This is a genomic window from Pseudomonas sp. R2-37-08W (assembly GCF_003851705.1).
Classification (GTDB): Bacteria; Pseudomonadota; Gammaproteobacteria; order Pseudomonadales; family Pseudomonadaceae; genus Aquipseudomonas.
The window spans coordinates 3,899,524-4,129,134 of sequence record NZ_CP027728.1; the positions used below are offsets into that span (position 1 = coordinate 3,899,524).

Consider the following 229,611-nt stretch of genomic DNA (forward strand, 5'->3'; position numbering starts at 1 on the left):
GGTGGCGTTCAGCGATGTACTCGCCACCGGCCAACAGCATCTGGTGCGTATCCGGCATAACGAAGTGAAATGTTGGCCGAACCTGGGTCGCGGCCGTTTTGGCCAGGGGTTCGTATTGGCCACGTTGCCGTTGCGTTATCAAACGTTCAACGCGGCGCATGTACTGCTCGTCGACCTCAATGGCGGTGGCGCGGCAGACCTGCTGTATTTGAGCGCCGCTCACCTGAGTATTTTCCTCAATAAAGGCGGCAACGGCTTCGAGACACAAGCGATCAACGTCCCGTGGCCAGAGGGCGTGCAGTATGACGACCACTGCCAGGTCAGCGTTATCGACGTGCTCGGCCTGGGCTGTCCGAGCCTGATCCTGACCGCTGCCCACCAGACCCCCATCCACTGGCGCTATGACTTTTTCAGCCACAAGCCCTGGCTCCTCAGACGCACCGATAACAACATGGGCGCCCAGGCGTTGATCAACTATCGCAGCAGTGCCCAGGAGTGGCTGGACGAAAAACGCGAGCTGCATGCCACGGGTCAGCCTGCGATCAGCCGGTTACCCTTTGCGCTGCTGCTGGTCAGCCAACAAAACCAACGGGACGAGATCACCGGCAACCAACTGACCCAGCGCGCGAGCTATCGTCAGGCGTATTACGACCGCCTGGATCGCGAGTTCCGTGGCTTCGGGCTGGTGCTGCAAACCGACACCGAACGCCGCAAGGACGCACGCAACCCGCCAGGTTCCAGCGCAGCCTTGCGCAGCAAAACCTGGTTTCATACCGGTCGATCCCTTGACATGCCCACCCTCGACCAAAGCCCTCACGACCCGCATGCCATGACCCTCGGGCGCACGCTGGTAAGCCGCTACAGGGCGACGGCCCAGGCAGGGCCGCTGGATCATCACGACGACTTGATCAGCGATCCTGCGCCGGCGCTGGCACGCGAGGCGGCCCGTGCATTGAGTGGCAGTGTGCTGCGGGTCGAGGTGATGGCGGCGGACCCCTCGGACGACGCCGTGCCCGTGCCCTACTCGGTCAAACACCAGCGGTATCTGGTCCGCGAACTGGCGCCGGCCAGTGCCCATACGCCCTACGCCCGGTTGCTGCCATTAGCCCTTGAGTCGATCAGCTATCAATATGAAGGCGTGGCAGACGATCCTCTCTGCCAGCACCAGATCAACCTACGCTGGGACGCCTATGGTTGCCTGGTGCATGGCGTGACCCTGCATTATGCGCGCCGTACCACCGCCAGCGATCCGCCACCCGCCGTGCTGGTGAATGAGCACCAGCAGCGCTGGTGGCGCGATACCCATGACAGCGCGCAACAGTTCTATTACCTGAGCGAAACGCTGGCACAGCCGATTCACCTGGACGGCGCACAGCAGTGGCGCCTGGCCTTGCCCTACCGCCAACGAGACAACGCCCTGGTGCTCGGCAAAGCGCCGGCGCCTGGCGGGCTGGCCCCCGCGCGCATCACCTATGAACGGTTCATCGACACTCGCGACGGGCCATTGGCCGCAGGGGCTTTGCGCACACTGAGCGGCTTGTCGGTGCAGCGCTACCGGCAGGCCGGTGGCTTAGGTAAAACCCTGGACCCCGGCGTCGCCACAACCCAGGCACTGACCGATTACCTGGAAACCGCCGAGCTGGATGACCAGGCCTTGAAGGTTTACAACGACATCCCGGCCATGCCCAACCAACCCACGGTGGACCTGGTGCAAACGCTCACCGAGAGTGGCTATCGCACCATGGCGATGTTTTTTCTGTTCGACGGCGAGGCGCCGCCCGCGCAAAACCGCCTGTGGTCGATTTGCCGCCACTTTCCCCGTTATGACAAGCCCAGCCGGTTTTGTCGGTTGAGGGCGCTGCGGGCCACCAAGGCCCACGGCCAAACGACCCTTCAATACGACGCCTACACGCTGCAAACCCTGCGGGTGAAAGCCCCCGACGATTGCGTGACCGTAGCCGAATACGACTATCGATTGCTGCTGCCGACAAAAATCGTCGACCCAAACGGCACGGTTCAAGAGGCGCTTTATGACGGTTTCGGACAGTTGCTTGCCAGCAGCTTTCACGGCCATGAACAAAGCCTCAGGGTGGGCTTCGCCGCGCTGGACAGCTACCGTCCGCTCAAGCATGTAACGCCTGGGTCTGCCATCGAACAGGCGCAAAGCGTGTTGCAAGACATGGCCAGCGCGCACTGCTACGCCCCGTTCAGTTGGATGGGCAGCATCGACCCGGCCCAGGTCAAGCCCGAGTGGATTACCAAAGGCTACCTGCTCCCCGGCGGGCATATCCGCATGAGCGCGCGATTGCGCCTGAGTGGCGATCGTCAAACGCTCAGCGACAGCGAAGTACAACTCAAGGCGTTGATCGATGCGGCCAGCCGGACGCCGGTACATGGGCTCGTGCTGCAAGCCGACCGCTATCCCGGCGATGCCGAACAACAGGTGCGCATGACCTTGACCTGCTGGGATGGCTTCGGCCGTTCATTGCAGACCAAGCAGAAGACCGAACCAGGCCCGGCCCATGCAGTCGACGAGAAGGGCGACCTGTTGGTCGACAAGCTGGCGGATGCATCCGGCATCTTGAAGCAGCAGCTGCGCCAAGTGCACGCCGACCCCCGCTGGCGCGTCAGCGAGCGTGTCGAATACAACAACAAGGGCTTGGTCATACGCCTCTACCGCGCCTACTTCGCCAACAGCCACGCCTACGTCAATGACCACTCCATGCGCGAGCTGGGCCACAGCGACCGGCAATTGTATGACCCTCTCGGTCGCCCGACACAGACACTCACCGCAGGAGGATTCATGCGGCGTACCACCTATTGGGCCTGGTACACCGTCAATGAGGACGAAAACGACACCTACGACGAGCTGCACCCCGCCCAGGTACTGACTGACAACCCCTAAGGGCTGTCGATAGGTAAACAACTTTTGGTAACACGCAAACATGGGCCGCCGCGACGGCCCATCCTTGTGCTTGTCAGGATCGCCGGGCTGCGCTCCAGTTCGAGGCTAGGCTTGTGTACCCGCGCCTGGCGTACACTACGAAAAAGCCGCGCCATTCGGTCAGTGCTGCAATCAGGCCGCGGGCCACCCTCACTATCGTGCGAGTGCTCCCGCTTTGCGCAGCCTGGGGCAGGCCCGTGAGCGCAACGGCCAACGCCTCAATCCCGGTCGCGGCCCAGTACGTCCACACCTGATTGAACATTCTGCTCAGCCCGCCGTGCATCAGCGCCGCAGGGTCCGGCGCCTGCACGGTCAGGCCATGGGAATCGTGGGCGGCCGTGGGGTGACCGCTACGAATCATCGCGCCCATCGCCCCATCGTAGGCTTCAACTGCGGGGGACACATTGGGTTGCATCAGCGCAGGCAGTTCGCCGCCGTACACCGCGTTGGCGACGGTGGCGACCGCGTACGCTGCCGTCGCGCCGGCGGTGCGGCCGAGCCTGGCCCGCAGGGGCGTGCTGCCCCAGGATGACCCGCTGCCGTGACCACGCATGACCTGCTGCACCAGTTCCCTGGAGAGCGAGCGAACATGCCCGCTCAACCGTTGCACCGCTATGGGGTCCCACTGTTCCTCGGTTTGAACGCTCAGCGTGTCAACCTGGACGGCATAAGCAGCGCCCACAAGGCTTGCCGAAATAGCACCGATCTGTGGCGCCATGCGGGTCCAGTTACCGGCGATACCGGTGCTCATATGGAACGTGGCCAGGGCATCCAGCGCGGCGACGCTATAGCGCAAGGCCTGATTGCGTTCCGGCGTGGGCTGGAGGGTGCCGAATACCGCCAGGTCGACACCCGTCGCGACGGCATTGGCGATATAGGTGGATAAACCATCGCGAATCGCGGCCGACGAGGCCGCTTGTATCCTCGAGCGCATAATCCACCCTATATTCGCCAGCCTGCGGCTGATGGAAAGCCTGCGTATTTGTTTGTCCCGGGGCGCCTCCAAAGCCGGGGTTGCGGCCAGCCCTTGCGCATCGTCCCTGGTGACCGGGTTACCGCCAACCATCGCGTACAGGTTCAAGCCATCGGCATCGCCGGTCGGGTCCGGGCTGATCCAGCGGCATAACCACGGCGCGTAGTACCTGTAGCCGTAGTAAGACAGCCCGCTGGCATCGCGCTCCTTGCCGGAATAACGGATGAACCGGTAACTCGCCTCGCTGGCGTTTTTCGCCGCCCACCACGCGGTCCCACCATAGGGGTAATAACTTTCCTGGCTGAGCAGTTGCGCCTGCTCGCCCAGTTCCAGGCTGCTGCTGCCCAAGTGGTCCGACAAGCCGTAACGGATCTGCGCGTCCTGGCGCCCTCCCGAAGGGTGGCGATCCCAAAGCAGGACACGGACGGTGGTGGTTCCGGCATCGAGGTTGAGGACATTCAGTTGCTCCCCCGTTGCGCTGTCATGGCGAATTTCCAGTCCCGGCAAGTAGCGCACCTCGGCGGTGTGCATCACGCCCCGGGCCTGGGCGACCCGGCGTTTGAGGATGCGCTGGCCGGTGGCATCGTAGGCGTAGCGTTCTTCATCGTCGTTGCCGCCCGCGCGTCGTACCTGCGTGAGGCGCACCAGTTGATTGCGCACATCCCAGCCCATCGGATGGTCGCCTGCCAACGCCTGCAGGTTGCCGTTGCGGTCAAAGCCCTGGCCCAACCCCGGCGCGCTGTTGCCATCGGCCTGGGGCAGAAAATGATTGCTGCCTGCGGCCACGCTCATCTGCCGCGTGAAGCCCGTGCCGCTGCTGGGCACATGTTGCAACGTGAGCACGTTGCCGGCGGCGTCATAGCTGAACCGCTGGGTGTAGCGACGCCATACGCTGTCGTCAGTCGAGCCAAACGCTACCCTGGCCGGTAACGCCGAACCTCCCGGGTTACCGGCGGTTTCGCGGCCGGTGGCCTTGGTCAGTTGCGACAACGTGTCGTACTCATAAACGCTGGCCGAACCGACTTGGGTGTTGCTCGACCATTGCGTCGGCTGGGCAAGGTCGTCGACCCGCACGACGTTGCCAACGCCGTCATAGGCGTAGCGCAGGTCTTGCAGCGCCACACCCGGTTGTGCGGGCTGATGGGCAGTCATTTGCCGCAAGCGACCATCGAACTCACGGTAGTGCATGGCCCGCACGACGCCATTGCCGGCGCGTTCGCCAAGCACTTGGCCGGCGGCGTTGTAGCGGCGCTCGCCCAGCACCTGCGTACGCATGCCGCCTCTGGGCGTCACAGCGATACTCGCCGGTTGGCCGTCAATGCCGTAGGCGTAGTCGAAGCGATTGCCCTTGGCGTCCGTGTGATGCAACCGCTCACCCAGGGCGTTAAACCCAACGGATGTCTGGAACGTCTCGGCCTCCAGGCGCCGCTCGCGTTGTGCAGCGGGCTGCGGCCAATCCAGCGCGGCACCCGCCAGCCGGAAGCGTCGGGTTTGCTGCGCAACCTGCGCGTGCAGCCCATACGCCTCGTGGAACAATGAGCCGCCGCCGTCATCGTGGCGAATCACCCGGCCACAGCGGTTGCGTGCGGCCTCTTCAGCCGAGGATAAAGCATAGGCAAGACGCTCGACGCACCGCGCTTGCTCATCAATGGCCGCCTGCTCGAACACGGCGACCGGACGCAGATACTGATCGTAGCGATGAGCCTGGTGCGCGCCCCGCCCATCCCATTCTTCCAGTAAATGCCCGGCCTCCCCCAGCAGCGTCAGCCGCCAGCCGGCATCCACGCTGTCGGTGCGCAACGCTTGTCCGCCAAGGCTATAGACCGTGCGTTGATTGGGCGCAGTGTCCGGCTGTGCGCGGGCCAACTGCAACAAACGCGGGTCCCATTGTTCAATCATCAAGCCCGTACTGCCAAACACCTGGCGATGAACGCGCACCTGCGCTTCAACCTCTGCACTTGCGCGGTGGTAGTTGATGTTACGAACAATTAACCCACGCGGGTCGACTGCGGCCAGGGACGGCGTGTTTCGATGGATGGAATCAGGCATGACCTCAAGACCTTATTGCTGAATAAGTAGTCCTGAAAGCCTAGGGATGCGGGGGTGGAGCAAGGTGGTGCTGGAGGATGTTTTGTGTATCCGGGTACTGGCATCGCCCCGACCCGCTCGCGCGGGTCGAGGCTGCGCTCAATGCCCGCCGGCGCAGGTCGGCGAAGCCGGCGCTGCGTCGATGTTCGCCCATTCTTCAGGCGTATAGGTATGCAGCGCCAGCGCATGAAACTCGGTCATCAGGTCACCCAGGCTGGCGTAGACCTTCTGGTGGCGCTTGACGCGGTTGAGCCCCTCGAATTGCTGGCTGACCAGCACGGCCTTGAAGTGGGTCTGCAACCCACGGCTGTGCATGTGGCTTTCATCCAGCACGCTCAAGTGTTGCGGGCCCAGGGCGGTGAGTGCCGTTTCGATACGCTGTTGCATGGTCATTCCTGCTTACTTCTTCTTGGCCGGTGCGGCGGCTTTGGGCGTCAGCTCGTTGGTCATGTCTTCCAACAGCTTGTTCACCACCGGCACGGCGCTTTCCAGCTTGGCCTGGGTCATCTGGGCCGACTGCTGGGTCAGTTGCGGCATTTTTTCCAGGACTTTCTTGCCCAGTGGCGACTGGTAGAAGGCAACCAGGTCCTTGAGCTCCGATTCGCTGAAGTTGGTGGTGTAGAGCTTGACCATGTCCGGCTTCAGCTTCGGCCAGCCGATAGCCTGGTCCAGGGCGGCATTGGCCTTGGCCTGGTAGCTGTCGAGGACCGACTGCTTGGCGGCAGGCGCCTTGGTCTGTTCGAAACGCTGGGCGAACATTTGTTGCACTTGCATGTATACCGGGGTACCCAGCTTGTCAGCGTGGGCCAGGGTAAGGAAGGCTTCGGCACTGGCGTTGTGGCTGGCGGTATCGGCAAAAACCTGGCCGCTGGCGCAAACCAGAGCAACCGCGGTACAGATGGCACGAAGACGAGTCATCGAGTTTCCTTTCTAGCAGGCGAGGTAAAACCCCAAGGGCGACCATTCTGCGCCTAAAAAACCTCGCGGCTCAACCCCAGGCCTTGTCGGGCCTGGTTTTGCGGGGGGCAAATCCGATGAAGCGTGTTTTTTGGAACCCCCTGGGCCGATCACAGCCTAAACTGCGCAAACGAACCTGAAGGAGTGTGCCCGATGAGCCGTATCGAAACTGACAGCCTGGGAGACGTCCACGTCCCGGATGACGCTTACTGGGGCGCCCAGACCCAACGTTCGCTGGTGAACTTCGCCATCGGCGAACAGCGCATGCCGCTCGCGGTGCTGCATGCCCTGGCCCTGATCAAGAAGGCGGCTGCACGGGTCAACGACCGTAACGGCGACTTGCCCGCCGACATCGCCCGCCTGATCGAACAGGCCGCCGACGAAGTGCTGGACGGCCAGCACGACGACCAGTTCCCACTGGTGGTGTGGCAGACCGGCAGCGGCACCCAGAGCAACATGAACGCCAACGAAGTGATCGCCGGCCGCGCCAATGAACTGGCCGGCAACAACCGCGGCGGCAAAAGCCCGGTGCACCCCAACGACCATGTGAACCGCTCACAGAGCTCCAATGACTGCTTCCCCACGGCCATGAGCATTGCCACCGTCAAGGCGGTTCACGAGCAGTTGCTGCCGGCCATCACGGTGTTGTCCGGTGGGCTGGCGGAATTGGCGGCGCGGCATATGAAGCTGGTCAAGACCGGCCGCACCCACATGATGGACGCAACGCCGATCACCTTCGGCCAGGAAGTCTCGGCGTTTATCGCGCAGCTGGACTACGCCGAACGCGCCATCCGCAGCGCCCTGCCCGCCGTGTGCGAGCTGGCCCAGGGCGGCACCGCCGTCGGCACTGGGCTCAATTCGCCCCACGGCTTTGGCGAAGCGATTGCCGCCGAGCTGGCGGCGTTGTCGGGCTTGCCATTTGTCACAGCACCGAACAAATTCGCCGCCCTCTCCGGCCATGAGCCGCTGGTGACCTTGCACGGCGCGCTGAAAACCCTCGCCGTGGCGCTGATGAAATTGGCCAACGACCTGCGCCTGCTGGGCTCCGGCCCTCGCGCCGGGCTGGCCGAAGTCAAATTGCCAGCCAACGAACCGGGCAGCTCGATCATGCCCGGCAAGGTCAACCCGACCCAGTGCGAAGCGCTGTCGATGCTGGCCTGCCAAGTGCTGGGCAATGACGTGACCATCGGCATCGCCGCAAGCCAGGGGCACCTGCAGTTGAACGTGTACAAACCGGTGATCATCCACAACCTGCTGGAATCGATCCGCCTGCTGGCCGATGGCTGCAACAACTTCCAGGAACACTGCATCGCCGGCCTCGAACCGGACGCCGAACAGATGGCCGAACACCTGGAACGCGGGCTGATGCTGGTAACCGCGCTGAACCCGCATATCGGCTATGACAAATCCGCGCAGATCGCCAAGAAGGCCTATGCCGAAGGGCTGACACTGCGCGAAGCGGCGCTGGCGCTGGGCTATCTGACCGATGAGCAGTTCGACCAGTGGGTACGCCCGGAGAATATGTTGGAAGCCGGGCACTAAAAGCCCAAGGCAAATGTGGGAAAAGGCTTGCTCCGGTGACGGCTCGGCAGCCGAAGCCTCTCTAACCGACGCCCCGCGCTCCAAATGTGGGAGGGGGCTTGCCCCCGATGGCGGTGGATCAGTTGCCAATGCGCACACTGACCCACCGCTATCGGGGCATAGGTATCTACACAACTTTGTAGCAGCATAGGTAACCACGATGCGAAGCGAGCCGCTCTTGATCTTGCTTTTGATCTAGGCGCCCCGTTAAACCACGCTGGCCGGAATTCGACAGTGATTTGGGGGGTAAACCGGCAGGGATGCCGGTTTAGCCGCCCCGCGCCATGGATGGCGCGTGGCGGCGGCCCCCCAAATCAATGTCGGATTACGGGCACACCGAGCCTAGGCGAGGTGCCGAGTGGTGGGGCAAGAGCGTTTTGCTTACTTTTGCGCTTTTCAAAAGTGAGACGCCGTAAGGGCGGAACCCATAGCAGCCGTTACCGCAGCAACGGATATGTACTCGCTCTGATCCAACATCACGGTCGGCTGTCAGGCCGCCATCGGGGGCAAGCCCCCTCCCACATTTTGGACGCGGGGCATCAGTTAGAGAGGCTTCGGCTTCCGAGCCGTCACTGGTTCAGGGCCATACCAAAATTGTGTAGGTATCCATGGCTATCGGGAGCAAGCCCCCTCCCACATTTGGATCGGCGTACCGCTCAAATACTCATGAAGCCATGCGCAATCGCCGGGCCCTGAGCCCGGCCATCAATGACGGCGCCAATGCCACCATCGCCGAGCCGATCACTACCACCAGCGCGCCAAAATACCCCAAGGCATTGATCGCTTCGGCCTGCACAAACTCCGGCCACAGCCACGCCGCCAACGCCACCGCCACGAAGGTCACCAGCGGCGTCAGCGCCAGGGTTGCACTCACCCGCGAGGCTTCCCAGTGGGCCAGCGCCTCGGCAAACGCGCCGTACGCCACCAGGGTGTTCATGCAGCACGCCAGCAGCAGCCAACCCTGCAGCGGGCTCAGTTGCAGCGCCTCCAGCGGGTGCGCCCAGGGTGTCAGCAACACGGCGCACGACAGGTAGATCACCATCATCACCTGCAGCGAATTCCACACGGTCAACAACTGTTTCTGGCCCAGGGCGTAAAACACCCAGATGCTGGTCGCCAGCAGGACGGTCAGTACCCCGGCGGTGTAGCTGCCCATCGAGGTGAGCAGTTCCAGCAGGCGCTGGTTGAAGAACAGCCCGAAGCCAACGATCAATATCACCAGCCCCGCGCCCTGCCCCAGGCTGAAACGCTCCTTGAACACAAATACACTGGCAACCATCAGAAAAATCGGCCCCATCTGCACCACCAGTTGCGCGGTACCGGGGCTGAGCAATTTCAGGCCGACCAGATACAACACGTAGTTGCCGACCAGCCCACACACCGCCATCGCCACCAGCCAGCCGCCCTTGGGGCCGAGCACCTTGCGACTGGGCAAACGCCTGGTCGCGGCGAGGTAAACAAACAAGCAACTGCCGGCCACTATCAGGCGAAACCAGGTGACGGTGATCGGGTCCATCACCTGCAAGACCTGTTTGAGCTTGATTGGCAGAATGCCCCAGAGCAGCGCGGTCAACAGGGTCAGGAAAAAACCGTAGACCCAGCGGCCGGAAGAAATGTGCATGAGTGCCCCAGATGCCAGAAGAAGTGGAACCGGCATTCTAGGGGCAGGCGGTGCGCTTTGGGTATCACGCTGTGTTTATGGTACGCCCATCACCAGTACCCCGCTGCCGCTGATGGGGCCGGCGGCCGGCAATGAACCCGCTCGACGCACCAGGGAAAACGCCACGTCGTCGGCGCCCGTGCTGTTAGTGATGCGGGTCAGGAACGAACCGTTCACAGCCACCGCTGCGCCGCCGCGAACAAGCGCCGTGCCCACATCCCCATTGGTCATCATCAGCAGGCGTGAATCGAACGAAGAGCGGGTGCCCTTGTAAGTAATGGTGATGGGTGTATTGATCCCGCCATCCGGGCACGAATAGGTCAGCCTGCGGTTGCTGACGATAGTGGATGTCAGCGGGTCGGTGCCGATGGCCCGCTGGTGCACGTTGCCGAAGTTGATCTCGATGGGGTTGTTGTTATTGATCGTGCAGGTAGACGGGGAAACGGTGAAATTGTTGGCCGCGGTATACCTGACGGTGAGTTGCGGTCGAGTGCCGTCGTAGTTGTTCGAACTGGTGAGACGCAACAGACCAAGGTCGTCGCCTATTCGCACATCGAACGGGTTGGAGGGATAGTTACGTAGCAGAATATAGGGGGTGACATTGATCAGATGAACGCTCCCGTTGTTGGGGATGGTGACGATGCCGATACCCGACGGCACCGGCGTGTTGAGGAAAGCGCCATTGATGCGTAACCCGGTTCTTTCGCTTGCGAATTTTGGGCCGGGCGTCCAGGCGGTGCCTACCGAACTCCCAGTTGTCCAATAGTCCGCGTGCCAGGCGGGGCCGCCGCTGTAGGTGAATCGGCATTCCAGCCTGGCGCCTTCCAGCATGATCCTGCTGCGGTCGGCACTCAGAGTGACGGTAACGGGGAGGTTCGGGTTGCCATTTTGCCAGGGGCCGCCATTGACACGACAATCGACAGCATGCGCGGTCGTGGTTACACCCGTCAGAACGAGAAGCACCAAGGCTCCAGATAGTCGTTGCATCTTGAACTCCATCAAACATCTGAAATGAGAGCACGTCCCTGTAAGAGCGGGCTTGCTCGCGAATGCGGTGGGTCAGTCAGGTGGCTATCAACTGACACACCGTATTCGCGAAGAAGCTCGCGCCGGCATGTGGAGCTGCACGCATCAGGGCACGCCCATGACAAATACACCGCTCCCGCTTATGGGCCCTGAGGCCGGTAGCGACCCATTGCGCCGAACCAGAGAAAACGTCACATCGTCCCCGCCTACGCTATTGGTGATCTGGGTCCGGAACGAACCGTTCACAGGCACCGCTGAGCCCGCGCGAATCAGCGCCGTGCCCACGTCTGGATTGGTCATCCGCAGCAGCCGTGGGTCGAACGAAGACGGGCTGCCTTTGTAGGTGATGGTGATGGGTGTATTGATCCCGCCATCGGGGCATGAATAGGTGAGCCTGCGGTTGCTGACGATGGAGGACGTCAGCGGGTCCGTGCCGATGGCCCGCTGATGCACGTTGCCAAAATCGATCTCGATGGGCGCGTTGTTGTTGATCGTGCAGGTTGAGGGGGACACGGAAAAGTTATTCGCCGCAAGGTACGTGAGCGCAAGCACCGTGCTGGTGCCGTTGTAGTTGTTTGTCTGACGCAGGCGCAGCACGCCCAGGTTATCCCCTATCCGCACGTCGACAGGGTTAGTCGGGTTGTTGCGTATCAGGATGTAGGGCGTGACGTCGATGGGGACGCCCACACCGTTGTTGGGCATGACCGCCAACTGGATGTCATACGGCACCGGGGTATTGAGGTAAGCACCGTTGATGCGCAAGCCGGTGCCCAGCTGAGTGAATTTGGCGCCGGGCGTCCACGCAGGCCCGGCCTGTGTGGCGGTCCGCCACAAGTCCACGAACGAGGGAAAAGGCTGGCCCGGGGTGAATCGGCATTCCAACCGGGCTCCTTCGAGGTAGATACGCGAGTTATCCGAACCCGGTTGCACCATGACGGGCACCTGCAAGTTCAGCGTACCGCCTGCACCCACATACACCCACCTGCCACCATTCACACGGCAATCGGCGGCTGTCACAGCGGTACTCACACCGGTCGATACCAGAAGCACGGTGGCGCCAAATAATCGTTTCATCTTGAGCTCTCATTCCTCTGCCCTACCCAGGCCCAGCGCTATGGATAGTCCAACGTGAACGTTGAGGTCACCGTGTATGCACCGTGTCCGATGGTCTGATCCGCGAGGGCTGTCGGCTCGCCCTGCACATAGGCCTTGAGCTCGATGGCATTGCTGCCGTCGCTCAACACCTGCTTATCGCTGACGGCATTCAGGGGCAAGGGTTTATCGCTTAAGGTCTCGATGCCGACGCCAATGCCAGAGGCGCCGCTGCCACCGTCCAGCGCGAGCAGACCGGGAAGTTCTGTGTTTTCCCTACCACCGAAGGTGATGGTCACCGAGTTGCCGATCGTGGTGTCGCAGTCTTCCAGGTGCAGCTTGAAACGCTTACCCACCGAGCGCGTGTTGATATAGAGGTGTTTGCTGGTCAGGTCCCAGAGTTCCAGCGTAATTGCCTCGTCGCCGGGGCGCAGGGTGCACGCCTCTTCGACCAGGTTGCCTTTGAAACGCAGATTGTCCGCTGCGTGCCCCGTGGGTATCAGGCCGCAGATGAGCAGGAGTGCCAGGCCGTGCTTGTGAACCCGTTGATATCGCATCGATTCAGCTCCTACTGGTATTCGGCCAACAACGTGGCCACCGCCGTGAAACTGGCGGGAGGCAGCGTTGCGCCGGGCTGTTGCACCGGCACCACCTCCAATGTCGGCGGTGACGACAGGGTGATATCCAGCGGCGTATTGAGTGAAAATGGCAGGTCATTCTGAAAAACCCGAATGCCCAGCGCAGGCACGCTGGTCTGCACCGCTGCACCATCAAACGCCGTGGGAGTGCCGTTGACGCTCAGTTTCAGCGCCCACGGCAGCGTGTCGGTGCCGCAGTTGATCGCGTAGCCGACGCCCCTGCGATACCTCACGCCGTCGACGCGCTTTACCCCGACATCGCCGAAGTCGACTTCAATGGTGTTGCCCGTATCGATGGTGCAGGGCGGCGGCTCATTCAACGTGCCGCTGAACGTCACGTTGGCCGACGCGCCACTGCACAGGCCGATGGCCCACAGGGCGAGCAACGCTCGCGGCTGCCAAGCTGTCATGGGTCGTTCCTCTTGTTATCCGTAGCGGTTTTATCGGTAGCCATCATTGGTAATCGACCACCAGAGTCGCGGCGGCATCGAAGGCCCCGCCGGTCAGCGTGCTGCCCGCACGCTTGACCGGCACCGCCTGTACCACGGGGAAATTGGGGTAGGTAAAATTCACTGCCGTATTCAGCGGCCAGTCCGCGCCATTCACAAACAGCCTGACCCCAAGATCGGCCTTGCGGGTCGAGAGCACGCGACTGTCAAACGACGCCACCGTGCCCTTGAGTTCCAGGGTCAGCGCATTGCTGAACGGCGAATCACAGGTGACGGTATACGGCACATCGCGACGGTAGTTGACCCCGTCGACCCGTGACGTCTGCAGGTCATTGCCAAACGGCACATCGAGGGTGCTGCCACCGTTGATGACGCACGGCGGAGGCGCAATGATCACCGCGCGAATGGTCAAGCTGGTCTCGGCCTGCACGGCCTGGCAGACCGCCAGCAACACGCCGCCGGCGATCAAACCGATTGATTCAGCCATCGCTGCACCCTTATTCATAATTGAGCCTGACTTCCACGACGGCCCTGAATGCCCCGCTGGTCAACGGCGCAGCGGTGCGCGTGGGCCGTACATTCCAGGTCTGGGTATTGCGGCCCACGGGCAAAAACAGCGGCTGACCGCGTGTGCCCAGTTGCACGTCCCGGCCGAGGGCATCGGTCAACTGCAGGCCCATGCCGGTGACGCCCTGCACTTTGACCAGCCGTGGATCGTCGGCATCGGCCGGCGCCCCGAACAGCACCGACAGCACCGGTTGGTAGGCGCTCCAGGTCAGGTTCCCCGTACGCTCATTGCGTATGCGGCCGGCGGTGCGCAGACAATCGGTGAACCGCAGCTGAAAGGCCTTGGCGGTCGCCTGGTCACCGGGGCGTTGCAACTGGCTGGTCGATACCGCGTCCAGATCGACGGTCTGGTGCAGGGAGCTCATTTCCAGGCTGCAAGGCGACTCATGCATGGAGCCGAGCACATTGAGCATGCCGCTCATGCCTTCGATATCCTCTTCATCCGCCGCCTGTGCCCCCATCGCCATGACCCAGAACAGGCCGCCCAGGACCTTCACTTTTTGCGACTTCATGACGTTCTCCAGCAGCATTACTCGTTCGCCGGCGCGGCCTGGGGGTTCACCTTGCAAGTGTCGCCCGTGCAACTGAAGGCCAGCACCGGGCGCCCGCCATAATCGTTTACATAGGCCAGATAAGGGCTTGCCCCCAGCGCCTTGGCCGTGGCCCCCAGGGTCAGGGCGCCCTTGGGTGGCACCATCAGCGGCGTGAAGCCCGGCACGGTTTTGCCGTCCTTGCTGCTGCGCGCATCGACCAGGGTCACGTAATACGGCGTCGGGTTGTTCACCCGGTATTGATCGCCTTCACGGGTCAGGGTCAGCTTCTCCTGCCAGGGGTTGGACAGGTCCTGCTGGCTCGGCGCAATGGCTTGCGGCCGGTAGAACAACTTGATGCGGGTTTGCAGGGCAATCTGCAGGGTGTTGGACTTATCACTGCGCGGCGGGATCTCCCGCAGGTTGAAGTAGTACACCGTCTCCCGGTCCTGCGGCAGCGCCTTGGCCGCCGGCAACGCCTGGACTTTCACCTGGCTCTGTTTGCCCGGCTCCAAGCGTTGCACCGGTGGCAGCACGATCAACGGCGTGGTGATTTTCTGACCGGCTTCATCCTCGATCCAGCCCTGGGCCAGGTACGGCAGCTGGGTATTGTTGTTGGTGATGTTCACGCTGGTGGCGTCTTTGCCACCGTCGAAAATCACTCGGGTACGGTCCAGGCCCACCGCCGCGTTGGCGCTCTGGCTCAAGCCCAGGGCCAACAGCGCAAAGGCCGGGAATGTGGAACGTGTGGTCGGTCTCATGAGGCTGTGTTCTCCGTATCGGTAGGCTTGCCGGTCAGCCCGGCGGGCTCGGGCAAGGTTGGGTCAGCGGCTACCACCTGGCAGCGCAATTGCAGGGCGTCGGTCAAACCATCGGCGGGCAAGGTGGCGGGCAGCGTGAGCAGGCAGCGCTCGTCGCCGCCCCAACTGACAGACATCTGCTCGCCGGCCTGAATGCCGCTCAGGTAGACGTGGCCGCCGTCATTCACAATGCCGGTGTCTTGTTGCTTGAGGTTCTTCACCGTCGCGCCGAAGGGCGGCGAACTGCCATCCGCCAGGCGCAGCACCGCCATGGCTTTTTCGCCGGCGATCACGTCCAGCGAGCGATAACCGATCGCGCCTTCGGTGAGCGTCAGTTGCGTGACCGACTGAGTGGCTTCGACGTTGCTCGGCAGGCGCTCCAGATCGACACTGGCGGCGGTACGCTGATAACTGCTGATATCCGAGATCACGGCCTTGCCGAAGGCATTGCTGCGCGTCGGCGCGCCATAACCGCGTACGGGCACATCGGGCACTCCGGTGGTGTCGACCATCAGGCGGGTGCCGCCGGTACTGGTGGTGCGATGGAGCGCGGCACCGTAGGCCGTGACCGTGGCACCGCCGCGCGCAGAGACACTGAGGCTGCCGGAACCGCCCTGCTGCCTGCCGGCGCTCACATCGATGTCGGCGTGGTCGCCCATATGGCTCAGGTAACCGCTGGCGGAGGTGTCGCTCACGCTGAGCTGGTAGCTGTTGCGCTCATCGAGGCGGTCGCTGTAGCGCGTGGCAACATTGTTGTTGCCGGCGGCTCGGCTGGCGTCCAGCGAGAGCGTGCCGGTACGCCCCAACGGCAGGCTGACCGTCAGCGCCATGCCGTTATCCTGATAGTTGTATTCCTGGGTGCGGTACATGTTCAGGGACAGGCTCATGTTCTTGACCGTGCCCACATTGAAGTAGCGCGACAGCGACAGGTTCCAGCGTTGCGTGTCCGGCCGGTCCCAGTAGGTTTGCTTGTTGTAACTGGCGTAGACGGTGGCGCCCAGGTCACGAAACTGCTTGTTGACCGTCACCGTATACAGCGCCTTGCTGCCGCCGATCGGCTTCCACCCCTCATCGGCGTCCCGATAATCCCCTCGCCCGCCGAGTTCGCCGTTCAGCCCGTAATACCGGGCGTCCAGGTATTCACTCATGCTCAGGAAGTTCTTCTCGGAAAAGCGGTAGCCGGCGAACGTCACCTGGCTGTCGTACTGTTCGAAATTCTTGGAATATTGAAGGCGGTAGGATTTACCCGAGAGCGTCTCGTTCCACACGCTGGCATGGGACTGCGTGACATCCAGCGAGACGGCGCCGAACGCCAGCAAGTCGCGGCCCGCGCCCACGGATAACGCCCGATAGTTGTTATCGGTGATCCCCCCACCGAACAACGACCAGCCATTGCTCACGCCCCAGGAAAACTCTCCGGTGCCGAAGACGTTGCCATCGGAGCCGTTCTGCAGATTGGACGGTCGCCCGCTCGCCAGCTTGTAACGGACCTGGCCCGGGCGCGTCAGGTAAGGCACACCGGCGGTGTTGAGCTGGAAGGTCTGCACCGAACCGTCCTGTTCTTCCACGCGCACATCCAGCCTGCCGGTCACCGCATCATTGAGGTCCTGAATGCGAAAAGGACCGGCCGCGACCAGCGTCTCGTAGAGCACACGCCCCTGCTGGCTGATGATGACTTTCGCATTGGTCTTGGCCACCCCGACCACTTCCGGCGCGTAACCACGCAAGTTGGGGGGCAGCTGGCTCTGATCCGAGTTGAGCGAAGCGCCGGTGAAGCGGAAGCTGTCGAACAGGTCCGAATACAGGTAGCTCTCACCCACCACCAGGCGCGCCTGCAGCGCAGGAATGGCGCGATACGCGTAGTAGCGGCTCCACTCCAGCTTTTGCGGCCCCGCCGCTTCCTGCCGGCCGCTCTCCACGCGCCCTTGCCAATCGGCCCTGAGGCGCCAGGCGCCGGCATTGGCCCCGACGGTGCCGTTGCCACTGAGGTTTTTGCGCTGGCCGTCATTGCGCTGATAGTTGGACTGCGCCGTCAGGCTGTAGTCCAGCAGCAGCCCCGGCACCCCCTCGTCCCAGCGCGAAGGTGGGTCCCAATTGATGGCGTTGTACTCAAGGTAAGCCTGGGGCAGGTTGATGCTCAGGCTCGAGGTGGCCAGATCGCCACTCACCTCCATGCCCGGCAAGCTGGTGATATCCAGGCACTCGCCGTCCTTCCACCAGGTCAGTTTGTCGGCTTCGGAGGCTTTCAGGCCCAGTTGCTCGACCAGACTGTGCGACAAACAGGCCTGGCTGCCCTTGGGGTCATTATCGGGGGATAGAACGCCACCGATTGTTCAGGAATAGGCTGGGCGTTCAGTTGCACAGCCATTGTGTAAGTGCCTGGCAGAATGAAGCCGCTGCGCGCAAATCGAGACAAGTCGATATTAGTGCGATCACCCAGATCGAGAACGTCGGTATTGAACTCGATATCGCCAGCGCCCATTGCAGTGCCCGCCAGTGACATCAGCCCGCCCAACAGTCCGGGACGGAGCGTATTTTTGATTTTCGACGTATTCAACATGCAAGCCTGTCCATCACTGTTCAAAAGTATTCCAACTTGAACCGCACCGCGGCACTGTGAGCCCCGACTGCCAATGGCAAGCCGTTGCCGACCAGGAAAAACCGGTAGTTGAGTGTCATGTCGCCCTCCGCCAGCGGCACCGGCGCCATGCGTTGCCCCGGAAGGCTTTCCTCGCCGGCAGCGTCCACGATGTGCAGGGCAACCCCCTGCGACTCGCCAAAGACCGCGAAGGAAAGCCCTGCCCTGTCGGTGGGGCCATCGAACGTCACGCGCATGTGCTCCCAGTCCGGCAGGGTTTCACCTGGGCGCAACGGGTCGGGGCGGGTCAACGAGCAATTGACCAGACGCAACTGGAAGGGATGGTCTTCGCCCCGTGTGTTGCGCAGGAGTCGGCCAACCGGTTCGGGCGGCATCTCGATGGTTTGATCGATACTGGCCAATTCCAGCCCGCAGGCGGAATCAACCACTTCCCCTCCCAGCTGCACGACCCCATCGCCTTGCGCAGACGCCTGGGCGACCACGCAAGGGCTGATGAACGTCGTCAGTGAAGAGGCGATAGCCAGACGTAGGAATGTGTTCACCTGGATCTCCCGTCAGCGTTCCCCCGCCACACCGGGTGGCGGGGGCACAACTTACTGATAAGCCAAGGTGAAATTGGTGACCGCGCTGAAGTCGCCGGGCACGATCGGGGCGGTGGCGGCGCCTTGTACATAGGCACCGAATTCCAGGGTGTTATCCCCAGCGGCGATGATTTGCGGGGCGGTAGGTACGCCCAACTCAACCGGCGCGCCGCCGTGAGTCATCATGATGCCCACGCCGCCCGCGCCGCCGACCGTACCGATCGCGCCCGGTACAGCACCGGATGGCGCGCCGGTGAAGGTGGTAGTGACCGTATTGTCGGTGAGGCCCGTCAAGTCGCACCCTTCCAGTTCGATCAGCACGCGCCGGGCCTCCGACTTGCCCCCCTATTGCAACTGATGCTTGGCAATCGCCCCCAGGCGAACAGTTTGATCAACGGAGTCAGGCTTGATAGAGCAAGCGCCCGAATGGACCGACCCCAAAAACGTAACCGTTCCATCTGCCGCGTGCGCCATAGACACCGAACCCGCCAGCAGACCGACAGACAACAGCACAGCTTTCATTTTGGTTTTCATCTACAGATTCCCACTTAACAAGTGTCATTAAGAAGCCCTGTCACCGTTAGGCGCAGGGCTGGTTAAAAAGGCGGTTTCACCCATGCATTGAGGGGGGTGTTCCTGAGCTGCTTTTCCAACTTTTTGTATTGCATTTCAGGACCACACTCAACGCCGGGCAAGTGTCCGCTTCACACTTGAAGAAGTAAGCCAGCTGTTTCTTTTAACGATGTAGCCTTTGATATCAAGGCTTGCAGGAAAATTATGGCACTTTGCCAAAACTTTGAAATTGACTGAAGGAATGGGACTACACGCGAGTTAATGCGAATAATTTAGCGCAGGGCATGTCCGTAAGAATAGGGCTACACGCACTAAACAAACAACAAACTTTATTGGGGATTTGCAACCGAAGAATATAGCTGCGGAGCGGGGGGGTATGTCCGAACGGATAGGTGATGGCAACGGGCTACGAACCGAGAGCCAGCCCCATTCTGCCTATTAAAAATATGAGCAGAATCAAAAAAAACACCCTGATAAACCTGCTGCCATATCTCAGCGCCAGGAAAACCCCGGTCAGGGAACCTGCAATATTACACAGGGCTACCACTCCACCTATTGCCCATAATACGTTGCCGGATGGCACAAAAAATATAAGGGCCGCGCTGAAAGTTCCTAAGTTGACCAGTTTTGCCGAAGCGGAGGCATTTAGAAAATCAAAACCAAAACACTTAACGAATACAAAGAGTAATAGGCTAGAGCATGTATGAGCAGTTTCGGAAAATGGGTGGAATTAGCGGATATGAATTCAGTGAATTACTGCCCATAAAAAACTCGTCTGGAATAAAAACGCCAAGTTTTCATCCTGCAACAAACAAGTTCGCAGTCTTGCTAACGGAACAGTTTAAAAAACTTTGATCTTTTCAATGCAGGATGGCTTGCGTGCAACGCTTGCCCGTTCTTGATCGAACATCATGGTCGGCTGTCAGGCCGCCATCGGGGGCAAGCCCCCTCCCACATTTGGATCCGCGGGGCATCAGTTCAGGCAGTCGTCGGCTGCCGAGCCGTCAGACTCCTGCCTTCAGTGGCCGCGCACTAGCGCACGGCTTCAAACAACCCGGTTGCCCCCATCCCGCCACCTACGCACATGGTGACGATGCCATAGCGCAAATCACGCCGTTGCAGCTCCCGCACCAGGTGCCCCACTTGCCGCGAGCCGGTCATGCCGAAGGGATGGCCGATGGCGATGGAGCCGCCGTTGACGTTGTAGCGCGCATTGTCGATTTCCAGGCGATTACGGGCATACAGGCACTGTGAGGCAAACGCTTCATTGAGTTCCCACAGGTCGATATCCGCCACCTGCAAGCCTTTGGCCTTGAGCAGCTTAGGCACCGAGAACACCGGGCCGATGCCCATTTCGTCCGGCTCGCAACCGGCCACGGTAAACCCGCGAAAGAACGCCTTGGGCTTGAGCCCCAGCGCCAGGGCTTTTTCCAGGCTCATCACCAGGGTCATCGAGGCGCCGTCGGACAGCTGCGACGAGTTACCCGCCGTCACCGAACCGTCTTCGGCAAACACCGGCTTCAGGCCACTGAGGCTGGCCAGTGTGGTGTCGGGGCGATTGCAGTCGTCGCGGTCGACCACGCCATCGAGTACCTGCACCTGGCCGGTGTGCTTGTCTTCGACGCTGTACTTGACCGCCATGGGCACGATTTCATCGTCGAACAGGCCATCAGCCTGGGCCTGGGCCGTGCGCTGCTGGCTTTGCAGGGCATACAGGTCCTGGTCCTCGCGGCTGACCTGGTAGCGCCGCGCGACGATTTCGGCGGTCTGGCCCATGGGCAAGTAGATACCGGGCACCTGCTCTTTGAGCAGCGGGTTGATCAGGTGGTCGGTGTTGACGCTCTTCATGGTCAGGCTGATGGATTCCACGCCGCCGGCGACGATGATGTCGCTGCAACCCGAGGCAATCTGGTTGGCCGCGATCGCAATCGCCTGCAAGCCCGACGAACAGAAACGGTTGAGCGTCATGCCCGCCGTGCCGGTGCCCAGCTGTGACAGCACCGCCACGTTACGCCCGATGTTGTAGCCCTGGGCGCCTTCGTTGGAGCCGGCGCCGACGATGCAGTCCTCCACCGTCGCCGGGTCGATGCCATTGCGGCTCAGCAGCGCGTTGACGCAATGGGCGGCCATGTCATCAGGGCGAGTCTGGTTGAACTTGCCGCGAAAAGACTTGGCCAGGCCGGTTCGCACGCTGTCGACGATCACTACTTCACGCATGGGGCTACCTCGATCTTGTGGTTGTGGATTGAGGATAGAGCCGGGCCCTGGGCAGGCGCGATGATCATTCACTGCATGGATGCAAAAGCATGAGGCCGGGATGCGGTCTACCTGATGTGTGGAGATCAAATGTGGGAGGGGGCTTGCTCCCGATAGCGGTGGGTCAGCTGCAAATTTGCTGACTGATACACCGCTATCGGGAGCAAGCCCCCTCCCACATTATTGAGCTGGGCAGCCCGCTATTTCTTTTTCTTCTTGTCGTGCTTGTCGCTCTTGGCAAACGCGTCTTCCAGCGCGCGGTTGAGGGTGCGCAGCACCTTGATCCGCGCCCAGCGCTTGTCGTTGGCTTCTACCAGGGTCCAGGGCGCGATTTCAGTGCTGGTGCGGTCGACCATGTCGCCCACCGCCGCGCGGTAGTCGTCCCACTTGTCACGGTTGCGCCAGTCATCTTCGGTGATCTTGAAGCGCTTGAAGGGAATCTCTTCGCGGGCCTGGAAACGCTCCAGCTGGGTGTCCTTGTCGATGGCCAGCCAGAACTTGACCACGATCACACCGGCATTGCGCAACTGCTCTTCGAAATCATTGATCTCGCCATAGGCGCGCATCCAATCGGTCGGGGTGCAGAAGCCTTCGATGCGTTCCACCAGCACCCGCCCATACCAGGAGCGGTCGAACACGGTGAACATGCCGCGCGCCGGGATCTTCTGCCAGAACCGCCACAGGTACGGCTGGGCGCGCTCATCTTCACTGGGCGCGGCAATCGGCACGATGTGGTACTGGCGCGGGTCCAGCGCGGCGGCCACGCGGCGGATCGCCCCGCCCTTGCCGGCCGCGTCGTTGCCCTCGAACACGCTCACCAGGGCGTGCTTGCGCATGCGTTTGTCGCGCATCAGGCCGGAGAAGCGTGCCTGTTCAGTAATCAGCTGTTCTTCGTAATCGTCCTTGTCCAGGCGCACGCTCAGGTCGAGGCTGTCGAGCAGGCTCTTCTGGTCCACCGACGCGATCAACGGCGCCGGGTTCATGCCGCTGGCCTTGCCCTTGGGCAATTTCAAGGCATTTTGCAGGCCTTCGAGCAGAATCTTGCCCACGGTGAGCCCACGGTAATTGGGGTCGACCCCTTCGATCACATGCCACGGCGCATAGTCGCGGCTGGTACGGCGCAGCACGCGTTCGCCGAAATGCACGAACTTGTCGTAGGTCTCGGACTGCTGCCAATCCAGCGGGCTGATGCGCCAACTGTGCAGCGGGTCATCGGCCAGCGCCTTGAGCCGCGCCTTCATCTGTTTCTTGGACAGGTGGAACCAGAACTTGAAGATCAGCGCACCTTCATCGCAGAGCATCTTCTCCAGGCGCTCGGCCCCGGCGATGGCCTGGTCGAGACGGGCGTCCTTGATCTGGTCGTGAACGCGGCTTTGCAGCATCTGGCTGTACCAGTTGCCGAAGAAAATCCCCATGCGCCCCTTGGCCGGCAATTGCCGCCAGTAGCGCCAGGCCGGTGGGCGCGCCAGTTCCTCATCGGTCTGCTGGTCGAAGGTGCGCACTTCGATCAGGCGCGGGTCCATCCACTCGTTGAGCAACTTGACCGTCTCGCCCTTGCCCGCGCCCTCGATACCGTTGATCAGGATGATCACCGGGAAGCGCTTCTGCTGTTGCAGCTCGTACTGCACTTCCAGCAGGGCTTCGCGCAGGGCCGGCACTGCGGCCTCAAAGGTGTCTTTGTCGATGGCGTGACCGATTTCGGCGGATTCGAACATGGGCAGCTCCGTTTCAAGATGGCTCAAGATTAGCGGATTGGGCAGCGGCACGCGGCAGGAAATTCCACCGAGGCTTGCCATGGCTCAATTCATGGCGTGTCGATCGGCTAGAATGGCCGCCTGTGTTTGCCCGCCGTCTATTTATGAGCCGCCCATGACCCCCATCGCCCACGCCCAGCTCGACTGGGACGACCACGGCCGCCCGCATTCGCGGATGTTCGACGACGTGTATTTCTCCACCCAGTCAGGCCTTGAAGAAACCCGCTATGTGTTCCTGCAACAGAACCGTCTGCAGGAGCGCTTCGCGGCCTTGCCGGCGGGCGGGCGGCTGGTCATCGGCGAGACCGGCTTCGGCACGGGTTTGAATTTTTTGTGCGCCTGGCAGTTGTTCGACCAACACGCGGTAGCCGGGGCCCGCCTGCATTTTGTCAGCGTGGAGAAATACCCGCTGAGCCATGCCGACCTGCAACGCGCCCTGGGCCTGTGGCCGGAGCTGGCACCTTATGCCGAGCAATTACTGGCGCAGTACATCGCCATCCATCCAGGCTTCCAGCAGTTGGTGCTGGACCACGGCCGCGTGACCCTGACGCTGTTGATCGGCGATGCCCTGGAGCAATTGCCGCAACTGGATGCACAGGTCGATGCCTGGTTTCTCGACGGCTTCGCCCCGGCGAAAAACCCTGACATGTGGACTGCCGAGCTGTTCGCCGAACTGGCGCGCCTGGCGGCACCGGGCTCGACCATCAGCACCTTCACCAGCACCGGTTGGGTACGGCGGCTGATCAACGCCGCCGGGTTCAAGATGAAACGCACGCCGGGCATTGGCCATAAGTGGGAGATTTTGCGCGGGGAGTTTCTCGGTTGGCCCGAACCTACACCGCGTCCCGCCACTGGCGCGCCGTGGTTCGCACGGCCGGCGCCCGCGCCGAGCGAACGCCGGGCCCTGGTGATCGGCGGTGGGCTGGCCGGTTGCTGCACCGCAGCCAGTCTGGCCGCGCGCGGCTGGCAGGTGTGCCTGCTGGAGCGTCGTGCGGCCTTGGCCCAGGAAGCCTCGGGCAATCCGCAGGGCGTGCTGTACCTGAAACTGTCGGCCCACGGCACGGCGCTGTCGCAGTTGATTGTCAGCGGCTTCGGCTACACCCGTCGGCTGCTGGAGCATTTGCAGCGCGGGGTGGACTGGGACGCCTGCGGTGTACTGCAACTGGCGTTCAATCCCAAGGAGGCCGAGCGCCAGGCCCAGCTGGCCGAGGCCTTCGCGCCGGACCTGCTGCACCGCGTGGATGCGGCCCAGGCCCAAGCCCACGCGGGTATACCGCTGGAGATGGGCGGGCTGTTTTTCCCCGAAGGCGGCTGGGTCAATCCGCCCGCCCTGTGCGCGTGGCAGGCGCGGCATCCCGGCGTGGAGGTGCGCTTGCATCAGGAGGCGCTCACGTTGCAGCGCGTCGACGGCCAATGGCAGGCCCGCAACGGTGACACGCTGGTCGCCAGCGCGCCCGTGGTGGTGCTCGCCGGCGCCGCCGAGATCAAGCGCTTTCCCTTCAGCGCCGCGCTGCCGCTCAAGCGGATTCGCGGGCAAATCACGAGCCTTGCGCAAACTGTCGAAAGCCGAGCGTTGAGCACGGTGGTGTGCGGGCAAGGCTATGTCGCGCCGGCACGTTTGGGCGAACACACCCTGGGCGCCAGTTTCGATTTCAAAAGCGAGGACCTCACGCCTACCCTCGCCGAACACGCCGATAACCTGACGCTGCTGCGGGAAATTTCCCCGGCCCTGCTGCAGGCCTTGCACGCCGACACCCAGCCGCTTGAAACCCTGGAGGGCCGAGCGGCCTTCCGCTGCACCAGCCCCGACTATCTACCCATTGTCGGCCCGCTGGCCGATGCAAGCGCGTTTGCCGAGGCGTATGGCGTATTGGCCAAGGACGCCCGCCAGGTACCCGATACGCCGTGCCCGTGGCTGGACGGTGTGTACATCAACAGCGGCCATGGTTCTCGTGGCCTGATCACCGCGCCTTTATCGGCGCAACTGCTGGCGGCGTGGCTGGATAACGAACCGCTGCCGTTGCCCGTCAGCGTTGCCCAGGCCTGCCATCCCAATCGGTTTGCCCTGCGCGAATTGATTCGCGGCAAAGCGCGACCAGCGCCCTGAGCGCGAAACGGCGCAAGCGGCGGTGCCATTAGCCAAAGTCCACTTATAACTTATCGTTCTAAAACTCCCGGGTTGTGCCTGGGGTCAGTTTCTGGGTAAGCGCCCTTTTGGTGCGTATTGAGTATTGACCCCTCCCCAACGGAAAAACCGGTAAGGAACTTATGTGTGGATTAGCTGGCGAGTTACGCTTTGATCATCAACCTGCCGACCTGGCAGCCGTGGAACGCATCACGCATCACCTCGCCCCTCGTGGCCCCGACGCCTGGGGTTTCCATGCCCAAGGGCCGATTGCCCTGGGCCATCGCCGCCTGAAAATCATGGACCTGTCGGACGGCTCCGCGCAACCGATGGTCGACGCCCAACTGGGCCTGTCCCTGGCGTTCAACGGCGCGATTTACAACTTCCCGGAACTGCGCCAAGAGCTGGAAGCCTTGGGCTATGCCTTCTACTCCGGCGGCGACACCGAAGTGCTGCTCAAGGGCTATCACGCCTGGGGCGAAGCGCTGTTGCCCAAGCTCAACGGCATGTTTGCCTTTGCCATCTGGGAGCGCGATGCCCAGCGGCTGTTCATCGCCCGTGATCGCCTCGGCGTAAAGCCCCTGTACCTGTCGCGCACCGGCCAGCGCCTGCGCTTTGCCTCGGCGTTGCCGGCGCTGCTCAAGGGCGGCGATATCAACCCGATCCTCGACCCGATCGCGCTCAACCATTACCTCAATTTTCACGCCGTGGTGCCTGCGCCGCGCACGCTGCTGGCGGGCATTGAAAAGCTGCCGCCAGCGAGCTGGATGCGCATCGATGCAAACGGCAAGACCGAACAGAAAACCTGGTGGACCCTGCCCTATGGTCCCCGTGATGACGAAAAAAACCTGAGCCTGGAAGACTGGACCGACCGCGTGCTCGACAGCACCCGCGAAGCCGTGGCCATCCGTCAACGCGCGGCGGTCGACGTCGGCGTGCTGCTCTCCGGCGGCGTCGACTCGAGCATGCTGGTCGGCCTGCTGCGCGAAGTGGGCGTCGAAGACTTGTCGACCTTCTCCATCGGTTTTGAAGACGCCGGCGGCGAGCGCGGCGACGAGTTCCAGTACTCGGATTTGATCGCCAAGCACTACGGCACCCGCCACCACCAACTGCGCATCGCCGAAAGCGAGATCATCGAGCAGCTGCCAGCGGCCTTTCGCGCCATGAGCGAGCCGATGGTCAGCCACGACTGCATCGCCTTCTACCTGCTCTCGCGGGAAGTGGCCAAGCATTGCAAGGTGGTGCAGAGCGGCCAGGGCGCCGACGAATTGTTCGCCGGTTACCACTGGTACCCGCAGGTGGACGGCGCCAGCGACCCGTATGCGGCGTACCGCGAGGCATTTTTCGACCGCAGCTACGACGACTACGCCGCCACCGTCGCGCCGAAATGGCTGACCGCCAACGACGCCGCCGGGGACTTCGTGCGCGAACATTTTGCGATGCCGGGCGCGGACGCTGCGGTGGACAAGGCCCTGCGCCTGGACAGCACGGTGATGCTGGTGGACGACCCGGTCAAACGCGTCGACAACATGACCATGGCCTGGGGCCTGGAAGCGCGTACGCCGTTTCTCGACTACCGCCTGGTGGAACTCTCGGCCCGCGTGCCGGGCAAGTTCAAGTTGCCCGACGGCGGCAAGCAGGTGCTCAAGGAGGCCGCGCGCCGCGTGATCCCCAGCGAGGTCATCGACCGCAAGAAAGGCTACTTCCCGGTGCCAGGCCTCAAGCATTTACAGGGCGATACCCTCAACTGGGTGCGCGAGCTGTTGCTGGACCCCAGCCAAGACCGTGGCCTGTTCAACCCCGCCATGCTCGACCGCTTGCTGACGGACCCACAGGGCCAATTGACCCCGTTGCGCGGCTCCAAGCTGTGGCAACTGGCGGCGCTGAACCTGTGGCTCAGCGAACAAGGAATCTGATCGATGAAACCTAACGCTGCGGCATATAGCCAACGCTTACTCAAGGGCCAAGCGCCGACCTACGAGCGCCTGCAGGCCCGGCTTGCCGAAGACGGCAGCGCCCAAGGTCCCGAACCGATTGCCGTGCACTGCGGTTGGGGCCGTTTGCTGATCGGGCATACCTTTCCCGACCCCGCCAGCCTCGCCCAGGAGCTGCTCAACGAGCAGCCCGGCGAGCGTGACATTGCGCTGTATGTAGCCGCACCCCAGCAGATCCTGGGGATCGATCCGCAGCAGCTGTTCCTCGACCCTTCCGACACCCTGCGCCTGTGGTTCAGCGATTACCGCCCGGCCACGCGGGTGTTTCGCGGTTTTCGTATCCGTCGGGTACAAAGCGAGGCCGACTGGCAGGCGGTGAACCTGCTGTACCAGGGACGCGGCATGTTGCCCATCGACCCTGAACGCCTGACCCCGCGCCATCAAGGTGGCCCGGTGTACTGGCTGGCAGAAGACGAAGACAGCGGCGCGATCATCGGCAGCGTGATGGGCCTGAACCACCAGAAGGCCTTTCACGACCCGGAAAACGGTTGCAGCCTGTGGTGCCTGGCGGTAGACCCGCAATGCACGCGCCCCGGTGTGGGTGAAGTACTGGTGCGCCACCTGGTGGAACACTTCATGAGCCGTGGCTTGAGCTACCTGGACCTGTCGGTGCTGCACGATAACCGCCAGGCCAAGAGCCTCTATGCCAAGCTCGGTTTCCGCGCACTGACCACCTTTGCGATCAAGCACAAGAATGGCATCAACCAGCCGCTGTTTCTCGGCCCTGGGCCACAGGCAGGGTTCAATCCTTATGCGCGCATCATCGTCGAAGAAGCCCATCGACGCGGTATCGATGTGCACGTGGACGATGCCGATGCCGGTCTGTTCACCCTCAGCCACGGCGGGCGCCGCGTGCGTTGCCGGGAGTCGTTGAGCGACCTGACCAGTGCCATCAGCATGACCTTGTGCCAGGACAAGAGCCTGACCCACAAGGTGCTCAAGGCCGCCGGTTTGCAGCTGCCTTCGCAACAGCTGGCCGGCAGCGCCGATGACAACCTGGAATTTCTCGACGAGCACCAACGCATCGTGGTCAAGCCGCTGGATGGCGAGCAGGGCCAAGGCGTGGCGGTGGACCTGCGGACTATCGAGGAAGTACAAGCGGCGATTGACGCGGCGCGCCAGTTCGACAGCCGGGTGCTGCTCGAAAGCTTCCACGAAGGCCTGGACCTGCGCATCCTGGTGATCGGTTTTGAAGTGGTCGCCGCCGCGATCCGTCGCCCGGCCGAAGTGATCGGCGATGGTCAGCATTCGATCCGTGCCTTGATCGAAGCCCAGAGCCGGCGGCGCCAGGCCGCTACCGATGGCGAAAGCAAGATCCCGCTGGACGCGGAAACCGAGCGCACCCTGAAAGCCGCCGGGTATGACTACCAGAGCATCCTGCTACGCGGCGTGCAATTGGCCGTGCGCCGCACCGCCAACCTGCACACCGGCGGGTGCCTGGAAGACGTCACGGCGATCCTGCACCCGACCCTGGTGGACGCCGCCGTGCGCGCCGCCCGTGCGCTGGATATCCCCATGGTCGGCCTGGACCTGCTGGTGCCCGCCGCCGACCAACCCGAGTACGTGTTCATTGAAGCCAATGAACGGGCCGGATTGGCCAATCATGAACCGCAACCTACCGCTGAGAAGTTTGTGGATTTGTTGTTTCCACATAGTCAGCCGGCCACCTGACCTCTGATCGTTCCCACGCTCCGCGTGGGAATGCCTCAAGGGACGCTCCGCGTCCGTTGTTGTGACGCGCAGCGTCACGGGCTGCATTCCCACGCCGAGCGTGGGAACGATCGCCCTCAACCCATCAGGAGTTTCCATGACCCGAACCATTCCCGAACCGGATCTCGCCTACCTGCAGAAAGTCCTGCTGGAAATGCTCGCCATTCCCAGCCCCACCGGGTTTACCGACACCATCGTGCGCTACGTCGCCGAACGCCTGGAAGAACTCGGCATCCCGTTTGAAATGACCCGACGCGGCACGATTCGCGCCACCCTCAAGGGCCAGAAGAACAGCCCCGACCGCGCCGTCTCCGCGCACCTGGACACCATCGGCGCCGCCGTACGGGCGATCAAGGACAACGGCCGCCTGACGCTGGCGCCGGTCGGCTGCTGGTCGAGCCGTTTTGCCGAAGGCAGCCGCGTCAGCCTGTTCACCGACAACGGGGTGATTCGCGGTAGCGTGTTGCCATTGATGGCTTCCGGGCATGCGTTCAACACCGCCGTGGATGAGATGCCGGTGAGCTGGGACCACGTCGAATTGCGCCTGGACGCCTACTGCGCGACCCGCGCCGACTGCGATTCCCTGGGGATCGGCATCGGTGACTACGTGGCGTTCGACCCACTGCCGGAATTCACTGAAAGCGGTCACATCAGCGCGCGTCACTTGGACGACAAAGCCGGCGTCGCCGCCCTGCTCGCCGCGCTCAAGGCAATCATCGACAGCGGCGAACCCTTGCTCATCGATTGCCACCCGCTGTTCACCATCACCGAGGAAACCGGCAGCGGCGCGGCTGCCGCCCTGCCCTGGGATGTGAGTGAGTTCGTCGGTATCGATATCGCCCCGGTCGCCCCCGGCCAGCACTCCAGCGAACACGCGGTGAGCGTGGCGATGCAGGATTCCGGTGGGCCGTATGACTATCACCTGTCACGGCACTTGCTGCGCCTGGCGGCGGATAACGACCTGCCGGTGCGCCGTGACCTGTTCCGCTATTACTTCAGCGATGCGCATTCGGCAGTGACCGCCGGGCATGACATCCGCACCGCGCTGCTCGCATTCGGTTGCGATGCCACCCACGGTTACGAGCGCACCCATATCGACAGCCTGGCGGCCCTCAGTCGGCTGCTCGGCGCCTACATCCTCAGCCCACCGGTCTTTGCCAGCGATGCGCAACCGGCCCAAGGCTCCCTGGACCGCTTCAGCCATCAGATCGAGCATGAGACGCACATGGAGAGCGATACCCGCGTGCCGTCGGTGGACAGCCTGGTCGGCCAGAAGTCCGACGCCGACAACAGCTGATACTGGCAACCAAGGTCCCGGCACAGTAGCATCGCCGGGACCTGACACCTGAGGCTTGTATGCTGATTCCCTACGACGCGCTTGAAGTCGACACCCTGACCCGCCTCATCGAGGATTTCGTTACCCGCGATGGCACCGACAATGGCGACGACACACCGCTGGAAACCCGCGTATTGCGCGTACGCCAGGCACTGACCAAGGGCCAGGCGTTGATCGTGTTCGATCCGGACAGCGAACAATGCCAGTTGATGCTCAAGCACGACGTGCCCAAGCACCTGTTTGACTGACGGCGAGGCTAAGGGATAGGTACCGGCACCGGATGAGTGGCGCTGGCCTGGCGTTCGAGGATTTTGCGGTAGACCTCAGCGCGATGCACGCTGATCCCTACGGGCGCTTCGATGCCAAATTTCACCTGGCGCCCGTTGATTTCGAGAATGTGCAAGACGATGTCATCGCCGATGGCGATGGTTTCGCCTACAACACGGCTTAAGACCAGCATGGCGGGTGTCCTTTTCGAGTGTCTGGCCCCCGACCTTGCTCGCTTGAAGCGTAACCAGCAATGGCACGCGGCCAAATCAGGCGTCACCTACATGGAGAGGTAATTTACCTGACAGACCGCATCCAGATCAGGCTTTGGTAGCCTGCGCCTTGGCGCGCATTTTATCGGCCATCAGCGTCATCTCGTCATACAGCAACTGCGGGTTTTTCTGCTTGAGCGTCCACGCCATCCGCCCCTGCTCGTGGGGCAGAATCATGAACTCGCCGGCAGCCACGCGTTGATAAATGTAGTCGGCGATCTGCGTCGCCGAGATCGGTGAACTCTCGAGCAACTTGCCCACCTGCGCCTTCATCGCCGGGGTCGGCCCACGGAATGAATCGAGCAGATTGGTCTGGAAAAACGACGGGCATACCACATGCACGCCGATTTCCTGCTGCTTGAGTTCCACCAGCAGACTTTCCGACAGCGCCACCACACCGGCCTTGGCCACGTTGTAGTTGCTCATGGCCGGCCCCTGCATCAGCGCGGCCATCGAGGCGATGTTGATGATGCGCCCCTTGCTCTTTTCAAGCAGCGGCAGGAACGCCTTGCAGCCCTTGACCACGCCCATCAGGTTGATTGCGATCTGCCAGTCCCAGTCTTCAAGAGATAACTCGGCAAAGAACCCACCGGACGCCACGCCGGCGTTATTGACGATGATATCGATGCCGCCAAGCTTCACCTCGCAGGCCTGGGCGAACGCGGTGAGCTGGCTGTAGTCACGCACATCGCAGCGCTGGGTGAAACCATCGCCACCGGCTTCGCGCACCAGCCTGAGGGTTTCCTGCAAGCCAGTTTCGCTGACATCCGACAAGGCCAGCTGCCAACCCTCGCGGGCCCAGCGCAGAGCGATTTCACGACCCAGGCCGGACCCGGCGCCAGTGATCATAATGCGGTTTTGCATAGGAAGTAGCCTTGTGGTTCACCAGAGGAGTGACCGGCAGTGTAGCGAAGGTTTTTGCCGCGCCCACGCACCATCAGAGTGATGAATGCCCCAGGCAAACCGTGGGCTCGGTCGGATGCGCGCGCATAGCCTAAGTTCAATATTTTTCAACTAAGTTGATGTATTTGCGCAGGTGTTAAAAGAAATAAGCGAGCAACCAAATTGCTTTAAAAAAATACGGAATTTTCTGTGAAGTGACAGAGTCGGAGTTGTTAAGCCGTCCATAATCAAGTGGACGAGACTCCCGCTGAATAACCGGTCTTTACGCAAGGCCTATAAGGAATAAAACCATGAGCCTGATCCTGATCATTATCCTGATTCTACTGTTGGTCGGCGGCCTGCCAGTGTTCCCGCACTCGCGTAACTGGGGTTATGGCCCGTCGGGTATCCTGGGCGTAGTGCTGGTCGTTCTGCTGGTGCTGTTGCTGCTCGGCAAGATATAAACGCTGCGTACGCAGATAAAAAAAGAGGCCTCGATTGAGGCCTCTTTTTTTTGCCGATGCGTTAGTCCGGCTTACCGTCTATCACGCCTGCGGTGTTATCCAGCAGGCTCTTGGTGGCGGTTTGCAGGAACGACTCGAGTTTCTGCTTCAGCGCCGCTTCGTCGGGCGATTCGGCGATTACTTTGCCGGTCGGGTTGGCGCCCAGTTCGTATTGCCACAGTTTGGGTGGCATTTCCTTGGGCAAGACCAGCACGCGGTCAGCCGTGAGCAGGGCGACGGTCTGGTCGCTGCCCGACGGTTTGATCACGCCGAAGCCTTTGTCGCCTTCCGGCAGGTTGAGCAGGTCGCGGCCCCAGCACTGGTGCAGGGTGTCACCGCCCAGGCGGCCCATGATGGTCGGGACAATATCGATCTGTGTGCCCACGGTGTGGTCACGCTCGCCGAACTTTTCCTGCATGCCCGGCGCGATCATCAGCATCGGTACATTGAAACGGCCCAGGTCCATCTCGGTGATCTGCTGCTCGTTACCGAAGCCGTGGTCACCCACCACCACGAACAGGGTTTCCTTGAAGTACGGCTCCTTGCGGGCCTTCTCGAAGAACTGGCCCAGCGCCCAATCGGAGTAACGCATGGCGGTCAAATGCTCGTTGAGGCTGCCACGGTCAGTGACTTTCTCGACCGGCAATGGCGTCGGCAAGGCGTACGGGGTGTGGTTGGACAAGGTTTGCAGCAGCGCGTAGAACGGCTTGCCGCCTTCGCGGGCCTTCAGTTCTTCCAGGCCACGGTTGAACATGTCCTGGTCGGACACGCCCCAGGTCGGGTCGGAAAACACCGGGTTGACGAAGTCATTGCGGCCAATGAAGTTGGTCATGCCCTGGTTGCTGAAGAAGCCTGACTGGTTGTCCCAGGCAAAGTCGCCGTTGTAGACATACACATCATTGAAATCACGCGCGCTGAGCAACTGCGGCAGGCCCGACAGCTTGTGGCTGCCTTCGGGGGTCTGCATCAGGTATTCGAAGCCCGGCAGGTTCGGGAAGCAGGCCATGGTGGCGAACATACCCTGGTGGGTGTGGGTACCGTTGGAGAAGAAGCGATCGAACAGCAGGCCTTCCTTGGACAACTTGTCGAAGTACGGCGTGATGTTGCCTGGACGGCCCAGGGCGCCCACCGAGTGACCGGCGAAGCTTTCCATCAGGATCACTACCACGTTCTTGATCGGCAGGGTCTTCTCGGCCGGTGGCGTGAAATCACGGCGCACGGCAGCGGTGTCGGTATCCACCAGTTTTTCGCTCGGCAGCACCAGCATGTCCCGCACGGTCTGGGTGGCCAGCGGTTGCTCCAGGGTGGCCTTCCAGATGTTGGAGCGATCTTCGGAGAAGCGCGACTTGGCCGCAGCGATCAGCGACAGCGTGCCATTGAGGCCAAGCTGGTTGGCGAAGTTCGAATCAGTAGTGTAGACATCCCCCCAACGCAGCGGCGGACCCTGGCGCAGGGTGCCGCGGATGGCGACCACTGCGACCAGCAGGCACACCACGAACACCGCGATGCGGCTGTACCACGGCGCCACCGGGCGCGTGCCGATGCTGCCGCCACTGAACGGGCCACGCGGGCGCGTTGCGCGGTCGGCGCCCTTGAAGGCCATGCTCAGGATCAGCGTGCCCACGGCCCAGGCCAACAGGTAACGCACCACCGGGAACCCGTACCAGAGCATGCTCATCACGGTTTTCGGGTCTTCCTTCACATACTGGAAGACCAGGCCGTTGAGGCGCTGGTGGAACTCACGGTAGAAGTCCATCTCCATCAGGCCCAGGAACAGCGCAATGCTGGACGCGACGGTCAACCACAAGCGGAAGAACCCACGCGCCGCCATCGCCCGTACGCTGAACAACGCCAGCAACAGCGGGATCAGCAGGTACATCACCAGGCGGATATCCAGGCGCAGGCCATTGGCGAACGCTTCCAGGAAGGTCGAGGCCGGTGTGTCGAGGATCATCTCGCGGTTGTAGACCAGCAACGCCAGGCGCAGCAGGGAGAACATCACCATCATGACCAGTGCGCAAAGCAGCGTGTACGCCAGATGGGATTTGACGGTCGGTTGCAGCAGGCGATTTGAAGCGCGCGGCTGATTCAGGGCGTCCGGGTTTGCCATGTCGTTTTAGGACCCATTGGAAGTTGAAGTTGCGAAATAATGCAGTGGCGTCCGTCCCTCGCCCAGGCTGGCCGGGGTGGGCGGTTAACGCGGTGGGGCAAATGGTGCCCGATCAACGGCATCAACGCTATAAATTACTGAACGAGCGCCGTCGGCCTGCCTTTATAGGAACTAGGGGATAGAGCCGTGGCAGCGGAACAAAGCGGGCGAATTGTCTTGGATGGGATGTGAAAATTTCGTGCAGCGAATATTTCGACACACAAATCTATCAAACATACCGGAGGCAAATGTGGGAGGGGGCTTGCCCCCGATGGCGGTGGGTCAGCACTGTATCCGTTGCTGACTCACCGCTATCGGGGGCAAGCCCCCTCCCACATTGGCGGTGCCCACTCCAGAAGGAGCGGGTTGCTTAGATGCGCACGTTACCGCGCGGCCCGGCGATCGCCCAGATGATCAGGCCCAGTACCGGCAGCAGCAGGATCAGCAAAATCCACAGCACCTTGGCGCCCGTGCTCGCGCCGCTTTTGAACACGTTAATGATCGCCCAGATATCCAGCGCGAGGATGATCAGGCCAATCAGGCCGTTGAAAGTGGAACCCATGGTGTCGCTCCTAAGTGAGGGCATGCCCTTGTAGGATAGTCAGCCCTGGCCGGGGTTCCGTTTTATTTCAGACGTGTACGGCAATCTTCAGGGCTTCCAGCGACGGTTCGGCCTGGATGCCGACCTCGGCGCACAGCTCCAGCACGCGCGGCAGGTCATTGCCGAACACCAGCACGGCCTGGATGTCGTCATCGAGCAACTGGCTGAAGTTGAGCAGCACATAGCCGCCGTCTTCCGGGCTCAGGGCGCTCATTTGGATCTGGATGCGGTTGAGGGCCGTCAGGTCTTCGGTCTTCGCCAGTTGCTTGGGCTTGAGGTTGAATGCCACGCCCGGACCAAACGAGGCGACGATCTGGGCAAACAGGTCGGCGTAGCTGTCGGCCTGGAACAGTACGGTGTCCGGCAGGCTGCCGATGACCACCCACTCCCCCAGCGGAATCGGGAAGGTGTCGTCGTAGTTGATATCCGGATTGGCCGCCAGAAAAGCCACAGGGTCCGCGTAGGCCTGAGCCGCTTCGTCGGCGATACGCACCACCTCGTCCTCGGCCATGACGCCGGCGCTGATTTTGCTGATGAGTTCGACGAGAGCGGTTTTCATGGGATGGTCCTGTGACGGGCGGGTTTTCGAGGGCGCGTAGCCTACACCAGTTTTTGCAACAACGCCGCCGTATCCACGGCCCCCATGGTCTGCGCCGCTGCCAGCGCCGTCGCGCCCTGGGCGTCGGTAGCCTTGGGATTGGCCCCTTGGCCGAGCAGGTATTCGAGCATTTCGACGCGGTTGAACATGGCCGCCATCATCAATGCCGTGCGCCCATCCGAAGAAGCCGCTTCAACCGGGGTTCCGCCCTCGATCAGCGCCTTGACCACGGCCAGGTTGCCCTTAAAGGCCGCACCGGCAATCGGCAGTTGATTCTTATCGTTGGCAATCAACGGATCGGCCTTGAACTCCAGCAGCACTTTTACTGCCTCGGCATGGCCGTGGTAGGCCGCGAGCATCAGCAGCGTGTCGCCATTGTGATTCCGAAAGTTGGCCGGCAAGCCTTTGGTCAAGAGCGCTGCGAGCATGGCGGCGTCGCCTTTGCGGGCGACGTCGAAGACTTGCTCGGCGAATTCGGCGGCTTCGTCTTCGGTCATCTGTTTGGGCTGAGTCGACATGTAGGGCTCCTGTGTGATGCTGTATATGGCGCCCAGTGTCGCGATGGAGTTCCCTGCTGTCATGGATTTTTTGTCAAAAATGCCGATAGGCACAATCAATAGCGAACGTGGTGCCAACCCTTCTTTAGCTGTACACGCGGGACTCAAACTGTGCTGTCTCCCGATGAGCGCCTGCGGCCTGAATGGAATTTATCCGCGAAACCCACGGTCATAATCGGTAGGGAAAATGCATTGCGCGTGAAAAGTAACCGGTTGGATAACGCAAAATGCAGGATGCACGATAGCCCTTCATGCAAATTGCACGAAAACGAAAATCCTGAAAAATTATAAATTATTGATTTATAAGGATTTTTCAAGACACTCAATACTGGCACAATCACTGCACCTATCACTCCATGCTTGCCCACTTGAGCCAATGGAGCTGATAGACATGAGCCTGATCCAAGATAAATTCGCTTCGGTATTTTCCAACTACGACGTCACCACCCAGCCACGTCCGGACGGCGGCATCCTGTTGACCCTGCGCAACAGCGAAGGCAAGCAGGTGAAACGCTCGATCTCGTATCAGCAGTTGCACACCGCCGACCAACTCACTTGGGTGATCAGCGCGATCCGCCGCGACCTGGCCGAACAAGCCAGTGAACTGCCGCAAATTTCGATGCTGCAAAGCCAGAACCGCTTTGCCTTGCCGACCTACCACTCGGCATAAGCCTCACCCAGCTACAAAGGGCTGCGACGCCGTTGAGCGTCGCGGCCCTTTTTTATGCCGTCAGCACAGGCCCTGGCGCGCCGCCTCATTCATCGCCTGCACGCGGTTATTCACATCGAGCTTGCCGTAGATATTGCGCAGATGGAATTTGACCGTGGCCTCCGAGGTGCAGCGAATCTTGCTCATCTCCCAAATGGTCTTACCTTCGGAGGCCCACCGCAGGATCTGCAGCTCCGTCTTGGTCAGGGGCTTGCCGAGCAAACTCAAGCGTCTTCTGATAACCGTCGGCAAAACTTCCAACGGCTGAGATAACTCCTCGGGGCGATTCATTACTTTCTCCTTTTTTTATATGCTAATGCGCTGTCACCCTTCGGATTCTTCCTATAGACAGCGACATAAACATTGAACGAGGAGAGAGTTACATAACACGCGAAATGAGAGAGCAAGGCCGAGGATAAACAGCCAAGCCCTACATGTATTTAGGCTTCTTCCCACAGCACATTCCAACTTGCCGGGGTTGAACATTTAAGAGTCTTGTATTAGTCGTCCAGCTTGGCAAAGTCACGGGCGATGTCATTACCGGTCAAGGTCGGCACCGAACCCTCTGCAGTATTGAACATATGCAGCGCGACAAAATGCGGGTTCTCGCCCATGTCGAACCAATGGGGCATGTTGGCGGGCACGATCAGCAGGTCGTTCTTTTCACACCGCACGCCGTAGACATAATCGCCAATGCGCAACGCGAACAATCCCTGGCCCGCGATGAAGCAGTGCGCTTGATCTTCACGGCAGGTGTGCTCGCTCAGGCGCTCGGCCGGCAGCACGTCCTTATGGGGATGATCACCGGTCACGCTGATCACCTTGACGCGGGCGTAGCCAAGCGCCTCGATCTGCAACTGATACGCCGCAATCATCTGCGCCTCGCTGGCGCCCTTTTCCAGCGCGCCGGGCTGCCAGCGCTCAAAGCGCACGCCTTTTTCGGCCAGGGTCGACTGAATGTCGTCGAAGTGGGTCAGTACTTTGTTCGGGGTGTCGGGTGTAGTGAGGGGGTAGACAGCGACGTAGCTCATTGCACGGTTCCTTGGTTCGGCTCTTGCAATCGAAGGCCAATGATAACGGCGGCAGCCAGGGCCGCGATGCTGGCGATACTGAAGGTGAGGGTCGGGCCCAGCAGGTTCCAGCTATAACCGGCATACAGCGCACCCAGCGCACCACCGGTGCCGGCCAGCGCGGCGTAAAGCGCCTGGCCCTGGCCTTGCTGGCGATCGCCGAAACTGCGCTGCACGAAGGCAATGGCCGCCGCGTGGAAACTGCCGAACGTGGCGGCATGCAGCACTTGCGCCAGCAGCAGCACCCAGAAAAATTCGGCAAACGTACCGAGCAGCAACCAGCGCAGCGCCGCCAGCAGGAAACTGGCCAGCAGCACCCGGCGCACGGAAAAGCGCGTCAGGATGCGACTCATGCCCAGGAACATCAACACCTCCGCCACCACCCCGAGAGCCCACAGCAGGCCGATCACGCCACGGCTGTAGCCCAGGTGTTCCAGGTGCAGCGTGAGGAAGGTGTAATACGGGCCATGACTCAGCTGCATCAACGCCACACAGGCATAGAAGGCCAGCACGCCGGGGCTGCGCAATTGGCGGATAAACCCGTCACCGGCCAGGCGCTTGCCGTGGCTGGCGGGCTGCGCGTTCGGCACCCACAGGCTGGCGCCGATGATGCCGGCCATGATCACCACGACCACCACCGGGTAGATATCCACGCTCAGCCAGTCGAACAGGCGGCCCATGATCACGACGGTGAGGATAAAGCCGATGGAGCCCCACAAGCGTATCTGGCTATAGCGCGAGGTTTGCTGTTGCAGGTGAGCCAGGGTGATCACTTCGAACTGCGGCAGTACCGCGTGCCAGAAGAACGCATGCAAGGCCATGACCAGGGCCAGCCAGGCGTAGGTCTTGCTGACGAAAATCAGCGAAAAACTCAACAGCGTGCACACCGCGCCAAAGCGCACGATGGCCAGGCGTCGCCCGGTGTAATCGCCCAGCCAGCCCCAAAGATTGGGCGCCACGCAGCGCATCAGCATGGGAATGGCCACCAGCTCGCCGATACGCGCGCTGGAAAAGCCCAGATGATCGAAGTACAACGCCAGGAATGGCGCCGTCGCCCCGAGCAGGGCGAAGTAGAACAGGTAAAAGCTGGAGAGGCGCCAATAAGGGAGGGCTGTCACCTTCAGCCCTTCACAGCTGGCCCAGTACCGGCGTACTCACCTGCACATCAGCGTTTTGCCCGCGGTTGCGCAGCAGGTGGTCCATCAACACGATGGCCATCATTGCCTCGGCAATCGGCGTGGCGCGGATGCCGACGCACGGGTCGTGGCGGCCTTTGGTGATCACGTCCACCGGGTTGCCATGCACATCGATCGAGCGGCCCGGCGTGGTGATGCTCGACGTGGCCTTGAGCGCCAGGTGCGCCACGATCGGCTGGCCCGAGGAGATACCGCCGAGGATGCCACCGGCGTTGTTGCTGAGGAAACCCTGCGGGGTCATCTCATCGCGATGCTCGGTGCCGCGTTGGGCCACACAGGCGAAACCGGCGCCGATTTCCACACCCTTGACCGCGTTGATACTCATCAGCGCGTGGGCCAGTTCGGCGTCGAGACGGTCGAAGATCGGCTCGCCCAAGCCCGGCTTGACGCCCTCGGCCACCACGGTGATCTTGGCACCGACCGAATCCTGATCGCGGCGCAATTGGTCCATGTAGGCTTCCAGTTCTGGCACCTTGTCCGGGTCGGGGCAGAAGAAGGCGTTGTCTTCGACGCTGTCCCAGGTCTTGAACGGGATTTCAATCGGGCCGAGCTGGCTCATATAGCCACGGATGACGATGCCCTGGGTCGCCAGGTACTTCTTGGCGATGGCACCGGCCGCCACGCGCATCGCGGTTTCGCGGGCCGAGCTGCGACCGCCGCCACGGTAGTCGCGTTCGCCGTATTTGTGATGGTAGGTGTAGTCGGCGTGGGCCGGGCGGAACAGGTCCTTGATCGCCGAGTAGTCCTTGGACTTCTGGTCGGTATTGCGGATCAGCAGGCCGATGGCGCAGCCGGTGGTGCGGCCTTCGAACACACCGGAGAGGATCTCGACTTCATCGGGTTCCTGGCGCTGGGTGGTGTGACGGCTGGTGCCGGGCTTGCGCCGGTCCAGGTCACGTTGCAGGTCTTCCAGCGACAGCTCGAGGCCGGGCGGGCAGCCGTCGACAATGGCGACCAACGCCGGGCCATGGCTTTCGCCCGCGGTGGTGACAGTGAACAGCTTGCCGAAGGTATTGCCGGACATGCAGGGCGCTCCGTGAAGTCAGTTGAAACAAGTCAACCGTAATAACTTAAGGCGGCCAGTATACGCAGGCTAACCCACTAGTTCATCCTCGAAACCTTACCGGTAGACGTTGGTCCAACCGGCACCTCTCCAATGATGGCGCGATGATGCTGCGAGTTTTGCTGTTCACCCTCACCTTGTTTACCGTCGCGGCCCAGGCCGCCTCCCCTGTCGTACTGCAACGGCCGATCAGCCTGGACACCGGCAGCGGTGAGCTGTTTGGCTCGCTGCTACTGCCGCAGTCCGAGCAACCCGTGCCGGTGGTGCTGATCATCGCCGGCTCAGGCCCCACCGACCGCAACGGCAACAGCGCCGATGGCGCGCGCAATGACAGCCTCAAGCGCCTGGCCTGGGTGCTGGCCCGGCACAATATCGCCAGCGTGCGCTATGACAAACGCGGCGTGGCCGCCAGCCTTGCCGCGACCCCTGACGAGCGCAACCTGACCCTCGACGCCTACGTGTCCGACGCCGTGGCCTGGGGCAAGTTGCTCAAGGCCGACAAGCGCATGGGCCCGCTGATCGTGCTGGGCCACAGTGAGGGCGCGCTGGTCGCCGCCCTCGCCGCGCCGCAATTGAGTCCGGCCGGGGTGATTTCCCTGTCCGGCAGCGCCCGCCCGGTCGATCAAGTCATTCGCCAGCAACTGGCCGATCACCTGCCCCCGGCCCTTCTGCTGCGCAGTAACGACATTCTCGACCACCTCAAGGCCGGCCAGGTGGACGCCGATGTGCCGCGCCCGCTGGAAGGTATTTTCCGACCCAGCGTGCAGCCTTATCTGATCAGCCTGTTCCGCGCCGATCCGTCGGCGGCCTTCGCACGGCTGACCATGCCTGCCCTGATCATTCAGGGCACCAACGACATCCAGGTCGGCGTCGGCGATGCCCAGCAGCTGAAAAAGGCCAAGCCGGATGCGCAGTTGACGGTGGTCGAAGGCATGAACCATGTCATGCGCATCGTGCCCAACAACGTCAAGCAGCAACTGGCGTCCTACAACGACCCGAAATTGCCCCTCGCCGCCGAACTGGGCGAGCGGATAGTGCGCTTTATCGACGGACTTACCTCTGGTTAAGCGGCAATTGGCCTCCAGTCCTGAAGAAAGCGGCCGATAAGCCCAGAGTCGACCGTAAAAAGACGGTCGGCTCGCAGGGCTTGGACAGGATCGCGCCGCATGACAACCACTGAAGCAACCCCAGAAACCACCGCCGATACCCCGGCAGAAACCGAGGCCGCCGCAGCAGCGGCGCTGCCCTGGGCGGACGTGCACGCCGAACATTTCAAGATGCTGCGCCTCGCCCCGCTGGCCACCGACCGTGCGACCGGCGCGCGGCCATTGCGCTTTGTGCAGTTCGGTTATGCCGAGCGCCATGACTCGCATCACAGCCTGTTGCGCATGGTCATCCAATTGCCCGGCCAGCGCGTACGCCGCGAGCAGAACCAGCTGGATATCTGGGTAGATCACGATAAACATCGCGTGCACTTCGGCCCGGGTAACAGCCTGGAAATCGAACCGGTCAACCGCGGTCTTGGCCGTTTCCTGGTCGCCCAGGCCGCTGCCTGGGCCAAGAAGAAGTGGTCACACTACCGCGTCGACGGCGTGGACCTGGCCAACAAGGACGCGCTCAACGAAGCCACGCGCCTGCGCCGCGATCACTTCCTGCGCATCCAGGGTTTTGACGTGGCCTACGCCGACGTGCAACACCTCAAGGGTAACGTGCAGCCGGGCAAGGTCAGCGACGTGCTGGACAGTTGGAACACCGAGAAAGTGCAATTCGTCGAAATCCTCGAAGCCGCGCAGATGCTGCAACAGGCCGAGCACAACCTGGCCGAGCACGAAGTGAGACTGCGCAAGGAAGAGGAAAAGGTCACCAAGTTCAAGCGCGAGGACAGCGGGTTGCGCTTTACCATCACCTGCCTGGTGGCGTTTACGGTGTTTCAAGCGGGACTGTTGATCTGGATCGCCACGCACCGCTAGCAGGGTGAAATGCGATCAACCTGTGGGAGGGGGCTTGCTCCCGATAGCGGTGTGTCAGCTAGCAATGCATTTACTGACACTGCCTCATCGGGGCATAGGTATCTACACAATTTTGGCGCGGCCCTGAACCTGCGGCGGCCCAGGAGCTGAAGCCTCTCTAACTGATGCCCCGCGACCAAATGTGGGAGGGGGCTTGCCCCCGATGGCGGCCTGACAGCCGACCAGGATGTTGGATCAAGGCGAGTACATATCCGTTGCTGCGGTAACGGCTGCTATGGGTTCCGCCCTTACGGCGTCTCACTTTTGAAAAGCGCAAAAGTAAGCAAAACGCTCTTGCCCCACCACTCGGCACCTCGCCTAGGCTCGGTGTGCCCGTAATCCGACAGTGATTTGGGGGGCCGCCGCCACGCGCCATCCATGGCGCGGGGCGGCTAAACCGGCATCCCTGCCGGTTTACCCCCCAAATCACTATCGGATTCCGGCCAGCGTGGTTTAACGGGGCGCTTAAGATCAAGAGCAAGATCAAGAGCGGCTCGCTTCGCATCGTGGTTAGCGTAGGCTGCTGCTACACAGTTGTGTAGATACCTATGCTCATCGGGGGCAAGCCCCCTCCCACATTGACCGTGTTCCTTCAGTTAGATCCTATCGGTGAAGATTGCTTGATGCGCCCGGCACTGCTCAGCCGTGAGCATGAACACCCCATGCCCACCGCGCTGGAAGTCCAGCCAGGCAAAGTCCACTTCCGGGTACAGCGCCTCGACGTGTACCTGGCTGTTGCCCACTTCGACAATCAGCAGACCCTTCTCGGTCAGGTGGTCCGCCGCTTCGGCCAGCATCCGCCGTACCAGATTCAAGCCATCATCGCCGCAGGCCAGGCCCAGTTCAGGTTCGTGCTGGTATTCATCCGGCATGTCGGCGAAATCTTCGGCATCCACATAAGGCGGGTTCGACACGATCAAATCGAAGCGCTGCCCCGGCAGGCCCTCGAAGCCGTCGCCCTGCACCGTATACACGCGCTCATCGACGCCATGCCGCTCGATGTTCTGGTTGGCCACCTCCAGGGCTTCGAAGGACAAGTCGCCCAGTACCACCTCGGCGTCCGGGAACTCGTAGGCACAGGCGATGCCGATGCAACCGGAGCCGGTGCACAGGTCCAGAATGCGCGCCGGCGGCTGGGCCAGCCAGGGTTCAAAGCGGTTTTCGATCAGCTCGCCAATCGGCGAGCGCGGAATCAGCACGCGTTCATCGACAATGAACGACATGCCGCAGAACCAGGCTTCTTTCAGCAAGTAGGCGGTGGGAATACGCTCATGGATGCGACGATGCAGTAAACGCTGCACATGGGAGATTTCCTCTTCTTCCAGATTGCAGTCCAAGTAGCTGTCGGCAATTTCCCACGGCAGATGCAGGGCGCCGAGCACCAGTTGCCGGGCTTCGTCCCAGGCATTGTCGGTGCCATGGCCAAAAAACAGGTCTTCCCCATGGAAACGGCTGACAGCCCAACGGATATGGTCGCGCAAAGTGCGCAGGCGGGAAGTGATCACGGGGGCAGACTCCTGGAAAAAACGACTGGCGATTCTAACAGCGTTCACCTGTACCGACGATGTACGAAACGCCTTTGCCATACGTCGGATTTCATCCAAATTGCCACCATTGGCTTAAACAACTCACCCACTTGACAGGGCTGCACGTCAACAACGGCGTACCTTACGATGGTAGCGATTCACAGAACCGCTCAGCCAGTGGACAATGTCACAAAAGCCCCCTGACAGGAGCCCCAGAATGTCCGTTCCAAAGACGATGTTTCAACTCAGCGGTCGTGGTTACGCAGCTGCCAACCTTGCCCATGCGACGCTCGTGATCATCGACGCCCAGAAGGAGTACCTCAGCGGCCCACTCGCCCTCTCGGGCATGGACGCGGCGGTCGGCAACATCAAGCAACTGGTGGCCGCTGCGCGCAACGCCGGGCGGCCGATCGTGCATGTGCGTCACCTGGGTACCGTGGGCGGCCTGTTCGATCCGCAAGGCGAGCGCGGCGAATTCATCCCCGGCCTGGAACCTGAAGGCGACGAAACCATCATCGGCAAGTTGCTGCCCAGCGCCTTCCACGGCACCGGCCTGGAAAAACACCTGCAGGACCTGGGTTCCCTGGACCTGATCGTCTGCGGTTTCATGAGCCACTCCAGCGTCAGCACCACGGTGCGCGCCGCCAAGAACCTCGGCTTTCGCTGCACCCTGGTGGAAGATGCCTGCGCCACCCGCGACTTGCCCTACAAAGGCGGCGTGCTCAGTGCCGAGCATGTGCAGCAAACCGAAATGGCCATCATGGCTGACAACTTCGCCACCCTGGCATTGACCAAAGACCTCATCTGATCGCCCCTGTAATGAGCGGTGCGCCCGGTTGATTGCCCCGCTCATCCGCAAAACGTGTTCATTTCGCGCATTTACCCCGGGCACAGGAACAACCTGTGTATCTTCCGGTCGAAGGGCCGATACCCTGGAGGAAAGGTCGGAATGAAGATATCCGATGGTTTTGATGCTCGTCGCTTGCGCCCCAAGGGCCCGAGCAACTGGCGTCTGCGCCTGGTGGCGGGCATTGCCGCGCTGCTGGCGATTGTAGGTGTGGCGCTGGCGGGCGCGGGTGGCGCCGGCCTGTTTGGGCATTCGCCAGCACTGGGCGAGCTGAATGCCAGCCCTGGCGGCTCGGCGATCCTGCTGGGCATCGGCCTGCTGGTGGTGTGGCTGGGCGTGTGGTTGTGGCGCCGCAGCCGGCGCAGAATGCGCCAGCCGCTGTCGTTGAACATCGCTTCGCACCTGATGAAAAAACACGACTGATGGCGCTTGGATAGCATTTGCTGCGCCCTGTCCGCCGCGATTTAGGTAAACTGCCCGCCCTTCGCGGAGGCTGACATGCAAGACGACGATTTTTCCCTGTTCAAGAACGAGCTGCGCGGCGTCAAGCCGATCAAGCACGACCGCGCCGACACCGGCAAACCCAAGGCTGATCGGGCGCAGATTGCCAAGCTGCGCCAGGCCGCGACCGTGCGCACCGATGCCACCACCGTGGATGGCTTGTCGGACCAGTTCGTGATCGACGTAGGCCCCGAAGATGAGCTGATGTGGGCACGTGACGGGGTACAGGAAAGCCAGATGCGCAAGCTCAAGGCCGGCCAGATCCCGTTCGAAGGCAGCCTCGACCTGCACGGCATGACCGTGGAAAAAGCCCGGGAAACACTGTGGGCTTTTCTTGCCGAAGCCACCAAGTTCGAAATCCGCTGCGTGCGCGTCACCCACGGCAAGGCCGTGCGGCTGGACGGCAAGCGGCCGATGATCAAGAGCCACGTCAACACCTGGCTGCGCCAGCATGCCCAGGTCCTTGGCTTTACCTCGTGCCAGGCCCGCCACGGCGGCGCCGGCGCGGTGTATGTAATGCTCAAGCGCACCATGATGGAAGGCCGCGACGAGTAACAAGTGCCATCGTCAGGCTTGCAGCGATGTGTCCGCCCCCGTAACCTTGCGCTTTGCGAAAATCCCACAGGTAGTTTCATGTCCCTGGAACAGAATTACACAGAGATTCTCGGCCAACTCGGCGAGGACATCTCCCGTGAGGGCCTGCTCGACACGCCAAAGCGTGCCGCCAAGGCGATGCAGTACCTCTGCCGCGGTTACGAACAGACGTTGGAAGAAGTCACCAACGGTGCCTTGTTCAGCTCCGACAACAGCGAAATGGTGCTGGTCAAGGACATCGAGTTGTACTCGCTGTGCGAACACCACCTGCTGCCGTTTATCGGCAAGGCCCATGTTGCCTACATCCCGAGCGGCAAAGTGCTGGGGCTATCGAAGGTCGCGCGGATCGTCGACATGTATGCGCGTCGCCTGCAGATCCAGGAAAACCTCAGCCGCCAGATCGCTGACGCGGTGCTGCAAGTGACCGGCGCCCTGGGCGTGGCGGTGGTGATTGAAGCCAAGCACATGTGCATGATGATGCGCGGTGTGGAAAAACAGAACTCGTCGATGATCACGTCGGTGATGCTCGGTGAGTTCCGCGAGAACGCGGCCACCCGCAGCGAATTTCTCAGCCTGATCAAGTAAGTGGCTGTGTAGGAAAAGCCGGCGTTCATCGCCGGTTTTTTTTCGCCTGCAGAATTCAGGTAAGCTGCGACCCCTTCTTCATGGGCAAGAGGCTTTCAGCCATGTTCGTCAAAGCACTTCGAGTGGGCCTCGGCCAGATCATCATCGCCGGCGACTTCCTGACCCGTCCGCGCAAAAAGCAGCGCCCGGCCGAACAACAGGCCAAGGTCAACGCAGCCGCCAAGGACCTGACCCTGTATCAGTTCCACGCCTGCCCTTTCTGCGTGAAAACCCGTCGCACCCTGCATCGCCTGAATGTGCCGGTAGCACTCAAGGATGCGAAGAACAACGAGCACGACCGCCAGACCTTGCTGGAGCAAGGCGGCAAGATCAAAGTGCCGTGCCTGCGCATCGAGGAAAACGGCCAGACCACCTGGATGTATGACTCCAAGGTCATCATTGACTACCTGGACAAACGCTTCGCCGCGATCTGATTGACCTGTGCGATCCAATGTGGGAGGGGGCTTGCCCCCGATGGCGGTGTGCCAGTCAGCAATTTTTCAACTGACCGACCGCTATCGGGGACAAGCCCCCTCCCACATTGGACCTGCGGCGCTTGGGCTGGATCATCCGGCACCCAGGACCAGAAAAGCCTGTTTCCCGGCATTTCCTGATGAAACCGGCTCAACCTGTGGGAGGGGGCTTGCCCTCGATAGCGGTGTAATAGTCAGCAATTTTTTGACTGACAGACCGCTATCGGGAGCAAGCCCCCTCCCACATTGGACCTGCGGCGCTTGGGCTGGATCATCCGGCACCCAGGACCAGAAAGGCCTGTTTTCCGGCATTTCCTGAAGAAACCGGCTCAACCTGTGGGAGGGGGCTTGCTCCCGATAGCGGTGTGCCAGTCAGCAATGTTTCAACTGACCGACCGCTATCGGGGGCAAGCCCCTCCCACATTTAGTTTGGTGCTGACATATCCAGGTCCAGCAGCGCCGAGCCCAGGCACTTGCCGTGGGCATCCAGTGCCAGTGAACGCGTGACGCCGCCGCGCAAAATGCCCGGCAGCACGAAGTTCAGCGCCTGTACGTTGGGCAATGCATAACGTTGCACCGGCGCCGCGCCAGGCTCCAGCAGGTCTGCGAAAAACGCGGCGACGCGCTCGGCGGTCAGCTGTTCACACAGCAACGGGTAATCCTCGGCGCGATAAGCAATGATCGAGATGTTCGACGTATCGCCCTTATCCCCGGTGCGGGAGTGGGCCAGTGAATGCAACTTCATGCTTCTATCCTCGGTTTGACCCTGTCACGAGGCAGCAGCAACGACGCCACCGCCACCACCTGGCGCACGCTCTTGCTCGCTCCGCCACCGCCAGCGGGGCCGTTGGTGTAGAGGGTTTCCACTTCATTGCCGATGCGCACGGCGTCGCTGCGTTCTTCACACCGGGCGGCGACCCGCAGGCGCACTTCCCAAGGCTCGGCATTGCTGCGCGGGCCATGCAAGGCATCCATGCCGATCAACTCGGCGCGCACTTCCTGCATCTTCACACCGGTCAGCTCCAGACGCTTGAGCACCACCTCGCGCGCCAGTTGCGCCCGTGAGACAGCGCCCGGGCCGCCGTAGGACATCTGCCCCTCACCGATCCAACCATCAAGATAACCGACGCTGACTTTCAATTGTTCGGGCCGCGCCCGCCCTGTGGCGCCGTGGGCACGCACCCGATCAACGCCCTCCTCGACAAACCCCACCTGTGAAAAATCGGCCGTGACGTCCGGGGTCAAATACGCTTGCGGGTCGTGCACTTCGTAGATCAGTTGTTCGCTGCAGGTGGCGCGGCTGACCTGCCCCCCGGAGCCCGCGACCTTGGTGATCAAGGCAGTGCCGTCGGCATCGATCTCGGCCAACGGAAAGCCCAGGCGTGCCAAGTCATCCACATCCTTGAGGCCTGGATCCGCAAAATAACCGCCACTGACCTGCCCGGCACATTCGAGCAAGTGCCCGACCAGGGTGCCCTTGCCCAGGCGCTGCCAATCGTCGGCGGCCCAGCCAAACTCAAACATCTGCGGCGCGAGAAACAATGACGGGTCGGCCACACGCCCGGTAATCACCACATCGGCATCGGCGCGCAGGGCTTCAAGGATACCGTCCACGCCCAGGTAGGCATTCGCCGAAATCAGCCGCTCACCCAGTGCGCCCAGGGTCAGGCCGTTGTCCAGCAACTGCTCGGGACGCAACGCCGCCAGCACGTCATCGCCGACCACGGCCACCACCTTGAGGTTCGCCCCCAGTTCACGGGCGATACGCCGCACTTCGACGGCGGCCGACACCGGGTTGGCCGCGCCCATATTAGTGATCACGCGCAAACGGCGGCGGCCCTCATGTAACCCGACAAAGGGCAGCACCCGGCGCATGCGCTCGCTCAACAAAGGGTCATAGCCGCCTGCCGGATCGCTGATGCGCGCCTGTTGGGCCAGGGCGATGGTGCGTTCGGCCAGGCATTCGAACACCAGGTAATCCAGGTCGCCCTGTTCGGCCAGTTCCACGGCGGGTTCGATACGGTCACCGGAGTAGCCGGCACCGGCGCCGATGCGCAAGGTTTTCATCTCAGATAACTCCCAGGAGCAGCGCGGTCAGGGTCATCAACACCGACGCGGCGAACAGAAAAGGAATGGTGAAGCGCTGGTGATCGGCCAGCTCGATCTTGCACAGGCCCACCAACAGGAAAGTCGCCGGGGTCAACGGGCTGACCGGAAAGCCCGTGGTGTGCACGCCCAGTAACGAGGCCTGGGCCACTTGCAGCGGGTCGACACCCAGCGCCTTGCCAACTTCGGCAATCACCGGCATCACGCCGAAATAGTAGGAATCGGGGTCGAACAGCATGCTCAACGGCATGGAAATGAAGCCCACCACCGCCGGGATCAACTTGCCATGACCCGCAGGAATCTGCGCCACCGCCACTTCGGCAATCGCCTTGAGCATGCCGGTGCCTTGCATGATGCCGGTGAACACGCCGGCGGCAAGCAGGATGCTGGCCATGGTCAGGGCGGTTTTCGCATGGGCGTCGATACGGGCGCGCTGGGCGTCGACGTTGGGGTAGTTGATACACAGCGCCACCACGGTGCCGAGCATGAACATCACCACTGGGTCGACCCAGCCGGCGATCATCACTACCATCACCAGCACGGTGAGGATGAGGTTGACCCAGAACAGCCGTGGCCGACGCAGCTGGATATCGGCGTCACTGAGCACCCGTTGCGGCACCGCGTCCACGCTGGAGCCGGCCCCCAGGCCCAGGCGTTTTTCTTCACGATGGCCCAGCCACCAGGCGCAGGCGAACACAAAGATCAGCCCGACGATCTGCACTGGAATCAACGGTTGGAACAGGTCCGCCACCGGCACATGCAGGGCGGCCGACGAGCGCAGCACCGGGCCGGTCCACGGCAGGAAATTGACCCCGGCCGCCATCGCGCAGACACACGCCAGAATGCGTTTGTCGATGCCCAGCCGCGTATACAGCGGCAGCATTGCCGGCACCGTCACCAGGAAGGTCACCGCGCCGGACCCGTCCAGGTGCACCAGCAGCGCCAGGGTCGCAGTACCGACGACAATTCGTGTAGGACGCGTCCCTACCGTGCGCAGAATCCGCTCGATGATCGGGTCGAGCATGCCGGCATCGGTCATGATCCCGAAAAACAGAATGGCGAACACAAACATGCCCACCACGGGGGCGACGTTCTTGATGCCGGTAATGATGAAGGCGCTGGTTTGCAGACCGAAGCCACCGAGCAACGCAGCAATGATCGGCAGGGCGATCAGCGCCACCAGCGGCGAGAGGCGTTTGCTCATGACGGCAGCAAGCAGACACAGAATGGTAATGACACCCAGGGTAGCGAGCATGGGTTACTCCAGAGCGGCCTTGATGGGCCGGTTATTGTTTTCCCTGGAGTATTGGAATCAGGTTAGGCTTTGTAAATTGGAATATTCAGACACCGGTGTTCGGAAAAACAAAATGAAGCCGCCCGTATGAAAAACAGCATCCAACACATCCAGGCATTCCTCGCCGTTGCTCGCACCGGCAGCTTTACCAAGGCCGCCAGCGAGCTGAACCTGTCCCCCTCGGCGCTGACCGTGCAGGTGCAACAATTGGAAGAGTGGCTGGGCGTCGCCCTGCTCGACCGCAGCCCGCGCCATGTGGCTATCACCGCCGCCGGCCACGACGCGCGTGGCCCCATGGAAAAACTGCTGCTGGACCTGGACAACATCGTCACCGGCTCGCGCGATCTCGCAGCCCTGCGCCGTGGCGTAGTGACCATCGCCGCCCTGCCCTCGGTGTGCGCCGGCAGCCTGCCGCCGGTGTTGCGCCTGTTTCGCGAACGCTTCGCCGGGATTGAAGTGCGCCTGCATGACCTGGTGGCCCACCGCATCCAGGCCCAGGTGCGTTCCGGCGAGGTGGACTTCGGTATCGGCGTGCGCGCGCGCCTGAGCCACGGCCTGGACTTCGTGCCGGTCCTCAATGACCGGCTCTGCGCGTTCGTGCCGCTGGGTCACGCCCTCGCCCACCATCGGCAGCTGACCCTGGAACAACTGGCGGACCAACCGATCATCCTCACCGGCCGCGACAGCAGCGTGCGCGAACAGGTGGATGCGTTGTTCGATGAAACGCGGCTGACGCTGAATGCGGGCATGGAGGCCAACTACATGTCCACGGTGCTGGCGCTGGTGCGCCAGGGATTGGGGATCAGCGTGCTGCCGGAGTCGGCGGCGGATAGCCTGGAGGGGTTGAAGCGGATCAACATCGACCATCCTGGGGTGAACAGAGAGATCGGCTTGATCAGTCGCAGTGGGATGGCATTGAGCCCGGCGGCGCAACGCTGTTTTGAACTGCTCAACGCAGAGTTATCTGACACACCACCGGACTAAATGTGGGAGGGGGGCAAGGCTTTTTGTAGGAGCGAGCTTGCTCGCGAAGAACTCAGGGCCACCGCGTTTATCCAGAATGAACGCGTTGCCCGGGCGTTTTTCGCGAGCAAGCTCGCTCCTACAGTGAGCCCATCCCACCTTCGGATGGTGGCTCAGCCCAGCATCGCCACATGGTTTGGATGACTGGCCACGCGCTGCAACCATGCCTGCACCGCCGGATAAGGCGCCAGGTCAAAGCCCCCTTCATGGGCCACATGGGTGTAGGCATACAACGCGATATCGGCAATCGAATACTGCTCGCCCACCAGGTACGGCGTGGCTTGCAGCTGACGTTCCATGACCTTCAGTGCCTTGTAACCGCCCTTGTGGCTGGTCTTGTATTCTTCAAGACGATCCTGCGGCATGTTCAGGTAAAACTGAATGAACCGCGCCACCGCAATATACGGCTCGTGGCTGTATTGCTCGAAGAACTGCCACTGCAACACCTGGGTGCGCAAGCGCGGCTCACTGGGTAAAAACTCGCTGCCATCGGCGAGGAAGTTGAGGATCGCATTGGACTCCCACAGGCAGGTACCGTCTTCCAGTTCCAGCACCGGGATCTTGCCGTTGGGGTTCTTGGCAAGAAATTCAGGGGTTTGGGTGTCACCCTTGAGAATATCGATATCGATCCATTGGTACGGGATGCCCAACAGGCTGAGCATCAATTTGACCTTGTAGCAATTGCCCGATCTGTAATCGCCATAAACCTTGTACATGGGCTCCCCTTCTGCCGCTTCGCGCGCTCTGAGCGAACGCTTGCGCCATCAAAGTGCGGGTATCGAGGGATTGTTTCAAGGCGTGCGGCAGAATAAATCTGGCCGACTGCGCTGGAAGCAGCCTTTCATCCCTTTCCGCCAAGATAATCGAAAACATTATTTGCTTTATTTGTATACAAAAGCATAATTCGCTTCGTGCGAGTTCCTGACCTAATGGTCAATAAAACCCGCCAATACCTCAAAGCGCTGTTGCCCACTCATGTGACCGGCGCTGGAAATAACAATAAAACGATTGAGGAGTACTCGCTGTGGATAGCCGCAAAACCGAAGCCCCTACGCTGGATCTCGCCGCGCCCCAAGGCGGCTGGCTGGAACGCCTGTTCAAACTGCGTTTGCATGGCACCACAGTGAAGACCGAGTTGATCGCCGGCCTCACGACGTTCATCACCATGGCCTACATCATCTTCGTCAACCCCAACATCATGGCCGACGCCGGCATCGATCACGGCGCGGCCTTCGTCGCCACCTGCATCGCCGCCGCGCTGGGTTGCCTGTTGATGGGCCTGTACGCCAACTGGCCGGTGGGCCTGGCGCCGGGCATGGGCTTGAACGCGTTTTTCACCTACACCGTGGTCGGCACCATGGGCTACCACTGGGAAACCGCGCTGGGTGCAGTGTTTATCTCGGGCGTGCTGTTCATGGGCCTCACCTTGTCCCGCGTGCGCGAATGGCTGCTCAACAGCATTCCGGTGAGCCTGCGACACGCCATGGGCGCGGGTGTCGGCTTGTTTCTCGGGGTGATCGGCCTGAAGACCGCCGGCATCATCGTCGACAGCCCCGCCACGCTGATCAAGCTCGGCTCGCTGCACGAGCCCGCGCCCCTGCTGGCGGCGGTGTGCTTCCTGCTGATTGCGATCCTCAGCTATCACCGCGTGTTCGGCGCGATCCTCATCAGCATCATCGCCGTGACCCTGGCCGGCTGGGGCCTGGGCCTGGTGCACTACAACGGCATTCTCTCCACCCCGCCGAGCCTGGCGCCGACCTGGATGGCCATGGACGTCAAGGGTGTGTTCAATGTCAGCATGATCAGCGTGGTATTTGCCTTTCTTTTTGTACACATGTTTGACACTGCCGGTACACTGATGGGCGTTGCGCAACGTGCCGGGCTGGTCAATGCCGACGGCAAGATCGATAACCTGTCCCGTGCGTTGAAAGCCGACAGCGCCTCCAGCGTGTTCGGGGCCATGGTCGGCGTGCCGCCCGTGACCAGCTACGTGGAAAGCGCCGCCGGGGTGGCTGCCGGCGGGCGCACCGGGCTGACGGCGGTGACGGTGGGTATTTTGTTCGTGGCGGCGATGTTTTTTGCGCCGCTGGCGGGCATGATTCCAGCCTATGCCACGGCGGGCGCGTTGATTTACGTGGCGATGCTGATGATGGCGAGCATGGCGCATATCAATTGGGACGAGGCCACCGACAGCATTCCGGCCATCGTCACGGCGATCATGATGCCGCTGACCTTCTCGGTGGCCGACGGCATCGCGCTGGGCTTTATCACCTATGTCGCGCTGAAGGCCGGCACCGGTAAGCACAAGGAAATTTCCGTCAGCCTGTGGGTGCTGTGCGTGATTTTTATCGCCAAGTTCGCCTTCCTGTAAGGCCCCACGGCTGCACCGCGCCTCACCCCGTCGGGTGGGGCTTTCGTACGATTGGAGGACTGCAATGAACCTGGAAACCTGGCTGCTGTTCAGCGGCGCGGCGCTGGTGGTGATCCTGATCCCTGGCCCTCTTTCCCTGCTGATGATCAGCAACAGCTTGAACTACGGCCTGCGCCGTTCGTACCCGGCGTTCCTGGGCGGGGTATTTGCTTCGATCTGCCTGCTGAGCGCCTCGGCCTTGGGCCTTGGCGCGTTGTTGCTGGCGTCCGAGCAAGTGTTCAGCGCGCTGAAAATCGTCGGCGCGATGTACTTGTTTTACCTGGCTTGGCAGAGCTGGCAGCAATCACGCCGTCCGGCCGAGGGTGCTGATGTGCCACAAGTGGCGTCGACCCCACGTTTTCGCGTGCTGTTCGGTCGCGCCTTTGTGCTGGGGGCCAGCAACCCCAAGGACATCCTGTTCTTTGCCGCCTTCCTGCCGCAATTTCTCAGCGCGGATCAGGCATTCCTGCCGCAGCTGTTGACCATGATCGCCACCTGGACCGTGCTCGACCTGCTGTGCAAGCTTGGTTACGGCCTGGGTGCGCAGAGCGCCGCGCGGTATTTGCGTAGCGGCTCGGGCCAGAGCTGGTTCAACCGCATCAGCGCCGCCTTGTTCGGCTGCGCCGGCGTGGCCTCGCTGATCAAGGCTCGAGCGCCACTGGGTTGAATGCGCAGCCGAAAAAAAGCCCGCAGTGTGGGCGGGCAAAAAACCAACGAAGAGCTTGGGGGTATGAAGCGAGGTGACGCTCAGCTACCGCGATAGGTGGAATAGCTGTAAGGCGAAATCAGTAACGGGACATGGTAGTGATCCTGCTCGGCGCTGATGCCGAACCGCAGCACTACCACATCGAGGAAAGCCGGCTCCGGCAACTGCACGCCACGGGCGCGGTAATAGTCGCCGGCGCTGAACTGCAATTGATAGACACCGCTGCGGTAGTCGTCGCCCTGCAGCAACGGTGCGTCGCAGCGACCGTCGTCGTTGGTCACGGCGGTGGCGACCAGCGTTAGTTGCGCGCCGTCGACGCGGTATAGCTCAACCTTGATTGTGCTGCCGGGGCAGCCGTGCGCGGCATCCAAAACGTGTGTGGTCAAACGTCCCATGGCGTTTATGCGCCTCCCGAAGTCAGTCATAAAGAACCCGCACTCTTTCAGGGCATCGAAAAAGCCGGTGAGAGCTGATTAAGACATTTTTCAAAAAAATTGTACACAATAAATTCAACAGACTCTAAACCTCTGTAGGAGCGAGCTTGCTCGCGAAAAAGCTCAACGCCAACGCGAAGTTCCAGGTAGAAAAGTGGCGCACTCAGGCTTTTCGCGAGCAAGCTCGCTCCTACAGTGAATTTTTTTGTGGTTAGCTGACCGGTTAGGCAAGTTTCTTGCAGCGGCCCTGCAAAGATACCTGCAGAAAAAATGCAGAAATGCAGGCTTACAAAGTGAGCAATAAGTTGTATACAATCACTCATCGCTGTGACGCCACCCAGTCTTTCCGCTGCCCGGCCGCCACACACACTTGCTACCACGAACAAGAAGGAAGACTGCAGTGAGCGCTGACTACCCACGCGACCTGATCGGTTACGGCAGTAACCCTCCTCACCCCCACTGGCCGGGCAATGCACGTATCGCGCTGTCGTTCGTACTCAATTACGAAGAAGGCGGCGAGCGCAATATCCTGCATGGCGATAAAGAGTCCGAAGCCTTCCTCTCGGAAATGGTCTCGGCGCAACCGCTGCAGGGCGCGCGCAACATGAGCATGGAGTCGCTGTACGAATACGGAAGCCGTGCCGGGGTGTGGCGCATCCTCAAGCTGTTCAAGGAATTCGACATCCCGCTGACCATCTTCGCCGTGGCCATGGCCGCCCAGCGCCATCCGGACGTGATCCGCGCCATGGTTGCCGCCGGCCACGAGATCTGCAGCCACGGTTACCGCTGGATCGACTACCAGTACATGGACGAGGCCCAGGAACGCGAGCATATGCTCGAAGCGATCCGCATCCTCACCGAGCTGACCGGTGAACGCCCGCTGGGCTGGTACACCGGCCGCACCGGCCCCAACACGCGGCGCCTGGTGATGGAGGAAGGCGGCTTCCTGTATGACTGCGACACCTACGACGACGACCTGCCCTACTGGGAACCCAACACGCCCACCGGCAAGCCGCATCTGGTCATCCCTTACACCTTGGACACCAACGACATGCGCTTCACCCAGGTGCAGGGTTTCAACAAGGGCGACGACTTTTTCGAATACCTCAAGGACGCCTTCGACGTGCTCTATGCCGAAGGGGCCGAAGCGCCGAAGATGCTGTCCATCGGCCTGCACTGCCGCCTGATCGGGCGCCCGGCGCGCCTGGCTTCGTTGAAGCGCTTTATCGAGTACGCCAAAAGCCATGAACAGGTGTGGTTCACCCGCCGCGTCGACATCGCCCGGCACTGGCAGCACACCCACCCCTGCACGGGAGCGGCGAAATGACTGCATTCCAAACCCTTGAACCGTCGAGCCTGAGCCGCGATGAATTTGTCGCCGCCTTCGCCGATATCTACGAACACTCGCCATGGGTGGCCGAAAAGGCCTTCGACCTGGGCCAGGATGCGTCGATCGACCAGATCGAAACCCTGCACCAGCGCATGAGCGATATCCTGTTGAGCGCCGATCACGCCAGCCAGCTGGCCCTGATCAACGCTCACCCGGACCTGGCCGGCAAAGCCGCCGTCCAGGGCCAGCTTACCGCAGCCAGCACTGGAGAACAGGCTGGCGCCGGTATACACCAATGCACGGCCGAAGAGTTCTCGCGCTTCACCGAGCTGAACGAGGCCTACAAGGCCAAGTTCAAGTTTCCCTTCATCATGGCGGTAAAAGGCAGCAACCGGCACCAGATCCTGGCCGCGTTCGAAACGCGCATTCACAACTCGGTTGAAGCCGAGTTCAACTGCGCGCTGGCCGAGATCAACAAGATCGCGTTGTTCCGATTACTGACCCTCTGAATGACCATCCCCAGCCACTCTATCCAAGGCAGACAAGAAGAATGAAAGCGCAACCCGTACCTTTCGAGAAGTTCGTCAACCTCGCCGACGCCCGCCTGGGCACCAAGATCATCGAAGTCACCGATGACTGGTTCGCCGACGCCAACCGCCTGTTCCAGCCGACCCCGGCCGTGTGGAAGGAGGGCGTTTTCGATGACAACGGCAAGTGGATGGACGGCTGGGAGTCACGCCGCAAGCGCTTCGAAGGCTACGACAGCGCGGTGATCCGCCTGGGCGTGCCGGGCTCGATCAAGGGCGTGGACATCGACACCTCATTCTTCACCGGCAACTACCCGCCGTCGGCCTCCCTGGAAGCCTGCTTCCTCGCCTCGGGTGAGCCGGACGCTAACACCCAGTGGGTGGAAGTGCTGTCGGCGGTCGAGCTGAAAGGCAACAGCCACCATTACCATGAGATCCACAACGCACAGGCGTTCAGCCACCTGCGGTTCAACATCTACCCGGATGGCGGCGTGGCCCGTCTGCGCGTGTACGGTGTGCCGTTCCGCGACTGGTCTGCGGTGGGCGACAACGAACAGGTCGACCTGGCCGCCGCGCTTAATGGCGGGCGTGCCCTGGCCTGCTCCGATGAACACTTCGGGCGCATGAGCAACATCCTCAACCCAGGCCGTGGCATCAACATGGGCGATGGTTGGGAAACCGCACGTCGCCGTACGCCGGGCAATGACTGGGTGATCGTCGCGCTGGGCCACCCTGGCGAAATCGAGAAAATCATCGTCGACACCCTGCACTTCAAGGGCAACTACCCGGACACCTGCTCGATCCAGGGCGCGTTCGTCAAGGGCGGCACCGACAGCCAGATCGAAACCCAATCGCTGTTCTGGCGTGAACTGCTGCCGGCACAGAAACTGGAAATGCACGCCGAACACACCTTCGCCGAGCAGATCAAGGCGCTGGGGCCGATTACCCACATCCGCTTGAATGTGTTCCCGGATGGGGGCGTGAGTCGCCTGCGGGTGTTGGGCAAGGTAGCCAAATAAGCGAACCAAGAGCGGACGCAGAGCGTCCAGGGCAGCGTTCCCACGCAGAGCGTGGGAACGATCCAACTCCAGATTAAGAAGACAGCCATGCGCACACTGACGATCGAACCCCTGACCAAAGAAGCCTTCGCCCCCTTCGGAGACGTTATCGAAACCGATGGCAGCGATCACTTCATGATCAACAACGGGTCGACCATGCGCTTTCACAAACTGGCGACGGTCGAAACAGCACAGCCTGAAGACCACGCCATCATCAGCATCTTCCGCGCCGACGCGCAGGACATGCCGCTGACCGTGTGCATGCTGGAGCGACACCCGCTGGGCAGCCAGGCCTTCATTCCGCTGCTCGGCAACCCCTTTCTGATCGTGGTCGCGCCACTTGGCGATGCACCTGTATCAGGTTTGGTCCGCGCCTTCGTCACCAACGGCAGGCAGGGCATCAATTACCATCGCGGCGTCTGGCACCACCCGGTGCTGACGATCGAAAAGCGGGATGACTTCCTGGTGGTTGATCGCAGTGGCACAGGCAATAACTGCGATGAGCATTTTTTCAAAGAGGATGAGCGGTTGATCCTCGCCCCCCACCAATAAGAGAAGGTCTGATCACCCGACAACAAGGGCGACAGGCGAGAGGTAAAGACTGTGGAAGCACATTTGATGGAATGGCTGAACCTGAGCGTGCGCTGGGTTCACATGATCACCGGCGTCGCCTGGATCGGCGCTTCTTTCTACTTCGTCTGGCTGGAAAACAACCTCAATCGCGTCAACCCCAAGAGCGGCCTGGCCGGTGACTTGTGGGCGATCCACGGTGGCGGCATCTACCACCTGGAAAAATACAAACTGGCCCCGCCGACCATGCCGGACAACCTGCACTGGTTCAAATGGGAAGCCTATTTCACCTGGATGTCGGGCATTGCACTGCTGTGCGTGGTGTTCTACTGGAATCCGACCTTGTACCTGCTCGCCCCCGGCAGCAGCCTGAGCGGCACCGAAGGCGTCTTGCTGGGCATCGGCTCACTGTTCGTCGGCTGGTTCGTCTACTCCTTTCTCTGCGACTCGGCCCTGGGCAAACGCCCTGCCCTGCTCGGCTTGATCCTGTTCGTGCTGTTGATTGCAGCGGCCTACGGCTTCAGCAAGGTGTTCAGCGGCCGTGGCGCCTACCTGCATGTGGGTGCGGTGATCGGCACGATCATGGTCGGCAACGTGTTCCGCATCATCATGCCCGCCCAGCGCGCACTGGTGGCGGCCATCGCCGAGAACCGCACACCCGACCCGGCGCTGCCGGCCAAGGGTTTGCTGCGCTCACGGCACAACAACTACTTCACCTTGCCGGTGCTGTTCATCATGATCAGCAACCACTTCCCGAGCACCTATGGCAGCCACTACAACTGGCTGATCCTGGCCGGGATCGCGGTGGCGGCAGTGTTGGTGCGGCACTACTTCAACACCCGGCATAACAGCCAGAAGTATGCCTGGACCTTGCCGGTGGGTGCGCTGGCGATGATCAGCCTGGCCTACGTGACCGGGCCCACGCCGGCGCCGGAAGTGGCCAAGGCACCGGCGGCGATCGAGTACCAACCGTTGCCGGAAACCGCCCTGGGCGGCGGCGTGAAACCGGCTGCGCCTGCAGCCCCGGCAGCTGAACCGGCACCTGCCCAGGCCAGCACCGACTTTGGCCAGGTGCACCATGTGATCGAGCAGCGTTGCACCGTCTGCCATTCGGCCAAGCCCACCAGCCCGCTGTTCAGCACCGCACCGGCCGGGGTGATGTTCGACACGCCGGCGCAGATCCAGCAACAGGCGGCGCGTATTCAAGCGCAGGCCGTGGCCAGCCAGATCATGCCGCTGGGCAACATCACCCAGATGACCCAGCAGGAGCGGGATTTGATTGGCACCTGGATCAACCAGGGGGCGCGTACCAACTGATTGATTCATGGAGATCCAATGTGGGAGGGGGCTTGCTCCCGATGGCGGTGGCTCAGTCACAGATACTTTGAATGACACACCGCTATCGGGAGCAAGCCCCCTCCCACAGGGGATCGGCAGTGTTTTTAGATCGCGTTCCAAACAACACAAAAATAAAAAAAGATCCGAGGTGTTGCATGACCGAGTTAACCGAACCGCAGATTTGCGCCGCACCCGCCATGGTGCGGCTGCCCCTCTTGCAACTGATTCTGGTAGGCCTGCAACACGTCTTGCTGATGTACGGCGGTGCTGTCGCCGTGCCCCTGATCATTGGCCAGGCCGCCGGGCTGAGCCGTGAAGAAATCGCCTTCCTGATCAACGCCGACCTGTTGGTCGCCGGTATCGCCACGATGGTGCAGTCGTTCGGCATCGGCCCGGTGGGTATTCGCATGCCGGTGATGATGGGCGCCAGTTTCGCCGCCGTCGGCAGCATGGTCGCCATGGCCGGCATGCCCGGTATCGGCTTGCAGGGGATCTTCGGTGCGACCATCGCCGCCGGGTTCTTCGGCATGCTCATCGCGCCGTTCATGTCCAAGGTCGTACGTTTTTTCCCGCCGCTGGTGACCGGTACCGTGATTACCGCCATCGGCCTTTCGCTGTTTCCCGTGGCCGTGAACTGGGCCGGTGGCGGCAGCGCTGCCGCGACGTTCGGCTCGCCGGTGTACCTGGCGGTCGCTGCCCTGGTGCTGGCCACCATTCTGTTGATCAACCGTTTCATGCGCGGTTTCTGGGTGAACATCTCGGTCCTGATCGGCATGGCGCTGGGCTACGCCTTGTGCGGCACGCTCGGCATGGTCGACCTCAGCGGCCTGGCCCAGGCGCCTTGGGTGCAAGTGGTGACGCCGCTGCACTTCGGCATGCCCAGGTTCGAGTTGGCGCCGATCCTGTCGATGTGCCTGGTGGTGGTGATCATCTTTGTCGAATCCACCGGCATGTTCCTCGCCCTGGGCAAGATCACCGGCCAGGACGTCACGCCGAAGATGCTGCGTCGCGGTTTGCTGTGTGATGCCGGCGCGTCATTCTTTGCCGGGTTCTTCAACACCTTCACCCACTCCTCGTTCGCGCAGAATATCGGCCTGGTGCAGATGACCGGCGTGCGTTGCCGCTCGGTCACGATCATGGCCGGGGCGTTTCTGATTGTGCTGAGCCTGTTGCCCAAGGCCGCCTACCTGGTGGCGTCGATTCCACCGGCGGTGCTGGGCGGCGCGGCGATCGCCATGTTCGGCATGGTCGCGGCGACCGGCATCAAGATCCTGCAGGAAGCCGATATCGCCGACCGGCGCAACCAGTTGCTGGTGGCGGTGAGCATCGGCATGGGCTTGATCCCGGTAGTGCGTCCGGAGTTCTTCGCGCAATTGCCAATGTGGATGAGCCCGATAACCCACAGTGGCATCGCCATGGCCACCCTGAGCGCGTTGTCGTTGAACATACTGTTCAACATTCTCGGCGGTGCTGAACGCCCCGCCGTCGAGCACGCCCACCCCTGACGCACGCCCCACCGTCGCCCTGTGTGCGCTGTAACGGCGCACTTGAGCCCGGACCTGGGAGCCAGTATTCTCCGCGCCCGCTTGAATCGACGGTTTTTTCACCGCCTTGGCGCGGCTTTTGCTATAGCCATAAAGTTGACCAATCAGACGAGTTCTTCAGCAGATCCAAAGGCGCCATACCAGAGCGCCAGATTAGAAAAAACATAAAACTTTAACTCGGGAGCACCGAATGAAACCTATGTTCAAAGGCCTGATACTGGCGGGATCCCTGCTGGCCGGTGGCCAAGCCGTGGCCGGTGATTTGCTGCAGTGGCAGAACAACAGCCTGACGTATCTATGGGGCAAAAGCTTTACCGTCAACCCGCAGATCCAGCAAACCGTCACGTTCGAACATGCCGACGCGTGGAAGTACGGCGACAACTTCTTCTTCCTTGACCGCATCTTTTACAACGGCAAGGAAGACGGCAACGTCGGTCCGAATACTTACTACGGCGAGTTCAGCCCACGTTTGTCGTTCGGCAAGATTCTGGATAAGGACCTGTCATTCGGCCCGATCAAAGATGTATTGCTGGCCTTCACTTACGAGTTCGGCGAAGGCGATAACGAGTCGTACCTGCTGGGCCCGGCGATTGACTTTAATATTCCGGGTTTCGACTACTTCCAGTTGAACTTCTACCAGCGCCAGACCGAAGGCAATCGCCCCGGCGACGGCGTGTGGCAGATCACGCCGGTGTGGTCGTACACCCTTCCTGTGGGCAACTCCGATGTGTTGATCGACGGCTTCATGGACTGGGTGGTGGATAACGACAAGAACTCCCGTGGCACCTATCACGCCAACCTGCACTTCAACCCGCAGGTCAAATACGACCTGGGCAAGGCGCTGCATTGGGGCGACAAGCAGTTGTATGTGGGGTTTGAATACGACTACTGGAAAAACAAGTACGGGATCGAAGATTCGGGGGCGTTCAAGACGACTCAGGACACCGCAAGCTTCCTGGTCAAGTATCACTTCTGATTGAACACCGCATAACCAATGTGGGAGGGGGCTTGCTCCCGATAGCAGTGTGTCAGTCAACCTATCAGTGACTGAACCACCGCTATCGGGAGCAAGCCCCCTCCCACATTTAGATAAGTGGCAGGCCTAAGAACCGGGTGATCTCCTCGCGCTTGGCCAACGCATCTTGGCGCCCCAACTCGATCAACTCACTGCAATATCCCGCCTCGAACAGCAAGTAACTCAACACCCCTGCCCCACTGGTCTTGGTCGCCCCTGGCCCGCGCAAAAACAAGCGCAATGCCGCCGGTAATTCCTGCCGATGCCGGGCCGCGATTTCGTCGATCGGCTGGCTGGGCGCAATCACCAGCACCTCCACGGCCGCCACCCCCGGCGAGACATGGCTGAATTGGTTCAAGCGTTCCAGCAATTCGATATCACTTTCCAGGCTGTCAATGAACGTGCTGTTGAGCATGTGCCCGCCGATCTGCGCCAGCGTCGGTTCCTGGCCGGTGTAGGTGCGTTGCATCGAGGGTTCATTGCCGCGCGGGTTACCGCTGACGCCCACCACCAGCACGCGACTCGCGCCCAGGTGCAGGGCCGGGCTGATCGGGGCCGACTGGCGAACGGCGCCATCACCGAAGTATTCCTGGTCGAGCTTCACCGGGGCGAACAGCAAGGGAATCGCCGAACTGGCCAGCAAGTGTTCCACCGTGAGTGGCGTCGGCACACCAATGCGCCGATGGCGCAGCCAGGGTTCGATGGTGCCGCCGCCTTGATAGAAGGTCACCGCCTGCCCGGATTCATAGCCGAACGCGGTGACCGCCACGGCGTGCAGATGCCGGTGCCGGATGGCGTCGTCAATGCCCGCCAGATGCAGTTTGTCCTGCAGCAGATCGCGCAGCGGTGAGCTGTCGAGCAACGCCACCGGGAGCTGCCTGCCCAGGCCCAACAGGCTATGAATCAGGAAGCGACTGGCCTGGCGGACCACGCCCGGCCAGTCGCTGCGCAGCACCAGGTGGCTGCGAAAGCCTTGCCAGAATGCGGTGAGGCGCTGGACAGCGGCGGTGAAGTCCGTCGCGCCACTGGCCAGGGTGACCGCATTGATCGCCCCGGCCGACGTGCCGACGATCACCGGAAACGGGTTCGGCGCCCCCGGCGGCAGCAATTCGGCGATCGCCGCCAACACTCCAACCTGATACGCCGCTCGCGCCCCGCCGCCGGAAAGAATCAAGCCTGTGACCGGTTCAGCTGGGCGCATTGCGTCACTCCATATGGGAAAGGTAAGTCTTACCGGCGGCGTTTTTCGTACAGCTTGGGTTCACCCGGTGGCCGGCTCTTGAAGCGGCGGTGGGTCCACAGGTATTGCTCGGGACAGTCGCGCACCGAGGCCTCGACCCACTGGTTGATGCGCAGGCAGTCGATTTCGTCAGTCTCGCCGGGGAAATCCGTCAAGGGTGCATGAATCACCAGTCGGTAGCCGCTGCCATCGGCCAGGCGTTCCTGGGTGAACGGCACCACCAGGGCTTTGCCCAGGCGCGCGAACTTGCTGGTGGCCGTGACAGTGGCGGCCTGGATGCCGAACAGCGGCACGAAGATACTTTGCTTGGCGCCGTAGTCCTGGTCCGGCGCGTACCAGATCGCCCGGCCGGCGCGCAGCAGCTTGAGCATGCCGCGTACGTCGTCGCGCTCCACCGCCAGGGAATCGAGGTTGTGGCGCTCCCGGCCACGGCGCTGGATAAAGTCGAACAGCGGGTTGCCGTGCTCGCGGTACATGCCGTCGATGGTGTGCTTTTGCCCGAGCAGGGCAGCGCCGATTTCCAGGGTGGTGAAGTGCAAGGCCATCAGGATCACGCCCTTGCCGTCCAATTGCGCCTGCTTGAGATGCTCCAACCCTTGCACATGGGCCAGGCGCGCCAGGCGCGGTTTGGGCCACCACCAACTCATGGCCATCTCGAAGAAGGCGATACCGGTGGAGGCGAAATTTTCCTTGAGCAGGCGTTTGCGCTCCTTGGCGGATTTTTCCGGGAAGCACAACTCCAGGTTGCGCGCGGCGATGCGGCGGCGCTCACCGGCCACGCGGTACATGCCCGCGCCCAGCAGGCGACCAATGGTCAGCAGCGCGCGGTACGGCAGTTGGGTGACCAGCCACAGCAGGCCCAGCCCCAGCCATAATGGCCAAAAACGCGGGTGAAGAAATACAGCTCGAAAACGCGGGCGATCCATTACAGATTCCGGTAAAGACAAGGGCCGCGCATTCTACAACGGTTCGACCCGGCTTGCGGCGGGTGAGTGTTCTCGTTATAAGTCTCGACACTTTTCGTGACAAGCCGCTTTGCCGACCATGAGCCAAACCGAACCGCTAGACCAAGATCCCGTGTTCCAGCTGAAAGGCAGCATGCTCGCCATTACCGTGCTGGAACTGGCCCGCAATGACCTCGACGCCCTGGACCGCCAACTGGCCGCCAAGGTCGCCCTGGCGCCGAATTTCTTCAACAATGCCCCGCTGGTGCTGGCCCTGGACAAGCTGCCGGCCGGCCAGGGCGTCATCGACCTGCCCGGGCTGATGCGCGTGTGCCGCTCCCACGGCCTGCGTACCCTGGCGATTCGCGCCAGCCGTATCGAAGACATTGCCGCGGCCATCGCCATTGAACTGCCAGTACTGCCGCCGTCCGGCGCACGCGAGCGTCCGCTCGAACCATTGGTCGGTGAACAGAAGAAAAAACCGGAAAAACCACCGGAACCCACGATCCGGCCGACCAAGATCATCACCTCGCCCGTGCGCGGCGGGCAGCAGATTTACGCCCAGGGCGGCGACCTGGTGGTGGTGTCCTCGGTCAGCCCGGGCGCGGAACTTCTTGCCGATGGCAATATCCATGTATACGGCCCGATGCGCGGACGTGCCCTGGCCGGCATCAAGGGTGATACCAAGGCGCGTATTTTCTGCCAGCAGTTGACCGCTGAGCTGGTTTCCATCGCGGGTCAGTACAAGGTGTCCGAAGACTTGCGCCGTGATCCGCTGTGGGGGGCTTCGGTACAGGTCAACCTGTCGGGCGATGTGTTGAACATCATCCGTCTTTAACGGATACTGCCGCATTTTCCAAGCATCTCTAGGCTCTGATAGCAAAGCGAAACCGGCAATACTTGCGTAGGACTAGTTGAAGTTGGCGTTTTCCCCGGAAAAACCCTGGCTTCTTCCTACGAAGGCTGTCCGCCTGCAGCGAGTTTCAAGAGATGTTTTTCAGGGACCAAAAGTCCTTTTTCCTTAGGGGTGAAACACCTTGGCCAAGATTCTCGTGGTTACATCCGGCAAGGGTGGTGTGGGTAAGACCACCACCAGCGCCGCTATCGGTACCGGCCTCGCTCTGCGCGGCCACAAGACAGTCATCGTCGACTTCGACGTGGGTTTGCGTAACCTCGACCTGATCATGGGCTGCGAACGCCGCGTGGTATACGACTTCGTCAACGTGGTGAACGGCGAAGCCAACCTGCAACAGGCCCTGATCAAGGACAAGCGCCTTGAGAACCTGTATGTGCTGGCCGCCAGCCAGACCCGTGACAAAGACGCGCTGACCAAGGAAGGCGTAGGCAAAGTCCTCGCCGAACTGAAAGAAACCTTCGAATACGTGGTATGCGATTCCCCGGCCGGCATCGAAACCGGTGCTCACCTGGCGATGTACTTTGCCGATGAAGCCATCGTGGTGACCAACCCGGAAGTGTCCTCGGTACGTGACTCGGACCGTATGCTCGGCCTGCTGGCCAGCAAGTCCCAGCGCGCCGAAAAAGGCGAAGAGCCGATCAAGGAACACCTGCTGCTGACCCGCTACAACCCTGAGCGCGTCAGCAACGGCGAAATGCTCGGCGTTGAAGACGTCAAGGATATCCTCGCGGTGACCCTGCTCGGTGTGATCCCGGAATCCCAGGCCGTGCTGAAAGCGTCCAACCAGGGCGTGCCGGTGATTCTCGACGACCAGAGCGACGCCGGCCAGGCGTACAGCGATGCTGTGGATCGCCTGCTGGGCAAGACCGTGGAACACCGCTTCCTCGATGTCAAGAAGAAGGGATTCTTCGAGCGTATCTTTGGAGGCAATTGAACAATGAAATTTCTCGACTTCTTTCGCGCCAACAAAAAGCCAAGTACCGCGTCGGTCGCGAAAGAGCGTCTACAGATCATCGTGGCGCACGAACGCGGCCAACGCAGCACCCCGGATTACCTGCCAGCCTTGCAGAAGGAACTGGTCGAGGTGATCCGCAAGTACGTCAATATCGGCAACGATGACGTGCATGTCGCCCTGGAAAATGACGGCAGCTGCTCGATTCTGGAACTCAATATCACCCTGCCTGATCGTTGATCGAACAGGCGGCCGCCACGGCGGCTCGATCACCTTGATCCCTTTTCGGGAACCGGGTGGGCGAGCCGCCGTTGGCGTTTGTTACGAGGCTGTTTAATGCCGCTGTCCAACATCCATATCCTGCATCAGGACGAAGCTGTCCTGGTGGTGAACAAGCCGACCCTGCTGCTCTCGGTGCCCGGCCGCGCCGACGACAACAAGGACTGCCTGATCACCCGCCTGCAGGAAAACGGCTACCCCGAAGCCCGCATCGTCCATCGCCTGGACTGGGAAACTTCGGGCATCATCCTGCTGGCGCGGGACGCTGATACCCACCGCGAACTGTCACGCCAGTTTCACGACCGCGAAACAGAAAAGGCCTACACCGCCTTGGCTTGGGGCCAGCCGGAACTGGACAGCGGCAGCATCGACCTGCCCTTGCGCTATGACCCGCCGACCAAGCCGCGCCATGTGGTCGACCATGAGTTCGGCAAGCACGCGCTGACTTTCTGGAAGGTGCTGGAACGTTGCGGCGACTGGTGCCGCGTCGAACTGACACCAATCACCGGGCGCTCGCACCAGTTGCGCGTGCACATGTTGTCCATCGGCCATCCGCTGCTCGGCGATGGCCTGTATGCCCACGAACAGGCCCTCGCCGCCTGGCCGCGCCTGTGCCTGCACGCGAGCATGCTGAGCTTCACTCACCCACAAAGCCACGAGCGCTTGCGCTTCGAGTGCCCCGCCCCGTTCTAAGCTGCAAATACAGTAAATGTGGGAGGGGGCTTGCTCCCGATGGCGGAGTGTCAGTCACTGAATCTGTGACTGACCCACTGCCATCGGGAGCAAGCCCCCTCCCACATTAGTTCTGCATCAGTTCTCGCCACCGAGTCAAACCAATACGGTAAACTCCGCGCATTGCTGTCTGGAGCTATTTATGCGCGAAGCGTTGAATCAAGGCCTGATCGACTTCCTCAAGGCCTCCCCTACTCCTTTTCATGCCACTGCCGCCCTCGCCCAGCGCCTGGAAGCGGCCGGTTACCAGCGTCTCGACGAGCGTGACACCTGGGCCACCGAAGCCAACGGTCGCTATTACGTGACCCGTAACGACTCCTCGATCATCGCGTTCAAACTGGGCCGCCATTCGCCGCTGCAAGACGGCATCCGTATGGTCGGCGCCCACACCGACAGCCCGTGCCTGCGGGTCAAGCCCCAGCCCGAGCTGCAACGCCAGGGTTTCTGGCAATTGGGCGTGGAAGTCTACGGCGGCGCCTTGCTGGCCCCGTGGTTCGACCGCGACTTGTCCCTGGCCGGCCGCGTCACGTTCCGCCGCGACGGCAAGGTCGAAAGCCAGCTGATCGATTTCAAGCTGCCGATCGCCATCATTCCCAACCTGGCCATTCACCTGAACCGTGAAGCCAACCAGGGCTGGGCGATCAATGCCCAGACCGAACTGCCGCCGATCCTCGCGCAGTTTGCCGGTGACGAGCGCGTGGACTTTCGCGCCGTGCTCACCGAACAATTGGCTCGCGAGCATGGGCTGAACGCCGACGTGGTACTCGATTACGAGTTGAGCTTCTACGACACCCAAGGCGCTGCGGTGATCGGCCTCAATGGCGACTTCATTGCCGGTGCGCGCCTGGACAACCTGCTGTCGTGCTACGCCGGGCTGCAAGCCCTGCTCACCAGCGACACCGAGGAAACCTGCGTGCTGGTGTGCAACGACCACGAAGAAGTCGGCTCCTGCTCGGCCTGCGGCGCCGATGGCCCGATGCTCGAACAGACCCTGCGCCGCCTGCTGCCAGAGGGTGAAGAATTCGTACGCACCATTCAGAAATCCCTGTTGGTGTCTGCGGACAACGCCCATGGCGTGCACCCGAACTACGCTGAAAAACACGACGCCAACCACGGGCCCAAGCTCAACGCCGGTCCGGTGATCAAGGTCAACAGCAACCAGCGCTACGCGACCAACAGCGAAACCGCCGGGTTCTTCCGCCACCTGTGCATGGCCCAGGAAGTGCCGGTGCAGAGCTTTGTGGTGCGCAGCGATATGGGCTGCGGTTCGACGATCGGGCCGATCACCGCCAGCCACCTGGGTGTGCGCACCGTGGACATCGGCCTGCCGACGTTTGCCATGCATTCCATCCGCGAGCTGTGTGGTAGCCATGACCTGGCGCATCTGGTGAAGGTATTGGGCGCGTTCTACGCCAGCCGCGACCTGCCCTGATTCAAAAGTTGGAATGCGATCAAAAATGTGGGAGGGGGCTTGCCCCCGATTGCGGTGCTTCAGACAAAGATACATTGACTGACACTCTGCTATCGGGGGCAAGCCCCCTCCCACATTGGTTATGTATTCACCTGATCCATATCACCTGCATTTCCCATAATCCGACCTAGACTTGTCAGAACTCCCACTCCGACAAGGCCGTCGCCTGATGATCTCCATGTCCTCTTTCCACGCCATGCTTATCCCGATCATGATTGGCATGCTCCTGCTCGCCGTCGGCTTCAACTTTCGCGACAAACCCCTTGGCGTGTTCGGCATGTGGGTCGGCATGCTGCTGATCCTGGGCACCGTGGTGTACAAGATCCTCGCCAAACTGGCGGAATAACAAATGCGCTCGCATCTGGCATAGCGGCCTCGTACACTCGGCCAATTCGTCGTTTTCAAGGTTGACTGCCTCGTGCTTTCCCGTCTGTTTGCCCTGCCCTGCTACCTGCTCATCGCCCTGCTCACGCTGCTGCCTATCACCTGCGCCCAAGCCGTGGGTCTGCCCGGAATGCTGGGCAGTTCCAACAAAGCCCAACCCCAGGCCGAGGTGCCTTTGGGGCAGTCGCTGGACGAGGTGATCAAGACCCTGGAGAACGATCAGCAGCGCACCCAGTTGCTGAGCGACTTGAAGAAACTGCGCGCCGCCACGCAAAAAGCCCAGCCGGCGGCCGAACTCGGTGTGCTCGGCCTGATCGGCAGCACGCTGTCGGGCTTTGAACAGCAGTTTTCCGGCGCCGACAGCCCGCTGGGCCGCTGGTCCAATGAAGTCGACCTGGCCAGGGACGAACTCAGCGCACTGATGCTGCCGGCCACTGAATGGCTGCCGATCATCTTTGGTTTTGCGGTGATCCTGGCGGTATGGAGCCTGCTGGCCGCCGCGCTGATCTGGCTCAGTCACCGCGTGCGCGAACGCTTCGGCCTGCCTGAAGAGCTTCCGCAACACCCACGCACCTGGGACATGCTGCGCTTCGCCCTGCGCAAACTCGGCCCGTGGTTGATCGCCCTGGTGATCACGGTTTACCTGAGCTACGCCCTGCCCTCGTCCCTGGGCAAATCCCTGGCGATGGTGCTGGCTTACGCCCTGGTCGTCGGCACCTGTTTCTCGGCGATCTGCGTGATTGCGTTTTCCCTGCTGGACGGCCCGCACCGCCATCGCGCCCTGTATATCCTGCGCCATCAGGCCTTTCGCCCGCTGTGGTGGATCGGCAGTTTCGCCGCCTTTGGCGAAGCCTTGAGCGACCCGCGGCTGGTCACGGCGCTCGGCCAACACCTGGCTCATACGGCTGCAACCGTGGCCAATGTGATGGCGGCGCTGTCCACTGGCGTGTTTATCCTGCGCTTCCGTCGGCCGATCGCCCACCTGATCCGTAACCAGCCGCTGTCGCGCCGCCTGACCCGTCGCGCCCTCACCGATACCCTGTCGATCATCGGCACCTTCTGGTACTTGCCGGCGCTGTTGCTGGTGGGCATTTCGCTGTTCGCCACCTTCCTATCCGCCGGCGACACCAGCACCGCCCTGCGCCAGTCGCTGCTGTGCACCGTGTTGCTGGTGTTGTGCATGGTGATCAACGGGCTGGTGCGGCGCCACGCCCTCAAGCCGCAACGCGGGCACAAGCGCCATGCGCTGTACTCCGACCGCCTGAAAAGCTTCGTCTACACCCTGGCGCACCTGGCGGTGTGGCTGGTGTTTATCGAACTGGGCCTGCGGGTGTGGGGCCTGTCGCTGATTCGCTTTACCGAAGGCGACGGCCATGAAATCAGCGTCAAGCTGTTCAGCCTCGGCGGGACTTTACTGTTTGCCTGGCTGATCTGGATTCTCAGCGACACCGCGATCCATCACGCCCTGACACGCTCGCGCAAAGGCCTGGCCAACGCGCGTGCGCAAACCATGATGCCGTTGATCCGCAACGTGCTGTTCGTGACTATTTTTATCATCGCCGCCATCGTCGCCCTGGCGAACATGGGCATGAACGTCACGCCACTGCTGGCCGGTGCCGGTGTGATCGGCCTGGCGATCGGTTTCGGTGCGCAGTCGCTGGTGGCCGACCTGATCACCGGCCTGTTCATCATTATCGAAGACTCCCTGGCCATCGATGACTACGTGGACGTCGGCGGTCACCTCGGCACCGTCGAAGGGCTGACCATTCGCACCGTGCGCCTGCGCGATATCGACGGCATCGTGCACACCATTCCCTTCAGCGAGATCAAGAGCATCAAGAACTACTCGCGGGAATTCGGCTACGCGATCTTCCGTGTGGCGATCCCCTACAACATGGAGATCGACGACGCGATCAAGCTGATGCGCGATGTCGGCCACGCCATGCGCAATGACCCACTGCAACGCCGCAATATCTGGTCGCCGCTGGAGATCCAGGGCGTGGAGAGTTTTGAATCGGGCAGCGCGATCCTGCGCGCACGGTTCAAGACGGCGCCGATCAAGCAGTGGGAAGTGTCGCGGGCGTTCAACCTGTCACTCAAGCGGCATCTGGATGAAGCCGGGCTTGACCTGGCGACACCGCGCTTGAGTGTGCAGGTGGTGACGGGAGCATCAGGCGCATTGGAGAAAGAGAAGAGCCTCTAGAAGGCGACACTGTCTAAATGTGGGAGGGGGCTTGCCCCCGATGGCAGTGGGTCAGCTGAAAAATAAGCTGACTGACAGACCGCTATCGGGAGCAAGCCCCCTCCCACATTTTTGATCAGTGGTGCTCAGGCGAGTGCAGCGCCATCCATCTTCTGGCGCAAGCTCAGCGGACGCATATCCGTCCAGTTCTCTTCGATATAGGCCAGGCACTCTTTCTTCATGCCGCTCTTGCCCACGGTTCGCCAGCCTTCCGGCACGGCCTTGTAGTCGGGCCAGATCGAATACTGTTCTTCGTGGTTGACCACTACCTGAAACAGGATGTCGTCGCGGTCAAATACTGAGGTCATTGCGGTTCTCCGTCGCTCAAAGGCTGGCCGCGCACCATGCGCAGCGCTGATATCTCTAGAAACGTTTCAGGGGCCGGGAAAATTAGAGGCTGGCGAGCGCCGCTGCCACGGCGCGCCCGAAGATCTCGGCGACCCGGTCGATCTCGGCGGCAGTGATCACCAGCGGCGGCAGGAAACGCACCACGCCGCCATGCCGCCCGCCCAGCTCCAGGATCAGGCCGCGCTTGAGGCATTCACGTTGTACCAACGGCGCGAGCTGACGATGCACCGGCGGGTGGCCCTGGATATCACGCTTGCCATCCGGGTCCACCAGTTCCACGCCGAGCATCAGCCCACGTCCGCGAATATCTCCCAGGTGCGGGAAGTCGCGCTGCAGCAGGCGCAGATGTTCACCCAGGCGCTCGCCCATCGCCGCCGCATGCGCGGCCAGGTCGTGCTCCTTGAGGTAGCGCATCACTGCCGAACCCGCCGCCATTGCCATCTGATTGCCACGGAAGGTCCCGGCATGGGCGCCCGGCAACCAGGTGTCGAGCCAGTCGCGGTACACCACCACCGCCAGCGGCAGGCTGCCACCAATGGCTTTGGACATCACCACGACGTCGGGAATGATGCCCGCGTGTTCGAAGGCAAACATTTTGCCGGTGCGGCCAAAGCCACTCTGGATCTCATCGACGATCAGCGCGACGCCCGCCTGTTCGGTGATACGCCGCAGGCCGCGCAGCCAGTCGAGATCGGCCGGGACCACGCCGCCCTCACCCTGCACCACTTCGACAATCACCGCTGCCGGCGGCAACACGCCGGCTTCGGGATCGTTGAGCAGGTTTTCCAGGTAATGCAGGTTGACCCGCACGCCCTGCGCGCCACCCAGGCCGAACGGGCAGCGGTAGTCGTAGGGGAATGGCAGAAATTGCACGCCGTTGCCAAGCAATGCGCCCAGCGGCTTCTTCGGCCCGAGGCTGCCCATCAGGCTCAACGCGCCCTGGCTCATGCCGTGATAACCGCCCTGGAACGACAACACCGTACTGCGCCCGGTGGCAGTGCGTACCAGCTTCAAGGCCGCTTCCACCGCATCGGTGCCGGTGGGGCCGCAGAACTGGATTTTCGCCTCGCGCGCCAGTTCCGGCGGCAGCAGGCCGAACAAATCCTGCACGAACTGATCCTTGACCGGCGTGGTCAGGTCCAGGGTGTGCAACGGCAACTCATCGCTCAACACTTGTTGAATGGCCTGGATCACCACCGGGTGGTTATGGCCGAGCGCCAGGGTGCCCGCGCCGGCCAGGCAGTCAATGAAACTGCGGCCTTCCACATCTTCGACATAGATACCCTTGGCCCGCTTGAGCGCCAGGGGAATGCGCCGCGGGTAGCTGCGGGCATTGGATTCCTGCTGGCGCTGCCGGGCCAGCAACGGGCTGTCGTCGAACTGGTAGAGCGTTTCGCTGACGTGCACAGGCGCGGCTTCGATGGGGCTGGTGGCGACTGACATCTCTCGATCCCTCAATACGCGGGTGATGGTGGTCATCCGTGGGGGGCGGGGAATGCGCACGGACTTCATGTTCTGAAGACGCATCAGGTGCGGGGGGATTTAGGGACCTGGTCAGATTTACAGACGTGTGCAAATCAAATGTGGGAGAGGCCTTGCTCCCGATGGCGGTGTATCAGGCAGCCAATGGTTAGCTGACACTCCGCTATCGGGAGCAAGCCCCCTCCCACATTTGAATGGCGTTTGGTTTCAAAGCCCGCGGTATTTGTCGTTGAGCGCATACAGGATCGCGCAGGTCTCGGCATCCAGAAGCCCACCGTAATCCCGCGCCCGAAAGTGCATTTGAAACGCCCGTGTCCGCTGTTCAAAGGCTTGGCGGTTCCACGCCGGTTTGTAGCCATACCGCTGAAAGGCCCGTTCTACCTCCACCTCCGGCGGTAACCCCAGGCTAAACCGGCGTTGGTACATCGCTCGGGTTGCCTCGTCAAACCAGGCGCCTACTCCGGCCTCATACAGGCAGCGCCAAGGCAGCTCGGGCCCCGGGTCGCTTTTGCGCCAGTACGCCACATCCGAATGCCCGAGAATATCCACCGGTCCGATCCGCGGATAACGCTCCAGAATATCGCGCACCAGCGTAATCAAAACCTCCACCTGTTGCTCGTGATACGCCGGGAAGATGAACACGCCTTTGTCATCGCGCGCCAGGTTGACGATTTCAATGCCAATCGCGCGACTGTTGAGGTTATCCCGCCCATCCCAATGGCTCGCCCCGGCATGCCAGGCGCGCTTGTCCTCGGGCACCAGGCGAAACACGCGCAGTTCTTCATAACCGGCGGCGCGGTAGGCCGGTTCGTCAGGATCGGGCAGCAGATAGTGAGCGCTGACCCCGTTCTGGGTCAGGGTGCGCAAGGACGAGACAAAGGGCGCCGCGGTGTAATGCGGGAGTATTTGCCCCACCGGCTCGCCGTTACGTTCGTTGAAGTCCCTGGCAGGGAAACTGGTATCGATGACCAACATAAGATCCGTCCTTTTCAGTACGGGCCGAATCATTCGGCCCTTTCAAGCGCAAAAAAATTACCGCCATCCTGAAGGCGTGAGCTTCAAGCGGGCGGTAATTATTTGGCACTTGCAGAAAAGTCAGCGTCGCAGCGGCATGCCCAATTCAACCCGCAGGCCATCCGCCTGGCTGTCGAACGTCAACGAGCAAGCGCAGCGCTGGACGATCGCTTGAACGATCGCCAAGCCCAGGCCACAGCCTTCGCTGCTGCCGTTGCGCCAGAAGCGCTGGGTGAGGTATTGCAGGTCTTCGCTGGATATCTGCGGGCCATGGTCACGCACGCGGAATATCACCTTGTCAGCGCTGGACGACACCTTCAGCTCCACCCGGGTATCGGCCGGAGTATGGCGCAGAGCGTTGTCCAGCAAGTTGCGCAAGGCCGCGACGGCCAGGCCAACGGGCATGTCCACCGGGGTGGCGGCAAGGCTGTCCGCCAGGACCAGGTCGATGCGCGAATTGTCCCCGGCGTTGGCGTCCTGGATCGCCAGCCTGGCAACGTCCTCGGCGCTGGACTGCAAGCCATCGTCAAACGACAAGCTGCCCTCCACCCGCGCCAGCAGCAACAGTTGCTCCAGAGTGCGATGCAAGCGGTCGGCGCCTTCCTCGGCGTGGGCCAGGGACTGGTCACGGGCCGCGCCTTCGGTCATGCGGGCCACTTGCAGGTGGGTCTTGATCGCGGTCAACGGGCTGCGCAGTTCATGGGCGGCGTCGCCGGTAAGGCGGCGTTCGCGCTCGATGGTCTTGGCGATGCGTTGCAACAGTTGGTTCTGGGTGTCGAGCAACGGCTTGAGTTCACTGGGCAGCGGGTGGATCTGCAGCGGTTCGAGCGAGTCGGCGCTGCGGCGCATCAAGGCGTCCCGCATGCGATTGAGCGGCACCAGACTCTGGCCGATACCCAGCCACAGCAAGCACAGGCACCCCAACAAGGCCACGCCGACCGGCACCGAGGCCGCCAGCAGGATCGACAGGTTCAGCGCCTCACGCTCCACCTGACGGTCGGCCGTGGTGATCAGCAGGTCGCCACGGGACAGGGTGAAACTGCGCCAGCCCACGCCATCGATCATCTGGTCGCGAAAACCGCTCTTGCGCGACTCCAACCCCTCATCCGGCGTGGTATGGCTGCGCGCCAGGATTTCGCCATGCAGGGAACTGACCTGGCAGGCCATGCCCCCCGGTACATTGAGTTGCTCGGTGCGCAAATGGGTGCCGGCACCGACGCTGGCCAGGCCCGGCATCTGTTCGGTCAGCCCGGCCACCATACGTGCCGAGGCGACCAGGCGCTGGTCGAGGGAAAACATCATCTGGTTGCGCAGGTCGTTGAGCATCCAGGCCGCCGCCAGGGCCCAGATCAACACAAACGCGGCGCCGAGCTTGAACGTCAGGCGCAGACGCAGGCTCATCACGAAGCATCCTCTCCCGTATCGGCCGGGCCCAGGCGATAGCCGAGGCCGCGCACGGTCTCGACGATGCCATTGCCCAATTTGCGCCGCAGGTGGTGGATATGCACATTGAGCGCGTTGCTTTCCAGTTCGTCGTTGAACCCGTAGACGCTGTCCTTGAGCTGCTCGCTGGAGAGCACACGGCCCTTGTTGTGCAGCAGGGCCTGCAACAGCGCTTGTTCACGGCGCGACAGGTCCACTGGCTGGCCGCCCAGGAAAGTCTCGCGACTGCTGGGGTCATAGGCCAGGCGGCCATGTTCGATCAGGTTGACACTGCGCCCCGCCACGCGGCGCAGCAGGGTTTGCAGGCGGGCGGCGAGCTCGCGCAGGTCGAAGGGCTTGAGCAGGTAGTCATCGGCACCCGCCTGCAGGCCGTCGACACGGTTGGTCACCGAGTCACGCGCGGTGAGGATCAGCACCGGAATTTCCAGGCCCTGGCTGCGCTGTTGTTGCAGCAGTTTCAGGCCGTCTTCGTCGGGCAGGCCAAGGTCGAGCACCATGATGTCGAAGGTCGCCGCCCTGAGCATCGCCCTGGCCGCCGCCGCTGTGCCCACGCGTTCGACCGTGAAACCCTGGGCGGTGAGGCCGGCCACGATGCCGCTGGCGATCAGTTCGTCGTCTTCACAGACCAGTACGTGCATGCTGAACCCTTCATGAAAGATGCGGGTGATTAGAAAAGGCACGGATTAAGCGCGCATTATGCCGCGAACTTCGCAACACCATGGAATCTCTACACTCTAGAATAGCGCCCGGTTAATCATCGGTTAATCAACGCCACACATTGTGTGTCTCACTTGTATCGAATTAAGGCTGGACCATGCGGCATCTATTGACCTTTCTGCTGGTGTTGTTCGCGGGGCTGGCCCAGGCCGCGCCGGGCAACCCTTTCGAGACCAAACCTGATTTCCTGCCGGTGGGCAAAGCGTTCACCTTTACCTCCGAACGTCTTGAAAGCGGCGAGACCCAGCTGTACTGGCAAATTGCCGACGGCTACTACCTGTACCAGCAGCGCATGAAATTCGACGGCCTGGCCGACAAGCCTGTGTTGCCCCAGGGCGAAGCCCATAGCGACGAGTTCTTCGGCGAACAGCAAGTGTATCGCCAGGGCCTGGAAGTGAAGATCCCGGCCGGCGCCACCGGTCAGGTCAAACTGGGCTGGCAGGGCTGCGCCGATGCCGGCCTGTGCTATCCGCCGCAATCGATCACCGTGGATCTGGGCGGCAACCCGGCAGTCGCCGCCACCGCCGAGGCCCAGGACCAGAGCCTGGCCAGCGGCCTGCAACAGCGCAGCCTGGGCTGGAGCCTGTTGATCTTTTTCGGCCTGGGCCTGTTGTTGGCGTTTGCGCCCTGCTCGCTGCCGATGCTGCCGATCCTCGCCGGGCTGGTGGTGGGCAGCGGTGCCAGCCCGCGTCGCGGCTTTGCCTTGGCCAGCAGCTACGTGGTGTGCATGGCCCTGGTGTATGCCGCGCTGGGCGTGATGGCCGCGTTGCTCGGCGGCAACCTTGCCGCACTGCTGCAAACCCCGTGGATCCTCGGCAGTTTCGCCGCGTTGTTCGTGCTCCTTGCCCTGCCGATGTTCGGCTTCTTTGAACTGCAACTGCCGGCCTTCCTGCGCGATCGCCTGGACCATGTCAGCCGCAAGCAAAGCGGTGGCAGCCTGGTCGGTGCCGGCATTCTCGGCGCGTTGTCCGGCCTGCTGGTGGGCCCGTGCATGACCGCGCCCCTGGCCGGCGCCTTGCTGTATATCGCCCAGAGCGGCAATGCGCTGCACGGTGGCCTGATCCTGTTTGCCATGGGTATCGGCATCGGCATTCCGCTGTTGCTGCTGGTCACCGTGGGCAACCGGTTCCTGCCCAAGCCGGGCACCTGGATGAACGTGCTCAAGGGCATCTTCGGCTTCCTGTTTCTCGGCACCGCCGTACTGATGATCCGCCCGGTGGTCGACGCAAGCCTGTGGATCGGCTTGTGGGGCGCGCTGGCGCTGGTCATGGCCTATTGTGGCTGGGCCCTGGCCCGTGAATACGGCCTGGCCGCCAAGGTGTGTGGCGCCGGTTCCCTGCTGCTGGGACTGTGGGGCGCGATATTGGTAGTGGGCGCGGCGGGTGGCAGCGATGAGCTGTGGCAACCGCTGAAGGTCTACAGCGGCGCGCAGGTCGCGGCCACCGCCAGCGCGCACGATGCGTTCGTGACCATCAACGACCCGGCCGCCCTGCAAAGCCAGCTCGACAGCGCCAAGGCCCAGGGACAATGGGTGCTGGTGGATTACTACGCCGACTGGTGCGTGTCGTGCAAGATCATGGAAAAACAGGTGTTCGGTAGACCTGAAGTGATGGATGCCTTGAAAGACGTGCGCCTGCTGCGCCTGGACGTTACCGCCGACAACGCCGCCAGCCGCGAACTGCTTGGCCGTTACAAAGTCCCTGGGCCACCGAGCTTCGTGTGGATCGGCCCGGACGGTGAAGAACGTCGTGCCCAGCGCATCACCGGCGAAGTGGATGCCGCCGCCTTCCTGCAACGCTGGACGCAAACCCGAGACGCGCGCTGATGCTGACCCTCACCATCGGCACCTTCGCCATCGCCCTGAATCATATCCTGCTGATCAGCGCGCTGATTCTTGCCACCCTGGTGGGCTGGCGCGTGGCCAAACGTGGCGGTGAAAACCCCGAATCGGTGCTGTTCAGCCTGTTCCTGCTCGGCATGCTGACCGCGCGCGTCAGCTTTGTACTGATGTACTGGAGCGATTACCGCAACGACTGGCTGCAGATGGTCGACCTGCGCGACGGCGGCTTTCTCGCCTGGCCCGGCGTTATCGCCTTGGTGCTGGGAGCGCTGGCCTACGGCTGGCGGCGCCCGGCCCTGCGCAAACCACTGAGTGCCGGGGTAATCAGCGGCCTGGTGTTCTGGGGCATGGCCAGCCTGTCCCTGCACCTTTACGACAAGGGCTCGCAACTGCCGGACATCACCTTGCGCGATGCCAATGGCAATGTAGTACAACTGGCCGATTACAAAGGCGGCCCGCTGGTGATCAACCTCTGGGCCACCTGGTGCCCGCCGTGCCGTCGGGAAATGCCGGTGCTGGAACGCGCGCAGCACCAACGCCCGGACGTCACCTTCCTGTTCGTCAACCAGGCCGAGAGCATGCAAAGCGTCAGCACGTACCTGGCCACTCAGGGCCTGAACCTGGATAACGTGCTGTTCGACGCCAGCGGTCGCCTCGGCCAGGCCGTGGGTTCCATGGCCCTGCCCACCACCCTGTTCTACACAGCCGACGGGCGCCTGATCAACAGCCACCTGGGTGAGCTGTCCCAAGCCAGCCTGGCCCGTGCCATGGAACCCTTCGACACCGCCCCACAAAGGAAACCCACATGCCTCGCCTCCGCCACCTGCTGACCCTGCTGCCTTTGACGCTCGCCGCCACCCTGGCCCAGGCCGAAGACTGGCCGGCCCCGATCAAACAGATCGAAGCCAAGGGCGCTAAAATCCTCGGCAAATTCGACGCCCCCAGCGGCCTCACCGGCTACGCCGCGCAGTACCAGAACCGCGGCATGGCGCTGTACCTGACCGCCGACGGCAAAAGCGTGATCGCCGGCAACCTGTACGACGCCCAGGGCAACGACCTGAGCAGCGCGCCCCTGGAAAAACTGGTGTACGCACCGATGTCCAAGGAAGTCTGGGCCAAGATGGAAAAGAGCAGCTGGATCCAGGACGGCGACGTCAATGCACCGCGCACCGTCTACCTGTTCAGCGATCCCAACTGCCCGTACTGCAACATGTTCTGGGAACAAGCCCGCCCTTGGGTAAAAGCCGGCAAGGTGCAGTTGCGCCACATCATGGTCGGCATCATCCGCGAAGACAGCCCAGGCAAATCCGCAGCGCTGTTAGCCGCCAAAGACCCGCAAAAAGCCCTGGAAGAACACGAAGGCGCCGGCAAGGGCAGCAAGTTGCAGGCACTGGCCAAAATCCCGGCGGATATCGAGGCCAAGCTCGATGCCAATATGAAGTTGATGGAGGAACTGGAGTTGTCGGCGACGCCGGCGATTTTCTATCTGGATGACAAGGGGGCTTGCAGCAACAGCAAGGGGCGCCGTCGCCGGAGAAGTTGGTGAAGATACTGGGGCCCAAATAAGCAACGCGCATACGTTATGGATAAGGCCTCCGAACATCGAAGGCCTTATGCTTGATCCACCTCAGTCAACTATTGCTGGACTTCGTTGAGCTTGAGCATAGTGACTCCAAAATCGTTACCACGGACCGCACCCATTTGGTGATTATTAACGCTAAGCCTTGCGGTCCTTGAAGTAGCTACGAATACGCCCTCAAGTGTCTGCCAGGTTGTCGGAGGTTGTATCACCGCGGTTATATCTTTTCTATCAACGGCTAACGCCATGAGGGGGGAGGCGCCTTGACCACTACTATTACAGACCAAGGCTGAGAAATGATATGAGCGCCCCGGTTCCAGATCGGTGAAAATCTTAAACATTTTCTCGCTCTCAGTAGCAGGGTTGGATGTATCTGTATAACTGTAGTCACGCAACCAGTAACCAATCCAGCCGCCCCACGGATCATCTCTCAACTCCAGATCGTTGGGGTCTAATGCGCCTAAGCCTCTCTGCCAACCATTCCAGCCTTTGCCGGATGGATCAAAATCAGTGAGGTCGTAAAGCGCTGTGATGAAGTTCAACGTCAACGGCTGAAACTTGATCTCGACGCTTTTAACCGGATCTGGGCCTATGAAATGCGAAAAGTTAATGGTGATCTGCGTATTACTTGCTAACTTCTCCAAATCCGAGCGTGGGATCAAGCACGACAATTCGTACCTATCACTGCTTTCGAGGCGCCTCGCCATGATCGGTACGGTGGTCGAAGAGCCATCTTTTGCAGTTCCTTCAAGCGTCATAACCCCGAAATGCCCCTCCATGAAAAACCACCACGCCAAATCGACGTCGACATCGGAGCTCTTGACGATGACCTCTGCATCCTTCCCTGGGAAGGTACGCAGATCCAGGATGTTGCCAGTGGCCTGCCTCACCACGGGACGAGGACGCCGCGCCATGATGGGCTCACCAACCTGCAACTCCAGTGTCTCGGACACCATCTGCTTGCAGGCATTGATCACGGTATAAGAAATCAGTGCCGTCTTGCGCAAGCTGTTGATCACTTGTTCGCGGGAGGCGAGGAAAGTGACCGGGTCGGACGTACCCTGCTGCAAAGACAGTGACCAGCAACTGTCCTCCCCTTTCAAGCACCATTGGGCAGTATGCTGGTGGCTCGGTTGATAGCCATCGTAAACCGCCTCGACATGCCCCCCTTCGCGACCGTTCCACGCCACCAAAACACCGCCCTGTGCCTCCCTGACTGTGGGTGCCCGTAGCGTCAGGGGCTGCTGGTAAATTGTGAATGTTGCGGATGGGAATTCGAGGGCGTCCTTCAGTTCGCTCGCCTCGCAAAAGCTGGCCTTGACGCACAGTTCGAACTTGGAGCAATCGCCGATCTTCTCCAACGCAACCCTTGGAATATCAGCCCTGACGCCGTCGCTTTTCCAAGCGTCCGTGACAACTTCACCGTCCAGAATATCCAGGCGGTAAGCGCTGCCGTCTGCATGTTTAGCATCGATCCACATCCAGCAATGGCTCGCGCACTGACCATATGCCCCCAAGGGCGCTATCACGTTTGCATCCCCTGAAAAGTTATCAAGGCACAACAACCGATCCGGGTTCGCTTCTTCAATCAACGGGCGCTCAAATTCGGGGGTTAAAACGTTGATCACCCTTACTGGGGACGGCTGTACCGTGCCACTGACGGCGAGGTCATAGCTCAACGTCATCTGCTTGTTGAAGAAACATGCCACCACACAGGCCGGCAGTTTGACGACAGGCATCTCGCCGTCCTGTTCAACCGTGTAATCCCCCAACGGCTTTTTCGCATAACCGGGCCCGCTTACATAAAACCGCACCTCGTCACCTTGGTAAGTGTCCAGCCCCTGGATGACGATCTCCCCTCCCTCCTGGGTGTTTTCTGGATTGAGGCACCACTCACCGTTGTAATGCGCAGACTCGCGCAAGTGCGGCGGTTTCAGATCCAGCACAGGGTCGACCCGTAGCAATGAGGTAGTGCGCAGGTGGAAATCCTCGGCGTTCACTGGGAGTGGATTCTCCAGAAGCGGATCGCCAGGCGCAGGGTATACCGGGGCGGTGGTGTCCCAAATCACGCCCAGGTGAGCGGTGATCGCTGAATAGTCGTCCAGCCTGGACAGCCAGCCTCGCGAAAGCGTAAAGCGGAAAACATATTCTGGATGGGCTTCGTGCTCCTGCACCACATGATCCCTGGCCACCCAGGCGAAGCGATAGGGCGCGACATACTGGTTACCCGCAACAACGGCAAACAACCGCTGCCCGGGTTGAATCATCGGCCAGGCCTTGATCGCGACAATTTCATCCCCCGTAAACTCCTGCATGCGCAGGTACCAGGTACTCCACTCCTCCTTGGCATGGGTAAACACCGGCCTTGAGACGACGAGATGCTCCTCCCTGATCTGTTGGATTTCCAACTCCAGCGTCAGGGATTCCAGTGCGCGCCCCCCTGCATTGGCCGTGTACTTGATCAATACCGTGTGCCCGATGCAGTAGCTGACCCACGGTGCCGGAATGTCGACGACATTGACGCCGTTTTCCACAGAGATCGGCTCGAAGCTTGGCTGGTCCTGATCCTTGACCGCCATATAGAACATGACGTTGGTGGCATTCGCCGGCAGCGTCAGCGTGGCCTTCGTGCCATTGATTGCATCGATGGGATACAGCAGGCTGTTGTTCGCAGCGTGCTCGATAATCGCATAGGGCAGTTCCGTTTCAACAGCTGGCAGCGAATTAGCTGTCTGAATGGAACCGGTTTTTTTTGCAGGTATTTTGCGCGCCACGATAAGACTCCTGTCCAGCGTTAGATCACCGTCGGGCCCGGCCGGATGGGCCGGAAACTGCGGTTATCTAACACGTGGATCAGAAATCCTGCCTACTGTCAGAATTGACAGTTCTGCTGGAAAAACCCGATCTTCCAGACCAACGGCCGCCTCACAACCCCTCCAGTTCCGCCATCAAATCACTCAACCGATCCACCTTCTCGGCACTGATCTCATTGCCCGCCAACCCCTCGATATACTCGGCCAGCTCCGCCACCGTGCTGCATTCGAACATCGCCCGCAGCGGCACATCCCGCTGCAGCGTCTTCTGCACCCGTGAAGCGATCTGTGTCGCCAGCAACGAGTGTCCGCCCAGCTCGAAGAAGTTGTCCTGCACCCCTACCCGTTCGACCTTGAGCACTTCGGCCCAGATCGCGGCCAGGGTGGTTTCCAGTTCATTGCGCGGTGCCAGGTAGTCCTGGCTGTGCAACTGGCCGATGTCCAGGGCCGGCAGGGCATTGCGGTCGAGTTTGCCGTTGGCGTTGAGCGGCAGGCGCTCAAGCCACAGCCAGTGCAGCGGCACCATGTATTCCGGCAGTTCGGCGCGCAGGCGTTGCTTGATACGGTCCAGGCGTTCGCCAGGGTTCAACGCCTCATCCGCAGCCACCAAATAGCCAACCAGGTGCTTGCCGTTGACGCCCTCCTGGACACCGACCGCCGCATCACGCACCTCGGGTTGTTCGTGCAGGCGCGCTTCGATTTCACCCAGTTCGATGCGGTAGCCGCGAATCTTCACCTGGTGGTCAACCCGCCCGACATACTCCAACACGCCGTCACTGCGTCGCCGTGCCAGGTCGCCGGTGCGGTACAGCCGCTCGCCTGGTGCTCCGAACGGGTTCGGCACGAACACCGGTGCGGTGCGCAACGGGTCGCTGACGTAACCACGACCGACCCCGGTGCCGGCCACGCACAGTTCGCCGACAGCGCCTTGCGGCACCAATTCCAGTGCGCCGTCCAACAGGTACAAGCGGTTGTTGTCAGTGGGCATGCCAATCGGCAAATAGGTGCCCCGCGTCGAGGCCAGATCGACGCGGTAGAACGCCACATCATCCGAGCATTCCGCCGGGCCGTATGCGTTGACCAGGCCGATGTGCGGGTAGCGCAACAGCCACTGGTGCGCCAGCTCCGGCGGCATCGCTTCCCCGGTCGGCAGCATCCAGCGCAGGCCGTCGAGGCGGACAGCGTCCTGGGCGAGCATGCCCTGGATCAGTGACGGCACGCTTTCCAGCACAGTAATGCCCTGTGCCTGGACATGGGCCAGCAAGCCCTGGGGATCATGGGCAAGGGTGTTGGGCACGATGTCTACCCGCGCGCCGAACAGCGGCGCGGCGAGGAATTGCCACACGGAAATATCGAAACTTTGCGAGGCCGTCTGCGCGATTACATCCGTCTCGCTCAGTTGCAGGTAGGGCACCTTGCTCAACTGGTTATTGAGCATGCCGCGCTGTTCGACCATCACGCCTTTGGGCAAGCCGGTGGAACCCGAGGTGTAGATCACATAGGCGAGGTTGTCCGGAGCGCTATAGACACCGGGATTCTCGCCACGGGCCGGGATTTCTTCCCACACCAGCAACTGGCAGTCGAAGCCTTCGAGCAGTTCGATCGCCTGTTCCCGGCAGGCTTCGCTGCACACCAGCAACGGCGTGCGGCTCAGGTCGATGATGCGGCTCAGGCGCTGGCTCGGCAGCCCCGGGTCCAGCGGCAGGTAACCGGCACCGGCCTTGAAGCTGCCGATGATCATGCCCAACAGCTCCAGATTACGCTCGGCCAGCAACGCCACCGGCTGGTCCGGGCCGACACCCGCCGCCATCAGCGCATGCCCCAGGCCGTTACTGCGCCGGTTCAACTCGTCATAGCTCCATTGCCGATCTAGACAGCTGGCGGCGATACGCTGCGGATGCTGCGCCACCTGTTCCTCGAACAGCTCGATATAGCTGCGCTGCAGCGGATAGTCGTGTTCGCTCTGGTTGCAGCCGTGCATCAGGAATTCACGTTCCTGCTCGCCAATCAGCGCCAGCTCGGCCATGTCGCCATGGAAGCCCTGCACCAGCGCCAGCAGCAACCGTTTGAACTCGCCGAGCATGCCTTGCACGGTGCTTTCATCGAAGTAGCGCTGGTCATAGGACAAGTGCAGGCCAAGATCATCGCCGGGGTAGCACACGGCGGTCAGCGGGAAGTTGGTGTGGGTACGGCCGGAGTCCGAGGTAGCCTTCAGGCTTTGCGCGTGGCTCAGCACCGAGCTTTCCACCGGGGCGTTTTCGAACACGAACAGGCTGTCGAACAGCGGCTGGCCCTTGGGCAGTTCGCTGAGTTCCTGAATCGTTACCAAGGGCAAATATTCGTACTCGCGCAATTGCATATTGCTGTCGAGCAGGCCGCTCAGCCAGTCGCGCACGCTGCAACGCTGGTCGTCTGCCGGCAGTTTTACCCGCAGGGCGATGCTGTTGATGAACAGGCCGACGGTGCGTTGCATCTCGGGCATCTGCACCGGACGCCCGGCCACGGTGACGCCGAACAGCACGTCACGCTCGCCGCTCAAGCGCCGCAGTACCAACGCCCAGGCCGCCTGGGCGAAGGTGTTGACGGTCAATTGGTGGGCCTGGGCCAGCTCGCGCAATTGCGCACCATCACGGGCATCCAGGCGGGTGTAACAATCGCCGACCACCATGCCGCCGCTGTGGCCTGCGTGTTCGCGCAGGAAGGGCCGGTCGCTCGGGATCGGCGTGGTGCGCTCGAACCCTTGCAAGTTGTGCTGCCACCACTGGCGCGCTTCGTCCAGGTCCTGGCGTTGCAGCCAGGCGATGTAGTCGCGGTAACGCGGCGGCGTCGCCAGTTGCGCATCGCGACCTTCGCCCAGGGCCCTGTAGATTTCGAAAAAATCATTCATCAAAAGCGAACGGCACCAGGCATCGATGAGGATGTGGTGATTACTCATCATGAACCAGTAGCGCGCCTCGCCCACGCGGATCAGGCGCAGGTGGAACGGCGCCTGGTTGAGCAGATCGAAACCGGCTTCGCGCTCGGCCTTGAGCAAGGCTTGCAGACGCGGTTCGTGCTCGTGCTCGGGATCGGCGCTCCAGTCCAGGTATTCGATCGGCGTGCTGCCCGGCTTGTGGATCACTTGCAGCATGTCTTCGCCGACGTTCCAGCAGAACGAGGCGCGCAAGGCTTCGTGGCGGGCGATCACCCGTTGCCAGGCCTCGGCGAAACGCTCGGGGTCCAGCGCGCTGTCGATGCGGTAGCGGTCCTGCATGTAATACAGGCCGGTGCCCGGTTCCAGCAGGGTGTGCAGCAGCAGGCCCTCCTGCATCGGGGTCAGTGGGTAGACGTCTTCGATGGCGCTGGCGGGTACTGGCAAGCTGTCCAGTTGCGCCTGGGTCAGTTGGGCCAGCGGGAAGTCGGACGGCGTGAAGCCGCCGGCACCCTCTTCGAGGCAATGGGCGATCAGGCTGTGCAGCTCGGCCAGATACGCCTCGGCCAGTGCGCGGATAGTGTGTTGATCGTGGCGTTCACGGCTGAAGGTCCAGCGCAGCACCAGTTCGCCGCCGTACACCTGGCTGTCGACACTGAGCTCGTTGGGCAGCGGAGCGTCCGGATCGTGCGCGAGCCCGGCGGATTCATCCAGCGGATGGAACAGTGCATCAGCGCCGAAGCTCTGGTCGAACTGGCCGAGGTAATTGAAAGTAATCGCGGCGCTCGGCAACGCCGCCAGGGTGCGTTTGCACAGGTCGTCCGCCAAGTAGCGCAGCACGCCGTAGCCCAGGCCTTTATGCGGCACGCCGCGCAGTTGCTCCTTGATGGTTTTGATCGAATCGCCCGGTTGCGCCTGCGGGGTCAGGCGCAGCGGATAAGCACTGGTGAACCAGCCGACGCTGCGGGTCAGGTCGATGTCATCGAACAGGCTTTCACGGCCGTGGCCTTCCAGTTGAATCAACGCCGAATCATGGCCGCTCCAGCGGCACAGCACGCGGGCCAGGGCGGTCAGCAGCAGGTCGTTGACCTGGGTGCGATAGGCGCTTGGTGCGTGTTGCAGCAATTGCCGGGTGCGTTCGGCATCCAGGCGCACGCTGACCGTCTCGGCGTCACGGTTGCGCCGTGCACCTTGCGGGCGAGCCACCGGCAACGCCAGCGCCGGGCCCGCCAACTGCGCTTGCCACAGGCTCAGTTCTTCGCGCAGGGATTCGCTGTGGGCATACGCCTGCAAACGCGCCGCCCACTCGCGCAACGCGCTGGTCTTGGCCGGCAGGCTGACGGACTGGCCATCGCTCAGTTGGCGATAAACATTTTGCAGGTCCTCGAGCAACACGCGCCATGACACGCCGTCCACCACCAGGTGATGGATGACGATCAACAGGCGTTGCTGGCCTTGGGGGCCGTCCACCAGCAAGGCACGCAGCAGCGGGCCGTGTTCCAGGTCAAGGCTGCGCTGGGTATCGGTGAACAGCGCGGTGCAGTCGGCCATGTCGCGCACTTGGGCCTGCATCAGTACGCCACCTTCGGGCACGGCCAGGTGTTCGGCGTGCCATTGGGCGTCGCGCCGGGTGAAGCTCAGGCGCAGCGCATCGTGATGCTCCAGCACCGCCAGCAGGGCCTGCTCCAGGCGGCGCGGGTCGAGCAGTTGCAGCGGCTTGAGCAGCAGCGCCTGGTTCCAGTGCTGACGCGCCGGAATGTCGGTGTCGAAGAACCACTGCTGGATCGGCGTAAGGGCCGAGGCGCCGGTGAGTACCCCTTGCTCGGCGCTGACCTGCTCGGCGCGCGTGGCAACGGCGGCCAGGCTTTGCACGGTCTGGTGCTGGAACAGGTCACGCGGGCTGAAATGAATGCCCGCCTGCCGCGCACGGCTGACCACCTGGATCGACAGGATTGAATCGCCGCCCAGCTCGAAGAAGTTATCTTCCAGGCCGACCTGCTGCAGGTTCAACACCGCGCACCAGATTGCTGCCAGGCTGTGCTCCAGCGCGTTGCGTGGCGCCACATACTGTTGGCGATTCGCCTCGGGGTCCGGCTCGGGCAAGGCGCGCCGGTCGAGTTTGCCGTTGGCGGTCAGCGGCATGCTGTCGAGCACCATCACATGAGCGGGCACCATGTAGTCCGGCAGCTGCGCCTTGAGCCGGGCCTTCACCGCCTCGCGCAACGCGCCGTGCTCAGCGTCGCTGACCAGATACGCCACCAGCTGTTTGCCACTCGGCGAATCCAGCGCCAGCACCACTGCTTCACGCACGGCGTCATGTTCCAACAGGCGGGTTTCGATCTCGCCCAACTCAATGCGGAACCCGCGAATCTTCACTTGATGGTCGATACGCCCCAGGTACTCGACCAACCCATCGGCACGCTGGCGCACCAGGTCGCCGGTGCGGTACAAACGCCCGCCATTCGCCGCGAACGGGTCGGCGACAAAGCGCTCCGCCGTCATCCCCGCACGCTGGTGATACCCCTGGGCCAGGCCTGCTCCGCCGACATACAACTCACCGCTCGCGCCTTGCGGCACCAGGGCTAGGTCGGCATCAAGAATGTAAGCCACGCGTGCGCCGATGATGCTGCCAATCGGCACGCTGGCAGCGCCCTCTTCCAGTTGCTCCGGCGCCAGGCAGGCCAGTGGCATCACCACGGTTTCGGTCGGGCCATAGGCGTTGAAGAACATCTGTGGCTGGAACGCGCTGCGAATGCGTTGCAGGTGTTCGCCGGTCAAGGCTTCACCGCCGGTGATGCACATGCGCACCGGCAGGGTCTGCTGTTGCGTGGCCAGCCACTGCGCCAACTGGCTGCCGTAGCTGGGCGTAAACCCGAGGATGCTGATGCGGTGGGTGCGGATCAGCGCGCAGATTTCCTCGGCATCCCACTGGCCCTGGGCGCGCACTACCAGCTGGGCACCGCTGAGCAACGGCACCAGCAAGCGCTCGGTGGCAGCGTCAAAGTTGATCGAATAAAAGTGCAGTTCGCAGTCGTCCGGGCGCATGCCAAAACGCTCGATCACCGCCTGGCAATGCATGGCGATTTCGCCATGGCACACCACCACGCCTTTGGGCTTGCCGGTGGAACCGGAGGTGTAGATCAGGTACGCCGGGTGTTGCGCCAGGCTGATCATCGGCAGCTCGCCGGCCGGGTAGTTGCTCAGCAGCGGCAGGTCGTGCTCCAGGCACCAGGTCGCGACGCTCGCCGGCAACGGGCCAAGGGCGTCGAACATCGGCGCATCGCTGAGCAGCAGGCCGATGCCGCTGTCTTCGATCATGTAATGCAGGCGGTCCAGCGGGTATTCCGGGTCCAGCGGCACGTAGGCGCCGCCGGCCTTGAGGATCGCCAGCAGGCCGATGACCATTTCCAGCGAACGCGGCAGCGCCAGGCCGACGCGCACCTGCGGGCCGACGCCGCGCTCGCGCAGCATCCAGGCCAGGCGATTGGCGCGGGCGTCGAGTTCGGCGTAAGTGAGCGTCACCCCGGCAAAGGTCAGCGCCGGCGCATCGGCACGCTTGCGCGCCTGTTCGCTGAACAGTGGGTGAATGCACTGGTCGAGCCGATGCTCACCGGCCTCCACCCCGAGGCTGTCCTGCACGGCGCGCTGCTCGGTGGCGCTGAGCAGGGGCAATTCGCTGAGGCGTTGCTGCGGGTTGTCGATCAGTGCTTCCAGCAGGTTGAGCCAATGCTCAGCCATGCGAGCAATGCGCGGCTCGTCGAACAAATCGGTGCTGTAGGTCAGGCAGCAGCCCAGACGATGGTCGAGGTCGGTGACTTCCAGGTTGAGGTCGAACTTGGTAGCGCGGGCATCGTTGGCCAGGTACTCGACAGTCATGCCGGCCAGTTGGCGGCGTTGCTGGAACTCCCAGCGCTGCACGTTGCACATCACTTGGAACAGCGGGTTATACGCCGCGCTGCGCGGCGGTTGCAGCGCCTCCACTAGATGGTCGAACGGCAGGTCCTGATGGGACTGGCCTTCGATCACGGTGTGACGCACCTGCTCGAACAGCTGCGCGACATTCATCTGCCCATCGAGTTGGCAACGCACTACCTGGGTGTTGAGGAACGCACCGATCAGCCCTTCGCTTTCCGGACGGATCCGATTGGCTACCGGCGCGCCGATGCGCAGGTCGGTCTGGCCGCTGTAGCGGTAGAGCAACACGGCCAGGGTGGCGGTCATGGTCATGAACAGGGTCAGGCCATGCTCGGCGTTGAACGCGCGAACACGGGCGGCCAGCGCGTCGCTCAGGTCGAAGCGGTACAGCTCGCCCCGGTGACTTTGCACCGCCGGGCGCGGGCGGTCGCCAGGCAGTTCCAGCAGCGGGTGTTCGCTGCCCAGTTGCGCGGTCCAGTAATCCAGCTGGCGTTGACGCTCACCCGCTTCCAACCACTGGCGCTGCCACACGCTGTAGTCCAGGTATTGCACCGGCAGCGGCGCCAGCGGTGAGTCGCGCTCGTCGATGAAGGCTTCGTAGAGCGCACTGAGTTCACGGGCAAAGATGTCCATGGCCCAGCCTTCGGTGACGATATGGTGCAGGGTCAGCACCAGGTAATGCTCTTGTTCGCCGGCCTTGACCAGGCAGGCGCGCAGCAACGGCCCGGTTTCCAGGTTGAACGGCGTATGCGCTTCCTGATCCGCCAGTTGTTGCAGGCGCTGCTGGCGCTGGGTTTCAGTCAGTGCCGAGACGTCCTGCCAGTCCATGCGCAGGCCGGTCTGTGGCGAGACCTTTTGACAGGCCACGCCATCGACGCTCGGAAAGGTGGTGCGCAGGGTTTCGTGACGCATGATCAAGGCCTGCAACGCCGCCTCGAAACGCCCCACATCCAGCACCCCACACAAGCGCGCCATGCCGCCGACGTTATAAGCTGGGCTGTCCGGTTCCATCTGCCAGAGGAACCACATGCGCTGCTGGGAATAGGACAGCGGCACGGGTTGGCTGCGGTCGACCTTGGCGATTGCAGTCTGCTGGTTGCGTTGGCCCGAGGCTTGGATCAGGCCCACTTGCGCAGCGAAGTCGCCCAGCTCGCTGGCGTCGAACAAGGTGCGCAACGGCAGTTCGACGTCGCAGGCCTGGCGGGTGCGGGAGACGATTTGCGTGGCCAACAGCGAGTGGCCGCCGAGGGCGAAAAAGTCGTCGCGCAGGCCAATACGGGGCAGGCCGAGCACCTCGCGCCAGATCGCGGCAATCTGCTGCTGCAGCGGCGTTTCCGGTTCGACGTGTTCGCGGGTTTGCCACACCGGTTCGGGCAGTGCGCGGCGGTCGAGTTTGCCACTGGGGCTCAGGGGCATCGCGTCCAGGCGCATCAGGTAGGCAGGCACCATGTACTCGGGCAGGTCAACGGCCAGGGCGGCTTTCACTGCCTGTGCATCCAGTTCGGCCGGGCCGGTGTAGTAACCGATCAACTGGCCGTCCCGCACCTGCACCACGGCGTGGGCGATGCCGTCCAACGCCAACAGGCGCGCTTCGATTTCCTGCGGTTCCACCCGAAAGCCGCGCAGCTTGACCTGCTGATCGAGACGGCCGAGGTATTCAAGCACGCCGTCGACACTCCAGCGCGCACGGTCACCGGTGCGATACAGACGCGCCCCGGCTGAGCCCAGCGGGTCGGCGACAAAGCGTTCGGCGGTGAGCCCTGCACGACTGAGGTAACCGCGCGCCAGGCCGATGCCGCCGATGCACAGTTCACCCGGCACACCGGCCGGCAACGGATTGAGCTGGTCGTCGAGCACCCGGCAGATCACATTGCCCAGTGGCCGGCCTATCGGCGAGCGCTCGCCATCCTCCACGGCGCAGTGCCAATGGGTGACGTTGATCGCGGTTTCGGTCGGGCCATAACGGTTGTGCAGTTGCACCGCCGGCAGGCGCGCCAGGACGCGGTTGCGCAACTGCGCGGGCAAGGCTTCACCGCCGGAGAACAGCCGGCGCAGGCTGGTGCATTCGGTAACCAAGGGTTCATCGATAAACAACTGCAACAGCGGCGGCACGAAATGCAGCGTGGTCACGCCATGTTCCTGCACCAGTTGCGCGATGCGATGAGGGTCACGGTGCTCGCCAGGACCGGCCAGTACCAGACGGCACCCTATGATCAGCGGCCAGAAGCACTCCCACACCGAGACGTCGAAACTGATCGGCGCCTTTTGCATCAGCACGTCGCTGGCATCCAACGTGTAGGTGGCCTGCATCCACTGCAAGCGCTCGGCCAGCGCCGCATGGGTATTGCCCACGCCCTTGGGCTGGCCGGTGGAGCCGGAGGTGTAGATCACGTAGGCGAGGTTGTCGCCGTGCAGGTGCAGGCCCGGTGGCTGGGTCGGCCAGCGGTCAAGGTGCAGGCTGTCCATGGCGATCACACACACGCCTGCCACCGTCGGCAGTTGTTCCAGCAGTGCGGTTTGGGTCAACAGCAGGTGCACGCCGCTGTCCTCGAGCATGTAGGCCAGGCGCTCGGTGGGGTAATCCGGGTCCAGCGGCACATAAGCGCCGCCGGCCTTGAGGATCGCCAGCAGGCCGATCAGCAACTGCGGCGAACGCTCGGCGGCGATGCCCACGCAGACGTCCGGGCCGACGCCCTTGTCGCGCAGGTAATGCGCCAGGCGGTTGGCCTGGGTATGCAACTGGGCAAAGCTCAGGCTGCCAGCTTGCCAGACCAGCGCAGTGGCGTCCGAAGTGTGCTGGTTGAGCAGCTCGGGCAACCACTGCCGGGCCGGCGCGCACGGTGCCTGGCTCCATGCCTGTTGCTCGTCCTCTGCGGTCAGTTTCAGCTCGCCCAAGGCTTGCTGCGGTTGTTCGCAGACCGCTTGCAGCAGGTGGATGTAATGCTCGGCCAGGCGCTGCACGGTTGCCGGCTCGAACAGCTCATCGGCGTAGTCGAAGGCCAGGCTCAAGCGCCCGGTGCGGTCTTCTTCGCTGTGCAGTTGCAGGTCGAACTTGGCTTCGCGGCTGTGCCACGGCAGTTCCTCGGCGAGCAGGCCCGGCAGGCGGCGCAGGGCGCTGAGGTCACGTTGCTGGTGGTTGAACATGACTTGGAACAGGCCCTGTTCCCGCGCCTGGGGGAAGGCCTCCAGCAGTTGTTCGAACGGCAGGTCCTGATGCGCCTGGGCGTCCAATGCAGCCTGGCGTGTCGCGGCCAACAGCTGGTTGAAAGGCTGGAGCCCGTCGAGCTCGGCACGCAATACCAGGGTGTTGATGAAGAACCCGACCAGCCCTTGGGTTTCCTGGCGTGAGCGATTGGCATTGGGCACGCCGATGCGGATATCGCGCTGCCCGCTGTAGCGATACAACAGCGTCTGGAACGCGGCCAGCAGCAGCATGAACGGGGTGGCTTCATGGGCCTGTGCGGTCTGGCGAATCGTGTCACTGAGCTTGGCGCTCAGGCGTACGGTATGGCGCGAGGCGCTGTTCAGACGCTGCGCCGAGCGCGGATGGTCAGTGGCGAGGTCGAGCGTCGGGTGATCGCCCTCAAGCGCTGCCTGCCAGTACGCCAATTGCCGCTGGCCTTCACCTGCGGCCAGCCATTGGCGCTGCCAACTGCCGTAGTCGGCGTATTGCAGGCTCAGTGGCGGCAGCTTCAGGGGCTGGCCCTGGGACGCGGCCGCGTAGAGACGGGAGAACTCGTCGATCAGAATAGTCAGCGACCAGCCATCGGCGATGATGTGGTGCAGGGTGACCAGCAACTGGTGGTCTTCTTCATCCAGGCGCACCAGGGTCACCCGCAGCAGCGGGCCTTTTTCCAGGTCGAACGAAGTACGTGCCTGGTCTTCACGGATTTGCTGCGCACGGGCTTCGCGCTCGGCGCCGGGCAGGTCGCTGAGGTCGATGGTGTGCAGGTCAAACACCGCACTGGACTCGATGCGCTGGAACCCTTCGCCGTCACGCTCATAGAAACGCGTGCGCAGGGCTTCGTGGCGCTGGACCAGGTGCTGGAAGCTTGAGCGCAGCGCGTCTTCATCCAACGCGCCGCGCAGGCGCAGGGCACCGGGGATGGTGTAGGCGCTGCTGTCGGGGTCCAGCTGCCAGGTGATCCACAAGCGGTTCTGGGCCAGGGATTGCGGCAGCTCGTGCTGGCGCGACAGTGCAGCCATTGCGCCTTGTGCAACGCCGCCGGCCTGTTGCACCTGCGCGACGCTGGCGGCGAAGCCTTGCAGGGTGGGCGCCTCGAACAGCAGGCGCAGGTTCAGCTCCAGGCCCAGGGTTTCACGCAGGCGCGCGACCACCTGGGTGGCACTGATGGAGTTGCCGCCGAGCAGGAAAAAATGATCATCGGCGGCAACCGTGGCCACTTGCAGCTGCTCACACCAGATCGCGGCGATCTGCTGTTGCAGGGCCGACGCCAGCGCGACCTCACTCGCCGGCGCTTGCACCTCGGGGAACTGCGCATAGCGGTCGAGGCTGCCATCGGCATGGCGCAGCGCACACGCCGCCCGTTGCACTTTGCCGCTGGAGGTTTTCGGCAGCGCGCCAGGGTTGAGCAGCACCACCACGCTAGGCGCCTCTTGGTAAGCCTCGGCCACCGCTTGGCGAATCGCCTTGATCAGCGCTTCGGGCGGCAGGATTTTCTGCACGCTGCGGCTGATTTCCGCAGCGATGCCGATGCCTTCCAGGCCCTGATCATTCACCGCAAAGGCCGCCACCCGGCCTTTGCGCACCACCTCGACCTCACGTTCGATGGTTTGCTCGATGTCCTGTGGATACAGGTTGTGCCCGCGCACGATCAGCAGGTCTTTCAAGCGCCCGGTGATGTACACCTCACCGTCACGGATAAACCCCAGGTCGCCGGTGCGCAGCCAGGTCCGGTCGGCGTGCTGGACGAAGGTGCTGGCGGTGGCTTCAGGGTTGCGCCAGTAACCCTGGGCGATGCTCGGGCCGCTCGCCCAGAGTTCGCCCACGCAGTTATCGGCCAACTCGCTCAGCGTGTGGGGATCGGCGATCAGCACGGCGTGGTCCGGCTGCTGAGTGCCGCAACTCATGACGGCCCTGCCCTGCCCCGGCGCGGCGCGGTTGGCGGCCAGCGCGTGCTCATCGACGCGCAGCGCGGGGATGCCTTGGCCACGGGTGCCGCCCGCGACGAACAGGGTCGCCTCGGCCAGTCCGTAGGAAGCAAAGAAATTGCTTGAGGTGAAACCGCAGGCGGCGAATTTGTCGGCAAAGCGCTCCAGGGTGTCCAGGCGGATCGGTTCGGAACCGGAATAGGCCACGCGCCACTGGCTCAGGTCCAGGCGTTCCAGGGCCGACTCGCTGACCCGTTCGCTGCACAGGCGGTAGGCGAAATCCGGGCCACCGCTGATGGTGCCGCCGTAGTCGCTGATCGCTTCCAGCCAGCGCAACGGCCGCGCCAGGAAGTAGGCCGGCGACATCAACACGCACGGCACGCCGCTGAAGATCGGCTGCAACAGGCCGCCGATCAGGCCCATGTCGTGGTAGAGCGGCAGCCAGCTGACGATGACGTCGTGCGGGTTGAGGTCGATGCCAAAGCCGCGACGGATCAGCACTTCGTTAGCCACCAGGTTGCCGTGGCTGACTTGCACGCCCTTGGGCAGCGCGGTAGAGCCGGAGGTGTATTGCAGGAAGGCGATGTCGTCGGGTTGCAGCTCGGGGGCGACCCAGTGATCGGCCAGCTGTGCGTCGAGGGTGTCTACGCTCAAGACCGGTGGTGCGTGGTCAATCTGCGCCAGGCTTTCGCCGAGGCTGGCGATGGTCAGCAGCAGGCGCGGCTCGGCGTCGCTGATGATCGACAGCAAGCGCTCCTGGTGATGCCGCTTGGTGGATTCCGGCGGGTAGGCCGGTACCGCGATTACCCCGGCGTACAGGCAGCCGAAGAACGCCGCGACATAGTCCGGGCCGCTGGGGAACAACAGCACCGCGCGCTCGCCCATCGCGACATCGGCTTGCAAGGCGGCGGCGATGGTGCGGGCGCGTTGGTCCAGGTCACGGTAGCTGAGCACCACGCTGTGCTCGGCGGACTCGGCCAGAAAGCGCAGGGCTATCTGGTCCGGCGTCTGTGCGGCACGGCGTTGGAGGGACTGGACCAAGGTGCGGGGAAGTTCGAAGGCGTCCATCATGGGGTTCCTGCTTGAAATCGGCTTACGGGAAAGTCGGGAAGTCGGTGAGATTCAGCCGGCGGCCAGTTGCCGCGCCGCGCCAAGGCGCCAGCGGGCCAGGTGCTCGTCGGCATAGCGGCGCACACAGCGCAGCACGGCGCTTTCGTGCTGCACGAGGAAGAAGTGGTGACCGTCGAACATGTCGAGGGAAAAGCCGCTGGCGGCCTCGAGCTGCCAGTCGAGCAATTGGTCGGCGCGCACGCTGTCCTGTTTGCCGCCGAACACATGGATCGGCACGCCTAGCGGCTCGCGCTCGCCATAGGTGAAGCTGCCGCAGAGCAGGAAATCGGCGCGCAGGATCGGCAGCATCAACTCCATCAATTCAGCATTGGCCAACGCGGCGTCGCAGGTGCCCTGCAGTTCGCGCAAGCGGGCGATCAGTTGTGCGTCGGTCTTTTCGATGGCGTATTCGCTGACATCGCGCCGCGCCGGGCCGGCGGTGCCGGAGGCGAACAACGCCAGCGGCGCCGGGACATTGCGCGCTTTCAATGCGTGGGCCAGTTCGAACGCCAGCAGGCCGCCGAGGCTGTGGCCGAACAACGCATAGGGGCCATTGAGGTCGCGGCTGATTTCAGTCGCGAGCTGGGCAGCCAAGGCCTTGATATCGCGCTGCAGCGGCTCGCCCATGCGCATGCCACGCCCCGGCAATTCCAGCGGGCACACCTGCAACCAATCCGGCAGCACGCGGCGCCAACGTGCGTAGACCGAGGCGCTCGCGCCGGAATGGGGCAGGCAGAACAGGCGCAGCGGCGTTGGCGTACTCATCACCCGAGGACTCCAAGCTGAAACACGCTGTGTGCACGATAAAAACCCATTTCGCCCTCCTGCGGGTGCTGATCCTTGGCCGTTTGTTTACAGGCCTGTCACCCAGAAGAACGGACGGCCCCGGCAAATAATTAGTCGCCGGGGGCGAGCGAGACGCGGTTCACACCTTACCGGAAGGCATAAGATTAGTTCGCCTTCTCATTTGACAATCATTATCATTCAGCATAATTTGTTGCCCGATGTGTAGGAGGCCTCAGCAAGGACGCCCTCCCCTAACCTCTTTAGCAACCAGGTGATTTCCATGACGGAACCAGTATCCACAGGCAGGTGCGACTCACCACTTCTCCAGGCGTTCGTCGACAATCGGCTGATCCTGGTGAAGATCGCAGCACGTATTACCGGCTGTCGTTCCCGTGCCGAGGATGTGGTGCAGGACGCTTACTTTCGGCTGCAGTCGGCCCCGACGATCACCTCTTCGTTCAAGGCCCAACTGAGCTATCTGTTCCAGATCGTGCGCAACCTGGCGATCGATCACTACCGCAAGCAGGCCCTGGAGCTCAAGTATTCCGGCACCGAAGAGGAAGGCTTGAATGTGGTGATCCACGGCGCTTCACCGGAAACTTCCCATATCAATTTCAACACCCTGGAAAACATCGCCGACGCCCTGACCGAGCTGCCGCAGCGCACCCGCTACGCCTTCGAGATGTACCGCCTGCACGGCGTACCGCAGAAGGATATCGCCAAGGAACTCGGGGTTTCGCCGACCTTGGTGAACTTTATGATCCGCGATGCGCTGGTGCACTGCCGCAAGGTGTCGGGCAACCACAGCGATACGTTTGCGCGCAGGGTTTGAAAAACACATGTGGGAGGGGGCTTGCCCCCATATGCGCTAACCAAACCCCAAAAGATATAATCAAGTCTGACTCTTTAGGATGCGAGAGCAGTGACAATAGACCCAACACAAAAACTGAATGAAGACTGGCCCAAGCTCCTGGCACTACTACCGCCTTTGGGAAGCCAAGGCAAAAGAGCTGGGGGCCCTGAAGTTCGGTCGCCGATTCAGCGGGCCAGAGAGTCTATTGCGCACGTTATTGATGTACATGAGCGCCGATTGCTCGATGGTCGAAACGGTAGAGCGAGCGCGTACGGGGAAATTGCTGGAGTTATCAGACGTGGGCCTTCTCAAGAGGGTCAACAAATCGGGGGCCTGGCTAGGTTGGATCACAGAGCAGTTGATCCAACAATCGCCGGTCGCGGCCATGCAATGCCCGGCGCTGCTGGGGAGACGAATACTGGCTGCTGATGGCAGTGTCGTAATGGAGCCTGGCGCGGTCACCTCAACATGGCGGCTGCATTACACGATGGATATCAGCACGTTGCGTTGCTGTGAAGTGCAAGTGACACCGTCCAAAACAGGCGAATCGTTGACTCGGTTTTCAGTGCAGCAGGGCGATGTTTTCATCGCGGATCGAGGGTTTGCCAACCGGCGTGGAGTCAATCATGTACTCAATGCAGGCGGTGACATCCTGGTACGAATGAACCTGAGCAGCCTGCCGCTTAGCGATGAGCAAGGGTCGCCTTTTGAGCAACTGGCGCGACTACGGACCTTGCAGCCAGGGCAAACGGGCGAGTGGGCAGCTGTGATGAAAGGTTCAAAGGGGGATATTGCAGTACGTGTGTGCGCCTATCGAAAAACCGCCGAGCAGCGATCGCAAAGCGAGTGCAAGCTCAAGAGAGTCGGGCAAAAAAAGCAGAAGCAATTGAAACCTGAAACGATGGAAGCGGCCGGTTACGTGGTGCTGGTAACAACCTTGGACTGCCTGGATACGCAGGAGGTTTTGGCTCTCTATCGGCACCGTTGGCAGGTGGAGTTGGCGTTCAAGCGGATGAAGTCATTGCTGGGGTTATCCCACCTCAGAAAGAAAAATCCGGAAGGCGCAAAAGCATGGTTGCAAGGGAAATTATTAGTGGCTTGCCTGATTGAGCGGTTAATCGCAGCGGGCGAGCATTTTTCCCCTATCGAGGGAGACGAGACAGAAAAAGGAAGTGCCGCCACTCCGTTGTCACTGGCGTGAGATGGCCTTTATTTACTGGCTACTTTGCAGCGCGATCAATCCCCACTTGTCGTTGTTTACGTGTATCGAGAAGTGGGGAGATATCAGCCAGGCACTGCGTGAATCCCCGCGAAAACGAGGACGCCAGCAGGACGAGTTGTGGGGAGGGAGGTTTGGTTAGCGCATATGGGGCTTGCCCCCGATGAGCATAGTATCTACACAATTTTGGCGCGGCCCTGAACCTGCGGCGGCCCAGGAGCCGAAGCCTCTCTAACTGATGCCCCGCGACCTAAATGTGGGAGGGGGCTTGCCCCCGATGGCGGCCTGACAGCCGACCAGGATGCTGGATCAGGGCGAGTACATATCCGTTGCTGCGGTAACGGCGGCTTAGGGTTCCGCCCTGACGGCGGGTCACTTTGGAAAAGAGCCCCAAAGTAACCAAAGGGCTCTTGCCCCACCACTCGGCACCTCGCCTAGGCTCGGTGTGCCCGTAATCCGACATTGATTTGGGGGGCCGCCGCCACGCGCCATCCATGGCGCGGGGCGGCTAAACCGGCATCCCTGCCGGTTTACCCCCCAAATCAATATCGAATTCCGGCCAGCGTGGTTTAACGGGGCGCTTAAGATCAAGAGCAAGATCAAGAGCGGCTCGCTTCGCATCGTGGTTAGCGTAGGCTGCTGCTACACAGTTGTGTAGATACCTATGCCCCGATGAGGGAGTGTCAGTAAACACATCTGTTACTGACCCACCGCCATCGGGGGCAAGCCCCCTCCCACATTTGATTTCCAGCGCTCTCAGGGAACTGGCATTACATCGATGCGATACGGCTCGAAGATCTTGAGCATCTGGCCATTATCCCGCAACTGCTTGAGCAAACCGGCAAACGCAGGCCCGGTGATCGGGGCTTTGGGCCGTAGCAACGCGTAATGGTGATAGACCTGGTCGATGCGCTCCGACACCAGGAATGTCCCCGCCATCTCGGTATTGCGCACCATGAAGTCACTCAGGTACGAACGGGTGACCAAGGCGATATCAGCACGCCTGCGGGCGACCATCAGCAAGTTGCTGTCATGGGAGTACGTCAACGTTGCGTTGAAGTGCTCGGCCAGGTACTTGGGGTCGGGGTTGAAGTTCGCGAAGGCGTAGTGATAGCCGCTGAACACCGCCAGGCGTTTGCCGGCAAGGTCGCTGAAATAGCTTTGGTCGCGACCGGGCTCACGCTCGGCGACGAAGATTTCAGCGTCTTCCAGGCCCATGTCGACGCTGGTATGGGCCACGTCTTTCCAGCCCCAGGACGGGTTTTCAAAGATCGCCATGTCGACCCGGCCTTGTTCGAAATCGCGAAAACGCCTGGGAATCGAAGTGGGCACCAGCACAAACTGATAGTCGCTTTGCACGGCGTTCAGCGCTTCGACCAATTGCGGCAGCAATCCGGTATCGGCGCCTTGCTCAGGGCGTACGGTATACGGCGGAAAATGCGCCGCGCCGATCCTCACCAACTGCGCGGCGCTGGCCTGCGTCCACCCTGCGGTACCCAATGCCCAGAATGTCAGTCCTGCAGCCAGCCGCCATGGCGAAAACATCTAGGCACACACCGTGAATTCTATGATGGCGATAAGCTAGGCGTTTTTCCCTGGGGAGACAATGTTCACCCGCAAATTAATAGCCGCACTTCAGTCCGCCTTGAGCACCATCAACAGCGCTTCGTCGGCCAGCTCTTCGAGGGTCAGGCTGCCTTGGGTGCGAAACCACGTGGTGGTCCAGGATAACGCGCCGGTCAGGAAGCGCCGGGTGATGAACACGTCGCCCCTGATATAACCGGCGGCCTTGGCTTCGCCCAGTACCTGCAGCCAGATGTCCTCATACACATCACGCAGGGCCAGTACCTGGGCCTGGCCGTCGGCAGACAACGAACGCCATTCGTACACCAGCACCGCCATCGCCTCACCGCTGCCGCCCATGATCGACTGCAATTCGCAGCGGATCAGCGCCAAAACGCGCTCGCGCACCGTGCTCGCTGCTTCCAGCGCAGCCCGCACCATCGCGGTGTTGTAGAGGATGGTTTCTTCCATCACTGCGCGCAGGATCTCGTCCTTGCTCTTGAAGTGATGAAAGATGCTGCCGGACTGAATGCCCACCGCACTGGCCAGGTCGCGCACGGTGGTGCGCTCGAAGCCCTTGTTGCGAAACAGGTGCGCCGCGGTTTGCAGCAACTTGCCCCGGGCACTCGCGGGGTCGGTCAATTGTCCAGCGTCGACCAGGGTGCGCATCACCCGCAGGGCTTGGGGGTCGTCCATGCTGCTGTCCCTCATGTCTACTATCGTCTTGGGCGGCAATTTAGGCCGTGACCGCCACCCAAGCAAGCGCTTGGGCAAAACTTGTGTACGGGTTTACAAACCAGGCGAATCAGCCCCCTGGGCGGAACTACAAGGCCCGGCTACGCTCTATCCCCATCAGGACAGGAACAGTACGGGAACCTGCGCATGCCTCATTGGCTGATTATTGACCTTGAAGCCACCACGGATGACGGCGGCTGGCCCGTGACGGAGATGGAAGTCATCGAAATTGGCGCAAGCCTGGTCAACCGCCAGGGCCGCGAACTGGATCACTTCCAGCGCTTCGTGCGCCCCCTGCGGCGGCCGCTGCTGACGCCTTTTTGCCGCCAATTGACCCATATCACCCAGGCCAATATCGACGCGGCAACGCCGATCACCGAGGTGTGGCCGCTGTTCGAGCGCTGGCTGGGCCAGCATCAGGCGCGCCTGGAAGGCTGGGCCAGCTGGGGCGATTACGATCGCGTGCAACTGGAGCTGGAATGGCAACGCCATGGCCTGGCCAGCGCGCTTGGCAAGACGCCCCATGTCAACCTCAAGCAACGTTTCGCCAAGGCCCGGCGGCTGGACAAGCCCTTGGGGCTCAACGGCGCGCTGCAATTGGCGGGGATGCAGTTCAACGGCCAGCAGCATCGGGCGCTGGAGGATGCGCGCAACACCGCACGCCTGTTGCCGCTGATTTTGCCGGTCTAGGCAGCTCCTCTGCCCTTGGGCATACTGGCTGACCTTTCCAGACCCTTTTTTCCGAGGATTCACTCATGTTCAAAGTCAACGAATACTTCGACGGCACCGTCAAGTCGATCGCTTTCGGCACCGCGGAAGGCCCGGCGACCATCGGCGTGATGGCCCCGGGTGAATACGAGTTCGGCACCGACCAGCGTGAAATCATGCACGTCATTTCCGGCGCGCTGATCGTCAAACTGCCTGACGCCGAGTGGGAAACCTTCGCCGCCGGCAGCCAGTTCAACGTCCCGGCCAACAGCAAATTCCAGTTGAAGGTTGGCGTAGACACCGCTTACCTGTGCGAATACCGCAGCTGAGCCTGGCTCGGCGCAAAAAAATGCCCGTCTCCTGCGAGACGGGCATTTTTTATTCCAGCACCGTTACCGGCATCCCGACTTCCAACTGGCCAACCCCATCGTTGACCAGGTTCTGACCGAACATCGCGCCCTTCTCGGTGCTGCGATAGGCCTGCAGGGTGGCGAACGGCTCGCGGTCCGGGCTGCGCTCGCCGGTCTGGGGGTCGACGGTCGTGAGAATGCAGCGTGAACAAGACTTGACCACGCGAAACTCCACATCGCCGATGCGCAAGCGTTTCCAGCCATCCTCGGCAAAGGCCTCGCCGCCTTCGATCACCAGGTTGGGACGAAAGCGCAGCATTTCCATCGGCCGGCCAATATGCGCGCACAAATCGTCCAGGGAAGCCTGGCCGATCAGCAGCAAGGGGTAGCCGTCGGCAAACCCCACTTGATCGTCATCCCGGCCAAAACCGGCCTGGGTCGAGCGTGCACGCTCCAGGGGCATATGCACCAGGCGCGTGGGCTTGCCGATGAAGGCGCTGACCCAGGCCGCCGCCGCATCGCCCGCGTCCGGCACGCGCAGGGTGTCGTGCCAGATGATCACACCGCGCAACGCATCGGCGCCGGGCAATGCTACGTCGAGCGTCCCATAGCCAGGCGAGCTCAGGGTCAGGCCGCCCGCCGCGTTCCACAGCGCCGTCAACTGGCTCATCTTCGCCATGGCGCGTTGCGTAAGGAAGCGCCCGCTGGCTTCGTCCACCAGCATCCAGCGTCGATCCCCTGCCAGCCCGAGTTTATCCAGGCCACTCTGCTGCAAGGCCTCGGCCTTGCCGGATTTCAAGGGGTAACGGTACAACGCGCTTAGACGGAGCATGAGCCTGCATTCCTGGGGAACAAAGTCGCATACCCTAGTGTCATGCAGGCACTTCGTCCAGCATCAGTCGTTGACGCACCACATCCACCAGCTTGTCCGGCTGGAATTTGGAGAGGAAATTGTCACAGCCGACCTTCTTGACCATCGAGTCATTGAAGCTCCCCGACAGCGAGGTGTGCAGCACCACGTAGAGGCCACGCAGGCGCGGGTCATTGCGAATTTCGGTGGTGAGGCGGTAGCCGTCCATCTCGGGCATTTCGGCGTCGGTGAAGATCATCAGCAGCTTGTCGGTCATCACCTGGCCGCTGTCGGCCCAGGCCTTGAGCATGTTCAGCGCCTTGAGGCCGTCGCTGGCGATGTGCATCTTCACGCCCAACTGGCCCAGGGTGTCCTTCAACTGCGACAGCGCTACGTTGGAGTCGTCCACCAGCAACACTTCACGGCCACGGGCGCGTTCCAGCACTGGGTCCTCGAGTTTTTCCCGGGAGACCTTGGCGTTATAAGGCACGATTTCCGCCAGGACTTTTTCCACGTCGATGATTTCCACCAACTGGTCATCGACCTTGCTGATGGCGGTGAGATAGTGCTGGCGCCCCGCGCTGGCCGGCGGCGGCAGGATGGCTTCCCAATTCATGTTGACGATGCGGTCGACGCCGCCCACCAGGAACGCCTGCACCGAACGGTTGTACTCGGTGACGATGATGGTGCTGTTGGGCCCTGGCACCAGGGGGCGCATGCCGATGGCCTGGGACAAGTCGATCACCGGCAAGGTCTGGCCACGCAGGTTGACCACGCCGCAGACAAACGGATGGCGCTGCGGCATCAGGGTCAGCTTGGGCAGCTGCAGCACTTCCTGCACCTTGAACACGTTGATCGCGAACAGCTGCCGCCCGAACAGGCGGAACATGAGAATCTCCAGGCGATTCTCACCCACCAATTGCGTGCGTTGATCTACGGTGTCGAGAATGCCGGCCATTAAGAGCTCCTGGTGTGCACATGGGTTGCGCGCTGAGAGGGTGTGCAGTTCGTATAGGCAAGTTATCGGCGGCAAGCGCCAGACCTTGACCCCGCTAAAATGCCATGTAAATACATTGATGTCACACTGACATCATGCTTTACTGCATCAGCCCTGTCCTCGGGCTGCGTGGGCCTTGCACGACACTCCAATCGGCGTGCGGTTCCATGACGTAGGGGATTCCCCTATGCGCAATCAGGCCCGACCTGATATTCGCGATATCTAATAGCCATTAATGTGACGCCATTCTCATTGCATGAATGGAGTCAGGCTTTTGTTTGCCATCCCACGCCCTAGGCCCATGGGCCTTCCAGGCACTCACGTATCGGCAACTGAAGTCGTGTCATCCCGCTCAACTGGGACTACGCACGACTTTCGTGAGCATTTCAATAAATGTCCTACTGGAATATCGGAATCAGCCTACAAGCTCAAATCATATTTCAGCGCTAGTTTTAAGCTATTCACCCGGTGCGACATCTCATCACCCGAGCTTGAGTTGCGGAGACATGCATGATGAATAGCGCGAAAGAATGGCAAACGGCACTTCCCGAGTTTCTGCTGGAGGCCGAAATGCTGCTGATCAAGTCCCAAGAGTGCTTGAGCCACCTGCATTTGATCCGCAACGACAGCGACGCCATCGACTGCATGAAAACCAGCCTCGCCAAACTGGCTGAAAAGGCCGACAGCCTGGCGCTGCAGGCGATCAGCGAATTCTCGCGGCACCTGCAGGACCTCATTGCCAACGCCGAAAACCCGATGCAACTGCATGACCAGGCACTGGATGCGTTACATGACTGCCTGACGCTGCTGGCCTGGCAATTGGAGCTGATCGACACGCGCACCGGTGAGTTGGCCCTGGACGAGACCGAGCAAACGTCGTTGATCGCGACGGTTACCTTGCAGATTCCGCAAAAGGATTTCCGGCATAAACCACAGCAGCGGTTGCATCATGCGTCCTGAGTCCCAAGCATGTCACCGACGATAGCTGACCTGTCCAAAAACGACCGATAACGGCGAGAAAGGCAGAAATATCAATTAGCCATCTACGCAATAACTATACAAACCAACTTTACTAATACAACTTTTTCAACTCTGGGATTACCCCCAGAGTATTTGTGTGGGCTATAAACCAATCAGGCGACCAACGGTAACAGGGGTGGTACTATGCCCCCCTCGAAGTGACTCAACTTCATTATGGTTAAACACGATTCGCCAGCGTATTCCAAACAGAGCCCGGCCAACCGGTCTCCCCGCAGCGAACCCTCAGTGGCTCCATCCGCTATGTACGCCAACCTCAAGCCCCTTTTCTCAAGGTCTGTGTCGCGCAGCAACGCACGCCGCATCGTCCTTGCGCTGTGCCTGTGTTCGTTGTCGGTCAGCGTGTGGGCCTACGCGCATGCTTCGCCCTGGTCGCTGCTGATCCTGCTGGTCAACCTGGCCACGCTGGCGGTGGTGGGCCTGCACCAATGGCGTTCGCGCAAATCCATCAAATTCCAACCCCAGGAATTGGCCGACCGACTGTTGCAGGTCCAGGAAAACGAACGCCATCGCCTCAGTCGCGAGCTGCACGACGACATCGGCCAACTGCTGACCGCCGCCAAGCTGCAAAGCGAATGGCTGCAGCGTCGCCTGCCGCCAGAGCTGCGCGAGCACTGCACCGTGCTGTGCAACACCCTCGACGAAACCCTGGCCAAAGTGCGCGACGTGTCGGCCATTCTCAACCCGCGCCAGTTGGCCAGCCTGGGCCTGGAAGCCAGCTTGCGCGCGCACCTGCTCAAGACCCTGGAAAACACCTCGGTGTGCTGGAGCCTGGAATGCCAGCAACGCCTGACCGGTATTCCTGAAGAAATGGCCGTGGCGGCGTTTCGTATCACCCAGGAAGCGGTGACCAACATGCTCCGTCACGCCCAGGCACACAACCTGCGGGTGCGCCTGCGACGCCTGCCCGAAGGCTTGTCGCTGATGATCTGCGATGACGGCCAGGGCTTTTCGCCGGCTACCGACCCAGGCCTTGCAGGCCAACGCGGCATGGCCGGCATGGCCGAGCGGATAGACCAACTGGGCGGCACCTTGTCGGTCAGCAGTCAGCCAGGCCAAGGCACGCGGATCGACGCGCTTTTCCCCTGGGCGCCCCGCGCCCTCGAACGGGCCAGTTCCCCTAAGGGTTTCGAGTGACCTGCAATTTACTCCTGGTGGATGACCACGCACTGATTCGCGCAGGCGTGCGTGCGCTGATCCTGGACATGCCCGGCTACGACGTGATCGGTGAGGCCAGCGATGGCGCGCAAGTGCTCGCGCAATTTCGCGCCCTGCAGCCGGACATCGTGCTGCTGGACCTGTCGATGAAACACACCAGCGGCCTGGATGCCTTGCAGGAACTCAAGGGCGCCTATCCCCTGAGCAAAGTGCTGATCCTGTCGATGCACACCGACCCCGACCTGATCATGCGCGCGCTGGAATCAGGTGCCCACGGCTACCTGCTCAAGGACATGACCGCCAACGAGCTGGAACACGCCCTGCATGCCTTGCGCAACAACGAACGCTACCTGAGCCCGGCGATCGCCCACACCGTGATCAATCAAGCACTGATTCGCAGCAACGGCCCTGCGACGCCCGCGCCCCATAGCCACAACTTGACGGCGCGCCAGTTGGAAATCCTGCGCCTGATCGTGCGCGGCAAGTCCACCCGGGAAATCGCCCACGGCCTGGGCCTGAGCATCAAGACGGTAGAAGCGCATCGCTCGCAGATCATGAAGCGCCTGCAGATTTTCGACGTGGCGGGCCTGGTGTTATTCGCGGTGCGTGAGCAGATCATCAGCCTGGACGACTAGGGGCGAACCCAGCGGCAGGTGCACGCGCAGGGCCTTGGGCAAGGCCTCGAAATGCAGATCATCGCCTTCCAGCGGCTCGCCATCGAGGTTGATGTACAAGCCCTGCGCCACCTTGATATTGACCCACGGCAGGCGTGCCCGCACGAACATGGTGTCCAGGCCCCAGCCATTGCTCATCAATTCGCGCAAGGTGCCGACCACCTCCTGGGGCGCCGGCAGGATGCTGATGTCCAGCAGGCCATCATCGGCCAGCGCCTCCGGGCACAGCACATGCCCGCCCCCGGCCTGACGCCCGTTGCCGATCCCCAGCGCGAGCAGCTCGCCTTTCCAATGGAAATCCGGGCCTTCCAGCTCACCGTAGGCAGCCTTCAATTCACTGAAACGCGACAAACCGGTGAACAGGTAGGCGGCACCGCCGAGGATTTTCTTCAGGTCTTCGGAGGTATTGGCGGTGACCTGGCTGCCGAAACCGCCGGTGGCCATGTTCAAGAATATCTGCCCGCCGACCTGGCCAAGGTCGATCGCTCTCGGTTCGACATCCAGCAACGCCAGGGCGCCAGCCGGCTCCAACGACACGCCGGCGGCCTTGGCGAAGTCATTGGCGGTGCCCAGCGGCATCAGCACCAGGCTGGCATCGGTATTGGCGTGAGCCATGGCTTCGGCCACATCGCGCAGGGTGCCGTCGCCACCGCCGGCGATGATGTGGGTGTAACCGTCGGCCAGGGCTTCATTGACCAGGCGCTGGGCGTCGCCACCTTCCCACGTCACCCGCACTGCCAGCTCCCAACCCTGCTCACGCCGAGCCAGCACAGCCGCGCGCACGTCCTCGTTGAGGGCTTGTTTGCCGTGGAGGATCAACAGGGCTCTGGCGGTGGTCATTTGGGGAACTCTCCTGGGTCAAGGTGCTTGCAGGATGTTGACCCTTGGGGATGAGGAAAAGTCTGTGACCGGAAAAATTTGGCTGATGGATGGAGATCAAAATGTGGGAGGGGGCTTGCTCCCGATAGCGGTGGGTCAGCTCTAGTTAAGCTGACTGATACACCGCCATCGGGAGCAAGCCCCCTCCCACATTGAATCCAGTAAGCCCGGCGCTGATCAGTTCTTGTGCAACTTGCTCATCAACTGCGCCTCGGCCTGGGTCAACCCGCACGACTGGGTCAGCTCATCCACCGTCGCGCCCATGCCCACCAGCTTGGCCGCCTGGGCGAACGACAGGTTCGCGGGATCACGCTGTTCCAACTGCACCAACTTGTCCGGCAGCGGCCCGAGAATCGCGCGCAGTTCATGCACTTCATCCCCCACCCGCACCGCACTCTGCTGGAAATGATCGACACGCTTGACCAACTCCAGAATGCGCCGGTCACGCACCGCATCGCGCTCGGCCTGTTGCAAGGCCAACTCCCGTTGCTGGCGCACATAGCGCAGCACAAACGCCAAAGTCCCGGCCCACAACAGGGCCAGGACGATCACCGCCGCCTCAAGAAACAATCAGATACTCTCCAGGTCCGACCACTCTTCTTCGCTCATCATTTTGTCCAGCTCAACCAGAATCAACAGCTCGTTGTTCTTGTTGCACACGCCCTGGATAAACTTGGCGGATTCTTCGTTGCCCACGTTCGGCGCGGTTTCCACTTCCGATTGGCGCAGGTAGACCACTTCGGCCACGCTGTCGACCATGATCCCGACCACTTGCTTGTCGGCTTCGATGATGACGATGCGCGTGTTGTCGTTAACATCGGTCGGCGCCAGGCCGAAGCGTTGGCGCGTGTCGATCACCGTCACCACGTTGCCGCGCAGGTTGATGATGCCCAGCACGTAGCTCGGCGCACCCGGTACCGGAGCGATCTCGGTGTAGCGCAGCACTTCCTGCACGCGCATCACGTTAATGCCGTAGGACTCGTTGTCCAGTTTGAAGGTCACCCATTGCAGGATCGGATCATCCAAACCTTGTGTGGACGCTGACTTGTTCATGCTTCTGACCCCTTCAAATGCCGCTATCGACGGCGTGTGTGCTAATGGGCCGCGCAACCGCACGACCTTTATTGTTCAATCAACTGCGTTTGTTCTGCGCCATTTCCTTGACCGCACCACTGGCGATCAACTCGGCCAGTTCGGCGACGTCGAGCAACGCGCACATGTGTTCGATCACGGTGCCCGCCAGCCACGGCCGTTGGCCACGGTGGCTGCGCCATTTGATTTCGTTCGGGTCCAGGCGCAACGAGCGGCTGACTTGATGCACCGCCAGCCCCCACTCGTAGCCCTGCACCGAGATCACATACTGCAGGCCCTGGCGGAAGTCGTCGCGGTAGCGGTCGGGCATCACCCAGCGCGCGGTGTCCAGCACCTTGAGATTGCCGGCCTGGCTGGGCAGGATGCCGAGGAACCACTCCGGTTGCCCGAACAACGGCGTCAGCTCCTGGCCTTCCAGGGAATAGATCGAGCCCAGGCACACCAGCGGCACCGCCAGGGTCAACCCGGCGACGTCGAACAGCAGGCATTCGAACGGCTCGGCGGCCCACGACGGGCGACCATCGCCGGTCACCGGCGGCGGCGTGATGCTCGGCGGCAGGTGCACTTCCACGATCGGCTCGACCACCACCGGCGCCACCACCTCAGGCGTGATGGACACCACGACGGGCGTCGCTTCGACGTGTGCATCGCGGGCCTGCTCCTCAAGCACCGCCAACTGGAACTCATCCAGCGCAGCGTCAGGCTCGACGGCCGGCTCCAGCACCAGGATCGGTTCCGGCAGTTCCTCGGCGGTCGCATCCTGCAGCAAGGCATCCAGGTAGGATTCCAGTGCCAGTTGCGGCCGGGTCTTGAAGTCGAGGGGACGGTTCATCAGGCCACCTGCGCCACAAGCTGCTGGGACAACAGGTGCTTGAGCAACGCCCGATAAGCCAGCACGCCACGGCTCTTGCCGTCGAATTGCGACGGCGTGAGCCCGGCGCGGCTGGCGTCACGCAGGCGCGTGTCCACTGGGATGTAGCCGTTCCAGATGGTGTCCGGATAGGCATCGCGCAGTACGCGCAGGGTGCCGAGGGAGGCCTGGGTACGCCGGTCGAACAAGGTCGGCACGATGCTGTACGGCAACGCCTGCTTGCGCGAACGATTGATCATCGCCAGGGTGCTGACCATGCGCTCCAGGCCTTTGACGGCCAGGTGTTCGGTCTGTACCGGGATCACCAACTGCTGGCTGGCCGCCAAGGCGTTGACCATCAGCACGCCGAGCAAGGGCGGGCTGTCGATGATCGCGTAGTCGAAGTCCTGCCACAGTTGCGCCAGGGTCTTGGCGATCACCAGGCCCAGGCCGCTCTGGCCCGGCGACTGGCGCTCAAGGGTGGCCAGAGCGGTGCTGGACGGCAACAGCGAAATACTGTCGCTGCTGGTGGGCAGCAGCAGTTGCCCAGGCAAATCGCTGGGCACGCTGCCTTTGTGCAGGAACAGGTCGTAGCAGCTGTGTTCCAGCGCATCCGGGTCGTAACCGAAATAGCTGGTCATGGAGCCGTGGGGGTCCAGGTCGACCACGACCACGCGCTTGCCCGCCTCGGCCAGCAAGCCGGCTAACGCGATGGACGTGGTGGTCTTGCCGACTCCACCCTTTTGATTGGCAACTGCCCAGACTCTCATTCGGTTGATTCCTCCCGGTGGGCACACGCGCGACCGAGACATTGCATAGGTTAGTGAGCCGGTGACGGAGAATTGACGGAGCTGGCCCGCACCAGCGGCTTTGCAGGGGCCGGTGCAGTTTGTGTGCCAGCGCGCCTCAACGCCGCATCCGGTGTTGCATTCGCCGTGCCGGTGCCAGTCAGGCTGCGGCGTACATCCAGGTTGCGCGACACCACCAGCACCACCCGCCGGTTGCGCGCACGGCCTTCGAGCGTGGCGTTGTTGGCCACCGGCTGGAACTCGCCGTAGCCCACCGACGCCAGGCGCTGGGGGTTCACGCCCTGCATCGCGAGCATGCGCACGATGCTTGCCGCCCGCGCCGAGGACAGTTCCCAGTTGGTCGGGTACTGCGCCGTGCTGATCGGCAGGTTGTCGGTAAAGCCTTCGACGTGGATCGGGTTTTCAAACGGCTTGAGGATCGCTGCCACCTTGTCGATGATGGTGAAGGCCTGGTCGCTCGGCAGCGCATCGGCGCTGGCGAACAACAGGCTGGAGTTGAGCTCGATCTCCACCCACAGTTCATTGCCGCGCACGGTCATCTGGTTGGAGCTGATCAGGTCGCCAAATGCGGCGCTGATATCGTCGGCAATGCTCTTGAGCGGGTCGCTGGTGCCGCCGACACCGGCGGCGGTTTCATCGCTGTCGTTGACCAACGGCTTGGCCGGGGTCACCGTCTTGGGTCGTTCATCGCCGATAGGGATAGGCTTGAGCGCGCGATCGGAGTCGGAAAACACCCCGATCAACGCTTCGGAAATAACCTTGTACTTGCCTTCGTTCACCGACGAGATCGAGTACATCACCACGAAAAACGCAAACAGCAAGGTGATGAAGTCCGCGTAGGACACCAGCCAGCGTTCATGGTTGACGTGCTCTTCAGGCTCGCGACGGCGACGGCTCACAGGCACTTCCCTCTCTGACCAACAGCGAACACTTCATTGTGGCGAGCGAGCTTGCTCGCGCTGGGGCGCGAAGCGGCCCTGAACCCAGACGCTGCGACCTGTCTGAAAGACCGTGTTGCCTGGAGTGGGGCTGCTTCGCAGCCCAGCGCGAGCAAGCTCGCTCGCCACATGCCCATGTGCATCAATCCATGAAGCCCTGGAGCTTCAATTCGATGGAGCGCGGGTTTTCGCCCTCGGCAATCGACAGGATGCCTTCGAGCAACATTTCGCGGTAACGGGACTGGCGCATGGCAATCGACTTGAGCTTGCTCGCCACCGGCAACAACACCAGGTTGGCGCTCGCCACACCGTAGATGGTGGCGACAAATGCCACAGCAATGCCGCTGCCCAGTTGCGAAGGGTCGGCCAGGTTGCCCATCACGTGGATCAGGCCCATTACCGCACCGATGATGCCGATGGTCGGCGCGTAGCCGCCCATGCTTTCAAAGACTTTGGCCGCGTTGATGTCGCGGCTTTCCTGGGTGTAGAAATCCACCTCGAGGATGCTGCGGATCGCCTCCGGCTCGGCGCCATCCACCAGCAGTTGCAGGCCTTTGCGGGAGTAGCTGTCGGGCTCGGCATCGGCCACGCTTTCCAGGCCCAGCAAGCCTTCCTTGCGGGCGGTGAGGCTCCAGTTGACCACGCGGTCGATGCCGCCTGGCAAGTCGACCCGTGGCGGGAAAATGATCCATATCAGGATCTGCATGGCGCGCTTGAACGAGCTCACCGGCGCCTGCAACAACGCCGCGCCCACGGTGCCACCGATCACGATCAGCGCCGCCGGGCCGTTGGCCAGGGCGCCAAGGTGGCCGCCTTCAAGGTAGTTGCCGCCGATAATGGCGACAAACGCCAGGGTGATGCCGATCAGGCTCAAGACATCCATCAGAGGCAGGCCTCCACCAGATGCTTGCCGATGTCGTCCAGGCTGTAGATCGCGTCGGCCAGGTCAGCCTTGACGATCGCCATGGGCATGCCGTAGATCACGCAACTCGCTTCGTCCTGGGCCCAGATTGCACTGCCGCCCTGCTTGAGCAGGCGCGCGCCCTCACGGCCATCGGCGCCCATGCCGGTGAGCACCACCGCCAGAACTTTGTCACCGTAGGACTTGGCCGCCGAACCGAAGGTGATATCCACGCACGGCTTATAGTTGAGGCGCTCGTCGCCCGGCAGGATTTTGATCGCGCCACGGCCATCCACCATCATCTGCTTGCCACCCGGGGCCAGCAGCGCCAGGCCAGGGCGCAGGATGTCGCCATCCTCGGCTTCCTTGACGCTGATGCGGCACAGCTTGTCCAGGCGCTCGGCAAAGGCCTTGGTGAACGCGGCAGGCATGTGCTGGATCAACACGATCGGCGCCGGGAAGTTGGCCGGCAGTTGGGTCAATACACGCTGCAAGGCTACCGGCCCGCCCGTGGACGTACCGATCGCCACCAGTTTGTAGGCCTTGCGCTTGGGCGCGGGCGAATGGGCGCTTGATGCAGCCGCGCGGGTAGGCGCTGCCGGCGCGGGCCGAGCGACGGGTGCGGGCGCCGGGCGGCTGAACGATGATGTCGGCGCGACCACGGGTGCAGGTGCAGGCGCAGGTGTCGGCGCGGGCGCGCTGAACAGACTGCGGCGGTTACTGCGCGAAATGCTGTGCACCTTCTCGCACAGCATCTGCTTGACCTTATCGGGGTTACGCGAGATGTCTTCGAAATTCTTCGGCAGGAAATCCACCGCGCCGGCATCCAGCGCATCCAGGGTGACCCGGGCGCCTTCATGGGTCAGCGAGGAGAACATCAATACCGGTGTGGGGCAGCGTTGCATGATGTGACGCACGGCCGTGATGCCATCCATCATCGGCATTTCGTAGTCCATGGTGATCACGTCCGGCTTCAACGCAATGGCTTGATCGATCGCCTCTTTGCCGTTGGTGGCCGTGCCGACTACCTGGATCGTTGGATCGGCGGAAAGAATCTCCGAGACGCGGCGGCGGAAGAAACCCGAATCGTCCACCACCAGGACCTTGACTACCATAAACACTCCGTTAGACGGGGCGGGCGCTACCGCCCTGCCCCGCCAGAATCAAATACGCCGTGCGGCGTAACGCTTGAGCATGCTCGGAACATCGAGAATCAACGCGATGCGACCGTCACCGGTGATGGTCGCGCCGGACATGCCCGGGGTCCCCTGCAGCATTTTGCCCAACGGCTTGATGACCACTTCTTCCTGGCCCACCAGTTGGTCGACCACAAAGCCGATGCGCTGGGTGCCCACCGACAGAATCACCACATGGCCCTCGCGCTGCTCTTCATGCTTGGCCGATGCCACCAGCCAGCGCTTGAGGTAGAACAGCGGCAAGGCCTTGTCACGCACGATCACCACTTCCTGGCCGTCCACCACGTTGGTGCGCGACAGGTCGAGGTGGAAGATCTCGTTGACGTTGACCAGCGGGAAGGCGAAGGCCTGGTTGCCCAGCATCACCATCAGGGTTGGCATGATCGCCAGGGTCAACGGCACCTTGATGACGATCTTCGAGCCCTGGCCCTTGGTCGAGTAGATATTGATCGAGCCGTTGAGCTGGCTGATCTTGGTCTTCACCACGTCCATGCCGACGCCACGGCCGGACACGTCGGAGATCTCGGTCTTGGTCGAGAAGCCGGGGGCGAAGATCAGGTTGTAGCACTCGGTGTCGGTGAGGCGATCGGCGGCATCCTTGTCCATCACGCCGCGCTTGACCGCGATATTGCGCAAAATCGCCGGGTCCATGCCTTTGCCGTCATCGGTGATCGACAGCAGGATATGGTCGCCCTCTTGCTCCGCCGCCAGGATCACCTTGCCGCCCCGCGATTTGCCCGAGGCTTCGCGTTCTTCCGGGGTTTCCACGCCGTGGTCGACGGCGTTGCGCACCAAGTGGACCAGCGGGTCGGCCAGGGCCTCGACGAGGTTCTTGTCGAGGTCGGTTTCTTCGCCCACCAGTTCCAGGTTGATTTCTTTCTTGAGCTGGCGCGCCAGGTCGCGCACCAGGCGCGGGAAACGGCCGAAGACTTTCTTGATCGGCTGCATCCGCGTTTTCATCACGGCGGTTTGCAGGTCGGCGGTGACCACATCGAGGTTCGACACGGCCTTCTGCATGGCTTCATCGCCACTGTTCAGGCCCAGGCGCACCAGGCGGTTACGCACCAGCACCAGCTCGCCGACCATGTTCATGATGTCGTCCAGGCGCGCAGTGTCTACGCGCACCGTGGTTTCGGCTTCAGTGGCAGGTTTGTCGGCAACCGGCGCAGCGGCAGGACGCGCCGGAGCTGGCGCGGCAGCCGGTGCAGGCGCTGGCTTGGCGACCGGCGCTGCGGCTTTGGCGGCGGCAACCGGTGCGGCTGTAGCGACCGCTGCGGCGGCGGCCGGAGCCGGGGCCACTTCGGTGAACTTGCCTTTGCCGTGCAACTCGTCCAGCAAGGCTTCGAACTCGTTATCAGAAATCAGCCCGTCACCGGCAGGTGCTGCACTGGCCGCCGGAGCGACGGCGGCAGTGGCAGCGACCTGCGGCAAGGCTTCGGCGACGAACGTGCCTTTGCCATGCAGCTGGTCGAGCAGCGCCTCGAATTCGTCGTCGGTAATATCGGTACTGGCGTTGGCCGCCGGTGCCGCTGGCGCAGCCGCCGGTGCCACGGCGTCGGCCGCGAACTGGCCCTTGCCATGCAACTGATCGAGCAGGGATTCGAATTCTGCGTCGGTGATGTCTTCGCTGGTCGGTGTGGCAACCGGCGCCGTTGCAGCCGGTGCTTCAGCCTCGGCCTTGACCGCATTGAGCGAGTCGAGCAGTTGCTCGAACTCGCTGTCGGTCACATCCGCCTCGGCTTCCACCACTGGCTCAGGCACGGCTTGCACAGCCGGTGCTTGCGCAGCCGGTTCGGCCAGGCGCGCCAGGGCGGCCAGCAGTTCCGGAGTGGCGGCGGTGACCGGTGCACGTTCACGCACCTGGCTGAACATGGCGTTGACCGCATCCAGTGCTTCGAGAATCACGTCCATTAATTCCGAGTCAACCTGACGCTCACCCTTGCGCAGGATGTCGAACACGTTCTCGGCGATGTGACAGCACTCCACCAGCTCATGGAGCTGGAGGAAGCCGGCGCCCCCTTTTACAGTGTGAAAACCGCGAAAAATTGCATTGAGCAGGTTCGCATCATCCGGACGGCTTTCCAGCTCGACCAGTTGTTCGGACAGTTGCTCTAAAATTTCGCCGGCCTCTACAAGGAAATCCTGAAGGATTTCTTCATCGGCGCCGAAGCTCATGTGGGTGCTCCTTAGAAGCCTAAACTGGACAGCAAATCGTCTACGTCATCTTGACCGGATACGACGTCTTCACGTTTATCGGCATGAATCTGCGGACCTTCACCCTTGGCGAGGTGTTTTTGTGGATCTTTTTCCGAGAGGATCGCTTCGCGGTCATGTTCGATGCCGGCAAAACGGTCGACCTGGCCGGCCATCAGCACCAGTTTGAGCAGGTTGCTTTCCACTTCGGTGACCAGTTGGGTCACACGCTTGATCACTTGGCCGGTGAGGTCCTGGTAATCCTGGGCGAGCAGAATGTCGTTGAGGTTGCCGGCCACCGTGCGGTTTTCCTGTTCGCTGCGCGACAGAAAACCGTCGACCCGACGCGCCAGTTCACGGAACTCTTCCGCCCCCACTTCGCGGCGCATGAAGCGGCCCCAGTCAACGCTCAAGGCCTGGGCTTCACTGGCCATGCCGTTGACCAGAGGCGTGGCGTTTTCCACCAGGTCCATGGTGCGGTTGGCCGCAGCCTCGGTCAGCCTGACCACATAGGACAGGCGTTCGGTAGCATCGGTGATCTGGGAAATTTCTTCGGCCTGGGGCATGCGCGGGTCAATCTGGAAATTGACGATCGCACTGTGCAGCTCACGCGTGAGCTTGCCCACTTCCTGGTACAGGCCGCGGTCACGGGTCTGGTTAAGCTCATGGATCAACTGCACCGCATCGCCGAACTGGCCCTTTTCAAGGCATTCGACCAACTGGTGAGCATGTTTTTTCAGGGTCGACTCAAAATCGCCCTGTGACGTTTCGTTATGGTCCATAGCTCCCCCGTGGCAGCATCAATGGCCGATGCGTTCGAAGATTTTTTCGATCTTCTCTTTCAAGGCCAGGGCAGTGAATGGCTTGACCACATAGCCGTTTACCCCGGCTTGGGCGGCTTCGATGATCTGTTCACGCTTGGCTTCGGCGGTCACCATCAACACCGGCAGGCTGCGCAGTTTTTCATCGGCGCGCACATGGCGCAGCAAGTCGATGCCGGTCATGCCGGGCATGTTCCAGTCGGTTACCAGAAAGTCGATGCTCCCGCTGTTGAGGATCGGAATCGCCGTAATGCCGTCATCCGCCTCGACCGTGTTAGTGAACCCAAGGTCACGCAACAGGTTTTTTATGATCCGCCGCATCGTTGAGAAGTCATCAACGATGAGGATTTTCATGTTCTTGTCCAATTCGACCTCCAAGCAGTCTTAAACGCGCCCAGCACCTGGACGCGCCACTTCAATCAACAGGCGTTACACAAAAAGGACTGCCCAGGGCACCACGGAGCGAACCCGCGAAGGCCGAAACCTTCGCGGTAGCTTCTGCAGTGTCCCCACACTGCCTGTCAGCGCGCGCGCCACTCTCCCAACCGCCCCCGCAAGCGGGCCGCGCACTGGCTATGCAACTGGCTGACACGCGATTCGCTGACCCCCAGGACCTCACCGATTTCCTTGAGGTTCAGCTCCTCGTCGTAGTACAGCGCCAACACCAGGCGCTCGCGCTCCGGCAAATTGGCAATGGCCTCCGCCAGCGCTCCCTGGAAACGTTCATCTTCCAGATCGCGCGACGGCTCCATATGCGCGCTCGCGCCGTCCTCGTGCAGCCCTTCGTGTTCGCCGTCCTGCAACAGGTCGTCGAAACTGAACAGGCGGCTGCCCAAGGTATCGTTCAAAATCCCGTAATAATCGTCGAGACTCAATTGGAGTTCGGCCGCAACTTCATGATCTTTAGCGTCACGACCGGTTTTTGCTTCAATTGCACGAATTGCGTCACTGACCATGCGCGTATTGCGGTGTACCGAACGCGGCGCCCAATCCCCTTTACGCACTTCATCGAGCATCGCGCCACGGATACGGATACCCGCATACGTCTCGAAACTCGCCCCTTTGCTCGCGTCGTATTTGGTCGACACTTCGAGCAGGCCGATCATCCCGGCCTGGATCAGGTCTTCCACCTGCACGCTGGCAGGCAGGCGCGCCAACAGGTGATAGGCAATGCGCTTGACCAGCGGCGCATAGCGCTCGATCAACTCGCCCTGGCTGTCACGGGCCGACTTTTTGTAAAGGTTGTAGCCGCTGGATGTCATAGCACAGGTCCCGCGCTCGTCTGATGCACCAATCGTTCGACAAAAAACTCCAGATGCCCCCGAGGGTTGGCAGGCAACGGCCAGGTATCGACCTTCTGGGCTATCGCCTTGAACGCCAGTGCGCACTTGGAACGAGGGAACGCTTCGTAGACCGCACGCTGCTTTTGCACGGCCTTGCGCACACACTCGTCATAGGGAACTGCGCCAACGTATTGTAAGGCGACATCGAGGAAACGATCCGTGACCTTGGTCAACTTGGCGAACAGGTTGCGCCCTTCCTGCGGGCTCTGGGCCATGTTGGCCAGCACGCGGAAGCGGTTCATGCCGTAGTCACGGTTAAGCAGTTTGATCAGGGCGTAGGCGTCAGTGATCGAAGTGGGTTCGTCGCAGACCACCAGCAGCACTTCTTGCGCGGCGCGTACGAAGCTGACCACCGACTCGCCGATCCCGGCGGCGGTGTCGATCACCAGCACGTCGAGGTTGTCGCCGATATCGCTGAAGGCCTGGATCAGGCCGGCATGCTGCGCCGGGCTCAGGTGCACCATGCTCTGGGTGCCCGAGGCGGCCGGCACGATGCGGATACCACCGGGACCCTGGAGCAGCACATCGCGCAGCTCACAGCGGCCTTCGATCACATCGGCGAGCGTGTGTTTGGGTGTCAGCCCCAGCAGAACGTCCACGTTCGCCAGGCCCAGGTCAGCATCCAGCAGCATGACGCGACGGCCAAGCTCTGCCAGGGCCAGGGACAAATTCACTGACACGTTAGTTTTGCCGACGCCACCTTTGCCGCCGGTCACCGCGATCACCTGTACGGGATGCATGCTGCCCATTTTATTTCTTTACCTTGTCTTGCTTAGACGCAGGCTACATGGCTTGGTCGCGTGTATCGCTTGCAGACCATCGATGTAGGTACATTTCACGGTGTTCATCCTGCCTTAACCCACCCGCTTTGCCGGGTTGTGATAAAGGTCGGCGAACATGTCGGCCATCGCTTCCTCGCTAGGCTCGTCTTGCATTTGCACACTGACAGCACGGCTGACCAACTGATGACGGCGCGGCAGATGCAAATCATCCGGGATCCGCGGCCCGTCGGTCAGGTAGGCGACCGGTAATTCATGACTGATCGCCAGGCTCAGCACTTCGCCGAGGCTGGCGGTTTCATCCAGTTTGGTCAGGATGCAACCGGCCAGGCCGCAGCGTTTGTAGCTGTGATAGGCAGCGGTAAGAACCTGTTTCTGGCTGGTGGTTGCAAGCACCAGGTAATTTTTCGACTTGATGCCGCGTCCGGCCAGGCTTTCAAGCTGCATGCGCAGGGCCGGGTCGCTGGCTTGCAGGCCGGCGGTATCGATCAACACCACGCGCTTGCGCAGCAGCGGGTCGAGGGCATTGGCCAGGGACTGGCCCGGGTCGACGTGGGTCACCGGCACATTGAGGATACGGCCCAGGGTCTTGAGCTGTTCCTGGGCGCCGATGCGGTAGCTGTCCATGCTCACCAGCGCGATATTCGACGCGCCGTACTTGAGCACATAACGCGCGGCCAGCTTGGCCAGGGTGGTGGTCTTGCCCATGCCGGCGGGGCCGACCATGGCGATCACACCGCCTTCTTCCAGGGGTTCGATTTCCGGGGTGGCGATCATCCGCGCCAAGTGCGCCAGCAGCATGCGCCAGGCTTGGCGCGGCTCTTCGACTTCGGCGGTCAGCGCCAGCAGGTCGCGGGACAACGGGCCGGACAGGCCGATGCGCTGCAGCCGGCGCCACAGGTTGGCTTGTTGCGGCTTGCTGCCTTGCAGTTGGCTCCAGGCCAGCGAGCCCAGTTGCACTTCGAGCAGCTCGCGCAGGCCGTTGAGTTCAAAGCGCATCGAATCGAACACACGCTGGTCGACTGCGGCGGCCGGGGCTGGCGCTGCAGGACGTGGCGGCTCGACAAACGTAGGTTCCACCAGCGGCTCGGCGGCGGTCAGTGGCAGGCCGGCGAACAATTGGCGGTTGGTGGTGGCGTCGCTGTCACCGCGCATGCTCAGTTCGGCCTGGGCCGAGACGATGCGCGAAGCGGTCTTGCGCAGCTCGTCTTCGAGCTCCATGTTCGGCACACGCGGAGCCAGGGCCTGAGGCGTGTAATCCAGGGCAGCCGTCAGCTCGACACCGCCAGCGATGCGACGATTACCGATAATCGCGGCATCGGCGCCCAGCTCATCGCGGACCAACTTCATGGCCTGACGCATATCGGCGGCGAAAAAACGCTTTACTTGCATAACCCACTACCCTCAGCCGTTGGGCCCTACTGTCGCGACGATAGTCACTTGCTTATTGTCAGGAATTTCCTGGTAAGCCAACACGTGCAAATTCGGTACTGCCAGGCGCCCGAAGCGCGACAACATCGCGCGGACCGGACCGGCCACCAGCAGAATCACCGGCTGGCCCTGCATCTCCTGGCGCTGCGCGGCTTCGATCAACGAACGCTGCAGCTTTTCAGCCATGCTTGGCTCCAGCAGAACGCCCTCTTCCTGGCCTTGCCCTGCCTTCTGAATACTATTGAGCAATATCTGTTCCAACCTTGGCTCCAAGGTGATAACAGGCAGCTCAGACTCAACGCCTACAATGCTTTGCACGATGGCGCGGGACAAACCGACCCGTACCGCCGCCACCAGAGCGGCAGTATCTTGACTCTTGGCGGCATTGTTGGCGATGGCCTCGGCGATGCTGCGAATATCGCGCACGGGCACCTGCTCGGCGAGCAGGGCTTGCAACACCTTGAGCAACTGCGACAGCGACAGCACGCCCGGCACCAGCTCTTCGGCCAGTTTTGGCGAGGCTTTGGCCAGCAAACCCATCAATTGCTGGACTTCCTCGTGGCCGATCAGCTCGTGGGAGTGTTTGTAGAGAATCTGGTTGAGGTGGGTAGCGACCACGGTACTGGCGTCCACCACGGTATAACCGAGGGACTGCGCCTGGCTGCGCTGGCTGACTTCGATCCACACCGCTTCCAGGCCGAAAGCCGGATCTTTGGCGGTGATGCCGTTGAGCGAACCGAACACTTGCCCTGGGTTGATCGCAAGTTCGCGGTCCGGGTAGATCTCGGCTTCGGCCAGGATCACGCCCATCAAGGTCAGGCGGTAGGCGCTGGGGGCCAGGTCGAGGTTGTCGCGGATATGCACGGTGGGCATCAAAAAGCCCAGGTCCTGGGACAGTTTCTTGCGCACACCCTTGATCCGCGCCAGCAGTTGGCCGCCCTGGTTGCGGTCCACCAACGGGATCAGGCGGTAACCGACTTCCAGGCCGATCATGTCGATCGGGGTCACGTCGTCCCAGCCCAGTTCCTTGGTTTCCTGGGCGCGGGCCGGGGATGGCAGCAATTCCTGCTGGCGGGCAACTTCCTGCAGGGCCTGAACCTTGACCGCATTCTGTTTCTTCCAGAACAGGTAGGCCGCGCCGCCGGCCATGGCCGCCATGCTCAGGAACGAAACGTGGGGCATGCCCGGCACGATGCCCATGACGGCCATGATACCGGCGGCCACGGCCAGCGCCTTGGGCGAAGCGAACATCTGCCGGCTGATCTGCTTGCCCATGTCTTCGGAGCCCGAAGCACGGGTCACCATGATCGCAGCAGCTGTGGATAACAACAGTGATGGCAATTGCGCCACTAAACCGTCACCGATGGTCAGCAAGGCGTAGACCTTGCCCGCATCGCCGAAGGTCATGCCGTGCTGGAAAATACCCACGGCTATGCCGCCGATCAGGTTGATGAACAGGATCAGCAGGCCGGCGATGGCGTCACCGCGCACAAACTTACTGGCGCCGTCCATGGAGCCGTAGAACTCGGCTTCCTGGGCCACTTCCAGGCGACGGCTCTTGGCCTGGTTCTGGTCGATAAGGCCGGCATTGAGGTCGGCGTCGATAGCCATCTGCTTACCGGGCATCGCATCCAGGGTAAACCGCGCGCTCACCTCGGAAATCCGCCCGGCGCCCTTGGTGACCACCACGAAGTTGATGATCATCAGGATCGCGAACACCACGATACCGACCACGTAGTTACCGCCGATCACCACTTCACCGAAGGCCTGGATCACCTTACCGGCGGCGGCGTGACCGTCCTGGCCGTGGAGCATCACCACGCGGGTGGACGCCACGTTCAGCGCCAGGCGCAGCAGGGTTGCCACCAGCAGGATGGTCGGGAACACCGCGAAATCCAATGGCCGCAGGGCGTACACACACACCAGCAGCACTACCACCGACAGGGCGATGTTGAAGGTGAAAAACACGTCGAGCAGGAACGGCGGCATCGGCAACATCATCATTGCCAGCATCACCAGCAACAACAACGGCACGCCCAGGTTGCCCCGCGACAGGTCAGTCAGGGTGCCACGGGCCGTGCTGAGCATTTGAGAGCGATCTACCACCGGTCTTCCTCGTGTCCTTGAAGCAAAGTTTTGACGCTGGGGGGCGTCCTGCAGGCGGTATTGCAAGAAGCCTTCCAACTTTGCTTTTGGGCCCAGGATGACTTTGGAAGCGACGCAGCCTACCGGGTATGACTCAGGTTAAATGTGGGAGGGGGCTTGCTCCCGATGGCGGTGTGTCAGGCCCCGAATAGGTGGCTGATACGCCGCCATCGGGAGCAAGCCCCCTCCCACATTTGCACCCGGGGTGGTCTTTAAATAGGCCGTATATTCGAGGCCTGAACACTTGCCGTTCTCCACACACTTATGGACCCGTCCCGGTATCGTTGCGCGCACTGACGGGGAGCGCATAAACGCCCTGGGGTTTATGGATCATTTGAAACGTTAACTTCTTACCAATCGACAGTGCAGCCCCCCGCCAATCGCTCCAATCGATAAAGACGCAGTCATGCCCGTCATCCAGCGCAATCAGCCACTTGCCCCTGGCCAGCTCACGTTTGACTGTACCCGTCGTCACTTTCAATGCCGTTCTCCCTGCATCTCGTTTACAGCCTGCGCGCAGTGCCTGGTGCAATAGAACCGCGAGACGCTGGCGCTGGCTACTGTCAAAGTTGACAGGTAGACGCAAACGAACATGGGTGCTAGCGAGGGGCTTCCGGTGTTTTTTTCCGCTTGCGGGGTTTTCGCAAGGTGGGAGCGGCTGGCGGGACTTCACCGCACTTGGGATCTGTCGACTGCACGGCAACCGCGTTGCCATCACGATCCCGGACAATCAAACCAATGCCCTTGACCGCATCGAACCACTTGACCGTAGCCCTATCCATCACCGCCTCCCGAGCCGCGCATGGCTGCGCAGCTCATCGCTGTATCAAACAGTGAAGGCGGCGCATTGGCTACTGTCAAAGTTGACAGGTCAGTGGGGATATTTAAGTGTCGCGACGCAAATCCGGCGGGATCGGCAGGTCCTTGAGCGGATCGGGCCGCTTGCCCTTGCCCGCCCGATACTGGCGGATCTGGTAGACGTAGGCCAATACCTGCGCCACGGCCAGGTACAGCCCGGCGGGGATTTCCTGATCGAGGTCGGTGGAATAGAAGATCGACCGCGCCAGCGCCGGTGATTCCAGCAGCAGGATGTCGTTGGCCACGGCGATTTCACGAATCTTGAGCGCGGTAAAGTCGCTGCCCTTGGCCAGCAACATCGGCGCGCCGCCCTTCTCCGGGTCGTACTTGAGGGCGACGGCGTAGTGGGTCGGGTTGGTGATGATCACATCGGCGTCGGGCACCGAGGCCATCATCTTGCGCTGGGACATTTCCCGCTGCAGTTGGCGAATGCGTTGCTTGACCTCCGGGCGCCCTTCCTGGTCCTTGTGTTCGTCGCGCACTTCCTGCTTGGTCATCAGCAGTTTCTTGTGGCTTTCCCACAGCTGGATAGGCGCGTCCACCGCCGCGATGATTATCAGCCCGGCAGACATCCACAACGCGCTCCAACCCACCACTTGCAGGCTGTGGATGATCGCCGACTCCAGCGGTTCATGGGCGATGCGCAGCAAGTCGTCGATGTCGGACGACAACACCGACAACGCCACGAACAGAATCAGGATGAATTTGGCCAAGGCCTTGAGCAGCTCCACCAGGGCCTTGGTGGAAAACATGCGCTTGAGCCCGGCCGCCGGGTTCATGCGGCTGAACTTGGGCGCCATGCTGCTGGCGGCAAACAGCCAGCCGCCGAGGGCGACCGGGCCGATCAGCGCGGCGAGCAGCAAGGTGATCAGGATCGGTTGCACCGCCAGCAGCGCGATCTTGCCCGAATGCAGCAGGTAGAGCCCCATGGAATCCGGGTTGAGCAACACCTCGCGGGGCAAGGTGAAGTTGTGCTTCATCAGCTCCAGCAAGTCCAGCGCCAGGCCACCGCCGTAGATCAGCAAGGCGCCGGCACCGGCCATCATGGTCGCAACGGTATTGAGCTCTTTGGAGCGTGCGATCTCGCCTTTTTCCCTGGAGTCCTTTTTACGTTTCTCCGTGGGGTCTTCTGTCTTGTCCTGACCACTCTCGCTCTCGGCCATGGCTCAGCGCGCCCGTGCCAGGTCACGTAAGAACTGCAAGGCGTCGGTCGCCAGCGGTTGATACTGATTGAGAATGTCAGCCAGGCCGACCCAGAAAATCCCCATGCCCAACACCAGGGTCAAGGGGAAACCAATCGAGAAGATGTTCAGCTGCGGCGCCGCGCGAGTCATCACGCCAAACGCGATGTTGACCACCAGCAACGCCGTGATCGCCGGCAACACCAGCAGCAAGGACGCGCCCAGCACCCAGCCGAGGCGCCCCACCAGTTCCCAGAAGTGGTTGACCACCAGCCCCGAGCCCACCGGCAAGGTGGTGAAACTTTCGGTCATGACCTCGAACGCCACCAGATGGCCGTTCATGGCCAGGAACAGCAAGGTCACCAGCATGGTCAGGAATTGCCCGATCACCGCCGCCGACACACCGTTGGTGGGGTCGACCATGGACGCGAAGCCCATGCCCATCTGCACCGAGATGATTTGCCCGGCGACCACAAACGCCTGGAAGAACAGGCTCAGGGAAAAGCCCAGCATGGCGCCGATCAGGACCTGTTCGGCGATCAACATCAACGCGCTGAGGTCGAGGGCGTTGACCGGCGGCATCGGCGGCAAGCCGGGCACGATCACCACCGTGATCGCCACCGCAAAATACAGGCGCACACGCCGTGGTACCAGGGTGGTGCCGAACACCGGCATGGCCATCAACATGGCCGTGACGCGAAACAGCGGCAGGATGAACGAGGCCACCCAGGTGCTGATCTGGGTGTCGGTCAAGGCCAGTAACGATTGCATCGGCTCAGCCGATCAACTGAGGAATACTGCCATACAGCTGCAGGATGTATTCCATGAAGGTTTGCACCAGCCACGGGCCGGCGACGATCAGGGTGATCAGCATCACCAGCAGGCGCGGCAGGAAGCTCAGGGTCTGTTCGTTGATCTGGGTGGCGGCCTGGAACATCGCCACCAGCAGGCCGACCAACAGGCTCGGCACCACCAGCACGGCGACCATCAGGGTGGTCAGCCACAGCGCTTCACGAAACAGGTCGACGGCAACTTCTGGGGTCATCGCGCTATACCCCTCCGAAACTGCCGGCCAGGGTGCCGATAATCAGCGCCCAGCCGTCCACCAGCACAAACAGCATGATCTTGAACGGCAACGAGATGATCAGCGGCGAGAGCATCATCATCCCCATTGCCATCAGCACGCTCGCCACCACCAGGTCGATGATCAGGAACGGGATGAAAATCATGAAGCCGATCTGGAACGCGGTCTTCAATTCCGAGGTGACGAACGCCGGCACCAGGATGGTCAGCGGGGCCTGGTCCGGCGTGGCGATGTCGGTGCGCTTGGACAGGCGCATGAACAGCTCGAGGTCGCTGGAGCGGGTCTGGGACAGCATGAAGTCCTTGATCGGGCCCTGGGCCTTGTCGATCGCGTCCTGGGCGGTCATTTTCTCCGCCAGGTAGGGCTGCAGGGCTTGCTGGTTCACCTTATCGAACACCGGCGCCATGATGAACAGCGTCAAAAACAACGCCATGCCGGTAAGGATCTGGTTCGACGGCGTCTGTTGCAGGCCCAGGGCCTGACGCAGGATCGAGAACACGATGATGATCCGCGTGAAGCTGGTCATCAGCATGACGAACGCCGGGATAAAACTCAGCGCAGTCATGATCAGCAGGATCTGCAGGCTGACCGAGTATTCCTGCGCGCCGGCCGCATTGGTGCCCAGGGTGATCGCCGGGATCGACAACGGGTCGGCGCCCAGGGCCATCGGCGCGGCCAGCAACAGCATGAGCGTCAGGAACACGCGCATTACTTCTTATCCTTCTGATCCTTGCCCAGCAATTCCATCAGGCGCTGGGCGAATTCTGGCGTGGCGGCCTCGGTCTTGGCCGCGTCCACCGGTGTCTTGAGTACGTGCAACGGGGTAATGCGGCCGGGGGTGAGGCCGAGCAGGATCTGCTCCTCGCCGACCTGCACCAGCACCAAACGATCGCGCGGGCCGAGGGCACGCGAGCCGATCAGCTCGATGACCTGGGCGTTGCCCGGGCCGATACGCTGCACGCGGCGCATCAACCAGGCCAGCACGAAAATCAGGCCGACCACCAGCAACAGGCCGAGCATCAATTGCGTCAACTGCCCGCCGACGCTGCCGACCGCAGGTGCCGCAGCCGCTTGCGCGATCGGCTCAGCCGCCAGGGCGCCCAATGGCAGCGCCAGCAACAGTCCCGCCATGCTGTACTTCATTTCAGCGCAACTTCTTGATGCGTTCGCTCGGGCTGATCACGTCCGTCAGGCGAATGCCGAACTTCTCGTTGACCACCACCACCTCGCCATGGGCGATCAGCGTGCCGTTGACCAGCACGTCCAGCGGCTCGCCGGCCAGGCGGTCGAGCTCGATCACCGAGCCCTGGTTGAGCTGCAGCAGGTTACGGATGTTGATTTCGGTGCTGCCCACTTCCATGGAAATCGACACCGGAATGTCCAGGATCACGTCCAGGTTAGGGCCGTCGAGGGTCACCGGTTCGTTGTTTTTCGGCACGCTGCCGAATTCTTCCATCGGCAGGCGTTTGCCGGCTGGCGCGGAGGCAGCGTCGGCGGCCAGCAGAGCGTCGATATCGTCCTGGCCGACATCGCCGGTTTCTTCCAGGGCCGCAGCCCACTCGTCAGCCAGGGCCTGGTCTTCGGCGGAAGTGTTTTCGTGTTCGGTAGCCATTACATGTCCTCGGCGCAGCAAACAATCATGAATAGGGGGTGCATCAGCGGCGATTGATCGGCTCAATCACCTGCAACGCCAGGTTGCCCTTGTGGGAACCGAGCTTGACCTTGAACGACGGCACACCATTGGCGCGCATGATCAGTTCTTCCGGCAGTTCGACGGGGATCACGTCGCCCGGCTGCATGTGCAGAATGTCGCGCAGGCGCAACTGGCGACGGGCCACGGTGGCGCTCAGGGGCACGTCGACGTCGAGCAGGTCTTCGCGCAGGGCCTTGACCCAGCGTTCGTCCTGGTCGTCGAGGTCGGACTGGAAACCGGCGTCGAGCATTTCGCGCACCGGCTCGATCATCGAGTACGGCATGGTCACGTGCAGGTCGCCGCCACCGCCATCGAGTTCGATGTGGAACGTCGACACCACAATGGCTTCGCTCGGCCCGACGATATTGGCCATGGCCGGGTTCACTTCCGAATTGATGTACTCGAAATTGACTTCCATGATCGCCTGCCAGGCTTCCTTCAAGTCAATGAAGGCCTGCTCCAGCACCATGCGCACCACGCGCAGTTCGGTGGGCGTGAATTCACGGCCTTCGATCTTGGCGTGACGGCCGTCGCCACCGAAGAAGTTGTCCACCAGCTTGAACACCAACTTGGCGTCGAGGATGAACAGCGCGGTGCCGCGCAACGGCTTGATCTTGACCAGGTTGAGGCTGGTGGGCACGTACAGCGAGTGCACGTATTCACCGAACTTCATCACCTGCACGCCGCCCACCGCCACGTCCGCCGAACGGCGCAGCATGTTGAACATGCTGATACGGGTATAACGGGCGAAACGTTCGTTGATCATTTCCAGGGTCGGCATGCGTCCACGGACGATGCGATCCTGGGTGGTCAGGTCGTAACTTTTGACGCTGCCGGGTTCGGCAGCCATTTCGGTCTGTACCAGACCATCGTCGACGCCATGCAACAGCGCGTCGATTTCATCCTGGGACAGCAGGTCTTGCACGGCCATGTCGTGGTCCTACTGCAATACGAAGTTAGTGAAGAGCGCCTGCTCGACCACGACTTTGCCGAGCTCTTTCTGGGCCACTTCCTGCACGCTGGCAGTGACCTTCTGGCGCAGCATTTCCTGGCCCACCGCAGTGGCCAGGCTGTCGAAGCTCTGCCCGGAGAACAGCATCACCAGGTTGTTGCGGATCACCGGCATGTGCACCTTGAGCGCGTCCAGGTCCGCCTGGTTGCGCGCCAGCAAAGTGATGCTCACCTGCAAGTAGCGTTGGCGACCGTTCTGGTTGTAGTTGGCGACAAACGCCGGCAGCATCGGCTCGAAGATTGCCGGTTGCTTGACGTTAGTGGCGGCGTCGGCAGCGGGAGCCGGCTTGCTGGCACTGCTGTGCATGATGTACCAGGTGCCACCCACCGAGGCGCCAATGGCCAGGAGCAGGCCCAGCACAATCAGCAGGATCAGCTTGAGCTTGCCTTTGCCTGCGGGGGGAGTTGCTGCGTCGTCGCTCTTCGCCATGCCAATAATCCGTCACTATTCTGGGATTCATAGATCTACGGAAAGGCAAGAGCAAGTGTTATGCCAGAGTTGTCTGGCGCCAGGGCAACACACATCAAATGTGGGAGGGGGCTTGCTCCCGATAGCAGTGTGTCAGACTCAATATCTTTAACTGATCCACCGCAATCGGGGGCAAGCCCCCTCCCACATTTGGATCTCTATTTGACTCAGGTCAGGCGTAGTAGTCGACCGCGCTGGAGCCAATCACGGTTGAGGTCACGGGCGCGACCGCTTCAGCCACGTCAACGTGACTGCCGGTGTCAGCGCTATCACCCCGCCCGCCGCGACTGCTCACGCCAGGGGTCTGGGCCTGCTGTTGCTGCTGTTCCTGCCCGCGAGACTGGTCGGACACGTTCACGTCCACCTGCCCCATGCCTTGCTGGGCGAACATCTCGCGCAGGCGCCCGGACTGGCTTTCCAGCGCTTCACGGACCACCGCATGGCCGCTCATGAAGCTCACTTGGGCCTGCTGGTCGGGCGTCATGTTGACCTTAATGTCCAGGCGCCCCAGTTCGGCCGGCTGCAGCTGGATTTCGGCCGACTTGAGGTTGGCGCTGGAGAGGTACATTACGCGGTTGACCACTTCTTCGGTCCAGCCGCTCTGGTGCATGGCCAGCGGGGCGTTGGTCACCGGCGGCAAGGCGTTGGCGGTTTTCGGCGTGGCGGCCTGGGTCAGCGCGGCGAGGCGGTTGGCGAAGTCATCCACGCGGGTGTCGCTGCTGGCGTCCTTGAGGTCCTTGAGGCCGTCATCGATCAGCGCGCCGAAGGCTTTGTCGCCGCCCTGGCCGGTGCTGTCCTTGGTGGCTTGTTGATCGACCATGGTGGCCAGGCCTGCCGCGAAGTTCTGCGCGGCGGTCGGTTGATCCAGGGGCGTGGCTGGCGCAGTTTTCTGTGGCGCCTGGCTGCTGGCCGATACATGACCGCCCTGCTCCATCGCCAAGCGTACGGCGGGCATCGCATCTAGGGGGTCGGCTTCGGGGTCGAAGGCGGGTGACTTGGCCGTGTCGACCACTGCGACGGGGGCGGCGGCGGCCGGCTGGGGCTTGTCATCTTCCACGACCGCCACAGGCGCTGGCGTTTCCACCGGCACGGCAACGGGGGTGACCGTGGCGATCAGCGCGGGGTCGACCGGCGGATCAGCCGGCGGCTGTTGCGCCAGGGACGGGTCGGCGGCTGTGTCGGCGGCGTCCTCGTCGGCCTTGGCCGGCTTGGCAGGCAAGGGATTGCCGCTATCGGCAACCGCCGGCGTGCTGGCGGCAGATTGATCGCCGGCTGCCGTCGGCGCCGACTCGCCTGGGGCGTCGGCGGTTTTCAAGGCAGGTTTGGCGCCTTGGTTGGCGAACACTTGAGCGAAGCCAGGGCCCTTGTCCCGTGGGTCCGCAGCCGCTGCCACAGGGGTGGCGGCAGGCGCTTGAGGCTTGGCCGCGGGGGCAGCCTGAAGGAGCGAATTAGGGGCGACTGGCATAGGTAAAGGTCTCCACTGCATGGGGGTCGGGGATGCAGTAACCGGAGATGGAGCAAGAGTCGGGCCAAGTCGCCCAGAAGCAGCTAAATGCGCCTTGAAATAATTCAGAGACTGAAGCGCTGCCGCTCCGACTCATACAGCGGCCGGACCAGGGCAAACTCATGATCGATCTGATCGACCAGAGCCCCGAGGTCCGCCGTCGTGCCAACGGACTCCACTTCCAGGCGCTGACACAACTGCGCCAGTCGCACCGCCCCAAGGTTGCCGCTGCTGCCCTTGAAGCTATGGGCGATGCGCCCCAGCGCCTTGGCGTCATCACGCGCCTTGCGCAAGGCGGTGACGCGCTCTTCGGAGTCATGAAGGAAGGTCTCCAGCAACCGTGGGTACTCGTCCTCCATCACCTCCTGCAAGCCCGACAGCACGTCGGGGTCCAGATGAATCTCAGCCACTTGCTCGCTCCTTGATCAAGAATCGGCGGATTATGCCAGAGCCTCCCAGCAAAACTCCACGCAGACACTGCGCCCGCCATCGGACCAGCGTACCGCGCTGCAAAGTTGACGCACCAGGCTCAAGCCGCGGCCAGACAGACGGTCAGCATCCAGCGGCCGCGCCAGCACCTCGTCAACATCGAAGCCAGGCCCGCTGTCCTCGACACGCAACGTCATCTTGCCGCCTTTTGCAGTCGGGGACACCTGCACATGTATCCGGATATGGCCGCTGTTCAATTTCGCCAGCCGCTCGTTGCGCAGGCGGTAGTACTGCGCAAACCCTTCGGCATCTTGTTTGAGCTGCGAATCCAGCCCCAGTACCCCATGTTCGAGGGCATTGGCATACAACTCGGCCATCACCGTGTAGAGCGCACCGCTCTGCTCACGCAGGCCGTGGACCTCCAACAGTAATTGCAGCAGATACGGCAATGGGTTGTAGCGCCTGAGGGTCTGCGCGCGAAATTCAAAACTCACCGACCAATTCAGCGGGCACGACTGGCCACTGTCGGAATACATAGGTTCCGCCACGCGCAGCGGTTGGCCGGACAGCAAGGTGATTTCAACCATGCTGACGTCGTCCCGTGCCTCACCGCGAAACGCCGCCAGCGCCTGCTCGATATCCTCGAACAAGCGGTCGGGCTCGCGGTTGGCGGCAAACACCTGCTGCAAACGCTCGGCGCCGAACAACTGGTCGTTGGCGTCGGCGGTGTCCAGCACCCCATCGGAGAGCAGGAACACCCGGTCGCCCAGGGCCATGGGCCAGACTTCGGTGCTGTCATCGAATGCCTGGGCCGACAGCACGCCCAACGGCAGATGCCTCGACATCAACGGCGTGCGCTTGCCGGTAGCGACCTCATGCACATAGCCCTCGGGCATGCCGCCGTTCCACACCTCCACCACGCGCCGCTCGGTGCTCAGGCACAACAGTGTGGCGCAGCAGAACATGTCCACCGGCAGGATGCGCTTGAGCTTGGCGTTCATCTCGCGCAGGGTCTGCGTCAGCCCATAGCCCTTGGCGGTCATGCCATAAAACACTTCGGCCAGGGGCATGGCACCGATGGCCGCCGGCAGGCCGTGGCCGGTGAAATCGCCGAGCAACACGTGCATGTCGCCGGACGGCGTATAGGCCGCCAGCAACAGGTCCCCGTTGAACAGTGCATAGGGCGATTGCAGGTAGCGGATATTCGGCGCCGCGTTGATGCAACCCGAATGCGCGACCTTGTCGAACACGGCCTTGGCGGTGCGCTGCTCATGTAACAAGTAATCGTTGTGACGGGCGATCTGGTCACGCTGCTGCAGCACCGTGGCTTGTAGCCGCCGCAGGCGGTCCATGGCGTTGATCTTGGCGGCCAGAATCAACTGGTTATAGGGCTTGGGCAGGAAATCGTCGCCGCCGGCGTCCAGACACTCGGCCAGTGCGGCGCTTTCGCGCAGCGAGGTCAGGAAGATGATGGGGACCAACTGCTCGCCCGCCAATTGCTTGATCCAGCGCGCGGCGAGAAAACCATCCATCACCGGCATCATCGCGTCCATCAACACCAACTGCGGGCGCTCGCGCGCAAACACCTCAACGGCTTGCTCGCCATTGGTCGCGGTGAGCACATGGTGACCCTGACGCCGCACGATGGTCGACAACAACAGCAAGTCGGCGGCACTGTCTTCGGCAATCAGGATGGTCAGCGGCTCGGATAAGGGCGCCAGGACTCTCACGAGATATCGAAAAGCTTGTCGAAATTGGAAATGGCGAGGATTTTGCGCACGTCCGTGTTGCTGTTGGTCACGCGCACGTCTGAATTATCGCCACCGGCATGGTCCCGCAGCAGCAGAAGCATGCCCAGAGCCGAGCTGTCCATATACGTGGTTTCTTTCAGGTCCACGACGTACGACTCAGGCACCTTATAGAACCGCTCGTAGGCATCACGAAATGCCTGGTGGCTGCCGAAATCGAACCGGCCCTTGATCGTGATCGTCAACTTCTTCCCATCCAGGGATACATCTGGCTCGATCGACATGTGACTGCTTCCTTGTCATTGGCACTAGACACAAGGTGTAGCAGCTGAACTGGATGTGAGCAACACAGCATTTCAAATGTGCCCTGTTTCCCTGGTTAGAACTGTTCCTGGCGGGGCAGGCGCTGGGACAGCTCATCCAGCAGCTTTTGTTCACGCTTGTCCTCAATGGCCCGCGCTTCGTCGAGATAGCGCTGCACCAATTTGCGCAAACCTTCGACGCGGGCGAACGCCGCTTGCCAGCTTTCGCGCGCCTTATCGAGGTTGTTCTGGTGCCAGGCCAGGCTCTGGCGCTGTTGGCCGACGGCGGTTTCCAGTTGGTTGAGAAAGCCCTGGTACCCCATCAGCCACTGGCCCGACACGCCCTTGCTGCCGCGCTCGATCCACTGTTGCTGATACTCGAGGCGAAAGCGCTCGAGGTCGCCCAGCTTGCTTTCCGCCAGGCGCACCTGGCCCTGGAAATAGCCCAGGCGCTGCACAGCGGTCTTTTCGGCCTTTTCGGCCATTTCCACCACCGGGGCCAGGCGCGCGGCGCGGCTGTTGGCCATGGCTTAGCCGCCTGGCGCGGGGGCGAAGATGGACTGCAGATGCGCTTCGCTTTCGCCCATGCTGATTTTGTCGTTCAGCCCCTGGCGCAGGTAGGTCACCAACTGCGGTTGCAGCGCAATGGCCAGGTCGGTCTCGCGATCGCCGCCGGCCACGTAGGCGCCAACGCTGATCAGGTCGCGGCTCTGCTGATAACGCGACCACAGCTGCTTGAAGTATTGCGCGCGGGCCATGTGCTCCGGCGTCACCACCGCCGGCATCACCCGGCTGATGGACGCCTCGATATCAATGGCCGGGTAGTGCCCTTCTTCGGCCAGGCGCCGCGACAGCACGATGTGCCCGTCAAGCACGCCCCGCGCCGAGTCGGCAATCGGGTCCTGTTGGTCATCGCCTTCGGACAACACGGTGTAGAACGCGGTGATCGAGCCCCCGCCGGCCTCGGCATTACCGGCCCGCTCCACCAGCTTGGGCAGCTTGGCGAACACTGACGGCGGATAGCCCTTGGTTGCCGGCGGCTCGCCGATGGCCAGGGCGATCTCGCGCTGGGCCTGGGCGAAACGGGTGAGCGAGTCCATCAGCAACAGGACATTCTTGCCCTTGTCGCGAAAATATTCGGCGATGCGCGTGCAGTACATGGCGGCGCGCAGGCGCATCAGCGGTGCATCATCCGCCGGCGAGGCGACGACCACCGAACGCTTGAGCCCTTCCTCACCGAGGCTGTGCTCGATGAATTCCTTGACCTCACGGCCACGCTCGCCGATCAGCCCGACCACGATGATGTCGGCCTCGGTAAAGCGCGTCATCATGCCCAGCAACACCGATTTACCCACACCGGTACCGGCGAACAGGCCCAGGCGCTGGCCGCGACCGACCGTCAATAAACCGTTGATGCTGCGGATACCCACATCCAGCGGCACGCTGATGGGATTACGGTTGAGCGGGTTGATGGTGGGGCCGTCCATCGGCACCCAGTCCTCGGCTTTCATGCCGCCCTTGCCATCCAGCGCGCGACCGGCGCCGTCGAGTACGCGGCCGAGCATGCTCATGCCCATCGGCAGGCGCCCGGTGTCGGCCAGCGGCACCACGCGGGCACCTGGGGCGATACCGGCGAGGCTGCCCACCGGCATCAGGAAAATCTTGTTGCCGGAAAAGCCCATCACTTCGGCTTCGACCTGCACCGGGTGGTAGCTGTCGTCGTTGATCACCATGCAGCGGCTGCCCATGGCGGCACGCAAGCCTTCGGCTTCAAGGGTCAGGCCGACCATGCGCAACAGGCGCCCTTCAAGGATCGGCTGGCCGGGCAACTCAGTGGCCTCGGCGTAGCTGCCCAGGCGTTTGGCGAAGCTGGTGCGGTCAAGGCGCATCGGTGGCGTCCAGATCAACGCTCAGGTCAGGCTCGGCCGGGTGCAGCACCTGCTCATGCAACTGGTCGAGCAATTTGGTCATGATCTGGCTGATGCGGGTTTCCACCGTGGCATCGATGCGGCTGTGCTCGGTCTCGACGCGGCAGCCACCGGGCTGCAACGCCGCGTCCTCGACGATGCGCCAGGTTTCTTCATGGCGCTCGCGCAAGGCTTTGACCTGCTCGAAATCCTGCGGGTTGATGTACAGCCGCACGTTGCCGACACCCAGGGGCAGCAGCTTGAGGGCTTCGCGCATCACGCTTTCGATCTGGCCGGAATCCAGCACCAGTTCACGCTGGATCACTTGGCGCGTGATGTGCTGCACCAGGCCGACCATGGATTTTTCCAGCTGCGCGTCCTGTTCGGCGATGGGGTCGAACAGGTTGCCCATCAAGCGCTCCAGGCTGGCCAATTGGCCACTGAGGGCTTCTTCGGCTTCCTGGCGAACCTTGAGGGTGGTGCTGCGAAAGCCGTCTTTTTCACCGGCCGCGAAGCCTTCGTTGTAAGCCTCCTGGCGGATGGCTTCCAACTCTTCAAGGGTCAGCGGCTGGACTTCTTCCAGCGGCACTTCTTCCATCTGTGCCGGCGGTTCCTCCACCGGCTCAGGTTCTGGCTCCGGCACGTGGGGGTCGAAGCTGGGCAACGACCAGATGTCGAACCCGCCGACATCCCGCGCGCGAATCAGGTCGCTGGGCGTCTCATCTTTGTTCGACATGCGGGGCGCCTTAAATCATTTCTTCGCCGCCCTTCCCGCCGAGAACGATTTCTCCGGCTTCGGCCATACGGCGGGCAATGGTGAGGATCTCTTTCTGCGCGGTTTCCACGTCGCTGACGCGTACCGGGCCCTTGGCTTCCAGGTCGTCGCGCAACAGTTCGGAGGCACGCTTGGACATGTTCTTGAAGATCTTTTCCTTGACGCCCTCGTCCGAGCCCTTGAGGGCCAGCACCAGCACGTCGGACGACACTTCGCGCAGCAACGCCTGGATGCCACGGTCGTCGACATCGGCGAGGTTGTTGAACACGAACATCAGGTCTTCGATCTGGCCGGACAGGGTGTCGTCGATCTCGCGGATCGAGTCCATCAACTGGCCTTCGACCGAGCTGTCGAGGAAGTTCATGATGTCGGCTGCACGCTTGATCCCGCCCAGGGTGGTGCGCGAGGCGTTCGAGTTGCCCGAGAACTGCTTCTCGAGAATCGTGTTGAGTTCTTTCAGCGCCGCCGGCTGCACGGTGTTCAGCGACGACACGCGCAGGATGATGTCCAGGCGCACTTTATGGTCGAAGTGGCCGAGCACTTCGCCGGCCTGGTCCGGGTCCAGGTAGGCCACGACAATGGCCTGGATCTGGGGGTGTTCGTAGCGAATCACGTCGGCGACCGCGCGCGGCTCCATCCACTTCAGGCTGTCGAGGCCACTGGTGTTGCCGCCCAGCAGGATGCGGTCGATCAGGCCGTTGGCCTTGTCTTCGCCCAGGGCCGAGGTGAGCATTTTGCGGATATAGCTGTCGGAGCCGACGCCCAGGCTGGTCTGGTCGCCGACGATCTCGACGAACTCGCTCATCACCTGTTCGACTTGCTCGCGGTGCACATTGCGCATCTGCGCCATGGCCACGCCGACGCGCTGGACCTCTTTGGGGCCCATGTGGCGCAGCACTTGGGCGGCGTCGGTCTCGCCCAACGACAGCAGCAGCACGGCGGCTTTGTCGACCCGGGAGAGCTTGGCAACAGCGACTCGATCATTCATCAGCGTTAATCCACTCTTTCACGACCTGGGCCACACGGCCCGGGTCTTCTGCCACCAGACTCTTGATTGCGTTCAACTGAGCGTCATAGCCTTCGCTCGGGCTCGGCAACAGGATGCTTTGCGGGCCGCCCAGGCTGACGCGGTCGTTGGCCAACTCGCCGTCCAGGCCACCCATGCCGCCCAGTTCGACGTCGCTACCGGCCAAGGCCAGTTGTTTCTTGCCATGCCCGGTGATGTTGTTGAGTACCGGCCGCAGCACACCAAATACCAGCACCAGGATGAACAACACTCCCAGCACTTGCTTGACGATGTCCCAGAACCACGGCTGGGTGTAGAACGCCGGGTCGGCGATCACTTCGCCGCGCTCGGCGGAGAATGGCATGTTGATTACGCTGACACTGTCGCCACGGCTGGCGTCGAAGCCGACGGCGTCCTGCACCAGGCGGGTGAAGCGCGCCAATTCGTCGGCGCTCCAGGGTGCGCGGGTAACGGCACCGTCAGCGGCGTTGACCTTGACCTGGTCATCGACCACCACCGACACCGACAGGCGATTGATCTTGCCCTGCTGCTGCTTGGTGTGGCTGATGGAACGGTCGAGCTCGAAGTTCTTGGTGGACTGGTTACGCTTGTCCGCCGGGTACGGCGCGAGCATCGGCTGGCCGGTAGCCGGGTCCATGATCTGCTGGCCGTTGGCGTCCAGCAGCGGTTGGCCGGCTGCAATCGCGCCAGCGGTGGCAGCGGCGCCACCGGTGGTTTGCGGGGCGGAAGCAGGTGCCGGTGGCTGGTTGCTCAGGGCCCCCGGTACGCCTTGCGGGCCGTTGCTGGCGGTGCGTTGTTCACTGGTGGATTGCTCGCTGCGCAGGGCGGGCTGGTCCGGATTGAATTGCTCGGACGTCGATTCGACGGCGCTGAAGTCTACGTCGGCAGATACTTCAGCCTTGTAGCGGTCGTTGCCCAGCACCGGCTGCAGGATGTTATGCACGCGCTGGGTGAGCATGCTTTCCATGCGACGGCTGTAGTCGAACTGCTTGCCGGCCTGGGTCAGCGCGGAGTTTTCGGCCATGTCGGACAGCAGGTTGCCCTTCTGGTCGACCACGGTGATCTGCGACTTGCTCAACTCCGGCACGCTGGTGGCCACCAGGTTGATGATCGCCAATACCTGGCCAGGCTCCAGGGAGCGGCCGGAAAACAGTTCGACCAATACCGAGGCACTCGGCTTGCGTTCGTCACGCACGAACACCGAGCTTTTCGGGATGGCAAGGTGTACGCGGGCACCCTTGACGTTATTCAGGCTGGAAATGGTCCGCGCCAGTTCGCCTTCCAGGCCACGACGGTAGCGGGTGGCTTCCATGAACTGGCTGGTGCCCAGGCCCTGGTCCTTGTCGAGGATTTCAAAGCCGATATTGCTGTCGGACGGCGTGACGCCGGCGGCCGCCAGTTTCATCCGCGCACGCGCCACATCGTCGGCCTTGACCAGCAAGGCACCAGAGTTGGGCTCCACGGTGTAGGCGATGTCGGCGGCGGCGAGGGTTTCCATGATCTGCTTGGAATCCATGCCCGCCAGGCTGCCGTACAGCGGCCGGTAATCAGGCTGCTGCGACCACAACACCACGGCAAAACCAATCGCCACGCTGGCAGCCAGGCCGACCATCAGGCCCACCTGACGCAACATGGTCATTTCGGAGAGGTTTTCCAGGAACGACAGGCCAAACAGCGGCGGCTTGCCGTCTGTCTTGGCGGGTACGTTGTCCACGACTGCTTCTGCCATGACTTAAATCTCGCCCTTAAACCGGCATCTGCATGATGTCTTGGTAAGCCTGAACCAGCTTGTTACGCACTTGGGTCAAGGCCTGGAAGGAAACACTGGCCTTTTGCGAGGCGACCATCACATCGGTGAGGTCCACGCCGCTTTTACCGATCTCGAACGCGGTCGCCAACTGGCTGGACGCCTGCTGGGTATCACTGACTTTATTGATTGCCTGACCGAGCATGTCGGCAAAACTGCTTTGGCCCAATTCCGGCGCTGGCGCGACAGATTTCGGTTGAGCCATGGCATCCATTTGCATGGAGCGCATATCCAACATCAACCGATTGAACTCAATACCCTGGCTCATGACCTTCTCTCTCCGACGACCCGCAATTTTTTGACACTACGCAGCGGTTACCAGGGGAGGTGCAACAAGGGTGCCAGCTTCGTTGCGACTCGTAAGAAAAGCCGACAAAGCTTGTCAGTCTAGGCTTTGCTCAGGTGGCGAAAAGATACGCTTCCACATCCATGCCCGCGTCGCGCATCTGCGCCAGCTTGTAGCGCAGGGTGCGCGGGCTGATGCCGAGGCGCTCGGCCGCTTCTTTGCGGCGGCCGCGCTCGGCGCGCAGGGTGTCGATGATCATCTGGAATTCGCGCCGGCGCAGGTCATCGCCCAGGGCGCCGGCCGATTCGGCTTCGGCAAGCACCGGTGCCGGCGCCAGGCTCGGCAACGGCGCCACGCCATTGCCCATGGCCAGGCAGAAATCCTGGGGCTGGATCAAGCCGCCCTGCTGCAGGATCAGCGCGCGCTGGATCGCATTGTCCAGCTCGCGCACATTACCCGGCCAGGGGTAAGCGACCAGGCAGGCCTGGGCCTCGGCCGATAGCCGCGCCTGGGCGTGTTTCATTTTTTTGACGTGGTTGTTCAGCAGGCGCTCGGCCAGGGGAATGATATCGGCCGGGCGTTCGCGCAACGGGCGCCAGGCCAGCGGGAACACCGACAGGCGATAGAACAAGTCTTCGCGAAAGCGCCCCGCCGCCACTTCGCCCGCCAAGTCGCGGTTGGTGGTAGCGACCACGCGGATGTCCAGCTGGATCGGCTTGCGTGCGCCCACCCGCTCTACTTCGCGCTCCTGCAACACGCGCAACAACTTGGCTTGCAAGCCCAGGGGCATTTCCGAGATTTCGTCGAGCAGAATGGTGCCGCCGTCGGCCTGTTCGAACTTGCCGGCCTGGGCTGCGATAGCCCCGGTGAACGAGCCCTTCTCATGGCCAAACAGGGTGGCTTCGAGCATGTTGTCCGGGATCGCCGCGCAGTTGATCGCGATAAACGGCTGCTGGGCACGGCTGGATTGCTGGTGGATATAGCGCGCCAGCACTTCCTTGCCGGTGCCGGACTCGCCGGAAATCAACACCGTGGAATCGCTGCGTGCCACACGGGCCGCCAATTCCAGCAATTGCGCGCTGGCCGGTTCGAAGGCGATCGGGCCCTCACCCGCCACCGCCGAGATGACGCCCAGGGCATGCCGGGCGACCAGTTCGATCAGCGCCTTGGGCTCGAACGGTTTGACCAGATAATCCGCCGCCCCCTGGCGCATGGCGTCCACGGCCCGCTCCACGGCGCCATGGGCGGTCATCAGCAGCACCGGCAATTGCGGCTGGCGTGCGCGCAGCAGGCCGAGCAACTGGTGGCCGTCCATGCCGGGCATGTTCACATCGCTGACCACCAGGCTGAACGCCTCCTGCTGCACCGCCTCCAAGGCCTCCTCGGCAGAGCCGACCGCGCGGTAGTCATGGCCCGCCAACAGCAGCGTGTCAGCCAATGCTTCACGCAGGGCGCGATCGTCTTCAACCAATAAAACCTTGATAGCCATGATCCTTTTACTCCGCGCTCGCCGCGCTGGAAAACAGCGGCAAGGTCATCAATGCACAGGTGCCGCGCCCCAACCGGGAGCGCAACTGCAATTCTCCCTGATGCGCACGGGCCACTGCCTTGACCACGGTCAGGCCCAGGCCGGTGCCGTTGGTCTTGGTGGTGAAAAAAGGTTCGCCCAAGCGCTGCAGCACGGCCGGCGCGATACCGCTGCCGCTGTCGCTGATGCACAGGCGCAGGGTTTGCTCGCGGCGATATAGGTGCACCTTGAGGCGTGCACCGGGGCCGCTGGCCTGGGTGGCGTTTTCGATCAGGTTGAGCAGCGCGCCGACCAGGGTGTCACGGTTGCACAGCAACTCGCCGTGGTGGCTGTCGCACTGCCAGCGCAGGCTGGCGCCCTGGATATGCGTGGCCGCCGCCGCTTGCAGGACCTGCATCAAACCGGCCGGGGTCAGGCGGTCGGTCAACGGCAATTCGCCACGGGCAAACACCAGCATGTCGCGCACCTGATGTTCCAACTCGTGCAGGCGCTCCTTGAGACGCCCGGCAAAACGCTGGTGGGTGGCCGCCGGCAACTGCTCATCAGTCAAATGACTGGCGTAGATCAACGCCGCCGACAACGGCGTGCGGATCTGATGCGCGAGGGACGCGACCATCCGCCCCAACGACGACAATCGCTCATGCCGCGCCAGTTGATCCTGCAGGTGACGGGTTTCTGTCAAATCGTTGAGCAGCACCAACTGGCCCGGCTCAGCATCCAGGGACCGAGTGGCGATGGACAGGCGGCGCCCGTCTTTAAGGGACACTTCGTGGCCGTCATCCTCACGCGGCGCGAAGCAGCGGGTGATGACGTGGCGCCACAGCTCGCCTTCCAGCGGCAGGCCGAGCAAGTCGCAGGCCGCCGGGTTGGCTTCGCGCACACGGCCCTGGTCATCGATGACGATCACGCCACCGGGCAACAGCGAAAGCAGATTCTGCAGGCGGTTGGCCAGGCGTTCTTTTTCGGCCAGTTCCTGCATGCGCTGGGCGCTGACCACCGCGAGTTCGCCTTTAAGCTCGGACACCCGGGCTTCAAGCAGACTGTAGGAATCGGTCAGCTGGCTCGACATCTGGTTGAACTGCGAGAACGCCTGTTCAAGACCCTGACGGGTCGGCGGCTCTACAGGCGAAACCAGCCCCTGGATGGCAGGGGCCGGAGATAGTTGGGCGGCGTGGGGCATCATGCTCTCTCGCTTGGCTGACCGTCAGTTAAACGGAACGTTGCGAGGGCTGTAGCAATACCCGTGCCGAAAAAAAACTACCTAAGAATCAAGCGGTTGAAAAACAGGCGTCAATCATCCGCCTGTTCATCGCCCTCTTTGCGGCTCATACCGTACTTGCGCATCTTTTCCACCAGGGTGGTGCGACGGATACGCAGGCGCTCGGCGGCACGCGCGACGATGCCGTTGGCGTCGTCCAGGGCCTGCTGGATCAGGCCTTGTTCCAGGTTGCCGAGGTAGTCCTTGAGATCAAGGCCTTCCGGCGGCAGCATGGCCGTGGCGCCGAAGTCCGGCGCATGGCCGTTGATCGCCACGCGTTCTTCCATGTCGCTGCGCAGGCTGTCGACCAACTGCTCGTCTTCATCGTCGACGTAGCGGAATTTCTTCGGCAACTCGACCACGCCGATCACACCGTAGGGGTGCATGATCGCCATGCGTTCCACCAGGTTGGCCAGCTCGCGGACGTTGCCCGGCCAGCCGTGGCGGCACAGCGACATGATCGCGGCGGAGTTGAAACGGATGGAGCCGCGTTTTTCGTGCTCCATGCGCGAGATCAGTTCGTTCATCAACAGCGGGATGTCTTCCACGCGCTCACGCAGCGGCGCCATCTCGATTGGGAATACGTTGAGGCGGTAATACAAGTCTTCGCGGAAGCTGCCGACCTCGATCATGCTTTCGAGGTTCTTGTGGGTCGCGGCAATGATGCGCACATCCACGCTCTGGGTCTTGTTGCTGCCCACGCGCTCGAAGGTGCGCTCCTGCAACACGCGCAGCAGCTTGACCTGCATTGGCAACGGCATATCGCCGATCTCGTCGAGAAACAGCGTACCGCCATTGGCCAGTTCGAAGCGCCCGGCACGGCTGGTGATCGCGCCGGTAAAGGCGCCCTTCTCGTGGCCGAACAATTCGCTTTCCAGCAGCTCTGCCGGGATCGCCCCGCAGTTGACCGGCACGAACGGCCCGTCGCGACGCTTGGAATGGTAATGCAGGTTGCGCGCGACCACTTCCTTGCCGGTGCCCGACTCGCCCAGGATCAGCACGCTGGCGTCGGTGTCGGCCACTTGCTGCATCATCTGGCGCACGTGCTGGATCGCCCGGCTGGTGCCGACGAGGCTGCGGAACAAGTTGGGTTCACGGTGACGGCCGCGCTCGCGGGCCTGGTCGTACATCTCGCGATAGACTTGGGCGCGGTGCAGGGAGTCGAGCAGCTTGCTGTAGCTGGGGGGCATTTCCAGGGTTGAAAGTACCCGGCGGCGCTGGTCTTCAGGCAGGTCGACGGAAGAAATATCGCCCATCAGCAACACGGGAAGGAACTCATCCCAGGTTGACAGTGTCTTTAACAAGCCCAAAACAGCGCCAGGAGCGTTTACCGTCCCGATCAGCACACAAATGACTTCACGGCTCGACGCCAACGAGCTGACCGCCTGCTGCCAATCATGGCTACCGCAGGGCAAATTTTCTTCACCGAGAAAATTTAAAATCACCGCTAAATCGCGGCGGCGGACGCTATCGTCATCGATCAGCAGAATTTTGGTTTCACGCCACATGCAATAGCAACTTCCCTAGTAAAACTTCCTGCCCCGGAATGAGGGCAATCAAGACGTCTGTAAGACTTATCTTCTACTAGACGTCTGAAATCTGAAAACAGCACTAGTTAAGTCAAAAATGCTGGCACAGTCAAATATATGACGCGCCGTTCGGACCAACCGCGCCCCTATCAGCCGAACAGATGGTAAACCTTTGACGCATTTTTCGCTTGGTTGATCTGCGACATCTCTTCGAATATCGCCTGGCGCTCGCCGGTCGTCACCTCAAGCAACTGCTGGTACACCGCCAACAGTGCCTCCAGCTTTTCCCGCAACGCATCCTCGTCCACCGGCGCTTCGCTGAGCACGTTATCGATCACATTGCGACAGCCCAGGTCCAGCTCGCCAATGGCGTCCCAGTTGCGCGCAGCCAGTGCGTCGACCAGGGCTTCACGGGTTTCATCAATGCGTTGCAGTGCGTGGCTCATGACGTGCTCCTTAAGGCTTCAGGCCTTATTCTGCTACTGCCTGTTGCGCCGCAATGGCGTCCCAGCCTTCTTTTACGGTGATCAGCAAACGAGCCACTTCGTCGATCATGTCGGCGTCGTTATGCAGGTTCGCTTCCATCAAGCGGTTAGTCATATATGCATACAAACTTTCCAACTGCTGAACGTAGGCCGGGTTATCACTCTTTTCTGCATCCAGGCCGTCACGCAGGCCGATCACGATATCAATCGCCTTGCCGAGCATCAGGCCCTTGGCAGCGATGTCGCCACGCGCCAGCGCCCCTTTGGCCTGGGCCATGCGGTCCAGACCGCCTTCCATCAGCATCTGCACCAGGCGATGCGGGCTCGCCTCGGAGATCTGGGCATGGGAATTAACCTTCTGGTATTGGCGAAGGGCTCGCATGGGATTCATGGTTCTACCTCGTGACAGGCGACAGCGAAAAGGATTTCAGTAACCATTATGTCGACTGGGCTGCTAGAAACTTTAACCCCGATGGTCCTGTAAAAAACAAAGCCCAGGTCAGATGACCCGGGCTTTTTTCATGCATTCAGTCAATTGTTTTTCTGGTTGTTCAGCGCGTTGAGCGTGCCCATGATGTTGTTACTTTGCTGGCGTAACTGGGCGACCAGCGAATCCATCGCCGCGTATTTGCGTGTCAGGCTGGCTTGCAGATCCGCCACATGCACGTCTAGTTCCGCCTGGTCCTTGCTCAAGGTCTTGAGACTATCGGATAGAGCGGTCGTGCGCGTCGCGAAGATACCGGTGGTCGCTTTGGCATAACCTTCAGTGGCATTGGTCATGCGTGCCAGCAACCCGGTCTTGCCGCTGAACATACTGCTGATATCTGCCGAGTTGGTCAGCGCAATCTTGTCGAAGGTTTTGTCATCCATGGTCAACAGACCGGTACCGGAGTCGGTACTGATACCGAATTGTGCCAGGGACTTGATGGTGCCATTCCCGGACAAGGCGTTGAACTCGGCGCGCAAGGAGCTTTGCAGCGAGCGCATGTTGGCGTCACCGGTCAAGGTCGCCGATACCGAGTTACCCGCCGCGTCCTTGGTCACCTTGGTTTCGGCATTCATCGCCTTGAGCAAAGCGTTATAGCTGTCGACAAAGCCTTTGACCCCGGACTTGAGCGCCGCGGTGCTGGTACTCACGGAAATCGTCGTGGTTGCCTTCGGCCCGTCCGGGTCCTTCGTATCCACGGGCGGTGAAACCGACAGCAGCTTGATGCTGACCCCGCTCACCGCGTCCGTGATGTTGTTGGTCTTGGACGTATAGGGCACGTTATCGATGGTGTACTCGGCGTTCTGCGGCGTATCGATCACTTTGTAGCCGGTATCAATACCCGAGTTGCCCGACAACGTCAGGTCCGAGCCGACGCCACCCGTGGTGGAAGTCAACACCATGCGCGAGCCGGTGGAGTCGGTAACGATGTTGGCACTAAGCCCGACGGTGCCGAACTGGGTGTTGATCGAGTCACGCACCTGCTGCAGGGTTGCGCCCGGCGGCACGCTCAGATCAAACTTTTTACCCGACTGGGAGATGGTCAGGGTGGTTGCGGTATCGCCCTTGTTAACCACTGTCGAAGCGCCGCCAGCCAGGGTGACCGTGGACAGTTTGGAAGGCTGGGCGAGTTTATTGACCACCAGGTTGAAGCTGCCGTTGGCAGCGCCCTGGGCGGTGGTCATGGTCGCGACCTTTTCATTTGACGAAGTGCCGGTCAGGCCACTGAAGCTGTTGTCGTCGGTCATGCTTTTGATGGCGCCACGGAAAGCGTCCAGCGCCGACTGGATTTTGCCGATCGACGACAGCTGGGTAGTCGCTTTCTGTGACTGGGTATTGATCTGGGTCTGCTTCGGCGCCCGATCGGCGTCGACCAAAGCTTTTACGATGCCCTGGATGTCGATGCCAGAACCCACACCGTTTACCGTTGTACTCGCCATCGTCTTTCTCCTAATACGGCTGCTGGCGTTTTCTTGACGAACCGCACTTCAAGAAAACAGCGCAACAAGTTTCATGCCAGTTCAGACCTTTTCATCGAACAGCACATGACTGGCGGTGGCCAGATTTTGTGCCAGCTTCAAGGCCGTTTCCGACGGAATCTGGCGGATCACTTCACCACTTTCAGTGGCGATGACCTTGACCACGACCCGATGGGTGGAATCATCAATGGAAAAATCCAGTTTGCGCTGGGCCGCTTGTACGAACTCTCGAATATCGGTGACTGCTTTTTCCAGGTCAGCCCGTTTCGGCTCACCGGCGGTCGGCACGATCGCCTCGACCTTGGTTTTGTCTTTGTCCGCAACCACCGTGGTGGCCGGGCCTTGAGGGGCTACCGGTGGATAAGACGAGGCCAGCTTTACACTCATGTCCATGTCCAATCTCCTCTACAACCGAAAAGACGAAAGGGCACGTAAACGCGCCCTTCCGTCAGTTACCAAGCGCCGTTATTACTGAAGCAGCTTCAGTACAGCGGATGGCAGTTGGTTGGCCTGCGACAGGATCGCGGTAGCAGCCGACTGCAAGGTTTGTTGCTTGGTCAACTCAGCTGTTTCAGCAGCGAAGTCGGTGTCTTGAACGGTGGAGCGTGCAGCGGTGGAGTTTTTCTGAATGTTGGTCAGGTTGTCTACAGTAGTGGTCAGACGGTTCTGAACAGCACCCAGGCCCGAACGAGTGCTATCGATGCCGCCGATAGCCTTGTCCAGTACCGCGATAGCAGCCTGTGCGTTGAAAGCGCTGCTTACGTCGGTCTGTGCAACAGTGGTCTTGGCCGAAGCTGCGGCAGTACCTGCTGCGGCGAACAGACCGGTCACACCAGCACCGTTCAGCGCGTAGCCTTTGGACGAATCCAGGTTCACTGCACCGGTAGCGATCAGGCCGTCGGCCAGAGCGACGCCGGTACCGAAGGCACCTTTACCGTCTTTGGTAGCAACAGTGATCGAACCGGCGTCAGTGGAGGCGCTGAAGTTCAGGTTCTCACCGGAGTCGGACTTGACCGACAAAGTGCCTTTGGATTCGTCATAGTTGACGCTGATACCCAGTTTTGCAGAGTTGGATTTCAGTTGGTCAGCCAGGCTGGCGGTATCGGTTACACCGGTGAAAGTGGTGGCTTGGCCGCCAACAGTCATAGTGAAGGTAGCAGGCGCGGTCTTGGCGGCAGCACCCACGCTGAATTGAGCTTCAGTGCTGGCGGAAGCGCTCAGGCCACCTACAGCGCCGTTCAGTTGGCTGGCGATGGTTTTCGCCGATGCGCCTGCTGCTACGGTAACAGTAGCGGTCTGGCCGTTACCGGTGATACCGATATCGCCACCGGCAACACCTGTGGTGCTAGGTGCAACGCCGACGCTCTTGATCTGCTGCGAGCCGATGTTGTTAGCAGCAACGTTGTCCAGGGACAGGTTGATGGTTTCGTTGGCATTGGCGCCAACCTGGATGGCTTTGGTGCCGTACGAACCGTCGAGCAGTTTCTGGCCACCGAAGGTAGTGGTTTGCGAGATACGGGTCAGTTCCGAAGTCAGCGCCTGGTATTCTTCCTGGTTGGAAGTACGGTCAGCGTCGCTCAGGGAGCCGGTAGCCGAGGACAGAGCCAGGGTACGCATCTTTTGCAGAATGTCGGTCGAAGCCTGCATTGCGCCTTCAGCGGTTTGCGCGATGGAGATACCATCGTTGGCGTTCTTTACAGCTTGGCCCAGGCCGTTGATTTGGCTGGTCAGACGGTTGGAGATCTGCAGGCCCGAGGCGTTGTCTTTAGCGCTGTTGATGCTCAGACCAGTGGACAGACGCTGCATGGAGGTTTGCAGCGAGTTGGCCGCTTTGCCAAGGCCGTTCTGGGTAGTGATGGAAGCAATGTTGGTGTTTACTGTTAAAGCCATGACGAAATCCTCGATGGATGGATACTGCGGCTTCCGGCCCTGGCAACCGCCGGGAGTGGCCTGAGAACCTACGTAATAGTTATCGTCGTGGTAGCCGGTTGCTTGAGGGTTTTTTTGATTTTTTTTACTAGCCCTGTGCCAGCCCTTGCATTTCAAGGGGTTAGCACTGCCGAAAACCCAGGGTTTATTGGTTTTTCTGGCGCCAAATAAAAAACGCCGATGATCTTTCGATCATCGGCGTTTTGTTATGCGCTCTAAAGGGTCAGGGGCGATACAGAATCGCCGAGCCCCAGGACAGGCCCACGCCAAAACCGCTGATCGCCACGCGCTTCCAGGTGGCGTCCATCACGTGTTTTTCCAGCAGCAACGGAATGCTCGACGACACGGTGTTGCCGGTCTCGACCATGTCCTTGATGAACTTGTCCACCGGCGCATCTTCAAAACGTCGCGCCACGGCGTCGACAATCGCCGCACTGCCCTGGTGAATGCAGAACGCATCGATGTCATCGGCCTTGAGGTCCGACTCGTCGAGCAGCTCGTGCAAATGCGCCGGCACCTTGAGCAGGGCGAAGTTGAACACCTGGCGGCCGTTCATGAAGAACACGCCATCGCTTACCTTCAGGTGCGGCGCACCGGAACCGTCGGTGCCGAACTTGGATTTGCCCAGCAACCACGGCGCGTCTTCGCCCATCCAGGTGGCGGTGGCGGCGTCGCCGAAGAGCATGGTGGTGTTGCGGTCTTCCGGGTCGACGATCTTCGAATACGGGTCGGCGGTGATCAGCAGGCCGTTTTTCAGGCCGGTGGCTTCCATGAAGCCCTTCATCGCGTAGATGCCATAAACGTAACCGGAACAGCCCAGGGAAATATCGAAGGCGGCCACGTGGGTTGGCAGGCCCAGTTTGTCCTGGACGATGGCTGCGGTGTGGGGCAGCCCTTCTTCATCGCCGTTCTGCGTGACCACAATGACGGCGTCGATGGACTCGCGCTTCAAGTCCGGGTTGTTGGCAAACAACGCGTTGACCGCCTCTACACACAGATCGGAGGTTTCCTGCGTGGCTTCCTTGCGCGGCAGGAACGCCGAACCGATCTTGCCAATGATGAACTCTTCATCCTTGGCGAATTTGGCACCCTGGGCGTAGTTATCGATACCGTCCGCCGGCACGTAACTGGCGATGCTTTTTATGCCAATCATTGTGGCTTCCCAATACTAAATAGCTGGAGAACACCCCAGGGACTGCGCCCGAAGTGCTGACAATAAAGGGGATAACCCCATAAAAATTTCGCTGAAAGCCGCGCAATAACCACAGCAAGGCGACTTATCCTTTTCACACGATACAGTGAAGATGCGCTTTATGACTCGCAGGTCACTCAATTTTGTGTGGTTTATGCAAAACCTTCAAACAATTAAGCCTATGAACGACAACGGCCCAGCCTGTTTCCAGGCTGGGCCGTCGGGCTGCTCTGTTGCGCGCTTACATCTTGTTGAACAGGCTCAACTGAGAGACTTTCACGAAAGCCAACTGCGAAGCTTGCAGCATGGTCTGCTGCAACGTCAGGTTGATCGCCGCTTGTGCCGTGTCGATATTGCCAAGATCGCTCATGGTACTGGTGTTGGCCAGGCCGATGCTGGTGTTTTCGCTGGTCTGTATATCCAGCGCATTCTGCCGTGCACCAATAGAGCCTCGCACACCGTCGATCTGGGTGCGGGTGTTGGAAAAGTTACTGATGGACGCATCCAGCACGTCCCGAAGCTTGAGCATCGCCGCTGGGTTGCCGTCGGCCGGTTGCTCCAGGGCCTGGCGCAACTGGCTCAAGGTATCCAACGCGTTCTGGGTCTTCTGGGTGCTGGCCAAGACCGCGAATTGATCACCAGCCTGCGGCGTGCCGCTGACATCAAAGCTTACCCCGGCAGCAGTAACTGTCGTGCCGCCGCCCGTATCACCCGTGGCAATCGTCTTGCTGTCGGCGGTATAGGGCTGGGCATACACTTCATAAGCAGTGCCGCTGGTGAATTTGATCACCGCCCCATTGTTGGCCGGGAACGTGCTGACATAGGCCGCCTGGTTACTCACGGTGGCATTGGTCAATTGCGCGGCAGAGGCGTTGCTGGGCGTACGCGAGACACTGAAGCTGTCCGGCTTGGCCGCCAGACTGAACGAACGGTCCTTGACCAGCGCATCGGAATTCGGCCCGGTGGCGACATCCTTGAGGTTAAGGGTGATATCGAAATTCACTCCGCGCACGCTCACCGTGGCGCCCTCCTCCTTGCTGGCGTCGAAACTGCCATTGCCCGCAATTTCGGAGGTGATGTCATTGCCGTTTCGATCGGACACCTTGAACTGCGTGCTGCTGGTGAACGTCAGCTGGTAAGGCTGGCCGTCCGCGAATTTATTGGTGTAGTCGGTTTCCGACGTCACCAGGCCAGCCGATAGCGCCACTTTGTTGTCGTTCGGCACCGGCGCAGTCGCCGGCGGTACCACGGCAGGCGGAATCCACGTCGCCTGGGTGCGACCCGAGTTGATGGCGCCACCCATGATGCTCTTGCCGGTATCACCGGCGTTGACTTTGAGCGTGTCGGAAACCTGCAGGCTCAGGGGCGTTTCATCACCCTGGTAATTGTAAGTGCCATCGCTGTTGCGACTGTAGGGCGGCGTCGAAGTCCTTGAGCCGGAAAACAGATAATTACCCGACGAGTCCTTGCTGTTGAGCAAGCCCAATACCTGGTCCTCGATGGCACCGATCTCACCGGCAATCGACTTGCGATCCGCATCGCTGAGCGAGCCGCCGGCGCGCAGGGCGAGCTCGCTGGCTTTTTGCAGCGCATCATTGATGGAACCCAGCACGCTTTCTTCGTTGGTCAGGGAGTTTTTCAGGCTGGTGATGTTGCCGTTGAACTGGCTGAGCATGTCTTTCTGTTGTTGCAGCATCAGCAAACGCGCCGCCGCGATCGGGTCATCGGAAGCGGTTTGCACACGCACACCCGTAGAGGCCTGCTCCTGCGCTTTCACCACGCTGGAGTAGTTATCCGAATACTTGGCAGAACTGGTTTCGAAATATTGAGCGGTAGAAATACGCATCGTCCCAGACTCCCTTAAAGACTATTGATCAGCGTGCTGAAGGTTTCTTGCGCAGCCTTGATGATCTGCGACGACGCGGTGTAGTACTGCTGGAACTTGATCATGTCGCCCGCCTCTTCATCCAGGTTGACCTGGGACACCGAGTTGCGCGCGTCCTGGTTGGCCTTGAGCAAGGCGCCGGTGGCGGTAGTGTCGGTATTGGCCGAAGCGGCCTTGGCGCCCACGGTCGAGACCAGGCGGCTGTTGGCCGCCACCAGGCTCAAGCCGCCGCCAGTGCCGTCGGACAGGCCGACTGTAGTTTTGGTCTGCAGGTCGAGCAAGGCCTGGGCGTTACGGTTATCCGACTTGCCCGAGGCGTTGAAGGAAAACGTAGTGCTGTCGCCTGCAGCGGGCGCACCGGCGACGGTGGTATCGAACTTGAAGCTCTTGGCCGGCACCAACAGCGTGCCGTTGGCATCGCGCATCGGTACGTCGACGGTGATCTTGTTACCCTGGCCCGGCACGATGGTGCCGGTGCCGATCGAGTTACCCTGGGCATCGTTGAGCGTGTAGCCCTGGGTGCCATCAGCCGCAGGCTTGCCGAACACCATCTTTACCGGCATCGAATGTTCAATGCCGGTACGCAATTGCGCGGTGTCGGCACCACCATGAATATCGATCGGCAGGGTCAGGGTCGGCGGAGTAAAGGTGCCGGTGCCCTGGTTGGTCTTGCTGCCCTCGCCCAGCAATGGCCCGGCGAACGCGATTTTATTGGCGTCGGTCAACGCGGTGCCGATGGTTGCCGCGCCCGTGGCCGTCGGGCTGACTTTGAAACTGTCGCCCGCCGCAATCGGCCCCTTGCCATCCAGGGCCAGCGTGAAGCCGTCGATCACCGGTGGCGGCGTGGTAGTGGTGTCGAACGCGCCCATGGCTTTGCCGTCGGAACGCACCACGGTGTAGTTGTTGCCGCTGGTAAAGGTGACTTTATAGTCGTAGGTCGACAGCTTGCTGGTGTCGCTGATGCTCACGTTCAAGTTGCCGGAGCCAGTGCTGTTGCCCATCGAGCCCTGACTGCGCTGGGCAATCGCGGCCGCGCTGTTGATGTCCTTGAACAGCGACGCACCGAAGTCACCGTTCAGGTCCAGGCCCTGGCCCAGTTGGCTGTTGACGGTATCGGCGGTCGCCAGGGCGATGCGCCCCAGGTCGTTGATGGCCGGCATCAGGGCGTCGCTGCGATAACGCAACAAACCGCCAATGCTGCCGCCACTGAGCACGTTGCCCAGGTCGATAGCCGTACCGCCGCCGGCATTGAGCTGGATGGTGTACTGGCTTGGATCACTGCTGCTCGATACCGCCGAAATCGTGTTGGACTGATCGCCCAATACCAGGGATTGGCCGGTGCCGGTGCTGACGCTGAACACGCCGTTCTTCTCACTGGTGGTCACGCCGACCAGTTCATTGAGCGAACGCACTGCTTCGTTACGCGCATCCAGCAGGTTGGCCGGGGCGCTGTTGCTGGAGCCTTGGGCCAGGGTGATCTGCTTGTTGAGGGAAGCAATCGAGGAGGTCAACTGGTTGACCTGATCGCTCATGGTCACCAACTGCCCGTTGATCGACTCTTTCTGCTCATTCAATTGGCTGGAAATCGAATTGAAACGGTTGCTCAGGGTCTGGGCGCTGGTCAGCAGCACTTGCCGGGCAGACACATCGCTGGGGTTGGCCGCCGAAGTCTGCACAGCGGCGAAGAACGCGCTGAGTACCGAAGACATGCCGGTGGTCTTGTCCGACAGGGTCTTGTCGATGGCGCTGGCCTGGCTGGAATAGGCCTTGGCGTCGTTGTTGAGCGCCGTGCTGTTCTGGTAGGCCGCGTCGAGGAATTCGTTATACACCCGGCGCACATCGGCCAGGGTCGTGCCGCTGCCGATGTACACACCGCCGTAAGGGTTGTTGGCATTGGCATTCTGCGTGGTCTGCTGACGCGAATAACCCGAGGTGTTGGCGTTGGCGATGTTATTACTCAAGACCGACAACGATCCTTGAGCGGCATTGAGCCCTGACATCCCGATACTGAGCAAACTCATGGTTCAGACCTTATAAATGTGTGGTTGCGCCAGCGGCAGCGTAGTTCTGGTAACTGTTCATGTTTTTGGCGATCTGCGAAATCTTGCTGGCATAGGCTGGATCGGTTGCATAACCGGCCTTTTGCAACTCGCGTACAAACTGTTCCGGGTTATCGGCTGATTTCACAACTTCTTTATAGCGATCATTGCTTTGCAGCAGGGTCACGAGGTCATGGAAGCTGTCCTGATAGGAGCTGTAGGAGCGGAACTGCGCCGTCTCCTTGACCATCGCGCCATCGCGAAACTCGCTGGTGATCGCACGCGCCTGGCCACCCTGCCAGCTCTGGCCGGCCTTGATGCCGAACAGGTTGTGGCTGCTGCTGCCGTCTTCGGCGCGCATCACTGATTTGCCCCAACCGGTTTCCAGGGCGGCCTGGGCCACCAGGTACTTCGGATCGATACCGATACGCGCGGCGGCGGCCTTGGCCATCGGCAGCATGGTGGCGACGAATTCATCCTGCGAGCTGAAGGCTTTTTTCGCCGGTGCCAGCGGTGGCTGGGCGATGGCGCGGCCGTAGACCTGCATCTTGCCGCTCGGCACGGCAACGCTGCGGGCGCTGCTGTTGACCACGTTGTCGTCGGCGGCACTGTTGCGCAGTGGCGCGCTGGTGGTTTGCGCAGCGACCGGCGTGCTCGGCACAATGCCCGCGAGCAGGCGGTCGGTCAGCTTGCTTGGCAAGGCGATACGGCGCTGGTTCATCAGCTCCATATCGTTGGCATGCGCACTGGCGCCCTCGGGCACCGCCACGCGGTAGGCCCACAACGGGCGCTGGCCGTTGGAGCGACCCAGCGGCCCTTGCGCCTGGGTGCCGGCGGCAATTTCCGTCGGCACGTCGGCTTTCTTCGCCGGGGCATCGGCTGCCGGGCCCTGCAAGGTGGCCGCCTGGGCGTCCACCGGTTTGTTCTTCTGCATCTGGCGCATCAGCACGTCGGCCAGGCCGATACCACCGCCTTCGCGGGACATCGACACTGCCAATTGCTGGTCGTACATTTCCTGGTACTGCTTGGCCGCCGGGGTGTTCATCGGGTTGTCCTTGCCCAGGGCCTCGGTGGCTGAGCGCATGGACTTGAGCATCTCGCTCAAGAACAACGACTCGAACTCCTGCGCGACTTTGCGCATGTTGCCTTCGCTGTTCTTGTCGGCGCCGACCTTGAGCTGGTTAAGCCGATTCAGGTCGGAGTAAGACCCCGAGTCCGCCGTGCTGCTGATCCCGCTCTTGCGCATATCCATGACCATGGCCTCAGATCACGATCAGGTCGGCTTGCAAAGCGCCGGCCTGTTTCAGGGCTTCGAGGATCGCCATCAAGTCGCCAGGGGCCGCGCCCACTTGGTTCACCGCGCGGACGATCTCGTCCAGGGTGGTACCGGGGCCGAACTTGAACATCGGCTTGGCTTCCTGCTGGGCATTGACCCGCGAACGCGGGACGACCGCCGTCTGGCCGTTGGACAGTGGCCCCGGCTGGCTGACAATCGGGTCTTCGGTAATGGTCACCGTCAGGCTGCCGTGGGTCACCGCCGCCGGCGAGACCTTGACGTTCTGGCCGATCACGATGGTGCCCGTGCGCGAGTTGATGATGACTTTAGCCACTGCCTGGCCGGGGTCGACCTCCAGGTTTTCCAGGATCGACAGGTAATCGACGCGCTGGCTGGGATCCAGGGGCGCGGTGACGCGCACCGAACCGCCATCAATGGCCTGGGCGACGCCTGGGCCAAGCATGTCGTTGATCTTGTCGACCACGCGCTTGGCGGTGGTGAAGTCGGAACGGTTGAGGTTCAGGGTCAGGCTGTTGCCCTGGTTGAAACCACTCGGCACGGTGCGTTCAACTGTGGCGCCACCGGGAATGCGCCCGGCCGACGGTACGTTGACAGTGATCTTCGAACCGTCGCGGCCCTCGGCGTCGAACCCGCCCACCACCAGGTTGCCCTGGGCGATGGCGTAGACGTTGCCGTCGATACCTTTGAGCGGCGTCATCAGCAACGTACCGCCCCGCAGGCTCTTGGAGTTGCCCATGGACGACACGGTAATGTCCACCACCTGCCCCGGCTTGGCGAACGCCGGCAAGTCGGCGCTGATCGACACCGCCGCGACGTTCTTCAGCTGCACGTTGCCCGAGCCTGGCGGTACCTTGATGCCGAACTGCGACAGCATGTTGTTGAAGGTTTGCAGAGTGAACGGGGTCTGGGTGGTCTGGTCACCCGTGCCATTGAGCCCCACCACCAGGCCATAACCGATCAACTGGTTACTGCGCACGCCGGAAATGCTGGCGATGTCTTTCAGGCGTTCGGCCTGGGCGACGGCGCTCAGGCACAGCAACACGACCGCCGCCATCAACTGCTTGAAGTTCAAAATGGCCACCTAGAAAGGGAACAGCGGGCTAAGGAAGAAACGGTCGAACCAGCCCGGCTGGCTTGCATCAGCAAACGAACCTGTACCCGAGTAGGTAATCCGTGCATCGGCAATCCGCGTCGACGGCACGGTGTTGTCGGTGGAAATATCATCGGCACGCACCATGCCGGCAATGCGCACCAACTCGTCGCCGGTATTGAGGGTCATCCACTTTTCACCGCGTACCGCGATAATGCCGTTGGGCAACACATCGGCCACGGTCACGGTGATCGAGCCGGTCAGGCTGTTGCCCTGCCCCGCCGCGCTCTTGCCGTTGGTGGCGCGGTCGCCGCTGTAGCCGGCACTGAGGCTCAGGTCACCGTCACCCAACGGGTTATTGGTGGTCAGGCCGCCGCCGAACAGCGACGTCAGGCCGATACCGGTCTTGCTGGTCTTGCCGATCTGCGAGTTGGCGTTCTTGCTGGCCTGGGTCTTCTCGTTCAGGGTGATGGTGATAATGTCACCGACCCGGAACGCCTTGCGGTCGCTGTACAGGTTCTGCTCGAAACCGGCCTGATAGATCGAGCCATTGTTGGCCGCCGCCGGCAACGGCGTGCGCGGCAACACCGGCGCGTAGTACGGGTCATTGGGTTTCGGCGACGGGGCGACACAGCCCGCAAGCACGGCGATCCCACTCAATGCCAGAACAGAAACAATGCGATTCATGACCCTAACCTCACGGTGTTGCAGGCGCTTTCAAGGGCGCCCCATAGACTGATTACAGATTCTGCGTTACGAACGAAAGCATCTGGTCGGCGGTGGAAATCACCTTGGAGTTCATCTCGTAGGCGCGCTGGGTGGTGATCATGTTGACCATCTCCTCAACCGTGCTGACGTTGGAGGTTTCCAGGGTGCTTTGCAGCGTGGTGCCGAAACCGTTCAGGCCAGGGGTGCCGATTTGCGGCGCGCCGCTGGAAGCGGTTTCCAGGAACAGGTTGTTGCCCATGGCCTGCAGGCCGGCCGGGTTGATGAAGTCGGCGGTTTGCAGGTTGCCGATCACTTGCGACGCAGGGTTGCCGGCCACGGTGATGGACACGGTGCCGTCGTTGCCGACGGTGAAGGTCTTGGCGTCTGCCGGGACCACCACGGCTGGCTCCAGGGCAAAACCATTGGCAGTCACGATCTGGCCGTTGGAGTCCAGGTGGAAGGTACCGTCACGGGTGTAGGACGTAGTGCCATCCGGTTGCAGGATCTGGAAGAAGCCACGGCCGTTGATCGCCATGTCCAGCGGCTGGCCGGTCTGTTGCAGGTTACCGGCGCTGAAGTTTTTCTGGGTGCCGACGATCTGCACACCGGTACCCAGTTGCAGGCCCGACGGCAGTTCGCTGTCCTGGGTCGACTGGGCGCCTGGCTGGCGCTTGATCTGATAGAGCAAGTCTTGGAATTCGGCGCGATCACGTTTGAAACCCGTGGTCGACACGTTCGCCAGGTTGTTGGAAATGGTGGTCAGGTTAGTGTCCTGGGCGGACAGGCCTGTCTTGGCAACCCATAGAGCCGGAAGCATGCTGTTCTCCTTCGTGCGCCTGTTTGTTGGCGCCGTGCTGCGCTGTTTATTTAAAAGCCAATTAAGGCTGTTAGCTCATCTGCAAGACGCGGGTCATGGCCTGGTCATCTTCTTTGGCGGTGTTCATCATCTTGATGTGCAGCTCGAACTGCTTGGAGAGCGCCAGTACCGCGGTCATTTCCTCAACCGCATTGACGTTGCTCGCCTGCAGGAAGCCCGAGGTCAGCTTGACGTTCGCGTCGGCCTGGGCCGGCTGGCCATCCTTGGTGTGGATGGTGCCGTCCAAACCTTTGTTCATGTTCTTGAGGTCGGGCTGGACCAGCTTGATACGGTCCACTTCGGCCATCACCCGCGGGCCTTCGCCCATGGCGCGGATGCTGATGGTGCCGTCGGCGCCCACTTCGATTTTCTGCTGGGGCGGCACGGCAATCGGGCCGCCGTTGCCCATGATCGGCATACCGTTGCCGGCCCGCAGCACACCGAGCGCATCCACGTTCATGCTGGCGCTGCGCACGTAGGCTTCGCTGCCATCCGGGGTTTGCACGGCCATCCAGCCGTCGCCGCTGACGGCCACGTCCAGGTCACGTCCGGTTTCGATCATCGCGCCGGGCGTGAAGTCGGTGGCCGGCCGTTCGGTCAGGGCAAAAGCCCGCGCCGGAAAGCTGTCACCGAACACCGGCATCGACCGCGCCTGCTCCAGGTCGCGCTGGAAACCGTTGGTGGAAATGTTCGCCAGATTGTTGGCATGGGCCTTCTGCGCCAGAGCATTCTGGCTGGCGCCGGTCATTGCCACGTAAAGGTACTTGTCCACGCTCTATCCTCTTTCTGACGGACGCTTGCCGTCCACCGCTGTACTGATGAGGCTTAAGCAATTTGCGAACCAACTTCTTAAAATTGGCTGAAGAGCAGGCAGGGCGGGGTTTGCGGGTGAACCGCAAGATTCCGAGCGTGGGGTGAGAGTCGAAAAAACGGCGGACTACTGCCGCTAACGGCAAGCCTCGGTCTTGAAGGCGACGCAAATCAAACTGTGGGAGGGGCTTGCTCCCGATGGCGGTGGGTCAGTTCATCAATCTGTGGCTGACACACCGCTATCGGGGCATAGGTATCTACACAACTTTGGCGTGGCCCTGAACCTGTGACGGCTCAGCAGCCGAAGCCTCTCTAACTGCCGCCCCGCGCTCCAAATGTGGGAGGGGGCTTGCCCCCGATGGCGGCCTGACAGACGACCGGGATGTTGGATCAGAGCGAGTACATATCCGTTGCTGCGGTAACGGCTGCTATGGGTTCCGCCCTTACGGCGTCTCACTTTTGAAAAGCGTGTACGGACCGGACACATGGTTGACGGGTGTGCGGGGACATGGTCGACACTTTGCGGCGAGCCAACTTCGTCGGAAAGCCATCATGCCTTGGACTACGAGAGACGCCATGAGCCTGAAAGAAGAGTTCGTTGCCTTAGCACGGCAACCCGGCAGCAACAAACGTGAGTTGTGTCGACGATTCGGTATCAGCCCACAAACAGCGTACAAGTGGCTCAAACGCTACGAGGCGCTGGGTCAGCCTGGTCTGCAAGAGAAATCCCGCAGGCCAGCGACCAGCCCTAAACTGACTCAGACGGCTTTGGAAGCCCAAATCATCGCACTTAGACAGGCCCATCCAGCATGGGGTGGACGCACCATTAGTAGCCTGTTGGAAAAGCGCATTGCTCCCAGCACCGTCACCAATGTCTTGCACCGCCATGGCCTGATTCAACCGCCTCAGAAGGAACATACGGCGACGTTGCGATTTGAACACGACGCGCCTAATGATCTGTGGCAGATGGATTTCAAAGGACATTTCGCACTGCAACAAGGTCGATGCCACCCCCTGACTCTGTTGGATGACCACTCCCGGTTCAGCCTAGCCATTGATGCCTGTGATAACGAACGGGGAGCCACGGTGAAGGAGAAGATGATCGAGGTTTTCCAGCGCTATGGCTTGCCAGTTCGGATCAACGTTGATAACGGCGCTCCCTGGGGCTCGCCACGCAATCCGGGTGAAGTTTCAGAACTGAGTATCTGGCTGATTCGCCTGGGAATTCGGATCAGCTTCAGCCGTCCTCGCCATCCTCAAACCAATGGGAAGATCGAACGTTTCCACCGCTCGCTCAAAGCAGAAGTGCTTGATGGGCGTTATTTTTCCACACTGATGGAGGCTCAATCGGCTTTTGATCAATGGCGTGAGGTTTATAACCTGCAGCGCCCTCATCAGGCGCTGGGCTACAAGGTGCCTATGGACCGCTATCGGAGCAGTCCCTGGGCGTATCCACAGCAACTGTCGGAATTTGAATATGGCCCAGATGATGTGTTGGCTAAGGTTTATGACAGTCGATTTCGCTTTCAGAAACGCTACTTCAGCATCGCCAAAGGTCTGCGTGGACAACACATCGCAATACGTCCTAACGCTGAGAGAGATGGCTTATTTGACGTCTACTTCTGTCATCAATTTCTACGGACCTTCGACGTGAATAACCCTGACTACGGGGCATAATGTGTCCACTATGTCCCCGCACAGGTGTCAACCATGTGTCCGGTCCGTACAAAAAGCGCAAAAGTAAGCAAAACGCTCTTGCCCCACCACTCGGCACCTCGCTTAGGCTCGGTGTGCCCGTAATCCGACAGTGATTTGGGGGGCCGCCGCCACGCGCCATCCATGGCGCGGGGCGGCTAAACCGGCATCCCTGCCGGTTTACCCCCCAAATCACTGTCGAATTCCGGCCAGCGTGGTTTAACGGGGCGCCTAGATCAAGAGCAAGATCAAGAGCGGCTCGCTTCGCATCGTGGTTACCTATGCTGCTACAAGTTGTGTAGATACCTATGGCTATCGGGGGCAAGCCCTAATGCGAGTCAGTTAAGAAGTAGCAGGAGCGAGAACTAACTTGTGGCGAGGGAGCTTGCTCCCGCTGGGGCGCGAAGCGGCCCCAAACAATGGGACTGTTGCGCAGTCCAGCGGGAGCAAGCTCCCTCGCCACAGGTTCGGTGTCGCCTTAACTGACTGGCATTAGGGCAAGCCCCCTCCCACATTTTTGGACCAATTTGTGCCAGTTGTTATTTGCCGGCCTTGAGGATTTCGTAGTCGCGCAGTTTGTTGGCGATGGTGGTGTGGGATACGTCCAGGCGCTTGCCCAGCTGCCGGCTGCTGGGATGCTCGGCATACAGCGCTTCGAGCACGGCCTTTTCAAACCGCCCGACGATGGCGTCCAACCCGCCTTCCAGCGAGAAATCACCAAGCGGCTGGCGCACGCCGTAATCCGGCAAGCGAATATGCTCAAGCTTGACCGTCCCGCCCTCGCACAGCGAAACCGCCTGGAACAGCACGTTTTCCAGCTGCCGTACATTGCCCGGCCAGTGATAGTGGCGGAGTTTGTCCATCGCGGCAGGCGCCAATTTGGGCAGTGGGCAACCGATCTGCCGACTGGCTTGATCGAGGAAGTGCTCGACCAATGGCCCGAGGCCGTCCAGGCATTCACGCAAGGGCGGGATATGCAGCGACAGTACGTTCAAGCGGTGATACAGGTCCTGGCGAAATTCGCCACGGGCGCATAGTTCGGACAAGTCGACCTGAGTCGCGCAGATCACCCGCACGTCGAGGTACACCTCTTCATCGCTGCCGACGCGACGAAAGCACCCGTCCTGCAGAAAGCGCAGCAGTTTTACCTGCAGACGTGCACTCATTTCCCCCACCCCATCGAGAAACAACGTGCCGCCCGCGGTCAGTTCCAGCAGCCCGAGCTTGCCTTCGGCCCGTGCGCCTTCGAACGCGCCGGGGCCGTAGCCAAACAGCTCGGTCTCGGCCATCGACTCAGGCAAGCCCGCACAGTTGAGCGCCATCAATGGCGACTGGCCGCGCGGGCTGGCGAGGTGACAGGCACGGGCCAGCAGCTCCTTGCCGGTTCCGGTTTCGCCTTCTATTAATAGAGGTGCATCCAGCGGCGCCATGCGCCGGGCTTCGCGCACCACGGCGGCCATCACCTTGGAACTCTGGAAGATGCTGTCGAAGCCGCGCAGTTCCTGCTTGCGCACATTGTAGATACGCTCGCCCACCCGGTCGGCGCGGTGCAGGGTCAACACCGCGCCGGCCATGGCTTCGCTGTCATCGTGTTCGGAGGATTGCAGCGGCGCGATATCCGCCAGGAACACATCGCCCTTGACCTTGACCCGCAGCCCGTTGATCCGCGACTTGCTGGCACGCACCAGTTCCGGCAAATCGAAATCTTCGGCGTAGCGCGACAGGGGAATGCCCGGCACTTCATCCACCCGCACCCCGAGCAACTGCGCCGCCGCACGGTTGGCCGCAACGATGGAGCCGCCCATGTCGATGGACAGCACCGGAAACTCCAGGGCGCCCAGCAGCGCATTGAGTTCCATGTGCCGACGCTCGCTGGGCATCAGCCCTACCCTTTTCACGCCGAATACGCCGGCGATCGCCTCAAACTGCGGGCGCAGCGCCTGGAACTGCATGTTCACCAGGTTTGGGCAGAACAGGTAGATGGCATTGCCATGCTCGCCGCCGACCTCGCCCTTGGCGACGTTCACGCCGTACTCCACCAACAGGTTGAGGATGTCCCGCAGGATGCCGATGCGGTTCTGGCAATGCACTTTGATACGCATGAAAAGGCCCGAAAAGTGGGTAGGCGCCGCGTCTTTTTGCCGCTGGGCGCAGATAGTCGTCAAGATTATGTGACAGCTCGGGCGCTTTTCCCAGCCTAAGACAACGACGAGCGCCGCATCCGTAACGAATAGTTTACAAAATTCGGTAATTTTTCCTACTCAAGGGCCTTTGAAGCCGCTGAAAACCTGCGCTGTGCGGGTTATCAATAGACACACAGCAGGACATAACAAGAACGAATGCCTAGCAGGAGAGCCGTATGAAGCAGACGCACTACGTGGCCCGCGAGCCCGATGCGCAAGGTTTTATCCACTACCCGCCGGAAGAACACGCGGTGTGGAACACCCTGATCACACGCCAGTTGAAAGTGATCGAGGGCCGTGCCTGCCAGGAATACCTGGACGGCATCGACAAGCTTGGCCTGCCCCTGGATCGCATCCCACAGTTGGGCGAGATCAACAAAGTGCTGGCCGACACCACCGGCTGGCAAGTCGCCCGCGTGCCGGCGCTGATCCCCTTCCAGACCTTCTTCGAATTGCTCGCCAGCAAGCAGTTTCCGGTAGCGACCTTCATTCGTACCCGTGAGGAACTGGACTACCTGCAAGAGCCGGATATTTTCCACGAGATCTTCGGCCACTGCCCGCTGCTGACCAACCCCTGGTTCGCCGAATTCACCCACACCTACGGCAAGCTGGGCCTGGCGGCCACCAAGGAGCAACGGGTGTACCTGGCGCGCCTGTATTGGATGACCATCGAGTTTGGCTTGGTGGATACCCCAGAAGGCGGGCGCATCTACGGTGGCGGTATTCTGTCATCACCCAAGGAAAGCGTGTATTGCCTGTCGGACGAGCCTGAACACCAGGCCTTCGACCCGCTGGAGGCGATGCGCACGCCGTATCGCATCGACATCCTGCAGCCGCTGTACTTCGTGCTGCCCGAGCTCAAGCGCCTGTTCGACGTGGCGCAGGAAGACATCATGGGCATGGTCGAGCGCGGTATGCAGTTGGGCCTGCATGCGCCCAAATTTCCGCCAAAGCCCAAAGCTGCGTAAACCTTACATTTTGACGCCAGGTGAGTCTGTTCCCTGGCCCCGCGTTGCTTTAGGGTAACGCCACTGACCTTCAATCATTCGAATTCAGGACACCTTCATGACCACCTTGAACCAAGCCCATTGCGAAGCCTGCCGCGCCGACGCCCCACAAGTCAGCGATGAAGAACTGCCGGTGCTGATCAAACAGATCCCGGACTGGAACATCGAAGTGCGCGACGGCGTGATGCAATTGGAAAAGGTTTTCCTGTTCAAGAACTTCAAGTTCGCCCTGGCCTTCACCAATGCCGTGGGTGAAATCTCCGAAGCCGAAGGCCATCACCCTGGTCTGCTCACCGAATGGGGCAAAGTCACCGTGACCTGGTGGAGCCACTCCATCAAGGGCCTGCACCGCAACGACTTCATCATGGCCGCGCGCACCGATGAAGTGGCCAACAGCGCCGAGGGCCGCAAGTAATGCATTTCGATGCGATTGGCCGCGTGCCGGGCGACCCGATCCTCGGGCTGATGGACCTGTATGCCCAGGATGCCAACCCGAACAAATTCGACCTCGGCGTGGGCGTCTATAAGGATGACCAGGGCCTGACGCCGATTCCGCACTCGGTAAAACTCGCCGAACAACGCCTGGTCGATAGCCAAACCACCAAGACCTACATCGGCGGTCACGGCGATGCAGCGTTCGGCGCACTGATCAGCGAGCTGGTGCTTGGCGCCGATTCGGCGCTGCTGCGTGAACAGCGTGCCGGCGCCACCCAGACGCCAGGCGGCACCGGGGCCCTGCGCCTGAGCGCCGACTTTATCGCCCACAACCTGCCCGGCCGTGGCGTGTGGTTGAGCGACCCGACCTGGCCGATCCATGAAACCATTTTCGCCAAAGCCGGGCTGAAGGTCAGTCACTACCCTTACGTGGGCAGCGACAATCGCCTGGATGTGGCGGCGATGCTTGCCACCCTGTCCAGCGTGCCCGAGGGCGATGTGGTCTTGCTGCACGCCTGCTGTCACAACCCGACCGGCTTCGACCTGTCCCAGGATGACTGGCGCCAGGTGCTGCAGATTGTGCGCGAGCGCCAATTGCTGCCGCTGATCGATTTTGCCTACCAAGGCTTTGGCGACGGCCTGGAGCAGGACGCCTGGGCGGTGCGCTTGTTCGCCGCCGAACTGCCGGAAGTGTTGATCACCAGTTCGTGCTCGAAGAACTTTGGCTTGTACCGCGACCGCGTTGGCGCCTTGATCGTGTGTGCGGCCGATGCGCAAAAGCTTACGGATGTGCGCAGTCAACTGGCCAATATCGCGCGTAATCTGTGGTCGACACCGCCGGACCATGGTGCCGCGGTGGTCGCGACCATCCTCGGCGATGCCGAGCTGAAACAGCAGTGGAGCGACGAAGTCGAGGCCATGCGTTCGCGCATCGCGCAGTTGCGCGCCGGGCTGGTAGACGCGCTGACGCCCCACGGCCTGGCCGAGCGGTATGCGCATATCGGGACGCAGCGTGGGATGTTTTCCTATACCGGGTTGAGTGCCGAACAGGTCCAGCAACTGCGTGAAAAGCACAGTGTGTATATGGTCAGTACGGGACGGGCCAACGTGGCGGGGGTGGATGCCACGCGCTTGACGCTGCTGGCCCAGGCCATCGCCGACGTCTCCAACTGAATAAACCGGGAACTAAATGTGGGAGGGGGCTTGCCCCCGATGGCGGTGGATCAGCTAGAGATAAGCTGGCTGACATTCCGCTATCGGGAGCAAGCCCCCTCCCACATTTTGACCGAGTCAGGACCTTCAGCTCGTGACCATCTCGGCCTTCAACTGCGCGTCCCTGGCCTGGGCATCCGCCAGCCGATACAACTCGATATGCCCATCCCAGTGCTCGATCAACGCCGTGCACGACTCCACCCAATCGCCGCAATTGAGGTAATCCACCTCCCCCACCTTGCGGATTTCGGCATGGTGAATATGCCCGCACACCACCCCGTGCAGCTCACGCTTGGTCACTTCGTGGGCGATGGCCTCTTCGAAATCGCTGATAAAACTCACGGCGGTTTTCACCTTGTGTTTCAAGTACGCCGACAGCGACCAATAACCATAGCCATAGCGCGCTCGCCAGTGATTGAGCCAGCGGTTCAGGGTGAGGGTGAATTCGTAGGCCGAGTCGCCCAGGAAGGCGAGCCAGCGGTGATAACGGGTGATCACATCGAACTGATCGCCATGGATCACCAGCAGATGGCGACCGTCGGCGGTCACGTGCACGGCCTCGTCCACCAGTTGGATATTGCCCAGGATCAGCTTGGAATAGCGTCTTAGAAACTCGTCATGGTTGCCGGTGACGTAGATCACCTCGGTGCCGCGTTTGGCCATGGTCAGCAGGCGGCGAATGACGTTGGTGTGGGCTTGCGGCCAATACATGCCGCCACGCATTTTCCAGCCATCGATAATGTCGCCGACCAGATACACCTTGTCGGCGTGGTAGCCCTTGAGAAAGTGCGACAAGTGCTCAGCCTGGCAATCCCGAGTGCCCAGATGCACGTCGGAAATCCACAGGGTACGCACCCGTTGCTTGCGGCTGGGCTTGGCGAATTCGGCACGGGTCATGGGTGTCCCTCGACGCTGTTTTCGCGAGCTTGCGCCCTGGCAGTGAATAGCCCATGACAGCTGTGCTTCAGTCTGATGACAACGCTTGGCCGCCCTTAAGCGATGTAGACTGGGGACTTGCCGCCCAGGAGAGCGCAATGAGCCCCAGTCTTACGCTTCGCCAGTACACCGATGCCCCCATCGCCCATAGCCATGACCATGCACAATTAGTGTTCGGCCTGTCCGGGCGCCTGGATTTCGAAGTGGATGGCTGCGGTAACCAAGTGCAGGAAAGCAGCGTGATGATCCTGCCCTTTGCCGCTCACCACGCCTGCGGCAGCCGCGAGGGTAGCCGCTGCCTGGTGCTGGATGTGCCAACCGAGCATTGGCTGTTGCAAACATTGGGTGACCACGCCGATGCCAGTCGCCGCCTGCTCGACCGGCCGGCCCGACTGGCGCTGGATTCGCGACAGCACCAGTTAGTGCAATGGCTGGCTGGCAGCCCGATACATGATCCAGTGATCGCCCAGCAAGGCGCGTTGCTGCTGCTCGCCAGCCTCAATCATCCGCAGGCGATGCCACCACCGGGGCGGCGCCTGCCTTATGCCGCGTTCAACGCGCATATCGAACGCCACGCCGCTCACCCGCTGCATGTCGCGGACCTGGCACGGATTGCCTGCCTGTCGGTTGCGCGTTTGCACGCGCGCTTCATGGTCGAATGCGGGCAGACCCCCATGGATTACGTGCGCAACCAGCGCCTGCAAATGGCATTGACCCTACTGCGCGAGACGCCGCTGCCCGTTGGTGAGATCGCCGCACGCGTGGGGTACCGCTCGCAAAGTGCCTTCGCTGCAGCCATGTTGCGCGAGTTTGGCGCCTCGCCGGGCACAATGCGGCGAACGTCATAGGAAGAGTTTCGCGCTAAAAATCGCGAGCCGCACGACAGACACCCCTTTCGCCAAACCTCTAGACTGGTTGTCACTTCCGTTGGTAGGCATCGCAATGACTCCCCGCTCAGCCCTCGGCGCCCTGCATATCGGCGCATTGATGTTTGGCCTCACCGGTGTATTCGGCAAACTGGCGGCCGCCTCACCGTCCATCATCGTATTCGGGCGGGCCGCATTTGCGGTGATTGCCCTGGCGGTCTTCGCGCGCTTTGCCAGCAATGCGCCCTGGAAAAACCTGCAGATGCGCGACTGGCGCCGCCTGCTGGTCAGCGGCGTGCTGCTTGCCGCGCACTGGGTGACATTCTTCATCGCGGTCAAGGTCGCCGGGGTGGCGGTGGCAACGTTGGGGTTTGCCGCCTTCCCGGCCTTCACGGTGATCCTTGAAGGGCTGATCTTCCGCGAGCGGATTCGCGCCAATGAAATGGTGCTGGTAGCGCTGGTCAGCATCGGCCTGGTTCTGGTGACCCCGGACTTCAACCTGGCCAGCGACGCCACGGGCGGCTTGCTCTGGGGCATCGCATCGGGGCTGCTGTTCGCCTTGTTGTCATTGAACAACCGCGCCAGCTCCGGACGCATTCCGGCGGTACAGGCCGCGTTGTGCCAGAACGTGGTGGTCGCAGTCTGCCTGCTGCCCGTGGCGGCACCGGGGCTTGCGGACGTGCGTGCGCTGGACTGGCTGTGGATCGGCCTGGTGGGCGTGTTCTGTACCGGCCTGGCCCACAGCCTGTTTGTCGCCAGCCTCGCGGTGATCAAGGCGCGCACCGCGTCGGTGGTGTTTGCCATGGAACCGGTCTATGGCATCACCGTGGCCTGGCTACTGTTCGCCGAGACGCCCACCCTGCGCATGCTGCTGGGCGGCGCGCTGATTATCGTCGCCATCGTGCTTTCCGGCCTGATGGGCAGCGCCAGCCAGGCCAAGCCGCCGGCTGCGGCCTGACGTCACGGCGTACGGTCGTTATGCCCAAGGTCGCGCTGCGGGTCGATCTGATCGCGCACGCGCTGCTTGAGCACCTTGGCCTCCGGGAAGCCGCCATCGGCCTTGCGCTCCCAGATCTGTACGTTGTCGCAGGTGATGCGAAACGCGCCGCCGGTGGAGGGCGCCAGGGACACCTTGGCTAAATCCTCGGCAAACGTACTCAACAATTCCTGGGCCAGCCAGGCGGCACGCAACAGCCACTGACACTGGGTGCAGTAGGTGATGACGATCTCGGGTTTGCTTGCGGACATAAGGTGAAAGGCTCCTGCGTGACGGCGTCAGTGGATCGCATGGCTATAATACCGGCCTTTATCGCCCAGCCTCGAGATTCATGATGCGCCGCCTGTTGTCCTGCCTGTTCCTCTGCCTGTTCCCCCTTCTCGCCGACGCCGTTGAAAGCCCACGCCCGAAAATCGGCCTGGTGCTGTCGGGCGGCGCCGCCCGTGGCCTGGCCCATATTGGTGTGCTCAAGGCGCTGGAAGAACAAGGCATCCAGGTTGACGCGATTGCCGGCACCAGCATGGGCGCGGTGATTGGCGGGCTGTACGCCTCGGGTTACAAGATCGACGAGCTGGAAAAGCTCGCCCTGAATATCGACTGGCAACAGGCATTGTCCGATGCACCGCCCCGGGAAGACGTGCCGTTCAGGCGCAAGCAGGATGACCGCGATTTCCTGGTCAAACAGAAACTCAGCTTTCGCGACGACGGCAGCCTCGGCCTGCCGCTGGGCGTGATCCAGGGCCAGAACCTGGCATTGCTGCTGGAAAGCATGTTCGCCCACAGCAGCAACACGCGTAACTTCGACAAGCTGCCGATTCCGTTCCGGGCTGTGGCCACCGACATCACCACCGGCGAAAAAGTAGTGTTCAGCAAGGGCCACCTGCCCCAGGTGATACGCGCCAGCATGTCGATCCCCGCCGTGTTCGCTCCGGTAGAGCTGGACGGGCGCCTGCTGGTGGACGGCGGCATGACCGACAACATTCCCCTGGACGTGGCGCGGGAAATGGGCGTCGACATCGCCATCGTGGTGGACATCGGCACACCGCTACGCTCACGCAAGCAATTGGCGACCGTGGTCGATGTGCTCAACCAGTCCATCACCTTGATGACCCGGCGCAATTCCGAGGAACAACTCAAGGCCTTGCACCCCAGGGACGTGTTGATCCAACCGTCCCTGGCAGCCTACGGCGTGACGGATTTCGGCCGCGCCAAGGACATGATCGATGCCGGCTACCGCGCCACGCGTGCCCTCGACCTGCGCCTGGCGCACCTGCGGCCCGCCGAACCGATAGACCCGCAACTGACCGCCGCGCGCACGCCCGGCGAACGCACCCCGATCATCACTGCGATCAAGGTGGAAAACGACTCCAAAGTCAGCGACGACGTGATCCGCTATTACATCCGCCAGGAGCTGGGCGAACCGCTCAACCTCGGCCGCCTGCAATCGGACATGGGCACGCTGTACGGCCTCGACTACTTCGAACAGGTGCAATACCGCGTGGTGAAAAAAGCCAAGGACAATACCCTGGTCATCAGCGCACGCGGCAAGCGCAGCGGCACCGACTACCTGCGCCTGGGTTTGAACCTGTCGGATGACATGCGCGGCGACAGCGCCTTCAACCTTGGCGCCAGCTACCGGATGAACGGTATCAACCGCCTCGGCGCCGAATGGCTGACGCGGGTGCAGATCGGTGATCGCCAGGAGCTGTACAGCGAGTTCTACCAACCCATGGACACAGGCTCGCGCTACTTCGTCGCGCCCTACATCCGTGCCCAGGCGCAGAACGTCGAGCTGATCATGGACAACGACCCCATCTCGGAATATCGGCTGGAGCGCTACGGTTTCGGCTTGAACGTCGGGCGGCAGATCGGCAACAGCGGCGAGATTCGCTTTGGCGTGGGCGAAGCCTGGGGCAAGGCGGACGTGCGTATCGGCGACCGCGACCTGCCGAGCGTGAGTTTCAGCGAGGGCTTCTATGAGCTGAAATACTCGTTCGACTCTTTCGATAACGTGTACTTCCCGCACACCGGCGAAGACATCGCCCTGGCTTACCGTGAGTTCGAGCCGGGGCTGGGTTCCGACCAGCGCTACCGCCAGTGGGAGTTCAAGCTGGACAAAGCCATGAGTCACGGCCCCGACACGTTGATCCTGGGCGGACGCTACGGACGCACCCTGGATAAATCCGACGTGGTGATCTCCAGCTTCCTGTTGGGTGGCGCACGGCAATTGTCAGGCTTTCGCGAGGACGCGATCTCGGGCCAGAACGTCAGCCTGATGCGCGCGGTGTACTACCGCCGGCTGACACCGCGCTCGTACCTGCCGCTGGATTTCCCGTTGTACCTGGGAGCCTCGGTGGAACGGGGTCGGGCGTGGAACAACGACAACCAGTTCGACAGCGGGTATATCAACGCGGCGAGTGTTTTCCTGGGCTTCGATACACCGCTGGGCCCGCTGAATTTCAGCTATGGATTCAATGATGACAACCAGAAAGCGGTGTATCTGAACCTGGGCCAGACTTTCTGACACAACACAGAGTAAATGTGGGAGGGGGCTTGCTCCCGATGGCGGTGTGTCAGGCGCCGACATGGCACTGATACACCGCCATCGGGGGCAAGCCCCCTCCCACACTTTGATCGTCGTTGTGTCAGGAATCAGGACTTTTCCAGATTCGCCAAAATGTGCCCGTGCACGCGCATGCATACGCGCAAATCCTCTTCGTCCACCCCAACAAACAGTTCATGGCGCAACGCCGTGGCAATGGTCTCGATCTGGTCGATGAGGGGCCGAGCGGTATCACACAACAGGATACGTTTGGCGCGACGGTCTTCCACTACTGCCTGGCGTTGAACCAGGCCTTGCCCTTCCAGGCTGTCGAGCAGACGCGCCAGGGTCGGTCCTTCTACCCCGACACTTTGTGCCAGTTCACGCTGAGTCGGTGCTTCGGTAAAACGGGCCAGGTGCAGCAGCACCAGCCATCGCGCCTGGGACAAGCCCAGCCCCGCGAGACGGCGATCCAGCTCGGCGCGCCAACCTCGGGACATTTGCGCCAACTGCATGCCAAATCGGTGTTGATCGGTTAACGGCATAAAAAACTCATGTTTTAGACTGAAAACAAAGTGTGGCTAATTATTAGTCAGCTAAGCATGAGCCATGCCAGTAGGCAAGGCCCCGTATGTACTGATTCGTTACATTGTCGTAATTGGCACACTAAATTTCGAATTCAGACTGCAAAGCGGCGCGTACGCAGTACAAAACGCCCTCGGGAACACGCCCGGTAAACAGCGGCGCGATTTCCGTGACAGGTGGCAATTCGCCTTCCCCGTCGAGAAATGCATCCTGGATTTCACCGAGCAAATCTTCAGGCAAATCAAGGGCCTGCTCCAACGACAACTGCTGCTTGCCGATGGCTTCGGCCAGCAACGTATACGCGTTCTTTTCCGAGCATTGCAGCTGGCCGGCGATCTGGATCGGGGTCATGCCGGCGCGAGCCAGGCTGATCAGCTCGTGGCGAATATCGGCGATTTCCTTCGGTGCTTCGACCTGGCCGCCGAGTACTTCGAGGAATGCCTGGCCATAACGCTCCAGCTTGCGCGCTCCCACACCGCTGACCCTGGCCATCTCGGCCATGGTGGTGGGCTGCTCGCGAAGCATCTCCAGCAATGTGGAGTCAGGGAAGATGACATACGGCGGCACGCTGTGTTCCTGCGCCAGTTTGCGCCGCAGGGTACGCAAGGCTTCCCACTGTTCGCGCTCTTCGCCACGCACCAGCTGGCTGGCCTGGCTGGTGCTGCTCTTGGCGGTGGTCTGCGGCTTGAGGTCGCGGCGCAACTCCAGGCTGACTTCGCCCTTGAGCAAAGGCCGGCAACTGTCGTTCAAGCGCAGGCCGCCGTAGCCTTCGATATCGATGTCGACCAGCCCGCGCGCGACCATCTGGCGGAACAGCGAGCGCCATTCGCCTTCGGCGCGGGCCTTGCCGACGCCGTAGACCGAGAGTTTCTCGTGGCCGAAGCTGCGGATTTTTTCGTTGTCCTTGCCCAGCAACACATCCACCAGATGGCCCACGCCATAGCGCTGGCCGGTGCGGTAGATCGTCGACAATGCCTGGCGCGCCGGCTCGGTGGCGTCCCAGGTCTGCACACCGTCGATGCAGTTGTCGCAGTGGCCGCACGGTTGCGGCATGTCTTCGTCGAAATACCCCAGCAGCGTCTGGCGGCGGCAGCGGGTCTCTTCGCACAGCGAGAGCATGGCGTCGAGTTTGTGCTGCTCCAGGCGCTTGTGGCGCTCATCGCCTTCGGAGTTCTGCAGCATCTGCTTGAGCATCACCACATCTTGCAGGCCGTAGACCATCCAGGCATCCGCCGGCAGGCCGTCACGGCCGGCGCGGCCGGTTTCCTGGTAGTAGGCCTCGAGGGACTTGGGCAGGTCCATGTGCGCCACGAAACGCACGTTGGACTTGTCGATCCCCATGCCGAAGGCGATGGTCGCCACCATGATCAGGCCTTCCTCGTTGAGGAAGCGCTTCTGGTGTGCCGAGCGCGTTTCATTGGGCAAACCGGCGTGATAAGGCAGCGCCGGGTAGCCTTGTTCACAGAGGAACGCGGCGACTTCATCGACCTTCTTGCGTGACAGGCAATAGACGATACCCGCGTCGCTGCGCCGTTCCGAGAGGAAGGCCAGCAACTGCTTGCGCGGCTGCTCCTTGGGCACGATGCGGTAGAAAATATTTGGCCGGTCGAAGCTCGACAGGAAGCGCTCGGCGTTCTGCAAATGCAGGCGCTCGACGATCTCTTCGCGGGTACGCTTGTCGGCGGTGGCGGTCAGGGCGATACGCGGCACATCAGGGAACAGCTCCGCCAGTTGGCCCAGCTGCAGGTACTCGCGGCGGAAATCGTGGCCCCACTGCGATACGCAGTGAGCTTCGTCGATGGCGAACAGGGCAATTTCCAGGCTCTGCAGGAACGCCAGCATGCGCGGCTGCACCAGCCGCTCCGGTGCCAGGTAGAGCATCTTCACTTCGCCGCGCTTGATCCGCGCCGCCAGGTCGCGCTGCTGCTCGGCACTCAGGGTGGAGTTCAAGGCAGCGGCGGCGACACCGAGTTCTTCCAGGGTGGCGACCTGATCGTCCATCAATGCAATCAGCGGCGACACCACCACAGCCAAGCCATTGCGCAACAGCGCCGGCACCTGGAAGCACAACGATTTGCCGCCACCGGTCGGCATCAGCACCAGGGCATCGCCGCCATTGGCCACGCGCTCAATGATCGCACCCTGGCGGCCACGAAAACTGTCGTAGCCGAAGATGTCCTTGAGGACGCGTTGAGCCTGCTCGAGCATGTAAAACTCCAAAATGGTGCGCAAATCCCTCTGTACAGGCTGGCCGAAAAAACCCGCTTTCATGGAAAATAATCCGTAAGCGAAGTTTTCCCGGATTGCTGCGTGGCCTGCAGGGGCATCACAAAACGCGGCAGTATACCCGAGCGTTCACCGGCAAAGGGCGCGACTGACGAATAGAGCGCCTCTGTCTAAAACCGGGCAAAAATGCCGTGCGGCTGGCCTGGGCGCTCAAGAAAGCCTAGAATTCAGCATCGTTTATTCCCAAGGTAGCCCTTCAATGTCCTTCGCTGAGCAACTAACCCGCCTGCAAGCCTTCCTCGACGCCGATGAGCTGCATGACGAGGCGCTGGACTACGTGGCCGCCCACGGCTACCTGACCGCCCTGTCGATCTGCTCTGAAGACGTGCCCGAGCGTGAATGGATCGACGCGCTGTTCGCCGAAGAACCTCACTACGCCGACGACGCCCAGCGCGAAGAAATCGAAGCCACCCTGCTGGCCCTCAAGGCCCACATCGGTCGCCAACTGGCCTCCGATGAAGAATTCGAGCTGCCTTGCGAGCTGGACCTGGGTGAAGACCCGGACGACTCCGACCTGCGCGGCTGGTGCATTGGTTTCATGGAAGGCGTATTCCTGCGCGAAGCCGCCTGGTTCGAAACCGCCGAGGAAGAAGTCAGCGAAATGCTGCTGCCGATCATGGTCGGTTCGGGCCTGTTCGACGACCAGCCGGAGTTTTCCGATATCGCCGCCGACGCCAACCTGATGGACGATATGATCGTGCAGATCCCCGAAGCCCTCACCGCGCTGTACCTGCTGTGCAACGCGCCTGACGAAAAACCGGCGATCCTCAAGCCACGTCACCACTGAGTCGCTTGCCCGTGGACCCCATGGGCAAGCGTTCGCCGCTCCTGCGTTACGCGCTGCTGGCCGTCGGCTGGCTTAGCGTAGCGCTTGGGGTGATCGGCATTTTCCTGCCGGTATTGCCGACTACACCCTTTCTCCTGCTGGCTGCCGCCTGCTTCGCTCGAAGCTCCCCGCGTTTCTACCACTGGCTGGTGGACCACCCGCGCCTGGGCCCGTGGATTCGTGATTACCTCGACGGTAACGGCATCCCGCTCAAGGGCAAGGTCTATGCCATCGGCTTGATGTGGCTGAGCATCGCCATTTCCTGCTACCTGGTGCAGTTGCCGTGGGCACGGGGCTTCATGCTGACCAGCGCAGTGCTGGTGACGATTTACATCCTGCGCCAGAAAACCCTGCCCCCGCGCTGAACGCGCCTGCGACATTCGCCCTCACACGACCTTGGTCGACACTGACTAACCCCAGGCATCATGCGAGACTGTCCAACCGGGCCCGGAATGCCCGGTGTTCTTATGCTCGGAGTTACCATGACGCTGTCCAGCGGGCTGATCGCCGCCGTTGCCCTGGCCTATATGGCCATCATGTTTGCCATCGCCTTTTACGGTGACCGTCGCCATGCGCCGCTGCCGCCGCGCGTGCGTGCGTGGGTCTATAGCCTGTCGCTCGCCGTGTATTGCACCAGCTGGACCTTCTTCGGCGCCGTAGGCCAGGCTGCCGAACAGCTTTGGGCGTTCTTGCCGATCTACCTGGGGCCGGTGCTGTTGCTGGTGCTGGCGCCCTGGGTGCTGCAGAAGATGATTCTGATCAGCAAGCAGGAAAACATCACCTCCATCGCCGACTTTATCGCCGCGCGCTACGGCAAATCCCAATCCCTGGCGGTCGTGGTCGCGTTGATCTGCCTGGTTGGGGTACTGCCCTATATCGCCCTGCAGCTCAAGGGCATCGTGCTCGGCGTGAACCTGTTGATCGGCTCCGGGCCCGACACCACGGGCACCCGGGCCCAGGACACCGCGCTGATTGTGTCGCTGGTGCTGGCGCTGTTCACCATCGTGTTTGGTACGCGCAACCTCGACGCCACCGAACACCACCGGGGCATGGTGCTGGCGATTGCCTTTGAATCCTTGGTCAAGCTGTTCGCGTTTCTGGCGGTCGGTGCGTTTGTGACCTACGGGCTGTACGACGGTTTCGGCGATCTGTTCAGCCAGGCGATGCTTGCACCGCGCCTGGAGGAATATTGGAAAGAGACCATCAACTGGCCATCGATGGTGGTGCAGACCGGCGTCGCGATGATGGCGATCATCTGCCTGCCCCGGCAATTTCATGTGACGGTGGTGGAGAATATCGACCCGCAGGACTTGCGCCTGGCCAAATGGGTGTTCCCGGCGTATTTGATCCTTGCCGCGTTGTTCGTGGTGCCCATCGCCCTGGGCGGCAAGATGCTGTTGCCCGGTTCGGTGCTGCCGGACTCCTACGTGATCAGCCTGCCGATGGCCGAAGCCCACCCGGCCCTCGCGGTACTCGCGTTCATCGGCGGTGCCTCGGCGGCCACCGGCATGGTGATCGTGGCCAGCATCGCCTTGTCGACCATGGTCTCCAACGACATGCTGCTGCCCTGGCTGTTGCGCCGCTCCAGCGCCGAACGGCCCTTTGAAGTGTTCCGCCATTGGATGCTGTCGGTGCGCCGGGTCAGCATCGTGATCATCCTGTTGCTGGCCTATGTGAGTTACCGGCTGCTGGGCTCCACCGCGAGCCTGGCGACCATCGGCCAGATCGCCTTTGCCGCCGTGACCCAATTGGCACCGGCGATGCTCGGCGCGCTCTACTGGAAGCAGGCCAACCGGCGCGGGGTCTTTGCGGGCTTGGCGGCGGGTACCTTCCTGTGGTTCTACACCCTGGTCCTACCGGTGACCGCGAAAAGCCTGGGCTGGTCGCTGAGCCTTTTCCCCGGCCTGACCTGGATGCACTCGCACCCGTTCGGGTTTTCCGTGACCTCACTGACCTTGGGCACCGTATTCTCGCTGGCGGGTAATTTCACGCTGTTCGTGTGGGTGTCGATGCTGTCGCGTACGCGGGTGTCCGAGCATTGGCAGGCCGGCCGCTTCATCGGCCAGGAAACCAGCCAGCGCACCAGCGCTCGCTCCATGTTGTCGGTACAGATCAGCGACCTGCTCAGCTTGTCCGCACGCTTTGTCGGCGAAGAACGGGCGCAGCAGAGCTTTATCCGTTTCGCCTATCGCCAGGGCAAAGGCTTCAACCCCAACCAGAATGCCGACAACGACTGGATCGCCCACACCGAGCGTTTGCTGGCGGGCGTGCTCGGTGCGTCCTCGACGCGAGCAGTGGTGAAAGCGGCGATTGAAGGACGGGAAATGCAGTTGGAGGACGTAGTACGCATCGCCGACGAGGCGTCCGAGGTACTGCAGTTCAACCGCGCCCTGCTGCAAGGCGCGATCGAGAACATCACCCAGGGCATCAGCGTGGTTGACCAGTCGCTCAAGCTGGTGGCCTGGAACCGACGCTACCTGGAGCTGTTCAACTACCCCGACGGCTTGATCAGTGTCGGCCGGCCGATTGCCGACATTATTCGCTACAACGCCGAGCGCGGCCTGTGCGGCCCCGGTGAAGCCCAAGTGCATGTGGCGCGACGCCTGCACTGGATGCGCCAGGGCCGTGCGCATACCTCCGAGCGCTTGTTCCCCAACGGGCGCGTGATCGAGCTGATCGGCAATCCGATGCCCGGTGGCGGTTTCGTCATGAGTTTCACCGACATCACCGCGTTCCGCGAAGCCGCACAAGCGCTGACCGAGGCCAATGAAGGCCTGGAACAACGGGTGACCGAGCGCACCCATGAACTGTCGCAACTCAATGTCGCGTTGACCGAGGCCAAGGGTGTGGCCGAATCCGCCAGCCAGTCGAAGACCCGCTTTCTGGCGGCCGTCAGCCATGACTTGATGCAACCGCTGAACGCCGCGCGGCTGTTCTCCGCCGCCCTCTCCCACCAGCACGAAGGCCTCTCGAGCGAGGCCCGGCAACTGGTGCAGCACCTGGACAGTTCACTGCGCTCGGCCGAGGATCTGATCAGCGACCTGCTGGATATCTCGCGCTTGGAAAACGGCAAGATCAATCCCCAACGCCAGCCGTTTGTCCTCAACGAGCTGTTCGACACCCTGGGCGCCGAATTCAAGGCACTCGCCCATGAACAGGGTTTGCGCTTTCGTTTGCGCGGCAGTCGCCTGCGGGTGGACAGCGACATCAAATTGTTACGACGGATCCTGCAGAATTTCCTGACCAACGCCTTCCGCTATGCCGATGGCCCGGTGCTGCTGGGCGTGCGTCGCCGCCAGGGCCAATTGTGCCTGGAAGTCTGGGACCGTGGCCCTGGCATCCCGCCGGATAAACAGAAAGTGATTTTCGAAGAGTTCAAGCGCCTCGACAGCCACCAGACCCGCGCCGAAAAGGGCCTGGGCCTGGGTCTGGCGATCGCCGACGGTTTGTGCCGCGTGCTGGGCCACCGCCTGAGCGTACGTTCATGGCCGGGCAAGGGCAGCGTGTTCAGCGTGCGTGTGCCGCTGGCCCGCAGCCAGGTCAGCCCGCAGCCAAAGGCCACCGTAGAAAACGGCGTGCCCTTGAGCGGCGCACGGGTGCTGTGTGTGGACAACGAGGAAAGTATCTTGATCGGCATGCGCAGCCTGCTGACGCGCTGGGGCTGCGAAGTCTGGACCGCCACCGGCCAGGCCGAGTGCGCGGCCCTGTTGGCCGAAGGCATGCGCCCGCAACTGGCGCTGGTGGATTATCACCTGGACCACGGCGAAACCGGCACCGAACTGATGAGTTGGCTGCGGGCGCAATTGGCCGAGCCGATTCCCGGCGTGGTGATCAGTGCAGACGGACGCCCGGAAATGGTGGCGCAGGTGCATGGAGCGGGACTGGATTATCTGGCCAAGCCGGTGAAGCCGGCGGCCTTGCGGGCGCTGTTAAGTAGGCACCTGCCTCTGTAGGCGGGATGTACTCGGTAAAAAATGTGGGAGGGGCTTGCTCCCGATAGCTGTGCATCAGCAATGGATTTGTTGACTGACACACCGCAATCGGGGGCAAGCCCCCTCCCACATTTTGATCATGTTTTATTCAGGGGAATGCGCTACGCCATCCGAATCCGTCATCGCGCGCTCGAGCAAATCCGCCGGCAGGCTTTTGCTGGCACGCGCGCCCAGCAGGCGCAGTTGCTCGGTGCGGCTGACCAGATTCCCGCGTCCATCGGTCAGCTTGTTACGCGCCGCGCTGTAAGCCTTGTCCAACTGCTGCAAGCGGTTACCCACTTCGTCCAGATCCTGGATAAACAGCACGAACTTGTCGTACAGCCAACCGGCGCGCTCGGCGATTTCCCGGGCGTTCTGGCTCTGGCGTTCCTGCTTCCACAGGCTGTCGATCACCCGCAGGGTGGCCAGCAAGGTGGTGGGGCTGACAATCACGATATGACGGTCGAAGGCTTCCTGGAACAAGTTCGGCTCGGCTTGCAGCGCCGCGGAAAACGCTGCCTCAATCGGCACGAACAGCAGCACGAAATCCAGGCTGTGCAAACCCTCCAGGCGCTTGTAATCCTTGCCGGCCAAGCCTTTGACGTGATTGCGCAGGGACAGCACATGCTGCTTCAACGCCGCCTGGCCAATCACCTCGTCATCCGCCGCAACGTACTGCTGATAGGCGGTCAGGCTGACCTTGGAGTCCACCACTACCTGCTTGTCGCCCGGCAACATGATCAGCACGTCGGGCTGGAAACGTTCGCCATCCGGGCCTTTGAGGCTGACCTGGGTCTGGTACTCGCGGCCTTTCTCCAGGCCCGCATGCTCCAGCACCCGCTCCAGGATCAGCTCGCCCCAGTTACCCTGGGTTTTCTGGCCTTTGAGGGCGCGGGTCAGGTTGGTGGCTTCGTCCGACAGGCGCAGGTTCAATTGCTGCAGGCGCTCAAGCTCTTTGGCCAGGGAAAAGCGTTCGCGGGCTTCGTTCTGGTAGCTTTCTTCAACGCGCTTCTCGAAGGATTGGATGCGTTCCTTGAGCGGGTCCAGCAGTTGCCCCAGGCGCTCCTGGCTGGTTTCGGCAAAGCGTTGCTCACGCTCATCGAAAATCTTCCCGGCCAGTTCGGCGAACTGCGCGCGCAGCTCGTCCCGTGAACCCTGCAGGTCGGCGAGGCGTTGTTGATGGCTGTCCTGCTGTTCACGCAGCTCGGCGCGCAAGGCGGCGGCCAAGGCGTCAAGCCGGCGCAGCTCGGTTTCCTTGGCGCTGCGGTCCAGATTCCAGGCGTGGGCGGCGTCGCGGGCGTTATCACGGTCGATTTGCAACAGCTCGACTTCGCGGCGCACCGCAGCCAGGTCGGCCTGCTTGGCGGCATTGGCGTGGCTCAGATCGCTGATCTCGTCGCGGCTGGCGTCCAGTTGGGCAGCAAGCCCTTCCTGGGCCAATTGCGCGGTCGCCAGGCGCTCTTCCAGCAGTTCCCAGCCGGTGGTGCGCGCGGTCAGCCGTCGTTGAATCTGCCAGCACAACGCCAATAAGGGCAGCGCGGCGCCAGCAAGCCCCAGGGCGACACTGGTCCAGTCGAAAACCATAGCCATTTCTGCCATCACCAAAAAAGAGCAAGGTTAACCAAGCAAGGCACGGGAGGACAGCTCAGTCTTCGACCTGGCCCAGTTCGCGCTGAGCGCGACGGTCGCCGGCGCGGGCCGCCGAACGCAACAGATCCTGGCCGATGCGCCGGTCGCGGGCATTTTCGCATTCACGGCACATCAATTGGCCCAGGCGGCTCTGCGCGGCCACCACGCCTTCGCGGGCAGGCTGCTTGAGCAGGCGGCCAGCCAGGTGCTTGACGTTGGTACTCTGCCCCAGGCGCGGGCTGTCGAGGAGCCACAAGGCGACTTTCAAAGAGAAACGCTTGGGCGCGGTAACAGTCTGGGGAGTGTCGGTAACAGAAGGTGATACTGAGCGAAACTTCATAAAGCACTGTGGGACAGAACGGAAGGCGCGCCACTCTACTCTTTTTTTCGTACAGGTAAAGCTGAAAAAACCCGGCACGCCCGTTCTAGAGCAAGCGCTTGGGACAATCCACAGAAGCTGTGGATAACTCAGTGGACAACCCGCCTTTAACTCGCGCAAAGGCCCATGGAATGGGGGCCGCAGTCAAACTGACGATTTTTTCACCAATAAAAAAAAGCCAGATTTTTCATTGACTTAAATTTTGATTGCAGGCAAATGGGCAGGCTTCAGGACAGTTACCAGCGAAGTTACCGGCGCTGCGACTAATGTGCACAAGTACCCAGCCAACGGTTATATCCCCGGCGTTTTTTGATCCGACACGCTCAGGAAATGTTACTGCCAGGAAACTGGAGGGTGGACGGCTGATGGTTTTTTTGCCAAGCCACTTCCTTTCCTTGTTTCGATCCGTTACTATCCGCAGCGTTAGTACCAAGCTGAAAGTCAATTCTGGTCGACATATCCCTAGAACTTCATGGGATCGACCACCTCGATGGTTTCCAGGTATCACTTGCGACGACACTGCCTTTGAACAAGCAAAGGGTGCCGCGAAGTCTGCATACTCTGACCGAACCAACCTGCAAATTGATCAGGATCTTCACCCTGGGCCCAGAACCTTTGCCCCTGTTGTGTTGCCTGCCCTCCTAAGTACCTACCTGCCAGCCCAAGCGCGCCTAATCCAATAGCGCTTCAAACTGGCTGCTTTGTTCCAGACTAGGTTCTTTCGTTTGATCAATGGTGATCAGCGTTTCTGGAACGTTTTAACGTTGCACGGTTCTTATCCGTGTCATTTGTAGGAACACCAATAATATGAACGCTCAAATCCACACTCAGGATGCCATCCGCACCCTCACCAACGCTTTTGCCCCAATGAACTGCCTGATCATGGCCGCTCGCAAAGGCTGCTTCAGCTTCACCCTGGTCAATGAACACGGCATCGCACGTCACAGCGAACGCCTGTACCCCGATCAATACTCCAGCGCAGAACCGCTGCAGGCCGTGATCGAGCGTACCCGTCAGGCACTGATTGCCTGATCGACCCGAGTCGCTGAAACACAAAAACCCTGTCTGAAAAACAGGGTTTTTTATTGCCTGGAATTTAGTCCCGGGATTTTTTACTAAGCACGAATAGATATAAACGTTATAACCGGATAAAGAAGATGTTTAAAAAACAGTCCTTTACAGGATGAATATGACACTACACTTCAACTCAAGCGGCATGATCCGCTTGCGACGGGCCTGAGATCCGATCCACCGCTGCCAAGCCCCCCTTCTCAGGCTCGTCATTCATTCCCACGGACTGAGGTTTGTATGGGTATTGCCGCCAGCGAATTGTGTCGTTATGTGATCAGGCCGACCTTGCTGTACCTCGGCTGCCATAACCCGAACGCCGAAACCTTGCTGCTGGGCATTGCAGCTAGCCAGTCGGAACTGGGCTCGGCCCTGCATGACCGACGCGGCCATGGCCTCTACAGCATCACCGAACCACGTCACCGCGCCCTCTGGGATACCTACCTGGCACTCGACCCTGAACGTGCGAGCCTGGTGCGCGGATTGGCCAGCCAACATGCATTCCTCAGTGCGCCCCAGTTGGAACTGACGGTGAACCTGCGTTACGCCACGGCAATCGCCTGGTTGCTGGTGGAACAACACCGTCCTGCCCTGCCCGCGCCCGGCGATGTATTGGCGATGGCACGTATCTGGAAAGAAATATTTCACCCTCAAGGCCGCCTGCGAGATTTCTCCCAGGCCTGGCAAAGCTGTGTCAGCCCAATGAAACAGGTGGCCTGTTGACCGGGCAAATTGCAAGATTCGTCAAAAAACCGGAAATCTGGTCGGATTGTCCTACAAAACCGCTCTATCTCCTGCATTACAGCCTATAGCGCGATGTTAAATTTATTGATACTTTCCGCAGCGGTGATCACACGGAGTTCTAATAATGAAAAAAGTAATGCTCAAGACCACACTTAGCCTCGCCGTTGCCATGGCCTCCTCCCAACTGTTCGCCAGCGGCTTCGCCCTGAACGAACAGAGCGTCAGCGGAATGGGTACTGGCTTCGCAGGTCGCTCTTCTTCTGCCGATGACGCAAGCACTGTCTACGGTAACCCTGCCGGTATGGCTCGCCTGAACGGCCAGCAGATCACCGGCGGTGTCGCAGCCATCGATGCCTCTACCGATCTCAGCGATACAAGCGGTCGCTCTCGCGGCAGCAACAAAGGCGACATGGTGCCATTCACCGCCGTACCTTTTGGGTTCTACACCAATAAGCTCAACGACCAGTGGGCTGTCGGCTTTGGCGTGTATGCGCCGTTCGGCCTGATAACCGACTACGAAAGCGGCTTCCAGGGCCGTGGCTTTGGCAGCAAGAGCGAAGTGAAAGTCATCACCTTGCAACCAACGGTCAGCTACGCCTTCAACGATCGCGTTTCCGTCGGCTTCGGCCCGACCATCAACCGCATTGGCGGTACCCTGGAATCGGACATTACGCTGAACCCTGCCGCGCCGGACACCAATATCAAGATCAAGGGTGACGACACCGCGCTGGGTTTCAACGTCGGCGTGCTGGTACAAGCCACCGATACCACCCGCGTCGGCCTGACCTATCACTCCAAGGTCAGCTACAAGCTGGAGGGCCACACCGAAGTCACCGCGCCGACCGCGACCTCTCCGTTCCTGCGCAGCAACCGTTACGACGCTTCGCTGAAGATCGATACGCCTGAGTCCTACGACCTGTCGGTGACCCAGGATCTGACCGACGCATGGAAACTCTATGCCGGTGCAACCTGGACCCGTTGGAGCCGCCTGAAAGACATCACCGTCAAGAACGACGGCGTCACCGGCGCAACCGGTGGTGGGCTGGCCCCAGCGTTGGTAAGCACCATCAAGGAAGACCAGAACTGGCACGACACCTGGGCTTACGCCTTGGGTACTTCGTACCAGCTGACCAAGCAAGTGGTGCTGCGTACCGGCCTGACGTTCGACCAGTCGCCGACCAACAACACTGATCGCTCGCCGCGCATTCCTACCGGCGACCGCACCATCTTCAGTCTGGGCCTGGGCTACGAGGTCATGCCGAACATGACCATCGACGTAGCCTACTCCTACCTGAAGGAAGAGGACGTCAAGGTTGCACGCTCCAACCAATTGGCCAGCTACAACGCCAAGTATGAAAACAGTGCCAACGGTTTCGGCCTGGGCATGACCTACCGCTTCTGATTCGTTGCGGTATAAAAAAGCCCCGCTCTCCTGCACAGGAGGCGGGGCTTTTCAATGGGCGACGATCAGGGTTTGGACGCCAGCGCCTCTTCTACCGCCTTGATCAACTCCGGACTGTCGGGCTTGGTCAGGCTGGAAAAATTGGCGATGACTTTGCCCTGGCGATCCACCACGTACTTGTAGAAATTCCACTTGGGCGGCGTGTCGGTCTGTTGCGCCAGCACCTTGAACAAATTGACCGCGTCCGGCCCCTTGACCTTCTGCGGCTCGGTCATGGTGAAGGTCACGCCGTAGTTCACATAGCAGACCTTGGCGGTTTCTTCGCCAGTCTTGGCTTCCTGCTTGAAGTCGTCGGACGGCACGCCAATCACTTCCAGGCCCTGGCCCTTATAGCGCTGGTACAACGCTTCGAGGCCTTTGAATTGCGGGGCGAAGCCGCAGAAGCTCGCCGTGTTGACGATGACCAGGGGCTTGCCCGCGAAACGCTCGCACAGGTCAATGGATTCCTTGGCCCGCAGCTTGGGCAATTGGCCCTCCAGCAACGGCGGGCAACTGGCGGCCAGGGCCACGCTGCCAGCAGCCATCAGGACGGGTACAGCGAGCCAGCGCATCAACATGTGAAAAGTCCTCGCATGGGTTCAGACATAGAACTTAACAGATCGCCATGCCCAACTGCATTAACGCCAGGCCCCCGTGCTGCCAGCCCCACCAGGCCAACAGCAACAACACCAGCCCTGTCACCAGGGCCGTGCACCGCAGTGCTGCACTCATGCCGCCTCCATTTGCGCCTGCACGCGCGCCACTGGCCGTTCACGCACCGGCCAGTTCAGGGCCGCCGCGAGCAGGCTGAGCAGAATCGCCACCTGCCAGATCAAATCGTAGTTACCGGTTCGATCATAGACCACGCCGCCCAACCAGCCACCGAGGAACGAACCGAGTTGATGGAACAGGAACACGATCCCACCCAACATCGAGAGGTTGCGTACACCGAACAAGGTCGCAACAGTGCCGTTGGTCAGCGGCACGGTAGACAGCCACAGGAAGCCCATCGCCATGCCGAACAGGTAAGCCGTGACTTCGGTGACCGGCGCCCACAGGAACAACACGATCACCACCGCACGCAACAGGTACAAACCGGTGAGCAAACGCGGCTTGGACATGCGCCCACCCAGCCAGCCGGCCGTGTAGGTGCCGAATACGTTGAACAGGCCGATCAACGCCAGCACCGTGGTGCCAGCCGTAGCCGGCAGATGCTGGTCCACCAGATACGCCGGTAGATGCACGCCGATAAATACCACCTGGAAACCGCAGACGAAAAAGCCGAAGGACAGCAGCCAGAACCCGGAATGGGAGCACGCCTCCTTCAACGCTTCGCGCAGGGTTTGCTGACCGACCGTGGTCGGCAGCGGCCGGTCCTTGAGCATGGCCACCAGCGGCAGGATTAGCGCGACCATCAAGCCCAGCGCCAGCAGCGCCGCAGACCAGCCCAGCCACCCGATCAAGCCGAGAGTCCCTGGCACCATGGCGAACTGGCCAAAGGAGCCGGCGGCGCTGGCGATGCCCATGGCCATGCTGCGTTTTTCCGCTGGTACGGCGCGGCCGACCACACCGAGGATCACTGAGAACGACGTGCCGGACAGGCCAATGCCGATCAGCAACCCCGCGCTCAGGGACAATGACCACGCCGAGTCCGACATGCCCATCAGCACTAGGCCCACGGCGTACAACACGCCGCCGACGAACACCGCCTTGGTCGCACCGAAGCGGTCAGCCAGGGCCCCGGTGAACGGCTGCGCCAGACCCCAGATCAGGTTCTGCAAGGCGATGGCAAAGGCGAACGTCTCGCGCCCCCAGCCAAATTCGCTGCTCATCGGCGCCAGGAACAGGCCAAAGCCGTGCCGCACGCCCAACGACAACGCCAGGATCAGCGCACTCCCCACAAGAACCCAGCCACTGGTGCGCCACATCGAGGTCATTTCTTATTCTCCGCTCGCGGGTATATACCCGCTTATAGTCGAACGAACCGCCGTTCAGGCGAGTTCATCCAGCAAGGCCAACAACGTTTCGCGCTTTTCGGCGCCCAGTTGATCGATCAATTTCTGTTGCGCCGCTTCCCATGCCGGCAAGGCCGCAGCCAACCGCTGCTGACCGGCCTCGGTCAACTGCACCAGGCGGTTGCGCAGGTCATCGCCTTCGACCAACCGGACCAGGCCGTCACCTTCCAGTACGCGCAGATTGCGCCCCAAGGTGCTGCGGTCCAGGCCCATGGCTTCTGCCAGGCTGGAAATGCTCGGCTGATCGAGACGTTGCAGGTTGCTCAGCAAAGAATACTGGGCAACGTTGATCCCGAAGCCGTCGAGGGCGCCGTCGTAATACCGGCTGACGCCACGGGCGGCGCGTCGCAGGTTGGTGCACAAACATTGGGAAGCAAGCATAGAGCGTGTATATACCCGGAGTTAAGCAAATGCAAGAAAGTGTTACAGCGCCAGCCCGATCAGCACGGCCGATTCGAGCAGTTCCAGCAGGGCGCCGGCGGTATCGCCGGTGGTGCCACCCAGACGCCTGATCATTAAATGGCGCAAGCCGATAAAACAGCCCGCCGCGAGCAGTACCGCTATCCCACCGCTGAACCCACCGATCAGGATGCAGACCAGTCCACTGAGGATCAGCACCTGCTGGCCGACAATCCTCGGTAAATGATCCGACAGCGCCTGGCCCAATCCACCGGCACGCACATAGCGCGTGGTGAGAAACAGCGCCAGCATCGAAGCCCGGCCGATCAACGGCGCGAGAATCAGCGCGGCGCCGTTATGCTGCTCGATCAAGGCCACCAGCGCGGTGAATTTGAGCAGCAACACCAGGCCCAGGGTGACCACCGCAATCGGCCCGCTGCGCGGGTCCTTCATGATGCTGAGGGTGCGTTCGCGATCACCGAAGCCGCCGAGCCAGGCGTCGGCACTGTCCGCCAGGCCGTCCAGGTGCAGGCCGCCGCTGAGCAGCACCCAGGCGGCCAATAGCAGCGCGGCATGCAGCAACAGTGGCGCACCCATCAACAAGCTGTTCAGGCCCCACAGCAGCAGGCCAAACAGCAAACCCACCACCGGGTAAAACAGCAACGAACGCCCCAGTTCCTGGGGTTGCGGCATGCCTGGCAAGCGAATCGGCAGACTGCTCAGGAACTGCAGGGCGATCCAGAATGGCAGCATGTTCAGGCCCCTTCCTTCAACGTGCCATCGGTCGCCACTTGCAGGCTGAACAGCCCGCCGTGACCGACTTCGACATTCAGCAAGTGCTCACGCGGCAAACCGCGCGCACGCGCCAATAACAGCCGCATGACGCCACCGTGGCTGATCAACAGCACGCGCTCACCGGCATAGGCCTGCTGTAGACGTAAGACGGCGCCCAGCACCCGCTCGGAAAACGCTTCGACCGGCTCGCCTTCTGGCGGCGTAAAGCGGTAGGGATCCGCCCAGAACAAGCCCAAGCCGTCGGCGTCGGTTTCCATCAACGCCGCCGCGCTCTGCCCTTCCCAGGCGCCGAAGTGCAGCTCTTGCAGATCTTTTTCCAGGCTGACTGGAAGGTTAAGACGCCCGCCCAATTCCTCAGCAAAGCGCGCACAGCGTTGCAACGGCGAACTGATCAGCCGGTCCCACGGCCCCTGCCCCAGCACAGCCGCGCGCATCTGCTCCCAGCCCCTGGCCGTCAAGGCATCATCCAGGCTGCCGCGCAGGCCGCCGCCAAGCTCGGTTTCACCGTGGCGCAGCAGGTCCAGGTGCAAGGTCATGCAGGGCGATCCGCCACGGCGGCTTCGGCGAACGTCGCCATCTGTCCGTGCAACGCACAGGCCAGGCGCAGCAGCGGCACCGCCAGCGCCGCACCGCTGCCTTCGCCCAGGCGCAGGCCCAGGTCCAGCAGCGGCTGTGCGTCAAGACTGTGCAGCACGTGACGATGGCCCGGCTCGGCGCCACGATGGCCGAACACCAGCCAATCGCGGCAGGCCGGATTCAAGCGCGTGGCCACCAGCGCGGCGACGCTGCAGATAAACCCGTCCACCAGCACCACGATGCCTGCCTGGGCGCAGGCCAGGTAGGCACCGACCAGCGCGGCAATTTCAAAGCCCCCCAGGTTGAACAGCGTCTGCAACGCGTCGTCGCGCTGGGCCGCGTGCAACGTCAGGGCGCGCTCGATGACTGCCACCTTGTGGCTGACGCCTTGGGCATTCAGCCCCGTGCCCGGACCGGTCAGGTCACTCACCGGGCAATCGAGCAGCGCACACGCCAACGCGCTGGCGGCGGTGGTGTTGCCAATGCCCATTTCACCGCCGATAAACAGCTGTGCGCCCTGCTCCAAAGCGCGGCGTGCGCTGTCTCGTCCGGCCTGCAAGGCCTGGCGCCCCTGCACCTGGGTCATCGCCGGGCCATGGACAAAGTTGGCCGTGCCCGCGCCGATATTCAGGTGGCGCACGCCGGGTAGATCCAGGGAGGGCGTGACCGTGCCGAGGTCGACCACTTCCAACTGCGCATCCAGCTGGCGAGCCAATACGCTGATGGCCGCGCCACCGCTGACAAAATTGTGCAGCATCTGCCCGGTCACAGCCTGGGGAAACGCCGACACGCCCTCGGCAACCACGCCATGGTCGCCGGCAAAAATCGCGATCCACAGCTGCTCCACCGACGGTTTGACCCGGCCCTGCAACCCGGCCAACTGCACCGCCAGCGCTTCCAGCTGGCCGAGCGAACCGGCGGGTTTGGTCAACTGCTGCTGACGCGCCAACGCCTGTGCTTGCGCAGCGGCGTCGATGGCCTTGCAGGGGTTGAGCCACCAGAAATCCGTCATAACGCAGTACCTTTCAAAGTCAGGGGCAGGCCGGCAACCGTCAGCACTACGCGCTGACACCGCTCGGCCAAGGCTTGATGCAGCCAACCGGCTTCATCCACATAACGGCGAGTCAATTCACCCAGCGGCACGACACCCAGTCCGGTCTCGTTGCTGACAAAAATGATCTGCCCCGGCAGTGCAGCCAGGGTATCGAGCAACTGGTCGCGCTCCGAAGCAAGGCGCTCAGGGTCTTCCAACATCAGCAGATTGGTCAGCCACAGGGTCAGGCAGTCCACCAGCAGGCAACGCTCGGCAGCGGCGTTGTCGCGCAACACCCGCGCCAGCTCGATGGGCTCTTCGATCAGGCCCCAATGGTCGGGGCGACGCGCACGGTGCAGGGCAACGCGCTGGTTCATCTCAGCGTCCAGCGGCTGGCTGGTGGCGATATACATCACCGGTAAACCGCTGGCGCCGGCGAGTTTTTCAGCCAGACGGCTTTTGCCCGAACGGGCGCCGCCGAGAATCAATTGATGCATGAGCCAATCCTTTTCCAGTCAGCCGACGTCAGATTCCGCACAATCGACGCAACAATTCAGTGTCCAGATGGTTTTCCACCAAATCCGCCAAGCGCTCGATATCCCGCTCACGCAGGGCGTGATAGTCGACGTCCTGCACGTCCTGCAACCCCGCCCAGCGCAGCAGTGCGCTGCACGCCGCCGGTGTCTCGAACAGGCCGTGCAGATAAGTGCCGAGGATCTGCCCGTCGGCACTCTGCGCGCCATCACTGCGCCCGTCGTCGAGCCGAACGGCGGCATTCTCCAGCGCCGGGCCGGACGTCACCCCCGCATGAATCTCATACCCGCTTACCTGCGCATCCTCCAGCAACAAACGCCCGCGCACATTGCGCAACTGCTTCTCTTGCTCAAGCGTCGTGCTGAACGCCAGCAGTCCCAGGCCATCGCTGGAGCCGACGGGCCCTTCCAGGCCGAGCGGGTCATGCACCTGCTCGCCGAGCATCTGCAGGCCACCACAAATCCCCAGCACCTTGCCGCCATAGCGCAAATGCCGCGCCACGGCGGTATCCCAGCCATGGGCACGCAAGTACGCCAAATCACTGCGTACACTTTTCGACCCCGGCAGGATGATCAGGTCGGCGGCCGGGATCGGCTGACCCGGCCCGACGAATTGCAGGTTCACCTGGGGATGCAGGCGCAGCGGGTCGAAATCCGTATGGTTGCTGATGCGCGGCAGCACCGGCACCACCACGTTGAGCACCTGGGCGGCCTTGTCGGTCTGGCGCTGGTCGATGCCATCTTCGGCCTCGAGGTGCAGGTCCATCACATAGGGCAACACGCCCACCACCGGCTTACCGGTGCGCGCCTCCAACCAGTCCAGCCCCGGTTGCAGCAGCGCGATATCTCCGCGAAACCGGTTGATGATAAAACCCCGGACCCGCGCCTGTTCGCTGGGGGACAACAATTCCAGCGTGCCGACCAGATGGGCGAACACCCCGCCGCGATTGATATCGGCGATCAACAGCACCGGGCAATCCACGGCTTCGGCGAAGCCCATATTGGCGATGTCATTGGCGCGCAGGTTGATCTCGGCCGGCGAGCCCGCGCCTTCGACCATCACCACCGGATAGGCCTGGCTCAACCGTGTGTGGGAGGCCAGCACCGCCTGCATCGCGATGGCTTTGTAGTCGTGGTAGGCAACCGCATTCATGCTGGTCACGGCGCGGCCATGGATAATCACTTGGGAACCGGTGTCGCTGTTGGGCTTGAGCAACACCGGGTTCATGTCGGTGTGGGGCGCCAGGTTGGCGGCCTGCGCCTGGACCGCCTGGGCGCGGCCGATCTCGCCGCCTTCGGCGGTCACTGCGCTGTTGAGCGCCATGTTCTGTGGCTTGAACGGCGCCACTGCAACCCCCTGGCGCACCAGCCAGCGACATAGCGCGGTCACCAGCGTGCTCTTGCCGGCGTCGGAGGTGGTGCCCTGCACCATCAACGTAGTCATGTCGCTTCCTTGTAGGCGGCCAGTGCCGTCTCGAGACGCTGCCAATCGGCCTCGCTGTCGGGCAGACCGAAACGCACGCTGCTGTCGTGAACGAACAGGCGCAGCAGAATGCCGCGCTGGGCCATGAATTCGTGCAAGCGTTCGGCGTGCGGGGTGATCAACCACTGGAACAAGGCGCAGCCACCCTGGGGTTGAAAACCCTGACGCTCAAGCAGCTCGGACAGGCGCTGGCCGGCCTCGATGCAACGCGTGCGCTGGCGGGCGTGCCCGGCGCTGTCGCGCAGGCATGCCTGGCCGAGTACCCGTGTCGGCCCGCTGACCGCCCAGGGCCCGACCTGTTCGGCGAGCAATTTGAGCAACCGGCGCTCGGCCAGCACAAAGCCCAGGCGCACGCCGGCCAGGCCGAAGAACTTGCCGAATGAGCGCAACACGATCAAGCCGACCTGCTGGGTGTGGCTGGCCAGGCTCAAGTGCGGCGTCACGTCCATGAAGGCTTCGTCCACCACCAGCCAGCCGCCGCGCTGGGCCAGCCGCGTATGCCAGTCGAGCAGGCGCTCCGGGGCCAGGCTCAAGCCGGTGGGGTTATTCGGGTTGACCACCACCAGCACGTCGAGGCCGTCGAGAAAGAAATCGACTTCCTGCTCCTGCACTTCGCGCACCACATAACCGGCACGACGCCAGGCTTCGGCGTGTTCGGCGTAGCACGGCGACAGTACGCCGACCTTGCCGGAACGGCGCAGGCGCGGCAGCAATTGGATCGCGGCCTGGGAGCCCGGCACCGGCAGCACGTGAGCCGCGCCGTAGTAGTCGCTGGCGGCTTTTTCCAGGCCGTCATCGGCTTCCGGTAGCCGTGCCCAGGCGCGCAAGGGAATCTCGGGGATCGGCCACGGCCAGGGCGCCAGGCCACTGGACAAATCGAGCCAATCCGCCTCCGCGATGCCGTATTCAATTGCCGCCTTACGCAGCCGACCACCGTGTTCAAGCATAAAATTGCGCCCCCGCGCACAGGACCAGCAGCCACAACCATACGCCGCGCTGCACCAGTTGCCAGCCTCGGTCGATGGCGTCAGCGTCGGCCGGCGGGCCTTCGCCCAATGGCGGGCGCTGGTGCACCTCGCCGTGATAAATCGCCGCGCCACCCAGTTCGACGCCCAGCGCACCGGCGCCAGCGGCCATTACCGGGCCGGCGTTGGGGCTGTCCCAGGTCGGCCCCTGGGTGCGCCAGCATTTGAGCGCCAGGCGAGTCTTGCCCAGCAACGCGTAGGTCAAGGCCACCAGGCGTGCAGGAATATAGTTGAGCCCATCGTCGATCTTCGCCGCCGCCCAGCCAAAGCGTTCGAAGCGTTCGTTGCGATAGCCCCACATGGCGTCGAGGGTGTTGCTCAGGCGATAGAGCACCACGCCCGGCACGCCCGCGACCACAAACCAGAACAGCGCGGCGAACACGGCGTCGCTGCCGTTTTCCAGCACCGACTCGGTGGCCGCGCGAGCGACTTCGGTGCGATCCAGCTCGCTGGTCTGGCGGCTGACCAGATAACTCACGCGTTGGCGCGCTTCATCCAGATCATCACTGCGCAGGGCCTGGGCGACCGGAATAACATGCTCCCCCAGGCTGCGCATGCCCAGGGCGCAGTACAACGCCAGGATCTCCAGCACCCAACCAATGTACGGCGCCCAGGACAACGCGGTGGCCAGCAGGGTCAGCGGCACCACCGCGATAAACCACGCGGTTACGCCATGGCTGCGCCAGCCACGACCGCCTGAATTGAAACGCTGTTCGATGCGCCCGGCAAAATTGCCGAACGCCACCAGCGGATGCCAGCGCCTGGGCTCACCCAGCAGCGCATCCAGCGCCACTGCGGCCACACACAGCAAGGCCACACTCATTGACTCACTCCCCACAGGTTTTCGTACAGCATGTCACTCAATGGCCGCGGCTCGGTCCAGCCTTCAAGCTGCAACATCGGTGCCGGATAGAACTCGGCAACCGGCCCCAGGCACAGCACCGCCAGGGGTTTTGCGCCCGCCGGCAAACCCAGCAGGTCGGCCAGGGCCTGGGGTTCGAACAGCGAGACCCAACCCATGCCCAACCCCTCGACGCGGGCCGCCAGCCACAGGTTCTGGATGGCGCAGGACAAGGACGCCACGTCCATTTCCGGCAAGGTGCGACGGCCGAAAATGTGCCGCTCGCGATCATCCATCAGCGCTGCCACCAGCACTTCGGCGCAGTCGTGGATGCCTTCAACCTTGAGCTTCATGAAGTCATCGGAGCGCTCGCCCAGGGCCTCGGCGGTGCGCAGGCGTTCTTCTTCGACCAGTTGCTGAATGCGGCCTCTTAATTGACGGTCGCTGATACGGATAAAGCGCCACGGTTGCATCAGGCCGACGCTGGGTGCCTGGTGCGCAGCCTGGAGCAGGCGCTGCAATAACTCAGGCGCGACGCTGCCACCGCTGAAGTGACGCATGTCACGGCGTTCGGCGATGGCGCGGTAGACGGCTTGGCGGTCGGCCTCGGGGAAGGCGTTGTCGGTCATGGCGTCATTGGGGGCAAGCCCCCTCCCACCTTTGAAATGCATTCCCCTGTGGGAGGGGGCTTGCCCCCGATAGCGGTGTCAGGGCCTGGCACAAAAAGTGCGGCCACCGCCTCCGGGTTCGACGGAAAGTAAAAGTGCACGTAGGACGCGGTCATCCGCCCCTGCCGATACACCGCCTCCGCCCCCCGCCCACCATTGGGGCTCATGCCACGGGCGATCGGCTCGCATGCGGTGCTGGTCAGGGAATGGTGATAGGTGTGCCCGCGCAAGGTGCCTTCGGGCAACTCGACGCTTTGCAGCGCCAGCGCCGCCAATTTCTTTTGCATCACTGCATCGCCCTGCAGCAGGCCGAGCAGTTCGGCGCGGTTGCCGTCGACATCGGTGAGCGAGTCCAGCAGGTACAGCATGCCACCACATTCGGCGAGCAAGGGCTTGCCGGCTGCATGATGAGCGCGGATGGCGGCGAGCATCGGTGTGTTTTGCGACAGGGCCCGGTGATGCAGCTCCGGGTAACCGCCGGGTAGATAGAGGCTGTCGGCTTCAGGCAATGCGCCGTCATGGATCGGTGAAAAGAAACGCAACTCGGCGCCCATGGCGCGCAACAAGTCGAGGCTGGCACCGTAGGTAAACGCGAAGGCTTCGTCACGGGCCACCGCAATGCGTACCCCGGCGAGCAATGGCTCGGCGGTGATCACCTGCGGCGCGGCAAATGTCACCGGTGGCGGCACGGCGACTTCGCAACTGCTGCCCAACGCCTGGGCGGCGGCGTCGAGGCGCAGGTCGAGGTCATTGAGTTCGCTGGCTTGCACCAGGCCCAGGTGACGGCTGGGCAATTCGATACCGGTTTCACGCGACAGCGCGCCGTACCAGCGCAACCCTTCGGTGAGGCTGCCTTCCAGCAACTGCGCATGGCGCAGCGTGCCGACGCGGTTGGCGAGTACGCCGGCGAATGGCAGGTCCGGCTGGTAGCGCGCCAGGCCCAACGCGAGGGCGCCAAAGGTCTGCGCCATGGCCGTGCCGTCGATCACCGCCAGCACCGGCACGCCGAAATGCCGCGCCAGGTCGGCGCTGGACGGGGTGCCGTCGAACAGGCCCATCACGCCTTCGATCAGGATCAGGTCGGCCTCCCCCGCTGCTTCCCACAACAAACGACGACTTTCCTGCTCGCCCACCATCCACATATCCAATTGATAAACCGGCGCGCCGCTGGCGCGCTCGTGAATCATCGGGTCAAGGAAATCCGGCCCGCATTTGAATACGCGTACCTTGCGCCCCAGGTTGCGGTGCAAACGCGCCAACGCGGCGGTGACGGTGGTTTTGCCCTGGCCGGACGCCGGTGCGGCGATCAAGACGGCCGGGCAATGACGGGGCTGATTCAAAGTTCGACGCCCTTCTGTGCCTTGATACCGGCCTGGAACGCGTGCTTGAGCATGCCCATCTCGGTGACGGTATCGCCCATTTCGATCAGCTCAGGCTTGGCGCCACGGCCGGTGACCACCACATGCTGCATCGGCGGGCGCGCCTGCAGGTCGCCGAGCACATGGTCCAGGTCAAGGTAGCCGTGCTTGAGGGCGATGTTCAGTTCGTCGAGCACGACCAGGCCGATGGAAGGGTCATTGAGCATCGCCCGGGAGACCGCCCAGGCCGCTTCGGCGGCGGCGATATCACGCTGGCGATCCTGGGTTTCCCAGGTGAAGCCTTCGCCCATCACGTGAAAGCGGACCTGCTCGGGGAAGCGGCGGAAAAACAACTCTTCGCCGGTACTGTTGCGCCCCTTGATGAACTGCACCACGCCGCACTGCATGCCATGCCCCATGGCGCGGGCCAACATGCCGAAGGCCGAACTGCTTTTGCCCTTGCCGTTGCCGGTCAGCACCAGCAGCAAACCGCATTCATTGGGCGAGTTGGCGATGCGTTCATCGATCACGGCTTTTTTGCGCAGCATGCGCGCCAGGTGGCGTTCGTCGCGGTCGGGGGTATCGGTCATGGCAGCTCTCCGTTGGGGCTGGACAAAAACGGCGGGCAGGAAAAAGGAAAAACAGACAGCCAAGCATCGCCCACCGTGATGCTGTTGGATGTTTCAGGCCGGTCTCCGGGCTCATGAGTGGCGCCCTGCCTTTTGTAAAAAGACAGGACATGCCAACAGCGCGCCTTCCCATATCGCCTGCGATACAGTGGCCAACAGCGCCGTCTTGACTCATTTACCGTTGCGGGGGCAGCGCCGGAATTGCGGCAGCACTGTGTACAAGTGCGCTCACTCACCGGCTTCCCTGTTTCACTCTGTCGACGCAAACGCCACAGAGCACCTGGAACAAGCCGCGAAGGTTAGTGGGTTGGGGGTGGAGCGTCAATTAAAGCTGGCCCTGTACTTGAACCATCAAGGTGATGTGCTTCTCTACCCTTACAGGTATTCAGGAGAACACCATGCACAAAACCAGACTCGCCTTACTGATCATGCTCGCCGGCACCCTCGCCGCCTGCGGAGAAAGCTCTACCCTGCAGGTAGCCGACGGCACCGGGCCCTCGCCCAGGTTGCCGGAACCGAACAAGACGCTGATCCCCACCGTGAACATCGCGCCGGCTGTCGGCTGGCCCGACGGCGCCAAGCCGACGGCCGCTACCGGCACCCAAGTGGCCGCATTCGCCGAGGGCCTGGAGCATCCGCGCTGGCTTTATGTGTTGCCCAACGGCGACATCCTGGTGGCCGAGACCAATGCGCCGCCCAAGCCCGATGACGCCAAAGGCGTGCGCGGCTGGGTCATGGAGAAAGTCATGGGCCGCGCGGGCGCAGGCGTGCCTAGCCCGAACCGCATCACCCTGCTGCGCGACGCCGATCACGACGGCGTCGCCGAAACCCGCACGGTGTTCCTGGAAAACCTCAACTCGCCCTTCGGCATGGCTCTGGTCGGCAACGACCTGTACGTGGCGGACTCGGACAAGTTGCTGCGTTTCCCCTATCAACCTGGGGAGACCGCGATCAAGGCAGCCGGCACCAAAGTCGTCGATTTGCCGGGTGGCAGCCTCAACCATCACTGGACTAAAAACGTGATCGCCAGCCAGGATGGCAGCAAGCTGTATGTCAGCGTCGGCTCCAACAGCAATGTCGGCGAGAATGGCCTGGAAGCCGAAGAAGGCCGGGCGGCGATCTGGGAAGTGGACCGCGCCACGGGCCAGCATCGTATTTTCGCCTCCGGCCTGCGCAACCCCAATGGCATGGCGTGGGAGCCGCAGAGCGGCAAATTGTGGACGGCGGTGAACGAGCGCGATGAAATCGGCAGCGACTTGGTGCCGGACTACATCACCTCGGTCAAGGACGGCGCGTTCTATGGCTGGCCGTTCAGCTATTACGGGCAGCATGTGGATGTGCGCGTCACCCCGCAGAACCCGCAGCTGGTCGCCAAGGCCATTGCGCCGGACTATGCGGTCGGCCCGCATACCGCTTCGCTGGGGCTGACGTTCGCCCAGGGCAACACACTCCCGGCGCAGTTCAGCAACGGTGCGTTCATCGGCCAGCATGGATCGTGGAACCGCGAGCCGCACAGTGGCTATAAGGTGATCTTCGTGCCGTTCGAGGGCGGGCAGCCGAAAGGCAAGCCGGTGGACGTGCTGACCGGGTTCCTCGATAAAGACGAGAACGCCATGGGCCGGCCGGTGGGCGTGGTGATCGATCAGCAAGGGGATTTGCTGGTGGCCGATGATGTGGGGAATAAGGTGTGGCGGGTGTCTGCGGTCAAGTAGACCCTCTGAAGCACACCACAAAACAATGTGGGAGGGGGCTTGCTCCCGATAGCGGAGTATCAGTCACAGTATCTGCGCCTGACCCACTGCTATCGGGGGCAAGCCCCCTCCCACATTTGGTTCGGTGTTTGATTCAGGGATTGCGTGCCAAGTTTGCCGGCAACACCCTTTTGGCACTCAGGTAAGCATTCTGCCAATACGCCTTCGACAACGTATCCAGCTTCACCGTACCGCCAGTCTGCGGAGCGTGCACAAAACGGCCCTCACCCACGTAGATGCCGGCGTGGCTCACCCGCGAACCACCACCGGTGGCAAAAAACAGCAGGTCACCGGTTTGCAGGTTCTGCTCGCTGACGTCCTGGGCACGCATCACGATCAACTCGCGGGTAGTGCGCGGCAAGGTGATACCGGCTGCGTCACGGTAGACAAAACCAATCAGGCCGCTGCAATCAAAGCCCGAGTCCGGCGTGTTGCCGCCCCAGCGATACGGCGTGCCCACCAGGCCCAGCGCGCGGAAGAGCACGTCTTCGGCGGCAGGGGAGAAATTCTGGGTGGAATAGTTGAACACCGGCTTAGGCTTGACGGCTACAGGAGCAGGCGGCGGTGGACGGCTTGCGCAGGCGCTGAGGAGTGCGGCGCAAACGAGAAGAAAGAGGCGGGCCGAGGTCGACATGGGCAGAACAATCCTGGTCTGGATGCGGCTTTCGCTGCCGAACGCTGAAAACCAGAACGCGCAAGCAAAGCTCGCGCGAACGGATTACAACAATGTCCAGGGATTCTAGCGCTTACGCGTCAAACTTCAAGTATCACTTTAACTTTACTTACTGGCGGTAACCGTAGACGGGGCCATGGCGAGTGCACGCTTGGCTTCGATGAAGGTTTTGCTCCAGTAGCTGTCACCCAGGTTATCGACCCGCACCCCACCGCTACGACGGCTGCTGGAGTGGATAAACTGGTTATCGCCCAGGTAGATACCGGCGTGGCTGACACGACCGCGACCGGCAGTACTAAAGAAAAGCAGATCACCGGGCTTGAGGTTGTTGCGTGCGACCAACGGTGCTTTCACGTTGATCATTTCGCGGGTGGAGCGCGGCAGATTCATGCCGGCTTCTTCACGAAACAGGTAACCGATAAAACCGCTGCAATCGAAACCGGCTTCGGAGGTGCCGCCGAAACGGTAGCGGGTACCGATCAAGGACATGCCGCGTTCGAGAATGCTGTCGGCCAGAACGGGAAGCTGGTAAGGCTTGCTGCCGGAGAAGTCGGCCAGCTCTTTTTCAGTTGCCAGCTCTTCTTCATAAACAGAAGCAGACTGTGCAGCAACGAATTTAGCCTGATTTTGAACCTGTGGTTTTGGCTGTTCTGCCACCTGCTGAGGGTGGGAGGCGCAACCAAACAACAGGGTAACGAGTGCGAGAGGCACGAGGGGTGCGAAGCGATTTAGCATGGGCACGACCGTGGCTGATGTGTAAAGAAGCCGAGACTATGCCTTCTATCACATCGATTTGCAAATTCAATCGAACTCTTTGTGACTTCCTGTTTGGACCACGCCATCTAAGCCGTTAATCCCACATACAGGCCCTGTGCGTGGCCAAACCGGCCAAAACGCAGGTTTTCTGGCGCCTGGAATTTGCCGAAAGCCTGGAAACACACGACTTGGCTACCAGCCGAGGGTTTCTTTGAGGAAGGGAATGGTGAGCTTACGCTGGGCCTGCAACGAGGCCTGGTCGAGCTGTTCGAGCAACTCGAACAACGCGCTCATGCTGCGCGTGCCGCGGGTGAGGATGAAGTGCCCGACCTCGTCGGTCAGGTGCAGCCCGCGCCGCGAGGCGCGCAGTTGCAGGGCACGGAGTTTGTCTTCGTCGGACAAGGGGCGCATCTGGAAGATCAACGCCAGCGTCAGCCGCGACTTGAGGTCGGCCAGCTTCACCGGCAGTTCACGCGGCGACGTGGACGCGGCGATCAACAGGCGGCGGCCACTGTCGCGCAGGCGGTTGAACAGATGAAACAGCGCCTCTTCCCAGTCCGCCTTGCCGGCAATGGCCTGCAAATCGTCCAGACATACCAATTCGTATTGTTCGAGGTTGTCGAAGATCCCCACACCGTGGTCCATCAGCTCAACCAACGGCAGGTAAACCGCCGGCTCGCCCATCTGCTCGAAACGCAGGCACGCGGCCTGCAGCAAGTGGGTACGCCCGACGCCATGCTTGCCCCACAGATAGATCAGGCTTTCAGTCCACCCGGCGTCGGCTTCGCAGAGGCGCTCGACATAGCCGAGTGCAGCGGCATTGGCGCCTGGGTAGTAGTTGATAAAGGTAGCGTCGTCACGCAGACGCACACCTAGGGGCAGCTGAATCGGTTTCATGCTGACTGAACGGCTCCCATCGAACCGTGAGTGGCCTCTGTGTAAAGTTTGCAAAGTTTATACGCGTGGCGCCGGGCGCACAATGCAGCAGACCACAAGCAAAATCAAAGGTTTGCGTTAACCTGTTGGTTTTGCGCGAATTGTTTGACGCACCCGCCACATTAAACAACAAACCCGGCGATGCGCCGGGCTTGTGATACAGCGATTACAGATCGGGGTCTTCAACGCCCGTGTACACGTCGGAGTCCTTGTACACATCGTGAACATGCCGCACCAGCACCATGATCACCGCCGCCACCGGCAGCGCCAGCAGGATGCCGGTAAAGCCGAACAGCTCACCGCCCGCCAGGATCGCAAAGATTACCGCCACGGGATGCAGGCCGATACGGTCCCCCACCAGCAGCGGCGTCAATACCATGCCTTCCAGCGCCTGGCCGACCATGAACACCGCAACGATCCCCAGCATCGGGTACAGGTCGCCGCCAAACTGGAACAGCCCCGCCACCAGCGCCGCGCCGATGCCGATCACGAAGCCCATGTATGGCACGATTGCGGCCAGCCCGGCGATCAGGCCGATCAACAGGCCCAGCTCAAGGCCGATCGCCATCAAGCCGGCGGCGTAAATGATGCCCAGCGCCAGCATCACCAGCAGTTGCCCGCGCACGAACGCCCCCAGTACCTCGTGACACTCGCCGGCCAGGGACACGATGCGCTCCTCGCGGTCGCGCGGCAGCAGGCTGCGGATCTTGGCCATCATGATGTCCCAGTCCCGCAGCAGGTAGAACGCCACCACCGGGATCAGCACCAGGTTGGTCAGCCAGCCGATCAGCGCAAGGCTGGAAGCGGTGGCCTGGCTGAGCACCATACTGACGATATCGGTGGTCTTGTCCATGTGTTCACTGATTGCCGCCTTGACCTTGTCGAACTTCCAGAACCCGTCCGACAGCCCAAGCTTGGCCTGGGCCCATGGCATCGCCGTGTGCTGCAACCAGTCGAGCATCTGCGGCGCCAGTTCGTAAAGTCGATACAGCTGCTTGGCCAGCATCGGCACCAGCACCAGCACCAGCACGGTGATGATCAGGGTGAACAAGGCAAACACCGCGATCACGCCCCAGGTGCGCGACAGGCCGGCCTTCTCCAGGCGATCCACCACCGGATCGAACAGATAGGCGAGCAGCAACGCCACCAGAAATGGCGTCAGGATCGAATGCAGCAAGAACACAAAAACGCACAGCAGGACAATCCCGCCAAGCCACACCCAACGACGCGTATCCGCCATGAACCACTTCCTCTGTTATTTGCTTGCCGCTTCTATATAGAAGCCAGGCCACTTACCAACGAAAACGTAACTGCGCCTGGGGCTCAGGCGCGGCAGCCGGTTGTGCGCCATCGGCCGGCGGTTGCGGGGCGGAGGCTTCACCCGCCGGCACTTCCTGCAATTTGGCCAGGCTCAACTGGGTGCGCAACTGATCGGCGCTGCCATTGACGCGATACACAATACGATCGCCGTCCACCCGCTGCGGCTGGCCACCAAAGGGCTCGAGCAAACGACCCAGGACGGCGTAGCGCTCCAGGTTCATGCCCTGCACCTCCAGCAACTGTTCGGCGCTGACCCCCGGTTTGACCGCAAAACGCGGCGCGAGCTTCTGGCTGACCGCAAGCAACACGGCGTCGGCGACCGCGCCAGTGTCAGCGCCCTGGACGCTGCCCTGCTCGGTCTTGTCGCCCAGCCACAGGCGCCATTTGGCCTGCCACTGGTTGCCTTCCTGGCGCGCATGCACCGCCAATAACGCATCGGCGCCATAGCGTTCGGAGGCGGCGCGCAGCGGCGTGGCGTCGGCACTTTCCAGGTTCGGCGCGGTGGCGACCACCTGTTCGTCCAGGTCACCCAGCGGCAGGCGCAACGGCAAGCCTCGGTGCTGGGCCGCCCGGCGCAGCGCTTGAGCCACCGCCTGGCCGTCGCCGACCAGGCTGCTGCCTTCGGTAGAGTCGTTCAGCCACCAGCCGAGGATCGAAGGTCGATTGCTGCCCCAGATCGCCAAGCCGGCGTCACGCAGGGCGCGATCGGTGCTGACCGGGTCGAAATCCACCTGCAGGCTTTCCGGCGGGCCGGCGTCGTAGCCGTATTGGCTGATGATTTGTTGCGGGTCCTTGCGGACCGCCGCCAGGCCCGGGCCCTCGGCGGCCTTGGCATCGCCGGTCAGGCGGATGACCAGGGTCTGCACGGCGCGCTGGGTGGCCTGGTCGCGCTCCTGGGGCGACTGGCTGCTGACCGGTTCGAGGACTTGATAGAGGCCATTGAGGGTTTCGGCATGACTCGCCAGGCTGACCAACGACAAACAGCCTACAAAAAAGAATTTACACAGACGCATGGAAGATTCCCGAACGACAAATTTAGCGGCTGGAACAGACCGCGTGATCTCGGTTTTGGCAAGGCTGTGACACAGCGACCGGTAAAACATTCACGGGTCTCGGTAAGTTTTCATACTGTCATAACGATAGCGGATTCAAGGCTATACCTTAATACGGTGCATTACCGGGCCGATTCGGTTTTTTTTAGACTCATATGCCCTGCCCGTCGGCCCGAGGATGGCCGCTGCCCCTCAAGCCTGATAAAATCGCGCGCCTTCGCAGACCGTCAACGGCTGGGCCTTCGCCAAAAGTGCCTGCCCGCTCGGTCGTTACCCAGAAATCCCCCTTAAAGGCCTGGATCATGAGCAAGCAACCCTCCCTGAGCTACAAGGACGCCGGTGTAGACATCGACGCCGGTGAAGCATTGGTCGAACGCATCAAGAGCGTCGCCAAGCGCACTGCGCGCCCCGAAGTCATGGGTGGCCTGGGCGGTTTTGGCGCCCTCTGCGAAATCCCGGCCGGCTACAAGCAGCCTGTACTGGTTTCCGGCACCGACGGCGTAGGCACCAAGCTGCGCCTGGCACTGAACCTGAACAAGCACGACAGCATCGGCATCGACCTGGTTGCCATGTGCGTCAACGACCTGGTGGTGTGCGGCGCCGAGCCGCTGTTCTTCCTCGACTACTACGCCACCGGCAAACTCAATGTCGAGACCGCGACCCAAGTGGTCACCGGTATCGGCGCCGGCTGCGAACTGTCGGGTTGCTCCCTGGTCGGCGGCGAAACCGCTGAAATGCCAGGCATGTACGAAGGCGAAGACTACGACCTGGCCGGTTTCTGCGTCGGCGTGGTGGAAAAATCCGAAATCATCGACGGCTCCAAAGTCGCTGCCGGCGACGCCTTGCTCGCCTTGCCATCGTCCGGCCCGCACTCCAACGGCTACTCGCTGATCCGCAAGATCATCGAAGTGTCCGGCGCCGATATCGAGAACATCCAGCTCGACGGCAAGCCACTGACCGACCTGCTGATGGCTCCGACGCGCATCTACGTCAAGCCGCTGCTCAAGCTGATCAAGGACACCGGCGCCGTCAAGGCCATGGCCCACATCACCGGCGGCGGCCTGCTGGACAACATCCCGCGCGTGCTGCCAAAAGGCGCCCAGGCGATTGTCGACGTGGCCAGCTGGCAGCGCCCTGCGGTCTTCGACTGGCTGCAAGAGAAAGGCAACGTCAACGAAACCGAAATGCACCGCGTGCTGAACTGCGGCGTGGGCATGGTCATCTGCGTGGCGCAGGAGCATGTTGAAACCGCGCTGAACGTACTGCGTGAAGCCGGCGAGCAGCCTTGGGTCATCGGCCAAATCGCCAGCGCTGCCGAAGGCGCGGCCCAGGTTGAACTGAAGAACCTTAAGGCGCATTGATGCCTGTCACCTGTGATGTCGTGGTGCTGCTTTCCGGCACCGGCAGTAATTTGCAGGCCCTGATCGACAGCACGCGCACCGGCGACAGCCCGGTGCGCATCGCTGCGGTGATTTCCAACCGCAGCGATGCCTACGGCCTGCAACGCGCCAGGGACGCGGGTATCGAGACCCGCTCGCTGGATCACAAGGCGTTCGACGGTCGCGAGGCCTTCGACCGCGCCTTGATCGAACTGATCGACGCCTTCAACCCCAAGCTCGTCGTACTTGCCGGCTTCATGCGCATCCTCAGCGCTGATTTCGTGCGGCATTACGAAGGGCGCCTGCTCAATATCCACCCTTCCCTGCTGCCCAAGTACAAAGGCCTGCACACCCATCAACGCGCCCTCGATGCCGGCGATCGCGAGCATGGCTGCAGCGTGCACTTTGTCACCGAGGAACTCGATGGCGGGCCTCTGGTCGTACAGGCAGTGGTTCCGGTAGAGTCGGATGACTCGGCGCAGACGCTTGCGCAACGGGTTCATACCCAGGAACACAGGATTTACCCGTTGGCTGTTCGCTGGTTTGCCGAGGGTCGGTTGATTCTTGGTGAACAGGGTGCATTATTGGATGGTCAGTTACTCGCGGCCAGCGGCCACTTGATTCGAACCTAGGAGATTTTATGCGTCGCGCCCTGCTCTTCGCTTTTGCGCTGTTCGCTCTGCCTGCCGTGCAAGCGGCGGACCTTCACCCCTTCTCCGTCAGCTACACCGCCGACTGGAAACAACTGCCCATGAGTGGTTCGGCTGAACGCAGCCTGACCAAGAACGGCGACGGCACCTGGACCTTGAACTTCAAGGCCTCGATGATGATCGCCAGCCTGACCGAAACCAGCGTGATCCTGTTCGACAAGGACACCCTGCAACCCAAGAGCTACAGCTTCGAGCGCGGCGGCTTGGGCAAGGCGAAGAAGATCAACCTGGATTTCGACCAGGCGACCAAGAAGATCACCGGCTTTGAAAACAAGGACCCGGTTAACGTCACCCTCGAAAGCGGCATGCTCGACAAGTCCACCTATCAACTCGCCCTTCAGCGCGATGTGGCTGCCGGCAAGAAAAGCATGAGCTACCGAGTGGCCGAAGGTACGGATGTGGATACCTATGACTTCCGCGTCATGGGCCCGGAAAAAGTCCAGACCAAGGTAGGCTCCATCGACGCGATCAAGGTTGAACGCGTGCGTGATCCATCCCAGAGCAAGCGCATCACACAGATGTGGTTTGCCAAGGACCAGGGCGGCATTCTGGTTGCCTTGCGCCAGGTTGAAACGGATGGCAAGGAATACAACATCATGCTGCAGGATGGCACCGTTGACGGCAAGGCTGTCAAAGGGAGCTGATTGCCCTGATGAGTTAAAAAGAGCCTCGCTGAATGCGGGGCTTTTTTTGCCTGGATTTTTTGCGTTGAAGTATCTACCGCCATCGGGGTGTAGAACCGTAGACATCGTTTACATCTGAAACCGGGGACATCGTTTACACATTTGAGGCTTGGACGCGGGTCATACCTCGCCCAAGCCTTCCCAGGGGATAATCACACAAGTACAAATCCCAAACATCATCCTCAGCCTCTTTAAGCCCTATCTGCTCCCCTGACAGCGCCTCGCTGATAAATACCAACTTGCCGTTCCACTTGATCGACCCGTCCTGTCTGACGCTTCGAACCTTCATTTCGGACGGATACTCCACATCCGGCAAGCATCCTGGGTAAATCCGGGTAGACGGCACATACACGTCCCCTGGACGCTTCATGCCGAGCGCTTCATGAGGGCGCACGTAATTGAACTCATGCCTGAAATGCTCCAGCAAAAGCTGCTGCTCGATTAAGTTTTCTCCTAAGGGCAGCTCCAGTTTCAAGCTACGGTGCATCCGCTCATGGCGACCATTTTGGGCCGGTCTTCCTGGCATGGTGCGCTCCGGATAGATGCCCAGACGTATCCACCAAACTGCCAGCGTGGACATTCTTGCCAGGCCAGGAGAGGCAAACGGAACACCGTTGTCCGACCGAATAACTTCGGGCATGCCGTACTCCTCAAACAGTCTCTCAAAGGCGTGTTTAACAGGTTCAGTCTTGATCTTTGAATGAGCCCTGCACGCCAAAATCATCCGGGACGCGTGGTCTGTGATGGTCAAAGGGAAGCACATCTGCGCGTTATGCATTTTGAATTGCCCTTTGTAGTCGGCGCACCATGTCTGGTTAGGTTCGTTGGCCTCGCGCATTGCTACAGGGGAAGTACCGTGTCTGCGCTTGAAGCGCCGCTTTTGGACGAGCCCAAGTCGATCAAGCCATTGGCCTGCTGTACTTGGGGAAGGCCAGGCGATGGAGGGATCTTCAAGTCGCAATAGCTCGAGAAGCTTCTTCGGACCCCATTTATCGTGCGCCTCCTTCATCGCCACCACACGGGCCAGGATTTCATCGTCGGTTTTATTGGGGCTGTTGTGAGGGCGTCGGGACAGTTCGGCTAAAGACTTTAAATCGCCATTGTGCCGGCCGATCCATTTGTCGACGGTAGGCCGACTTACGTTAAAGCGGCGCGCCAGCTGGCTTTTGGTGTAGTTACCAGAAAGCCAGTCAGCGACCAGTCTGATTCGTTGATTCATCGGAGACTCTTGGTTCCAGGGCATGATCAGTTACCTCCTGATCATGCGTATTAACCTGTAAACCATGTCCCCGGTTAGAAATGTAAACGATGTCCCCGGTTTGTACCGGGGCAAGCCCCCTCCCACACTTGGAATGCATTCCAAATGTGGGAGGGGGCTTGCTCCCGATGGCGCCAGTAGCCTGCCCCAAACATGAAACTTTTGTCATCTAACTCATGCCCCCAACACCAAACGCCACGGTTTACGCGGCCTGCAGGAATGTTGCGTTTCCTGCAATAAATTGTTGCGCGCAAAATCGGTTTACTTAGCAAGCTAACAAACCATATAACAAAGGCCTGCGACGACTTGCCGCAGATCAACCAGAGATTGGAGCAAGCAGATGACTGTAAAAGTAACTGAACGCGACGATGAACATATGTCCCATGAAGCGGTAGGCCACGGGATTCACATCTGGGATGTACATCAACAAGATTTGCTGGTCGGCATGTTTCACAATGAGAGCGATGCCCACAATTATAAAAACGAACTTGAATCGCTTGAAATGAGACGCCAGGCAGAAGGCTCCTGAAACCCTGACATCGCGTAGACGCCCCGGCCCACGCAGCCAGGCCGCCTACACACAGAAACCCCGCCTTTTTGAGCGGGGTTTTTCGTTTTATAAAGTGGCCGTTTTCCTCAGCATCCCTACGACGGTATAAAAACGTAACAACAAATAGACAATTGGTAATGATTCTCGATAGTATCGCTCCGCTTTTCACTCGGCCCCACGAAAACGGAGTTTGACTTCATGCATGGACACCTCACCACACCGGAACAATCGCTGCTTGGCCGCTGGGGTGAAGCGCTGGCTACGCGTCAATTCCAGGCCAGGCACATCACCCTTCAGACACTGGTCGCCACCTTGGCGCCCGCCTGCGAACGTAGTTTTCAACGCCTGATCCAGGCCCTGTTTCGTGAAGACCTGCTCGATCCCAACACCCTCAGCCATGACGAACACGACCACTGCTGGCTGGTGCTGCCCGACCAGAGCCGCCTGCGCTTTGAGCACCTGCGCCCCGGCCGCATGGCCAGCTGGGATTTGCGAGGCAAGGTCAGCGTCCTGCGGGTTGGGCAGCCTGAACAGACCATCCAGTTCCCGTCGCAGTTGCTGACCTTACTGAACACCCGCCTCGAATCGCCTGCCGCCCCAGAGGTCCTGGACCGCCTCAACACAGAGATCGACGACAGCTTCATCAACGATACCCTGTGCCTGGCCTTCCACGCGCAATGGACGCTTGAGCTGCACGCCTCGATGGACCCCGTGCATCAGCACAACCTGCTCAGCTACCTCAAGCACGCCCCAGAGGCTGGCAACCCAACGTCAGTGCTTGAGCAATGGGGCACGCTCGGCCATCCCTGGCACCCCAACTACAAGACCAAGCTGGGTTTGGCGACAGACCAGGTGATCGAATTCTCGCCTGAGTTCGAAGCGCGTTTCCCGGTATTGCTGTGTGCGCTGCACCGCCAGTACGCCCATGTCGAAAGCCTGGCCGGCACGGCGGATTACTGGCAGTGGTGGCAGGGCCACTTCTCGCAAGCGGCTCGCCAATTGACGGCGCACCTGACCGCACAGGGCCTTGAGGCCAGGGATTATTTGCCGCTGCCTGCCCACCCTTGGCAAGCTCGCCAGGAGCTACCGCAGCTGTTCGCCAATGAAATCGGCGACCAGCTGTTGGTGCTCACCGATATCGTTGCATTCACGGCCCACCCGACCATGTCGTTCCGCACCGTTTTGCCTGAGGGCCGCAGCGATGCGCCCATGGTCAAGCTTCCGGTTTCGCTGCGCCTGACCAGCGTGCAGCGCACGGTGTCGCCACGTTCGGCGCGTATGGGGCCGCGGATCAGCCATCTACTGCAGACCATCCTGGCCCGTGAGCCCGGGCTGCAGAACATCCTCAGCATCGTCCCCGAGCGCCTGGGCGTGCATTTCAAGCCACAGCCGGTGAATGACGAGCACTCCCGCCACCTGGCGGTGCTTTATCGCGACAACCCGCAGAGCCTGCTCCAAACCGGGGAAATGGCCGTCCCGGTGGGCAGCCTGTTTGCCACCGACCAGCATGGGCAGCCGTTGCTGAGGCAGTGGGTCCGCCTGAGCAAAGGCGCCGACGATACGCAGGCCCTCTGTGCATTTTTCAAAGACTACGCATCCATTGCCGTGCCGGCCCTGCTGGGTATGTACCTGCGTTATGGCGTGGCTTTCGAGGCCCATCAGCAGAATACCTTTATGGTCATGGATGCGGACGGGCAAGTCAGCCGCCTGCTGTTGCGCGATTTCGGCGATATCCGGATCGACCGCAAAACCTTGCATGCCCAGGGTCTGGATATCGAACTGCATGATCCGAAAATGACCTTGTACGACGATGCCGGTTTCGTGCGCGACAAGTTGCTGCACACAGTGTTCATGTGCCACTTGGGCGAGCTGGTATTGCTCGGCGCGCGCCACTTCGAGGTTCCCCAGGCGCTGTTGTGGGCTGAACTGTCAGCGCAGGTCAGCCAGTGCTTCGATGATGTGCGCAGCGAGGTCGACCCTCAGCGCTGGCTGACCGAACGTGCCGCGCTGCTGGAACAGGACTGGCCGGCCAAGTCGTTCATGCGCATGCGACTGATGGAAAGCCATGCCGATATCGTCGGGCGCCTGCCCAACCCGCTGAGTAGCGCCGCCAATGTCGGCTAACAGCACGGCGCTGCGCTTGCTGGTGGTGATTCAGCTGGTGTCGATGGGCGCCATGGAAATGAGCGGCCCTTTCTGGCCATTGCAAATCCAGAAATTGCTTGGCGCCGCCAACGCCCAGTACACCGGCCTGCTGTCTGCGCTGGTGTATGCCGGGCCGATGATGGCGGCGATGGTGCTCACGCCCATGTGGGGGCGCCTGGGTGATCGTACCGGGCACAAGCCGATGATCATCCGTGCGCTGCTGGCGCTGGCCGTGTGCCAGGCGCTGGCCGCCATCACCTACGATCCCTGGCTGCTGGTGGCGATCCGGGTGGCGCAGGGTGCGCTGGCCGGCTTTATCGCGGCCGCGCAGGCCTATGCGCTGGCCTACTGCGGCGATAGCGGTCGCGGGCATATCCTGGCGCGGCTGCAATCCGCCACCGCCGTGGGCTCCCTGGCCGGGCCGGTGTTGGGCGGCTGGCTGATGGACATATCCGGTTTCGCATTGCTGTGCTACAGCGCCACCGCAGTCTGCCTGTTGTGCGCAATAATCAGCGCCTTCTTACCCAACGACTCACCACGATCGAGACCCGCGCGCACATCTAAGCCCGCCGCACTCCCCAAAGGCTGGCTCGGCGCGATGCTGGGGATCATCGTCTTGATCCAAGCAGCCAAGATGATGCCGCAACCGTTCTACGCCTTATATGTTGCCGATGTTTTGCACGCGCCCGCGTGGCTGATCGGCGCCAGCTATGCCGCCAGCGCATTGACCCTGGCGCTGTCCGCGCCGTTGTGGGGCCGCCTGTTTGACCGACATCAACCTGCACACACGCTGCGCATCATTGAGTGGGTCACCTGGGCCTGCGCCTTCACACTGGCCTTCACGGCATTGGCGAATGAATGGTTTGGCTTCCTCGCCAGCCGGCTGCTGTGGGGCGTGTGGCAAGGCGCGCTGTTGCCCGTGGCCTACACGCTGATCGCCAACACCGTTGCACCCAGCCAGCAGGGGTTCGCCCTGGGCCTGGGCAACAGCGCCGCCAAGGCCGGCGCGTTGTGCGGCGCGCTGCTGGGTGGCATCGGCATGGCCATGGTGGGCCTGGCGCACAGCTTCTGGCTGGTCGCGCTGACGTATGCCCTGGCTGCGCTGGGCATCCGCGCCATTCGTTCGCTCACCCGAACACCTGAGACGTCCGTTTTTTCTGTCACTACTTCTAATAACTCAAAGGCAAGGTCATGAACACATCACAATGGGCCGTTCTGCTGCCCCTGCTCGGGTCGATCAGTGCGCCCGTCTGGGCCGATCAAACTGAAGAAACGCCGGCGACCAGCCTGCAACTACAGCCGACGGTGGTCTCGGCCACGCGCAGTGAAACCAGCATTGCGGCGATCCCGGGCTCGGTGCAGGTCATCAATGAAGAACAGATCCGCCAGCAGACCTCGGCAGGACGCCGGGTTGCCGATATTCTCGGGCAACTGGTCCCCGGCATCGCGCCCTCCAGCGGCGGCATGAGCAACTTCGGCCAGACGCTTCGCGGGCGCAATACGCTGATCCTGATCGATGGGGTTTCCCAGAACGCCACGCGTGACAACTTCCGCCAGCTCAATAGCGTGGCACCGGAAAGCATCGAGCGCATCGAAGTGATTTCCGGCGCCAGCAGCGTCTACGGCGCCGGCGCATCGGGCGGCATCATCAACATCATCACCAAGCGCAACAAGGGTGAAGACCTGGCCTTCAGCAGCAAGATCGGCATGACCGCCGGTGACAACCTCAGTCACAAAGGCTTTTCCTACCAGGCATTCCAGAGCGCAACAGGCCGCCAGGGCCCGCTGGACTGGTATGTGTCGGGCAACGCCGTGCAACGCAACGACCAGTTCGACGGTAACGGCAAGCGCATTCCCCAGGACACGTCCCAGGGCAGCAACATGGACACCGACACCTACGACCTGCAAGGTCGCTTCGGCTACGAGCTGGATGACGACAAAAAGCTCAGCCTGTCGCTGCAAGACTACAAAGACGAACAAGACACCCGCTACACCAAGAACCCACGCATCACCAGCGAGGCCGTCGCGGTGAAAGGCCTGGACCTGGACGACCAGCCGTCCACCCACAACCAGGCGGTCAACCTCAATTACGCCGACAAGGACTTCTACGGCCAGGGCTTGCAGGTCGAAAGTTACTGGCGCCGCGCCGATGCGCTGTTCTTCCCGGACTTGTCCCGGGGCCGAGCCGGGGTGTCGGACAACAACAGCGTGCAAGATGTGTACGGCCTGCGCGCCGCCATCGACACGCAAATGCCGGACATGGGACCGGCGACCGGCAACCTGGTCTGGGGGGCCGACTATGATCATGAAACCTCGCGCCAACGCGGCGACCAGTACCGCGTCAACGGCCTGACCTACACCAAGACCGGTACCACCTTCGAGCTGGGCCCGGACATCCAGACCACCACCAAGGCGATCTTCGGCCAGCTGTCCTATGACATCGGTGACTGGACGTTGCGCGGTGGCGTGCGCCGTGAATGGATCGAGAGCAAGGTCGACGACAGCATCGCCTATGGCGAAATCGTTCAGACCGGCAACCGCGCGACGCTGCCGGGCGGCACCCTCAAGTATGACGACACCCTCTACAACCTCGGCGCGGTGTACCACCTGAGTGAAAACCAGGATGTGTTCGCCAATTTCAGCCAGGGCTTTTCCCTGCCGGATATCCAGCGCTTCCTGCGTGACGTCAACAGCACGTACAACATTCAAGACCTCAATGCCCAGGCGTTGAAGGTCAACAGCTATGAACTGGGCTGGCGTGGCAACTGGGACAAGTGGCTGGCCAATGTCACGGCGTATGAAAACACCTCGGATGTGACGCAGTTCTATGATGCCAATGACCGTGTGCTACGCCTGATCAACCAGAAAGAACGCGTGCGCGGTATCGAAACCAGCCTGACGTATAACGTCACCGACCAGTGGTCGGTCGGCGGCACGTACGCCTATTCCAAAGGCGAGACCCAGCAGAACGGCAAGTGGATCGACCTGCCTGCCACCCGTATCTCCCCGGCCAAGACCACCGCGTTTGTCGGCTATGACCGTGGCGACTACAGCCTGCGCCTGCAGGGCATGCGCCTGGCCAACTATGACGCCGCGTTCAAGGACAACAACGGGCGTGATATCCAGGGCTACACGCTGGTAGACCTGCTGGGCTCGGTAAGGCTGCCGGTGGGTCGCCTCGAAGGTGCGGTGTACAACCTCACCAACCGCAACTACCAGAACATGTTCGCCCAGGCCAACGCCCGCGCGCCGTACCCGAATGCCGAAGGTCGTACCTTCAGCTTGAGCTACGCAGTGGATTGGTAACAGGCTGGCGCTGCACGCTATAAACACAAACCCCGCCTTTTGGCGGGGTTTGTTGTTTTCAGCGGTTTACCACATCAGGTCATCCGGGATCTGGTAGGCGGCGTACGGATCATCCTCATCCGGCACCTGGCTTTCGGTCAGGATATTGAGCTGCACGATACGCTCCGGCGCGCGCTCCTGGATCTTCAGCGCGGCTTCGCGCGGGATCACCTCGTAGCCGCCGCCGTGATGCACGATGGCCAGCGAGCCGTTGCTCAGCTTGTTACGCATCAGCGTGTTGACCGACAGGCGCTTGACCTTCTTGTCATCCACGAAGTTGTAGTAGTCCTCGGTGGTCAACTTGGGCAGGCGCGAGGTTTCGATCAATTGCTTGACCTGGGCCGTGCGGGCCTTGGCCTCTGCTTTTTCCTGCTGCTGACGGTTCAGCTCCTGGTCGCGCTTGACCTTCTCGGCGTGCGCCTCGGCCGCCAGGCGCGCCTGGGTGTCATCGACCTCGGCCTGCCCCTTGTGGACCAGCCGCTGCTGTTTCTGCTTCTCTTTGCCGACCTGTTTGGCCTGCTTTTGGTTGACCAGACCTGCTTTGAGCAACTGGTCGCGAAGGGAAAGGCTCATGGTGCGTACTCACTTAGGCAACTGCTCAACCGCAGCTGGAAACATTCTTTTCCTGGCGTTTGGCTTCGCCCCACAGGGCGTCCAACGTTTCGAGGGTGCAATCTTCTATGGGTTGATGCGTCTCGCGCAATGCCTGTTCGATAAATCGGAAACGCCGCTCGAACTTGGCATTGGCGCCACGCAACGCGGTTTCCGGGTCGACCTTGAGGTGACGGGCCAGGTTGACCGCCGCAAACAGCAGGTCACCGACTTCATCGGCGATGGCTGCCGAATCGTTATCGGCCATGGCTTCGAGCACTTCATCCAGCTCTTCGCGCACGTTATCCACCACCGGTAACGCCGACGGCCAGTCGAAACCCACCTGGCTGGCGCGCTTCTGCAGCTTGGCGGCACGGGACAGGGATGGCAAGGCAGTGGGCACGTCATCGAGCAGGGACAGTTGCTCGGGTGCGTCGGATTTTTCCGCGCGCTCCTCGGCCTTGATCTGCTCCCAGCGCTGCTTGACCTGCTCTTCGCTCAGTTGAGGAATATCCAGCGGTGCATACAGGTCGCCGGTCGGGAACACATGGGGATGACGACGGATCAGCTTGCGGGTGATGCTGTCGATCACCCCGGCAAATTCGAAGCGCCCTTCTTCCCGCGCCAACTGGCTGTAATACACCACCTGGAACAACAGGTCGCCCAACTCGCCTTGCAGATGATCGAAGTCGCCACGCTCGATGGCGTCGGCCACTTCATAGGCCTCTTCCAGGGTATGCGGCACGATGGTGGCGTAGGTTTGCTTGATGTCCCATGGGCAGCCGTATTGCGGGTCGCGCAGGCGGCTCATGAGGTGCAGCAGGTCTTCAAGTGAATACATCATCGTATTTCCAATCAGGTATGAACACCGCCGATCCAATGTGGGAGGGGGCTTGCCCCCTCCCACATTTTAAACCGCGTTCATGGGGTGCGATTACGCCGCGTCTCAATGATGTTCGGCAGCTGCGATATCCGCCCCAGCAACCGCCCCAGCGCGTCCAGCCCCGGAATCTCGATGGTCAGGGACATCAACGCGGTGTTGTCCTCTTTATTCGAGCGGGTGTTGACCGCCAGCACGTTGATCCGCTCATTGAGCAGCACCTGCGAGACGTCGCGCAGCAGACCGGAGCGGTCGTAGGCACGGATGATGATGTCCACCGGGTACGTGAGCACCGGCACCGGGCCCCAGCTGACCTGGATGATCCGCTCCGGTTCGCGCCCGCCCAGCTGCAGCACCGAGGCGCAGTCCTGGCGGTGAATGCTCACCCCGCGTCCCTGGGTGATGTAGCCGACGATGGCATCGCCCGGCAACGGCTGGCAGCAGCCGGCCATTTGCGTCATCAGGTTGCCCACGCCCTGGATCTGAATATCGCCACGTTTGCCGGGCTTGTAGCCGGTGGCCTTGCGGGGGATCAGTTCCAGCTGTTCGTTGCCGCGCTCCGGCTCCACCAGTTGCTGGGCCAGGTTGACCAGCTGGGCCAGGCGCAAATCGCCCGCACCGAGGGCGGCGAACATGTCTTCGGCGATCTTCATGTTGGCCTTTTCGGCCAGCTTGTCGAAGTCCACCTGGGGCAGGCCCAGGCGCGCCAGTTCGCGTTCGAGCAAGGTCTTGCCGGCGGCGACGTTCTGGTCGCGGGCCTGCAGTTTGAACCAGTGCACGATCTTCGCCCGCGCCCGCGAGGTGGTGATGTAACCCAGGTTCGGGTTCAGCCAGTCGCGGCTCGGCGTGCCGTGCTTGCTGGTGATGATCTCGACCTGCTCACCGGTTTGCAGGCTGTAGTTGAGCGGCACGATGCGCCCGTTGATCTTGGCGCCCCGGCAGTTGTGGCCGATTTCGGTGTGCACGCGGTAAGCGAAGTCCAGTGGCGTGGCGCCCTTGGGCAAATCGATGGCGTGGCCGTCGGGGGTGAAGATGTAGACCCGGTCCGGTTCGATATCCACGCGCAACTGTTCGGCCAGACCGCCGATGTCGCCGAGCTCTTCGTGCCATTCCAGCACCTGGCGCAACCAGGAGATTTTCTCTTCGTACTGGTTGGAACCGGCCTTGACGTCGGTGCCCTTGTAACGCCAGTGCGCGCAAACGCCCAACTCCGCCTCTTCGTGCATGGCGTGGGTGCGGATCTGCACTTCCAACACCTTGCCTTCAGGGCCGATCACCGCCGTGTGCAGCGAGCGGTAGCCGTTTTCCTTGGGGTTGGCGATGTAGTCGTCGAACTCTTTGGGAATATGCCGCCACAGGGTATGCACGATACCCAGCGCGGTGTAGCAATCGCGCATTTCCGGCACCAGCACACGCACGGCGCGTACGTCGTAGATCTGGCTGAACGCCAGGCCCTTGCGCTGCATTTTGCGCCAGATCGAATAGATGTGCTTGGCGCGGCCGCTGATGTCGGCATCAACGCCGGTGGCCTGCAACTCGGCGCGCAACTGGCCCATCACGTCGCTGATAAAGCGCTCGCGGTCGAGCCGCCGCTCGTGCAGCAGCGTGGCGATCTGTTTGTATTGATCGGGTTCGAGGTAGCGGAAGGACAGGTCCTCCAGCTCCCATTTGATATGACCGATACCCAGGCGGTGCGCCAGCGGCGCGTAGATGTCGAAGACCTCGCGGGCTACGCGGTTGCGCTTCTCGTCATCGGCGGTTTTCACCGCACGGATCGCGCAGGTACGTTCGGCCAGCTTGATCAGCGCGACGCGCACGTCGTCGACCATCGCTACCAGCATCTTGCGCAGGTTTTCCACCTGGCCCTGGGTACCCAGCACCATCGATTGGCGCGGGCTGAGGCTGGCACTGATGGCCGCCATGCGCAGCACGCCGTCGATCAGCTTGGCCACCACGGCGCCGAAACGCTGGCCGACGGTCGGCAACGGGATATGCCCTTCACGCACACCGCGATAGAGCACGGCGGCGATCAGCGAATCCTGGTCCAGCTTGAGATCGGCAAGGATCTCGGCGATTTCCAACCCGGTACGAAAGCTCGACGTGCCCTCCGCCCACAGGTTCTTGGCCGCATTGTCCTGTTGTTCAGACTCACGAGCGAACTCGCAGGCTGCTTTCAAGGCTTCACGGTCCAGTGCCGGGTCGACACTGACGGCATGATCCAGCCATGCCTCGAGATTGATACTGCCGTCGGTGTTGATCGGCTGGTGTGCTCTCACCTGTACCATCTTGCTTACCTTCCCTACGACGCACCTTGGATGCGCCAAAAATCATCGCCGACCTTGCTGCAGGCTCCCTGGCATTCACGGCCCTGGAGACTGCAGGCCAGTCGGATTAAACGGGCATCCTAGCCCGCTTCAAATAACGCCATGGCCTCGACATGCGCTGTCTGCGGAAACATGTCGAGGATCCCGGCACGCTTTAGCCGGTAACCTTGCTTGACCAACTCAACCGTGTCCCGCGCCAGCGTGGCGGGGTTGCAGGACACATACACCAGGCGCCTGGCTCCCAGGGCGGCCAGTTTGCGCACAACCTCCTGGGCACCATCGCGGGGTGGGTCCAAGAGTACCGCAGAAAAGCCCTGTTTGGCCCATTCCGCGTCGGTCAGGGGCTGGGACAAATCGGCCTGAAAAAACTGCACATTATGCAAATTATTGCTGATGGCATTCTCTGCAGCGCGCTCCACCATAGCCTGAACGCCTTCCACCGCAACGACTTCGCGGACCTGCCTGGCCAGTGGCAGGGCAAAATTGCCCAGCCCGCAAAACAGGTCCAGCACCCGCTCATCGGGTTGCGGCGCCAGCCATTGCAGGGCCTGGGCGACCATCGCCTCGTTGACCCCGGCGTTGACCTGCACAAAATCTCCCGGCCGGTAAGCCAACTCCAAATCCCACGCCTCAAGGCGGAAACCGAGCGCCCTGCCCGGCTCGACCGGTTGCGGCGGCCCCTCGCCCTGCAGCCACAACTGGGCGTCATGGAAGGTGCAAAATTCCTGCAGTACCTGCATGTCCGCGTCCGACAGCGGTGCCATATGTCGAAGCAACACGGCGATGGACGAGCCGCTGAACAGCTCCACATGCCCCAACGCCTGAGGTTTGCTCAAGCGGCGCAGCATGTTCGGCAGACGCTGCATGATCGGTTGCAAGGCCTGTACCAGTACCGGGCAATCATCGATGGCGACGATGTCCTGGCTGGCCACCGCGCGGAAACCCACCTCGAGTTGTTTCGCCTTGGCATCCCAGCGCACGGCCACGCGGGCACGACGGCGGTAGCCGAATTCTGGCCCGCTCAAGGGCGCGGCCCACTCTTGCGGTTCGACACCGGCCACGCGCGACAATTGCTCGGCGAGCATGCGCTGTTTCAGGGCAAGTTGTTCGTCGTGAGGCAAGTGCTGCACGCTGCAGCCGCCACAGCGGCCAAAGTGGACGCAGGGAGCCGGGCGGCGCAGTTCGCTGGCCTTGAACACCCGCTCGGTGCGCGCCTCGACCACCTTGCCGTGGGCGCCGAGCACCCGCGCTTCCACCTCTTCGCCGGCCAGCGCACCGTTGACGAACCAGGTGCGGCCTTCGAAGAACACAATGCCGCGACCGTCGTTGGCCAGGCGTTCGATGGTCAGGCGCTGCTTCTTGCCCACTGGAATCTGCGGGGCCCGGCTGCCGCCCGTCGGTTGGAAGCGCAGGCCTCTCTCGTGCTTGGCCATCAGTTGGGTTCGTCGAAGATGCCGGTCGACAGGTAACGGTCGCCTCGGTCACAGATGATCGCGACGATCACCGCGTTTTCGACTTCCCTGGACAAGCGCAACATACCGGCCACGGCGCCCCCGGACGACACGCCGCAGAAGATACCTTCTTCACGCGCCAGGCGACGGGTGGTGTCCTCGGCTTCGCGCTGGGCCATGTCGATGATGCGGTCCACGCGCGCGGCGTTGTAGATCTTCGGCAAGTACTCTTCGGGCCAGCGCCGGATACCGGGAATGGCCGCGCCTTCCATCGGTTGCAGGCCGACGATCTGAATCGCCGGGTTCTGCTCCTTGAGGTAGCGCGAATTGCCCATGATGGTGCCGGTGGTGCCCATGGAGCTGACGAAATGGGTGATGGTGCCCTGGGTCTGGCGCCAGATTTCCGGGCCGGTGCTGGTGTAATGCGCTTCGGGGTTATCCCCGTTGGCGAACTGGTCCAGCACAACGCCACGGCCTTCGGCGGCCATGCGTTCGGCGAGGTCGCGGGCGCCTTCCATGCCTTCTTCCTGGGTGACCAGCACCAGTTCGGCGCCATAGGCGGTCATCGCCGCCTTGCGCTCGGCGCTGCCGTTGTCGGGCATGATCAGCACCATTTTGTAACCTTTGATCGCGGCGGCCATGGCCAGGGCGATCCCGGTATTACCCGAGGTGGCTTCGATCAGCGTGTCGCCCGGCTTGATCTGTCCGCGCAGTTCGGCGCGGGTAATCATCGACAACGCCGGGCGGTCCTTGACGGAACCGGCGGGGTTGTTGCCTTCAAGCTTGAGCAACAAGGTATTGCTGGTTTCACCCGCCATGCGTTGCAAGCGGACCAGAGGGGTATTGCCGACGCAATCGGCGATTGTAGGGTACTGCAAGGTCATGGCGTATTCGCAATCCAGACTGCGGGGCGCACATCATACCGGGAAAGGTCGGCGCGCCATATCACGCAAAGTGCGGTGCTTATGGCTTATAGGAATAAGGCATAGGTGTAGTGCCGATGGCCGCACCTCGATAACCAGCCGGGCTCTAATCCCCACCGCCATGATTTCTCTGAAAAACCTCTTCCCCCATCGCCGCAATCTGCCCCTCGATCAATGCTTCAAAGGGTTTCAACAGCGGCTCAAAGGATGTCGGCGCTTCCAGTACCTGCAACGCTTGCACGATCGCTTCGACCGTCGACAAGGCTCCAGGCCCCGGCGCCTTGCGCAAGCGATACCGGGAGACGCCGCCGTTGGCCAGCGTCACCCGAGGCAACGCTGCCAGCAACGGGTTGAGGTGCAGCAACTTGCGCGCCTTGCGCCAGGTGCCGTCGGGAACCACCAGCAGCAGCGGCTGATCACCAGGCGTATAGGCTTGCAAAGGCTGCGCATCATCGGCCGGGAACAGCAGACGCGCCTGATAACCGGGCGGGTTCAATAACGTCTCCAGATCATCGAACACCTCCCCCACCACCAACTGCGCATTGCTGAGCCCCAACGCCGCCAATCGCGCAGTATTGAGCGCATGGTTGACCTCGCTCGGATGCTGCAACAGCAGCACGCGGGTGCGACTGTCGAGGCTGGTAATCAGCGAGCACAAACAGTGGCTGAGAGGTCTCAGGCAACGGGAACACTGGGGTCTGGACATGGTTTTTCAGGCCTGGTTGAGCTGGGCTTTGAGTAAATCGCGGAAGGTCTGGATCAGCGGCTCGCGGCTGCGCCCCCGACGCATGATCATCGAAAACGGCGCCTGGTAGCCAAAGGTCGCCGGCAGCAGCACGCGCAGGTCGCCCTTGTCGGCCCAGGCTTGCGCGTAGTGCTCGGGTAAATAGCCGATGTAGGCGCCCGACAGCACCAGGATCAGTTGCGCTTCCATGCTTTCCACCGTCGCGGCGCTGTGCTTGAAGCCATGTCGCGCCAGTTCGGCCTGGCTCCAGTAGCCGCGCCCGACCATGCGTTGCTGGGTAATGACCTGCTCGGGGATGCGCCGCTCGTTGAACAACGGATGCCGGGTGCTGCAATACAGCCAGTGCTGCTCGCGGTACAACGGCATATAGATCAGCCCGCTCATGCGGTTGGAGAATGCGCCGATGGCCAGGTCCAGGCGATTGTCCTGCACCCCCAGTTGCAGTTCATAAGGGCTCAACACCGACAGATGCAAATGTACCGCCGGATGTTCGAGGCTGTAGGCGCCAATCACCTCGGCGAACGGCAGGGCTTTATCGCTGACGGTGGAGTCGAGCACACCGAGCTTGAGGGTGCCGCGCAACTCGCCCTTCAACGCGGCGGCATATTGCTCGAAGCCTTCCAGCTCGGCTAATAAACGCAAGGTTTCCTGATGAAACAGCTCGCCCTTGCTGGTCAGGCTGAAGCCGCCCCGCCCGCGGTGGCACAGCACCAGGCCCAGCGCCGATTCCAGCTGGCTCATGTAGGTGCTGATGGCTGACGTCGACAGGTTGAGTTCGTGTTGGGCATTGGCGAACCCCTGGTGGCGCACGACGCTGACGAAGATGCGCAGGAGTTTCAGGTCGGGCAAGGCGTTGGCCATGGGTTCTCCGGATTCAGCTCAAGCAGCGCAGTCTACCCCAGGCTTTAGTTTAGAAAAATCTGAACTAAGTATTTGCCCGTGGCGATTCTTTCGTTTCCATGTATTTCGCAGAATCGGTCCCCAGATAACCACAACAACGATGAGGCAATCCCGTGGACAAGATTTTCCACCAACCACTGGGCGGCAACGAAATGCCGCGCTTCGCCGGCATCGCCACCATGATGCGCCTGCCCCACCTGCAAACAGCCAAGGGCCTGGACGCCGCGTTTGTCGGCGTACCCCTGGACATCGGCACCTCGCTGCGCGCTGGCACCCGCTTCGGCCCGCGTGAAATCCGCGCCGAATCGGTGATGATCCGCCCGTACAACATGGCCACCGGTGCGGCGCCGTTCGATTCGCTCTCGGTAGCCGATATTGGCGATGTGGCGATCAACACCTTCAACCTGCTCGACGCGGTGCGCATCATCGAAGAGGCCTACGATGAAATCCTCGAGCACGACGTCATTCCCCTGACCCTGGGCGGCGACCACACCATCACCCTGCCGATCCTGCGGGCCATCCACAAGAAACACGGCAAGGTCGGGCTGGTGCACATCGATGCCCACGCCGACGTCAACGACCATATGTTCGGCGAAAAAATCGCCCACGGCACCACCTTCCGCCGCGCCGTGGAAGAGGGTTTGCTCGATTGCGACCGCGTGGTGCAGATCGGCCTGCGCGCCCAGGGCTACACCGCCGAAGACTTCAACTGGAGCCGCAAACAGGGCTTTCGCGTGGTCCAGGCCGAAGAATGCTGGCACCACTCCCTCGCGCCCTTGATGGCCGAAGTGCGCGAAAAAGTCGGCGGCGGCCCGGTGTACCTGAGCTTTGACATCGACGGCATCGACCCGGCCTGGGCGCCTGGCACCGGCACCCCGGAAATCGGCGGGCTGACCACCATTCAGGCGATCGAGATCATCCGTGGCTGCCAGGGCCTGGACTTGATTGGTTGTGATTTTGTGGAAGTTTCACCGCCCTACGACACCACCGGCAATACCTCACTGCTCGGCGCCAACCTGCTGTACGAGATGCTCTGCGTGCTGCCTGGCGTGGCACATCGCTGATGAGCGTGCCAGCGGTGCTCAAGGCGGCGGCCGCGCTGGTCTCGGCCTTCGCTCGCAACGACCGCGCCGCTTACTTCGGCGCGTTCACGGCCGATGCGAGTTTTGTGTTCCATACCCTCCCCCAGCCACTGCTCAGCCGCGATGCCTACCAGGCGTTGTGGGACAGCTGGCGCCGGGACGAGGGGTTCGAGGTGCTGTCGTGCACCTCAAGCAACGCCTTTGTCAGCTTGCAGGGTGACGTGGCGATTTTCATGCATGACGTGGCCACCGAGCTGCGCATGAACGGGGAGCATCACTTCAGCCAGGAACGCGAGACCATCGTCTTCACACGGCAAGGGTCGCGCACAGAACAACAACAAGGCCTGTGGCTGGCCTGTCACGAACATTTGTCCGCTATGCCGGAAGGGCTGCCGCCCCCTTAGCCAATGTGATCGGAGCTGATCATGAATAATAAAAACAACCAAAACAGTATTCGCACCATAGAAACCAACGGGGTCGAACAGATCCCCGACCACGAACGCACCGCCGCCCCTAAGGATCTGTTCCGGCTGATCTTCGGCGGTGCAAATACCTTTGCCACCGCCGTGCTGGGCGCGTTCCCGGTGCTGTTCGGCCTGTCGTTCCAGGCCGGGGTCTGGGCGATTGTGCTGGGCGTGCTGGTGGGCGCGGTGATCCTGGCGCCCATGGGCCTGTTCGGGCCGATCAACGGTACCAACAACGCCGTGTCTTCCGGCGCGCATTTCGGCGTGCATGGGCGGATTGTCGGCTCGTTTCTGTCGTTGCTGACGGCGATTGCCTTCTTCTCACTGTCGGTGTGGAGTTCAGGCGATGCGCTGGTGGGCGGTGCGAAACGTCTGGTCGGCCTGCCGGAATCCGACCTGACCCTGGGCCTGGCCTACGGCATCTTCGCCCTTCTGGTGCTGACGGTGTGCATTTACGGGTTTCGCTTCATGTTGTGGGTCAACCGGATTGCGGTATGGGCCGCGAGCCTGTTGTTCCTGCTGGGGATCTTCGCCTTTGCGCCGGCCTTCGACAGCCACTTCGCCGGCAGCGTCGCCCTCGGTCAGAGTGGCTTCTGGGCGGCGTTTATCGGCGCCGCGCTGGTGGCGATGAGCAACCCGATTTCCTTCGGCGCGTTCCTCGGCGACTGGTCGCGCTACATCCCGCGCCACACCCCGAAGCGCCGGATCATGCTGGCGGTGGTCCTGGCCCAAGTTGCCACGTTGATTCCGTTCCTGTTCGGCCTGGCTACCGCGACCATCGTGGCCGTCAAGGCACCGGACTACATCGCCAGCAACAACTATGTGGGCGGCTTGCTCGCGGTGGCACCGAGCTGGTTCTTCCTGCCGGTGTGCCTGATTGCGGTAATCGGCGGCATGTCCACCGGCACCACCTCGCTGTATGGCACCGGGCTGGACATGTCCAGCGTGTTTCCACGTCTGCTGTCACGGGTCAAGGCCACGCTGCTGATCGGGGTAATGTCGATTGCCTTCATCTTTATCGGACGTTTCGCCGCCAACCTGGTGCAGAGCGTGTCGACCTTCGCCGTGCTGATCATCACCTGCACCACCCCATGGATGGTGATGATGATCATCGGCCTGATCGTACGCCGAGGCTTTTATTGCCCGGATGACCTGCAGGTGTTCACCCGTGGCGAAACCGGCGGCCGCTACTGGTTCAGCCATGGCTGGAACTGGCGCGGGCTGGGGGCCTGGATTCCGAGCGCGCTGGTGGGCCTGTGCTTCGTCAACCTGCCGGGGCAGTTCGTCGGGCCGCTGGGCAACCTGGCCGAGGGCATCGACATCAGCTTGCCGGTAACGCTGGGCCTGGCCTCGGTGGTGTACCTGAGCCTGCTGCGGCTGTTTCCGGAACCGGCTGCCGTCTATGGACCGACGTTTGTGGCGAGGGAGCTTGCTCCCGCTGGACTGCGAAGCGGTCCTGAAAAAGCCGGCTCCAGCTTCGCTGTCGAACGGGAGCAAGCTCCCTCGCCACAGCAAGCGCCTTCTGCACAATAAAAAATAATCGGAGACTCGCCGTCATGGCTTTGGATTTATTCGTCGTACTCATCTACGCCGCCGGCATGCTCGTGCTCGGCTACTACGGAATGCGCCGCGCCAAGACCCACGAAGACTACCTGGTCGCCGGGCGCAACCTCGGCCCGTCTCTCTATATGGGCACCATGGCCGCCACGGTGCTGGGTGGTGCCTCTACCGTTGGCACCGTGCGCCTGGGATATGTGCACGGCATTTCCGGTTTCTGGCTGTGCGCCGCGCTGGGCACGGGGATCATTGCGCTGAACCTGTTCCTGGCCAAGCCGCTATTGAAACTGAAAATCTTCACCGTCACCCAGGTCCTGGAAAAACGCTACAACCCCATGGCGCGCCAAGCCAGCGCGGTGATCATGCTGACCTACGCGCTGATGGTCGTGGTGACCTCGATCCTGGCGATCGGCACCGTCCTGCAGGTGCTGTTCGGCCTGCCGTTCTGGATCTCGGTGCTGCTGGGCGGTGGCGTGGTCGTGGTGTATTCGACGATTGGCGGCATGTGGTCGCTGACCCTCACCGATATCGTGCAATTCGTGATCAAGACCGTCGGGCTGATGTTCATCCTGCTGCCGATCTGCCTGTACCGCGTCGGCGGCTGGGACGAACTGGTGGCCAGGCTGCCGGCGTCGAGTTTCAGCTTCACTACGATCGGCTGGGACACGATCATCACCTACTTCATGATCTACTTCTTCGGCATCCTGATCGGCCAGGACATCTGGCAGCGCGTATTCACTGCCCGTGACGAAAAAGTCGCCCAGTACGCAGGCACGCTCGCCGGCGTCTACTGCATTCTTTACGGCCTGGCGTGCGCATTGATCGGCATGGCCGCGCATGTGCTGATCCCGGACCTGGATAACGTCAACAACGCGTTCGCCGCCATCGTCAAAGCCTCACTGCCGGACGGCATTCGTGGCTTGGTGATTGCCGCTGCCCTGGCGGCAATGATGTCAACCGCCAGCGCCGGGCTGCTCGCCGCCTCCACCGTACTAACCGAGGACTTACTGCCACGCTTGCGCGGTGGCAAACAGTCGAGCCTGGGCGTTAACCGCCTGTTCACCCTGCTGACCGGGATAGCGGTGCTGGGTATCGCACTGGTGGTGAACGATGTGATCAGCGCCCTGACCCTGGCCTACAACCTGTTGGTAGGCGGCATGCTGATCCCGCTGATCGGCGCGATTTTCTGGAAGCGTGCAACCACCTCCGGGGCGATCACCTCGATGACGCTGGGTTTCGTGACCGCGTTGGTATTCATGTTCAAGGATGGGCTGGACGCAAACACCCCGATTTACTACAGCCTCGCGGTGGCGTTGGTGAGTTTTGTGCTGGTGAGTGTGTTGTCGCGTAAACCGGGGGCGGTGGCGGCGGGGGCGGTTTGAGGTAAACAGCTTTAGAGCGGTTTCTTCAGCGGGTGCGACAGCGGATGTCGCACCGGTTTTTTATCATTCACCGTTCATGCGCTATGGCCTGAATCGTTTCCTGAACCAAAGAGGCCCACACCAATCCCTGTGTGGTGCCCCCTGCATAGGTTCCCCCGGCCGCGATTTGATGGTGGGCGGACCAATGCACTATCGACAGTCCATCTGAGGTGCCCGGCCTGGCACATTCGATTATTTGCAGGTCGCCCTTTTCGACCGCATTGCGGTAGGACCGTGGAAAGTGCCGAGATACCGCGGCAAGGCACGCCTCGAGTACGTGTTCCTTGTGCTCCAAGGTCGACCCAGGCGCAACCTGCCCGCCGGAGATCAGAATGTAATCCCCGTCCAGGCGGCAATTCATGACCCCAATGGGTAGATCGTACTGCAGCTTGAGCCCGCATATTTCGGCTCCTTCATTCTCTTTGGCGCACAATTTGAAAAACCAGCCAATGACCGCGATGACATTGGGCTCCTCTACGCCCATGGCAGTGACGACAAAGTGATCTTTACTCAGCTCGGCAATTTGTACCGGGTTCAGATACTGGGGCCGAAATTGAACCCCCGAACGCTGCAACAGCCGCTCTAACTCCCGCGTCAGATCATTAAACGCTACCTCATAACCCGATACTGCCACGGCCCGACCGACGCCAGGGACGCCATAACTTGCCTGGAATTGCCGTTGGCTGATCTCTGCGACTTCACTTCCCGGTTTACCGCTCGGCCAAGGCCTTGCTTGGATATCGCGTTGCTCGCGGATCGCGTCCTCTACGTCAGTGGCATCGTCCCTATAGGCTCTTACAATCCGCGCGCGCGCACAGGGTGCCAGCGACGGGTTATCGGCCAAAAGCTTTTCAAACAGTGCAATGCCTGCCCGATTGCACTCAACGGCCAAATGCTGGTTTCCTGACAGCAGGAACGGGTTATGCAGCGGTTTTGCCGTTGTCTCCGTCGCTGACAGATGACGCATGTTCACCTGCTTGTGACTGGCGCCGTCGCTCTGCCGGTTGCCGCCGTATACGTCGACCTGATAATTCGCCAGGCGAAACATCACGGCTTGGAACAGGCCGTTAATCCCTCTACCGATGATCGATATGCGTGGCGCCTGGGGGTCTATCTGTTGAGAGGGGATTGTCAATGGCTGCGCAAGTCTGCGCCTGACGACGCCGTGCAAGGCCGTCAAGCTCAGTTGCATGGAGACCGCATAGTCCAGATCGCACTGGCAGCCTTCGGTAGTGGCCGCCTGCGCAGTCAGCGTCGCCGGGTTGCGCCATGTAGAGACACTGCAACCGAGCTTTTGCGTGCGCATTCGAAACGCGTCCAGTGTTACCGGCCCATAGTCCAATACAAGCTGGATGCCCTCGGCTTGCGCCAGGGCCTGCAAAGCGTCATCGCTGAAGACGTCCGGTTTGGCGACGCAAACCAGGCGGGCCTGCGGGTGCATACAGTGAATAAGAGCGCGGTCAATGCGATAAGTAGAGTCATTCGTCAAAGACAAGCAGAGGGCGACTGCACTGGCCCCTCTCATCGCCTCCAACCAATCCACCACAAATGACACTCGACTGCTTTGTACTGCGTTCCTGTCAGGCGCCAGACGGTATCGGCTCAATACCTTGATTCGAACTTCGGGATCTCGATCAAGCAGTAACTTGACGAGTTCCTGACCGACATTGCCATATCCCAGTACGCAGATGTCACGGGGTAGCGAACCGTCGGCGAGTGTCAGCCAGCGCACCATATAAGCCGCGACGTGCGGCGCGTTGACCCCAGGCGTGTTGACCACTTGAATGCCGCTGGATGCGCACAGATCCAGTTGCACCTTATCCAGACTCGTCCCTCTGCGTATCAGATGGAGGTTTCCGAATGGGTGGGCTGTACGCCACAGGTCTATGACGTCTGCATCCATGGCCTGGTCCCCAACAACGATCGTTGATGGACGCAAAAGCCCGATCTGTGTGAGCAATGCCTGTTTGTTTATTGTCGCTGGGAGAAACACGATGTTGCTGGGAGCGTTAGCCTTCCAGGCTCTGGACACCGGCGCGATATGCAAAATGCTTTCGAGTGTGGCGATCAGGGATGCGGCGACTGGCGGAACGGAAGAGCGCGTCATAGCGTTGTCTCCAATAACTCTGACTTAGTCACGCCTCGCAGAGAGGCTTTCTAAAGTTTGGAGTTACGGAAGCAGCCGCTTTTCTATTCCGATAGCTTTATGGGTCGTTCCATAAGCGTTGCAACAGCCCATGAACCATGAGCATGGCTCCGTAACGGAATTCAACCTACGCTCATCCTTAAAAATGAATAAGCCAGCCAATTCTGACGAACGAGTGGTCCAATTCCGACAGTTGAAAGTGAAGGAGCCAGATGGCGTAACCGCTTTTCATACCTGACACAAACAAATGTGGGAGCGGACTCGCTCGCGAATGCGGTAAACCAGTCAACTATCTATCGACTGACTCACCGCATCGCGAGCAAGCCCGCTCCCACACGAATCCTGGGTTGGCTTGGGATCAGCGCCGACGAGGGCGGCGTTGCTCATCATCGGTACGAATCGGTACCGGCTGCAGCGGAGGCTCGATCAAGCCCAGCGCAACGCCAAGGTCATGGAGCCAGGTTTGAATTTTCTCTTTCATGATTTGCCCCCTTTGAGGGTAATGCGAGTAGGCGCCTGTTCTGTCGCCGTTTCCTACATTGATAGTAGCGCTAAGTCTTACGTATTGCTTGTGCGAAAGCACAACGAACTATTACTGAATGGATCTGGATCCTGTCGGATCGTTCAAGCAATTTCACGCCTGTCTTGCAAGCACTCTGTCCGGTCCGACTGCTGCAGCTCGATCCATGCATTGAGGTTAGCGCCGAGCATACCCTTTCGCCACATCAACCAGGTGGTAGCAGTGGCAAAAGGCCCAGTCAGCGGATGAACGGACACGCTGTCCTTGCCTGGCAGACTGTCGAGCATCGATTCAGACATCAACGCCACGCCGGAACCGGCGATGACACACGCGAGCATGCCTTGGTAAGACTCAATCTCGATGGCCCGGCCCATGGCCACGCGATCGTGGGAAAACCAGCTTTCCAGGCGGGTGCGATAAGCGCAGCTGCGGCGGAACGTGAATACCGAGCGGCCGGCGACGTCCTGGGGGCCGCGTACTGGCGGGTGGTCGGCTTCGCAAATGATCACCAGGCGCTCTTCGCACAGCGGCACGCCGTCCAGCGTGGCCAGGGCCAGCGGGCCATCCACCAGCGCCGCATCCAGCCGTCCGGTGATCAAGCCTTCGAGCAGCTCGCCGCTCGGCGCAGATTGCACCTGCAGGTTCACCCTCGGGTAGGCCTTGTGATAACGCGCCAACAGTTTCGGCAAGTGAATCGCTGCCGTGCTGTACATGCTGCCGAGTACAAAATCACCGGCCGGTTGCCCGCCCTGAACGGCGCCGTGGGCTTCGTCGTGCAGCGCCAGTAGACGGCTGCTGTAGTCCAACAGCACTTTACCCGCAGGAGACAGCTGCAAACGCTGGCGTTCCCGCACAAACAGCTCGACGCCGAGCTGTTCTTCCATCTGCTTGAGCCGAGTCGACAGGTTCGACGGCACGCGGTGCAGGCGCTCGGCGGCGCGGGTAATGGAGCCCTCCTCCGCCACCGCCTGGAAGATGCGCAGTTGACTGAACTCCATACCTTTCTCCAAAACTGAACAAGTTCATCACTATTATTCATTTTTACAGAAAGTCAATCCGCTTTAGCCTGACGGTCTTCGCTTTATTGCAGGACACCTGAACATGTCACCGCTGATTCGCTTAACCGCCAGCTTTGTCGCCCTGATGATGGCCATGGGCATCGGCCGCTTTGCCCTCACCCCGCAGATGCCGCATTTGCTCAGCGAAGGCCAGATCGACCTGACCGGCGCGGGGCTGATCGCGGCCGCCAATTACCTGGGTTATTTCGTGGGTGCCGTGGACTCGATATTCGCTCGCAGTCATCATCATATTAAGGGGCGCTTGTACGGTGGCCTGTGGCTCTGCGTGCTGCTGACCCTGGCGTCATACTGGGCCCACGGGTTCTGGCCGCACCTGCTGCTGCGTTTCGGCACCGGTGTCGCCAGCGCCTGGGCCCTGGTGATGATCACCAGCCTGAGCCAGCCACTGGCGATTGCCGCTGGCAGGCCGCGCCTGGGAGCGCTGGTATTTGCGGGGCCGGGGGTGGGAATTTTGCTGACGGGTTTGCTGGCGTTGGGCTCCAACCTGCTGGGGCAAAGCTCCGCGACGCTGTGGTTGGTATATGGGGCAGTGGCACTGGTGATGCTACTGGTCATCCTGCCCTTCTTGCCGAAACCGAGCGCGTCGGTTGCACCCGCTCCCAGCACCGGCAATAACAGCAGCATTGCGCACCTAGGCTGGATCTACTTCCTGTACGGCCTGGGCTACATCATTCCGGCCACCTTCCTGTCGCAGATGGCCAGCGCGCAGTTCAAAGGCGCCTGGCAGGCCGACTTGTTCTGGCCTTGTTTCGGCCTGGCCGCCGCAACGGGCGTGGTGATTGCCAGCCTGCGCCGCAAGGACCCGAACACCACCCGGCGCTGGCTGATGACCACGCTATGGCTGCAAGCCGCTGGCGTGTTCACTTGCCTGCTGGGCAATGGCTGGGGGCTGGCGCTGGGGGTGTTACTGTGCGGTGCGCCGTTTCTGGCCTGCATGCAGTTGGTCATGGCACGCTTGCGCGAGGTAGCGCCCAATGGCTATCAACGCAACACCGGACTGTTGACCGCCAGCTTTGCGATCGGCCAATTGAGCGGCCCGCTGCTGGCTTCCGTGAGCAGCCACTGGAGCGGCAGCCTGCAACCGGCGTTGGTGATTGCCGGTTGCGGCCTGTTGGTGGCGGGCAGCGTATTGATCAGCCGGCGACCACAGGGGTCGGTACGCGGACCTGCTCGCGCCGCGTCAGCACTAGAAAAAACAGCCCGCCCAGCAAGCATCCGGTAAACCAGGCGAAATTGGCCATGCCCTGCAACGCCGGCGTAAAGGTGATCGCCACGCCCATCAACGTCGCCGGCACCAAAGCCTTGACCGCCGTCCAGTTCACACCGCCATCGAAGTAATAACGCCCGCTCGGGCTGTCATCGAACAGCGCGTCCACGTCGATGCGCTGCTTTTTGACCAGGTAGAAATCCACCAGCAGGATGCCAAACAGTGGTCCGATAAATGCGGCGAGGATATCCAGGGTGTAATGGATCATCAGCGGGTTATTGAACAGGTTCCATGGCGTGATAAAGATCGATGCCACCGCCGCGATCATCCCCCCTGCGCGCCAACTGATTTTGCTTGGCGCAATGTTGGCGAAGTCGAACGCGGGCGAGACAAAGTTGGCGACGATATTGATACCGATAGTGGCGGTAACGAACGCAAAGGCACCCAACAGGACGGCCATGCTGTTGTCGATACGCGACACGGTGGCAATCGGGTCATGCAGCATTTCGCCAAACACCGGCAGGGTGCCCGAGACGATCACCACGGTGACCAGGGAGAACGCCAGGAAATTCACCGGCAGCCCCCAGAAATTGCCACGGCGCACGTCCTGCATGCTGCGGCAGTAGCGGCTGAAATCACCAAAATTCAAGGTCGGCCCGGAGAAGTACGACACCACCAGCGCCGTCGCCACGATTACCTGGCCGAACGCCTGCCAGCCCGACAGCGATTTTTCCGCCAGGGTAAAGCTGATATTCGCCCAGCCGGCCTTCCAGACAATCCAGCCGGCCAGGACAAACATCACCGCGTACACCACCGGGCCGGCCCAGTCGATAAAGCGGCGGATGGACTCCATGCCCGCCCAGAACACGGCGGCCTGCAATACCCATAAGCTGAGGAAGCCGAACCAGCCCAGGTAGGACAAACCCGCAAAATGCGGCTCGGCATATACGGCCATCGACGGGAAGAAGCGCAGCACCACGATGATCAAGGCACTCGACGCCAGGTACGTCTGAATCCCGTACCACGCTACCGCGATCAGGCCTCGGATTACCGCAGGAATATTCGCGCCAAACACGCCAAATGCCAGCCGGCAGATCACGGGGTAAGGCACCGCCGCTTGCTGACTCGGTTTGGCCACCAGGTTGGCGATCAGTTGCACAATGCAGATACCCGCGAGCAAGGCGATCAACACCTGCCAACTCGCCAGCCCCAGGGCAAACAGGCTGGCGGCGAAGACATAGCCGCCGACGCTGTGCACATCGCTCATCCAGAAGGCGAAGATGTTGTACCAGGTCCACTTTTGCGGCAGTGGGCCCAGATCCTGGTTGTATAACCGTGGGCTGTAGCCTTTGGGCAATTGCTCCGTCATCGCTGGACTCCTCGAAATATCGCCCTGCGCTGACGTCGCGGTATGCATACGGTCGGCTACATGGGTTGTATACGAGGTATTCAGCAGGATGCGTGCCAATGGCACACAATCCCCTTGGAATGGCGCTCCAAAAGGATTATCAAGGTTTGGCTATAAGGTAGATGCGCAGCAACGGTGCACGACAATCCTGTACACAATCACTGGCGCACCCGTTGTGCACACAGGTAGCCGACGGTGCAACAGATCGCTGTCAGAACCGTGCCCCACGCCATGTCCATCACCGCCAGGCCCGCAGACCAGCCTTGCAGCGTGGCCCAATTGCTCAGGTCGTAAGTGCCATAGGCGACCAACCCGAGCAAGGCGCCCAGACGCGCAGCGCGTTGCCAGCTAGCGCTGGGCAATACCACGAACACCACGCAACCGAGGACGTAGAGCAGATAAAATACAACCGCCGGCAACAGACGCGGCTGGTCGAGCATCAGCGAGCCGAGCAGGCTTTTATAGGTGGGCCCCATGAGGACGCCGAGCCAAAGGCCGTCGAGCACCAGGAAGGCGAACAGGGTGCCAAGATAGGCAAACAGCGTTTTCTTCGACATTTGACCGGTCCACTGCAGGAGCGAGTTTGCTCCTACAGCAGAGCAAACCGCACTCAGCTTAGTTCAATGCGGTCCGCATGAATCACAATCTGCCCCTGCTTGTAGAGCGCACCAATGGCCTTTTTAAAGTTGCCTTTGCTCACGCCAAACAAGTTGCTGATCACAGCAGGATCGCTTTTATCACTGACCGGCAAGGTGCCGTTGTTGTCACGCAACTTGGCAAGAATCTTCGAGTTGAGGCTGGACGCCGCTTCCTGGCCAACCGGCTGCAGACTCAGGCTGATGTTGCCATCGGCGCGGATCTCCTTGATAAAGCCTTTCTCTTCCTTGCCTGGGCGCAGGAACTTGAACACCTCGTTCTTGTGGATCAGGCCCCAGTGCTTGTTGTTAATGATCGCCTTGAAGCCCATGTCCGTGGCTTCGGCCACCAGCAGGTCGACTTCCTGGCCTACCTGGTAATTGGCCGGCGTTTTGTCCAGGTAGCGGTCAAGCCGCGCGGTAGCGGTGATGCGTTTGGTGTGCTTGTCGAGGTAGACATGCACTACGCAATACTCACCGGCGCTCAACTGACGTTTTTCTTCTGAGTAGGGCAGCAACAGGTCTTTTGGCAGCCCCCAATCGAGGAAAACGCCGATACTGTTGACTTCCACCACTTTTAAACTGGCAAACTCGCCCACTTGAACTTTGGGTTTCTCAGTGGTGGCGATAAGTTTGTCATCGCTGTCCAGATAAATGAAAACGTTAAGCCAGTCTTCATCTTCACTGGGAATATCTTTGGGGATATACCGATTAGGCAAGAGGATTTCACCGTCCTGCGCACCATCCAGGTACAAACCAAAGTTAGTGTGTTTAACCACTTGCAAGCTGTTGTAGCGCCCGACTAAAGCCATTTCCAGATACCCTCATTGCGTGGGCGGCATTCTACCCGGTTTGTGTCAGGCACGCCCGCGCGCCTGAAAAATCCGCAGGCTGACGTGGCGCTACAGTGGCACCGCCCCGCTCGTCTGATCATTCCTACAAATTTTACCGGTCGCCAACGCCCCGTCATTACAAGCTTTTGAGTTAAAACAGTAAGTTAGCCGATTAAATCATCGATCAAGTTCGGCGCGTTTCCAGACGCTACGTTAATGTCTGAGGGATATTTGCCAAGCAATTGTCAAGTATTTCCTGTACGATGCCTGGCCAAGTTAATTTTCTACAGGTTAGTG

202 protein-coding genes, 4 pseudogenes and 1 riboswitch (1 of these 207 only partly in view) are annotated in these 229,611 nt (G+C 61.6%); of the genes and pseudogenes, 69 read left to right on the forward strand and 137 right to left on the reverse strand.

Going from position 1 to position 229,611, the window contains the following annotated elements; genetic code table 11:
- Positions 1-2,905: the 3' portion of a SpvB/TcaC N-terminal domain-containing protein gene (locus C4J93_RS17935; protein WP_124430109.1), read on the forward strand. Its footprint begins 1,685 nt before the window's first position; the window shows 2,905 of its 4,590 coding nt (coding positions 1,686-4,590); its start codon lies off the left edge, out of view; the stop codon is at positions 2,903-2,905.
- Between the two features lie 73 nt (positions 2,906-2,978).
- Here C4J93_RS17935 and C4J93_RS17940 read toward each other — a convergent pair whose 3' ends face one another.
- The 3 genes from C4J93_RS17940 to C4J93_RS17950 all read right to left on the reverse strand — a co-directional run bounded on the left by C4J93_RS17940 (position 2,979) and on the right by C4J93_RS17950 (position 6,923).
- Positions 2,979-5,966: an RHS repeat-associated core domain-containing protein gene (locus C4J93_RS17940; RefSeq protein WP_124430110.1), complete on the reverse strand. Its 2,988-nt coding sequence runs from the start codon at positions 5,964-5,966 to the stop codon at positions 2,979-2,981.
- A gap of 138 nt (positions 5,967-6,104) precedes the next feature.
- Positions 6,105-6,398: a BolA family transcriptional regulator gene (locus tag C4J93_RS17945; protein WP_124430111.1), complete on the reverse strand. Its 294-nt coding sequence runs from the start codon at positions 6,396-6,398 to the stop codon at positions 6,105-6,107.
- 6 nt (positions 6,399-6,404) lie between these two features.
- Entirely contained in the window at positions 6,405-6,923 is a 519-nt protein-coding gene (locus C4J93_RS17950) for a DUF2059 domain-containing protein (RefSeq protein ID WP_003236690.1), read from the reverse strand.
- Positions 6,924-7,115: 192 nt separating this feature from the next.
- Here C4J93_RS17950 and C4J93_RS17955 point away from each other — a divergent pair, with 192 nt between their 5' ends.
- Positions 7,116-8,504, forward strand: a complete 1,389-nt coding sequence (locus tag C4J93_RS17955; protein WP_124371345.1) for a class II fumarate hydratase — start codon at positions 7,116-7,118, stop codon at positions 8,502-8,504.
- Between the two features lie 703 nt (positions 8,505-9,207).
- Here the strand turns inward: C4J93_RS17955 and C4J93_RS17960 are convergent.
- The 14 genes and pseudogenes from C4J93_RS17960 to pap all read right to left on the reverse strand — a co-directional run bounded on the left by C4J93_RS17960 (position 9,208) and on the right by pap (position 23,029).
- A complete protein-coding gene (locus tag C4J93_RS17960; protein ID WP_124367769.1) occupies positions 9,208-10,164 on the reverse strand; it encodes a DMT family transporter in 957 nt (318 codons plus the stop codon).
- Positions 10,165-10,239: 75 nt separating this feature from the next.
- Positions 10,240-11,190, reverse strand: coding sequence for a fimbrial protein (locus C4J93_RS17965; protein WP_124430112.1), 951 nt, complete (start codon positions 11,188-11,190; stop codon positions 10,240-10,242).
- Positions 11,191-11,334: 144 nt separating this feature from the next.
- Entirely contained in the window at positions 11,335-12,303 is a 969-nt protein-coding gene (locus tag C4J93_RS17970) for a fimbrial protein (RefSeq protein WP_124430113.1), read from the reverse strand.
- 38 nt (positions 12,304-12,341) lie between these two features.
- Entirely contained in the window at positions 12,342-12,878 is a 537-nt protein-coding gene (locus tag C4J93_RS17975) for a fimbrial protein (RefSeq protein ID WP_124430114.1), read from the reverse strand.
- 11 nt (positions 12,879-12,889) lie between these two features.
- Positions 12,890-13,369 carry a fimbrial protein gene (locus C4J93_RS17980; RefSeq protein WP_124367773.1) on the reverse strand — a complete coding sequence of 160 codons (480 nt, stop codon included), beginning with the start codon at positions 13,367-13,369 and terminating at the stop codon, positions 12,890-12,892.
- 43 nt (positions 13,370-13,412) lie between these two features.
- Complete coding sequence (locus C4J93_RS17985; RefSeq protein ID WP_124430115.1) at positions 13,413-13,895, reverse strand: fimbrial protein; 483 nt, start codon at positions 13,893-13,895, stop codon at positions 13,413-13,415.
- Between the two features lie 10 nt (positions 13,896-13,905).
- On the reverse strand, positions 13,906-14,487 hold the full coding sequence (locus C4J93_RS17990; RefSeq protein WP_124430116.1) for a fimbrial protein: 582 nt from the start codon (positions 14,485-14,487) through the stop codon (positions 13,906-13,908).
- Between the two features lie 17 nt (positions 14,488-14,504).
- Positions 14,505-15,266 (reverse strand): fimbria/pilus periplasmic chaperone, encoded by a 762-nt coding sequence (locus tag C4J93_RS17995; protein WP_124404800.1) that lies wholly within the window; start codon positions 15,264-15,266, stop codon positions 14,505-14,507.
- Positions 15,263-17,865, reverse strand: a pseudogene (locus tag C4J93_RS18000) (outer membrane usher protein). The gene C4J93_RS17995 and the pseudogene C4J93_RS18000 overlap by 4 nt, the downstream one beginning before the upstream one ends.
- 20 nt (positions 17,866-17,885) lie before the next feature.
- A complete protein-coding gene (locus tag C4J93_RS18005) occupies positions 17,886-18,446 on the reverse strand; it encodes a fimbrial protein (RefSeq protein WP_124367777.1) in 561 nt (186 codons plus the stop codon).
- Between the two features lie 51 nt (positions 18,447-18,497).
- Positions 18,498-19,019, reverse strand: a pseudogene (locus C4J93_RS18010) (fimbrial protein).
- A gap of 445 nt (positions 19,020-19,464) precedes the next feature.
- Positions 19,465-19,692, reverse strand: a pseudogene (locus tag C4J93_RS18015) (sulfite exporter TauE/SafE family protein); the annotation flags it as partial.
- A 398-nt stretch (positions 19,693-20,090) separates the two neighbouring features.
- Positions 20,091-21,275 carry a thiolase family protein gene (locus C4J93_RS18020; RefSeq protein WP_124430117.1) on the reverse strand — a complete coding sequence of 395 codons (1,185 nt, stop codon included), beginning with the start codon at positions 21,273-21,275 and terminating at the stop codon, positions 20,091-20,093.
- 239 nt (positions 21,276-21,514) lie between these two features.
- Positions 21,515-23,029, reverse strand: a complete 1,515-nt coding sequence (pap, locus tag C4J93_RS18025) for a polyphosphate:AMP phosphotransferase (RefSeq protein WP_124430118.1) — start codon at positions 23,027-23,029, stop codon at positions 21,515-21,517.
- Between the two features lie 154 nt (positions 23,030-23,183).
- On the opposite strand from pap, the gene mnmC reads away from it, so the two are divergent.
- The 5 genes from mnmC to C4J93_RS18050 all read left to right on the forward strand — a co-directional run bounded on the left by mnmC (position 23,184) and on the right by C4J93_RS18050 (position 30,481).
- The gene (gene mnmC / locus C4J93_RS18030) at positions 23,184-25,175 is read left to right on the forward strand and encodes a bifunctional tRNA (5-methylaminomethyl-2-thiouridine)(34)-methyltransferase MnmD/FAD-dependent 5-carboxymethylaminomethyl-2-thiouridine(34) oxidoreductase MnmC (protein WP_124430119.1); all 1,992 of its coding nucleotides are present in this window, start codon (positions 23,184-23,186) and stop codon (positions 25,173-25,175) included.
- 161 nt (positions 25,176-25,336) lie between these two features.
- The gene (locus C4J93_RS18035; protein WP_124430120.1) at positions 25,337-27,109 is read left to right on the forward strand and encodes an N-acetylglutaminylglutamine amidotransferase; all 1,773 of its coding nucleotides are present in this window, start codon (positions 25,337-25,339) and stop codon (positions 27,107-27,109) included.
- Between the two features lie 3 nt (positions 27,110-27,112).
- Positions 27,113-28,858 (forward strand): N-acetylglutaminylglutamine synthetase, encoded by a 1,746-nt coding sequence (gene ngg / locus C4J93_RS18040; RefSeq protein WP_124430121.1) that lies wholly within the window; start codon positions 27,113-27,115, stop codon positions 28,856-28,858.
- 136 nt (positions 28,859-28,994) lie between these two features.
- Positions 28,995-30,194, forward strand: a complete 1,200-nt coding sequence (locus C4J93_RS18045) for an osmoprotectant NAGGN system M42 family peptidase (RefSeq protein ID WP_124363698.1) — start codon at positions 28,995-28,997, stop codon at positions 30,192-30,194.
- A gap of 59 nt (positions 30,195-30,253) precedes the next feature.
- On the forward strand, positions 30,254-30,481 hold the full coding sequence (locus tag C4J93_RS18050) for a YheU family protein (protein ID WP_003236706.1): 228 nt from the start codon (positions 30,254-30,256) through the stop codon (positions 30,479-30,481).
- An 8-nt stretch (positions 30,482-30,489) separates the two neighbouring features.
- On the opposite strand, the gene csrA is transcribed toward C4J93_RS18050, so the two are convergent.
- Both csrA and C4J93_RS18060 read right to left on the reverse strand, forming a co-directional pair.
- The gene (gene csrA, locus C4J93_RS18055) at positions 30,490-30,693 is read right to left on the reverse strand and encodes a carbon storage regulator CsrA (protein ID WP_124367788.1); all 204 of its coding nucleotides are present in this window, start codon (positions 30,691-30,693) and stop codon (positions 30,490-30,492) included.
- Positions 30,694-30,820: 127 nt separating this feature from the next.
- Positions 30,821-31,636, reverse strand: coding sequence for an SDR family oxidoreductase (locus C4J93_RS18060; RefSeq protein WP_124430122.1), 816 nt, complete (start codon positions 31,634-31,636; stop codon positions 30,821-30,823).
- A 329-nt stretch (positions 31,637-31,965) separates the two neighbouring features.
- Between C4J93_RS18060 and C4J93_RS18065 the strand changes: the two genes are divergently transcribed.
- Positions 31,966-32,118: a DUF3309 family protein gene (locus tag C4J93_RS18065; RefSeq protein WP_003192767.1), complete on the forward strand. Its 153-nt coding sequence runs from the start codon at positions 31,966-31,968 to the stop codon at positions 32,116-32,118.
- A 61-nt stretch (positions 32,119-32,179) separates the two neighbouring features.
- On the opposite strand, the gene C4J93_RS18070 is transcribed toward C4J93_RS18065, so the two are convergent.
- From C4J93_RS18070 to C4J93_RS18085, 4 genes are all read right to left on the reverse strand, one after another.
- Entirely contained in the window at positions 32,180-34,267 is a 2,088-nt protein-coding gene (locus C4J93_RS18070) for an LTA synthase family protein (RefSeq protein WP_124363702.1), read from the reverse strand.
- 409 nt (positions 34,268-34,676) lie between these two features.
- The gene (locus tag C4J93_RS18075) at positions 34,677-34,868 is read right to left on the reverse strand and encodes a PLDc N-terminal domain-containing protein (protein ID WP_003172956.1); all 192 of its coding nucleotides are present in this window, start codon (positions 34,866-34,868) and stop codon (positions 34,677-34,679) included.
- Positions 34,869-34,935: 67 nt separating this feature from the next.
- Positions 34,936-35,466 (reverse strand): hypothetical protein, encoded by a 531-nt coding sequence (locus C4J93_RS18080; protein WP_124430123.1) that lies wholly within the window; start codon positions 35,464-35,466, stop codon positions 34,936-34,938.
- Between the two features lie 41 nt (positions 35,467-35,507).
- Positions 35,508-36,023 (reverse strand): ankyrin repeat domain-containing protein, encoded by a 516-nt coding sequence (locus C4J93_RS18085; protein ID WP_124407785.1) that lies wholly within the window; start codon positions 36,021-36,023, stop codon positions 35,508-35,510.
- 430 nt (positions 36,024-36,453) lie between these two features.
- Here C4J93_RS18085 and C4J93_RS18090 point away from each other — a divergent pair, with 430 nt between their 5' ends.
- Positions 36,454-36,732, forward strand: coding sequence for a DUF3509 domain-containing protein (locus tag C4J93_RS18090; protein ID WP_003172952.1), 279 nt, complete (start codon positions 36,454-36,456; stop codon positions 36,730-36,732).
- A 60-nt stretch (positions 36,733-36,792) separates the two neighbouring features.
- On the opposite strand, the gene C4J93_RS18095 is transcribed toward C4J93_RS18090, so the two are convergent.
- From C4J93_RS18095 to aroC, 4 genes are all read right to left on the reverse strand, one after another.
- Positions 36,793-37,062 carry a response regulator transcription factor gene (locus tag C4J93_RS18095; protein ID WP_124430124.1) on the reverse strand — a complete coding sequence of 90 codons (270 nt, stop codon included), beginning with the start codon at positions 37,060-37,062 and terminating at the stop codon, positions 36,793-36,795.
- Between the two features lie 209 nt (positions 37,063-37,271).
- The gene (locus tag C4J93_RS18100; RefSeq protein ID WP_124430125.1) at positions 37,272-37,802 is read right to left on the reverse strand and encodes an acireductone dioxygenase; all 531 of its coding nucleotides are present in this window, start codon (positions 37,800-37,802) and stop codon (positions 37,272-37,274) included.
- A complete protein-coding gene (locus tag C4J93_RS18105; RefSeq protein ID WP_124430126.1) occupies positions 37,799-38,959 on the reverse strand; it encodes an MFS transporter in 1,161 nt (386 codons plus the stop codon). Before C4J93_RS18105 ends, C4J93_RS18100 begins: the two co-directional genes overlap by 4 nt.
- Before the next feature lie 10 nt (positions 38,960-38,969).
- Positions 38,970-40,061 carry a chorismate synthase gene (gene aroC / locus C4J93_RS18110; RefSeq protein WP_124363708.1) on the reverse strand — a complete coding sequence of 364 codons (1,092 nt, stop codon included), beginning with the start codon at positions 40,059-40,061 and terminating at the stop codon, positions 38,970-38,972.
- 143 nt (positions 40,062-40,204) lie between these two features.
- Here aroC and C4J93_RS18115 point away from each other — a divergent pair, with 143 nt between their 5' ends.
- Together C4J93_RS18115 and C4J93_RS18120 are read left to right on the forward strand one after the other, a co-directional pair.
- Positions 40,205-41,167 carry an alpha/beta hydrolase gene (locus tag C4J93_RS18115; RefSeq protein ID WP_124430127.1) on the forward strand — a complete coding sequence of 321 codons (963 nt, stop codon included), beginning with the start codon at positions 40,205-40,207 and terminating at the stop codon, positions 41,165-41,167.
- A gap of 99 nt (positions 41,168-41,266) precedes the next feature.
- Entirely contained in the window at positions 41,267-42,070 is an 804-nt protein-coding gene (locus tag C4J93_RS18120) for a hypothetical protein (protein ID WP_124404817.1), read from the forward strand.
- Positions 42,071-42,705: 635 nt separating this feature from the next.
- Here C4J93_RS18120 and prmB read toward each other — a convergent pair.
- Complete coding sequence (gene prmB / locus C4J93_RS18125) at positions 42,706-43,614, reverse strand: 50S ribosomal protein L3 N(5)-glutamine methyltransferase (protein ID WP_124363711.1); 909 nt, start codon at positions 43,612-43,614, stop codon at positions 42,706-42,708.
- Positions 43,615-43,852: 238 nt separating this feature from the next.
- On the opposite strand from prmB, the gene C4J93_RS18130 reads away from it, so the two are divergent.
- The 5 genes from C4J93_RS18130 to C4J93_RS18150 all read left to right on the forward strand — a co-directional run bounded on the left by C4J93_RS18130 (position 43,853) and on the right by C4J93_RS18150 (position 46,635).
- Positions 43,853-44,443, forward strand: a complete 591-nt coding sequence (locus C4J93_RS18130; RefSeq protein WP_124363712.1) for a cysteine hydrolase family protein — start codon at positions 43,853-43,855, stop codon at positions 44,441-44,443.
- A gap of 141 nt (positions 44,444-44,584) precedes the next feature.
- Positions 44,585-44,905 (forward strand): hypothetical protein, encoded by a 321-nt coding sequence (locus C4J93_RS18135; RefSeq protein WP_124363713.1) that lies wholly within the window; start codon positions 44,585-44,587, stop codon positions 44,903-44,905.
- A 75-nt stretch (positions 44,906-44,980) separates the two neighbouring features.
- Complete coding sequence (locus tag C4J93_RS18140) at positions 44,981-45,538, forward strand: Smr/MutS family protein (protein ID WP_003175227.1); 558 nt, start codon at positions 44,981-44,983, stop codon at positions 45,536-45,538.
- A 78-nt stretch (positions 45,539-45,616) separates the two neighbouring features.
- Entirely contained in the window at positions 45,617-46,162 is a 546-nt protein-coding gene (folE, locus tag C4J93_RS18145; RefSeq protein WP_124363714.1) for a GTP cyclohydrolase I FolE, read from the forward strand.
- Between the two features lie 101 nt (positions 46,163-46,263).
- Entirely contained in the window at positions 46,264-46,635 is a 372-nt protein-coding gene (locus C4J93_RS18150; RefSeq protein ID WP_124363715.1) for a glutathione S-transferase N-terminal domain-containing protein, read from the forward strand.
- Between the two features lie 463 nt (positions 46,636-47,098).
- Here C4J93_RS18150 and C4J93_RS18155 read toward each other — a convergent pair whose 3' ends face one another.
- Genes C4J93_RS18155 through C4J93_RS18165 form a run of 3 tightly spaced genes read right to left on the reverse strand, consistent with a single transcriptional unit; the run spans position 47,099 to position 50,035 of the window.
- Positions 47,099-47,419, reverse strand: a complete 321-nt coding sequence (locus C4J93_RS18155; protein WP_124363716.1) for a hypothetical protein — start codon at positions 47,417-47,419, stop codon at positions 47,099-47,101.
- Complete coding sequence (locus C4J93_RS18160) at positions 47,416-48,741, reverse strand: acyclic terpene utilization AtuA family protein (RefSeq protein ID WP_124430128.1); 1,326 nt, start codon at positions 48,739-48,741, stop codon at positions 47,416-47,418. The genes C4J93_RS18155 and C4J93_RS18160 overlap by 4 nt, the downstream gene beginning before the upstream one ends.
- Before the next feature lies 1 nt (position 48,742).
- Entirely contained in the window at positions 48,743-50,035 is a 1,293-nt protein-coding gene (locus C4J93_RS18165) for a CitMHS family transporter (protein ID WP_124363718.1), read from the reverse strand.
- 126 nt (positions 50,036-50,161) lie between these two features.
- Here C4J93_RS18165 and C4J93_RS18170 point away from each other — a divergent pair, with 126 nt between their 5' ends.
- Complete coding sequence (locus C4J93_RS18170) at positions 50,162-51,058, forward strand: LysR family transcriptional regulator (protein WP_124430129.1); 897 nt, start codon at positions 50,162-50,164, stop codon at positions 51,056-51,058.
- Positions 51,059-51,210: 152 nt separating this feature from the next.
- On the opposite strand, the gene C4J93_RS18180 is transcribed toward C4J93_RS18170, so the two are convergent.
- Positions 51,211-51,813 carry a glutathione S-transferase family protein gene (locus C4J93_RS18180; RefSeq protein WP_124363720.1) on the reverse strand — a complete coding sequence of 201 codons (603 nt, stop codon included), beginning with the start codon at positions 51,811-51,813 and terminating at the stop codon, positions 51,211-51,213.
- A gap of 308 nt (positions 51,814-52,121) precedes the next feature.
- On the opposite strand from C4J93_RS18180, the gene C4J93_RS18185 reads away from it, so the two are divergent.
- Together C4J93_RS18185 and C4J93_RS18190 are read left to right on the forward strand one after the other, a co-directional pair.
- Positions 52,122-53,468, forward strand: coding sequence for an NCS2 family permease (locus C4J93_RS18185; RefSeq protein ID WP_124367803.1), 1,347 nt, complete (start codon positions 52,122-52,124; stop codon positions 53,466-53,468).
- A 64-nt stretch (positions 53,469-53,532) separates the two neighbouring features.
- Entirely contained in the window at positions 53,533-54,174 is a 642-nt protein-coding gene (locus C4J93_RS18190) for a LysE family translocator (protein ID WP_124367804.1), read from the forward strand.
- A gap of 80 nt (positions 54,175-54,254) precedes the next feature.
- On the opposite strand, the gene uraH is transcribed toward C4J93_RS18190, so the two are convergent.
- On the reverse strand, positions 54,255-54,608 hold the full coding sequence (gene uraH / locus C4J93_RS18195; protein ID WP_124367805.1) for a hydroxyisourate hydrolase: 354 nt from the start codon (positions 54,606-54,608) through the stop codon (positions 54,255-54,257).
- Positions 54,609-54,655: 47 nt separating this feature from the next.
- Positions 54,656-54,970 (reverse strand): hypothetical protein, encoded by a 315-nt coding sequence (locus C4J93_RS27175; RefSeq protein WP_164485267.1) that lies wholly within the window; start codon positions 54,968-54,970, stop codon positions 54,656-54,658.
- 77 nt (positions 54,971-55,047) lie between these two features.
- On the opposite strand from C4J93_RS27175, the gene puuE reads away from it, so the two are divergent.
- The 7 genes from puuE (at position 55,048) to C4J93_RS18235 (ending at position 61,990) form a co-directional block, all read left to right on the forward strand.
- Positions 55,048-55,974: an allantoinase PuuE gene (gene puuE / locus C4J93_RS18205; RefSeq protein WP_124404827.1), complete on the forward strand. Its 927-nt coding sequence runs from the start codon at positions 55,048-55,050 to the stop codon at positions 55,972-55,974.
- Positions 55,971-56,486: a 2-oxo-4-hydroxy-4-carboxy-5-ureidoimidazoline decarboxylase gene (gene uraD / locus C4J93_RS18210; protein WP_124410448.1), complete on the forward strand. Its 516-nt coding sequence runs from the start codon at positions 55,971-55,973 to the stop codon at positions 56,484-56,486. The genes puuE and uraD overlap by 4 nt, the downstream gene beginning before the upstream one ends.
- Positions 56,487-56,527: 41 nt before the next feature.
- Entirely contained in the window at positions 56,528-57,523 is a 996-nt protein-coding gene (alc, locus tag C4J93_RS18215) for an allantoicase (RefSeq protein ID WP_124430131.1), read from the forward strand.
- Between the two features lie 87 nt (positions 57,524-57,610).
- On the forward strand, positions 57,611-58,114 hold the full coding sequence (locus C4J93_RS18220) for an ureidoglycolate lyase (protein ID WP_124363727.1): 504 nt from the start codon (positions 57,611-57,613) through the stop codon (positions 58,112-58,114).
- Positions 58,115-58,165: 51 nt separating this feature from the next.
- Positions 58,166-59,449, forward strand: coding sequence for a urate hydroxylase PuuD (locus tag C4J93_RS18225; RefSeq protein ID WP_124430132.1), 1,284 nt, complete (start codon positions 58,166-58,168; stop codon positions 59,447-59,449).
- Positions 59,450-59,625: 176 nt separating this feature from the next.
- Complete coding sequence (locus C4J93_RS18230) at positions 59,626-60,975, forward strand: nucleobase:cation symporter-2 family protein (protein WP_124430133.1); 1,350 nt, start codon at positions 59,626-59,628, stop codon at positions 60,973-60,975.
- A gap of 229 nt (positions 60,976-61,204) precedes the next feature.
- Complete coding sequence (locus C4J93_RS18235) at positions 61,205-61,990, forward strand: outer membrane protein OmpK (RefSeq protein ID WP_124430134.1); 786 nt, start codon at positions 61,205-61,207, stop codon at positions 61,988-61,990.
- A gap of 109 nt (positions 61,991-62,099) precedes the next feature.
- Here C4J93_RS18235 and C4J93_RS18240 read toward each other — a convergent pair whose 3' ends face one another.
- Positions 62,100-63,230: a patatin-like phospholipase family protein gene (locus C4J93_RS18240; RefSeq protein WP_124371385.1), complete on the reverse strand. Its 1,131-nt coding sequence runs from the start codon at positions 63,228-63,230 to the stop codon at positions 62,100-62,102.
- Positions 63,231-63,259: 29 nt separating this feature from the next.
- Positions 63,260-64,195, reverse strand: a complete 936-nt coding sequence (locus C4J93_RS18245; protein ID WP_124430135.1) for a lipid A biosynthesis lauroyl acyltransferase — start codon at positions 64,193-64,195, stop codon at positions 63,260-63,262.
- A gap of 118 nt (positions 64,196-64,313) precedes the next feature.
- Between C4J93_RS18245 and minC the strand changes: the two genes are divergently transcribed.
- The 7 genes from minC (at position 64,314) to C4J93_RS18275 (ending at position 71,150) form a co-directional block, all read left to right on the forward strand.
- Positions 64,314-65,051, forward strand: a complete 738-nt coding sequence (gene minC / locus C4J93_RS18250) for a septum site-determining protein MinC (RefSeq protein WP_124363733.1) — start codon at positions 64,314-64,316, stop codon at positions 65,049-65,051.
- A gap of 199 nt (positions 65,052-65,250) precedes the next feature.
- Positions 65,251-66,063, forward strand: coding sequence for a septum site-determining protein MinD (gene minD / locus C4J93_RS18255; RefSeq protein ID WP_124363734.1), 813 nt, complete (start codon positions 65,251-65,253; stop codon positions 66,061-66,063).
- A 3-nt stretch (positions 66,064-66,066) separates the two neighbouring features.
- Complete coding sequence (gene minE / locus C4J93_RS18260; protein ID WP_003175252.1) at positions 66,067-66,321, forward strand: cell division topological specificity factor MinE; 255 nt, start codon at positions 66,067-66,069, stop codon at positions 66,319-66,321.
- Positions 66,322-66,417: 96 nt separating this feature from the next.
- Complete coding sequence (locus tag C4J93_RS18265; RefSeq protein ID WP_124430136.1) at positions 66,418-67,053, forward strand: RluA family pseudouridine synthase; 636 nt, start codon at positions 66,418-66,420, stop codon at positions 67,051-67,053.
- Between the two features lie 181 nt (positions 67,054-67,234).
- The gene (locus C4J93_RS18270) at positions 67,235-68,524 is read left to right on the forward strand and encodes a M18 family aminopeptidase (protein ID WP_124404832.1); all 1,290 of its coding nucleotides are present in this window, start codon (positions 67,235-67,237) and stop codon (positions 68,522-68,524) included.
- A gap of 217 nt (positions 68,525-68,741) precedes the next feature.
- Positions 68,742-68,909: a hypothetical protein gene (locus tag C4J93_RS27180; RefSeq protein WP_164485221.1), complete on the forward strand. Its 168-nt coding sequence runs from the start codon at positions 68,742-68,744 to the stop codon at positions 68,907-68,909.
- 72 nt (positions 68,910-68,981) lie between these two features.
- Positions 68,982-71,150 (forward strand): mechanosensitive ion channel family protein, encoded by a 2,169-nt coding sequence (locus C4J93_RS18275; RefSeq protein WP_124430137.1) that lies wholly within the window; start codon positions 68,982-68,984, stop codon positions 71,148-71,150.
- A 125-nt stretch (positions 71,151-71,275) separates the two neighbouring features.
- Here C4J93_RS18275 and C4J93_RS18280 read toward each other — a convergent pair whose 3' ends face one another.
- The 5 genes from C4J93_RS18280 to C4J93_RS18300 form a co-directional block, all read right to left on the reverse strand.
- The gene (locus tag C4J93_RS18280) at positions 71,276-71,497 is read right to left on the reverse strand and encodes an MbtH family protein (RefSeq protein WP_057721389.1); all 222 of its coding nucleotides are present in this window, start codon (positions 71,495-71,497) and stop codon (positions 71,276-71,278) included.
- A gap of 82 nt (positions 71,498-71,579) precedes the next feature.
- Entirely contained in the window at positions 71,580-72,980 is a 1,401-nt protein-coding gene (locus tag C4J93_RS18285) for an aspartate aminotransferase family protein (RefSeq protein WP_124430138.1), read from the reverse strand.
- Positions 72,981-73,226: 246 nt separating this feature from the next.
- Positions 73,227-73,994 carry an N-acetylmuramoyl-L-alanine amidase gene (locus tag C4J93_RS18290; protein ID WP_124430139.1) on the reverse strand — a complete coding sequence of 256 codons (768 nt, stop codon included), beginning with the start codon at positions 73,992-73,994 and terminating at the stop codon, positions 73,227-73,229.
- 120 nt (positions 73,995-74,114) lie between these two features.
- Positions 74,115-75,434 (reverse strand): ATP-binding protein, encoded by a 1,320-nt coding sequence (locus C4J93_RS18295; protein WP_124371391.1) that lies wholly within the window; start codon positions 75,432-75,434, stop codon positions 74,115-74,117.
- Positions 75,434-76,114 (reverse strand): response regulator, encoded by a 681-nt coding sequence (locus C4J93_RS18300; RefSeq protein WP_124371392.1) that lies wholly within the window; start codon positions 76,112-76,114, stop codon positions 75,434-75,436. The genes C4J93_RS18295 and C4J93_RS18300 overlap by 1 nt, the downstream gene beginning before the upstream one ends.
- A gap of 176 nt (positions 76,115-76,290) precedes the next feature.
- Here C4J93_RS18300 and dsbD point away from each other — a divergent pair, with 176 nt between their 5' ends.
- The 3 genes and pseudogenes from dsbD to dsbG all read left to right on the forward strand — a co-directional run bounded on the left by dsbD (position 76,291) and on the right by dsbG (position 79,599).
- Positions 76,291-78,018, forward strand: coding sequence for a protein-disulfide reductase DsbD (gene dsbD, locus C4J93_RS18305; protein ID WP_124430140.1), 1,728 nt, complete (start codon positions 76,291-76,293; stop codon positions 78,016-78,018).
- Complete coding sequence (locus C4J93_RS18310; RefSeq protein WP_124371394.1) at positions 78,018-78,863, forward strand: TlpA disulfide reductase family protein; 846 nt, start codon at positions 78,018-78,020, stop codon at positions 78,861-78,863. Before dsbD ends, C4J93_RS18310 begins: the two co-directional genes overlap by 1 nt.
- Positions 78,839-79,599, forward strand: a pseudogene (gene dsbG / locus C4J93_RS18315) (thiol:disulfide interchange protein DsbG). The gene C4J93_RS18310 and the pseudogene dsbG overlap by 25 nt, the downstream one beginning before the upstream one ends.
- A 69-nt stretch (positions 79,600-79,668) precedes the next feature.
- On the opposite strand, the gene C4J93_RS18320 reads toward dsbG, so the two are convergent.
- From C4J93_RS18320 to C4J93_RS18330, 3 genes are all read right to left on the reverse strand, one after another.
- Positions 79,669-82,386, reverse strand: a complete 2,718-nt coding sequence (locus C4J93_RS18320; RefSeq protein ID WP_124430141.1) for a hypothetical protein — start codon at positions 82,384-82,386, stop codon at positions 79,669-79,671.
- A 151-nt stretch (positions 82,387-82,537) separates the two neighbouring features.
- Complete coding sequence (locus tag C4J93_RS18325) at positions 82,538-95,434, reverse strand: non-ribosomal peptide synthetase (protein ID WP_124430142.1); 12,897 nt, start codon at positions 95,432-95,434, stop codon at positions 82,538-82,540.
- A 51-nt stretch (positions 95,435-95,485) separates the two neighbouring features.
- Positions 95,486-96,238, reverse strand: a complete 753-nt coding sequence (locus tag C4J93_RS18330) for a thioesterase II family protein (RefSeq protein ID WP_124430143.1) — start codon at positions 96,236-96,238, stop codon at positions 95,486-95,488.
- Positions 96,239-96,539: 301 nt separating this feature from the next.
- Here C4J93_RS18330 and C4J93_RS18335 point away from each other — a divergent pair, with 301 nt between their 5' ends.
- Both C4J93_RS18335 and C4J93_RS18340 read left to right on the forward strand, forming a co-directional pair.
- Complete coding sequence (locus C4J93_RS18335) at positions 96,540-97,091, forward strand: RNA polymerase factor sigma-70 (protein ID WP_124363749.1); 552 nt, start codon at positions 96,540-96,542, stop codon at positions 97,089-97,091.
- A gap of 118 nt (positions 97,092-97,209) precedes the next feature.
- Positions 97,210-98,313 (forward strand): IS4 family transposase, encoded by a 1,104-nt coding sequence (locus C4J93_RS18340; protein ID WP_124430144.1) that lies wholly within the window; start codon positions 97,210-97,212, stop codon positions 98,311-98,313.
- Positions 98,314-99,087: 774 nt separating this feature from the next.
- Here C4J93_RS18340 and C4J93_RS18350 read toward each other — a convergent pair.
- Together C4J93_RS18350 and C4J93_RS18355 are read right to left on the reverse strand one after the other, a co-directional pair.
- Entirely contained in the window at positions 99,088-99,876 is a 789-nt protein-coding gene (locus tag C4J93_RS18350; RefSeq protein WP_124430145.1) for an ABC transporter substrate-binding protein, read from the reverse strand.
- 90 nt (positions 99,877-99,966) lie between these two features.
- Positions 99,967-100,590, reverse strand: a complete 624-nt coding sequence (locus tag C4J93_RS18355) for a TetR/AcrR family transcriptional regulator (RefSeq protein WP_124430146.1) — start codon at positions 100,588-100,590, stop codon at positions 99,967-99,969.
- A 186-nt stretch (positions 100,591-100,776) separates the two neighbouring features.
- On the opposite strand from C4J93_RS18355, the gene C4J93_RS18360 reads away from it, so the two are divergent.
- Positions 100,777-101,319 (forward strand): exonuclease domain-containing protein, encoded by a 543-nt coding sequence (locus C4J93_RS18360; RefSeq protein ID WP_124430147.1) that lies wholly within the window; start codon positions 100,777-100,779, stop codon positions 101,317-101,319.
- Between the two features lie 65 nt (positions 101,320-101,384).
- Entirely contained in the window at positions 101,385-101,666 is a 282-nt protein-coding gene (locus C4J93_RS18365) for a pyrimidine/purine nucleoside phosphorylase (RefSeq protein WP_124430148.1), read from the forward strand.
- 49 nt (positions 101,667-101,715) lie between these two features.
- Here the strand turns inward: C4J93_RS18365 and C4J93_RS18370 are convergent, their stop codons facing one another.
- Together C4J93_RS18370 and C4J93_RS18375 are read right to left on the reverse strand one after the other, a co-directional pair.
- Positions 101,716-102,519, reverse strand: a complete 804-nt coding sequence (locus tag C4J93_RS18370) for an MOSC domain-containing protein (RefSeq protein ID WP_124430149.1) — start codon at positions 102,517-102,519, stop codon at positions 101,716-101,718.
- 40 nt (positions 102,520-102,559) lie between these two features.
- On the reverse strand, positions 102,560-103,495 hold the full coding sequence (locus tag C4J93_RS18375; protein ID WP_124367833.1) for a chemotaxis protein CheV: 936 nt from the start codon (positions 103,493-103,495) through the stop codon (positions 102,560-102,562).
- A 549-nt stretch (positions 103,496-104,044) separates the two neighbouring features.
- On the opposite strand from C4J93_RS18375, the gene C4J93_RS18380 reads away from it, so the two are divergent.
- The 3 genes from C4J93_RS18380 to C4J93_RS18390 all read left to right on the forward strand — a co-directional run bounded on the left by C4J93_RS18380 (position 104,045) and on the right by C4J93_RS18390 (position 106,365).
- Entirely contained in the window at positions 104,045-104,494 is a 450-nt protein-coding gene (locus tag C4J93_RS18380) for a hypothetical protein (protein WP_177412752.1), read from the forward strand.
- Positions 104,495-104,815: 321 nt separating this feature from the next.
- Positions 104,816-105,709 (forward strand): sensor histidine kinase, encoded by an 894-nt coding sequence (locus C4J93_RS18385; protein WP_124369001.1) that lies wholly within the window; start codon positions 104,816-104,818, stop codon positions 105,707-105,709.
- A complete protein-coding gene (locus C4J93_RS18390; protein WP_124371402.1) occupies positions 105,706-106,365 on the forward strand; it encodes a response regulator transcription factor in 660 nt (219 codons plus the stop codon). The genes C4J93_RS18385 and C4J93_RS18390 overlap by 4 nt, the downstream gene beginning before the upstream one ends.
- On the opposite strand, the gene yegS is transcribed toward C4J93_RS18390, so the two are convergent.
- The 50 genes from yegS to C4J93_RS18650 form a co-directional block, all read right to left on the reverse strand.
- The gene (gene yegS, locus C4J93_RS18395) at positions 106,324-107,244 is read right to left on the reverse strand and encodes a lipid kinase YegS (protein ID WP_124430150.1); all 921 of its coding nucleotides are present in this window, start codon (positions 107,242-107,244) and stop codon (positions 106,324-106,326) included. The two genes, C4J93_RS18390 and yegS, sit on opposite strands and share 42 nt — an antisense overlap.
- A 216-nt stretch (positions 107,245-107,460) precedes the next feature.
- Complete coding sequence (locus C4J93_RS18400; protein ID WP_124430151.1) at positions 107,461-107,853, reverse strand: DUF2802 domain-containing protein; 393 nt, start codon at positions 107,851-107,853, stop codon at positions 107,461-107,463.
- Positions 107,854-108,336, reverse strand: coding sequence for a chemotaxis protein CheW (locus C4J93_RS18405; protein WP_124371404.1), 483 nt, complete (start codon positions 108,334-108,336; stop codon positions 107,854-107,856). It abuts the gene before it with no gap.
- Positions 108,337-108,415: 79 nt separating this feature from the next.
- A complete protein-coding gene (locus tag C4J93_RS18410) occupies positions 108,416-109,207 on the reverse strand; it encodes a CheW domain-containing protein (RefSeq protein WP_124430152.1) in 792 nt (263 codons plus the stop codon).
- Positions 109,207-109,995, reverse strand: coding sequence for a ParA family protein (locus C4J93_RS18415; protein ID WP_124367835.1), 789 nt, complete (start codon positions 109,993-109,995; stop codon positions 109,207-109,209). Before C4J93_RS18415 ends, C4J93_RS18410 begins: the two co-directional genes overlap by 1 nt.
- Before the next feature lie 50 nt (positions 109,996-110,045).
- Entirely contained in the window at positions 110,046-110,933 is an 888-nt protein-coding gene (gene motD, locus C4J93_RS18420; protein ID WP_124363762.1) for a flagellar motor protein MotD, read from the reverse strand.
- Between the two features lie 181 nt (positions 110,934-111,114).
- Positions 111,115-111,855, reverse strand: coding sequence for a flagellar motor protein (locus tag C4J93_RS18430; protein WP_124430154.1), 741 nt, complete (start codon positions 111,853-111,855; stop codon positions 111,115-111,117).
- Positions 111,855-112,988 (reverse strand): chemotaxis response regulator protein-glutamate methylesterase, encoded by a 1,134-nt coding sequence (locus C4J93_RS18435; protein WP_124430155.1) that lies wholly within the window; start codon positions 112,986-112,988, stop codon positions 111,855-111,857. The genes C4J93_RS18430 and C4J93_RS18435 overlap by 1 nt, the downstream gene beginning before the upstream one ends.
- Positions 112,989-113,036: 48 nt before the next feature.
- Positions 113,037-115,244, reverse strand: coding sequence for a chemotaxis protein CheA (locus C4J93_RS18440; protein WP_124371408.1), 2,208 nt, complete (start codon positions 115,242-115,244; stop codon positions 113,037-113,039).
- Positions 115,245-115,255: 11 nt separating this feature from the next.
- Positions 115,256-116,044: a protein phosphatase CheZ gene (locus tag C4J93_RS18445; protein ID WP_124363766.1), complete on the reverse strand. Its 789-nt coding sequence runs from the start codon at positions 116,042-116,044 to the stop codon at positions 115,256-115,258.
- Positions 116,045-116,062: 18 nt separating this feature from the next.
- Complete coding sequence (locus C4J93_RS18450) at positions 116,063-116,437, reverse strand: chemotaxis response regulator CheY (protein ID WP_005790040.1); 375 nt, start codon at positions 116,435-116,437, stop codon at positions 116,063-116,065.
- Positions 116,438-116,604: 167 nt separating this feature from the next.
- Positions 116,605-117,345 carry an RNA polymerase sigma factor FliA gene (gene fliA / locus C4J93_RS18455; RefSeq protein WP_124359259.1) on the reverse strand — a complete coding sequence of 247 codons (741 nt, stop codon included), beginning with the start codon at positions 117,343-117,345 and terminating at the stop codon, positions 116,605-116,607.
- Positions 117,342-118,175, reverse strand: coding sequence for a flagellar synthesis regulator FleN (gene fleN / locus C4J93_RS18460; protein ID WP_003192912.1), 834 nt, complete (start codon positions 118,173-118,175; stop codon positions 117,342-117,344). Before fleN ends, fliA begins: the two co-directional genes overlap by 4 nt.
- Before the next feature lie 105 nt (positions 118,176-118,280).
- Positions 118,281-119,597, reverse strand: a complete 1,317-nt coding sequence (gene flhF / locus C4J93_RS18465) for a flagellar biosynthesis protein FlhF (protein WP_124363767.1) — start codon at positions 119,595-119,597, stop codon at positions 118,281-118,283.
- Between the two features lie 12 nt (positions 119,598-119,609).
- Positions 119,610-121,724, reverse strand: a complete 2,115-nt coding sequence (gene flhA / locus C4J93_RS18470; protein WP_124430905.1) for a flagellar biosynthesis protein FlhA — start codon at positions 121,722-121,724, stop codon at positions 119,610-119,612.
- 319 nt (positions 121,725-122,043) lie between these two features.
- Complete coding sequence (locus C4J93_RS18475; RefSeq protein ID WP_256657507.1) at positions 122,044-122,256, reverse strand: hypothetical protein; 213 nt, start codon at positions 122,254-122,256, stop codon at positions 122,044-122,046.
- Between the two features lie 409 nt (positions 122,257-122,665).
- Positions 122,666-123,802, reverse strand: coding sequence for a flagellar biosynthesis protein FlhB (gene flhB, locus C4J93_RS18485; protein WP_124430157.1), 1,137 nt, complete (start codon positions 123,800-123,802; stop codon positions 122,666-122,668).
- A 3-nt stretch (positions 123,803-123,805) separates the two neighbouring features.
- Positions 123,806-124,591, reverse strand: coding sequence for a flagellar biosynthetic protein FliR (gene fliR, locus C4J93_RS18490; RefSeq protein ID WP_124363770.1), 786 nt, complete (start codon positions 124,589-124,591; stop codon positions 123,806-123,808).
- A 4-nt stretch (positions 124,592-124,595) separates the two neighbouring features.
- A complete protein-coding gene (gene fliQ / locus C4J93_RS18495; protein WP_057721355.1) occupies positions 124,596-124,865 on the reverse strand; it encodes a flagellar biosynthesis protein FliQ in 270 nt (89 codons plus the stop codon).
- A gap of 4 nt (positions 124,866-124,869) precedes the next feature.
- Entirely contained in the window at positions 124,870-125,613 is a 744-nt protein-coding gene (gene fliP / locus C4J93_RS18500) for a flagellar type III secretion system pore protein FliP (protein ID WP_124363771.1), read from the reverse strand.
- Positions 125,613-126,047, reverse strand: coding sequence for a flagellar biosynthetic protein FliO (gene fliO, locus C4J93_RS18505; protein ID WP_124367841.1), 435 nt, complete (start codon positions 126,045-126,047; stop codon positions 125,613-125,615). Before fliO ends, fliP begins: the two co-directional genes overlap by 1 nt.
- A 1-nt stretch (position 126,048) precedes the next feature.
- Positions 126,049-126,516 (reverse strand): flagellar motor switch protein FliN, encoded by a 468-nt coding sequence (fliN, locus tag C4J93_RS18510; protein ID WP_124371416.1) that lies wholly within the window; start codon positions 126,514-126,516, stop codon positions 126,049-126,051.
- A 43-nt stretch (positions 126,517-126,559) separates the two neighbouring features.
- Positions 126,560-127,528 (reverse strand): flagellar motor switch protein FliM, encoded by a 969-nt coding sequence (fliM, locus tag C4J93_RS18515; RefSeq protein WP_124363773.1) that lies wholly within the window; start codon positions 127,526-127,528, stop codon positions 126,560-126,562.
- 9 nt (positions 127,529-127,537) lie between these two features.
- Positions 127,538-128,038 (reverse strand): flagellar basal body-associated protein FliL, encoded by a 501-nt coding sequence (gene fliL / locus C4J93_RS18520; RefSeq protein ID WP_124363774.1) that lies wholly within the window; start codon positions 128,036-128,038, stop codon positions 127,538-127,540.
- 211 nt (positions 128,039-128,249) lie between these two features.
- Positions 128,250-129,542, reverse strand: coding sequence for a flagellar hook-length control protein FliK (locus C4J93_RS18525; protein WP_124430158.1), 1,293 nt, complete (start codon positions 129,540-129,542; stop codon positions 128,250-128,252).
- A 104-nt stretch (positions 129,543-129,646) separates the two neighbouring features.
- Positions 129,647-129,991 carry an Hpt domain-containing protein gene (locus C4J93_RS18530; RefSeq protein WP_124367843.1) on the reverse strand — a complete coding sequence of 115 codons (345 nt, stop codon included), beginning with the start codon at positions 129,989-129,991 and terminating at the stop codon, positions 129,647-129,649.
- Between the two features lie 30 nt (positions 129,992-130,021).
- Positions 130,022-131,740, reverse strand: coding sequence for a fused response regulator/phosphatase (locus C4J93_RS18535; protein ID WP_124430159.1), 1,719 nt, complete (start codon positions 131,738-131,740; stop codon positions 130,022-130,024).
- Positions 131,737-132,042, reverse strand: a complete 306-nt coding sequence (locus tag C4J93_RS18540; RefSeq protein WP_124367845.1) for an STAS domain-containing protein — start codon at positions 132,040-132,042, stop codon at positions 131,737-131,739. Before C4J93_RS18540 ends, C4J93_RS18535 begins: the two co-directional genes overlap by 4 nt.
- 95 nt (positions 132,043-132,137) lie before the next feature.
- Positions 132,138-132,587: a flagellar export protein FliJ gene (gene fliJ, locus C4J93_RS18545; protein WP_124371419.1), complete on the reverse strand. Its 450-nt coding sequence runs from the start codon at positions 132,585-132,587 to the stop codon at positions 132,138-132,140.
- A gap of 3 nt (positions 132,588-132,590) precedes the next feature.
- Entirely contained in the window at positions 132,591-133,949 is a 1,359-nt protein-coding gene (gene fliI / locus C4J93_RS18550; RefSeq protein WP_124363780.1) for a flagellar protein export ATPase FliI, read from the reverse strand.
- Positions 133,939-134,703: a flagellar assembly protein FliH gene (gene fliH / locus C4J93_RS18555; RefSeq protein WP_124430160.1), complete on the reverse strand. Its 765-nt coding sequence runs from the start codon at positions 134,701-134,703 to the stop codon at positions 133,939-133,941. The genes fliI and fliH overlap by 11 nt, the downstream gene beginning before the upstream one ends.
- Positions 134,704-134,713: 10 nt before the next feature.
- The gene (fliG, locus tag C4J93_RS18560; RefSeq protein ID WP_057721344.1) at positions 134,714-135,730 is read right to left on the reverse strand and encodes a flagellar motor switch protein FliG; all 1,017 of its coding nucleotides are present in this window, start codon (positions 135,728-135,730) and stop codon (positions 134,714-134,716) included.
- Positions 135,723-137,498: a flagellar basal-body MS-ring/collar protein FliF gene (fliF, locus tag C4J93_RS18565; RefSeq protein WP_124430161.1), complete on the reverse strand. Its 1,776-nt coding sequence runs from the start codon at positions 137,496-137,498 to the stop codon at positions 135,723-135,725. The genes fliG and fliF overlap by 8 nt, the downstream gene beginning before the upstream one ends.
- Positions 137,499-137,514: 16 nt before the next feature.
- Positions 137,515-137,844 carry a flagellar hook-basal body complex protein FliE gene (gene fliE / locus C4J93_RS18570; RefSeq protein WP_017134937.1) on the reverse strand — a complete coding sequence of 110 codons (330 nt, stop codon included), beginning with the start codon at positions 137,842-137,844 and terminating at the stop codon, positions 137,515-137,517.
- 130 nt (positions 137,845-137,974) lie between these two features.
- Positions 137,975-139,351, reverse strand: coding sequence for a sigma-54 dependent transcriptional regulator (locus C4J93_RS18575; protein ID WP_124367848.1), 1,377 nt, complete (start codon positions 139,349-139,351; stop codon positions 137,975-137,977).
- 7 nt (positions 139,352-139,358) lie between these two features.
- Positions 139,359-140,570 (reverse strand): PAS domain-containing sensor histidine kinase, encoded by a 1,212-nt coding sequence (locus C4J93_RS18580; RefSeq protein WP_124430906.1) that lies wholly within the window; start codon positions 140,568-140,570, stop codon positions 139,359-139,361.
- A 110-nt stretch (positions 140,571-140,680) separates the two neighbouring features.
- Positions 140,681-142,156 carry a sigma-54 dependent transcriptional regulator gene (locus C4J93_RS18585; RefSeq protein ID WP_124363784.1) on the reverse strand — a complete coding sequence of 492 codons (1,476 nt, stop codon included), beginning with the start codon at positions 142,154-142,156 and terminating at the stop codon, positions 140,681-140,683.
- A gap of 170 nt (positions 142,157-142,326) precedes the next feature.
- Positions 142,327-142,623: a flagellar protein FliT gene (gene fliT, locus C4J93_RS18590; protein ID WP_124430162.1), complete on the reverse strand. Its 297-nt coding sequence runs from the start codon at positions 142,621-142,623 to the stop codon at positions 142,327-142,329.
- Between the two features lie 25 nt (positions 142,624-142,648).
- Positions 142,649-143,053 (reverse strand): flagellar export chaperone FliS, encoded by a 405-nt coding sequence (gene fliS, locus C4J93_RS18595; protein ID WP_124367850.1) that lies wholly within the window; start codon positions 143,051-143,053, stop codon positions 142,649-142,651.
- A 140-nt stretch (positions 143,054-143,193) separates the two neighbouring features.
- The gene (gene fliD, locus C4J93_RS18600; protein ID WP_124367851.1) at positions 143,194-144,588 is read right to left on the reverse strand and encodes a flagellar filament capping protein FliD; all 1,395 of its coding nucleotides are present in this window, start codon (positions 144,586-144,588) and stop codon (positions 143,194-143,196) included.
- An 81-nt stretch (positions 144,589-144,669) separates the two neighbouring features.
- Entirely contained in the window at positions 144,670-145,020 is a 351-nt protein-coding gene (locus C4J93_RS18605; protein WP_124430163.1) for a flagellar protein FlaG, read from the reverse strand.
- Positions 145,021-145,095: 75 nt separating this feature from the next.
- A complete protein-coding gene (locus C4J93_RS18610) occupies positions 145,096-146,517 on the reverse strand; it encodes a flagellin (protein WP_124367853.1) in 1,422 nt (473 codons plus the stop codon).
- Positions 146,518-146,779: 262 nt separating this feature from the next.
- Positions 146,780-147,709 carry a ketoacyl-ACP synthase III gene (locus tag C4J93_RS18615; protein WP_124430164.1) on the reverse strand — a complete coding sequence of 310 codons (930 nt, stop codon included), beginning with the start codon at positions 147,707-147,709 and terminating at the stop codon, positions 146,780-146,782.
- 280 nt (positions 147,710-147,989) lie between these two features.
- Positions 147,990-149,594 (reverse strand): flagellar hook-associated protein 3, encoded by a 1,605-nt coding sequence (locus C4J93_RS18620; RefSeq protein ID WP_124430165.1) that lies wholly within the window; start codon positions 149,592-149,594, stop codon positions 147,990-147,992.
- 14 nt (positions 149,595-149,608) lie between these two features.
- On the reverse strand, positions 149,609-151,654 hold the full coding sequence (gene flgK, locus C4J93_RS18625; protein WP_124430166.1) for a flagellar hook-associated protein FlgK: 2,046 nt from the start codon (positions 151,652-151,654) through the stop codon (positions 149,609-149,611).
- A 10-nt stretch (positions 151,655-151,664) separates the two neighbouring features.
- Positions 151,665-152,930: a flagellar assembly peptidoglycan hydrolase FlgJ gene (gene flgJ, locus C4J93_RS18630; RefSeq protein ID WP_124367857.1), complete on the reverse strand. Its 1,266-nt coding sequence runs from the start codon at positions 152,928-152,930 to the stop codon at positions 151,665-151,667.
- 4 nt (positions 152,931-152,934) lie between these two features.
- Positions 152,935-154,044, reverse strand: coding sequence for a flagellar basal body P-ring protein FlgI (locus C4J93_RS18635; protein WP_372237507.1), 1,110 nt, complete (start codon positions 154,042-154,044; stop codon positions 152,935-152,937).
- A gap of 6 nt (positions 154,045-154,050) precedes the next feature.
- The gene (gene flgH, locus C4J93_RS18640; RefSeq protein ID WP_124363795.1) at positions 154,051-154,746 is read right to left on the reverse strand and encodes a flagellar basal body L-ring protein FlgH; all 696 of its coding nucleotides are present in this window, start codon (positions 154,744-154,746) and stop codon (positions 154,051-154,053) included.
- A gap of 52 nt (positions 154,747-154,798) precedes the next feature.
- Positions 154,799-155,584 carry a flagellar basal-body rod protein FlgG gene (flgG, locus tag C4J93_RS18645; RefSeq protein WP_057721328.1) on the reverse strand — a complete coding sequence of 262 codons (786 nt, stop codon included), beginning with the start codon at positions 155,582-155,584 and terminating at the stop codon, positions 154,799-154,801.
- A gap of 70 nt (positions 155,585-155,654) precedes the next feature.
- On the reverse strand, positions 155,655-156,395 hold the full coding sequence (locus C4J93_RS18650; RefSeq protein WP_124363796.1) for a flagellar basal body rod protein FlgF: 741 nt from the start codon (positions 156,393-156,395) through the stop codon (positions 155,655-155,657).
- Positions 156,396-156,985: 590 nt separating this feature from the next.
- On the opposite strand from C4J93_RS18650, the gene C4J93_RS18655 reads away from it, so the two are divergent.
- Positions 156,986-158,110, forward strand: coding sequence for an IS481 family transposase (locus C4J93_RS18655; RefSeq protein ID WP_124369797.1), 1,125 nt, complete (start codon positions 156,986-156,988; stop codon positions 158,108-158,110).
- A gap of 557 nt (positions 158,111-158,667) precedes the next feature.
- Here C4J93_RS18655 and C4J93_RS18660 read toward each other — a convergent pair.
- Complete coding sequence (locus C4J93_RS18660; protein ID WP_124430167.1) at positions 158,668-160,230, reverse strand: sigma-54-dependent transcriptional regulator; 1,563 nt, start codon at positions 160,228-160,230, stop codon at positions 158,668-158,670.
- Between the two features lie 257 nt (positions 160,231-160,487).
- On the opposite strand from C4J93_RS18660, the gene phhA reads away from it, so the two are divergent.
- The 3 genes from phhA to C4J93_RS18675 all read left to right on the forward strand — a co-directional run bounded on the left by phhA (position 160,488) and on the right by C4J93_RS18675 (position 162,926).
- Positions 160,488-161,279, forward strand: a complete 792-nt coding sequence (gene phhA / locus C4J93_RS18665) for a phenylalanine 4-monooxygenase (RefSeq protein ID WP_124430168.1) — start codon at positions 160,488-160,490, stop codon at positions 161,277-161,279.
- A 97-nt stretch (positions 161,280-161,376) separates the two neighbouring features.
- Complete coding sequence (locus C4J93_RS18670; protein WP_124363799.1) at positions 161,377-161,733, forward strand: 4a-hydroxytetrahydrobiopterin dehydratase; 357 nt, start codon at positions 161,377-161,379, stop codon at positions 161,731-161,733.
- Positions 161,733-162,926 (forward strand): amino acid aminotransferase, encoded by a 1,194-nt coding sequence (locus C4J93_RS18675; RefSeq protein WP_124430169.1) that lies wholly within the window; start codon positions 161,733-161,735, stop codon positions 162,924-162,926. Before C4J93_RS18670 ends, C4J93_RS18675 begins: the two co-directional genes overlap by 1 nt.
- Positions 162,927-163,052: 126 nt before the next feature.
- On the opposite strand, the gene C4J93_RS18680 is transcribed toward C4J93_RS18675, so the two are convergent.
- Positions 163,053-163,862, reverse strand: a complete 810-nt coding sequence (locus tag C4J93_RS18680; RefSeq protein WP_124363801.1) for a UDP-2,3-diacylglucosamine diphosphatase — start codon at positions 163,860-163,862, stop codon at positions 163,053-163,055.
- Between the two features lie 137 nt (positions 163,863-163,999).
- Here C4J93_RS18680 and C4J93_RS18685 point away from each other — a divergent pair, with 137 nt between their 5' ends.
- Complete coding sequence (locus tag C4J93_RS18685) at positions 164,000-164,749, forward strand: AraC family transcriptional regulator (protein WP_124363802.1); 750 nt, start codon at positions 164,000-164,002, stop codon at positions 164,747-164,749.
- A gap of 94 nt (positions 164,750-164,843) precedes the next feature.
- Positions 164,844-165,725, forward strand: coding sequence for a DMT family transporter (locus tag C4J93_RS18690; RefSeq protein WP_124430170.1), 882 nt, complete (start codon positions 164,844-164,846; stop codon positions 165,723-165,725).
- A gap of 2 nt (positions 165,726-165,727) precedes the next feature.
- Here the strand turns inward: C4J93_RS18690 and C4J93_RS18695 are convergent, their stop codons facing one another.
- On the reverse strand, positions 165,728-166,015 hold the full coding sequence (locus tag C4J93_RS18695) for a SelT/SelW/SelH family protein (RefSeq protein ID WP_124363804.1): 288 nt from the start codon (positions 166,013-166,015) through the stop codon (positions 165,728-165,730).
- 83 nt (positions 166,016-166,098) lie between these two features.
- On the opposite strand from C4J93_RS18695, the gene C4J93_RS18700 reads away from it, so the two are divergent.
- Positions 166,099-168,288, forward strand: coding sequence for a patatin-like phospholipase family protein (locus C4J93_RS18700; RefSeq protein ID WP_124430907.1), 2,190 nt, complete (start codon positions 166,099-166,101; stop codon positions 168,286-168,288).
- 128 nt (positions 168,289-168,416) lie between these two features.
- Here the strand turns inward: C4J93_RS18700 and C4J93_RS18705 are convergent, their stop codons facing one another.
- The gene (locus C4J93_RS18705) at positions 168,417-168,851 is read right to left on the reverse strand and encodes a MarR family transcriptional regulator (protein WP_065884521.1); all 435 of its coding nucleotides are present in this window, start codon (positions 168,849-168,851) and stop codon (positions 168,417-168,419) included.
- Positions 168,852-168,972: 121 nt separating this feature from the next.
- Positions 168,973-171,099, reverse strand: coding sequence for a DNA helicase RecQ (gene recQ / locus C4J93_RS18710; protein ID WP_124430171.1), 2,127 nt, complete (start codon positions 171,097-171,099; stop codon positions 168,973-168,975).
- A gap of 277 nt (positions 171,100-171,376) precedes the next feature.
- On the opposite strand from recQ, the gene C4J93_RS18715 reads away from it, so the two are divergent.
- From C4J93_RS18715 to C4J93_RS18725, 3 genes are all read left to right on the forward strand, one after another.
- Positions 171,377-171,964: a YecA family protein gene (locus tag C4J93_RS18715; protein WP_124363806.1), complete on the forward strand. Its 588-nt coding sequence runs from the start codon at positions 171,377-171,379 to the stop codon at positions 171,962-171,964.
- 20 nt (positions 171,965-171,984) lie between these two features.
- Entirely contained in the window at positions 171,985-172,368 is a 384-nt protein-coding gene (locus C4J93_RS18720) for a YbaN family protein (protein ID WP_124430172.1), read from the forward strand.
- Between the two features lie 117 nt (positions 172,369-172,485).
- A complete protein-coding gene (locus C4J93_RS18725) occupies positions 172,486-175,956 on the forward strand; it encodes a hybrid sensor histidine kinase/response regulator (protein ID WP_124367864.1) in 3,471 nt (1,156 codons plus the stop codon).
- 123 nt (positions 175,957-176,079) lie between these two features.
- Here the strand turns inward: C4J93_RS18725 and rmuC are convergent, their stop codons facing one another.
- Together rmuC and C4J93_RS18735 are read right to left on the reverse strand one after the other, a co-directional pair.
- A complete protein-coding gene (gene rmuC / locus C4J93_RS18730; protein WP_164485291.1) occupies positions 176,080-177,444 on the reverse strand; it encodes a DNA recombination protein RmuC in 1,365 nt (454 codons plus the stop codon).
- Positions 177,445-177,619: 175 nt separating this feature from the next.
- Positions 177,620-177,943, reverse strand: coding sequence for a sel1 repeat family protein (locus C4J93_RS18735; protein WP_124367865.1), 324 nt, complete (start codon positions 177,941-177,943; stop codon positions 177,620-177,622).
- 846 nt (positions 177,944-178,789) lie between these two features.
- On the opposite strand from C4J93_RS18735, the gene C4J93_RS18745 reads away from it, so the two are divergent.
- The 3 genes from C4J93_RS18745 to C4J93_RS18755 all read left to right on the forward strand — a co-directional run bounded on the left by C4J93_RS18745 (position 178,790) and on the right by C4J93_RS18755 (position 181,196).
- Positions 178,790-179,014, forward strand: a complete 225-nt coding sequence (locus tag C4J93_RS18745) for a hypothetical protein (protein ID WP_010208698.1) — start codon at positions 178,790-178,792, stop codon at positions 179,012-179,014.
- Between the two features lie 276 nt (positions 179,015-179,290).
- A complete protein-coding gene (locus tag C4J93_RS18750) occupies positions 179,291-179,773 on the forward strand; it encodes a hypothetical protein (protein WP_124430173.1) in 483 nt (160 codons plus the stop codon).
- A gap of 145 nt (positions 179,774-179,918) precedes the next feature.
- The gene (locus C4J93_RS18755) at positions 179,919-181,196 is read left to right on the forward strand and encodes an OmpP1/FadL family transporter (protein WP_124410485.1); all 1,278 of its coding nucleotides are present in this window, start codon (positions 179,919-179,921) and stop codon (positions 181,194-181,196) included.
- A gap of 65 nt (positions 181,197-181,261) precedes the next feature.
- Here C4J93_RS18755 and C4J93_RS18760 read toward each other — a convergent pair whose 3' ends face one another.
- From C4J93_RS18760 to cobO, 13 genes are all read right to left on the reverse strand, one after another.
- The gene (locus tag C4J93_RS18760; protein WP_124430174.1) at positions 181,262-181,813 is read right to left on the reverse strand and encodes a glutathione peroxidase; all 552 of its coding nucleotides are present in this window, start codon (positions 181,811-181,813) and stop codon (positions 181,262-181,264) included.
- A gap of 150 nt (positions 181,814-181,963) precedes the next feature.
- Positions 181,964-183,172 (reverse strand): MFS transporter, encoded by a 1,209-nt coding sequence (locus C4J93_RS18765; protein WP_124367868.1) that lies wholly within the window; start codon positions 183,170-183,172, stop codon positions 181,964-181,966.
- A gap of 54 nt (positions 183,173-183,226) precedes the next feature.
- Entirely contained in the window at positions 183,227-183,631 is a 405-nt protein-coding gene (locus C4J93_RS18770; RefSeq protein ID WP_124363814.1) for a MarR family winged helix-turn-helix transcriptional regulator, read from the reverse strand.
- Positions 183,632-183,673: 42 nt separating this feature from the next.
- Entirely contained in the window at positions 183,674-184,402 is a 729-nt protein-coding gene (locus C4J93_RS18775; protein WP_124430175.1) for an adenosylcobinamide-GDP ribazoletransferase, read from the reverse strand.
- Between the two features lie 2 nt (positions 184,403-184,404).
- Positions 184,405-184,980, reverse strand: coding sequence for an alpha-ribazole phosphatase family protein (gene cobC, locus C4J93_RS18780; RefSeq protein WP_124430176.1), 576 nt, complete (start codon positions 184,978-184,980; stop codon positions 184,405-184,407).
- Positions 184,977-186,032 carry a nicotinate-nucleotide--dimethylbenzimidazole phosphoribosyltransferase gene (gene cobT, locus C4J93_RS18785; protein WP_124430177.1) on the reverse strand — a complete coding sequence of 352 codons (1,056 nt, stop codon included), beginning with the start codon at positions 186,030-186,032 and terminating at the stop codon, positions 184,977-184,979. The genes cobC and cobT overlap by 4 nt, the downstream gene beginning before the upstream one ends.
- Complete coding sequence (cobU, locus tag C4J93_RS18790) at positions 186,029-186,550, reverse strand: bifunctional adenosylcobinamide kinase/adenosylcobinamide-phosphate guanylyltransferase (protein WP_124430178.1); 522 nt, start codon at positions 186,548-186,550, stop codon at positions 186,029-186,031. The genes cobT and cobU overlap by 4 nt, the downstream gene beginning before the upstream one ends.
- 28 nt (positions 186,551-186,578) lie before the next feature.
- On the reverse strand, positions 186,579-188,030 hold the full coding sequence (locus C4J93_RS18795; RefSeq protein ID WP_124430179.1) for a cobyric acid synthase: 1,452 nt from the start codon (positions 188,028-188,030) through the stop codon (positions 186,579-186,581).
- Positions 188,027-189,016, reverse strand: a complete 990-nt coding sequence (gene cobD / locus C4J93_RS18800; RefSeq protein ID WP_124430180.1) for a threonine-phosphate decarboxylase CobD — start codon at positions 189,014-189,016, stop codon at positions 188,027-188,029. The genes C4J93_RS18795 and cobD overlap by 4 nt, the downstream gene beginning before the upstream one ends.
- The gene (gene cbiB, locus C4J93_RS18805; RefSeq protein ID WP_124430181.1) at positions 189,009-189,917 is read right to left on the reverse strand and encodes an adenosylcobinamide-phosphate synthase CbiB; all 909 of its coding nucleotides are present in this window, start codon (positions 189,915-189,917) and stop codon (positions 189,009-189,011) included. Before cbiB ends, cobD begins: the two co-directional genes overlap by 8 nt.
- Positions 189,914-190,564, reverse strand: a complete 651-nt coding sequence (gene bluB, locus C4J93_RS18810; protein WP_124430182.1) for a 5,6-dimethylbenzimidazole synthase — start codon at positions 190,562-190,564, stop codon at positions 189,914-189,916. Before bluB ends, cbiB begins: the two co-directional genes overlap by 4 nt.
- The gene (locus tag C4J93_RS18815; protein WP_124430183.1) at positions 190,561-191,943 is read right to left on the reverse strand and encodes a cobyrinate a,c-diamide synthase; all 1,383 of its coding nucleotides are present in this window, start codon (positions 191,941-191,943) and stop codon (positions 190,561-190,563) included. The genes bluB and C4J93_RS18815 overlap by 4 nt, the downstream gene beginning before the upstream one ends.
- Entirely contained in the window at positions 191,940-192,551 is a 612-nt protein-coding gene (gene cobO, locus C4J93_RS18820) for a cob(I)yrinic acid a,c-diamide adenosyltransferase (RefSeq protein ID WP_124430184.1), read from the reverse strand. The genes C4J93_RS18815 and cobO overlap by 4 nt, the downstream gene beginning before the upstream one ends.
- 78 nt (positions 192,552-192,629) lie before the next feature.
- Positions 192,630-192,889, reverse strand: a riboswitch (cobalamin riboswitch).
- Positions 192,890-192,988: 99 nt separating this feature from the next.
- Here cobO and C4J93_RS18825 point away from each other — a divergent pair.
- Positions 192,989-194,302: a sorbosone dehydrogenase family protein gene (locus tag C4J93_RS18825; RefSeq protein WP_124430185.1), complete on the forward strand. Its 1,314-nt coding sequence runs from the start codon at positions 192,989-192,991 to the stop codon at positions 194,300-194,302.
- A 133-nt stretch (positions 194,303-194,435) separates the two neighbouring features.
- Here the strand turns inward: C4J93_RS18825 and C4J93_RS18830 are convergent, their stop codons facing one another.
- From C4J93_RS18830 to C4J93_RS18850, 5 genes are all read right to left on the reverse strand, one after another.
- Positions 194,436-194,975, reverse strand: coding sequence for a C40 family peptidase (locus C4J93_RS18830; RefSeq protein WP_124363826.1), 540 nt, complete (start codon positions 194,973-194,975; stop codon positions 194,436-194,438).
- 144 nt (positions 194,976-195,119) lie between these two features.
- Positions 195,120-195,749 carry a C40 family peptidase gene (locus C4J93_RS18835; RefSeq protein ID WP_124363827.1) on the reverse strand — a complete coding sequence of 210 codons (630 nt, stop codon included), beginning with the start codon at positions 195,747-195,749 and terminating at the stop codon, positions 195,120-195,122.
- A gap of 213 nt (positions 195,750-195,962) precedes the next feature.
- Positions 195,963-196,667 (reverse strand): DnaA regulatory inactivator Hda, encoded by a 705-nt coding sequence (gene hda, locus C4J93_RS18840; RefSeq protein ID WP_124430186.1) that lies wholly within the window; start codon positions 196,665-196,667, stop codon positions 195,963-195,965.
- A gap of 205 nt (positions 196,668-196,872) precedes the next feature.
- The gene (locus C4J93_RS18845; RefSeq protein ID WP_124367880.1) at positions 196,873-197,946 is read right to left on the reverse strand and encodes an AI-2E family transporter; all 1,074 of its coding nucleotides are present in this window, start codon (positions 197,944-197,946) and stop codon (positions 196,873-196,875) included.
- A 52-nt stretch (positions 197,947-197,998) separates the two neighbouring features.
- Positions 197,999-199,039 (reverse strand): DUF2066 domain-containing protein, encoded by a 1,041-nt coding sequence (locus C4J93_RS18850; RefSeq protein WP_124430187.1) that lies wholly within the window; start codon positions 199,037-199,039, stop codon positions 197,999-198,001.
- A 341-nt stretch (positions 199,040-199,380) separates the two neighbouring features.
- Here C4J93_RS18850 and purM point away from each other — a divergent pair, with 341 nt between their 5' ends.
- The 3 genes from purM to C4J93_RS18865 are packed head-to-tail and all read left to right on the forward strand — an operon-like array spanning position 199,381 to position 201,811.
- Positions 199,381-200,439 (forward strand): phosphoribosylformylglycinamidine cyclo-ligase, encoded by a 1,059-nt coding sequence (gene purM, locus C4J93_RS18855; RefSeq protein ID WP_124363831.1) that lies wholly within the window; start codon positions 199,381-199,383, stop codon positions 200,437-200,439.
- The gene (gene purN / locus C4J93_RS18860) at positions 200,439-201,089 is read left to right on the forward strand and encodes a phosphoribosylglycinamide formyltransferase (protein ID WP_124430188.1); all 651 of its coding nucleotides are present in this window, start codon (positions 200,439-200,441) and stop codon (positions 201,087-201,089) included. Before purM ends, purN begins: the two co-directional genes overlap by 1 nt.
- A gap of 8 nt (positions 201,090-201,097) precedes the next feature.
- On the forward strand, positions 201,098-201,811 hold the full coding sequence (locus C4J93_RS18865) for a DUF3108 domain-containing protein (RefSeq protein ID WP_124363833.1): 714 nt from the start codon (positions 201,098-201,100) through the stop codon (positions 201,809-201,811).
- A gap of 133 nt (positions 201,812-201,944) precedes the next feature.
- On the opposite strand, the gene C4J93_RS18870 is transcribed toward C4J93_RS18865, so the two are convergent.
- Positions 201,945-203,093: a DDE-type integrase/transposase/recombinase gene (locus tag C4J93_RS18870; protein WP_124429366.1), complete on the reverse strand. Its 1,149-nt coding sequence runs from the start codon at positions 203,091-203,093 to the stop codon at positions 201,945-201,947.
- Between the two features lie 355 nt (positions 203,094-203,448).
- Between C4J93_RS18870 and C4J93_RS18875 the strand changes: the two genes are divergently transcribed.
- The 4 genes from C4J93_RS18875 to C4J93_RS18890 all read left to right on the forward strand — a co-directional run bounded on the left by C4J93_RS18875 (position 203,449) and on the right by C4J93_RS18890 (position 209,109).
- Positions 203,449-203,637, forward strand: a complete 189-nt coding sequence (locus C4J93_RS18875) for a hypothetical protein (RefSeq protein WP_124363834.1) — start codon at positions 203,449-203,451, stop codon at positions 203,635-203,637.
- Positions 203,638-203,856: 219 nt separating this feature from the next.
- A complete protein-coding gene (locus C4J93_RS18880) occupies positions 203,857-205,782 on the forward strand; it encodes an IucA/IucC family siderophore biosynthesis protein (RefSeq protein WP_124430189.1) in 1,926 nt (641 codons plus the stop codon).
- A complete protein-coding gene (locus C4J93_RS18885; protein WP_124430190.1) occupies positions 205,772-206,998 on the forward strand; it encodes an MFS transporter in 1,227 nt (408 codons plus the stop codon). Before C4J93_RS18880 ends, C4J93_RS18885 begins: the two co-directional genes overlap by 11 nt.
- On the forward strand, positions 206,995-209,109 hold the full coding sequence (locus C4J93_RS18890) for a TonB-dependent receptor (RefSeq protein WP_124430191.1): 2,115 nt from the start codon (positions 206,995-206,997) through the stop codon (positions 209,107-209,109). The genes C4J93_RS18885 and C4J93_RS18890 overlap by 4 nt, the downstream gene beginning before the upstream one ends.
- A gap of 66 nt (positions 209,110-209,175) precedes the next feature.
- Here the strand turns inward: C4J93_RS18890 and C4J93_RS18895 are convergent, their stop codons facing one another.
- The 7 genes from C4J93_RS18895 to C4J93_RS18925 form a co-directional block, all read right to left on the reverse strand.
- Positions 209,176-209,721 (reverse strand): DUF2058 domain-containing protein, encoded by a 546-nt coding sequence (locus C4J93_RS18895; protein ID WP_014719402.1) that lies wholly within the window; start codon positions 209,719-209,721, stop codon positions 209,176-209,178.
- Positions 209,722-209,746: 25 nt separating this feature from the next.
- Positions 209,747-210,580: a nucleoside triphosphate pyrophosphohydrolase gene (gene mazG / locus C4J93_RS18900; protein ID WP_124365193.1), complete on the reverse strand. Its 834-nt coding sequence runs from the start codon at positions 210,578-210,580 to the stop codon at positions 209,747-209,749.
- An 80-nt stretch (positions 210,581-210,660) separates the two neighbouring features.
- Complete coding sequence (gene relA / locus C4J93_RS18905) at positions 210,661-212,904, reverse strand: GTP diphosphokinase (protein ID WP_124363838.1); 2,244 nt, start codon at positions 212,902-212,904, stop codon at positions 210,661-210,663.
- Positions 212,905-213,023: 119 nt separating this feature from the next.
- Complete coding sequence (gene rlmD / locus C4J93_RS18910; protein WP_124430192.1) at positions 213,024-214,376, reverse strand: 23S rRNA (uracil(1939)-C(5))-methyltransferase RlmD; 1,353 nt, start codon at positions 214,374-214,376, stop codon at positions 213,024-213,026.
- Positions 214,376-215,278: a cysteine synthase CysM gene (cysM, locus tag C4J93_RS18915; protein WP_124371454.1), complete on the reverse strand. Its 903-nt coding sequence runs from the start codon at positions 215,276-215,278 to the stop codon at positions 214,376-214,378. Before cysM ends, rlmD begins: the two co-directional genes overlap by 1 nt.
- Positions 215,279-215,423: 145 nt before the next feature.
- Entirely contained in the window at positions 215,424-216,023 is a 600-nt protein-coding gene (locus C4J93_RS18920; protein WP_124430193.1) for a tRNA-uridine aminocarboxypropyltransferase, read from the reverse strand.
- Positions 216,024-216,029: 6 nt separating this feature from the next.
- Positions 216,030-216,923, reverse strand: a complete 894-nt coding sequence (locus tag C4J93_RS18925; RefSeq protein ID WP_124371456.1) for a LysR family transcriptional regulator — start codon at positions 216,921-216,923, stop codon at positions 216,030-216,032.
- 152 nt (positions 216,924-217,075) lie between these two features.
- Between C4J93_RS18925 and speB the strand changes: the two genes are divergently transcribed.
- The 4 genes from speB to C4J93_RS18945 are packed head-to-tail and all read left to right on the forward strand — an operon-like array spanning position 217,076 to position 221,447.
- A complete protein-coding gene (gene speB / locus C4J93_RS18930; RefSeq protein WP_124430194.1) occupies positions 217,076-218,026 on the forward strand; it encodes an agmatinase in 951 nt (316 codons plus the stop codon).
- Positions 218,026-218,448 (forward strand): nuclear transport factor 2 family protein, encoded by a 423-nt coding sequence (locus C4J93_RS18935; RefSeq protein ID WP_124430195.1) that lies wholly within the window; start codon positions 218,026-218,028, stop codon positions 218,446-218,448. The genes speB and C4J93_RS18935 overlap by 1 nt, the downstream gene beginning before the upstream one ends.
- Before the next feature lie 21 nt (positions 218,449-218,469).
- Positions 218,470-220,041 carry a cytosine permease gene (locus C4J93_RS18940; protein WP_124430196.1) on the forward strand — a complete coding sequence of 524 codons (1,572 nt, stop codon included), beginning with the start codon at positions 218,470-218,472 and terminating at the stop codon, positions 220,039-220,041.
- A 23-nt stretch (positions 220,042-220,064) separates the two neighbouring features.
- Complete coding sequence (locus tag C4J93_RS18945; protein WP_124430197.1) at positions 220,065-221,447, forward strand: sodium:solute symporter; 1,383 nt, start codon at positions 220,065-220,067, stop codon at positions 221,445-221,447.
- Positions 221,448-221,514: 67 nt separating this feature from the next.
- Here C4J93_RS18945 and C4J93_RS18950 read toward each other — a convergent pair whose 3' ends face one another.
- The 3 genes from C4J93_RS18950 to C4J93_RS18955 form a co-directional block, all read right to left on the reverse strand.
- Positions 221,515-223,593: an FAD-dependent oxidoreductase gene (locus C4J93_RS18950; protein ID WP_124430198.1), complete on the reverse strand. Its 2,079-nt coding sequence runs from the start codon at positions 223,591-223,593 to the stop codon at positions 221,515-221,517.
- Positions 223,594-223,990: 397 nt separating this feature from the next.
- Complete coding sequence (locus C4J93_RS27485) at positions 223,991-224,113, reverse strand: PA1414 family protein (RefSeq protein WP_017737772.1); 123 nt, start codon at positions 224,111-224,113, stop codon at positions 223,991-223,993.
- Between the two features lie 143 nt (positions 224,114-224,256).
- A complete protein-coding gene (locus tag C4J93_RS18955) occupies positions 224,257-225,150 on the reverse strand; it encodes a LysR family transcriptional regulator (RefSeq protein WP_124430199.1) in 894 nt (297 codons plus the stop codon).
- A gap of 103 nt (positions 225,151-225,253) precedes the next feature.
- Between C4J93_RS18955 and C4J93_RS18960 the strand changes: the two genes are divergently transcribed.
- Positions 225,254-226,453 carry an MFS transporter gene (locus tag C4J93_RS18960; RefSeq protein ID WP_124430200.1) on the forward strand — a complete coding sequence of 400 codons (1,200 nt, stop codon included), beginning with the start codon at positions 225,254-225,256 and terminating at the stop codon, positions 226,451-226,453.
- Here the strand turns inward: C4J93_RS18960 and C4J93_RS18965 are convergent.
- The 3 genes from C4J93_RS18965 to C4J93_RS18975 form a co-directional block, all read right to left on the reverse strand.
- Entirely contained in the window at positions 226,365-227,807 is a 1,443-nt protein-coding gene (locus C4J93_RS18965; protein ID WP_124367897.1) for an NCS1 family nucleobase:cation symporter-1, read from the reverse strand. The genes C4J93_RS18960 and C4J93_RS18965 overlap by 89 nt on opposite strands.
- Before the next feature lie 197 nt (positions 227,808-228,004).
- A complete protein-coding gene (locus C4J93_RS18970; protein WP_124363849.1) occupies positions 228,005-228,403 on the reverse strand; it encodes a DUF2177 family protein in 399 nt (132 codons plus the stop codon).
- Positions 228,404-228,456: 53 nt separating this feature from the next.
- The gene (locus C4J93_RS18975; RefSeq protein WP_057721276.1) at positions 228,457-229,293 is read right to left on the reverse strand and encodes a S1 RNA-binding domain-containing protein; all 837 of its coding nucleotides are present in this window, start codon (positions 229,291-229,293) and stop codon (positions 228,457-228,459) included.
- Positions 229,294-229,611 lie beyond the last annotated feature (318 nt).

What these genes read in the sequence shown, in the direction of transcription:
- C4J93_RS18240 (WP_124371385.1), bottom strand. Translation starts at nt 63,230, where the DNA reads ATGCGCCCAGCTGAACCGGTCACAGGCTTGATTCTTTCCGGCGGCGGG.
- C4J93_RS18875 (WP_124363834.1), top strand. Translation starts at nt 203,449, where the DNA reads ATGACTGTAAAAGTAACTGAACGCGACGATGAACATATGTCCCATGAA.
- alc (WP_124430131.1), top strand. Translation starts at nt 56,528, where the DNA reads ATGAAAGCGCAACCCGTACCTTTCGAGAAGTTCGTCAACCTCGCCGAC.
- minC (WP_124363733.1), top strand. Translation starts at nt 64,314, where the DNA reads ATGAGCCAAACCGAACCGCTAGACCAAGATCCCGTGTTCCAGCTGAAA.
- C4J93_RS18580 (WP_124430906.1), bottom strand. Translation starts at nt 140,570, where the DNA reads ATGCCCCACGCCGCCCAACTATCTCCGGCCCCTGCCATCCAGGGGCTG.
- C4J93_RS18280 (WP_057721389.1), bottom strand. Translation starts at nt 71,497, where the DNA reads ATGACCTCAGTATTTGACCGCGACGACATCCTGTTTCAGGTAGTGGTC.
- C4J93_RS18325 (WP_124430142.1), bottom strand. Translation starts at nt 95,434, where the DNA reads ATGATGGACGCCTTCGAACTTCCCCGCACCTTGGTCCAGTCCCTCCAA.
- C4J93_RS18850 (WP_124430187.1), bottom strand. Translation starts at nt 199,039, where the DNA reads ATGCGTCTGTGTAAATTCTTTTTTGTAGGCTGTTTGTCGTTGGTCAGC.
- C4J93_RS17990 (WP_124430116.1), bottom strand. Translation starts at nt 14,487, where the DNA reads ATGAAGTCGCAAAAAGTGAAGGTCCTGGGCGGCCTGTTCTGGGTCATG.
- C4J93_RS18675 (WP_124430169.1), top strand. Translation starts at nt 161,733, where the DNA reads ATGCATTTCGATGCGATTGGCCGCGTGCCGGGCGACCCGATCCTCGGG.
- C4J93_RS18310 (WP_124371394.1), top strand. Translation starts at nt 78,018, where the DNA reads ATGCTGACCCTCACCATCGGCACCTTCGCCATCGCCCTGAATCATATC.
- fliM (WP_124363773.1), bottom strand. Translation starts at nt 127,528, where the DNA reads ATGGCCGTGCAAGACCTGCTGTCCCAGGATGAAATCGACGCGCTGTTG.
- C4J93_RS18960 (WP_124430200.1), top strand. Translation starts at nt 225,254, where the DNA reads ATGTCACCGCTGATTCGCTTAACCGCCAGCTTTGTCGCCCTGATGATG.
- C4J93_RS18700 (WP_124430907.1), top strand. Translation starts at nt 166,099, where the DNA reads ATGCGCCGCCTGTTGTCCTGCCTGTTCCTCTGCCTGTTCCCCCTTCTC.
- C4J93_RS18245 (WP_124430135.1), bottom strand. Translation starts at nt 64,195, where the DNA reads ATGGATCGCCCGCGTTTTCGAGCTGTATTTCTTCACCCGCGTTTTTGG.
- C4J93_RS18830 (WP_124363826.1), bottom strand. Translation starts at nt 194,975, where the DNA reads ATGTCGACCTCGGCCCGCCTCTTTCTTCTCGTTTGCGCCGCACTCCTC.
- C4J93_RS18075 (WP_003172956.1), bottom strand. Translation starts at nt 34,868, where the DNA reads ATGGGTTCCACTTTCAACGGCCTGATTGGCCTGATCATCCTCGCGCTG.
- ngg (WP_124430121.1), top strand. Translation starts at nt 27,113, where the DNA reads ATGAAACCTAACGCTGCGGCATATAGCCAACGCTTACTCAAGGGCCAA.
- flhF (WP_124363767.1), bottom strand. Translation starts at nt 119,597, where the DNA reads ATGCAAGTAAAGCGTTTTTTCGCCGCCGATATGCGTCAGGCCATGAAG.
- C4J93_RS18890 (WP_124430191.1), top strand. Translation starts at nt 206,995, where the DNA reads ATGAACACATCACAATGGGCCGTTCTGCTGCCCCTGCTCGGGTCGATC.
- C4J93_RS17985 (WP_124430115.1), bottom strand. Translation starts at nt 13,895, where the DNA reads ATGGCTGAATCAATCGGTTTGATCGCCGGCGGCGTGTTGCTGGCGGTC.
- C4J93_RS18090 (WP_003172952.1), top strand. Translation starts at nt 36,454, where the DNA reads ATGAGCCTGATCCAAGATAAATTCGCTTCGGTATTTTCCAACTACGAC.
- flgG (WP_057721328.1), bottom strand. Translation starts at nt 155,584, where the DNA reads ATGCTTCCGGCTCTATGGGTTGCCAAGACAGGCCTGTCCGCCCAGGAC.
- C4J93_RS17940 (WP_124430110.1), bottom strand. Translation starts at nt 5,966, where the DNA reads ATGCCTGATTCCATCCATCGAAACACGCCGTCCCTGGCCGCAGTCGAC.
- C4J93_RS18160 (WP_124430128.1), bottom strand. Translation starts at nt 48,741, where the DNA reads ATGAAAACCTTGCGCATCGGCGCCGGTGCCGGCTACTCCGGTGACCGT.
- C4J93_RS18190 (WP_124367804.1), top strand. Translation starts at nt 53,533, where the DNA reads ATGAACCTGGAAACCTGGCTGCTGTTCAGCGGCGCGGCGCTGGTGGTG.
- fliH (WP_124430160.1), bottom strand. Translation starts at nt 134,703, where the DNA reads ATGTCGAACAAAGATGAGACGCCCAGCGACCTGATTCGCGCGCGGGAT.
- C4J93_RS18050 (WP_003236706.1), top strand. Translation starts at nt 30,254, where the DNA reads ATGCTGATTCCCTACGACGCGCTTGAAGTCGACACCCTGACCCGCCTC.
- yegS (WP_124430150.1), bottom strand. Translation starts at nt 107,244, where the DNA reads ATGACCACCGCCAGAGCCCTGTTGATCCTCCACGGCAAACAAGCCCTC.
- C4J93_RS18330 (WP_124430143.1), bottom strand. Translation starts at nt 96,238, where the DNA reads ATGAGTACGCCAACGCCGCTGCGCCTGTTCTGCCTGCCCCATTCCGGC.
- C4J93_RS27175 (WP_164485267.1), bottom strand. Translation starts at nt 54,970, where the DNA reads ATGAGTGATTGTATACAACTTATTGCTCACTTTGTAAGCCTGCATTTC.
- C4J93_RS27485 (WP_017737772.1), bottom strand. Translation starts at nt 224,113, where the DNA reads ATGAAAGAGAAAATTCAAACCTGGCTCCATGACCTTGGCGTTGCGCTG.
- fliO (WP_124367841.1), bottom strand. Translation starts at nt 126,047, where the DNA reads ATGAAGTACAGCATGGCGGGACTGTTGCTGGCGCTGCCATTGGGCGCC.
- recQ (WP_124430171.1), bottom strand. Translation starts at nt 171,099, where the DNA reads ATGCTCGAGCAGGCTCAACGCGTCCTCAAGGACATCTTCGGCTACGAC.
- pap (WP_124430118.1), bottom strand. Translation starts at nt 23,029, where the DNA reads ATGTTCGAATCCGCCGAAATCGGTCACGCCATCGACAAAGACACCTTT.
- C4J93_RS17975 (WP_124430114.1), bottom strand. Translation starts at nt 12,878, where the DNA reads ATGCGATATCAACGGGTTCACAAGCACGGCCTGGCACTCCTGCTCATC.
- fliJ (WP_124371419.1), bottom strand. Translation starts at nt 132,587, where the DNA reads ATGGCCAACAGCCGCGCCGCGCGCCTGGCCCCGGTGGTGGAAATGGCC.
- C4J93_RS18720 (WP_124430172.1), top strand. Translation starts at nt 171,985, where the DNA reads ATGGGCAAGCGTTCGCCGCTCCTGCGTTACGCGCTGCTGGCCGTCGGC.
- C4J93_RS18695 (WP_124363804.1), bottom strand. Translation starts at nt 166,015, where the DNA reads ATGTCCGCAAGCAAACCCGAGATCGTCATCACCTACTGCACCCAGTGT.
- C4J93_RS18685 (WP_124363802.1), top strand. Translation starts at nt 164,000, where the DNA reads ATGAGCCCCAGTCTTACGCTTCGCCAGTACACCGATGCCCCCATCGCC.
- C4J93_RS17970 (WP_124430113.1), bottom strand. Translation starts at nt 12,303, where the DNA reads ATGAAACGATTATTTGGCGCCACCGTGCTTCTGGTATCGACCGGTGTG.
- cbiB (WP_124430181.1), bottom strand. Translation starts at nt 189,917, where the DNA reads ATGAGTGTGGCCTTGCTGTGTGTGGCCGCAGTGGCGCTGGATGCGCTG.
- purM (WP_124363831.1), top strand. Translation starts at nt 199,381, where the DNA reads ATGAGCAAGCAACCCTCCCTGAGCTACAAGGACGCCGGTGTAGACATC.
- C4J93_RS18920 (WP_124430193.1), bottom strand. Translation starts at nt 216,023, where the DNA reads ATGTCCAGACCCCAGTGTTCCCGTTGCCTGAGACCTCTCAGCCACTGT.
- C4J93_RS18290 (WP_124430139.1), bottom strand. Translation starts at nt 73,994, where the DNA reads ATGTTGGTCATCGATACCAGTTTCCCTGCCAGGGACTTCAACGAACGT.
- fliD (WP_124367851.1), bottom strand. Translation starts at nt 144,588, where the DNA reads ATGGCGAGTACAACGGTAAACGGTGTGGGTTCTGGCATCGACATCCAG.
- C4J93_RS18940 (WP_124430196.1), top strand. Translation starts at nt 218,470, where the DNA reads ATGAATAATAAAAACAACCAAAACAGTATTCGCACCATAGAAACCAAC.
- C4J93_RS18615 (WP_124430164.1), bottom strand. Translation starts at nt 147,709, where the DNA reads ATGATTGGCATAAAAAGCATCGCCAGTTACGTGCCGGCGGACGGTATC.
- C4J93_RS18745 (WP_010208698.1), top strand. Translation starts at nt 178,790, where the DNA reads ATGAACGCTCAAATCCACACTCAGGATGCCATCCGCACCCTCACCAAC.
- C4J93_RS18795 (WP_124430179.1), bottom strand. Translation starts at nt 188,030, where the DNA reads ATGACTACGTTGATGGTGCAGGGCACCACCTCCGACGCCGGCAAGAGC.
- C4J93_RS18540 (WP_124367845.1), bottom strand. Translation starts at nt 132,042, where the DNA reads ATGTCGATCGAGCCAGATGTATCCCTGGATGGGAAGAAGTTGACGATC.
- fliF (WP_124430161.1), bottom strand. Translation starts at nt 137,498, where the DNA reads ATGGCAGAAGCAGTCGTGGACAACGTACCCGCCAAGACAGACGGCAAG.
- fliA (WP_124359259.1), bottom strand. Translation starts at nt 117,345, where the DNA reads ATGACATCCAGCGGCTACAACCTTTACAAAAAGTCGGCCCGTGACAGC.
- C4J93_RS18380 (WP_177412752.1), top strand. Translation starts at nt 104,045, where the DNA reads ATGATGAATAGCGCGAAAGAATGGCAAACGGCACTTCCCGAGTTTCTG.
- C4J93_RS18370 (WP_124430149.1), bottom strand. Translation starts at nt 102,519, where the DNA reads ATGCTCCGTCTAAGCGCGTTGTACCGTTACCCCTTGAAATCCGGCAAG.
- fleN (WP_003192912.1), bottom strand. Translation starts at nt 118,175, where the DNA reads ATGGGCAGCATGCATCCCGTACAGGTGATCGCGGTGACCGGCGGCAAA.
- C4J93_RS18750 (WP_124430173.1), top strand. Translation starts at nt 179,291, where the DNA reads ATGGGTATTGCCGCCAGCGAATTGTGTCGTTATGTGATCAGGCCGACC.
- C4J93_RS18230 (WP_124430133.1), top strand. Translation starts at nt 59,626, where the DNA reads ATGACCGAGTTAACCGAACCGCAGATTTGCGCCGCACCCGCCATGGTG.
- purN (WP_124430188.1), top strand. Translation starts at nt 200,439, where the DNA reads ATGCCTGTCACCTGTGATGTCGTGGTGCTGCTTTCCGGCACCGGCAGT.
- C4J93_RS17965 (WP_124430112.1), bottom strand. Translation starts at nt 11,190, where the DNA reads ATGCAACGACTATCTGGAGCCTTGGTGCTTCTCGTTCTGACGGGTGTA.
- flhA (WP_124430905.1), bottom strand. Translation starts at nt 121,724, where the DNA reads ATGCTCAGCACGGCCCGTGGCACCCTGACTGACCTGTCGCGGGGCAAC.
- C4J93_RS18405 (WP_124371404.1), bottom strand. Translation starts at nt 108,336, where the DNA reads ATGAACAAGTCAGCGTCCACACAAGGTTTGGATGATCCGATCCTGCAA.
- C4J93_RS18360 (WP_124430147.1), top strand. Translation starts at nt 100,777, where the DNA reads ATGCCTCATTGGCTGATTATTGACCTTGAAGCCACCACGGATGACGGC.
- C4J93_RS18130 (WP_124363712.1), top strand. Translation starts at nt 43,853, where the DNA reads ATGTCCGTTCCAAAGACGATGTTTCAACTCAGCGGTCGTGGTTACGCA.
- C4J93_RS18385 (WP_124369001.1), top strand. Translation starts at nt 104,816, where the DNA reads ATGTACGCCAACCTCAAGCCCCTTTTCTCAAGGTCTGTGTCGCGCAGC.
- C4J93_RS18085 (WP_124407785.1), bottom strand. Translation starts at nt 36,023, where the DNA reads ATGTCGACTCAGCCCAAACAGATGACCGAAGACGAAGCCGCCGAATTC.
- C4J93_RS18060 (WP_124430122.1), bottom strand. Translation starts at nt 31,636, where the DNA reads ATGCAAAACCGCATTATGATCACTGGCGCCGGGTCCGGCCTGGGTCGT.
- C4J93_RS18235 (WP_124430134.1), top strand. Translation starts at nt 61,205, where the DNA reads ATGAAACCTATGTTCAAAGGCCTGATACTGGCGGGATCCCTGCTGGCC.
- flgK (WP_124430166.1), bottom strand. Translation starts at nt 151,654, where the DNA reads ATGAGTTTGCTCAGTATCGGGATGTCAGGGCTCAATGCCGCTCAAGGA.
- cobD (WP_124430180.1), bottom strand. Translation starts at nt 189,016, where the DNA reads ATGCTTGAACACGGTGGTCGGCTGCGTAAGGCGGCAATTGAATACGGC.
- fliE (WP_017134937.1), bottom strand. Translation starts at nt 137,844, where the DNA reads ATGAGCCAGGGTATTGAGTTCAATCGGTTGATGTTGGATATGCGCTCC.
- C4J93_RS18575 (WP_124367848.1), bottom strand. Translation starts at nt 139,351, where the DNA reads ATGGCTATCAAGGTTTTATTGGTTGAAGACGATCGCGCCCTGCGTGAA.
- C4J93_RS18440 (WP_124371408.1), bottom strand. Translation starts at nt 115,244, where the DNA reads ATGAGCTTCGGCGCCGATGAAGAAATCCTTCAGGATTTCCTTGTAGAG.
- cobO (WP_124430184.1), bottom strand. Translation starts at nt 192,551, where the DNA reads ATGACCGATACCCCCGACCGCGACGAACGCCACCTGGCGCGCATGCTG.
- C4J93_RS18970 (WP_124363849.1), bottom strand. Translation starts at nt 228,403, where the DNA reads ATGTCGAAGAAAACGCTGTTTGCCTATCTTGGCACCCTGTTCGCCTTC.
- cobT (WP_124430177.1), bottom strand. Translation starts at nt 186,032, where the DNA reads ATGACGGATTTCTGGTGGCTCAACCCCTGCAAGGCCATCGACGCCGCT.
- C4J93_RS18300 (WP_124371392.1), bottom strand. Translation starts at nt 76,114, where the DNA reads ATGCACGTACTGGTCTGTGAAGACGACGAACTGATCGCCAGCGGCATC.
- mazG (WP_124365193.1), bottom strand. Translation starts at nt 210,580, where the DNA reads ATGTATTCACTTGAAGACCTGCTGCACCTCATGAGCCGCCTGCGCGAC.
- C4J93_RS18070 (WP_124363702.1), bottom strand. Translation starts at nt 34,267, where the DNA reads ATGGCAAACCCGGACGCCCTGAATCAGCCGCGCGCTTCAAATCGCCTG.
- rlmD (WP_124430192.1), bottom strand. Translation starts at nt 214,376, where the DNA reads ATGGCCAAGCACGAGAGAGGCCTGCGCTTCCAACCGACGGGCGGCAGC.
- C4J93_RS18770 (WP_124363814.1), bottom strand. Translation starts at nt 183,631, where the DNA reads ATGCTTGCTTCCCAATGTTTGTGCACCAACCTGCGACGCGCCGCCCGT.
- C4J93_RS18020 (WP_124430117.1), bottom strand. Translation starts at nt 21,275, where the DNA reads ATGCGTGAAGTAGTGATCGTCGACAGCGTGCGAACCGGCCTGGCCAAG.
- bluB (WP_124430182.1), bottom strand. Translation starts at nt 190,564, where the DNA reads ATGACCGACAACGCCTTCCCCGAGGCCGACCGCCAAGCCGTCTACCGC.
- C4J93_RS27180 (WP_164485221.1), top strand. Translation starts at nt 68,742, where the DNA reads ATGTCCTCTTTCCACGCCATGCTTATCCCGATCATGATTGGCATGCTC.
- C4J93_RS18775 (WP_124430175.1), bottom strand. Translation starts at nt 184,402, where the DNA reads ATGCTGCCATTCTGGATCGCCCTGCAGTTCCTGAGCAGTCTGCCGATT.
- C4J93_RS18445 (WP_124363766.1), bottom strand. Translation starts at nt 116,044, where the DNA reads ATGGACCATAACGAAACGTCACAGGGCGATTTTGAGTCGACCCTGAAA.
- C4J93_RS18865 (WP_124363833.1), top strand. Translation starts at nt 201,098, where the DNA reads ATGCGTCGCGCCCTGCTCTTCGCTTTTGCGCTGTTCGCTCTGCCTGCC.
- uraD (WP_124410448.1), top strand. Translation starts at nt 55,971, where the DNA reads ATGACTGCATTCCAAACCCTTGAACCGTCGAGCCTGAGCCGCGATGAA.
- C4J93_RS18355 (WP_124430146.1), bottom strand. Translation starts at nt 100,590, where the DNA reads ATGGACGACCCCCAAGCCCTGCGGGTGATGCGCACCCTGGTCGACGCT.
- C4J93_RS18155 (WP_124363716.1), bottom strand. Translation starts at nt 47,419, where the DNA reads ATGAAGTTGCATTCACTGGCCCACTCCCGCACCGGGGATAAGGGCGAT.
- C4J93_RS17945 (WP_124430111.1), bottom strand. Translation starts at nt 6,398, where the DNA reads ATGACCATGCAACAGCGTATCGAAACGGCACTCACCGCCCTGGGCCCG.
- C4J93_RS18755 (WP_124410485.1), top strand. Translation starts at nt 179,919, where the DNA reads ATGAAAAAAGTAATGCTCAAGACCACACTTAGCCTCGCCGTTGCCATG.
- minE (WP_003175252.1), top strand. Translation starts at nt 66,067, where the DNA reads ATGAAATTTCTCGACTTCTTTCGCGCCAACAAAAAGCCAAGTACCGCG.
- C4J93_RS18340 (WP_124430144.1), top strand. Translation starts at nt 97,210, where the DNA reads ATGAAGACTGGCCCAAGCTCCTGGCACTACTACCGCCTTTGGGAAGCC.
- C4J93_RS18680 (WP_124363801.1), bottom strand. Translation starts at nt 163,862, where the DNA reads ATGACCCGTGCCGAATTCGCCAAGCCCAGCCGCAAGCAACGGGTGCGT.
- C4J93_RS18725 (WP_124367864.1), top strand. Translation starts at nt 172,486, where the DNA reads ATGACGCTGTCCAGCGGGCTGATCGCCGCCGTTGCCCTGGCCTATATG.
- C4J93_RS18165 (WP_124363718.1), bottom strand. Translation starts at nt 50,035, where the DNA reads ATGCTCGCTACCCTGGGTGTCATTACCATTCTGTGTCTGCTTGCTGCC.
- C4J93_RS18845 (WP_124367880.1), bottom strand. Translation starts at nt 197,946, where the DNA reads ATGGCGGATACGCGTCGTTGGGTGTGGCTTGGCGGGATTGTCCTGCTG.
- C4J93_RS18120 (WP_124404817.1), top strand. Translation starts at nt 41,267, where the DNA reads ATGACAACCACTGAAGCAACCCCAGAAACCACCGCCGATACCCCGGCA.
- C4J93_RS18975 (WP_057721276.1), bottom strand. Translation starts at nt 229,293, where the DNA reads ATGGCTTTAGTCGGGCGCTACAACAGCTTGCAAGTGGTTAAACACACT.
- fliL (WP_124363774.1), bottom strand. Translation starts at nt 128,038, where the DNA reads ATGGCGAAGAGCGACGACGCAGCAACTCCCCCCGCAGGCAAAGGCAAG.
- C4J93_RS18690 (WP_124430170.1), top strand. Translation starts at nt 164,844, where the DNA reads ATGACTCCCCGCTCAGCCCTCGGCGCCCTGCATATCGGCGCATTGATG.
- C4J93_RS18265 (WP_124430136.1), top strand. Translation starts at nt 66,418, where the DNA reads ATGCCGCTGTCCAACATCCATATCCTGCATCAGGACGAAGCTGTCCTG.
- C4J93_RS18270 (WP_124404832.1), top strand. Translation starts at nt 67,235, where the DNA reads ATGCGCGAAGCGTTGAATCAAGGCCTGATCGACTTCCTCAAGGCCTCC.
- C4J93_RS18705 (WP_065884521.1), bottom strand. Translation starts at nt 168,851, where the DNA reads ATGCCGTTAACCGATCAACACCGATTTGGCATGCAGTTGGCGCAAATG.
- fliS (WP_124367850.1), bottom strand. Translation starts at nt 143,053, where the DNA reads ATGAATCCCATGCGAGCCCTTCGCCAATACCAGAAGGTTAATTCCCAT.
- C4J93_RS18825 (WP_124430185.1), top strand. Translation starts at nt 192,989, where the DNA reads ATGCACAAAACCAGACTCGCCTTACTGATCATGCTCGCCGGCACCCTC.
- fliP (WP_124363771.1), bottom strand. Translation starts at nt 125,613, where the DNA reads ATGCGCGTGTTCCTGACGCTCATGCTGTTGCTGGCCGCGCCGATGGCC.
- C4J93_RS18895 (WP_014719402.1), bottom strand. Translation starts at nt 209,721, where the DNA reads ATGAGCCTTTCCCTTCGCGACCAGTTGCTCAAAGCAGGTCTGGTCAAC.
- C4J93_RS18415 (WP_124367835.1), bottom strand. Translation starts at nt 109,995, where the DNA reads ATGAGAGTCTGGGCAGTTGCCAATCAAAAGGGTGGAGTCGGCAAGACC.
- C4J93_RS18765 (WP_124367868.1), bottom strand. Translation starts at nt 183,172, where the DNA reads ATGACCTCGATGTGGCGCACCAGTGGCTGGGTTCTTGTGGGGAGTGCG.
- C4J93_RS18295 (WP_124371391.1), bottom strand. Translation starts at nt 75,434, where the DNA reads ATGAGCCTGCGTCTGCGCCTGACGTTCAAGCTCGGCGCCGCGTTTGTG.
- cobU (WP_124430178.1), bottom strand. Translation starts at nt 186,550, where the DNA reads ATGCATCAATTGATTCTCGGCGGCGCCCGTTCGGGCAAAAGCCGTCTG.
- C4J93_RS18435 (WP_124430155.1), bottom strand. Translation starts at nt 112,988, where the DNA reads ATGGTAGTCAAGGTCCTGGTGGTGGACGATTCGGGTTTCTTCCGCCGC.
- C4J93_RS18870 (WP_124429366.1), bottom strand. Translation starts at nt 203,093, where the DNA reads ATGCCCTGGAACCAAGAGTCTCCGATGAATCAACGAATCAGACTGGTC.
- C4J93_RS18760 (WP_124430174.1), bottom strand. Translation starts at nt 181,813, where the DNA reads ATGTTGATGCGCTGGCTCGCTGTACCCGTCCTGATGGCTGCTGGCAGC.
- fliT (WP_124430162.1), bottom strand. Translation starts at nt 142,623, where the DNA reads ATGAGCCACGCACTGCAACGCATTGATGAAACCCGTGAAGCCCTGGTC.
- folE (WP_124363714.1), top strand. Translation starts at nt 45,617, where the DNA reads ATGTCCCTGGAACAGAATTACACAGAGATTCTCGGCCAACTCGGCGAG.
- C4J93_RS18180 (WP_124363720.1), bottom strand. Translation starts at nt 51,813, where the DNA reads ATGTACAAGGTTTATGGCGATTACAGATCGGGCAATTGCTACAAGGTC.
- flgJ (WP_124367857.1), bottom strand. Translation starts at nt 152,930, where the DNA reads ATGGTCATGGATATGCGCAAGAGCGGGATCAGCAGCACGGCGGACTCG.
- aroC (WP_124363708.1), bottom strand. Translation starts at nt 40,061, where the DNA reads ATGTCCGGCAATACCTTCGGCAAGCTGTTCACTGTCACCACCGCGGGC.
- fliR (WP_124363770.1), bottom strand. Translation starts at nt 124,591, where the DNA reads ATGCAATCGTTACTGGCCTTGACCGACACCCAGATCAGCACCTGGGTG.
- C4J93_RS18885 (WP_124430190.1), top strand. Translation starts at nt 205,772, where the DNA reads ATGTCGGCTAACAGCACGGCGCTGCGCTTGCTGGTGGTGATTCAGCTG.
- csrA (WP_124367788.1), bottom strand. Translation starts at nt 30,693, where the DNA reads ATGCTGGTCTTAAGCCGTGTTGTAGGCGAAACCATCGCCATCGGCGAT.
- C4J93_RS18935 (WP_124430195.1), top strand. Translation starts at nt 218,026, where the DNA reads ATGAGCGTGCCAGCGGTGCTCAAGGCGGCGGCCGCGCTGGTCTCGGCC.
- C4J93_RS18945 (WP_124430197.1), top strand. Translation starts at nt 220,065, where the DNA reads ATGGCTTTGGATTTATTCGTCGTACTCATCTACGCCGCCGGCATGCTC.
- cobC (WP_124430176.1), bottom strand. Translation starts at nt 184,980, where the DNA reads ATGACCTTGCACCTGGACCTGCTGCGCCACGGTGAAACCGAGCTTGGC.
- C4J93_RS18430 (WP_124430154.1), bottom strand. Translation starts at nt 111,855, where the DNA reads ATGGATGTCTTGAGCCTGATCGGCATCACCCTGGCGTTTGTCGCCATT.
- C4J93_RS18605 (WP_124430163.1), bottom strand. Translation starts at nt 145,020, where the DNA reads ATGGACATGAGTGTAAAGCTGGCCTCGTCTTATCCACCGGTAGCCCCT.
- C4J93_RS18375 (WP_124367833.1), bottom strand. Translation starts at nt 103,495, where the DNA reads ATGGCCGGCATTCTCGACACCGTAGATCAACGCACGCAATTGGTGGGT.
- C4J93_RS18925 (WP_124371456.1), bottom strand. Translation starts at nt 216,923, where the DNA reads ATGGCCAACGCCTTGCCCGACCTGAAACTCCTGCGCATCTTCGTCAGC.
- C4J93_RS18285 (WP_124430138.1), bottom strand. Translation starts at nt 72,980, where the DNA reads ATGTCAGTCGCCACCAGCCCCATCGAAGCCGCGCCTGTGCACGTCAGC.
- C4J93_RS18670 (WP_124363799.1), top strand. Translation starts at nt 161,377, where the DNA reads ATGACCACCTTGAACCAAGCCCATTGCGAAGCCTGCCGCGCCGACGCC.
- C4J93_RS18100 (WP_124430125.1), bottom strand. Translation starts at nt 37,802, where the DNA reads ATGAGCTACGTCGCTGTCTACCCCCTCACTACACCCGACACCCCGAAC.
- mnmC (WP_124430119.1), top strand. Translation starts at nt 23,184, where the DNA reads ATGACCCCCATCGCCCACGCCCAGCTCGACTGGGACGACCACGGCCGC.
- C4J93_RS18045 (WP_124363698.1), top strand. Translation starts at nt 28,995, where the DNA reads ATGACCCGAACCATTCCCGAACCGGATCTCGCCTACCTGCAGAAAGTC.
- flhB (WP_124430157.1), bottom strand. Translation starts at nt 123,802, where the DNA reads ATGGCCGAGAGCGAGAGTGGTCAGGACAAGACAGAAGACCCCACGGAG.
- C4J93_RS18170 (WP_124430129.1), top strand. Translation starts at nt 50,162, where the DNA reads ATGAAAAACAGCATCCAACACATCCAGGCATTCCTCGCCGTTGCTCGC.
- fliQ (WP_057721355.1), bottom strand. Translation starts at nt 124,865, where the DNA reads ATGACCCCAGAAGTTGCCGTCGACCTGTTTCGTGAAGCGCTGTGGCTG.
- C4J93_RS18835 (WP_124363827.1), bottom strand. Translation starts at nt 195,749, where the DNA reads ATGCTAAATCGCTTCGCACCCCTCGTGCCTCTCGCACTCGTTACCCTG.
- C4J93_RS17980 (WP_124367773.1), bottom strand. Translation starts at nt 13,369, where the DNA reads ATGACAGCTTGGCAGCCGCGAGCGTTGCTCGCCCTGTGGGCCATCGGC.
- C4J93_RS18095 (WP_124430124.1), bottom strand. Translation starts at nt 37,062, where the DNA reads ATGAATCGCCCCGAGGAGTTATCTCAGCCGTTGGAAGTTTTGCCGACG.
- C4J93_RS18450 (WP_005790040.1), bottom strand. Translation starts at nt 116,437, where the DNA reads ATGAAAATCCTCATCGTTGATGACTTCTCAACGATGCGGCGGATCATA.
- relA (WP_124363838.1), bottom strand. Translation starts at nt 212,904, where the DNA reads ATGGTACAGGTGAGAGCACACCAGCCGATCAACACCGACGGCAGTATC.
- C4J93_RS18115 (WP_124430127.1), top strand. Translation starts at nt 40,205, where the DNA reads ATGATGCTGCGAGTTTTGCTGTTCACCCTCACCTTGTTTACCGTCGCG.
- C4J93_RS18525 (WP_124430158.1), bottom strand. Translation starts at nt 129,542, where the DNA reads ATGCCAGTCGCCCCTAATTCGCTCCTTCAGGCTGCCCCCGCGGCCAAG.
- fliG (WP_057721344.1), bottom strand. Translation starts at nt 135,730, where the DNA reads ATGAATGATCGAGTCGCTGTTGCCAAGCTCTCCCGGGTCGACAAAGCC.
- C4J93_RS17955 (WP_124371345.1), top strand. Translation starts at nt 7,116, where the DNA reads ATGAGCCGTATCGAAACTGACAGCCTGGGAGACGTCCACGTCCCGGAT.
- C4J93_RS18410 (WP_124430152.1), bottom strand. Translation starts at nt 109,207, where the DNA reads ATGAACCGTCCCCTCGACTTCAAGACCCGGCCGCAACTGGCACTGGAA.
- C4J93_RS18035 (WP_124430120.1), top strand. Translation starts at nt 25,337, where the DNA reads ATGTGTGGATTAGCTGGCGAGTTACGCTTTGATCATCAACCTGCCGAC.
- uraH (WP_124367805.1), bottom strand. Translation starts at nt 54,608, where the DNA reads ATGGGACGTTTGACCACACACGTTTTGGATGCCGCGCACGGCTGCCCC.
- C4J93_RS18335 (WP_124363749.1), top strand. Translation starts at nt 96,540, where the DNA reads ATGACGGAACCAGTATCCACAGGCAGGTGCGACTCACCACTTCTCCAG.
- C4J93_RS18135 (WP_124363713.1), top strand. Translation starts at nt 44,585, where the DNA reads ATGAAGATATCCGATGGTTTTGATGCTCGTCGCTTGCGCCCCAAGGGC.
- C4J93_RS17995 (WP_124404800.1), bottom strand. Translation starts at nt 15,266, where the DNA reads ATGAGACCGACCACACGTTCCACATTCCCGGCCTTTGCGCTGTTGGCC.
- C4J93_RS18660 (WP_124430167.1), bottom strand. Translation starts at nt 160,230, where the DNA reads ATGCGTATCAAAGTGCATTGCCAGAACCGCATCGGCATCCTGCGGGAC.
- C4J93_RS18950 (WP_124430198.1), bottom strand. Translation starts at nt 223,593, where the DNA reads ATGACGCGCTCTTCCGTTCCGCCAGTCGCCGCATCCCTGATCGCCACA.
- fliI (WP_124363780.1), bottom strand. Translation starts at nt 133,949, where the DNA reads ATGCGCCTTGACCGCACCAGCTTCGCCAAACGCCTGGGCAGCTACGCC.
- C4J93_RS18150 (WP_124363715.1), top strand. Translation starts at nt 46,264, where the DNA reads ATGTTCGTCAAAGCACTTCGAGTGGGCCTCGGCCAGATCATCATCGCC.
- C4J93_RS18350 (WP_124430145.1), bottom strand. Translation starts at nt 99,876, where the DNA reads ATGTTTTCGCCATGGCGGCTGGCTGCAGGACTGACATTCTGGGCATTG.
- flgH (WP_124363795.1), bottom strand. Translation starts at nt 154,746, where the DNA reads ATGAATCGCATTGTTTCTGTTCTGGCATTGAGTGGGATCGCCGTGCTT.
- cysM (WP_124371454.1), bottom strand. Translation starts at nt 215,278, where the DNA reads ATGACCTTGCAGTACCCTACAATCGCCGATTGCGTCGGCAATACCCCT.
- C4J93_RS18080 (WP_124430123.1), bottom strand. Translation starts at nt 35,466, where the DNA reads ATGAAAACCGCTCTCGTCGAACTCATCAGCAAAATCAGCGCCGGCGTC.
- C4J93_RS18065 (WP_003192767.1), top strand. Translation starts at nt 31,966, where the DNA reads ATGAGCCTGATCCTGATCATTATCCTGATTCTACTGTTGGTCGGCGGC.
- C4J93_RS18655 (WP_124369797.1), top strand. Translation starts at nt 156,986, where the DNA reads ATGCCTTGGACTACGAGAGACGCCATGAGCCTGAAAGAAGAGTTCGTT.
- C4J93_RS18735 (WP_124367865.1), bottom strand. Translation starts at nt 177,943, where the DNA reads ATGAAGTTTCGCTCAGTATCACCTTCTGTTACCGACACTCCCCAGACT.
- fliN (WP_124371416.1), bottom strand. Translation starts at nt 126,516, where the DNA reads ATGGCTACCGAACACGAAAACACTTCCGCCGAAGACCAGGCCCTGGCT.
- C4J93_RS18880 (WP_124430189.1), top strand. Translation starts at nt 203,857, where the DNA reads ATGCATGGACACCTCACCACACCGGAACAATCGCTGCTTGGCCGCTGG.
- C4J93_RS18585 (WP_124363784.1), bottom strand. Translation starts at nt 142,156, where the DNA reads ATGTGGCGTGAAACCAAAATTCTGCTGATCGATGACGATAGCGTCCGC.
- C4J93_RS18610 (WP_124367853.1), bottom strand. Translation starts at nt 146,517, where the DNA reads ATGGCTTTAACAGTAAACACCAACATTGCTTCCATCACTACCCAGAAC.
- C4J93_RS17960 (WP_124367769.1), bottom strand. Translation starts at nt 10,164, where the DNA reads ATGCACATTTCTTCCGGCCGCTGGGTCTACGGTTTTTTCCTGACCCTG.
- C4J93_RS17950 (WP_003236690.1), bottom strand. Translation starts at nt 6,923, where the DNA reads ATGACTCGTCTTCGTGCCATCTGTACCGCGGTTGCTCTGGTTTGCGCC.
- C4J93_RS18955 (WP_124430199.1), bottom strand. Translation starts at nt 225,150, where the DNA reads ATGGAGTTCAGTCAACTGCGCATCTTCCAGGCGGTGGCGGAGGAGGGC.
- C4J93_RS18140 (WP_003175227.1), top strand. Translation starts at nt 44,981, where the DNA reads ATGCAAGACGACGATTTTTCCCTGTTCAAGAACGAGCTGCGCGGCGTC.
- dsbD (WP_124430140.1), top strand. Translation starts at nt 76,291, where the DNA reads ATGCGGCATCTATTGACCTTTCTGCTGGTGTTGTTCGCGGGGCTGGCC.
- phhA (WP_124430168.1), top strand. Translation starts at nt 160,488, where the DNA reads ATGAAGCAGACGCACTACGTGGCCCGCGAGCCCGATGCGCAAGGTTTT.
- C4J93_RS18715 (WP_124363806.1), top strand. Translation starts at nt 171,377, where the DNA reads ATGTCCTTCGCTGAGCAACTAACCCGCCTGCAAGCCTTCCTCGACGCC.
- C4J93_RS18365 (WP_124430148.1), top strand. Translation starts at nt 101,385, where the DNA reads ATGTTCAAAGTCAACGAATACTTCGACGGCACCGTCAAGTCGATCGCT.
- C4J93_RS18620 (WP_124430165.1), bottom strand. Translation starts at nt 149,594, where the DNA reads ATGCGTATTTCTACCGCTCAATATTTCGAAACCAGTTCTGCCAAGTAT.
- C4J93_RS18965 (WP_124367897.1), bottom strand. Translation starts at nt 227,807, where the DNA reads ATGACGGAGCAATTGCCCAAAGGCTACAGCCCACGGTTATACAACCAG.
- C4J93_RS18220 (WP_124363727.1), top strand. Translation starts at nt 57,611, where the DNA reads ATGCGCACACTGACGATCGAACCCCTGACCAAAGAAGCCTTCGCCCCC.
- hda (WP_124430186.1), bottom strand. Translation starts at nt 196,667, where the DNA reads ATGAAACCGATTCAGCTGCCCCTAGGTGTGCGTCTGCGTGACGACGCT.